The sequence below is a fragment of the Caballeronia sp. 11_S32 genome, from assembly GCF_056930355.1.
Genome location: NZ_JBXOWH010000004.1, coordinates 1416671 through 1644381 on the forward strand (window position 1 = coordinate 1416671; position 227711 = coordinate 1644381).

Annotated in this window: 207 protein-coding genes, 3 tRNA genes, 3 rRNA genes and 3 pseudogenes (2 of these 216 running past the window's edge); 90 read left to right on the plus strand and 126 right to left on the minus strand. The window is 64.0% G+C overall.

Going from position 1 to position 227711, the window contains the following annotated elements; all coding sequences use genetic code 11:
• Positions 1-247 carry the 5' end (the start) of a mandelate racemase/muconate lactonizing enzyme family protein gene (locus tag AC1Z32_RS32680; RefSeq protein WP_483482957.1) on the minus strand. The gene continues 953 nt to the left of window position 1, outside the view, so 247 of the gene's 1200 nt are visible here — the first part of the coding sequence; its start codon is at positions 245-247; the stop codon falls past the left edge of the window.
• 125 nt (positions 248-372) lie between these two features.
• Between AC1Z32_RS32680 and AC1Z32_RS32685 the strand changes: the two genes are divergently transcribed.
• A complete protein-coding gene (locus AC1Z32_RS32685) occupies positions 373-1047 on the plus strand; it encodes a FadR/GntR family transcriptional regulator (protein WP_483482958.1) in 675 nt (224 codons plus the stop codon).
• Positions 1048-1230: 183 nt separating this feature from the next.
• On the opposite strand, the pseudogene AC1Z32_RS32690 reads toward AC1Z32_RS32685, so the two are convergent.
• The 3 genes and pseudogenes from AC1Z32_RS32690 to AC1Z32_RS32700 all read right to left on the minus strand — a co-directional run.
• Positions 1231-1573 (minus strand): annotated as a pseudogene (locus tag AC1Z32_RS32690) (transposase); the annotation flags it as partial.
• A 411-nt stretch (positions 1574-1984) separates the two neighbouring features.
• Positions 1985-2656, minus strand: a complete 672-nt coding sequence (locus AC1Z32_RS32695) for an NAD(P)H-binding protein (protein ID WP_483482959.1) — start codon at positions 2654-2656, stop codon at positions 1985-1987.
• A 12-nt stretch (positions 2657-2668) separates the two neighbouring features.
• Positions 2669-3679 carry an AraC family transcriptional regulator gene (locus tag AC1Z32_RS32700; RefSeq protein WP_483482960.1) on the minus strand — a complete coding sequence of 337 codons (1011 nt, stop codon included), beginning with the start codon at positions 3677-3679 and terminating at the stop codon, positions 2669-2671.
• A 735-nt stretch (positions 3680-4414) separates the two neighbouring features.
• Between AC1Z32_RS32700 and AC1Z32_RS32705 the strand changes: the two genes are divergently transcribed.
• Positions 4415-5197, plus strand: coding sequence for an SDR family NAD(P)-dependent oxidoreductase (locus tag AC1Z32_RS32705; RefSeq protein WP_483482961.1), 783 nt, complete (start codon positions 4415-4417; stop codon positions 5195-5197).
• A 124-nt stretch (positions 5198-5321) separates the two neighbouring features.
• Here the strand turns inward: AC1Z32_RS32705 and AC1Z32_RS32710 are convergent.
• The 6 genes from AC1Z32_RS32710 to fdhE form a co-directional block, all read right to left on the minus strand.
• A tRNA-Sec gene (locus AC1Z32_RS32710) sits at positions 5322-5417 on the minus strand.
• 68 nt (positions 5418-5485) lie between these two features.
• Positions 5486-6109, minus strand: a complete 624-nt coding sequence (locus tag AC1Z32_RS32715) for a DedA family protein (RefSeq protein WP_483482962.1) — start codon at positions 6107-6109, stop codon at positions 5486-5488.
• 43 nt (positions 6110-6152) lie between these two features.
• Positions 6153-8156, minus strand: a complete 2004-nt coding sequence (locus AC1Z32_RS32720) for a bifunctional DedA family/phosphatase PAP2 family protein (RefSeq protein WP_483482963.1) — start codon at positions 8154-8156, stop codon at positions 6153-6155.
• 37 nt (positions 8157-8193) lie between these two features.
• On the minus strand, positions 8194-10113 hold the full coding sequence (selB, locus tag AC1Z32_RS32725) for a selenocysteine-specific translation elongation factor (protein ID WP_483482964.1): 1920 nt from the start codon (positions 10111-10113) through the stop codon (positions 8194-8196).
• Positions 10110-11546, minus strand: a complete 1437-nt coding sequence (gene selA, locus AC1Z32_RS32730) for an L-seryl-tRNA(Sec) selenium transferase (RefSeq protein WP_483482965.1) — start codon at positions 11544-11546, stop codon at positions 10110-10112. Before selA ends, selB begins: the two co-directional genes overlap by 4 nt.
• Complete coding sequence (fdhE, locus tag AC1Z32_RS32735; RefSeq protein ID WP_483482966.1) at positions 11543-12517, minus strand: formate dehydrogenase accessory protein FdhE; 975 nt, start codon at positions 12515-12517, stop codon at positions 11543-11545. The genes selA and fdhE overlap by 4 nt, the downstream gene beginning before the upstream one ends.
• A 213-nt stretch (positions 12518-12730) precedes the next feature.
• Here fdhE and AC1Z32_RS32740 point away from each other — a divergent pair, with 213 nt between their 5' ends.
• Both AC1Z32_RS32740 and AC1Z32_RS32745 read left to right on the plus strand, forming a co-directional pair.
• The gene (locus tag AC1Z32_RS32740) at positions 12731-12982 is read left to right on the plus strand and encodes an AbrB/MazE/SpoVT family DNA-binding domain-containing protein (RefSeq protein WP_483482967.1); all 252 of its coding nucleotides are present in this window, start codon (positions 12731-12733) and stop codon (positions 12980-12982) included.
• On the plus strand, positions 12976-13326 hold the full coding sequence (locus tag AC1Z32_RS32745) for a type II toxin-antitoxin system ChpB family toxin (protein ID WP_483482968.1): 351 nt from the start codon (positions 12976-12978) through the stop codon (positions 13324-13326). The genes AC1Z32_RS32740 and AC1Z32_RS32745 overlap by 7 nt, the downstream gene beginning before the upstream one ends.
• A 3-nt stretch (positions 13327-13329) precedes the next feature.
• Here the strand turns inward: AC1Z32_RS32745 and AC1Z32_RS32750 are convergent, their stop codons facing one another.
• The 3 genes from AC1Z32_RS32750 to fdnG are packed head-to-tail and all read right to left on the minus strand — an operon-like array spanning position 13330 to position 17990.
• Positions 13330-13980: a formate dehydrogenase subunit gamma gene (locus tag AC1Z32_RS32750; RefSeq protein ID WP_483482969.1), complete on the minus strand. Its 651-nt coding sequence runs from the start codon at positions 13978-13980 to the stop codon at positions 13330-13332.
• Positions 13967-14911 (minus strand): formate dehydrogenase subunit beta, encoded by a 945-nt coding sequence (gene fdxH, locus AC1Z32_RS32755; RefSeq protein WP_483482970.1) that lies wholly within the window; start codon positions 14909-14911, stop codon positions 13967-13969. The genes AC1Z32_RS32750 and fdxH overlap by 14 nt, the downstream gene beginning before the upstream one ends.
• A 10-nt stretch (positions 14912-14921) precedes the next feature.
• Entirely contained in the window at positions 14922-17990 is a 3069-nt protein-coding gene (gene fdnG, locus AC1Z32_RS32760) for a formate dehydrogenase-N subunit alpha (protein ID WP_483482971.1), read from the minus strand.
• 295 nt (positions 17991-18285) lie between these two features.
• Here fdnG and AC1Z32_RS32765 point away from each other — a divergent pair, with 295 nt between their 5' ends.
• On the plus strand, positions 18286-19644 hold the full coding sequence (locus AC1Z32_RS32765; protein ID WP_483482972.1) for a YhjD/YihY/BrkB family envelope integrity protein: 1359 nt from the start codon (positions 18286-18288) through the stop codon (positions 19642-19644).
• Between the two features lie 320 nt (positions 19645-19964).
• Positions 19965-21131, plus strand: a pseudogene (locus AC1Z32_RS32770) (porin).
• Between the two features lie 212 nt (positions 21132-21343).
• Here AC1Z32_RS32770 and AC1Z32_RS32775 read toward each other — a convergent pair.
• The 4 genes from AC1Z32_RS32775 to AC1Z32_RS32790 form a co-directional block, all read right to left on the minus strand.
• The gene (locus tag AC1Z32_RS32775) at positions 21344-22210 is read right to left on the minus strand and encodes a proteasome-type protease (RefSeq protein WP_483482973.1); all 867 of its coding nucleotides are present in this window, start codon (positions 22208-22210) and stop codon (positions 21344-21346) included.
• Between the two features lie 67 nt (positions 22211-22277).
• Positions 22278-23075 carry a transglutaminase family protein gene (locus tag AC1Z32_RS32780; RefSeq protein WP_483482974.1) on the minus strand — a complete coding sequence of 266 codons (798 nt, stop codon included), beginning with the start codon at positions 23073-23075 and terminating at the stop codon, positions 22278-22280.
• A gap of 2 nt (positions 23076-23077) precedes the next feature.
• The gene (locus AC1Z32_RS32785) at positions 23078-24031 is read right to left on the minus strand and encodes an alpha-E domain-containing protein (RefSeq protein ID WP_062610242.1); all 954 of its coding nucleotides are present in this window, start codon (positions 24029-24031) and stop codon (positions 23078-23080) included.
• An 18-nt stretch (positions 24032-24049) separates the two neighbouring features.
• A complete protein-coding gene (locus AC1Z32_RS32790; RefSeq protein ID WP_483483371.1) occupies positions 24050-25456 on the minus strand; it encodes a circularly permuted type 2 ATP-grasp protein in 1407 nt (468 codons plus the stop codon).
• Positions 25457-25594: 138 nt separating this feature from the next.
• Between AC1Z32_RS32790 and AC1Z32_RS32795 the strand changes: the two genes are divergently transcribed.
• On the plus strand, positions 25595-27190 hold the full coding sequence (locus AC1Z32_RS32795) for an exonuclease domain-containing protein (protein ID WP_483482975.1): 1596 nt from the start codon (positions 25595-25597) through the stop codon (positions 27188-27190).
• Between the two features lie 15 nt (positions 27191-27205).
• On the opposite strand, the gene AC1Z32_RS32800 is transcribed toward AC1Z32_RS32795, so the two are convergent.
• Entirely contained in the window at positions 27206-27949 is a 744-nt protein-coding gene (locus tag AC1Z32_RS32800) for an SDR family oxidoreductase (RefSeq protein ID WP_483482976.1), read from the minus strand.
• Positions 27950-28066: 117 nt separating this feature from the next.
• Between AC1Z32_RS32800 and AC1Z32_RS32805 the strand changes: the two genes are divergently transcribed.
• Positions 28067-28966, plus strand: a complete 900-nt coding sequence (locus AC1Z32_RS32805) for a LysR substrate-binding domain-containing protein (RefSeq protein WP_483482977.1) — start codon at positions 28067-28069, stop codon at positions 28964-28966.
• Positions 28967-29081: 115 nt separating this feature from the next.
• On the opposite strand, the gene AC1Z32_RS32810 is transcribed toward AC1Z32_RS32805, so the two are convergent.
• The 3 genes from AC1Z32_RS32810 to AC1Z32_RS32820 all read right to left on the minus strand — a co-directional run bounded on the left by AC1Z32_RS32810 (position 29082) and on the right by AC1Z32_RS32820 (position 32801).
• On the minus strand, positions 29082-29540 hold the full coding sequence (locus AC1Z32_RS32810) for an HU family DNA-binding protein (RefSeq protein ID WP_062610248.1): 459 nt from the start codon (positions 29538-29540) through the stop codon (positions 29082-29084).
• Positions 29541-29760: 220 nt separating this feature from the next.
• A complete protein-coding gene (locus tag AC1Z32_RS32815) occupies positions 29761-30516 on the minus strand; it encodes an endonuclease/exonuclease/phosphatase family protein (protein WP_483482978.1) in 756 nt (251 codons plus the stop codon).
• A complete protein-coding gene (locus AC1Z32_RS32820; protein ID WP_483482979.1) occupies positions 30513-32801 on the minus strand; it encodes a VTT domain-containing protein in 2289 nt (762 codons plus the stop codon). Before AC1Z32_RS32820 ends, AC1Z32_RS32815 begins: the two co-directional genes overlap by 4 nt.
• Before the next feature lie 107 nt (positions 32802-32908).
• Between AC1Z32_RS32820 and clcA the strand changes: the two genes are divergently transcribed.
• From clcA to AC1Z32_RS32845, 5 genes are all read left to right on the plus strand, one after another.
• Entirely contained in the window at positions 32909-34252 is a 1344-nt protein-coding gene (gene clcA / locus AC1Z32_RS32825) for a H(+)/Cl(-) exchange transporter ClcA (protein ID WP_483482980.1), read from the plus strand.
• Positions 34253-34364: 112 nt separating this feature from the next.
• Positions 34365-35393 (plus strand): aldo/keto reductase, encoded by a 1029-nt coding sequence (locus tag AC1Z32_RS32830; protein ID WP_483482981.1) that lies wholly within the window; start codon positions 34365-34367, stop codon positions 35391-35393.
• Between the two features lie 147 nt (positions 35394-35540).
• Positions 35541-36155: a LysE family translocator gene (locus AC1Z32_RS32835; protein ID WP_483482982.1), complete on the plus strand. Its 615-nt coding sequence runs from the start codon at positions 35541-35543 to the stop codon at positions 36153-36155.
• A gap of 306 nt (positions 36156-36461) precedes the next feature.
• Complete coding sequence (locus tag AC1Z32_RS32840; RefSeq protein ID WP_157697670.1) at positions 36462-36632, plus strand: hypothetical protein; 171 nt, start codon at positions 36462-36464, stop codon at positions 36630-36632.
• Between the two features lie 205 nt (positions 36633-36837).
• Complete coding sequence (locus tag AC1Z32_RS32845) at positions 36838-36999, plus strand: DUF1328 family protein (protein WP_008352793.1); 162 nt, start codon at positions 36838-36840, stop codon at positions 36997-36999.
• Positions 37000-37089: 90 nt separating this feature from the next.
• On the opposite strand, the gene AC1Z32_RS32850 is transcribed toward AC1Z32_RS32845, so the two are convergent.
• The 8 genes from AC1Z32_RS32850 to AC1Z32_RS32885 form a co-directional block, all read right to left on the minus strand.
• Positions 37090-38208: a diguanylate cyclase domain-containing protein gene (locus AC1Z32_RS32850; RefSeq protein WP_483482983.1), complete on the minus strand. Its 1119-nt coding sequence runs from the start codon at positions 38206-38208 to the stop codon at positions 37090-37092.
• A gap of 44 nt (positions 38209-38252) precedes the next feature.
• The gene (gene cheB / locus AC1Z32_RS32855) at positions 38253-39251 is read right to left on the minus strand and encodes a chemotaxis-specific protein-glutamate methyltransferase CheB (RefSeq protein WP_483482984.1); all 999 of its coding nucleotides are present in this window, start codon (positions 39249-39251) and stop codon (positions 38253-38255) included.
• Positions 39248-41521 carry a hybrid sensor histidine kinase/response regulator gene (locus tag AC1Z32_RS32860; RefSeq protein ID WP_483482985.1) on the minus strand — a complete coding sequence of 758 codons (2274 nt, stop codon included), beginning with the start codon at positions 41519-41521 and terminating at the stop codon, positions 39248-39250. Before AC1Z32_RS32860 ends, cheB begins: the two co-directional genes overlap by 4 nt.
• The gene (locus AC1Z32_RS32865; protein WP_483482986.1) at positions 41518-42267 is read right to left on the minus strand and encodes a chemotaxis protein CheW; all 750 of its coding nucleotides are present in this window, start codon (positions 42265-42267) and stop codon (positions 41518-41520) included. The genes AC1Z32_RS32860 and AC1Z32_RS32865 overlap by 4 nt, the downstream gene beginning before the upstream one ends.
• The gene (locus AC1Z32_RS32870; protein ID WP_483482987.1) at positions 42264-43574 is read right to left on the minus strand and encodes a CheR family methyltransferase; all 1311 of its coding nucleotides are present in this window, start codon (positions 43572-43574) and stop codon (positions 42264-42266) included. The genes AC1Z32_RS32865 and AC1Z32_RS32870 overlap by 4 nt, the downstream gene beginning before the upstream one ends.
• Positions 43571-44041 carry a chemotaxis protein CheW gene (locus AC1Z32_RS32875; RefSeq protein ID WP_483482989.1) on the minus strand — a complete coding sequence of 157 codons (471 nt, stop codon included), beginning with the start codon at positions 44039-44041 and terminating at the stop codon, positions 43571-43573. The genes AC1Z32_RS32870 and AC1Z32_RS32875 overlap by 4 nt, the downstream gene beginning before the upstream one ends.
• 11 nt (positions 44042-44052) lie before the next feature.
• Entirely contained in the window at positions 44053-45717 is a 1665-nt protein-coding gene (locus AC1Z32_RS32880) for a methyl-accepting chemotaxis protein (RefSeq protein WP_483482990.1), read from the minus strand.
• Positions 45718-45807: 90 nt separating this feature from the next.
• The gene (locus AC1Z32_RS32885; RefSeq protein WP_483482991.1) at positions 45808-46974 is read right to left on the minus strand and encodes an MBL fold metallo-hydrolase; all 1167 of its coding nucleotides are present in this window, start codon (positions 46972-46974) and stop codon (positions 45808-45810) included.
• A 287-nt stretch (positions 46975-47261) separates the two neighbouring features.
• Between AC1Z32_RS32885 and AC1Z32_RS32890 the strand changes: the two genes are divergently transcribed.
• Positions 47262-47597: a hypothetical protein gene (locus tag AC1Z32_RS32890; RefSeq protein ID WP_483482992.1), complete on the plus strand. Its 336-nt coding sequence runs from the start codon at positions 47262-47264 to the stop codon at positions 47595-47597.
• A gap of 10 nt (positions 47598-47607) precedes the next feature.
• Here the strand turns inward: AC1Z32_RS32890 and xylB are convergent, their stop codons facing one another.
• The 12 genes from xylB to AC1Z32_RS32950 all read right to left on the minus strand — a co-directional run bounded on the left by xylB (position 47608) and on the right by AC1Z32_RS32950 (position 61383).
• Positions 47608-48375, minus strand: a complete 768-nt coding sequence (gene xylB / locus AC1Z32_RS32895; protein ID WP_483482993.1) for a D-xylose 1-dehydrogenase — start codon at positions 48373-48375, stop codon at positions 47608-47610.
• Positions 48376-48385: 10 nt separating this feature from the next.
• Positions 48386-50170 carry an IlvD/Edd family dehydratase gene (locus tag AC1Z32_RS32900; RefSeq protein ID WP_483482994.1) on the minus strand — a complete coding sequence of 595 codons (1785 nt, stop codon included), beginning with the start codon at positions 50168-50170 and terminating at the stop codon, positions 48386-48388.
• Positions 50171-50287: 117 nt separating this feature from the next.
• Positions 50288-51328, minus strand: coding sequence for a LacI family DNA-binding transcriptional regulator (locus AC1Z32_RS32905; protein WP_483482995.1), 1041 nt, complete (start codon positions 51326-51328; stop codon positions 50288-50290).
• Positions 51329-51358: 30 nt separating this feature from the next.
• A complete protein-coding gene (locus AC1Z32_RS32910; protein WP_483482996.1) occupies positions 51359-52027 on the minus strand; it encodes a hypothetical protein in 669 nt (222 codons plus the stop codon).
• 153 nt (positions 52028-52180) lie between these two features.
• Positions 52181-52294 (minus strand): 5S ribosomal RNA (rrf, locus tag AC1Z32_RS32915).
• A gap of 172 nt (positions 52295-52466) precedes the next feature.
• Positions 52467-55353, minus strand: a 23S ribosomal RNA gene (locus AC1Z32_RS32920).
• A gap of 288 nt (positions 55354-55641) precedes the next feature.
• Positions 55642-55717, minus strand: a tRNA-Ala gene (locus AC1Z32_RS32925).
• Positions 55718-55763: 46 nt separating this feature from the next.
• Positions 55764-55840 (minus strand) — tRNA-Ile (locus AC1Z32_RS32930).
• A gap of 62 nt (positions 55841-55902) precedes the next feature.
• Positions 55903-57434 (minus strand): 16S ribosomal RNA (locus tag AC1Z32_RS32935).
• Together the 16S, 23S and 5S rRNA genes with 2 tRNA genes alongside form the textbook arrangement of a ribosomal RNA operon.
• A gap of 422 nt (positions 57435-57856) precedes the next feature.
• A complete protein-coding gene (locus tag AC1Z32_RS32940; RefSeq protein ID WP_483482997.1) occupies positions 57857-58219 on the minus strand; it encodes a DUF4148 domain-containing protein in 363 nt (120 codons plus the stop codon).
• A 357-nt stretch (positions 58220-58576) separates the two neighbouring features.
• Positions 58577-61000, minus strand: a complete 2424-nt coding sequence (locus AC1Z32_RS32945) for a penicillin acylase family protein (RefSeq protein ID WP_483482998.1) — start codon at positions 60998-61000, stop codon at positions 58577-58579.
• A gap of 212 nt (positions 61001-61212) precedes the next feature.
• Positions 61213-61383: a hypothetical protein gene (locus AC1Z32_RS32950; protein WP_483482999.1), complete on the minus strand. Its 171-nt coding sequence runs from the start codon at positions 61381-61383 to the stop codon at positions 61213-61215.
• 182 nt (positions 61384-61565) lie between these two features.
• Between AC1Z32_RS32950 and AC1Z32_RS32955 the strand changes: the two genes are divergently transcribed.
• The 5 genes from AC1Z32_RS32955 (at position 61566) to AC1Z32_RS32975 (ending at position 66945) form a co-directional block, all read left to right on the plus strand.
• Complete coding sequence (locus tag AC1Z32_RS32955; protein ID WP_483483000.1) at positions 61566-62261, plus strand: phosphatase PAP2 family protein; 696 nt, start codon at positions 61566-61568, stop codon at positions 62259-62261.
• A 179-nt stretch (positions 62262-62440) separates the two neighbouring features.
• The gene (locus AC1Z32_RS32960) at positions 62441-63397 is read left to right on the plus strand and encodes an HlyD family secretion protein (protein WP_483483001.1); all 957 of its coding nucleotides are present in this window, start codon (positions 62441-62443) and stop codon (positions 63395-63397) included.
• Positions 63394-64338, plus strand: coding sequence for an ABC transporter ATP-binding protein (locus AC1Z32_RS32965; RefSeq protein WP_483483002.1), 945 nt, complete (start codon positions 63394-63396; stop codon positions 64336-64338). Before AC1Z32_RS32960 ends, AC1Z32_RS32965 begins: the two co-directional genes overlap by 4 nt.
• The gene (locus AC1Z32_RS32970) at positions 64335-65495 is read left to right on the plus strand and encodes an ABC transporter permease (RefSeq protein ID WP_483483003.1); all 1161 of its coding nucleotides are present in this window, start codon (positions 64335-64337) and stop codon (positions 65493-65495) included. The genes AC1Z32_RS32965 and AC1Z32_RS32970 overlap by 4 nt, the downstream gene beginning before the upstream one ends.
• Positions 65496-65505: 10 nt before the next feature.
• The gene (locus tag AC1Z32_RS32975) at positions 65506-66945 is read left to right on the plus strand and encodes an efflux transporter outer membrane subunit (protein ID WP_483483004.1); all 1440 of its coding nucleotides are present in this window, start codon (positions 65506-65508) and stop codon (positions 66943-66945) included.
• Here the strand turns inward: AC1Z32_RS32975 and AC1Z32_RS32980 are convergent.
• The 12 genes from AC1Z32_RS32980 to AC1Z32_RS33035 form a co-directional block, all read right to left on the minus strand.
• Positions 66938-68467 carry a class I adenylate-forming enzyme family protein gene (locus tag AC1Z32_RS32980; protein WP_483483005.1) on the minus strand — a complete coding sequence of 510 codons (1530 nt, stop codon included), beginning with the start codon at positions 68465-68467 and terminating at the stop codon, positions 66938-66940. The two genes, AC1Z32_RS32975 and AC1Z32_RS32980, sit on opposite strands and share 8 nt — an antisense overlap.
• A gap of 51 nt (positions 68468-68518) precedes the next feature.
• The gene (locus tag AC1Z32_RS32985; protein WP_483483006.1) at positions 68519-69460 is read right to left on the minus strand and encodes a 3-hydroxyacyl-CoA dehydrogenase; all 942 of its coding nucleotides are present in this window, start codon (positions 69458-69460) and stop codon (positions 68519-68521) included.
• A gap of 23 nt (positions 69461-69483) precedes the next feature.
• Positions 69484-70416: a 3,5-dioxohexanoate:acetyl-CoA acetone transferase gene (gene kce, locus AC1Z32_RS32990; RefSeq protein WP_483483007.1), complete on the minus strand. Its 933-nt coding sequence runs from the start codon at positions 70414-70416 to the stop codon at positions 69484-69486.
• Between the two features lie 15 nt (positions 70417-70431).
• The gene (locus AC1Z32_RS32995; RefSeq protein WP_483483008.1) at positions 70432-71238 is read right to left on the minus strand and encodes an SDR family oxidoreductase; all 807 of its coding nucleotides are present in this window, start codon (positions 71236-71238) and stop codon (positions 70432-70434) included.
• A 23-nt stretch (positions 71239-71261) separates the two neighbouring features.
• Positions 71262-71918, minus strand: coding sequence for a GntR family transcriptional regulator (locus AC1Z32_RS33000; RefSeq protein WP_483483372.1), 657 nt, complete (start codon positions 71916-71918; stop codon positions 71262-71264).
• A gap of 197 nt (positions 71919-72115) precedes the next feature.
• Complete coding sequence (locus AC1Z32_RS33005; RefSeq protein ID WP_483483009.1) at positions 72116-74035, minus strand: hybrid sensor histidine kinase/response regulator; 1920 nt, start codon at positions 74033-74035, stop codon at positions 72116-72118.
• The gene (locus AC1Z32_RS33010; protein ID WP_483483010.1) at positions 74032-75759 is read right to left on the minus strand and encodes an ATP-binding response regulator; all 1728 of its coding nucleotides are present in this window, start codon (positions 75757-75759) and stop codon (positions 74032-74034) included. Before AC1Z32_RS33010 ends, AC1Z32_RS33005 begins: the two co-directional genes overlap by 4 nt.
• Positions 75756-76820: an ATP-binding SpoIIE family protein phosphatase gene (locus AC1Z32_RS33015; protein WP_483483011.1), complete on the minus strand. Its 1065-nt coding sequence runs from the start codon at positions 76818-76820 to the stop codon at positions 75756-75758. Before AC1Z32_RS33015 ends, AC1Z32_RS33010 begins: the two co-directional genes overlap by 4 nt.
• Entirely contained in the window at positions 76805-77245 is a 441-nt protein-coding gene (locus tag AC1Z32_RS33020) for an anti-sigma regulatory factor (RefSeq protein ID WP_483483012.1), read from the minus strand. The genes AC1Z32_RS33015 and AC1Z32_RS33020 overlap by 16 nt, the downstream gene beginning before the upstream one ends.
• 21 nt (positions 77246-77266) lie before the next feature.
• On the minus strand, positions 77267-77626 hold the full coding sequence (locus AC1Z32_RS33025; RefSeq protein WP_483483013.1) for an STAS domain-containing protein: 360 nt from the start codon (positions 77624-77626) through the stop codon (positions 77267-77269).
• A gap of 62 nt (positions 77627-77688) precedes the next feature.
• Positions 77689-78603 carry an STAS domain-containing protein gene (locus tag AC1Z32_RS33030; RefSeq protein ID WP_483483014.1) on the minus strand — a complete coding sequence of 305 codons (915 nt, stop codon included), beginning with the start codon at positions 78601-78603 and terminating at the stop codon, positions 77689-77691.
• Positions 78604-78881: 278 nt separating this feature from the next.
• Positions 78882-79229 (minus strand): response regulator, encoded by a 348-nt coding sequence (locus tag AC1Z32_RS33035; RefSeq protein ID WP_483483015.1) that lies wholly within the window; start codon positions 79227-79229, stop codon positions 78882-78884.
• Positions 79230-79464: 235 nt separating this feature from the next.
• Between AC1Z32_RS33035 and AC1Z32_RS33040 the strand changes: the two genes are divergently transcribed.
• Positions 79465-80835, plus strand: coding sequence for a nucleobase:cation symporter-2 family protein (locus AC1Z32_RS33040; RefSeq protein ID WP_483483016.1), 1371 nt, complete (start codon positions 79465-79467; stop codon positions 80833-80835).
• A gap of 90 nt (positions 80836-80925) precedes the next feature.
• On the plus strand, positions 80926-81750 hold the full coding sequence (locus AC1Z32_RS33045) for an alpha/beta hydrolase (protein WP_483483017.1): 825 nt from the start codon (positions 80926-80928) through the stop codon (positions 81748-81750).
• Here AC1Z32_RS33045 and AC1Z32_RS33050 read toward each other — a convergent pair.
• Entirely contained in the window at positions 81747-82562 is an 816-nt protein-coding gene (locus tag AC1Z32_RS33050; RefSeq protein WP_483483018.1) for an exodeoxyribonuclease III, read from the minus strand. The genes AC1Z32_RS33045 and AC1Z32_RS33050 overlap by 4 nt on opposite strands.
• Before the next feature lie 362 nt (positions 82563-82924).
• On the opposite strand from AC1Z32_RS33050, the gene AC1Z32_RS33055 reads away from it, so the two are divergent.
• Complete coding sequence (locus tag AC1Z32_RS33055) at positions 82925-83533, plus strand: Tox-REase-5 domain-containing protein (RefSeq protein WP_483483019.1); 609 nt, start codon at positions 82925-82927, stop codon at positions 83531-83533.
• A 280-nt stretch (positions 83534-83813) separates the two neighbouring features.
• On the plus strand, positions 83814-84281 hold the full coding sequence (locus AC1Z32_RS33060; protein WP_483483020.1) for an Imm52 family immunity protein: 468 nt from the start codon (positions 83814-83816) through the stop codon (positions 84279-84281).
• 108 nt (positions 84282-84389) lie between these two features.
• Here AC1Z32_RS33060 and AC1Z32_RS33065 read toward each other — a convergent pair whose 3' ends face one another.
• Entirely contained in the window at positions 84390-85394 is a 1005-nt protein-coding gene (locus AC1Z32_RS33065; protein WP_483483021.1) for an aldo/keto reductase, read from the minus strand.
• 118 nt (positions 85395-85512) lie between these two features.
• On the opposite strand from AC1Z32_RS33065, the gene AC1Z32_RS33070 reads away from it, so the two are divergent.
• On the plus strand, positions 85513-86418 hold the full coding sequence (locus AC1Z32_RS33070; RefSeq protein WP_483483022.1) for a LysR family transcriptional regulator: 906 nt from the start codon (positions 85513-85515) through the stop codon (positions 86416-86418).
• A 7-nt stretch (positions 86419-86425) separates the two neighbouring features.
• Here AC1Z32_RS33070 and AC1Z32_RS33075 read toward each other — a convergent pair whose 3' ends face one another.
• The 6 genes from AC1Z32_RS33075 to AC1Z32_RS33100 form a co-directional block, all read right to left on the minus strand.
• Complete coding sequence (locus tag AC1Z32_RS33075; RefSeq protein ID WP_483483023.1) at positions 86426-87304, minus strand: ABC transporter permease; 879 nt, start codon at positions 87302-87304, stop codon at positions 86426-86428.
• The gene (locus AC1Z32_RS33080; RefSeq protein ID WP_483483024.1) at positions 87301-88125 is read right to left on the minus strand and encodes an ABC transporter ATP-binding protein; all 825 of its coding nucleotides are present in this window, start codon (positions 88123-88125) and stop codon (positions 87301-87303) included. Before AC1Z32_RS33080 ends, AC1Z32_RS33075 begins: the two co-directional genes overlap by 4 nt.
• Positions 88126-88242: 117 nt before the next feature.
• Entirely contained in the window at positions 88243-89265 is a 1023-nt protein-coding gene (locus AC1Z32_RS33085; protein ID WP_483483025.1) for an ABC transporter substrate-binding protein, read from the minus strand.
• A gap of 35 nt (positions 89266-89300) precedes the next feature.
• Positions 89301-90209 carry a TauD/TfdA dioxygenase family protein gene (locus AC1Z32_RS33090; RefSeq protein WP_483483026.1) on the minus strand — a complete coding sequence of 303 codons (909 nt, stop codon included), beginning with the start codon at positions 90207-90209 and terminating at the stop codon, positions 89301-89303.
• 139 nt (positions 90210-90348) lie between these two features.
• Positions 90349-91527, minus strand: coding sequence for a DNA polymerase IV (gene dinB, locus AC1Z32_RS33095; RefSeq protein WP_483483027.1), 1179 nt, complete (start codon positions 91525-91527; stop codon positions 90349-90351).
• 166 nt (positions 91528-91693) lie between these two features.
• Positions 91694-92059, minus strand: a complete 366-nt coding sequence (locus tag AC1Z32_RS33100; RefSeq protein ID WP_062608500.1) for a hypothetical protein — start codon at positions 92057-92059, stop codon at positions 91694-91696.
• 300 nt (positions 92060-92359) lie between these two features.
• Here AC1Z32_RS33100 and AC1Z32_RS33105 point away from each other — a divergent pair, with 300 nt between their 5' ends.
• A complete protein-coding gene (locus AC1Z32_RS33105; RefSeq protein WP_483483028.1) occupies positions 92360-92545 on the plus strand; it encodes a DUF3563 family protein in 186 nt (61 codons plus the stop codon).
• Positions 92546-92583: 38 nt separating this feature from the next.
• On the opposite strand, the gene AC1Z32_RS33110 is transcribed toward AC1Z32_RS33105, so the two are convergent.
• From AC1Z32_RS33110 to AC1Z32_RS33120, 3 genes are all read right to left on the minus strand, one after another.
• On the minus strand, positions 92584-93267 hold the full coding sequence (locus tag AC1Z32_RS33110) for a response regulator transcription factor (protein WP_483483029.1): 684 nt from the start codon (positions 93265-93267) through the stop codon (positions 92584-92586).
• 182 nt (positions 93268-93449) lie between these two features.
• Positions 93450-94802, minus strand: coding sequence for a sensor histidine kinase (locus AC1Z32_RS33115; RefSeq protein ID WP_483483030.1), 1353 nt, complete (start codon positions 94800-94802; stop codon positions 93450-93452).
• Positions 94803-95088: 286 nt separating this feature from the next.
• A complete protein-coding gene (locus AC1Z32_RS33120; RefSeq protein ID WP_483483031.1) occupies positions 95089-95229 on the minus strand; it encodes a hypothetical protein in 141 nt (46 codons plus the stop codon).
• A 38-nt stretch (positions 95230-95267) separates the two neighbouring features.
• On the opposite strand from AC1Z32_RS33120, the gene AC1Z32_RS33125 reads away from it, so the two are divergent.
• Positions 95268-96803: an MDR family MFS transporter gene (locus tag AC1Z32_RS33125; protein WP_483483032.1), complete on the plus strand. Its 1536-nt coding sequence runs from the start codon at positions 95268-95270 to the stop codon at positions 96801-96803.
• A gap of 10 nt (positions 96804-96813) precedes the next feature.
• A complete protein-coding gene (locus AC1Z32_RS33130) occupies positions 96814-97569 on the plus strand; it encodes an AAA family ATPase (RefSeq protein WP_483483033.1) in 756 nt (251 codons plus the stop codon).
• 44 nt (positions 97570-97613) lie between these two features.
• On the opposite strand, the gene AC1Z32_RS33135 is transcribed toward AC1Z32_RS33130, so the two are convergent.
• A complete protein-coding gene (locus tag AC1Z32_RS33135) occupies positions 97614-97841 on the minus strand; it encodes a hypothetical protein (protein ID WP_483483034.1) in 228 nt (75 codons plus the stop codon).
• A 179-nt stretch (positions 97842-98020) separates the two neighbouring features.
• Positions 98021-99823, minus strand: coding sequence for an alkaline phosphatase D family protein (locus AC1Z32_RS33140; RefSeq protein WP_483483035.1), 1803 nt, complete (start codon positions 99821-99823; stop codon positions 98021-98023).
• A 280-nt stretch (positions 99824-100103) separates the two neighbouring features.
• Between AC1Z32_RS33140 and AC1Z32_RS33145 the strand changes: the two genes are divergently transcribed.
• Positions 100104-102053 carry a PAS domain-containing hybrid sensor histidine kinase/response regulator gene (locus AC1Z32_RS33145; RefSeq protein ID WP_483483036.1) on the plus strand — a complete coding sequence of 650 codons (1950 nt, stop codon included), beginning with the start codon at positions 100104-100106 and terminating at the stop codon, positions 102051-102053.
• Positions 102054-102057: 4 nt separating this feature from the next.
• On the opposite strand, the gene AC1Z32_RS33150 is transcribed toward AC1Z32_RS33145, so the two are convergent.
• On the minus strand, positions 102058-103188 hold the full coding sequence (locus AC1Z32_RS33150) for an FUSC family protein (RefSeq protein ID WP_483483037.1): 1131 nt from the start codon (positions 103186-103188) through the stop codon (positions 102058-102060).
• A 36-nt stretch (positions 103189-103224) separates the two neighbouring features.
• Positions 103225-104169 (minus strand): LysR family transcriptional regulator, encoded by a 945-nt coding sequence (locus AC1Z32_RS33155; RefSeq protein ID WP_483483038.1) that lies wholly within the window; start codon positions 104167-104169, stop codon positions 103225-103227.
• A 115-nt stretch (positions 104170-104284) separates the two neighbouring features.
• Here AC1Z32_RS33155 and AC1Z32_RS33160 point away from each other — a divergent pair, with 115 nt between their 5' ends.
• Positions 104285-104719, plus strand: a complete 435-nt coding sequence (locus tag AC1Z32_RS33160; protein WP_483483039.1) for a VOC family protein — start codon at positions 104285-104287, stop codon at positions 104717-104719.
• A 109-nt stretch (positions 104720-104828) separates the two neighbouring features.
• Positions 104829-106388, plus strand: coding sequence for a serine hydrolase (locus AC1Z32_RS33165; RefSeq protein WP_483483040.1), 1560 nt, complete (start codon positions 104829-104831; stop codon positions 106386-106388).
• 70 nt (positions 106389-106458) lie between these two features.
• On the opposite strand, the gene AC1Z32_RS33170 is transcribed toward AC1Z32_RS33165, so the two are convergent.
• From AC1Z32_RS33170 to phnG, 12 genes are all read right to left on the minus strand, one after another.
• Positions 106459-106740, minus strand: a complete 282-nt coding sequence (locus AC1Z32_RS33170) for a hypothetical protein (RefSeq protein WP_483483041.1) — start codon at positions 106738-106740, stop codon at positions 106459-106461.
• A gap of 183 nt (positions 106741-106923) precedes the next feature.
• Positions 106924-108462 carry a methyl-accepting chemotaxis protein gene (locus AC1Z32_RS33175; RefSeq protein ID WP_483483042.1) on the minus strand — a complete coding sequence of 513 codons (1539 nt, stop codon included), beginning with the start codon at positions 108460-108462 and terminating at the stop codon, positions 106924-106926.
• Positions 108463-108657: 195 nt separating this feature from the next.
• Complete coding sequence (locus AC1Z32_RS33180) at positions 108658-108834, minus strand: hypothetical protein (RefSeq protein WP_483483043.1); 177 nt, start codon at positions 108832-108834, stop codon at positions 108658-108660.
• A gap of 14 nt (positions 108835-108848) precedes the next feature.
• Positions 108849-110645 (minus strand): ShlB/FhaC/HecB family hemolysin secretion/activation protein, encoded by a 1797-nt coding sequence (locus AC1Z32_RS33185; protein ID WP_483483044.1) that lies wholly within the window; start codon positions 110643-110645, stop codon positions 108849-108851.
• A 330-nt stretch (positions 110646-110975) separates the two neighbouring features.
• Complete coding sequence (locus AC1Z32_RS33190; RefSeq protein WP_483483045.1) at positions 110976-112340, minus strand: MFS transporter; 1365 nt, start codon at positions 112338-112340, stop codon at positions 110976-110978.
• A 286-nt stretch (positions 112341-112626) separates the two neighbouring features.
• Complete coding sequence (locus AC1Z32_RS33195) at positions 112627-113760, minus strand: alpha-D-ribose 1-methylphosphonate 5-triphosphate diphosphatase (RefSeq protein ID WP_483483046.1); 1134 nt, start codon at positions 113758-113760, stop codon at positions 112627-112629.
• Positions 113754-114521, minus strand: coding sequence for a phosphonate C-P lyase system protein PhnL (gene phnL / locus AC1Z32_RS33200; protein ID WP_483483047.1), 768 nt, complete (start codon positions 114519-114521; stop codon positions 113754-113756). The genes AC1Z32_RS33195 and phnL overlap by 7 nt, the downstream gene beginning before the upstream one ends.
• A gap of 10 nt (positions 114522-114531) precedes the next feature.
• On the minus strand, positions 114532-115302 hold the full coding sequence (gene phnK, locus AC1Z32_RS33205) for a phosphonate C-P lyase system protein PhnK (protein ID WP_483483048.1): 771 nt from the start codon (positions 115300-115302) through the stop codon (positions 114532-114534).
• Positions 115299-116153, minus strand: coding sequence for an alpha-D-ribose 1-methylphosphonate 5-phosphate C-P-lyase PhnJ (locus AC1Z32_RS33210; RefSeq protein WP_483483049.1), 855 nt, complete (start codon positions 116151-116153; stop codon positions 115299-115301). Before AC1Z32_RS33210 ends, phnK begins: the two co-directional genes overlap by 4 nt.
• Positions 116150-117250, minus strand: a complete 1101-nt coding sequence (locus tag AC1Z32_RS33215; RefSeq protein ID WP_483483050.1) for a carbon-phosphorus lyase complex subunit — start codon at positions 117248-117250, stop codon at positions 116150-116152. Before AC1Z32_RS33215 ends, AC1Z32_RS33210 begins: the two co-directional genes overlap by 4 nt.
• A complete protein-coding gene (phnH, locus tag AC1Z32_RS33220) occupies positions 117250-117873 on the minus strand; it encodes a phosphonate C-P lyase system protein PhnH (protein WP_483483051.1) in 624 nt (207 codons plus the stop codon). The genes AC1Z32_RS33215 and phnH overlap by 1 nt, the downstream gene beginning before the upstream one ends.
• A complete protein-coding gene (phnG, locus tag AC1Z32_RS33225) occupies positions 117870-118352 on the minus strand; it encodes a phosphonate C-P lyase system protein PhnG (protein WP_483483052.1) in 483 nt (160 codons plus the stop codon). Before phnG ends, phnH begins: the two co-directional genes overlap by 4 nt.
• Before the next feature lie 163 nt (positions 118353-118515).
• Between phnG and phnF the strand changes: the two genes are divergently transcribed.
• The 8 genes from phnF (at position 118516) to AC1Z32_RS33265 (ending at position 124860) form a co-directional block, all read left to right on the plus strand.
• The gene (phnF, locus tag AC1Z32_RS33230) at positions 118516-119271 is read left to right on the plus strand and encodes a phosphonate metabolism transcriptional regulator PhnF (RefSeq protein ID WP_483483053.1); all 756 of its coding nucleotides are present in this window, start codon (positions 118516-118518) and stop codon (positions 119269-119271) included.
• Complete coding sequence (locus tag AC1Z32_RS33235) at positions 119268-119963, plus strand: DUF1045 domain-containing protein (protein ID WP_483483054.1); 696 nt, start codon at positions 119268-119270, stop codon at positions 119961-119963. The genes phnF and AC1Z32_RS33235 overlap by 4 nt, the downstream gene beginning before the upstream one ends.
• Positions 119960-120520 (plus strand): phosphonate metabolism protein/1,5-bisphosphokinase (PRPP-forming) PhnN, encoded by a 561-nt coding sequence (gene phnN / locus AC1Z32_RS33240; protein ID WP_483483055.1) that lies wholly within the window; start codon positions 119960-119962, stop codon positions 120518-120520. Before AC1Z32_RS33235 ends, phnN begins: the two co-directional genes overlap by 4 nt.
• A gap of 158 nt (positions 120521-120678) precedes the next feature.
• Positions 120679-121425 (plus strand): glutamine ABC transporter substrate-binding protein GlnH, encoded by a 747-nt coding sequence (gene glnH / locus AC1Z32_RS33245; RefSeq protein WP_483483056.1) that lies wholly within the window; start codon positions 120679-120681, stop codon positions 121423-121425.
• Between the two features lie 24 nt (positions 121426-121449).
• Complete coding sequence (gene glnP, locus AC1Z32_RS33250; RefSeq protein ID WP_483483057.1) at positions 121450-122106, plus strand: glutamine ABC transporter permease GlnP; 657 nt, start codon at positions 121450-121452, stop codon at positions 122104-122106.
• Positions 122103-122864 carry a glutamine ABC transporter ATP-binding protein GlnQ gene (gene glnQ, locus AC1Z32_RS33255; RefSeq protein WP_483483058.1) on the plus strand — a complete coding sequence of 254 codons (762 nt, stop codon included), beginning with the start codon at positions 122103-122105 and terminating at the stop codon, positions 122862-122864. The genes glnP and glnQ overlap by 4 nt, the downstream gene beginning before the upstream one ends.
• A 21-nt stretch (positions 122865-122885) precedes the next feature.
• Positions 122886-123938, plus strand: coding sequence for a C45 family autoproteolytic acyltransferase/hydrolase (locus AC1Z32_RS33260; RefSeq protein ID WP_483483059.1), 1053 nt, complete (start codon positions 122886-122888; stop codon positions 123936-123938).
• Entirely contained in the window at positions 123895-124860 is a 966-nt protein-coding gene (locus tag AC1Z32_RS33265) for a MurR/RpiR family transcriptional regulator (RefSeq protein ID WP_483483060.1), read from the plus strand. Before AC1Z32_RS33260 ends, AC1Z32_RS33265 begins: the two co-directional genes overlap by 44 nt.
• Positions 124861-124866: 6 nt before the next feature.
• On the opposite strand, the gene phnE is transcribed toward AC1Z32_RS33265, so the two are convergent.
• The 3 genes from phnE to phnC all read right to left on the minus strand — a co-directional run bounded on the left by phnE (position 124867) and on the right by phnC (position 127524).
• The gene (phnE, locus tag AC1Z32_RS33270; protein WP_483483373.1) at positions 124867-125601 is read right to left on the minus strand and encodes a phosphonate ABC transporter, permease protein PhnE; all 735 of its coding nucleotides are present in this window, start codon (positions 125599-125601) and stop codon (positions 124867-124869) included.
• Between the two features lie 84 nt (positions 125602-125685).
• Positions 125686-126657, minus strand: coding sequence for a phosphonate ABC transporter substrate-binding protein (phnD, locus tag AC1Z32_RS33275; RefSeq protein ID WP_483483061.1), 972 nt, complete (start codon positions 126655-126657; stop codon positions 125686-125688).
• 30 nt (positions 126658-126687) lie between these two features.
• Positions 126688-127524 (minus strand): phosphonate ABC transporter ATP-binding protein, encoded by an 837-nt coding sequence (gene phnC / locus AC1Z32_RS33280; protein WP_483483062.1) that lies wholly within the window; start codon positions 127522-127524, stop codon positions 126688-126690.
• A 217-nt stretch (positions 127525-127741) separates the two neighbouring features.
• Between phnC and AC1Z32_RS33285 the strand changes: the two genes are divergently transcribed.
• Positions 127742-129130, plus strand: coding sequence for a dihydrolipoyl dehydrogenase (locus AC1Z32_RS33285; RefSeq protein WP_483483063.1), 1389 nt, complete (start codon positions 127742-127744; stop codon positions 129128-129130).
• Between the two features lie 43 nt (positions 129131-129173).
• On the opposite strand, the gene AC1Z32_RS33290 is transcribed toward AC1Z32_RS33285, so the two are convergent.
• Entirely contained in the window at positions 129174-130067 is an 894-nt protein-coding gene (locus AC1Z32_RS33290) for a LysR family transcriptional regulator (RefSeq protein ID WP_483483064.1), read from the minus strand.
• A 123-nt stretch (positions 130068-130190) separates the two neighbouring features.
• Between AC1Z32_RS33290 and AC1Z32_RS33295 the strand changes: the two genes are divergently transcribed.
• The 3 genes and pseudogenes from AC1Z32_RS33295 to AC1Z32_RS33305 all read left to right on the plus strand — a co-directional run bounded on the left by AC1Z32_RS33295 (position 130191) and on the right by AC1Z32_RS33305 (position 133800).
• A complete protein-coding gene (locus AC1Z32_RS33295; protein WP_483483065.1) occupies positions 130191-131570 on the plus strand; it encodes an NAD(P)H-dependent oxidoreductase in 1380 nt (459 codons plus the stop codon).
• A 97-nt stretch (positions 131571-131667) separates the two neighbouring features.
• A pseudogene (locus tag AC1Z32_RS33300) lies at positions 131668-132974 on the plus strand (MFS transporter).
• Positions 132975-133062: 88 nt separating this feature from the next.
• The gene (locus tag AC1Z32_RS33305) at positions 133063-133800 is read left to right on the plus strand and encodes a Pr6Pr family membrane protein (protein WP_483483374.1); all 738 of its coding nucleotides are present in this window, start codon (positions 133063-133065) and stop codon (positions 133798-133800) included.
• Here the strand turns inward: AC1Z32_RS33305 and AC1Z32_RS33310 are convergent.
• The 9 genes from AC1Z32_RS33310 to AC1Z32_RS33350 all read right to left on the minus strand — a co-directional run bounded on the left by AC1Z32_RS33310 (position 133797) and on the right by AC1Z32_RS33350 (position 142645).
• Positions 133797-134105 (minus strand): EthD family reductase, encoded by a 309-nt coding sequence (locus AC1Z32_RS33310; RefSeq protein WP_483483066.1) that lies wholly within the window; start codon positions 134103-134105, stop codon positions 133797-133799. The two genes, AC1Z32_RS33305 and AC1Z32_RS33310, sit on opposite strands and share 4 nt — an antisense overlap.
• Before the next feature lie 53 nt (positions 134106-134158).
• Positions 134159-135091: an MBL fold metallo-hydrolase gene (locus tag AC1Z32_RS33315; protein ID WP_483483067.1), complete on the minus strand. Its 933-nt coding sequence runs from the start codon at positions 135089-135091 to the stop codon at positions 134159-134161.
• Positions 135088-135954 (minus strand): quinoprotein dehydrogenase-associated SoxYZ-like carrier, encoded by an 867-nt coding sequence (locus AC1Z32_RS33320; RefSeq protein ID WP_483483069.1) that lies wholly within the window; start codon positions 135952-135954, stop codon positions 135088-135090. Before AC1Z32_RS33320 ends, AC1Z32_RS33315 begins: the two co-directional genes overlap by 4 nt.
• A gap of 20 nt (positions 135955-135974) precedes the next feature.
• A complete protein-coding gene (locus AC1Z32_RS33325; RefSeq protein ID WP_483483070.1) occupies positions 135975-136907 on the minus strand; it encodes a quinoprotein relay system zinc metallohydrolase 2 in 933 nt (310 codons plus the stop codon).
• On the minus strand, positions 136904-137878 hold the full coding sequence (locus AC1Z32_RS33330) for a LysR family transcriptional regulator (RefSeq protein ID WP_483483071.1): 975 nt from the start codon (positions 137876-137878) through the stop codon (positions 136904-136906). Before AC1Z32_RS33330 ends, AC1Z32_RS33325 begins: the two co-directional genes overlap by 4 nt.
• A gap of 697 nt (positions 137879-138575) precedes the next feature.
• Positions 138576-139337: a hypothetical protein gene (locus tag AC1Z32_RS33335; RefSeq protein ID WP_483483072.1), complete on the minus strand. Its 762-nt coding sequence runs from the start codon at positions 139335-139337 to the stop codon at positions 138576-138578.
• Complete coding sequence (locus tag AC1Z32_RS33340) at positions 139334-140245, minus strand: substrate-binding domain-containing protein (RefSeq protein WP_483483073.1); 912 nt, start codon at positions 140243-140245, stop codon at positions 139334-139336. Before AC1Z32_RS33340 ends, AC1Z32_RS33335 begins: the two co-directional genes overlap by 4 nt.
• A gap of 62 nt (positions 140246-140307) precedes the next feature.
• Positions 140308-140727 (minus strand): c-type cytochrome, encoded by a 420-nt coding sequence (locus AC1Z32_RS33345; RefSeq protein WP_483483074.1) that lies wholly within the window; start codon positions 140725-140727, stop codon positions 140308-140310.
• A 106-nt stretch (positions 140728-140833) separates the two neighbouring features.
• Entirely contained in the window at positions 140834-142645 is a 1812-nt protein-coding gene (locus AC1Z32_RS33350; RefSeq protein ID WP_483483075.1) for a methanol/ethanol family PQQ-dependent dehydrogenase, read from the minus strand.
• Between the two features lie 366 nt (positions 142646-143011).
• Between AC1Z32_RS33350 and AC1Z32_RS33355 the strand changes: the two genes are divergently transcribed.
• From AC1Z32_RS33355 to AC1Z32_RS33395, 9 genes are all read left to right on the plus strand, one after another.
• The gene (locus AC1Z32_RS33355) at positions 143012-143392 is read left to right on the plus strand and encodes a 4a-hydroxytetrahydrobiopterin dehydratase (protein ID WP_483483076.1); all 381 of its coding nucleotides are present in this window, start codon (positions 143012-143014) and stop codon (positions 143390-143392) included.
• A gap of 783 nt (positions 143393-144175) precedes the next feature.
• The gene (locus AC1Z32_RS33360; RefSeq protein ID WP_483483077.1) at positions 144176-145219 is read left to right on the plus strand and encodes a beta-ribofuranosylaminobenzene 5'-phosphate synthase family protein; all 1044 of its coding nucleotides are present in this window, start codon (positions 144176-144178) and stop codon (positions 145217-145219) included.
• Positions 145220-145277: 58 nt separating this feature from the next.
• Positions 145278-146207, plus strand: coding sequence for an NAD(P)-dependent methylenetetrahydromethanopterin dehydrogenase (locus AC1Z32_RS33365; protein WP_483483078.1), 930 nt, complete (start codon positions 145278-145280; stop codon positions 146205-146207).
• Positions 146204-147379, plus strand: coding sequence for an ATP-grasp domain-containing protein (locus AC1Z32_RS33370; RefSeq protein WP_483483079.1), 1176 nt, complete (start codon positions 146204-146206; stop codon positions 147377-147379). Before AC1Z32_RS33365 ends, AC1Z32_RS33370 begins: the two co-directional genes overlap by 4 nt.
• Entirely contained in the window at positions 147376-148380 is a 1005-nt protein-coding gene (mch, locus tag AC1Z32_RS33375) for a methenyltetrahydromethanopterin cyclohydrolase (RefSeq protein WP_483483080.1), read from the plus strand. Before AC1Z32_RS33370 ends, mch begins: the two co-directional genes overlap by 4 nt.
• Entirely contained in the window at positions 148377-149315 is a 939-nt protein-coding gene (locus AC1Z32_RS33380; RefSeq protein WP_483483081.1) for an ATP-grasp domain-containing protein, read from the plus strand. The genes mch and AC1Z32_RS33380 overlap by 4 nt, the downstream gene beginning before the upstream one ends.
• A complete protein-coding gene (locus tag AC1Z32_RS33385) occupies positions 149302-150174 on the plus strand; it encodes a triphosphoribosyl-dephospho-CoA synthase (RefSeq protein WP_483483082.1) in 873 nt (290 codons plus the stop codon). The genes AC1Z32_RS33380 and AC1Z32_RS33385 overlap by 14 nt, the downstream gene beginning before the upstream one ends.
• A 171-nt stretch (positions 150175-150345) precedes the next feature.
• Positions 150346-150855, plus strand: coding sequence for a formaldehyde-activating enzyme (fae, locus tag AC1Z32_RS33390; RefSeq protein WP_483483083.1), 510 nt, complete (start codon positions 150346-150348; stop codon positions 150853-150855).
• Between the two features lie 85 nt (positions 150856-150940).
• The gene (locus AC1Z32_RS33395; RefSeq protein ID WP_483483084.1) at positions 150941-151339 is read left to right on the plus strand and encodes a hypothetical protein; all 399 of its coding nucleotides are present in this window, start codon (positions 150941-150943) and stop codon (positions 151337-151339) included.
• Positions 151340-152296: 957 nt separating this feature from the next.
• Here AC1Z32_RS33395 and AC1Z32_RS33400 read toward each other — a convergent pair.
• Positions 152297-152788, minus strand: coding sequence for a dihydroneopterin aldolase (locus AC1Z32_RS33400; RefSeq protein ID WP_483483375.1), 492 nt, complete (start codon positions 152786-152788; stop codon positions 152297-152299).
• A gap of 354 nt (positions 152789-153142) precedes the next feature.
• On the opposite strand from AC1Z32_RS33400, the gene AC1Z32_RS33405 reads away from it, so the two are divergent.
• The 3 genes from AC1Z32_RS33405 to AC1Z32_RS33415 are packed head-to-tail and all read left to right on the plus strand — an operon-like array spanning position 153143 to position 157169.
• Positions 153143-155194 (plus strand): sigma-54-dependent Fis family transcriptional regulator, encoded by a 2052-nt coding sequence (locus tag AC1Z32_RS33405; protein WP_483483085.1) that lies wholly within the window; start codon positions 153143-153145, stop codon positions 155192-155194.
• Positions 155191-155790, plus strand: coding sequence for a flavoprotein (locus AC1Z32_RS33410; protein ID WP_483483086.1), 600 nt, complete (start codon positions 155191-155193; stop codon positions 155788-155790). The genes AC1Z32_RS33405 and AC1Z32_RS33410 overlap by 4 nt, the downstream gene beginning before the upstream one ends.
• Positions 155769-157169, plus strand: a complete 1401-nt coding sequence (locus AC1Z32_RS33415) for a DUF6513 domain-containing protein (protein ID WP_483483087.1) — start codon at positions 155769-155771, stop codon at positions 157167-157169. The genes AC1Z32_RS33410 and AC1Z32_RS33415 overlap by 22 nt, the downstream gene beginning before the upstream one ends.
• On the opposite strand, the gene AC1Z32_RS33420 is transcribed toward AC1Z32_RS33415, so the two are convergent.
• Positions 157166-157714 carry a thioredoxin family protein gene (locus tag AC1Z32_RS33420; protein ID WP_483483088.1) on the minus strand — a complete coding sequence of 183 codons (549 nt, stop codon included), beginning with the start codon at positions 157712-157714 and terminating at the stop codon, positions 157166-157168. The genes AC1Z32_RS33415 and AC1Z32_RS33420 overlap by 4 nt on opposite strands.
• A 100-nt stretch (positions 157715-157814) precedes the next feature.
• Between AC1Z32_RS33420 and AC1Z32_RS33425 the strand changes: the two genes are divergently transcribed.
• Together AC1Z32_RS33425 and AC1Z32_RS33430 are read left to right on the plus strand one after the other, a co-directional pair.
• Positions 157815-158060, plus strand: coding sequence for a type II toxin-antitoxin system Phd/YefM family antitoxin (locus AC1Z32_RS33425; protein ID WP_483483089.1), 246 nt, complete (start codon positions 157815-157817; stop codon positions 158058-158060).
• On the plus strand, positions 158060-158437 hold the full coding sequence (locus AC1Z32_RS33430; RefSeq protein ID WP_483483090.1) for a type II toxin-antitoxin system VapC family toxin: 378 nt from the start codon (positions 158060-158062) through the stop codon (positions 158435-158437). Before AC1Z32_RS33425 ends, AC1Z32_RS33430 begins: the two co-directional genes overlap by 1 nt.
• A gap of 40 nt (positions 158438-158477) precedes the next feature.
• Here AC1Z32_RS33430 and fba read toward each other — a convergent pair whose 3' ends face one another.
• From fba to AC1Z32_RS33465, 7 genes are all read right to left on the minus strand, one after another.
• Positions 158478-159515 (minus strand): class II fructose-bisphosphate aldolase, encoded by a 1038-nt coding sequence (gene fba, locus AC1Z32_RS33435; protein ID WP_483483091.1) that lies wholly within the window; start codon positions 159513-159515, stop codon positions 158478-158480.
• Positions 159516-159544: 29 nt separating this feature from the next.
• Complete coding sequence (tkt, locus tag AC1Z32_RS33440) at positions 159545-161587, minus strand: transketolase (RefSeq protein WP_483483092.1); 2043 nt, start codon at positions 161585-161587, stop codon at positions 159545-159547.
• 35 nt (positions 161588-161622) lie between these two features.
• Positions 161623-162495, minus strand: coding sequence for a phosphoribulokinase (locus AC1Z32_RS33445; protein WP_483483093.1), 873 nt, complete (start codon positions 162493-162495; stop codon positions 161623-161625).
• A gap of 48 nt (positions 162496-162543) precedes the next feature.
• Positions 162544-163638, minus strand: a complete 1095-nt coding sequence (locus AC1Z32_RS33450) for a class 1 fructose-bisphosphatase (RefSeq protein ID WP_483483094.1) — start codon at positions 163636-163638, stop codon at positions 162544-162546.
• Positions 163639-163654: 16 nt separating this feature from the next.
• Positions 163655-164569, minus strand: coding sequence for a CbbX protein (gene cbbX / locus AC1Z32_RS33455; protein WP_483483095.1), 915 nt, complete (start codon positions 164567-164569; stop codon positions 163655-163657).
• A gap of 15 nt (positions 164570-164584) precedes the next feature.
• Complete coding sequence (locus tag AC1Z32_RS33460) at positions 164585-165001, minus strand: RuBisCO small subunit-like domain-containing protein (RefSeq protein WP_483483096.1); 417 nt, start codon at positions 164999-165001, stop codon at positions 164585-164587.
• Positions 165002-165693: 692 nt separating this feature from the next.
• The gene (locus AC1Z32_RS33465; RefSeq protein ID WP_483483097.1) at positions 165694-167187 is read right to left on the minus strand and encodes a form I ribulose bisphosphate carboxylase large subunit; all 1494 of its coding nucleotides are present in this window, start codon (positions 167185-167187) and stop codon (positions 165694-165696) included.
• A gap of 396 nt (positions 167188-167583) precedes the next feature.
• Between AC1Z32_RS33465 and pqqA the strand changes: the two genes are divergently transcribed.
• From pqqA to AC1Z32_RS33480, 3 genes are all read left to right on the plus strand, one after another.
• Entirely contained in the window at positions 167584-167658 is a 75-nt protein-coding gene (gene pqqA / locus AC1Z32_RS33470; protein WP_008354335.1) for a pyrroloquinoline quinone precursor peptide PqqA, read from the plus strand.
• Positions 167659-167735: 77 nt separating this feature from the next.
• Positions 167736-168302 carry a DUF447 domain-containing protein gene (locus AC1Z32_RS33475; protein ID WP_483483098.1) on the plus strand — a complete coding sequence of 189 codons (567 nt, stop codon included), beginning with the start codon at positions 167736-167738 and terminating at the stop codon, positions 168300-168302.
• A gap of 36 nt (positions 168303-168338) precedes the next feature.
• Complete coding sequence (locus AC1Z32_RS33480; RefSeq protein WP_483483099.1) at positions 168339-169043, plus strand: (5-formylfuran-3-yl)methyl phosphate synthase; 705 nt, start codon at positions 168339-168341, stop codon at positions 169041-169043.
• 754 nt (positions 169044-169797) lie between these two features.
• Here the strand turns inward: AC1Z32_RS33480 and AC1Z32_RS33485 are convergent.
• The 3 genes from AC1Z32_RS33485 to AC1Z32_RS33495 form a co-directional block, all read right to left on the minus strand.
• Positions 169798-170385 (minus strand): amino acid kinase family protein, encoded by a 588-nt coding sequence (locus tag AC1Z32_RS33485; protein WP_483483101.1) that lies wholly within the window; start codon positions 170383-170385, stop codon positions 169798-169800.
• Between the two features lie 84 nt (positions 170386-170469).
• Positions 170470-171618: a hydantoinase/oxoprolinase family protein gene (locus AC1Z32_RS33490; RefSeq protein ID WP_483483102.1), complete on the minus strand. Its 1149-nt coding sequence runs from the start codon at positions 171616-171618 to the stop codon at positions 170470-170472.
• A complete protein-coding gene (locus AC1Z32_RS33495) occupies positions 171615-172655 on the minus strand; it encodes an ATP-grasp domain-containing protein (RefSeq protein WP_483483103.1) in 1041 nt (346 codons plus the stop codon). The genes AC1Z32_RS33490 and AC1Z32_RS33495 overlap by 4 nt, the downstream gene beginning before the upstream one ends.
• Positions 172656-172668: 13 nt before the next feature.
• Between AC1Z32_RS33495 and AC1Z32_RS33500 the strand changes: the two genes are divergently transcribed.
• The 11 genes from AC1Z32_RS33500 to AC1Z32_RS33550 all read left to right on the plus strand — a co-directional run bounded on the left by AC1Z32_RS33500 (position 172669) and on the right by AC1Z32_RS33550 (position 183625).
• Positions 172669-173403, plus strand: coding sequence for a HisA/HisF-related TIM barrel protein (locus AC1Z32_RS33500; RefSeq protein ID WP_483483104.1), 735 nt, complete (start codon positions 172669-172671; stop codon positions 173401-173403).
• 928 nt (positions 173404-174331) lie between these two features.
• Complete coding sequence (locus AC1Z32_RS33505) at positions 174332-175594, plus strand: molybdopterin-binding domain-containing protein (protein ID WP_483483105.1); 1263 nt, start codon at positions 174332-174334, stop codon at positions 175592-175594.
• Entirely contained in the window at positions 175591-177291 is a 1701-nt protein-coding gene (locus AC1Z32_RS33510) for a formylmethanofuran dehydrogenase subunit A (protein ID WP_483483106.1), read from the plus strand. The genes AC1Z32_RS33505 and AC1Z32_RS33510 overlap by 4 nt, the downstream gene beginning before the upstream one ends.
• A gap of 18 nt (positions 177292-177309) precedes the next feature.
• A complete protein-coding gene (fhcD, locus tag AC1Z32_RS33515; protein WP_483483376.1) occupies positions 177310-178251 on the plus strand; it encodes a formylmethanofuran--tetrahydromethanopterin N-formyltransferase in 942 nt (313 codons plus the stop codon).
• A complete protein-coding gene (locus tag AC1Z32_RS33520) occupies positions 178248-179078 on the plus strand; it encodes a formylmethanofuran dehydrogenase subunit C (RefSeq protein ID WP_483483107.1) in 831 nt (276 codons plus the stop codon). Before fhcD ends, AC1Z32_RS33520 begins: the two co-directional genes overlap by 4 nt.
• A gap of 63 nt (positions 179079-179141) precedes the next feature.
• Positions 179142-179714 carry a cytochrome b gene (locus tag AC1Z32_RS33525; RefSeq protein ID WP_483483108.1) on the plus strand — a complete coding sequence of 191 codons (573 nt, stop codon included), beginning with the start codon at positions 179142-179144 and terminating at the stop codon, positions 179712-179714.
• Positions 179711-180631 carry a pyrroloquinoline quinone biosynthesis protein PqqB gene (pqqB, locus tag AC1Z32_RS33530; RefSeq protein ID WP_483483109.1) on the plus strand — a complete coding sequence of 307 codons (921 nt, stop codon included), beginning with the start codon at positions 179711-179713 and terminating at the stop codon, positions 180629-180631. Before AC1Z32_RS33525 ends, pqqB begins: the two co-directional genes overlap by 4 nt.
• A gap of 22 nt (positions 180632-180653) precedes the next feature.
• Positions 180654-181400 carry a pyrroloquinoline-quinone synthase PqqC gene (gene pqqC, locus AC1Z32_RS33535; RefSeq protein ID WP_483483110.1) on the plus strand — a complete coding sequence of 249 codons (747 nt, stop codon included), beginning with the start codon at positions 180654-180656 and terminating at the stop codon, positions 181398-181400.
• The gene (gene pqqD / locus AC1Z32_RS33540; protein WP_483483111.1) at positions 181397-181705 is read left to right on the plus strand and encodes a pyrroloquinoline quinone biosynthesis peptide chaperone PqqD; all 309 of its coding nucleotides are present in this window, start codon (positions 181397-181399) and stop codon (positions 181703-181705) included. Before pqqC ends, pqqD begins: the two co-directional genes overlap by 4 nt.
• 4 nt (positions 181706-181709) lie before the next feature.
• Positions 181710-182918, plus strand: coding sequence for a pyrroloquinoline quinone biosynthesis protein PqqE (gene pqqE / locus AC1Z32_RS33545; RefSeq protein ID WP_483483112.1), 1209 nt, complete (start codon positions 181710-181712; stop codon positions 182916-182918).
• Complete coding sequence (locus AC1Z32_RS33550; protein ID WP_062610924.1) at positions 182915-183625, plus strand: response regulator; 711 nt, start codon at positions 182915-182917, stop codon at positions 183623-183625. Before pqqE ends, AC1Z32_RS33550 begins: the two co-directional genes overlap by 4 nt.
• Here the strand turns inward: AC1Z32_RS33550 and AC1Z32_RS33555 are convergent.
• A complete protein-coding gene (locus tag AC1Z32_RS33555; protein ID WP_483483113.1) occupies positions 183544-184575 on the minus strand; it encodes an ATP-binding protein in 1032 nt (343 codons plus the stop codon). The genes AC1Z32_RS33550 and AC1Z32_RS33555 overlap by 82 nt on opposite strands.
• Positions 184576-184751: 176 nt before the next feature.
• Here AC1Z32_RS33555 and AC1Z32_RS33560 point away from each other — a divergent pair, with 176 nt between their 5' ends.
• Positions 184752-187106, plus strand: a complete 2355-nt coding sequence (locus AC1Z32_RS33560; protein WP_483483114.1) for a TonB-dependent receptor — start codon at positions 184752-184754, stop codon at positions 187104-187106.
• Positions 187107-187128: 22 nt separating this feature from the next.
• Here AC1Z32_RS33560 and AC1Z32_RS33565 read toward each other — a convergent pair whose 3' ends face one another.
• From AC1Z32_RS33565 to AC1Z32_RS33580, 4 genes are all read right to left on the minus strand, one after another.
• Positions 187129-188136, minus strand: coding sequence for a glycosyltransferase family 2 protein (locus AC1Z32_RS33565; RefSeq protein WP_483483115.1), 1008 nt, complete (start codon positions 188134-188136; stop codon positions 187129-187131).
• Positions 188137-188187: 51 nt separating this feature from the next.
• Positions 188188-189177, minus strand: coding sequence for a glycosyltransferase family 2 protein (locus AC1Z32_RS33570; protein WP_483483116.1), 990 nt, complete (start codon positions 189175-189177; stop codon positions 188188-188190).
• 257 nt (positions 189178-189434) lie between these two features.
• The gene (locus AC1Z32_RS33575) at positions 189435-190508 is read right to left on the minus strand and encodes a beta-propeller fold lactonase family protein (protein ID WP_483483117.1); all 1074 of its coding nucleotides are present in this window, start codon (positions 190506-190508) and stop codon (positions 189435-189437) included.
• 179 nt (positions 190509-190687) lie between these two features.
• Positions 190688-191215, minus strand: coding sequence for a DUF3280 domain-containing protein (locus tag AC1Z32_RS33580; RefSeq protein ID WP_483483118.1), 528 nt, complete (start codon positions 191213-191215; stop codon positions 190688-190690).
• Between the two features lie 238 nt (positions 191216-191453).
• Between AC1Z32_RS33580 and AC1Z32_RS33585 the strand changes: the two genes are divergently transcribed.
• The gene (locus AC1Z32_RS33585) at positions 191454-191663 is read left to right on the plus strand and encodes a hypothetical protein (protein ID WP_483483119.1); all 210 of its coding nucleotides are present in this window, start codon (positions 191454-191456) and stop codon (positions 191661-191663) included.
• Between the two features lie 42 nt (positions 191664-191705).
• On the opposite strand, the gene AC1Z32_RS33590 is transcribed toward AC1Z32_RS33585, so the two are convergent.
• The gene (locus AC1Z32_RS33590) at positions 191706-193901 is read right to left on the minus strand and encodes a SulP family inorganic anion transporter (RefSeq protein ID WP_483483377.1); all 2196 of its coding nucleotides are present in this window, start codon (positions 193899-193901) and stop codon (positions 191706-191708) included.
• A gap of 876 nt (positions 193902-194777) precedes the next feature.
• On the opposite strand from AC1Z32_RS33590, the gene AC1Z32_RS33595 reads away from it, so the two are divergent.
• The 4 genes from AC1Z32_RS33595 to AC1Z32_RS33610 all read left to right on the plus strand — a co-directional run bounded on the left by AC1Z32_RS33595 (position 194778) and on the right by AC1Z32_RS33610 (position 196776).
• The gene (locus AC1Z32_RS33595) at positions 194778-195365 is read left to right on the plus strand and encodes a transporter (RefSeq protein WP_483483120.1); all 588 of its coding nucleotides are present in this window, start codon (positions 194778-194780) and stop codon (positions 195363-195365) included.
• A gap of 111 nt (positions 195366-195476) precedes the next feature.
• Positions 195477-195800, plus strand: coding sequence for a hypothetical protein (locus AC1Z32_RS33600; RefSeq protein ID WP_483483121.1), 324 nt, complete (start codon positions 195477-195479; stop codon positions 195798-195800).
• Between the two features lie 11 nt (positions 195801-195811).
• The gene (locus tag AC1Z32_RS33605; protein WP_483483122.1) at positions 195812-196183 is read left to right on the plus strand and encodes a VOC family protein; all 372 of its coding nucleotides are present in this window, start codon (positions 195812-195814) and stop codon (positions 196181-196183) included.
• Positions 196184-196527: 344 nt separating this feature from the next.
• Positions 196528-196776, plus strand: coding sequence for a hypothetical protein (locus AC1Z32_RS33610; protein ID WP_483483123.1), 249 nt, complete (start codon positions 196528-196530; stop codon positions 196774-196776).
• 102 nt (positions 196777-196878) lie between these two features.
• Here the strand turns inward: AC1Z32_RS33610 and AC1Z32_RS33615 are convergent, their stop codons facing one another.
• Together AC1Z32_RS33615 and AC1Z32_RS33620 are read right to left on the minus strand one after the other, a co-directional pair.
• Positions 196879-197466 (minus strand): J domain-containing protein, encoded by a 588-nt coding sequence (locus tag AC1Z32_RS33615; RefSeq protein ID WP_483483124.1) that lies wholly within the window; start codon positions 197464-197466, stop codon positions 196879-196881.
• Between the two features lie 88 nt (positions 197467-197554).
• A complete protein-coding gene (locus AC1Z32_RS33620) occupies positions 197555-197875 on the minus strand; it encodes a hypothetical protein (protein WP_483483125.1) in 321 nt (106 codons plus the stop codon).
• A 103-nt stretch (positions 197876-197978) separates the two neighbouring features.
• Here AC1Z32_RS33620 and AC1Z32_RS33625 point away from each other — a divergent pair, with 103 nt between their 5' ends.
• The 3 genes from AC1Z32_RS33625 to AC1Z32_RS33635 all read left to right on the plus strand — a co-directional run bounded on the left by AC1Z32_RS33625 (position 197979) and on the right by AC1Z32_RS33635 (position 200760).
• Entirely contained in the window at positions 197979-198533 is a 555-nt protein-coding gene (locus AC1Z32_RS33625; protein ID WP_483483126.1) for a phosphonate degradation HD-domain oxygenase, read from the plus strand.
• A gap of 127 nt (positions 198534-198660) precedes the next feature.
• Positions 198661-200070 carry a DHA2 family efflux MFS transporter permease subunit gene (locus tag AC1Z32_RS33630; protein ID WP_483483127.1) on the plus strand — a complete coding sequence of 470 codons (1410 nt, stop codon included), beginning with the start codon at positions 198661-198663 and terminating at the stop codon, positions 200068-200070.
• Between the two features lie 105 nt (positions 200071-200175).
• A complete protein-coding gene (locus AC1Z32_RS33635; RefSeq protein ID WP_483483128.1) occupies positions 200176-200760 on the plus strand; it encodes a transglycosylase SLT domain-containing protein in 585 nt (194 codons plus the stop codon).
• 130 nt (positions 200761-200890) lie between these two features.
• Here the strand turns inward: AC1Z32_RS33635 and AC1Z32_RS33640 are convergent, their stop codons facing one another.
• Both AC1Z32_RS33640 and AC1Z32_RS33645 read right to left on the minus strand, forming a co-directional pair.
• Positions 200891-201259: a hypothetical protein gene (locus tag AC1Z32_RS33640; protein ID WP_483483129.1), complete on the minus strand. Its 369-nt coding sequence runs from the start codon at positions 201257-201259 to the stop codon at positions 200891-200893.
• 104 nt (positions 201260-201363) lie between these two features.
• Positions 201364-201741 carry a hypothetical protein gene (locus AC1Z32_RS33645; protein ID WP_483483130.1) on the minus strand — a complete coding sequence of 126 codons (378 nt, stop codon included), beginning with the start codon at positions 201739-201741 and terminating at the stop codon, positions 201364-201366.
• A gap of 416 nt (positions 201742-202157) precedes the next feature.
• On the opposite strand from AC1Z32_RS33645, the gene AC1Z32_RS33650 reads away from it, so the two are divergent.
• Together AC1Z32_RS33650 and AC1Z32_RS33655 are read left to right on the plus strand one after the other, a co-directional pair.
• The gene (locus AC1Z32_RS33650) at positions 202158-202631 is read left to right on the plus strand and encodes a hypothetical protein (protein WP_062605099.1); all 474 of its coding nucleotides are present in this window, start codon (positions 202158-202160) and stop codon (positions 202629-202631) included.
• Positions 202632-202824: 193 nt separating this feature from the next.
• Complete coding sequence (locus AC1Z32_RS33655; RefSeq protein ID WP_483483131.1) at positions 202825-203328, plus strand: Mpo1 family 2-hydroxy fatty acid dioxygenase; 504 nt, start codon at positions 202825-202827, stop codon at positions 203326-203328.
• Here the strand turns inward: AC1Z32_RS33655 and rarD are convergent, their stop codons facing one another.
• Positions 203329-204306 (minus strand): EamA family transporter RarD, encoded by a 978-nt coding sequence (gene rarD, locus AC1Z32_RS33660; RefSeq protein WP_483483132.1) that lies wholly within the window; start codon positions 204304-204306, stop codon positions 203329-203331. It lies immediately after the preceding gene.
• A 373-nt stretch (positions 204307-204679) separates the two neighbouring features.
• Here rarD and egtD point away from each other — a divergent pair, with 373 nt between their 5' ends.
• On the plus strand, positions 204680-205648 hold the full coding sequence (egtD, locus tag AC1Z32_RS33665) for an L-histidine N(alpha)-methyltransferase (protein WP_483483133.1): 969 nt from the start codon (positions 204680-204682) through the stop codon (positions 205646-205648).
• On the opposite strand, the gene AC1Z32_RS33670 is transcribed toward egtD, so the two are convergent.
• The 5 genes from AC1Z32_RS33670 to AC1Z32_RS33690 are packed head-to-tail and all read right to left on the minus strand — an operon-like array spanning position 205645 to position 211734.
• Positions 205645-205941: an acylphosphatase gene (locus tag AC1Z32_RS33670; protein ID WP_062605103.1), complete on the minus strand. Its 297-nt coding sequence runs from the start codon at positions 205939-205941 to the stop codon at positions 205645-205647. The genes egtD and AC1Z32_RS33670 overlap by 4 nt on opposite strands.
• Positions 205942-205990: 49 nt before the next feature.
• Positions 205991-207130 carry a hybrid sensor histidine kinase/response regulator gene (locus tag AC1Z32_RS33675; protein ID WP_483483134.1) on the minus strand — a complete coding sequence of 380 codons (1140 nt, stop codon included), beginning with the start codon at positions 207128-207130 and terminating at the stop codon, positions 205991-205993.
• Between the two features lie 22 nt (positions 207131-207152).
• Complete coding sequence (locus AC1Z32_RS33680; protein WP_483483135.1) at positions 207153-207749, minus strand: chemotaxis protein CheB; 597 nt, start codon at positions 207747-207749, stop codon at positions 207153-207155.
• A 2-nt stretch (positions 207750-207751) separates the two neighbouring features.
• On the minus strand, positions 207752-208588 hold the full coding sequence (locus tag AC1Z32_RS33685) for a CheR family methyltransferase (protein WP_483483136.1): 837 nt from the start codon (positions 208586-208588) through the stop codon (positions 207752-207754).
• 17 nt (positions 208589-208605) lie between these two features.
• Positions 208606-211734, minus strand: a complete 3129-nt coding sequence (locus AC1Z32_RS33690) for a hybrid sensor histidine kinase/response regulator (protein WP_483483137.1) — start codon at positions 211732-211734, stop codon at positions 208606-208608.
• 172 nt (positions 211735-211906) lie between these two features.
• Between AC1Z32_RS33690 and hpnA the strand changes: the two genes are divergently transcribed.
• Complete coding sequence (hpnA, locus tag AC1Z32_RS33695) at positions 211907-212917, plus strand: hopanoid-associated sugar epimerase (RefSeq protein ID WP_483483138.1); 1011 nt, start codon at positions 211907-211909, stop codon at positions 212915-212917.
• Positions 212918-213004: 87 nt separating this feature from the next.
• Here the strand turns inward: hpnA and AC1Z32_RS33700 are convergent, their stop codons facing one another.
• Positions 213005-213136 (minus strand): hypothetical protein, encoded by a 132-nt coding sequence (locus tag AC1Z32_RS33700; RefSeq protein ID WP_483483139.1) that lies wholly within the window; start codon positions 213134-213136, stop codon positions 213005-213007.
• Positions 213137-213162: 26 nt separating this feature from the next.
• Here AC1Z32_RS33700 and AC1Z32_RS33705 point away from each other — a divergent pair, with 26 nt between their 5' ends.
• Together AC1Z32_RS33705 and AC1Z32_RS33710 are read left to right on the plus strand one after the other, a co-directional pair.
• Positions 213163-215409, plus strand: a complete 2247-nt coding sequence (locus AC1Z32_RS33705) for an NADP-dependent isocitrate dehydrogenase (protein WP_483483140.1) — start codon at positions 213163-213165, stop codon at positions 215407-215409.
• 237 nt (positions 215410-215646) lie between these two features.
• The gene (locus AC1Z32_RS33710) at positions 215647-216225 is read left to right on the plus strand and encodes a hypothetical protein (protein WP_483483141.1); all 579 of its coding nucleotides are present in this window, start codon (positions 215647-215649) and stop codon (positions 216223-216225) included.
• A gap of 33 nt (positions 216226-216258) precedes the next feature.
• Here the strand turns inward: AC1Z32_RS33710 and AC1Z32_RS33715 are convergent, their stop codons facing one another.
• Positions 216259-217461, minus strand: coding sequence for a glycosyltransferase (locus AC1Z32_RS33715; RefSeq protein ID WP_483483142.1), 1203 nt, complete (start codon positions 217459-217461; stop codon positions 216259-216261).
• A 435-nt stretch (positions 217462-217896) separates the two neighbouring features.
• Between AC1Z32_RS33715 and ispH the strand changes: the two genes are divergently transcribed.
• Entirely contained in the window at positions 217897-218859 is a 963-nt protein-coding gene (gene ispH, locus AC1Z32_RS33720) for a 4-hydroxy-3-methylbut-2-enyl diphosphate reductase (RefSeq protein ID WP_483483143.1), read from the plus strand.
• 13 nt (positions 218860-218872) lie between these two features.
• Complete coding sequence (hpnH, locus tag AC1Z32_RS33725) at positions 218873-220027, plus strand: adenosyl-hopene transferase HpnH (RefSeq protein WP_483483144.1); 1155 nt, start codon at positions 218873-218875, stop codon at positions 220025-220027.
• Positions 220028-220334: 307 nt separating this feature from the next.
• Here hpnH and AC1Z32_RS33730 read toward each other — a convergent pair whose 3' ends face one another.
• The gene (locus AC1Z32_RS33730) at positions 220335-220529 is read right to left on the minus strand and encodes a YbdD/YjiX family protein (RefSeq protein ID WP_483483145.1); all 195 of its coding nucleotides are present in this window, start codon (positions 220527-220529) and stop codon (positions 220335-220337) included.
• Between the two features lie 25 nt (positions 220530-220554).
• Positions 220555-222639, minus strand: a complete 2085-nt coding sequence (locus AC1Z32_RS33735; protein WP_483483146.1) for a carbon starvation CstA family protein — start codon at positions 222637-222639, stop codon at positions 220555-220557.
• A gap of 169 nt (positions 222640-222808) precedes the next feature.
• On the opposite strand from AC1Z32_RS33735, the gene AC1Z32_RS33740 reads away from it, so the two are divergent.
• Positions 222809-224236: a cache domain-containing protein gene (locus tag AC1Z32_RS33740; protein ID WP_483483147.1), complete on the plus strand. Its 1428-nt coding sequence runs from the start codon at positions 222809-222811 to the stop codon at positions 224234-224236.
• A complete protein-coding gene (locus AC1Z32_RS33745) occupies positions 224226-224864 on the plus strand; it encodes a response regulator (RefSeq protein WP_483483148.1) in 639 nt (212 codons plus the stop codon). The genes AC1Z32_RS33740 and AC1Z32_RS33745 overlap by 11 nt, the downstream gene beginning before the upstream one ends.
• 29 nt (positions 224865-224893) lie before the next feature.
• Here the strand turns inward: AC1Z32_RS33745 and AC1Z32_RS33750 are convergent, their stop codons facing one another.
• Positions 224894-225511, minus strand: coding sequence for an MlaC/ttg2D family ABC transporter substrate-binding protein (locus AC1Z32_RS33750; RefSeq protein ID WP_483483149.1), 618 nt, complete (start codon positions 225509-225511; stop codon positions 224894-224896).
• A gap of 260 nt (positions 225512-225771) precedes the next feature.
• Between AC1Z32_RS33750 and hpnN the strand changes: the two genes are divergently transcribed.
• On the plus strand, positions 225772-227711 hold the 5' portion of the coding sequence (gene hpnN, locus AC1Z32_RS33755) for a hopanoid transporter HpnN (protein WP_483483150.1). Its footprint extends 721 nt past the window's final position; the window shows 1940 of its 2661 coding nt (coding positions 1-1940); the start codon lies at positions 225772-225774; its stop codon lies off the right edge, out of view.

Consider the following 227711-nt stretch of genomic DNA (forward strand, 5'->3'; position numbering starts at 1 on the left):
TCTCCGCGCTCGCGCCCTGAAAGCCGACATACGGCGACTGCAGCAGACGCGAGATCGAATCGATGCGGCGCGAATCCTGCCCGATGATCTGCGGAGCAACCTGCTCGTGAATGACGGCTTCCACCGCTTGCGCGCCGCGGAAGGTTTCGCCGAGGCCGATGAGTCCTTCGTCGGTTTCGACTTCGACCCAGATGAGGTTAGGCCTCTCGGCAATACGGATGGTGCGCAGCTTCGTGATAGTGGACATGGCAGTGTTGACGACCGTTGAAGAGTTGCAGCCATGCTCTCAGGGCGACCATGCTTGCGTCAAAGAATGGACCAACCTGTATTACAGGATTAAGATTTTGGGTATTCACGATCGAGCCCACTTTGATGACCGTCTCCCCGCTCACCGACGTTGCGTATCAAGGCATTCTGGCTTTCATCGACCGCAGCCGGCTCATGCCGGACGACAAACTGCCTGGTGAAAACCCTATGGCGGAGATGCTTGGCGTGTCTCGGCCGATTGTCCGTCAGGCCTTGGCACGCTTGAGGTCGGAGGGCTGGGTGGTGTCGCGCAAAGGCGCGGGCAACTTCGTCGGACAGCCGCACCTGCGCAGCGCGCCTTTCGGTCCGATCCAGAGTGTCGAAGAAGTTCGGGCCTTTCTGGAATTCCGCTGCGTAATAGAGGGCGAGTGCGCCGCGTGGGCTGCGGTGAGCGAAAACCGCGAACTGCGCGATGAGATCAGCACGCGGCGACGCATTCTCGAACTGGCGATTAGCCGCGGCACCGAGAGCATCGAGGAGGACATCGCCTTTCATGAAGCGATTGCGGCCGCCAGCGGCAACAAGTTCTACGTAATGACCATGGCCGCCATTCGGGACCATAGGCGTATGGCCACGCGCGTCATCAGAGAGTTTTCGTCACAACCCAGATTGCGGCGCGTGCGGGACATCCGCGAAGAACATCAGTTGATCGACAAGGCAATCGCGAAAGGCGATCCGGACGAAGCGCGCCAGGCAATGGTCTCTCACATAAGAAGCGGCATCGCGCGTTTGTTTGGATAAGATTCGCCGTGGCGTACAGCCTGTGTTACAAGACCTGCACACCTGTACGTCAGATGGAGCAAGCTCGTGTCGACCAGTTCGACACAATACGCCAAGCATGCGCATATAGCGTGCCGATGTCCCTGCAATTCATTCGTGGCGAAAACCCATCGACGCCTGCTAGCGGGCGTGGAGTCACAGGCCTTAACAAAATGAGTTCTTCAATCTTCGCCAACAGATGATGCAGCAGGCGATTTTCATGAAGGCTTCGTGGATGAGAGCGAGCCGTTCGAAGCGGATGCGTAGCCGGCGAAAGTTGTGAAGCCACGAAATGGTTCGCTCCAAGACCCAGCGTGTTTTACCCAATCCGCTACCGTGCGGCTGACAGCGCCCGGGCAATTTCTGTGGCAATGTCCGCTGCATGCAACGGACGTCGATGTTTGTCGTGGTCGTAGCCTCTGTCGCCCTGAACGACTCGAGGCTTCGATCGTGGTCTGCGAGGCTTGCCACTGATGGGCGTGATAGCCTCGACCAACGCTTGAAGTCGCTTTAGCCGTATGACGCTGGATCAAAGCCGTTACGTGTGCATCGAGTCTTCACGGCCTGCCGGATCGCTCGTGATTTTCTTCTTTACGCACGACGACGGCTTGTGGCGAGTGTTTCCGCCCGCCTCCCGGCGCCCCGCGATGAGAGCGTAAGGCCGACCCGCGCGGGCTGAGCGTCGCGCGGGTTGCGAACTGTACCAGCCGTTCGAGTGACGGCGCTATCACACAGGTGAGCGGCAAAAACTGGCCGGCCTCTGTCATCGACATCGATACATCGAAAGCGCGAGCACCGTCCGCCGCTGGATGGGACAACTCAGCTCTGCGCTCACTCGAACTTTTGCCGGAGTGTGAGTCGGACAATCCCACAAGCGACGTGGCGCCAGCCGACAAGCGCTGCATCGTACGGGCCTCTCTCAGTGCTCGCCGCCGATCTCGGCGAGCACGTTGGAAGCCAGCACGACGACGCCCTTTGCCGCAGGCACGGTCTTGACCAGCGACTGCGCGACCGCCCGCGCACGCACCGGTCGATAGGTTCTGGGCAAGAGCGGCGCCAGCAGCTTCGCGATCGGGATCGCGAGCTGTTCACCGATGCGCGGCGGCTGCTGCAGGCCATTTCGGTAGTCCAGTAGCAGCGAGGGTTGCGCAATCACCAATGCAGTTAGTCCCATTGCTTTAAGGGCGTCCTCTAATTCACCCTTGACGCGGTTGTAGAACATTGAGGACTTCGCGTTGGCCGCCGCCGCGCTTACCAGCCCCACGCGCCGGGCTCCCGCGGCGAAGGCAGCCTTGGCCACCGCCAGATTGGCCTCCAGATCGACGGCGCGAAACGCCGCCTGACTACCAGCCACCTTGATCGTGGTGCCGAGCGCCAGATACACTTCGTCGGTCTGCGGCAGCGGAGGCAAGCGGCTGAAATCCACGATGTGGACGTGAAGCTTCGAGTGGCGGGCACTCAATGGCCGGCGAGCCAGAGCATGCACCTCCGTGACCGTCCGGTCCGCCAGCAGGGCCTGAAGTATCAGGCCGCCCACCAGTCCTGTCGCGCCGGCCAGCAGCACTTTCCGTTGTTCGACAAGCGTGGCCAAGTCTGCTTCTCCTCAATTCAGGCGCGTGGCATGACGAGCGCTCCCGGGCGTCTGCCCGGTCCAATCCTGGAACGCGCGATAGAAGGAATTGGGATCTTCAAAGCCTAGCAAGAAGGCAATCTCTCCGCCCGACATCGTGGTGTTTTCCAAGTAGTGGCGCCCGAGGTTCTCGCGGGTAGTATTGACCAGGGCGCGAAAGTTCTCCCCCTCGCCTTCAAGGCGACGCTGCAGCGTACGCTTGCTCAACCCCAGGCGCTCGGCAGTCTTCTCGATGGTGGCCGCGTTGCCAGGCAGCAGTTCCAGCAGGACGGCACGCACGCGTTCCGCCGTCGTCGCCGACGCATCGAGTTCGCTGAGCCGGCGGCGAAGGTCAGGCTCGAACACACGCCACATGCCTTCGTTGACCGTGAGAAACGGACGCAAGGCGTCCACGGCGGAGAATGTGATAATTGGGCTCGCCCCGCGTCGCACGGGTGCGCCGAAGAAGTTCTCGTAACGCCGGGCATAGGCGCCGGGCGGGAGTTTCGGAAGCGCCACCCGAAGCGCCTTGACGGGCTCGCGGGTCGCGAGTCTGGCCAGTCGCACGAAAAACGCGATCTCTGCCACCTGCAGCGAATAAGGCACATCCGTCTGCACCGACAGCCAGCGAGGCGTCAACGTCAGTTCGCCCGCCTTACCCATGTCCACATCCAGGCTCATGGGAGCCACGAGTTGCTTGTACTTGGCGAGCCGTTGTACAGCCTGCATCAGATTGGCGCTGCACAGCGCGGCGAACAGGGGCGGATCGAAAGACTCGGCCGAGAGGCTTTCGACGATGCGCAAGGGAAACGTGACATCATCTGCCTCGGCTTCCAAAGCGCGCCAGAAACGGAAATAGCCTTCAGTGGTAAGCCCTTCTCTTCCGCGGGAAAGCAAGTCTTCAGGAAGCCCGGCCCGACGCAACACATGACCGGGCTGGAGGCCTAAGTCCTTCAGTAAAGCCCGCCAGCCGATGTCTACTGGGAAGGTCTTGCTGTGCATCATCAGAACTCCGTCGTCATTCAACGGGGCGCTATACCTCCCCATTCAAACCACACGGGAAGTATAGAGAACTGGGGCGCCGTGGTTAATTCAAAATGCGCCACACAGGCTGCGAACGGTGCCACCTTAGCGTGGTTGTCGTTCGCGTCACCCTCACCGCGATGACGCCACTTGCATTGAGAATTGCGCGAATCGTTAGAGCGTTGTCGAGGCGTGCTTCTTAAGGTGAGCATCACGAGCCGTAAGGAGCACGCGAAGAGAAATTCAGCTCCGTCACGTCTGTAATCTACTTTGACAACGTCGTTGACGCGATTGCCATTGCCAACGAGGCGTCCGTCGCATGCTTTGACGACGTGGAATGCGACCGATGCCATCGATCAGGTCGATCCCATGAAATGAGGCGAAACCTGAATGAACCTCTTCTGCCTGACCGGCTACGCCATCCTCGACCGTCGGCGACGATTTCTGGCACATCCCGGCCGTTTACAGAAGTCCGGTCAGAAAAACTTCCACTCTTCGAAGGCTAGCGAGGTTCTGCCTCACGCGTGACACTCCCGGGTTCGGCCGGTCGCTGCATCCGCGGAACTTTCGTTCAAGCGACTGCTACCAGTCTGCACTGGCGCGAACGATGGCGCGAACGATTGGCGCGATCGGGATTGTTCGTGGCGCGCTTTGCTAGCCCATCGCAGAGATTGAACCGCTACCATCACCCTATTCAATCCGAAATAAGGAATAGCCATGAAACCCGCAGCGGCATTGATCACCGGTGCTTCGAGCGGCATAGGTCTGGAACTGGCGCGTATCCATGCAAGCAAGGGGGGCGATGTTGTTCTGGTAGCGCGTTCGCGCGACAAACTCGAATCCATCAAGCTGGAACTCCAGAGGCTGTACGGCGTGAAAGTCCATGTGATCGCCGAGGATCTCGCAGACGCTGCGTCGGCCGATCGGATCTTCTCTGCCACCGAGGCACTGGGGCTATCTATCGACGTGCTGATCAACAACGCTGGCTTCGGCGGCCATGGCAAGTTTGTCGAACGTGACCTCCATGCCGAGCAGGCCATGATGCAGGTGAATATGGTGACGCTTACCAACCTGACCCATCACTACCTGAAGGTCATGGTGGCACGTCGGCGTGGGCGCATCCTGAACGTCTCGTCGACCGCGTCGTTCATGCCGGGGCCGTTGCAAGCGGTGTACTACGCGACTAAAGCCTATGTAACCTCATTCACTCAGGCCATCGCCGAAGAAGTACGCGAATACGGCGTGACTGCCACGGCTTTATGCCCAGGCGCTGTGGCTACCGGCTTCGTCGCCGCCGGCGATCTGCAAGGCGTGGATGCCTGGAAGAACGCAAAGTCGGCCGAGTCAGTGGCGCACTGCGGCTACGAGGCCATGGAACGCGGTGAGCTCGTGGCGTTCAACGAGTCGAAGCTGCGGATCATGCTCGATTGGATTGTTCCACTGCTGCCGCGGAAAACGGTGCTGAAGATTTCACGTCAGGCGATGGAAAAAGCAGCTTAATGAAACACGCTGAGCGCTTTGCCATGCTTCCTGGCTGAGAACTGACAACTTCGACAGGGGAGTCGCGCCCGGCGGCGTGGTGGGGCTATCCAGCCAGCGACGCGGATACAACGAATCACTTCGATGGCGGAAGACAGCCGGAGTCGAACCGACCTGGGAATGTCTGACATCCCCAACTGGGTTTGAAGCCCAGCCGCACCACCGGATACGAATGTCTTCCTTTTCACGACCGCGATCGATCATGCTTGCTCGAAATTCGACCGGGCGTCCGATTATAGCGGCGCATCTTCAACTGCTGCCATCGCGCGAACGCGAGGGCGGCTGCCGTCGCCGCACGAGCCGATAAACGCAGTACAGCAAGGCCATCGCGACGAGCAGATCGACCACCGTCGCGCCGTGCGATTCCAGCGTCAGCACCGCGCGACGCAATTGCGGCTCGAAGAGCGCGCCGCCCATCACCCAGAACGACGCCCACGCGACGATGCCCGCCGCGTCCCACGAAAAGAACGCGAGCGCGGCGATCTGCGTCGTGCCCATGAGCGGCGGCGTGACGAGCCCGAGTCCCGGCACGAACTTCGATACCGCGACGATCGGCGCGCCATGCCGCTCGAACAGTTCGCCCGTCGTGCGCATGCCGGTATCGACCGCATACGACCTGCGCGCGAGCGCCGCGACGAGCCGCCGCCCGTAGATGCGTCCCGCCGAAAACCACACGCTGTCGCCGAGCAGCGCCCCGCACATCGCCGCGAGCAGCACGTGCCCGAACGACAGCCGCCCGCTCGCCACCATCGAGCCCGCGAACACGAGCAGCGGCGCGGACGGCAGGGGCACGCCCAGACGCGTGAGCAGGACGTTCGCGAACACGGCCGCGCCGCCCCACTGCACGATCGCCGACGGCGGAATCTGGATCAAGCGGCACCTCCCGATCGTTGGCTGCCGGGCGCAATCGGACACCTCATTCCGGCTTCGACTCGACGAGCATCACCGGCACATTGCCGCATCCCGCGCTGCTCGCAATTTCGATGCCGCGCCACGGCGAGCCCTCGCCGTGATCGAAGGCCATCGGATCGACGCGCCTGTCCGGCCTCAGCACGTTGAACGGCCACGACGGCCGCCGCAAGCGCTCGTGCACGACCGAGCCGAGCCAGATCGGCGCAGGCGGCGCGCCCGCGTGCTCGCGCACCGCATAATGCGTCGCCCAGAAACGCAGCACGTCCCGCTCGTCGCTGCCGCGATTCGAACGCGCGAACACGAACTTCGAAGGCTCGCCGTTGTTCAGGCGCGGCAGCGCGGGCAGCGCGATCGCGGGCGCATTCGGCAACACCACCGACATCACGCTCGCAAGCGACACATGCGACACCTCGGTCCAGCCGCGCGACAGCAGTTGCGCGCGCATCTGCTCGGGCGTCGCCGCCCATTGCACGGTGATCGGCTCGCGGCGATCGCCCTCCATGCTCGACCGATAGCACGAGAACGTGCGCCAGACCGAATCGGTCCATTGAATCGGCGTGACGACGACGGTCTCCGGCGGCGTCGTGTGCGCCTCGGTTTCGTCGCTCAATTGCAGCGCGACGCTCGCGCAGATGACGGCCAGCACCGCGACCGGCATCAACGGGCGCGGCTTCGGCTTGGCCGGATTGCGCCATACCGCCGTGAGCGCGATCAGAAAAACCCACACGGCCGCGAGCGCCGCGCTGCCGAGCGCATCGGAGATGGTGAAGCGGCCGAAGTACAGCCCGGCGAGACCGACCGCCGTGACGATGGCCGAGGTCGCCGTCGCGATGAACACGCCCGTCAGCACACCCACGCGCCGCAACAGCAGAAAGGCGAGAAAGCCGTAGATCACGACCGTGGCCGCCACATGGCTGCTCGGAAAACGATGCTCCGTCGGCGCGAAGGACACGAGAATCGGCTCGTGCGCCGTGAAGCGGATCGCCGCGACGAGCAACTGCGAGAACGCAATGGCCACGACCCAATATGCGACCGTGCGCCAGCGCCGCTCGAAGCTCATCCACACGATGACCATCGCGCCGAGCGCGAGCAAGGTCTGTGTGCTGCCGAGCGTCGCGGCGGCATCGAGAATCGAATCGGTCCACGTCGAACGGAAGGATTGCAGAAGCCGGTAGATCGACACATCCACTTGCACGATCGACGCCCCGCGCGCCACATTCGCGAGCACCGAGAAAAAGAGGATCGCGGAGGCGAGCAACAGCACCGAGATGACCACGATGAGACCCGTGGCCGGATTGCCGGGATCGAGCGCGCGCGACACGAGCCGCGCGACCAGTCCGCGGCCCTTCTGCGCCCACGCGAGCAGCGCGTCGCGCGATGCGATGGTCCAGCGCATCGCATGCGACACGACCACGCGCGCGAGATTGAACACGATCCAGCCGATCGCGGTGACGATGATGAGGATCACGACGAGCCGGATCGACACCGCGCCCGCCAGCTCGATCGACGCGCCGAACACGACGCCCGGCAGGATATGCGTCGGCGCCCAGATGAGCGCGCTCAGGATGTTCACGAAGAGAAAGCGCGCGGGCGTCATGCCGGTGACGCCCGCGACGACCGGCACCACCGCGCGCATCGGCGCGACGAAGCGCGCGAGCACGACGCTCTTCGCGCCGTGCGCATCGAAATACTTTTTGCCTGCGACGAGCGCGCCGGGATGCGCGCGAAACGGCCACATCTGCGCGATCCTGTCCGCGTAGCGCTGGCCGAACCAGAAGCTCGCGGCATCGCCGGCGATGGCGCCCGCGATCGCGCAGACGAATACCCAGCCGAGATTCAGCGCACCGGCGCCGACGAGCGCGCCCGCGATGAACATCGCCGTGCTGCCGGGCACGAAGGTGCCGATGAACGCGACCGATTCGAGAAACGACGCGAGCAGCACGACCGCGAGCGCCCACTCCGGGTGGCCCGACATGAGGTGCAGCAGCTTGAAGGAGGAATGCTCCATCGTGATCGACAGGCGAAGGCGCGAACGTGCGCAATCGTCAGACGGACTCGTGCCAGCGGCTATCGGCGCGCAACAGATGCAGGTCGCGGTGGAATCGAGTGTACCCAACCCGGTCGAAGAACTCCAAAATCTGTATCGCGCGCTTGCGGCCGAGCGCGCTCGCATCCCTGAACGCCGCCGCGCCGAGCGCGCCGCCCTGCGCCTGCGCTGCTTGCGCCACGAGCTGCGCGAGCGCGCCGATCGACGCGCGGCAATAGAACAGGTCGCGCACCACCTGATACACGTCGCCGCGCCGCGCGAGTTTCTTGAGGAGCCGGCGCATTTCGTCCTCGGCGACATCATGTGCGCTCGCCAGATCGCGCACCCAAGGCGGATCGAAGCGCCCTTCTTCGAGCGATGCGAGCACCGCGCGCGCGAGCGTTTCCTCGCGTTCATCGAGCGTCACCGCGTGCGACGGCAGATGCAGCCACGGCCCGCTCTTCGCTATCGATCCTTCGGTCACGGCATCATCGACGAGCGCGCGCCACAATGCATCCGGCGCGAGCGGCGCGGCCATGCGGCGCAGGCGCGCGGTGTCGGGGCCTTGTTCATCGGGGAAACGTTCGTGGAAGGCGGCGAGCGCGTCGAGCAGACGCGCGTGCAACGCGCGCCAGTGCGATGCCGCGATGAGCAACGCATCGTCCTGCAGGGCGACGGTGCGCGCATCGGCGGGCAATGCGATCGATGCCGCCGGCAGGCCGCACAGATGCTCGATCAGCGAGCGCTGCAAGCCGTAGGGCGCCTGCTCGAAGAGCGCATCGGCGCGGCGCGTGTCGAGCATGTCGACGAGCGCATCGAGCCACGCGCGGCGCTGCGGCGTGCGCCGCTTGCGCGCAGGCGCGAACGGATCGAGCACGCGGCCGCCGCCCACGGTTCGGTTCGCCTGCGCATTGCGCACGATGAAGCGGTCGCCGGGCAGCGCGCAAACAGGCTTGTCGAAAACGAGCTGCACGCGCGCCGTGCGCCCCGCGAGGAGCAGATCCGCGTCGAGCAGCGCGACGTGCGCCACGCGATGCGTCGTGCCGAGATGCACATGCAACGGCGCCCAATGCGTGAGCGAGAGCTGCGCATCCTTCAGCAGGCTCAGTTCGACATCGAGCCGCTCGGACGCGCGCGCGAGCCGCGTATCGACGATCCAGTCGCCGCGCGCGAGCGCATCTTTTTCGATGCCCGCGAGATTGAGCGCACAGCGCTCGCCCGCCCGGCCCGTCTGCGCCGCGCGATTCTGCGCGTGAATGCCGCGCACGCGCACGGGCTCGCCGCGCGGCTCACGCGGCGCGAGCGCGAGCATGTCGCCGATATTCGCGCGGCCCGCGAACACCGTGCCCGTCGCGATCGTGCCCTGCCCCGTCAACGTGAACACGCGATCCACCGCGAGCCGGAAAAAGCCGTCGTCGCGGCGCGTGCGCCAGTGCGCGGCGGCATCGTGCAGACAGGCGTTCAGCGCGGCGACGCCCGCGTCGTGCTCTTTCGTGGCGTCGGTATCGAACAAGGGCGCGTCACGCAACGGGCTTTCGGCGAGCAGCGCTTCGATTTCCGCATGCACGTCACGCACGCGCGATTCATCGGCGCGATCGCATTTCGTCACCGCGACCGCGCCGCGCGTCACGCCGAGCAGTTCGAGTATCGCGAGATGCTCGCGCGTTTGCGGCATCACGCCGTCGTCGGCGGCGATCACGAGCAGCGCGAAGTCGATGCCGCACGCGCCCGCCGCCATTGTGTGGACGAGCTTCTCGTGACCGGGCACGTCGATGAAGCCGAGCACGCTGCCATCGTCCAGCGGCACGTAGGCGTAGCCCAGTTCGATCGATATGCCGCGCGCCTTCTCTTCCTTCAGGCGATCGGTGTCGACGCCCGAGAGCGCGCGCACGAGCGTGGTCTTGCCGTGGTCGATGTGCCCCGCCGTGCCGACGATCATTCGCGTGCTTCCAGTTGCGCGATGAACGCGGCTTCGTCGGCTTCCTCGAGGCAGCGCAGATCGAGCCGCAGCGCGCCGTCAGCGATACGGCCGATCACAGGCCGCGGCAATGCGCGCAGCCGCTTCTCGATGCGGTTAAGCTGGCTTCCGGGGCGCTTGCCGTTCGCGAGACGCACGGCGAGGCCGTAGCTCGGCAACACGTCGACGGGCAATGCGCCGCTGCCGATCTGGCTGAACATCGGCTCTGCGCTCACGATGAATTCATCGCCGGTCATGCGTTGCAGCGCAGGCTCGATGCGTTCGGCGGCGACGCGCATCGCATCGGCGGGACGCGTGAGCAGGCGCAAGGTCGTGAGCCGCTCGGCCAGCGTCTCGGGCGTGCGATACAGCCGCAGCACCGCTTCGAGCGCCGCGAGCGTCAGCTTGCCGACGCGCAACGCACGCTTCAGCGGATGCTTCTTGATCCTCGCGATGAGATCGCGGCGCCCGACGATCAAACCCGCTTGCGGGCCGCCCAGAAGCTTGTCGCCGCTGAATGTGACGAGATCCGCGCCCGCCGCGACGGTTTCGCGCACCGTCGCTTCGCGCGGCAAGCCCCATTGCGCGAGATCGACGAGCGTGCCGCTGCCGAGATCGACCGCAACAGGCAGACCGCGCGCCTTCGCGAGCGGCGCGAGCTCCGCGAGCGTCACTTCCTTCGTGAAGCCGCTCACCGCGTAGTTGCTGCAATGAACCTTCATCAACAGCGCGGTCTTCGGGCCGATGGCCTCGTCATAGTCCTTCAGATGCGTGCGGTTCGTCGTGCCGACTTCGCGCAGCTTCGCGCCCGCGCGGCTCATGATGTCCGGAATGCGGAACGCGCCGCCAATCTCGACGAGCTCGCCGCGCGAAACGATTACTTCCTTGCGCGATGCGAGCGCGGACAGCGTGAGCAGCACCGCCGCCGCGTTGTTGTTCACGACGGTCGCGGCTTCTGCGCCCGTCAGCTCGCAGATCAGGCCGTTGATGAGATCGTCGCGATCGCCGCGCACACCGGTCTCGAGATCGAATTCGAGATTCGCGGGGCGCGTGAGAATGTCCGCCACCGCTTGCACCGCCTCGTCCGGCAAGAGCGCGCGGCCGAGGTTCGTATGCAGCACCGTGCCCGTCAGATTGAAGACGCTGCGCACGTTGCTGCGGGCGCGCTTCGCGAGGCTCGCATCGACCGTGCGCGCGAGTTGCGCGTCGCTCAGCGCATCGACGGATGCACGGCCCGCCTGCGCATCGCCGCGCCATGCATCGAGTGTGGCGCGCAACGCGCAGAGCGTTTGCGTGCGTCCGTATGCGGCGATCACCGCTTCGAATTCCGCCGATGCCAGCACGCGCTCGACCGACGGCACACGGGCCATCAGCGCGCGCAGCTCGCCGCCATCGTTTCCTGTCACGTCGCTCATCGTGGGTCTTCGGTTTGCTCGGGCCACAGCCACGGATTGGGCGCAGCGCGCCGAAAGCCCGCATCGCCCATCAACAGGTCGAGCGTGAGGCTCGCGAGATCGTCGGCGTAGGGCTCGAAGTCGTAGGACTTGTCCTGATAGCCGATCTTGCGATACGTGCCGCATTCGTCGCACGACTCCGCCTTGAGCGGCGCGCTCTTCGCCTTCGCGGCCTTGTCTTCCTCGCGCTCGTCGCCGCTGCCCATCACGTGATAGGCGATACCCTTGGTGGAATCGCAATTCGTGCATTTCGCGCGAACCACATGAAGCTCGGTCGCGCAAAGGCCGCATTGCACGTAGCGATAGCCTTCATACGCGCCGCCCACGCGCACGATGCTCGCGACCGGCAGCGAGCCGCACACCGGACAGACGCCGGGCGTGTCGAGATAAGGCACCTCCGTCATGTCGATGCGGCTCGCGAGATCCGTCCACACGACTTGCAGCGCGGCCGCTACGAAGGGCGCTGCGGCCGGATCGATCTCCGCGAAGCGCAACGCGAGGATCGCATCGGCCTGCGCGTCGAGCGCGGCGCCGTCCAGCGTGCGCAGGCGCGCGACGAGCTGCGTGAGCGCGGGCGTCAGCGCGCCGGCCGCCTCGATGCCGTCGAGCAGCATGAAGAGCACGTCGCGCCAGGCAGGATCGCGGACATCGGTGAGCGCGGGGACGATGGGCATCGAATGCCGCTGATTCAGCTCGATGGACTCGCGCGAGGGCATCGGTGCGTTGAACGTGGTGAGCACGCGCTGCTGGGCATCGGCGAGCGCGGCCATCAGGCGCAGATAACCGGCGATGGGATTGCTCGCGTCGGCGAGTTGCAGCAGGCGCGCCGCGCGCGCGGCGAAGACGGTGCCGCGCTCAGGCATGCGCAGGCGCGGAATGGCCGATGGATCGAGCGATTCGATTCTTGCGGCTTCGACTATGCGTTGGACCACGGAAGGTTTCCTCGCGGGGTTCTGAATGGGTTGCGCTTCGCGTTGCCAAAAGCCGGCTCACAGGCATGCATCCAAGGATATCAGCTTGAGCGCGGAGGGACAGGCGGACACGAATCCCTGATTTCAGCCAATCATTGTATCTACAATGAAGAAACATTTGCGTTGACCACAAAAGCCAACGTAGCTACAATGAAGATACATTTCGGAGGCTACATGGAACTCTCGATACAAAAATGGGGCAACAGTGCGGCGGTCCGTCTGCCTGCTGCCTTGCTCGATCAGGTTCACCTCGCACTGGGCGACAAGCTGACCGTCGAAGTACGGCCCGAAGGCATCATGCTTGCCCCGGCGCGACACAGATATTCCCTCGATGAACTCGTTGCGCAATGCGACCTGAAGGCGCCGCTTCCTGATGATCTGGCGGACTGGAGCAATGCCAAACCAGCGGGACGCGAAGCATGGTAAGACGTGTCAAGTTCGAGCGCGGCGACATCGTGCGGGTGAATCTCAATCCGGCCTTGGGGCACGAGCAGCAGGGTGACTTCCGGCCCGCGCTCGTGCTTTCGCCCGCCGCGTTCAATGCGATGGGCGTCGCGCTCGTCGCGCCCATTACACAAGGCGGGAACTTCGCGCGTTTTGCGGGATTCGCCGTCCCCTTGTCGGGATCGGGAACGGAGACGCAAGGTGTTGCGCTCGTGAACATGATCCGCACGCTCGACCTCGAAGCCCGCGGCGCGCGCAAGATCGAACGCGCGCCGATCGAAGTCATCAACGATGCTCTCGCGCGTCTCCAAGCGATTCTCGACTGAGCTTTACTTCCCGATAGTCTCCCTGAACCACCTCGGATGATGCTTGCGCGCCCATCCATACGTGACCGTGCCGCGCGTCATTGCGCCGATCGATCCCTTCACCCACAGCGCCGCGTAGATATGCACGATGATCGACACGATCAGCACGAACGCCGTCGCCGCATGCACGACCGACGCCAGGCGAATCACCGTGACCGGGAAATAGAACGCGAAGTACGCGCGCCACATCACGATTCCGCTCAGGAGCAGCAGCACGAGACTCGCGACCATCACGAAGAAAATCAGCTTCTGCCCCGCGTTGTACTTGCCGATCGCGGGGAGGCGGTCCTCGCGATTGGCGAGCACATCGTTCATCTGCTTCATCCACTGGATGTCGCTCTTGTCCAGATAGTTGTGATGCCAGAAGCGCAGCGCGAGGATCAGGAACGAGATGAACATCACGCAGCCCACGAACGGATGCAGGATGCGCGTCCACTGTCCGCCGCCGAATATCGCGTAGAGCCATGACATCGACGGATGGAACATCGCGAGCCCCGAAAGCGCGAGCAGCACGAAGGTGATCGCGGTGATCCAGTGATTGGTTCGCTCGTTCGCCGTGTAGCGCACGATCAGACGGTGTCCCTTCACGTCACGCAGTTCGCTATCGTGTTTCATCTGTCCGCTCCTGTCCGCCTTCACGGCGAAGCCGCACCTCTTCCGCTTCCTGGTGCGCTTCCAGTTCATCTTCCTCGGTGACCTCGTTCGGCCCGATGCGCGTGTAATGGAAGAAGCCCGCCAGCGCCGCGATCCCGATGCCGATCATCGCGAGCGGCTTCGTCACGCCCTTCCAGACCGACACGAGCGGGCTGATGTGCGGATCCTTCGCGAGACCGTGATACAGCTCCGGCTGATCCGCGTGATGCAGCACGTACATTACGTGCGTGCCGCCCACGCCCTGCGGATCGTACAAACCTGCATTCGCGAAGCCGCGCTCCTTCAGATCCTCGACGCGCTCGGCCGCCTGCGCCTGCATATCGACCTTGGTGCCGAACATGATCGCGCCGGTCGGGCACGTCTTCACGCACGCCGGTTCCTGCCCGACCGAAACGCGATCGGAACAGAGCGTGCACTTGTACGCGCGATGATCTTCCTTCGAGAGCCGCGGAATATTGAACGGACAGCCGGTGATGCAATAGCCGCAGCCGATGCAGTTCTCCTCGTGAAAATCCACGATGCCGTTCGTGTACTGCACGATCGCACCCGGCGACGGACACGCCTTCAGACATCCCGGGTCCTCGCAATGCATGCAGCCGTCCTTGCGGATCAGCCATTCGAGGTCGCCCTTCGGATTCTCGTATTCGGTGAAGCGCATCACCGTCCACGAATGCTCCGTGAGGTCGCGCGGATTGTCATAGACGCCGGTCGTGTGACCGATGTCGTCGCGCAGATCGTTCCACTCCATGCACGCCGTCTGGCACGCCTTGCAGCCGATGCACTTCGACACGTCGATAAGCTTCGCCACCGAGCCCGTCACCGGCTCGCGCACCTGCGTCTGCGGCGTGGTCGTCGCCGAAATGCGCCTGATATCGAGCGATTGCAGAGCCATCTCGTCCTCCCTATGCCTTCTCGACCTTCACGAGGAACGACTTGAACTCCGGTGTCTGCGAGTTTCCATCGCCCACGGAAGGCGTGAGTGTGTTGACGAGATAGCCCGGCTGCGTGAGGCCCTTGAAGCCCCAGTGCAGCGGCAGGCCGACGGTGTGCACCTTTTTGCCCGCAACGATCAATGGCTTGATGCGCTTCGTGACGAGCGCCACCGCGACGATATGCCCGCGATTGCTCGACACCTTCACGCGATCGCCCGCGACTACGCCCACTTCCTTCGCATGCTCCTCGCCGATCTCCACGAACTGCTGCGGCTGCACGATCGCGTTCAGGCGCGCGTGCTTGGTCCAGTAGTGGAAGTGCTCGGTGAGGCGATACGTCGTCGCGGTGTTCGGGAACTTGTCGGCGGTGCCGAACGCGGCGCGATCGTCCGCAAACACGCGCGCCGCCGGATTGCTCGTCACGGCCTTGTTGTCCGGGAAGAACGGGTTGTAGCCGAGCGGCGTCTCGAACGGCTCGTAGTGCGTGGGGAACGGGCCTTCGTTCATGCCGTCGCGGGCGAAGAAACGCGCGACGCCCTCGGGGTTCATGATGAAAGGGCTCATGCCCTTGTCCGGCGCCTCGTCGATCTTGAAGTCGGGAACATCGGCGCCCGACCAGGTGCGTCCGTTCCACGCGACGAGCTTTCTCGAAGGATCGAACGGCTTGCCGTTCATATCGCACGATGCGCGGTTGTACAAGACACGCCGGTTCGCCGGCCATGCCCACGCCCAGCCGAGCGTCTGGCCGATGCCCGTCGGGTCCGAGTTGTCGCGCCGGCCCATCTGGTTGCCCGCCTGCGTCCACGAGCCGCAGAAGATCCAGCAGCCGCTCGCGGTCGAGCCGTCGTCGCGCAGTTGCGCGAAGCTCGCCAGCTGGTCGCCGCGCTTCGCGAGCACTTTGGTCTGATCGGTCGGATCGGTGACATCGGCGAGCGCGCGGCCGTTGTACTCCATCGCGATTTCTTCGGGCGTCGGGCTTTCAGGGTCGGCGTAGGGCCAGGTCATCTTCAGGATCGGATCGGGATACTTGCCGCCCTTTTCCCGATACGCCTTGCGCATGCGCAGCCACAGCGCCGACATGATCTCCAGGTCGCTTCTCGCCTCGCCCGGCGCGCCCGCGCCCTGCCAGTGCCATTGCAGCACGCGCGACGAACTCACGAGCGAGCCGCGCTCTTCCGCGAAGCAGGTGGTCGGAAGCCGAAACACTTCGGTCTGGATCTTCGACGCATCGACGTCATTGAACTCGCCGTGGTTCTTCCAGAACTCGGACGTCTCCGTCGCGAGCGGGTCCATGATGACGAGCCACTTCAGCTTCGACAGCCCGAGCCCGATCTTCGCCTTGTTGGGCGCCGCGGCGAGCGGATTGAAGCCCTGGCACATATAGCCGTTCATCTTGCCCGCGGCCATCAGCTCGAAGACCTGCAACATGTCGTAGGACTTGTCGAGCTTCGGCAGCATGTCGAAGCCGAAGTTGTTCTCGGCCGTCGCATTGTCGCCCCACCACGACTTCATGAAGCTCACGTGGAACGCGCGATAGTTCTTCCAGTAGCTCAGCTGATTTGGCCGCAATGGCTGCGATGCGCGCTTCTTGATGTACTCCTCGTAATCCTGCTCGCCTTCCATCGGCAAGGTCATGTAGCCGGGCAACAGGTTCGACATCAGGCCGAGATCGGTCAGGCCTTGAATGTTCGAGTGCCCGCGCAGCGCATTCATGCCGCCGCCCGCGATGCCGATATTGCCGAGCAGAAGCTGCACCATCGCGCCCGTGCGGATCATCTGCGCGCCGACCGAGTGATGCGTCCAGCCGAGCGCATAGAGGATCGTGCCCGCGCGGTTCGGCGCGGCGGTGCTCGCGAGCATCTCGCAGACCTTCAGGAACTTGTCGGTCGGCGTGCCGCAGATCTTCGTCACCATTTCCGGCGTGTAGGCGGCGTAGTGCTGCTTCAGCAGGTTGTAGACGCAGCGCGGGTCCTGCAGCGTCGGATCGGTCTTCACGAAGCCGTCCTCGCCGCGCGCGTAATCCCAGCTCGACTTGTCGTACTTGCGCTTTTCCGCGTCGTAGCCGGAAAACAAGCCGTCCTTGAACGCGAAGTCCTCGCGCACGATGAACGACATGTCCGTGTAGTTCTTCACGTACTCGTGCTGGATCTTGTCGTTCGTGAGCAGATAGTTGATGACGCCGCCCAGGAACGCGATGTCCGTGCCGGTGCGTATGGGCGCGTAGAAATCCGCGACCGATGCGGTGCGCGTGAAGCGCGGATCGACGACGATGAGCCGCGCGCGGCGATGCGCCTTCGCCTCGGTCACCCACTTGAAGCCGCACGGGTGCGCCTCGGCCGCGTTGCCGCCCATCACGAGAATCAGATCCGTGTTCTTGATGTCGACCCAATGGTTCGTCATCGCTCCACGGCCAAACGTCGGGGCAAGACCTGCCACCGTCGGGCCATGTCAGACACGCGCCTGATTGTCGAATGCGAGCATCCCCATGCTGCGCACGGTCTTGTGCGTCAGATAGCCGACCTCGTTGCTCCCCGCCGATGCCGCCAGAAAGCCCGTGGTGAGCCAGCGGTTGACCTTCTTGCCGTCGGGCGTGGTCTCGACGAAGTTCGCGTCGCGGTCTTCCTTCATCAGCACGGCGATGCGATCGAGCGCGTCTTCCCACGAGATGCGCTTCCACTCGTTCGACCCCGGCGCGCGATGCTCGGGATACATCAGCCGGCTCGGGCTATGGATGAAGTCGATGAGCGAGGCGCCCTTCGGGCAGAGCGTGCCGCGATTGACCGGATGGTCCGGGTCGCCCTCGATATGGATGATGCTCGCCTTGGCGTTCTTGGCGTTGTCGCCGAGGCCGTACATCAGGATGCCGCACCCGACCGAGCAGTACGGGCAGGTATTGCGCGTTTCCGTGGTGCGCGACAGTTTGTACTGCCGGACTTCGGCAAGCGCCGGTGCCGGAGAAAAGCCCATTGCCGCCAGGCTCGATCCGGCGAGCGTGCTCGCGGAGACCTTGAGGAACTGTCGCCGTGACATTTGGAGCATGATTGCCCTCGGCGCGTGTCGTAAAGTGGGTGTCTAAAGTATATGGTGCACGATTACATCCGGCAGACGGGTTGACACGGTATTTGCACCGATGCGCATGTCTTTCGTCAGTCGTGCATCGAATAATTCAATTGCCGCTGCTTTTTGGCTCTTGCCGAAGCGCATTGGCCCGATCCGCAACTTCGCACCTGCAGCAAGTCGCGCGCCCGCCCGCGCCGCTTCTGGAATGGAACGTGCTCGACCGGATGAACATCGCCGGGCGTCCGTGCTCCATTCATCGAACCGAGAGGTCGTCATGAGTTCCGTCTCAACGCAGAAGATCGAAGCGGCCGTCAGGAAAGACGCTTCCTGGGTGGCCGGCGCGCTCAAGCAGTTCTCGGAGAACCGCTGCGCCGCGATGGCCGCGAGCATCGCCTTTTACTCCGCGTTCTCGCTCGCGCCGACGCTCGTCATGGTGATAGCCGTCGCGGGCTGGGTGTTCGGACCGGACGCCGCGCGCGGGCAACTTTTTCATCAGGTGAACGGACTCATCGGCGATCAGGCGGCGGCGAGCGTGCAGAGCATCGTCGAGAACGCGCATCGCAGCGGCGGGACGGGCATCGCGGCGATCATCTCGTTCGTGCTGCTGGCGGTCGGCGCGTCGGCGACGTTTTCGTCGCTCAACACGGCGCTCAATATCGTCTGGCCGATGTCCGGCGACGCGCGCTCCAGCATCATGACGATGGTGCGCGTGCGGCTCGTGTCGTTCGGGCTCGTGCTCGGCGTCGCGTTCCTGCTGATCGTCTCGCTCGTGCTCGACACCGCGATCCAGGCGGTCGGCATGTGGCTGTGGGCGAATTCGCCGTTCGTGATCGTCGGCGATGTCGTGCAGCTCGTGGTCGGGCTCGCGATTCTGTCGTTCGCATTCGGCGCGCTGCTCAAGTTCCTGCCCGACGCGCCCGTGCAATGGCGCGATGCGCTCGTCGGCGGGCTCGTCGCGGCGCTGCTGTTCTCGGCGGGCAAGAAACTCTTCGCGCTGTATCTGACGCACGCGGGCACCGCCAGCGCATTCGGCGCGGCCGGCTCGCTCGCGGTGCTGCTGATGTGGCTGTATTTCTCCGCCGCCGTGCTGCTGCTGGGCGCGGAGTTCTCGGCGGCGCGCGCCCGCATGCACGATCCGCGCGGCGCGTGGGGCGTGCAGAACGCGAGCCGCGTGCCGCCGGGCAGCCGCGCGAAGATCGGCTCGATGCTCGCCGCGTCGACGCGCACCGCGACGCCGGTGGCCGCCGCGCCCACGCTCGGGCCGATCACGCCGGTCGCGCCGGTCACGCCCGCGAGCGCCCGCGCCGATACGCCCCTCGCCCCGACCGCGCGGCGCGCGATCGGCAAGCGCGCAGAGCACGCACAGCAGTTGACCGGGCAGGCGCGCAGGAAAGTGTCCGCCGTGGCGCGGGCGCTCGCGCTCTCGCGTGGCATCGCGCGCGCGGAATCGGCCGCAACGCGCGCCACCGCCATCGCGATGATCGGCGCGAGCCGCAGGGCATCGCACGCGAACGCCGTGGTGCGGCGGCATCCGTGGCGCGCGGTGCTCGTCGCGGCCAGCGCGGGCATGGCCGTCGCGCTGCTGTCCCGTCACAACGCGGCGCGACAGAACGACACGGCGCGCCGAAGCTGATTTTCAGAATGGCGGATCGAACTCCCGGCGAATTCGAATAATCGCGCGCCGGAAAAACCGTTTGTTATTTGAATCGAGGGTAATCCGCTGTTGGCGTGCCAACGTCCAACTCAAATTTCCGAGTGCACGCGGAACTTTTGCTGACCGCCTCTGTCTTCCGAAATTCCGCTCGAGACTTCCGGAAAACCTTGGCTGACAGGCATCAGCCCGAGTGTGTGTTTTTCGAGACAGTCTATATTTTTTCGTTTCTTAAGTTTCGAAACGTTGCGTTATTCTCTGCACCGGCAACACCGATTTTAATCATTCGCGTGGAGAATTCGATGAAGAAATTCGCACTGACGTCCCTCTCGCTGGCGCTGCTCGGCGCAGCTGGCGCGGCATAGGCACAAACGAGCGTGACGCTGTACGGCGTGATCGACGCAGGCCTTGGCTACGTGAGCCATGCAAACGCAAACGGCGACAAGCTCTTCGGCATGATCAACGGCAACCTGTCGGGCGACCGCTGGGGCTTGAAGGGTCAGGAAGACTTGGGCGGCGGCCTGAAGGCGATCTTCCAGTTGGAAAACGGCTTTGACGTCGGCACCGGCCGTCTCAACCAGGGCGGCCGCGAATTCGGTCGTCAGGCATTCGTCGGCCTGTCCGGCAACCAGTGAGGCACGGTCACGCTGGGCCGCCAGTACGACCCGCTCGTCGACATGGTTCAGGGCATCACGGCTGACAACTACTGGGGCGCGATCGTCGCGACGCCGGGTGACGTCGACAACTACGACAACTCGCTGCGCACGTCGAACGCCGTCAAGTACGTTTCGCCGAACTTCGCCGGCTTCCAGGTCGAAGGCCTGTACGGCTTCAGCAACCTGGCAGGCACGACCGGCCAGGGCCAGACGTGGTCGGCAGCAGCGACGTACAACAACGGCCCGCTGGCTATCGCAGGCGGCTACTTCTACGCGAACAACCCGACCGCTGGCCGTCGCACCAACGGCACGGAAGGCGGCTGGAACAGCCCGTCGTCGGATACGCTGTTCAACAGCCCGATCAACGCGGCGTACTCGTCGCCTCACGCCATCGGCATCGCCCGCGGCGCGATCCAGTACTCGATCGGCGCATTCACGGTCGGCGGTTCGTACAGCAACGCGCAATACAAGGCGGACGGCTCGTCGTTCTTCGGTTCGGAGCACTTCAACGTCGGCAACGGCTTCGTGAACTTCCAGGTCACGCCGGCTCTGTTGACGGGTCTGGGCTACACCTACACGAAGTCGGGCGGCGACACGTCGGCGACGTACCACCAGGTCAGCCTGGGTGCGGACTACTCGTTGTCGAAGCGCACCGACTTCTACGCTGTTGCTGCTTACCAGCACGCAAGCGGCGACCAGCGCCAGGCAGATGGCACGACCGCCTCGGCGCAAGCGTCGGTCGGTTCGTACGGCTTCGAAAGCGGCCGCAGCCACCAGGAAATCGTCATCCTGGGCATGCGCCACAAGTTCTAAGAACAACCGACTGGCGTGGCACGCGAGTGCCGCGCCAGAAGGACTGCAGTACCCTCGAACAGCCATCGGTCTTGCCGATGGCTGTTTTTTTATGCGCGTTGCAAGGACGACGACACGCCGCCCACGCGTTCACGGCCGCGTGGTTCGTCGGAAAGGATTGTGCTGGTGTGAGACAGCATGGCGCCGCCCGCCGCCATGCGCGCAAGGAAGGCTTACTGTTGCGGCGCGTTGCCCGTTGGGTTCGTGTCTTCGGCGAGGGTCTGCGCGGGCGCGTCCGGGCATGGCAGATCGCCGATGACGAGCCGCGGCACCGTGCTGCGCGTTTCGCGCGGGCGCAGCGGCACGTTGTCGAGATCGGTCCACGACGGGTTCGGAATCTCGCCGAACAACTGCCGCAGGCGCTCGCCCCAGGTCTTGTTGATCATCTGGTAATACGCGCTGTTGTTGTCGAGCGTGGCGAAGCGCGTGACGCGCAGCGAGTTCTTTTCATACACCAGCAGATCGAGCGGCAGGCCGACCGAGAGATTCGAGCGCAGCGTGGAATCCATCGAAATGAGCGCGCATTTGGCGGCTTCGTCGAGCGGCGAGGCCGGCGTGATCACGCGGTCGATGATCGGCTTGCCGTACTTCGATTCGCCGATCTGGAAATACGGCGACACGCGCGTCGATTCGATGAAATTGCCCGCCGCGTAGATCATGAACATGCGCGGCGGCTGGCCGCAGATCTGCCCGCCGAGGATGAAGCTGCAATTGAAGTCCACGCTGAATTCCGCGAGCGACAAGGCATCGCGCCGATGGACCTCGCGCACCGCATCGCCGACGATACGCGCCGCCTCCGCCATGTTCGAGACGCTGTAGAGCGTGGGCGCGTTGGGATCGGACGGCTCCGCGAGCAGATGGGTCACCGCCTGCGTCAGCGCGAGATTGCCCGCCGCGAGCAGGACGATCACGCGCTCGCCCGGCTGTTCGAAAACAGCCATCTTGCGCGCGGCGCTCACGTGGTCCACGCCGGCGTTGGTGCGCGTGTCGGCGAGAAACACGAGTCCCTCGTCCACGCACATGCCCACGCAATAAGTCATGTCGATCCGTCCTGAAGCAAGCAAACCCTCATTGTACTGAGCGCGACCGCGCGTCGCATTCATCCGTTCACTGATCCGGCTGCGCGTCGATGTCGACATGCACCGTCAGCGTCTCCTCCTTGCCGCCCACGCGCGCGCCGCGCACCGGCGCCGCCGCTTCATGGTCGCGCGCGACCGCGAGGCGGCAATGGCGCTCGCCCGCGAAACCGGCCTGCGTCGCGTCCACCGACACCCAGCCGTGCTCCATCCAGACATCGGCCCAGGCGTGCAGCTTGAGGTCGGCGTCCGCGCCTGCATCGACATAGCCGCTCACGCAGCGCGCGGGCACGCCTCGCGCGCGGCAGCACGCGAGCAGCAAATGCGCGAAATCGCGCGCGTCGCCGAAACCGCTTGCGAGCGCCAGCGCCGCCGTGCCCGCCGCATACGCCGGCTCGTTGCGATACCGCACGCCCTCCGAAATGCACTCCATCAGCGCGACGAGCGACGCGGACGTGTCGAGCGACGCCACGCGATGCGCGAGCTCGCGGATCGCGGCATCGGGCGCCGTCAGCGGCGTCGCGCAGGTGAAATGCTCGAGCGGAATCGGGCCGGCTTCGTCGAAGAGGCGGCCATCGGCGAGCGCTTCGGTCTCCACCTCGCCCGCCACGCTCACGTGCAACTCGCTGTGCGGCTTCGTCAGCACGAGCGTGTGCAGCGCGTTGCCGTAGGCGTCGCGCGCGGTGTCGAGCTTGCCCGGCGCTTCGACATGCCAGTGCCGCACGAGCTGGGACGCGCCGCTCGCCGGCGTCACGCGGAACTGCTGGATCGAATACGTGACCGGCGCGGCGTAGCGGTAGCGGATGTCGTGACGAATGGTCAGCAGCATGATCACGCGATGGGCAACATGAGGAAGGTATGCATCACGCGCAGCCCCAGTTCATCGACGCGCTTCAGGAACTGCGTGAGCCACGCATGCACACCGGCCTCCAGAATCTGGCGGATGTCGGCATACAGCACGTCGGCGCGCAGCTTGCCCGCGAAGCGCTCGCATTCCTTCGAGGCATCGGTGCGCAGCTTCGCGAGCGTGTCGCAGACGCCGTCGAGCGAGGCGATCAGCGAGCGCGGCATCTGCTCGTTGAGAATCAGCAGTTCGACGACGCGCGCGGGCGTCACGACATCGCGATACACCTTGCGATAGATCTCCAGCGCCGACACCGAACTGAGTATCGATGTCCAGTAATAGAAGTCTTCGAGCTGGCGCGCCGCCTCGCGCGAGTTGGGCGTGGCATCGGCGAAGCGCACGTCGAGAATGCGCGCCGTGTTGTCCGCGCGCTCCAAATAGGCGCCGAGCTGCATGAAGAAGAACGCGTCGTCGCGCAGCGCGGTGCCCTGCATCACGCCGCGGCAAAGGTTCGAGCGGTACTTGACCCATTCGAAGAGCGTGTCCGGGCTCGTTTCGAGCTCGCCGTTCGCGAGCCGCTGATTGAACTCGAGCCACGTGAAGTTGATCGTCTCCCAGCCTTCCGTCGTGAGCGTGCCGCGCACCGCGCGCGCGTTCTCGCGCGTCGCCTGCAGACAGGAAAGAATGCTCGACGGATTGCGCGCGTCCGCGGCCATGAAATGCAGCATGTCCTCGCGCGAGCGCGATCCCGGATGCCGCTCGTCGAACATGTCTTCGAGCTCGGAGATCTTCAGCACCGAACGTTGCGCGCGCGCCTCCTGCTCGGGCGTTTGCGGCAGGAGCGCGCCCTCCATGTTGATGTCGAGCATGCGCGCGGTGTTCTCCGCGCGCTCCATGTAGCGCGCCATCCAGAACAGGTGATCGGCAGTGCGGCTCAGCATGACAGTGTGCGCAGTGAGTTATTCGACCGTCCACGTATCCTTCGTCCCGCCGCCCTGCGACGAGTTGACCACGAGCGAGCCTTCGCGCAGCGCGACGCGCGTGAGGCCGCCCGCGCACATCGACACTTCGCGCCCCGAAAGCACGAACGGCCGCAAATCGATATGACGCGGCGCGATGCCCGCCTCGACGAAGGTCGGGCACGCGGAGAGCGCGAGCGTCGGCTGGGCGATATAGCCTTCGGGCCGCGCGACGAGCCGCGCGCGGAAGGCCTCGATTTCATCGCTCGTCGATGCCGGCCCGACGAGCATGCCGTAGCCGCCCGCGCCGTGCACTTCCTTCACGACGAGCTGCGCGAGATTCGCGAGCGTGTACGCGAGATCGTCGGGCTTGCGGCACTGATACGTCGGCACGTTGTTGAGGATCGGCTTTTCGCCGAGATAGAACTCGATCATGTCGGGCACGAACGGATAGATCGATTTGTCGTCGGCGATGCCGGTGCCCATCGCGTTCGCGAGCGTCACGCGCCCCGCGCGATACGACGTGAGCAGCCCCGGAACGCCGAGCGCCGAATCCGCGCGGAAGGCGAGCGGATCGAGAAAGTCGTCGTCGACGCGGCGATAGATCACGTCGACGCGGCGCGGCCCGTGCGTCGTGCGCATGAAGACGTAGTTGTCGTCGACGAAGAGATCCTTGCCCTCGACGAGCTCCACGCCCATCTGCTGCGCGAGAAACGTGTGCTCGAAGTACGCCGAGTTGTACATGCCGGGCGTGAGCACGACAACCGCGGGATCGTCGACGCCTTCGGGCGCGATCGAGCGCAATGTCTCCAGCAGCAGGTCGGGATAATGCGCGACGGGCGCCACGCGGTTCTGCACGAAAAGCTCGGGAAAGAGCCGCATCATCATCTTGCGGTTTTCGAGCATGTACGACACGCCCGAAGGCACGCGCAGATTGTCTTCGAGCACGTAGAACTCGCCCGCCTCGCCCGCGCGAACGACGTCGATGCCCGCGATATGCGCGTACACGTCGAGCGGCACATCGACGCCCTGCATCTCCGGCCGATACTGCGCGTTCGTGTAGACCTGCCCGGCCGGAATGCGCCCGGCGAGGATGATATCGCCGTCGTGATAGATGTCGTGCAGGAAGAGATTGAGCGCCCGCACCCGCTGCCGCAAACCTGCTTCGAGCACGCGCCATTCGTCGCCGGGAATGATGCGCGGAATCATGTCGAAGGGAATGAGGCGCTCGGTGCCGGACAGATCGCCGTTCACCGCGAAGGTGATGCCCACGCGCCGGAACAGCACGTCGGCCTCGGCCCGCTTGCGCGCGATGGTCTCCGGGCTCTGCATCTCGAGCCAGCGGGAAAAGCGTGCGTAGTGGCCGCGCACGGTGTCGTCCTGACGCATTTCATCGTAGATCTGCATCATGTGCGTCCTTCGTTTTTCGGCGCGTTTCATTGCAGTATCGGATGAAAGTGCGTGACGTGTGCCACTTTTTTAACGCTCGTTCATGGTGCATGGTGTTTTCGCGCTAGACTGCCCGCTTGCGCTCAACGTTTCATCATGTCCGAAGCCCTCCAAGACGAAGCCGCTTCTCTCCCCGATTCCCTGGCCGATTCCCTGGCCGATGCCCTGCTCGCCGGGCTCGCGCGGCCTATCGTGTTCGTCGATCTGGAAACCACCGGCTCGAACGCGACCGAGGACCGCATCACGGAGATCGGTGTCGTGGAAGCGAGCACGGCGGGCATCGAGCGCTGGAGTGTGCTCGTCGATCCGGGCGTGCCGGTGCCGCCGTTCATCTCGCGCCTGACGGGCATCGAAGACGCGATGCTGCGCGGCCAGCCCACGTTCGAATCGCTCGCGCCCGCGCTCGCCGAGCGCCTGCACGGCAAGCTCTTCGTCGCCCACAACGCGCGCTTCGATTACGGCTTTCTGAAGAACGAATTCCGCCGCGCGGGCATCGCGTTTCGCGCGGATACGCTGTGCACGGTGCGGCTGTCGCGCGCGCTCTTTCCGTCGGTCGAGCGGCATGGTCTCGATGCGCTCATCGCGCGGCTGAATCTCGCGCCCGAAGGACGCCATCGCGCGCTCGCCGACGCCGATCTGCTCTGGCAGTTCTGGCAGAAGATTCACGCGCTTTATTCGCAGGATCTCGTCGATGCCGCGATCAAGACGCTCGTGAAGCGCGCGAGCCTGCCCGCCGCGCTGCCGGAAGGCGCGCTCGATGCGCTGCCGTCCGCGCCCGGCGTCTATCTCTTTCACGGCGACGACGACGTGCCGCTCTATGTCGGCAAGAGCATCAACCTCAAACAGCGCGTCGCGGCGCATTTTTCGGGCGATCACAGGCTTCAGAAGGACTTGTCCATCTCGCAGGCCATTCGCAGGATCGAATGCCGCGAGACGGTCGGAGAACTCGGCGCGCTGCTGCTCGAGGCGAAGCTCGTGAAGGATCTCAAGCCGACGCATAACCGCCTGCTCAAGGGCGCGTCGGGAACGTGCGCGTGGCAATGGCTGCCGGGCGCGAGCGCGCCTGCGCTCATCAAGGCGAGCAGGCGCGATCTCTCGCGGGAGGCGCATCTCTTCGGCGTGTTCGCATCGCGGGCGAAGGCGCACGCGTTCATGCGTCACTTCGCCGATGAGCACACGCTATGTCACGCGACGCTCGGGCTCGAAAAAGCGCCGCTTTCGGCCGGCCGTGGCTGCTTCGGCTATCAGGTGAAACGCTGCCTTGGATCGTGCGCGGGCGTCGAAACACTCGCGGATCACGCGGCGCGCGCGCTCGACGCACTGGAAAGCTCGCGCCTCGTGCGCTGGCCGCATGAAGGACCGATCGCCATCCGCGAGTGCGGCGAAGAGACGGGCGGCGAGGCATGGCACGTGATCGACCGATGGTGCTATATCGGCACCTGCGCGACGCGCGACGAGATCACGCCGCTGCTCGCCGATGCACCCGGTCCGCGCCCGTTCGATTCCGATGTCTATGGGCTGATCGCGAAACGCCTCGCGTCGGGACAACTGAACTGGATCGCCTGCGACGCGCGGCCCGCGTTCGATCTCGTCGTACAAGAAGCGCCCGCTCGCGGCATCATCGCGCAACACGCGAAAGGCGCGACGAAGCGCCGCGCGATCGCCGCCGATCAGTTCGCGCTTAGCTTCTGACGCGCCATCGCGCGCTCAGGCAATGCCCCCGTTCGCGCGCAATACCTGCCCGTTGACCCAACCCGCATCCGGCCCGACGAGAAACGCGACGACCGCCGCGATATCGTCCGGCTGACCGAGCCTTTCGAGCGGCGCCATCTTCGAGAATGCGGCGATCTGCTCGTCGGTCTTGCCGTCGAGAAACAGCGATGTCGCCACCGGCCCCGGCGCAACCGCGTTCACCGTGATGCCGCGCCCGCGCAATTCCTTCGCGAACACGTGCGTGAACGATTCGACCGCCGCCTTCGTCGCGTTGTAGATCGCATAGCCGGGCATGTTGAGCGCGAGCGTCGTGCTCGAAAAGTTGACGATGCGCCCGCCGCCGTTCATGCGCGCCGCCGCTTCGCGCAGCGTGTTGAAGGTGCCGCGCACGTTGATGTCGAAGGTCTGATCGTAGAGCGCGTCGCTCGTGTCGGCGAGCGGCACGGTCTTCAGCACGCCCGCGTTGTTGACGAGCGCATCGACACGGCCGAGTTGCGCTTCGACGGTCTCGAACATGCGGCGCACGTCCTCCCCGTTCGCCACGTCCGCCTTCACCGCGATCGCCGCGCCGCCCGCTTCGCGCAATTGCCCGACGAGCGCGTCCGCTTCCTTCGCGCTCGATGCATAGTTCACCGCGACCGCGAAGCCGTCGCGCGCGAGACGCCGCGCGATTTCAGCGCCGATGCCGCGCGACGCGCCCGTGACGATGGCCACGCGCTTCGATTGGGTCTGACTCATGATGTGCTCCTCAAGGTTGGCTGTTCGATGGGAAGCATGATGAATCATTCCGTTTTCGCGATCATCGTGCGTGGCTTAGTATCATCGTTCCAGTTGCTTTAACAATGGCGAGCGCTCATGGACCGATTCCAGGAAATGCAGGTATTCGTGCGCATCGCGGAGCGGCACAGCTTCACGCAGGCCGCCGACGATCTGCAGATGCCACGCGCCACCGTCACCAATCTGATGAAGCGCATGGAGGAGCGGCTCGGCGCGCGGCTGCTCGAACGCACGACGCGCACCGTGCGCCTCACGCTCGACGGCGAAGCGCACTATCGGCGCTGCGTGCGTCTGATCGCGGATCTGGAGGAAGCGGAAGGCTCCTTCAGACATGCGGAGCCGAAGGGTCTCTTGCGCGTGAATCTGCAAGGCACGCTCGCGCGGCATTTCATCATGCCGGGCTTGCCCGCGTTTCTCGAACGCTACGGGCAGATCGAACTGCAAATCGGCGAGGACGACAGGCTCGTCGATCTCGTGCGTGAAGGCGTCGATTGCGTGCTGCGCGCGGGCACCCTGCAGGACTCGTCGATGGTCGGCCGGCGCGTCGCGCTGCTCGAACAGGTGACGGTGGCAAGCCCCGCTTATCTGTCGCGCGAAGGCGTTCCGGAAGATTTCGAAGCGCTCGCATCGCATCGCGCGGTGAACTTCGTATCGAGCGCGACAGGGCGTGTGCTGCCGCTCGAATTCACGTTGAACGAGCGCGTGGAGACGATCGAACTGAAAGCCGCCGTGTCGGTCACGGGCGTCGAGTTATATACGCAGGCGGCGCTCGCGGGATTCGGCATCGTGCAGGTACCGCGCTATCACGTCGACGATGCGCTCGCCGATGGCCGCCTGCAAGTGCTGCTTCCGGATCTTCCGCCACCGCCGATGCCCGTCTCCGTGCTCTATCCGCATAACCGTCAACTGTCCGCCCGCGTACGGGTTTTCGCGGATTGGTTGAGCGATGTCTTCGCTGAATACAACAGGCGCGGCTGATCGAAAATTCAAAAGCAAAAGAGGCCAGCATCCCAATGAAGGGAAGCTGGCCTCTTTTTCATCGCGCTTCGATTTCGTCAACGAAACCGAAGCTTGCAACGCTCGGGAACGAAGCTTAAGCCGCTGCGTCCTTCAGCTTCTTCAGCGCGCGCGCCTTGATGCGGACGCTTGCCGGCTTTGCCGGGAACCAGCGCTCTTCACCCGTGAACGGGTCCTTGCCGAAGCGCTTCTTCTTCGCCGGCACGGCTTGCGCGGAGATCTTCAGCAGGCCCGACAGCGTGAATTCGCCTGCACCCTTCTTGTGGATCGAGCCGAGGATCGTGTCTTCCAGCGCGACCAGCACGGCCTTCACCGCCTTCAGTTCGACAGCGGCGCGCTCGGACAGATGCGTCGCGAGCGATGCCTTCGTGAACGTATCCTTGATCGGCGAGGGAGCGCCCGTGGTCTTCTTCGCGGCTACTTTCTTCGCGGCAACCTTCGGTGCTGCTGCTTTCTTGGCCGGTGCGGCGGCGGTCTTCGCCGTGGCCTTCTTGGCCGGGGCTTTCTTGGCAGCGGTTTTAGCGGAAGTCGACATGTTTCTCCTACCTGTTTTTGGTCAGTGATGTTCGAATACGTCCGCACCGATGCGTTCGTATCACGCCGGATTCTACATACGCCAAGCGCGTTCGTGCGAGTCTTTTGCGCTTTTATATCGTTTTTATAGGGGTTTTTCGTGGTGCCGCGCTGACACATCAGCAACGGGAGCATCATTCACGATGTTCCTCGATGTGTTTACGCACCACACGCGATGCATTTCATCGCTGCACAGAAGAGGTAAACGCGCGATGCGCGATGTGAGCGATGAGCGGATAGTGATCGGAAGCGATGCGCGAAAGACGCGTGCGATGCACATCGACACGCATGAGACGCTCGCCCGGATGCACCCAGATGCGGTCGAGCGCGAAGAGCGGACAGCGCGTCGGAAAGGTGCGCAACGCGCTCGCGCGATGAAAGTGCGTGACGAGCCTACGCAACGTGCGGCCATAGACGAACCACTCGTTGAGGTCGCCGAGCAGGATCACGGGCAGCGCGGGCGTATCGAAGCTTTGCAGCACCTGCTCCACTTGCGCGCGCCTTTCGCTCGATGCAAGACCGAGATGCGTTGCGACCACGCGCCATACTTCGCCGCCGCAATCGATGTCGGCATCGAGCGCGCCGCGCGGCTCGCGGCTGCCGAACGACAGATCCAGCGTGCGCACCGCCCGCACCGGATAGCGCGTCAGCACCGCGTTGCCGTAGCGGCGCTCGGGCGTATCGAGCGTCGGGCCGGCGACCGCGTGCAGGTTCGTCATGCGCTGCAGCACGTCGAGCACGTCGTGCGAGCCGCTGCCGCCGAGCGGCACCTCCTGCAGCGCGAAGATGTCGGCGTCGATCTCGGCGAGCACTTCGCCGATGCGCTCCGGCGCGAACCTGCCGTCGATGCCCACCGCGCCGTGCAGGTTGTAGGTCGCGATACGCAACTCGCGCGCGCGGGTTTCCTGTTCGATGGCGGCCTCGTGCATCAGCGTCATGAGCTGACCTCGTCGCGACGCTCGTTGTTCGACGATGCATCGCGCGGCATCGTGCCATTGCGGCGCAGCTCGTTCGCGCGCTTTGCTTCGTCGCTTGCGCGGGGCTTGTCGGCATCGCTCGGGGCGCCTTCGTGCGCGTCGTGATGATCCGCGCGGCCGAGAAAGCGTTGCAAAAGCAGCGACACGCCGATCAACGCCGCGCCGATTCCGATCAGCACCGCGAACGAGCCGACCGTCGGCCGATGCAGCGAAGCGACGAGCTGATGCGCGAAGGCCACCGTCAGAAAAATGCCGGGCCCCATGCCGAGCATCGTGCCGAGCACGAAGTCGCGCATGCGGATATGCGACGCACCCGCGACGAGATTGACAATCGAAAACGGCGCGACCGGCAAGAGCCGCAACACCACCACCGCGACGATGCCGCGTTTCGCCACGCGCTCCGACAGCCGGTTGACGCGCGCGCCCGCGAGCTTGCGCACCGCATCGCGGCCGAGCCAGTTGCCGAGCGAATAGCTGATGGCGGCCGCGATCGTCGAGCCGGCGAACGCATAGGCCGTGCCCCACCATGCGCCGAAGACGAGGCCCGTCGTCGCGATCAGCAAAGTGATGGGCACGGCAACGACTGCCGCCACGACATAACAGAGGACGATCCACAGCGGCGCAAGCGGCAGCGCATCGATGCGGCGCGTCGCGTGCGTGAGCGAGGTCAGGTTCACGTAATCGGCGAGCGGCGTCCAGTGCCACAGCCCTGCGACGACCACGACCATCAGCGCGAGCACGCCGAGCAGCGCAAAGCGGCTGATGAGCGGACGCGCCTTTTGCACGGGCACGAACTGATCGACCAGTTCATCGGCGGCGATCGGCGTTTCGGGATCGATCAGCGCTTCGGGCGGAATCAGCTGATCGAGCTCGGTCGACACACGCGGGTCGAGCGGCACCAACGTGCGATGCGCGTCGCGATCGCGCAGCAGCGCTTCTATCGCCGCGTTCATGCCGTTGCGCGCCTGAGACTCGCGCACGATGTCCGCGATCTCGCAGCCGAGATGCTCCGCGAGCAGCGTGTCGCGCATCGTCGCGATCGAACGGCGGATGCGTGCGTCGGCGCCGGCATCGATCGAGATATTGCACTCGCTGTCGAGCACCATCGAACGATTGTTCAGGTTGGCCGAGCCGACGATCAGCAATTCATCGTCGACGATCATCAGCTTGCTGTGCACATTGACGATGTGGTCGCCGAGCTTCGGCACGCTCGGGCACAGCAGGCGATAGCGTCCGTGCGCGTCGGCGTTCTTCAGAAGCGCGTGCAGGCGCGCGCGCAGCACGCCCATCGTCACTTCCTGCAGCCAGCCGCTCTGATTGCGCGGCACGACGATCGCGAGATCGGGGCCGTCGTCGCGCGCGAGCGAGTCCGCCAGCGCCGCGCCGACCGCGCCCGACGTGAAGTACTGGTTCTCGATATAGATGCTGCGGCGCGAGCGCGCGATGGCATCGAAATACTGCGTGCGTATCTGCTGCACCGGTTCGCGGCCGAGATACGCGGGCTCGGTGAGCGAGATCGCGATATCGACATCTTCGATCTCGACGCGCCGCGAAGGCGGCCACGGGTCTTGCTGAATCGCCGCGCGATGCGCGCGGATCGCGAGCCGCTTGCCGCATGCGCGCGCCCATCGTTCTCGCGCGAGCACGCCGATTTCGCGCGCCGCATCGCCGTCGAACATCGTGTGGACATCGTGAAACGGCTGATAGGCCGCGCCGTTCGCATCGCGGCGCAGCGGCTCGTCGGGCGCGTGCGCGGTCGTGTCCCAGCGCGAGCGCGTGAGGTCGAGGCCGCCGACGAACGCCACGCGATCATCGATCACGACCATCTTCTGATGCTGCGAGCCGCCGAGCGGATGCTTGCCGTCCATCTGAAACGCGATGCGCCGGTTCGTGCGCCAGCCCATCTTGTATACCGGCAGCCACTCGCGCTCGAACGCATAGAGCATCGCGAAGTCCCACGCGAGAATGTAGATGCGCAGGCGCCGCCTCGTCGAAGCGATCGCGTGCAGGAAATCGCCGAGCGCTTCGGGATAGCCGTCGTTCGCGCCTTCGGGCGTGAGCTTCATGCGGCTGTCGATATCCCAGCCGAGGATGAACACGGTGCGTTGCGCGCGCGTGATCGCCTCGCGCAGCACGCGGAAATAATCCGCTCCGTCGATGAGAAGACTGAAGCGCTCTGCATGATGCACGCTCGCGCAATTGCGTCCCGGCTGGAAAAAGGGCTCGTCGTAATGGGGGTTGCTCATGTGCCTCTCGACAGCACGCCGCGTTCAAATGACTTTCGTTTTGCAAACAACATGCCCGCCATGGTGCTACGCTTCGATGCACATGCCGATCCGGAGCGACATGCGCGATGAACGACAAAGAAGCCACGGAAGTCACGGATGTCACCATTCAGGACGAGCGCGCGGGGCTCGTTCCGCTCGCGGCGGCGTCGGTGGTCGTGGGCGCGGCGACGGGCGCGATCGGCGTGCTCTTTCGCTTCGCGCTCGAACGCGCCGATACCTGGCGCAACGCGTTCATCGCGTGGGCGCATGCGGGGCATGATGCCGCCGTCCTGCTCGTGGTCCTCGCCGCCGCCGTGGCGAGCGGTCTCGCCGCGTGGCTCGTCGCGCGCTTCGCGCCCATGGCGAGCGGCAGCGGCATTCCGCATGTCGAAGCGGTGCTGCACAGCACATTGCCGCCCGCACCGCTCGTGCTCATACCGATCAAGTTCGCGGGCGGCGTGCTCGCCATCGGCGCGGGGCTCGCGCTCGGCCGCGAAGGCCCGACGGTGCAGATGGGCGCATCGATCGCGCATGCCATCGGCGCGATCTTCAGACGCAACGCCGACGATTGCCGCGTGCTGCTCGCGGCGGGCGCGGGCGCGGGGCTCGCGACCGCCTTCAACGCGCCGATCGCGGGCGCGGTGTTCGTGCTCGAGGAACTGATGCGGCGTTTCCACACGCGCACGGCGGTGGCGGCGCTCGGCGCATCGGCGAGCGCGATCGCGATGGCGCGGTTGCTGCACGGCGATCTGCCCGACTTCCACGTTCCCGCACAGCCCTTTCCCGGCTTCGAAATGACCGGCGCGCATCTTCTGCTCGGCGCGCTGCTGGGGCTTTTGGGCGCGGCGTATAGCCGCGCCATTCTGTGGACGCTCGATGCCGCCGATGCGATCGCGCATCCCGCATCGGTGAAGCATGCGACCGCGCGCGCGGCGGCGGTCGGCGCGGCGATAGGCCTGCTCGCGTGGTTCGCGCCGGATCTCGCCGGCGGCGGCGACGCGCTGACCGAGCGCGCGTTGCTGGGCAGGGGCACCATCGCTGGCGTGATGGCGATGTTCGCGCTGCGCTTCGTCGTGGGCCCGGTGTCGTACGCGGCGGGCACGCCAGGCGGCATCTTCGCGCCGATGCTCGTGCTCGGCGCGCAGACAGGTCTCGTATTCGGCCGCGTCTGCCTCGACTGGTTCCCCGGCATGGCGCCCGCCACCGGCGACACGAGCACATTCGCGGTGGTCGGCATGGCGGCGTTCTTCGTCGCGGTGGTGCGCGCGCCGGTCACGGGCATCGTGCTCGTCACGGAGATGACGGCAAGCTTCACCCTGCTCCTGCCGATGCTCACGGCCTGCTTCACCGCGATGATCGTGCCGATGCTGCTGCGCGTGCCGCCGATCTACGATTCGCTCGGCGAGCGCGCAGCCAGGCATCATCGCTAGCGGCGCTCTGCATGCGATGAGCCGTTGCGGTAGTCTCATCGACGGACATTCGTTGCGCCGCCTTTCTCGCACGAAGCGCGGCGCCCACCGACTTCATCCACGAGGACAAGCAATGGAATATCGACATCTCGGTGCATCGGGCTTCAAGGTTCCCGTCCTGAGCTTCGGCACCGGCACCTTCGGCGGCAAGGGCGAATTCTTTCAGGCCTGGGGCGAAACCGACGTGAGCGACGCGCGCAAGCTCGTCGACATCTGTCTCGAAGCGGGCGTCACCATGTTCGACACCGCCGACGTCTACTCGCACGGCACGTCGGAATCGATACTCGGCGAGGCGATCAAGGGCCGGCGCGACAAGGTCATCGTCTCGACCAAGGCCACGTTCCGCTTCGACCAGAATGACCCGAACGCCGTCGGTTCGTCGCGCTTTCATCTGATCCAGGCGGTGAACGCGGCACTCGCACGCCTTCAGACCGACTACATCGACGTGTTCCAGCTGCATGGCTTCGACGCGAAAACGCCCGTCGAAGAGACGCTCTCGACACTCGACGATCTCGTGCGCGCGGGCAAGATCCGCTACACGGGCGTGTCCAATTTCTCCGGCTGGCATCTGCAGAAATCGCTCGATGCCGCTGATCGCTACGGTTATCCGCGCTACGTAGCGAATCAGACGTACTACTCGCTCATCGGCCGCGATTACGAATGGGAGCTGATGCCGCTCGGGCTCGATCAGGGCGTCGGCGCGGTCGTGTGGAGTCCGCTCGGCTGGGGACGCCTCACGGGCAAAATCCGGCGCGGCCAGCCGCTGCCCGCGACAAGCCGCCTGCACAAGACCGCCGACATGGGGCCGCCGGTGCCGGATGAATATCTGTACCGCGTGGTCAATGCGCTCGACGCCATTGCCGAGGAAACCGGCAAGACCGTGCCGCAGATCGCGCTCAACTGGCTGCTGCAGCGTCCGACGGTGGCGACCGTGCTCATCGGCGCGCGCAACGAGGAGCAGTTGCGGCAGAACCTCGGCGCGGCCGGCTGGAACCTGACGCCCGAGCAGGTGAAAAAGCTCGACGAGGCGAGCGCGGTGCGGCCGGCGTATCCGTACTGGCATCAGCAGGGCTTCTCGGAACGCAACCCGTTCCCCGTGTAACGGCGAAGGCGCGGCGGCCCACGCCGCCGCGCCCGGGAATGGCCTGAAGATCGTACCGGAAGCCAGCTGACAATCTGTACCGGTACTGTACCGGACACCTCCCGTACACTGGGCGCTCATCGAGTCATTCACAACCCAGAGCGCGCCATGCCCCCCGAACTCCTGAACGCCCTGCCCGCCGCCGCGCTGTTCGCGCTGGTGACGACCATCACGCCCGGCCCCAACAACACGATGCTGCTCGCCTCGGGCGTGAACTTCGGCCTCAGGCGCACCGTGCCGCACGTGCTCGGCATCAGCGCGGGCATGGCGATTCTGATGATCGCGGTGGGCCTCGGGCTCGCGCAGGCGTTCGAGCGGCTGCCGTGGCTCTATACCGTGCTGGAGGCCGCGAGCGTCCCGTATCTGCTGTATCTGGCGTGGAAGATCGGGACGTCGTCGTCGGTGCAGATGCGCGATGGCCAGGGCCGTCCGATGCGCTTTCACGAAGCGATCGCCTTCCAGTGGATCAATCCCAAAGCGTGGATGATGGTGCTCACCGCGGCGACGACCATCCATCTGCACGCGAGCCTTTCCTTGAATGCCGCGCTGATGGCGCTCGTGCTCGTCGTGATCGGGCTGCCGTGCATCACGATGTGGGCGGCGTTCGGCATGTCGCTGCGGCGCTTTCTCGCGAATCCGCGCTGGCTGCGCAGGTTCAACATCACGATGGCCGTGCTGCTCGTGCTGTCGCTGTACCCGATCGTCGCCCATCTTTTCGAATGACCGCGAGCAGCGGCGAAGGGGCGCGCGCCGGGTTAAAAGCGCGCACCCTCTTTGCCTCGGCGCCCGACCGGTGCATACTGGCCTTACGCGCCGGCACGCAAAATCTGCCGTCCCGCTTGCAAGATTGGGACTGCGTTTCTTTTCCGTCAGCTACGACTGTCCACCCCGCCGCCCGAACGATCCTCGAGTGATCCTTAAGCGATCCTTTAAGGCGGCATTTTCAGTCCGGCGCGTACATGCCTTGCTAGTCCGTTGGTTCGCGCCGAATTGTCGGCGCGGCTTTGAAATCTGTTCAAGGAGTACGCCATGTCTGGAGCCAATCGCCCGTCCGGTCCCGCCACGCGCAAATCCCTCGACCTAGCCGATCAGATCGAACGCGATGAACTGGAGAACAACCTGCCGGATGCGCTCAACCGCGTCGATGACGAAGACGACATCGACGATGATTCCGACTCCGATCGCACACTAGGCCGTTAGCCTCGACAGCCGGGCCCATCGCGCCGATGAAGGCGTGATCCGCGACGCCGCAATGTTTCTGGCATTGCGGCGTTTTTGCTGGGCACAGGCGTTGCTTTGAGCGTTCGTGCCGCGCAACGACGCGCGACGGGAAACCGAAGAGCGAAGCCGCGGCGGCATCAGTCCGCATGCGAACGACGATCAACCCATCCCACGGGAGGACTCCATGCTCCGTTACGCTGTCATCTTCTTCATCATCGCGATCATCGCGGCCGTGTTCGGCTTCGGCGGAATCGCAACGGGCGCGGCGGAAATCGCCAAGATCCTGTTCTTCATCTTCATCGTGATCTTTCTCGCCACACTGCTGCTCGGCGTGTTCAGGCGATGACGATTTCGGCGCGGCTAGCGACGTAAAGAAAAGACGCGCGGGCTTCACCGAAGGCCGCGCGTTTTCGCATGCTTCATCATCGGAAGCAAATCACGTAATGATCACGCGATTCTTCCCGTCCCGCTTCGCGCGATAAAGCGCGAGATCCGCCGCTTCCACGAGCTGCTTCGACGTATCTTCGTGCATCGCCGTCTGCATCGCGCCGCCGACGCTGATCGTCACGCGTCCGTTCACCGAACCTGTGTGCGGCACGTTGAGCGCCTCCACCGCGATGCGGATCTTCTCGCCGAGCAGCCGCAAGCCCGGCGACGACGACGACATCAGCACCACCGCGAATTCCTCGCCGCCGAAGCGCGCGGCGAGATCGGTGGGGCTGCCGAGGCTCGTCTCGATCGTATGTGCGACGAGCTTCAGCACGTCATCGCCCGCAACGTGGCCATATGTATCGTTGTAGGACTTGAAGTTGTCGACATCGATCATCAGGAAACCGATGGCCGCATGCTCGCGCGACGCACGGCGCCATTCGGCATCCAGATAGTCATCGAGCCGGCGCCGGTTGGACAAGCCCGTGAGGCCGTCCGAGTGCGTCAAACGCTGCAATTCCAGGTTCGTTTCGAGCAGTTTCTGCTGCGACTGACGCAGCGCGCGATACGCCTCGTCGCGCTGCAACAGGTTCTGATACGAACGCGAGTGATAGCGCACGCGCGCGACGAGCTCGATCGTATCGGGCAGCTTCACGAGGTAATCGTTCGCGCCCGCCGCGAAGGCCGCGCTCTTGATGCGCGGCTCTTCCTTCGTCGAAAGCACGATGATCGGGATATCGCGCGTCGCCGGATGCTCGCGGTACTGGCGCACGAGCGTCAGGCCATCGACGCCGGGCATCACGAGATCCTGCAGGATCACCGTGGGCCGCGTTTCCTGCGCGGTGCGCAACGCCTCTTCGGGATTCGCGCAGTAATGCAGATCGACGTTCGTCTCTTCCGCGAGGGCGCGGCGCAGCGCCTCCGCGATGATCGCCTGGTCGTCCACGAGCAGCACCATCACTGGCAGCTCGGCCGCGGGCGGCGCGTTCAACGCGGCTGCGAGCAGGTCGGACACGGCGCGCTCGTCCGCCATCGCACGGGTGCCCGCGCGCTCGATGCTCGCCGCCGCTGCCGCCGCGGCCCGTTTCGCGCGCTCGGCCAACGGGTCGGGATGAGGAAGTTTCATGGACGTGTCCTTGATCGGTTTCTTGTTGGTTGATGCCGTGCCATTCAATCGAATGCGGAAGCGAGCGCTTGCGCGATGCGCGGCAGCGGCAGGACCGATACGGCCGCATCGAGCGCGGCCGCGGCCTTCGGCATGCCGTAGACGGCGCTCGTCGCCTCGTCCTGCGCGATCGTGTGATAGCCCTTCGCGCGCATCGCCTTGAGACCGATGGCGCCGTCGCGGCCCATGCCCGTCAGCAGCACGCCGACCGCACGGCCCGTCCAGCGCTCGGCGATGCTCTGAAAGAACACGTCGACGGAAGGCCGGTAAGGCAATTGCTCCGGATGCGCGGTATAGCCGAGGCGCCTCGCATCGGCGAAATGGAGATGATCGTTGGTCGCGGCGAGCAGCACTTCGCCGGGCACGGGCTTGTCGCCCTCGCGCGCGACGCGCACGGGCAGCGCAGATTGCGCGTCGAGCCATTGCGCCATGCCTTCGGCGAACGCGCGGTCGACGTGCTGCACGATGACCGTCGCCGCCGCGAAGTTTTTCGGCAGCGCGCCGAGCAGCGTCGCGAGCGCCGCCGGTCCGCCCGCCGATGCGCCGATCGCGACGAGCGGCGCACCGTTCTTCGGCGCGCTGATCGCGCTCGCGGACGCAGCGCCGGACGACGCGAGCCGCGCACCGATCTGATCGATCTTCGCGATCAGCGCCGCCGCGCCGCGACGCGCATCGGCGCCGGCGAGCGCGGGTGTATCGACGGCATCGAGCGCGCCCGCGCCCATCGCTTCGTACACGCGCCACGCGTTCGCGCCGACATCGACCGTCACGACGAGAATCGCGCACGGCGAGCGCGCCATGATGGCCCGCGACGCCTGCACGCCGTCGACGTTCGGCATCACGAGATCCATCAGCACGACATCGGGCGTGCGCGCCGCGCAATAGTCGATCGCCTGCTGGCCGTCCTGCGCGATCCACGCGATCTCGAAGTCGGGCCGCGCCGCGAGCGCGCGCCGCAGCGCTTCCACGGCGAGCGGGACATCGTTCACGATGCCGATCTTCATGACTTCGCCTCGCCGATCAGATCGCGCACCGCGTCGATCAGCGCCTGATCGTGGAAGCTGCCTTTCGCGAGGTAATAGTCCGCGCCCGCATCGAGGCCGCGCTGGCGATCTTCCGCGCGATCCTTGTAAGACACGATCATCACCGGCAGGCCGGACAGTTGCGCGTCGCGCTTGATGAGCGTGACGAGCTCGATGCCGTCGAGACGCGGCATGTCGATATCCGTAATGACAATGTCGAAGTCTGCGCCGCGCACCGCGTTCCAGCCGTCCATGCCGTCGACCGCGACGGATACGTCGTAGCCGCGCGACGCGAGCAATTTGCGTTCGAGTTCGCGCACGGTGAGCGAATCGTCGACCACGAGCACGCGCTTCGCGCTCGTCACGCTCGCACGCGATGCCCCCGCCCCGACGCGCCCGAGCTCGCCGCTGCCGACGAGCTTTTCCACCGAGCGCAGCCAGTCGTCGAGATCGGCGATGAGGAGCGGATCGCCGTTTTCCATCAGCGCGCCCGCCGCGATGTTACGGACCTTGCCGAGACGTTTGTCGAGCGGCTGCACGACGAGCATGCGCTCGCCGAGAAAGCGATCCACGACGATGCCGTAGCTCGCCGCGCCCTGTCCGATCACGACGACGTTGAGCGCATCGCTCGCGGCTTCGAATGCGGCCGTTTCCAGGATCTGATGCGCGGTGACGAGCCCGACGCGCTTGCCGTCGAAGGAGAAGTGCTGCTGGCCTTCGAGCATGTCGATGGCGTTCGCGGGCAGCACCAGCGTGCGCGCGACATGCCCGAGCGGCAGGCCGTAAGGTTCGCCCGCCACTTCGACGATCAGGCTGCGGATCACCGACAGCGTGAGCGGCAATTGCAGCGTGAAGCGCGTGCCCGCATGCGCTTCCTGCGTCGCGCGCACGCTGCCGCGCACTTGCCGCACGACGTCCTGCACGGCATCGAGACCGACGCCGCGGCCCGATACATCCGTGACGGAATCGCGCATCGTGAAGCCCGGCAGGAACAGGAATTCGAGCAGCTCGGCTTCGGTGAGACGCGCGGCGGTGTCTTCGTTCGCCAGGTTCTTGCGCACGACCGCGCGGCGCAGCGCTTCGAGATCGACGCCCGCGCCGTCATCGGACACGCTGATGAAAAGCGAGCCCGCGCTGTGACGCGCTTCGAGCGTGATCGTGCCGGTTTCGGGCTTGCCGAGCGCGCGGCGCAACGCGGGCGGCTCGATGCCATGATCGACCGCATTGCGCAGCAGATGGCCGAGCGGCGCATCGAGCAGGTCGAGAATGTCGCGGTCCACTTGCGTCGTTTCGCCCGCGATGACGAGCCGCACATCGCGGCCGAGCCCGCGCGCGACATCGCGCACCATGCGTGCGAAGCCGCCGGTCGCATCGACGAAAGGACGCATGCGGCACGCGAGCGCTTCGTCGTAGATCTGTTGCGCGAGATGCGTCGAGCGGCGGTCGAAGTTCTCCAGTTCCGCGAGACGCTCGCTCAGTTGACGATGCGCTTCGGCGGTCAGGCGCCGCACTTCGTCGAGCGCGGCGTGTGCGCGGGCGTCGAGCGGCGCGGCGTTCGTTTCGGTCAGCGTTTCGTGCAGACGTTCGAGCGCGCGGCTCGCGTCGTGCTGAATGCGCTTCACGCGCAGCATCGATTGCGAAAACGGCTTCAGCCAGCGCGATTCGACGAGCGATTCGCCCGAATGGCTCAACAGACGGTCGAGCGTGTCGGCGCGCATGCGCAGCATGCGGGCGTCGCCCGGGCGCGAAGGCGTCGGGACTGGCTCGGGCGTTTCTTCGGGCGGTCTCGCCAGCGTGAGTTCCTGCGACAGATCGTACGCATCGTCGCGCGGCGCGATCTCGCGCACTTCGACGCCTTGCAGCCGCGCATCGAGCCCGGCGACGAAGGCATCCACATCGCGTTCGAGCGTGCTTTGCGCGTCGATATCGCGCGCCTCGCCGATCTGCACGATCAGATCGACGCCGCGAAACAGCAGGTCGATATAACCTGCGTCGAGCACGATGCGCCCTTCCTGCGCCGCGACGAAGCAATCCTCCATCACATGCGCGAGCGTCACGCCGACCGGCACGCCGACCACGCGCGCCGCGCCCTTCAGCGAATGCGCGGCGCGCATGCTCGCTTCGAGCGTGACGGGGTCGCGCGGCGCGCGCTCGAGTGAGATGAGGCCATCGGAGAGAATCTGCGCCTGCCCGCGCGCCTCCTCCTGGAAGAGGTCGAGCAGCGACGAGCGGCCCGGATCGATGCTCGTCATGTCAGGCTCCGGTTCAGGCTGTCGATGAGACGATCGGCGTCCAGCAGGCCGACGGTCGCGTCCTTGAAAGCGGCGACGGCATGCGCGTGCGATGCAAGGCGCTGCGCGAGCGTCGCGGGCACGGGCTGAAGCCGCGCGCGCGAGAAGCGATGCACGCCGTCGACGGCATCGACGGGAAAGGCGACCGGTCCTTCGTGATCGCCGTTGCCGTGATGATCGTGGCCGTCGGCGCGCTGAATGACGAGCAGACGCCCGAGCTCGCGCGCATCGACGGCCTGATTGCCCGAGACGGCTTTCACCGCGCCCTCTTCGATGCCGAAGAGCCGCGCGAGCGACGCGCACACGGTCAGCCTGCCGCGCACGTTCACGACGCCGAGCACCGCGCGGTTCCTTCGATGCGGAAGCGAATGCACCGGACGCAACTGAGCCACTTGCGCGCAAACCGCCGTCGGCAGGCCGAGCCATTCGCCGCCGATGCGAAACACGAGGCAGGAGAGCGTATCGGTTTCGTCGCCGTTGCGCGTGGCGTGCGACGATGCCGCGCCCGCATGCTCGATCGACGTGCGCGCCTCCACACGATCGAGCACGCGCGACGCGGCTTCATCGTGCGCCGGGCAATTGCGGCAATGCACGTAGCGCTCGAGCTTCGGGCACGATGCATCGCCGCGCACGCCGATGCGGTTCCAGCAATCGTCGATGTCGGCGACACCGATCGTATCGAGTGTTGCAGGTGTGCGTGCGTTCATCGCGTGCTCCCCGTGACGCGCCCGGCGCGCGCGAGCAGAAGGCGCGCACCGCTTTCGTCGCCATCGAGCGAAAGGCATGCGGCGAGGTGCGTGAGCGCCTCGCGATGCGCGGGATCGAGATAGAGCGCGCGGCGATAATGGCCGCGCGATGCCTGATGCTCGCCGCGCGCATCGGCGATGACGCCGAGCAGATAGTACGCATCCGCGTTCGATGGATGCGCGTCGAGATACGCGCGCGCCGCACTTGCCGCGGCTTCGAGCCTGCCGGCATCGGCGAGTTCGCGCGCTTGTGCGAGGCTGGCCGCCGGCGCGGGCTCGACGCGCGCTGCTTCGCGCGGCTTCGCAATCGGCATGGAGCGAACCACCGGCGGCGCGCTGGCCCACGCGGGCAACACGAACGCGCTTTTCATTGGCGGCAGCGGCTTCACGGCTGGCGGAACCGGCCACGCGCCGCTGAACACATTCGCACTCGCGCGCTCAGGCCGGTTGAATGCGAACGCGAGCGGAATGTTCGCGGAGCTCATGCCCTCGCGCATCAGGAGACCCGTCTCCGCCGGGCCCACGAACAGCGTGCCGCCTTGCGCGAGGAGTCCGTCGAGCACGCGCAGGACGGCGCACTGCGTGTCGCGATCGAAATAAATCAGCACGTTGCGGCACAGGATGAAATCGAAGCGCTCGAATGCATGCGCGTCCAGTTGCAGCAGATTCGCCTGCGAGAAGCGCACGCATTGCGCGACGGCGGGATCGAGCTGCCAGCCGCCATCGGCCGCGCGGAAATGCCGGTCGCGAAAACCGAGCGCGCGCCCGCGAAACGCGTTGCGCCCGTAATGCGCGCGACGTGCGACCGCGAGTGCGCGCTCGCTCACGTCGATCGCATCGATGGAAAAGCGCTCGGCGGGAATGCCCGCCTCGATCAGCGCCATCGCGATCGTATAGGCTTCCTCGCCCGTCGAGCACGGCGCGCTCAGCACGCGCAACGGCTTCGCGGGCCGCTCGTGCAGACGCACGCGCGCAAGACGCGCGAGCGCGGCGAAGGCTTCGGGATCGCGGAAGAACCACGTCTCCGGCACGACCACCGCTTCGATCAGCTCCTGCATGCGCGCAGGGTCTTGCGTGACCGCGCGGTAATAGTCGTCGAGCGTGCCGCCGTGCCGGTCGCGCCACAGGTTGTAACGCTCGCGCACCGCGCGCGACACCGAGTTCGCGCCGATCGATTCGGCATCGAGCCCTATCGTGCGGTGCAAAAGCTCGATGAAGCGGCCGATGCCGAAAGGCTCGTCGGTGAAAGCGCTCGGCAGCGCACTCATGCTTCGCTCCCGGCGAACAGCAGCGCCTGCACGTCTTCCGGCAAAAGATGTTCGATGCGCACCCATTGCAGCAGCCCCGCATCGTCGCGCGTGAGCGGGCCGAGATAGCGCGCGTGCGGCGTGCCAATGCCCGCATCGCTGAACGAAGCGGCATCGAAGGTGACAGTGCGCGTCGCCTGTTCGAGCAAAAGGCCCAACCGATGATGCGTCGTCACGCCATCTTCGCCGCGGCGCGGATACGCGACGAGCGCGAGCCGCGTCGACAACCTTTCCTGCGATGGACGCGCCAGCGCAAGTGCCGCGATATCGATCACGGGCACGCTCGCGCTTTCATGGTCGAGCACGCCCGCGACCCACGCGGGCGCGCCCGGCAGCGCCTTCAGCGGCGCGAGCGGCAGCATGCGCTCGACCTGCGCGCTGTCGAGCAGATAGCGGTCGGACCCGAGCGTGAACTGGACGAAGAGCATCGCGGCGCGCCTTAAGCAGCCACCTTGAAGCGCGACACGCCCGTGCGCAGACCGTTCGCGACATGCGTGAGGTCGTCGATCGCCTGCGTCGACTGGCGCAGCGACTCGGCCGTCTGCTGCGCGGCCTCCGAGAGTTGCGAAAGCGCCTGCGAAATCTGATCCGCGCCGGTGGCCTGAGTCTGCATGCCTTCGTTGATCATCGAGACGCGCGGCGCGAGCGTCTGCACCTGATGGATGATCTGCGAAAGCTGGCCGCCGACCTGCTGCACGTCGAGCATGCCGCGGCGCACTTCCTCGGAGAACTTGTCCATGCCCATCACGCCCGCGGCGACGGCCGATTGAATCTCCTTCACCATCTGCTCGATGTCGAACGTGGCGACGGCGGTCTGATCCGCGAGACGGCGAATCTCGGTCGCCACGACCGCGAAGCCGCGCCCGTATTCGCCGGCCTTCTCCGCTTCGATCGCCGCATTCAGCGAAAGCAGATTGGTTTGATCCGCGACTTTCGTGATGGTCGCGACGACCTGGTTGATGTTGCCCGCCTTCTCGTTCAGGATCGCGAGCTTGCCGTTCACCGAACCCGCCGCTTCCATGACGAGGCGCATGGTTTCCTCCATGCGCGTGAGGCCCGCCTGACCCGTGCCCGCGAGCGCCGCCGATTGCTCCGCCACGCCCGAGACTTCGTTCATCGTGCGCACGAGATCGCGCGCGGTCGCGAAAATCTCACGGGATGTCGCGCCGATTTCGGTGGTCGTCGCGGCGGTTTCGCTCGCGGTGGCCTGCTGCTCGCGCGCGGTCGCGGCAATCTCCGACACCGATGTCGTCACCTGCACCGCCGACTTCTGCGCCTGGCTGACGAGCCCCGTGAGTTCGTCCGTCATGCGGTTGAAGCCCGCTTCGAGCGCGCCGAATTCGTCGCGGCGCGCGAGCGCGAGCCGCTGCGTGAAGTCGCCGGTGCGCATCTTGTCGACGACATCGACCATGCGCAGCATCGGCACGGTCAGCGCCTTCATCAGCATGAAGCCGAGCACCGACGCCGCCGCGATCGCAACGAGCATGATGACGATGAGCGTCGCTTCCGACTTCTGCACCGAGCCGCGAATGCTTTCCACCGATTTCGCGTTGAAGACCTGGTTGTGCTCGACGAGCGCGCGCGTCGCGGTCTGCCCCGCTTCCCATACGGGCGTGAGGCGCGTGTTGAAGGTCGCGACGGCGGCGTCCTTCGAGGTCGCGAGCTCGCGCAGCGCCTGATCCTGGACCGGAACATAGAGATCGCGCTGACGCTTGAAATCGGTGAAGAGACGGCGATCCTCGTCTTCGAGGATAGTGGGCACGTAGGTGTCCATCAGCTTGTCGAGGGCCGCGCGCGTTTCGCTGAGACGCTGCGTGTCGCGGCGCGTCTGCTCCGCGTCGTTGTCGATAAAGACGAGGCGTTGCGTGATCGTGTAGTTCTCGAACCACGCCGCGCGCAGATCGTTGGAGAGCGCGAAGCCGACCATCGAATCGTCTTCGAGATTTTTTGCTTCCCGGTCGATTCCGCCGAGCAACGTGTACGACAGTGCGGCCATGACCAGCATCAGGGTCAGGATGATGCCGAAGCTCGCCAGAATGCGATGCCGGATGGACAGTTGCTTCACGCGATGAGCCCTATCAGTGATTGAAGACGATTGCCGCATGGTGCGCGCAATCGCGAGCCCGCCCCGGTCGCGAGGCGCCTCGATTGCAGGAGGAATGCTTGTGCGCAAAAGCCGCGCTGCCAGACCGTGTTAACGGCGGATTGTGCTCGCGCTTGAATCCGGCGTGTCGAGCCGAATCATTTCACCGTGTTTCAGTACGGTGAACGCGTCCGCGGGCAGGCCGGCATTGCGCACGGCAATGGCTAAGCGGCGCGGCGGCTCGTCGAGCGGTTCGTCGGTCAGTTCGAACGTGCCCCAATGGATGCCGACGGCCTTTTTCGCGCGCACGTCCTGAAAGACTCGCACCGCTTCCTCGGGATCGACATGCTGCGCGTGCATGAACCAGCGCGGGTCATAAGCGCCGATCGGAATCAGCGCGAGATCGAAGCCGCCGAAGCGCGCGCCGATATCGCGGAAATCCGCCGAATAGCCCGTATCGCCCGCGAACCAGAACGAGTACGGATGCGCCGCGCCCGCCGGCGTCTTAACGACCCAGCCGCCCCACAGCGTTTCCGAGCGGTCGAAAGGCGTGCGCGCGGACCAGTGCTGGCTCGGCACGAACCAGATATCGAGCCCCGCGGCGTGCGTCTCGTCGCTCCAGTCAAGCTCTTCCACGTTCGTCACACCGATTTCGTTCATCCACTGCCTGATGCCGAGCGGCACGAGGAAGCGCGGCGGCCCGCCCGCCTGCCGGTTGAGGGCTTCGACGCTCGGCTTGTCGAGATGGTCGTAGTGATTGTGCGAGATCAGCACGATATCGATATGCGGAAGCTCGTCGAGCGTGAGGCCGGGCGGCATCTTGCGTTTCGGTCCGGCGAACGGAAGCGGCGACGCGCGCTCGGAGAACATCGGATCGGTGAGGATGTTCACCCCGTCGATCTGCACCAGCGCGGTCGCGTGACCGATCCACGTGAGCGTATCGGCCGTGCGGTTCGCCTCGAGCCACGCCATGTCGGGATGCGCCATCGGAAATTGATAGCCGTTCGCGGGCGGCTTCGGCAAGCCCTGCGTGAAGCGTTCCCAGCGCCACTTCAGGAAGGATTGGCGCGGCAGAGGACCAGCGCTGTTTTCATAACCGGAAGCGGTGCGCTTCGCGTGATGCAGCGGGTCGGGCTGTCCCGATTGCGCCGCAGGCGCGGGTTCCTCGCCGCGCGCGGGCGCGCCCGAAGCACAGCCCGCGAGCAGCGCGGCGGCGCATAGTGCGACGTGGAGATGTCGCGCCAGTGTGGCGATCGGAAAAGAGGATAAAAAGCGCATGTTTGATGGATTGTTTGCCACGCGCGGCAATCGATTGTACGAAATGCATGCGGTCTCATCTTCACCCGCGCTTCGCACCGATGAGTGCGGCGCGCGTTGCGCCGCATCCCGCAAGGCGACAGGAGGGAATGCGCGCGCTAAACCAGGTGCCGGCCCGCTTCTTGCGTAACCCGACCCCGGCGCCGAAGCAAGGCGCTTTCGAATAACCAATCGCGGCGCGTGCTTCTTTTTCAATGCGGATTTCGCATTCGGGCGCGCAGTACGCCGGAGTCAGAGACGGGGGCGTCATGGTGGGCAGCACGCAAAGAAGAAACGCACTGAGCACGTTCAATCCGCAATTGCACACAATGCACGCGATGCTGGTGTCGCGCGCCGCATCGCATGTGGCGAGCGCGCTTCGGCCGGAAGGCCGCGACGACGCGCTCGCGGAAGGCATCGCCGAGGTCATCGCCCATTGCGGGCATGCGAGCCTCGGTCTCTTTCTCGCGGCGGTCTGGCATTGGCTCGATGAACGCGACTATCACGAAGCCGCGGATGCCGTGCAGCACTATATCGAAAGCGGCACGATGCCGACGATCAAGCCAGCGCCGAAGGTGACACGCCGGCGCGACGCGCGTATCTGACGCGCATGCGTCACGCGCCGAACCATCCGGCATCGACGTAGTAATCGCGCGCGGTGCAGCGTGCCGCGTCGTCGGACGCGAGGAACAGCACCATGCGCGCGACGTGCTCCGGGTCGATCCGCTCGTGCAGGCATTGCTGCGCAACGAGCTGCGCCTCGCTGCCGGGCGATTGCCACAGCTTCATCTGACGCGGCGTGCGCACGGCGCCGGGAATCACCGTGTTCACGCGGATGCCGTGCGCGCCGAGCTCGCGCGCAAGTCCACGCGTGAGCCCTTCGATCGCGGCCTTCGCGGTCATGTAGAGCGTGAGGTCGGGCAGCGCGAGATGCCATGAAATCGAGCCCATGTTCACGATCGCGCCTTGCCCGTGCACGCGCATGCGCCGCGCCGCGGCCTGCGCACAGAAGAACTGATGCCGCAGGTTCACGGCCATGCGCTCGTCCCAGTACGCAGGGCTCACGTTGTCCCACTGATGACGGTCGTCGCTGGCGGCATTGTTGACGAGCACGTCGATCGAGCCCGCCTCGTTCGCGATGCCGTCGAAAGCCTTCTCGATGGCGGACGCATCGCGCAAATCGCAATGCAGGAACTTCGGCGCATGCTTCTCGCCCGCGAGCGACTGCTCGAGTTGCCGCGAATCGGCATCCGCGACATCGATGAAAAACACGCGCGCGCCCTGCTTCGCGAAGGCCTCGACGATCGCCGCGCCGATGCCGCTGCCGCCACCCGTCACGACGACGCGCTTGTGGGCGAGACTCGGGTAGATGGCGTAGGACATGGCCGCTCGCTCAATGTGAATGGCGTGGATTGCCGCGTTCTTCGATCACTTTCAGATACAGCGTCGCGGGTTCGAGGCATCCGCCCGTCGACAGTTGCCCCACCGTCTGACGATACAGCTCCTGCCACGGCGTCTGCGCCACCGGCACGGCAAATGCGGATTGCGCGCGGCGGCTTTCGAGCTCGGCTTCATCGAGCAGCACGTTGACGCTGCGCGCGTTCAGGTCGACGCGAATCCTGTCGTTCGTGCGCAGGAGCGCGAGACCGCCGCCGACCGCCGCTTCCGGCGACATGTTGAGGATCGACGGGCTCGCGGACGTGCCGCTTTGCCGTCCATCGCCCATGCAGGGCAGCGAATCGATGCCGCTCTTGATCAGCTCGGCGGGCGGCGCCATGTTCACCACTTCCGCGCTGCCCGGATAACCCACCGTGCCGCAGCCGCGAATCACGAGAATGCAGTGCTCGTCGATCTCGAGCGCGGGATCGTTGATGCGCGCGTGATAATCCTCGGGACCGTCGAAGACGATCGCGCGCGCTTCGAACGTGTTTTCCGCGCCGGGCTCGCTGAGATACGTCTTTCTGAACGCATCGCCGACGACCGACATCTTCATGATCGCGCTGTCGAAGAAATTGCCCGACAGGACCATGAAGCCCGCGCCGTGCTTCAGCGGATCGTCGGTCGTGCGGATCACTTCGTTGTCGGCGGCGGGCGCATCGCCCGCGATGTCCCCGATCATGCGTCCCGATACCGTCAGACAATCGCGCCTGATGAGTCCCGCCTGGTCGAGTTGCCTCATGACCGCGGGCACTCCGCCCGAACGATGGAAGCTCTCGCCGAGATATTCACCCGCCGGCATGCAGTTCACGATGAGCGGAATCTGCTCGCCGTAACGCTGCCAGTCATCGAGACTCAAGTCGATGCCCATGTGCCGCGCGATCGCGATCAGATGCGGCGGGCAATTGGTCGATGCGCCGAGCGCGGACGCGACCACGATCGCATTGATGAACGCATCGCGCGTCATGATTTTCGACGGCTTCAAATCCTCGCGAACCATGTCGACGATGCGCTTGCCGGTCGCATACGCCATCTGTCCGCGCTCGCGATATGCAGCGGGAATGCTCGCGCATGTCGGCAGCGACATGCCAAGCGCTTCGGCGATGCTGTTCATCGAGAGCGCGGTGCCCATCGTGTTGCAATGGCCGATGGAGGGCGACGATGCCGTCGTCAGCTGCATGAAGCCTTCGTAATCGATCTCGCCCGCTGCGAGCAGATTGCGCGCGTGCCAGATCACCGTGCCCGAGCCGACGCGCTTGCCTTCGTGCCAGCCGTCGAGCATCGGTCCGCCCGAGAGGACGATCGCGGGCATATCGACGGTGGCCGCCGCCATCAGGCACGCAGGCGTGGTCTTGTCGCAACCGGTGGTGAGCACGACGCCATCGAGCGGAAAGCCATGCAGGATTTCAACGAGGCCGAGATACGCGAGATTGCGATCGAGCGCGGCGGTCGGACGGCGGCTCTGCTCCGCGAGCGGATGCACGGGAAACTCCATCGGGATGCCGCCCGCATCGCGAATGCCCGCCTTAGTGCGCGCGGCGAGCTCGATGTGATGACGATTGCACGGCGCGAGGTCGCTGCCCGTCTGCGCAATGCCGATGATCGGGCGGCCCGACTGCAATTCCTCGCGCGTGAGGCCGTAGTTCATGAAACGCTCGACATATAGCGCGGTCATGTCGGCGTGCGAGGGATCGTCGAACCACTCCTGGCTGCGCAGTCGCCTGAGATTCTGTTGGGGCATGGGATGTCTCTCCGTGATGCACGATCGTTCGGCGTGGCCGCCGACGTCGCTGTCTGTGATTACGTTACCGGTAACATTTTGGACAATGTTAGCACGCATTCGCCGCTGTGCTTCGGCTCAGGCGCTTTCGCGCGGCACTACGGAATATGCGACGCGCACGCGTTTGCCCGCCTTCACGACGATGCCCTGCTCGCGCGCCTCCAATGCCGCGAGCAAGGTCGCGCCGGTACGCAAGCCGATGCCGTATGCGTCGACGGAAACCGTCGTGATCGATGGCGTGCAGCACGCGGCGACCTCGAAATTGCCGAAGCCCGCGACGGCAATGTCGTCCGGCACCGTGAGGCCGCGCCGGTGACATTCCATTATCGCGCCGAACGCGGACATGTCGCTCACGCACATCACGGCTTGCGTGTCGGGCCACGTTTCGAGCAGCGCGGCCATCGCCGGACCGCCGTGGCTCATCGTGATCGGGGAGTCGCCCAGACGGATGATGCGTTCATCGTCGAGTCCGAGCGCCTTCAGCTGTGCGCGGAAGCCCTTGAGGCGATCCAGGCCGCGACGGTCCAGTTCGCTCGCCCCGCCGATGAAGCCGATGCGCTCGTAGCCTTTGTCCGCGAGATATCGAACCATCTCCTTCGCGGCGCTGACGTTGGAAAAGCCGACGGCGGCATCGATCGGATCGGATGGCGAGTCCCACATCTCCACGACGGGCACGCCGGAGCGGCGCAGCAACGTACGCGTGGCTTCCGTATGACGTGAACCCGTCAACGCAATGCAGCGCGGCTGATGACGGAGCATCGAGCGCACGAGCCGTTCCTCGCGATCGAGGTGATAGTCCGTATCGCCGATCAGCAATTGCAGGCCGTGTGGCTCCAGCGAAGCGGAAAGACCGCGCACCGTGTCGGAAAAGTTGGAACTCGCGAGCGACGGCACCAGCACCGCCACGAACTCGGAGCGGCCCGACGACAGCGCGCCCGCGGCAGCATCGGCGACGTAGCCGAGTTCGTCGATCGCTTTCTGTACGCGCTCGCGCGTCGCCAGCGCAACGCTGTGGCCGGCGAGCACGCGCGACACGGTCATCTTCGACACGCCGGCGAGGCGCGCGACGTCGGACATGCGTGGCGGCCCGGCGGAAGGATCGAAGGTGGATGTTGGCATGCGTCGATGTTCGGCGTGCGGTAGGTGGTCTCAGTCGACGCGGACCCAGCCGTCCTCGCGCTGCTCCAGAATGACGTGCAACTTCGTCTCGCCGGCTTCGCGGTCGGCCGCTGTCACATCGGGAAAGGCGCGCTTGATGTCGCGATCGTCGGCCCACGGGGCCACGTTTTCGAGCTTGTAGGTGTAGGTGACGTCGGACCGGTGCGCGGTGGGATCCGGCTCGGTCCAGCTCACGACCTTGTCCAGTTTGACGTGCGCGTAGCAGAGCATCCAGGCGCGCGCATCGTTCGTGGCGTTGGGATCGCCGGCGGGACGTGCGGTTTCGACCGCATACTTCTGCCCTTCGCCCGTCAGGCTATATGCGATGCTGTTCGGCTTGGCATTGGCGTTCGCCGGTGTCGGCGCCGCGCGGGCGATGAGACCACTTTTTTCGAGCGCGGCGAGTTGCTCGCGCAGGGGCGCGGCCGAGTATTCGTTGAGATCCCGAGTGCTATAGACCGATGGGAACGCATACGGGCCGCGACCGCTGCGATTCAGGCACAGCAGACCGCGGCCGGTTTTCATATCGGCGGAAATCGCGTCGCCCAGATGTGACTCGCTTGCATCGTTCTTCTTGCCACAGGCTGCGACAAGCAACGCGGCGCTGACGGCGGCAATCAACAGGCTCGTTCTCATATGCGCTCCGGGAAGGGTCGGCATGATGGGTACAACCTTTCGATGCCATTCTACCGATAGAAAGCGCACAGTCGGAGAAGGGGCGGTGTCAGAACGGACTCTCGCGTTGCGATTGCGCGCCCCCAAACGCAAAAACCCCACCTTTATGGGGTGGGGTTTTTGTTTTCAGCATGAGGAGCCTGACGATTACCTACTTTCACACGGGTGATCCGCACTATCATCGGCGTGGAGTCGTTTCACGGTCCTGTTCGGGATGGGAAGGGGTGGTACCGACTCGCTATGGTCATCAGGCATGACTTGTTGCTGTGTCGCGGGTTCGCGCTACAGCCAATCTGGGAAGAAGTAGAAGTGTTTGGGCAGTGACTGCGGGCACAGGCGTCACTCAACCAGCGTTCCCCTACGGGGACTTGTCCCAGTCAGCGCTAAAGCGCTAACTTGAGACTGACGCAAACACACTGGTTATAGGATCAAGCCTTACGGGCAATTAGTATCAGTTAGCTCAATGCATTACTGCACTTACACACCTGACCTATCAACGTCCTGGTCTGGAACGACCCTTCAAGGGGCTCGAAGCCCCGGGGATATCTCATCTTAAGGCGAGTTTCCCGCTTAGATGCTTTCAGCGGTTATCTCTTCCGAACATAGCTACCCGGCGATGCGACTGGCGTCACAACCGGTACACCAGAGGTTCGTCCACTCCGGTCCTCTCGTACTAGGAGCAGCCCCCTTCAAATATCCAACGCCCACGGCAGATAGGGACCAAACTGTCTCACGACGTTTTAAACCCAGCTCACGTACCTCTTTAAATGGCGAACAGCCATACCCTTGGGACCGGCTACAGCCCCAGGATGAGATGAGCCGACATCGAGGTGCCAAACACCGCCGTCGATATGAACTCTTGGGCGGTATCAGCCTGTTATCCCCAGAGTACCTTTTATCCGTTGAGCGATGGCCCTTCCATACAGAACCACCGGATCACTATGACCTGCTTTCGCACCTGCTCGACTTGTCGGTCTCGCAGTTAAGCACGCTTATGCCATTGCACTATCAGCACGATTTCCGACCGTACCTAGCGTACCTTCGTACTCCTCCGTTACACTTTGGGAGGAGACCGCCCCAGTCAAACTGCCTACCATGCACTGTCCCCGACCCGGATCACGGGCCAAGGTTAGAACCTCAAACAAACCAGGGTGGTATTTCAAGGACGGCTCCACCAAGACTAGCGTCCTGGCTTCATAGCCTCCCACCTATCCTACACAGATCGGTTCAAAGTCCAATGCAAAGCTACAGTAAAGGTTCATGGGGTCTTTCCGTCTAGCCGCGGGGAGATTGCATCATCACAAACACTTCAACTTCGCTGAGTCTCGGGAGGAGACAGTGTGGCCATCGTTACGCCATTCGTGCAGGTCGGAACTTACCCGACAAGGAATTTCGCTACCTTAGGACCGTTATAGTTACGGCCGCCGTTTACCGGGACTTCAATCAAGAGCTTGCACCCCATCATTTAATCTTCCGGCACCGGGCAGGCGTCACACCCTATACGTCCACTTTCGTGTTTGCAGAGTGCTGTGTTTTTATTAAACAGTCGCAGCCACCAGTTTATTGCAACCCTTTCACCCTCCTGGCGCAGGCCAGTCAAGCTACAAGGGCGTACCTTATCCCGAAGTTACGGTACCAATTTGCCGAGTTCCTTCTCCCGAGTTCTCTCAAGCGCCTTAGAATACTCATCTCGCCCACCTGTGTCGGTTTGCGGTACGGTCATTGTTAGACTGAAGCTTAGAGGCTTTTCTTGGAACCACTTCCAATTGCTTCGCTTCCGAAGAAGCTCGCGCCACACCCTTGAATTATGTGCCCGGATTTGCCTAAGCACCTTCTCCAATGCAGCGACCGGGACTTCCAACACCCGGACAACCTTCCGCGATCCGTCCCCCCATCGCATCTAACAATGGTGCAGGAATATTGACCTGCTTCCCATCAGCTACGCATTTCTGCCTCGCCTTAGGGGCCGACTCACCCTACGCCGATGAACGTTGCGTAGGAAACCTTGGGCTTACGGCGAGGGGGCTTTTCACCCCCTTTATCGCTACTCATGTCAGCATTCGCACTTCCGATACCTCCAGCATGCCTTTCGACACACCTTCGCAGGCTTACGGAACGCTCTCCTACCACACACGTATCTTTCAACGTGCATCCGCAGCTTCGGTGACTGGCTTGAGCCCCGTTACATCTTCCGCGCAGGACGACTCGATCAGTGAGCTATTACGCTTTCTTTAAAGGGTGGCTGCTTCTAAGCCAACCTCCTGACTGTTTTAGCCTTCCCACTTCGTTTCCCACTTAGCCAATCTTTGGGACCTTAGCTGGCGGTCTGGGTTGTTTCCCTCTTGACACCGGACGTTAGCACCCGATGTCTGTCTCCCGTGATTGCACTCTTCGGTATTCGGAGTTTGCTATGGCGTAGTAATCCGCAATGGACCCCACAACCATGACAGTGCTCTACCCCCGAAGGTGATACACGAGGCACTACCTAAATAGTTTTCGGAGAGAACCAGCTATTTCCAAGTTTGTTTAGCCTTTCACCCCTATCCACAGCTCATCCCCTAACTTTTCAACGTTAGTGGGTTCGGTCCTCCAGTACGTGTTACCGCACCTTCAACCTGGCCATGGATAGATCACTTGGTTTCGGGTCTACGCCCAGCAACTGATCGCCCTATTCGGACTCGCTTTCGCTACGCCTGCCTTAATCAGTTAAGCTCGCTACTGAACGTAAGTCGCTGACCCATTATACAAAAGGTACGCCGTCACCCCTTACGAGGCTCCGACTGTTTGTATGCATGCGGTTTCAGGATCTATTTCACTCCCCTCCCGGGGTTCTTTTCGCCTTTCCCTCACGGTACTGGTTCACTATCGGTCGATCACGAGTATTTAGCCTTGGAGGATGGTCCCCCCATCTTCAGACAGGATTTCACGTGTCCCGCCCTACTTGTCGTACCCCTAGTTCTTTCATACTGTTTTCGCTTACAGGGCTATCACCTGCTATGGCCGCACTTTCCAGAGCGTTCAGCTAACAATACAAATAAAGAGTACAGGCTGCTCCCATTTCGCTCGCCACTACTTTGGGAATCTCGGTTGATTTCTGTTCCTGCGGTTACTTAGATGTTTCAGTTCACCGCGTTCGCTCCACATGACCTATGTATTCAGTCAAGGGTACTCCATTAGGAGTGGGTTTCCCCATTCGGACATTTGTGGATCAAAGCTCGTTTGCCAGCTCCCCACAACTTTTCGCAGGCTACCGCGTCCTTCATCGCCTGTGATCGCCAAGGCATCCACCACATGCACTTGTTCGCTTGACCCTATAACGAGTGTGTCTGCTTGCGCGTCTTCACCACGTCATAGGCTGAGTATTCGCGTTGTGCCGTATTCCAAGTCATCATTAAGATCACTTTTCATACTTGATACAATCACTACCCTGAATCGTTAATCACGCCCATCTCTAAGCGCTTTCGCGATTCTCTTTACTACTTCTTCCAGATTGTTAAAGAACGTTTAGCCGATAGGTGCACTTCTATACCTACAGCATCAACTGGCTTTCAATCGCCAATGCGCAGGATTCAATGATTTGAACACTGTGCATTGAGGATTGGTGGAGGATGACGGGATCGAACCGACGACCCCCTGCTTGCAAAGCAGGTGCTCTCCCAGCTGAGCTAATCCCCCCGTGTATGCCTGACTTCGACTCTGCCTCTCATCAGCACGCCCCGGGTGGTGGGTCTGGTTGGATTCGAACCAACGACCCCCGCCTTATCAAGACGGTGCTCTAACCGACTGAGCTACAGACCCTTAGCCTGTCTTAACCACAGCCGATAAGCGTGAGCACTTGATAGTGTCGTGCGAAGCTCGAGAAAGGAGGTGATCCAGCCGCACCTTCCGATACGGCTACCTTGTTACGACTTCACCCCAGTCATGAATCCCACCGTGGTAAGCGCCCTCCTTGCGGTTAGGCTACCTACTTCTGGTGAAACCCACTCCCATGGTGTGACGGGCGGTGTGTACAAGACCCGGGAACGTATTCACCGCGGCATGCTGATCCGCGATTACTAGCGATTCCAGCTTCACGCAGTCGAGTTGCAGACTGCGATCCGGACTACGATCGGTTTTCTGGGATTGGCTCCACCTCGCGGCTTGGCAACCCTCTGTTCCGACCATTGTATGACGTGTGAAGCCCTACCCATAAGGGCCATGAGGACTTGACGTCATCCCCACCTTCCTCCGGTTTGTCACCGGCAGTCTCCTTAGAGTGCTCTTGCGTAGCAACTAAGGACAAGGGTTGCGCTCGTTGCGGGACTTAACCCAACATCTCACGACACGAGCTGACGACAGCCATGCAGCACCTGTGCGCCGGTTCTCTTTCGAGCACGTCCACCTCTCAGCAGACTTCCGACCATGTCAAGGGTAGGTAAGGTTTTTCGCGTTGCATCGAATTAATCCACATCATCCACCGCTTGTGCGGGTCCCCGTCAATTCCTTTGAGTTTTAATCTTGCGACCGTACTCCCCAGGCGGTCAACTTCACGCGTTAGCTACGTTACTAAGGAAATGAATCCCCAACAACTAGTTGACATCGTTTAGGGCGTGGACTACCAGGGTATCTAATCCTGTTTGCTCCCCACGCTTTCGTGCATGAGCGTCAGTATTGGCCCAGGGGGCTGCCTTCGCCATCGGTATTCCTCCACATCTCTACGCATTTCACTGCTACACGTGGAATTCTACCCCCCTCTGCCATACTCAAAGCCTGCCAGTCACCAATGCAGTTCCCAGGTTAAGCCCGGGGATTTCACATCGGTCTTAACAGACCGCCTGCGCACGCTTTACGCCCAGTAATTCCGATTAACGCTCGCACCCTACGTATTACCGCGGCTGCTGGCACGTAGTTAGCCGGTGCTTATTCTTCCGGTACCGTCATCCTCCACCGATATTAGCGGCGAAGTTTTCTTTCCGGACAAAAGTGCTTTACAACCCGAAGGCCTTCTTCACACACGCGGCATTGCTGGATCAGGGTTGCCCCCATTGTCCAAAATTCCCCACTGCTGCCTCCCGTAGGAGTCTGGGCCGTGTCTCAGTCCCAGTGTGGCTGGTCGTCCTCTCAGACCAGCTACAGATCGTCGCCTTGGTAGGCCTTTACCCCACCAACTAGCTAATCTGCCATCGGCCGCCCCTATAGCGCGAGGTCCGAAGATCCCCCGCTTTCTCCCTTAGGTCGTATGCGGTATTAATCCGGCTTTCGCCGGGCTATCCCCCACTACAGGACACGTTCCGATGTATTACTCACCCGTTCGCCACTCGCCACCAGGGTTGCCCCCGTGCTGCCGTTCGACTTGCATGTGTAAGGCATGCCGCCAGCGTTCAATCTGAGCCAGGATCAAACTCTTCAGTTCAAACCTGTTACTGTTTTCGGGTTCTACGAACCCGGTCGCTCACTCAACGTACTGACGATGATTAATCTGTCTTAAGACAGAAAAACCTTCCTCTGATACTTCGTGTGAGACTCTTGATTACTTTTGCTATTGCCTCAGCCCCGAAAGACTGAAACCGCACTCGCCATCAAGCGCCCACACTTATCGGCTGTTAGTTTTTAAAGAGCACATCGCAAGGGCTTTGCTGCCTGCCGTCTTGCGTCGCTGCGTTATCAGCAGCAGAGAAACGAGATTATGACCGCCCGGTGACACCACCGCAAGCCCTTTTCGCAAATTATTTTCTGTATCGGCCAGCGCGTCCGAAATCCAGATATCCAGGCTTCAAGATTTCGAACGCGAAAAGCCTTGATCGATCTCCTCGCGCTCGACAATCGCCTGACGGCTCAGCTTCCAAAGAACGGCCTACAGAATCCTGCTGGCCCGACGCAATCCGAATCCGGCATCGAGCCATGCTTCATCGACATGGTGCTGCGACCCGACGCGCCAGCCTCGGGATGCGTGCCACCATAGCCTTCATTCCCTTCGTTCATGTTCTGCTGCGCGGCGACCTTCGCTTCCGCAGCCTGGATATCGGCGGGATAGTTCGCCTGCTCACCCGTGGCGGGCGAATAGCCTGCCTGTTCGAGCTGGACGAGTTCGGCCTTCACTTGTGCGCGACTCAACGGCGCGCTTTGGCTTTGCGCGAAAGCGAAGGTGGGCGCCGCGACCACGGCGAGGGACACGACGACTTTGGCGATGGCGTTCATGATCTTCACACTCCGACAGAAAAGGTTGACCGGATCGCACGCGATCCACGAACCTCATCGAACGCACAGGGCCCTTGCGCGGCTTCGACTCACTCGATACCCGGGTTTCAAGCTAGAGGCTTCGATTGGTTAACCCGGGGACGTGGCGATCTATTCCCACGTCGAAGCAGGAGATCAAGAAAGAAGAGGGGAAAGAAAGGAAGCGCGGAGGACGAACCGGATGAGGAGTCCGGCAAGGCGCCAGCCAGCACCCGTCCACCGCGCCTGAATTGTGACGCAAGGCGGCGCGAAGATCATCGCCGCTTGCGTTGAAGATGCCTTGCCGATCTCGCAACAATGTCGCTGCGATGCCGATGCTCAATGCGCGTCGGGCACGAGATGCACGCGCTTCTCGGTCGCGGCCTCGACGGCCGAGCGCGAGTACAGCAACGGAAAATACTGCCCATCGAGCCACATCCGCGCGAGATCGCGATAATGCGGGCTATCCGGATCGCCCGACTCGCCCGGCAGATTCACCGCGCGCGACGCGTCCCAATTACCGACATCGACGACAACACGGAACGACGGCCCGTTGGTCTCGCGGAAATCGCTCGCGCGGTACGTCGACTGATTCGGCGTGTACGCGCTGCCGCCCTTTCCTATCGGCCCGACGTTGAGCTTCGCGCGCATGTCCGCATCGACGACATCTGCCAAGGGATGTGCGTTCAGGTTCGTCTGCAGCTTGCCCCATTGCCACTGACTTGCATCGGGGCCTTGCAGATGCCGCATCTCGCCATAGGCATCGTGAAGACTCGAAAGCAGCACGGCATCGCGTCTGGCTTGCGCGTTATCGCCGAAGCGCGTATCGGGGTGCTCGAGCGTATCGAGCATCACCGCCGTATCGGGGGCGCCGAACGACGAAGCCGCGTTCTTCGGCAACACCGCCTCCTTGAACACACGCCCGAGATGCCGCGACAGCCACACTTCCTCGAGCGCCGCTTGCGGTGAATCGGCGCCCATGTGCGCGTCCCAGCCCTTGAGCATCGCGAGCGCGGCGCGCGTGTCTTCGTCGTCACTCGAAAGCGGTGCGAGCAAAGCGACGAGCCTGCGCGCCGGGATCGAAACGATATCGTTCTGCAGACGCTCCGAATCTTCGATCGACACCTTGGGCAGCGACTTCAATACCTCATCAATGCGCTGATGACGCGCCCCGTTGGTCCATTCGAAGCCGAGCTTGCGCTCCGCATACGGATAGCCCGCAGGCAGATTCATTTCATTCGACGTGGTGAAGTAGCCTTGCGCGGGATTGTAGACCGAAGGCATCGCATCGCGCGGCCAGAAGCCCGCCCATTCATAGCGGCCATCGCCGGGCACGGGCATGAGGCCATCCCAGTTCGGGCGAATCGGCGCGAGCCCGCTCGGCACCCAGCCGATATTGCCATCCTTGTCCGCATAGACCTGATTGACGGTCGGCGCGCCCCATGTCGCGAGCGCGGCCTTGAATTGCGCGTAATTCTTCGCGCGCATATAGCGCATCGAATCGAAGTATGGCGACATGCCCGGCGACAGCCACGCGGTACGCACCGCAAACGCGCGATGCTTGCCCTCTTCCGTATAGATCACGGGACCGTGGCGCGTGAAGAGCAGATCGGCGGTGACGGGTGCGCCATTGCGCACGGCGATCTGCTCGCGCACGACGCGCATCGGCTCCCATTTGCCCTTGTATCGATACTGCCGCGGATTCGCCGGATTCAGCTCATATACATAGAGATCTTCCTGATCGATATTGAAGATCGTGAGACCGTACGCGATCGAGCCGTTATGCCCGATCGAAATACCCGGCGCGGAAGGCTCGCCCGCGCCGATGATATCGAGCGTCGGCGTGCTGATCTGCTGAATGTAGCGCAGGCTAGGCGCCGCATATGCGCGATGCGGATCGTTCGCCATGATCGCGCGGCCCGTGGCGGACTTCGACGGCGCGATCACCCAGTTGTTACTGCCTTCGGTGACCTCCTCGGGATTGTCGGCGGCGGCGATGACCGTCGTCGATGCATCGGCGCTCTTCATCGATTCCTTTGTCACGCGCACGCCTTGCGTCGCGAGCGTGAAGACCTTGAGCACGTCGTCGGGAAGACAGGGATCGAGCCCAGCGGGCATCTGCGCCTTCCACGGCGGCTGCAGACCGAAGCGCACCGTATCCGCATCGAGCGAACTCTTGCATGCCACGCGCGCACGCGCCACTTCGCTCGTCAGGTTTCTCGTGAGACCATGGCTGCGGATGCGCACGATGTCGTCCGCATTCCACTTCGCCGGCCAATAGCCGATCTTGCGGAATTCGTAGGGCATGCGGTCCGGATGCGCGGCGAGCCAGTCGATATAGGCGTTGACGCCTGCCGCGAAGCGCGTCGCCGCGGGCTTCGCGTCGGGACCATAACGCTGCCATTCGGTGGCCATGTCGCCGCGATAGAGAAAGAGGCGCGTGGCCTTGTCCTGCTCGACATAGGCGGGGCCGAACACTTCAGAAAGCTCGCCCAGGCCGCGTCTGCGCCAGAGGTCGATCTGGAACATGCGATCGCGTGCGGCGTTGAAGCCTTGCACGAAGAATGCGTCGCTGTCGTTGGCCGCGAAGATGTGCGGCACGCCCCAGCGGTCGATCAGAATATCCGATGGCTGCGAAAGCCCCGCCACGGCGATCGTTTCGACGCTGGATGCATCGGCGAGTGCGTCTTGCGCGGCAAGCGGTCCCAGCAGCGATGCGCCGACCATGAGCGCGAGCAGGCGTTGTCCTTTCTTTCCCTTCATCTGAGCGTCTCCGTTCTTATACGTATCGATTCGAGTTACGCGGGTATAGCAATGTAATTCGAATGCGAAGGATGCGCAAAGGGCAGTTCGATCTTCGATCCATCATCTACTTTGGATACCGAACTAATTCGACGCATATAATGCCTGCCACGCCCATGCGCGTCGGAGCGTCTACGATGCGCGAGCTAATCGCACTGCATCACGGATCCTTTTCACTCGTCCTGTCGCGGCTGCTCCTGCAACACCGTGTCGCGGATGGCCTCCGCGAATTTTTCCAACGCCTGCAGCGGGCCGCTCACGCTGTTGTATTCCTGCGTGCCGATCCGTCCTTCCAGCACCACCGAAAAGCCACAGTCCTGCGCAATTTTCAATAGATCGTTCATGTGCATTCGCCTCGTGTCGCGATCGGAGAAGCACACGTAATGCCCGCTCTCCCTTTCGATACGCTTTCATCGAACCGCTAAACCCATCGTCTTTACCGTTATGCGAGGCGCCGCACGAACAAACGGGCGTTCGCCCCCGTACGCTTTTCATCGAATGTTCATAAAGAAGGGAGAAGCGGCGCGTGAACGCTTTCGACACGTCGGTTCAGACTTGGCTAGTACATATCGGCGCCTCGTCTGTCATTTTTACTCACGCGGTTCACACGATTGCCGATTTTTACCTGACCAAAGGGTTGCTTCCGCTCGCGATCCTGTGGGCGATCTGGTTCAAGGAGGGCGATTCGCAGCAATGGCGCCGCGAGATGGTGGTCGCCATTCTGCTTTCCGGCCTCGTTGCCTTCGTGCTCGGCCGGCTCTTCGCGTTCGCGCTGCCGTTTCGCCTGCGCCCGGTCTATGATCCGAATATCCATCTGAACTTTGCGCTGGTGACTGAGACGGGAAAGTTTTTACGCATGTGGAGTTCGTTTCCCAGCGATCACGCCGCGCTATGGATGGCGATCGCGGTCGGGATCTTTCTCGTGTGGCGATGGATCGGCGTGCTCGCGATCCTGCAGTGCATCGTCTTCGTATGCCTGCCGCGTGTCTATCTCGGCCTGCACTATCCGACCGATGTGATCGGAGGCGCCGCGATCGGCGCGCTGACCGCCTGGCTCGTCACGCGCGCGCCACTTCGCGCCCGCTTCGCGCCGTTCTTCGTGCGATTCATGGAGCACTGGCCGGCACTCGGCTACACGCTCGCGTTCCTGTTCTTCTTCGAGCTCGCGACCATGTTCGACGAGCCGCGCATGCTCGCCGTCTCGGTCCTGAAGGCGCTCTAAGCGCTACCCTCCTTCGCTTTTCTTCGGGCAGACGCCGCACTGGCGCCGTCCTCTCCTATCCTTGTCTTGACATGCGCGCGTGCGACACGCGCGCGCCGCGCTTGACATCGACGCCTCGCCTCACGTATTGTTTGGTAGACCAACCAAGACGCGAAATCGCACTTATCACGGAGCGCGCCATGAGCCGCATCACCGGCATACCGATCTGCCTGCTGCTCGTCGCCGCGCTTGCGGCGTGCTCGCATCAGGACCGCGACACCTATCAGGGCTATGTCGAGGGCGAGTTCGTCTATCTCGGCTCGTCGCAATCTGGCAAGCTCACGGCGTTGTCCGTCACGCGCGGGCAAACCGTGAAAACCGGTGCGAGCGCGTTCGCGCTCGAATCCGTCGATGAAACCGCCGCGCTCGATCAGGCGCAGCGCCAGTTGACGTCCGCGCAGTCGCAGCTCGAGGACATCCTGACCGGCAAGCGCGCGCCGGAAGTCGCTTCGGTGCGCGCGCAACTGGCTCAGGCACGCGCGAACGCCCGCAAGGCCGCGCTGCAACTGAGCCGCGACCAGGCGCAGTTCGACGCCGGCGGCATCGCCAAGGGGCAACTCGACGATTCGCGCGCGAATGCCGACGCCACAGCCGCGCAAGTCCGCGACCTCAGCGAGCAGGTCGACGTCGCGCGTCTGCCGGGACGCCCGCAGCAGATCGCCGCGCAGCGCGCGCAAGTGGCCGCCGCGCAGGCCTTCGTCGCGCAGGCGCAATGGAAAGTCGATCAGAAGCGTGTCGCCGCGCCCGCCGACGGACTCGTGTACGACACGCTCTATCGCGTAGGAGAGTGGGTGCAGGCGGGCAGTCCCGTCGTGCAGATGCTGCCGCCGCAGAACGTGAAGGTCCGCTTCTTCGTGCCCGAAAGCGTCGTGGGCGGTCTCGCGCCGGGCCGCGCGGTATCCATTCATTGCGACGGCTGCGCGGAAAACGTGCCCGCGACCATCACCTACGTGTCCAATCAGGCGGAATACACGCCGCCCGTCATCTATAGCAATGAAAACCGCTCGAAGCTCGTGTTCATGATCGAGGCGCATCCGCAAACGAGCGATGCGGCAAAGCTTCATCCCGGCCAACCCGTCGCGGTGAGGTTGCAATGAGCCCGCAGGATACGCCGTATGCCATCGACGTACACAATCTCAACAAGCATTTCGGCGACAAGCACGTCGTCAACGATGTCTCGTTGCAGGTCGCGCGCGGCGAGATCTTCGGCTTTCTCGGGCCGAACGGCAGCGGCAAGACCACCTCCATTCGCCTGATGTGCGGCCTCCTCACGCCCGACTCGGGCAGCGGCACATGCCTTGGCTACGACCTCGTGCGCGAAAGCGAGGAAATCAAGCGCAACGTCGGCTACATGACGCAGCGCTTCTCGTACTGGGAAGACCTGACGATCCGCGAGAACCTCGATTTCGTCGCGCGCATCTATCAGATGGCGAATCGCCGCGCGGCAGTAGACCGCGCACTCGAAGCGCTCGGCCTGCAAAGCCGCGCCAATCAGCTAACGGGTTCGCTATCGGGCGGATGGAAGCAGCGGCTCGCACTCGCGGCCTGCATGCTGCACGAGCCGAAACTGCTGTTGCTCGACGAGCCGACCGCGGGCGTCGATCCCACCGCGCGCCGCGACTTCTGGGAAGAGCTGCATCGGCTCGCCGCGAAGGGCATCTCCGTGCTCGTCAGCACGCACTACATGGACGAAGCCGAGCGCTGCCACAAGCTCGCGTATATCGCCTATGGCAAGCTGCTCGCGCAAGGCACCGCGAATGAAGTGATCGCGTCGCAGAATCTGTCCACATGGAGCATTCACGGCGAGCGTCTGAGCGCGCTCTCCGAACGCCTGCGCAAAGCCCCGGGCGTCGATCAGACGGTCGTGTTCGGCTCGGCGCTTCACGTGAGCGGCAGCGATCATGCCGCGCTCGAAAAAGCCGTGCGCGATGCGACGAAAGACGGCGGGATGCGCGCCGAGCCCATCGCGACGGGCCTCGAAGACGTCTTCATCTATCTGATGAGCCGCTCGACCGACAATTTCAAGGTGGCGCCATGACAACGCGCGGCCCCTTCGCGATGTTCACGCGCTTCTCCATCACGCGCTGGTGGAGCATCGTCATCAAGGAGTTTCTGCAATTGCGGCGCGACCGCATCACGTTCGGCATGATCGTCGGCTTGCCGATCGTGCAGCTCGCGCTCTTCGGCTATGCCATCAACACGGACCCGAAGCATTTGCCGACGGCCGTCATCGTCGGCGATCAAAGTCCGTTCTCGCGCAGCTTCATCGCGGCGATGGAGCATTCCGCGTACTTCGATATCGTCGAAACGCTGCCCGACGACGAAGCCGGCCGCCGCGCGCTCGCCCAGGGCCGCGTGCTTTTCGTGCTCAACATTCCGGCCGATTTCTCGCGCAAGATATTGCGCGCCGAGCGGCCCGTATTGCTCGTCGAGGCCGACGCCAGCGATCCGATCGCGATCAGCAAGGCGACCTCGGCGCTGTCGAAGCTCGTGCAGTCCGTGGCGAGCAAGGACATAACCGGTCCGCTCGCGCATCTGAACGGCACGCCCGCCGCATTCGACGTACAGGTTCATAACCTCTACAACCCCGAGGGCGTCACGCAATACAACGTCGTGCCGGGCTTGATGGGCGTGATTCTCACGATGACGCTCGTGATGATGACCGGCCTCGCGATGACGCGCGAACGCGAGCGCGGCACGATGGAAAATCTGCTCGCGACGCCCGTGCGCCCCGTCGAGGTGATGACGGGGAAGATCGTGCCTTACGTGTTCATCGGCCTCATACAGGCGTCGATCATTCTGGCGGCCACGCGCTTCGTGTTTCATGTGCCTTTCGTCGGCAATCCGTTCGCGATCTATCTCGCCGCGCTGCTTTTCATCGCCGCGAACCTGACGGTGGGCATCACGCTTTCGTCGCTCGCGCAGAACCAGCTTCAGGCCATGCAGCTGACCATGTTCTATTTCCTGCCGAACATCCTTCTGTCGGGCTTCATGTTTCCGTTCGCGGGCATGCCCGCGTGGGCGCAGTTCATCGGCAATCTGCTGCCGCTCACCTACTTCAACCGCCTGATTCGCGGCATTCTGCTCAAGGGTGACGGCTGGGCGGACCTGTGGCCTTCGGTCTGGCCGATGATGCTTTTCACCGTCATCGTGATGGGCATTGCGCTGCGCTTTTATCGGCGCACGCTCGACTAGGGAGACGTCGATGAAACCGCTCCTTTCCCTCTGCGCGCTCGCATTGTGCGGCTGCACCGTCGGCCCGGACTTTCATTCGCCCGCGCCGCCCGATACACAAAGCTACGTCCGCACGCCGGTGACGGCGCAAGGTTTTCCCGCAGCCGATCACGCCTTGCCGCAGTGGTGGACGCAGTTCGGCTCCGATGCGCTGAATCGCCTCGTCGAGCGCGCATTGAGCGACAGCCCGACCCTCGCGCAAGCTCGCGCGAAGCTTCTGCAGGCGCGTGAAGATTACCGTGCGCAAGCGGGCGCGACTTATTTCCCCGCCGTGGATGCAACGCTTTCCGCCGCGCGTCAAAAGGTCGATCCGGCCGCGTTCGGCGTGCCCGTGCCGAGCCCCGGGCCGTTCACGCTCTACGATGCATCGGTGAGCGTGTCGTACACGCTCGATATTTTCGGTGGCGAGCGGCGCGCGCTCGAAGCCGTGCGCGCGCAAGTGGATTACGAGTCCTTCGAGCTCGATGCGGCGCGGCTTTCGATCGCGGGCAATGTCGTGTCCGCCGCGATCCGGCGTGCTTCATTGCAGCAGCAGATCGCGCTGACCGAGCGTCTCGTCGATGCCCAGACGCGGCAGTTGAACATCATGGAAGGCCGGCTCAAGGCGGGCGGCGTCGCGCCATTCGATGTGCGCAGCCAGCGCACGCTCGTCGAGCAGACGCGCGCGAGCCTGCCATCGCTCGTGACGCAACGCGAGCAGGCGGATCACCGGCTCGCGGTGCTGCTCGGCGTCGAGCCATCGAAAGCCGATTTCGATGCGCTTACCCTCGACTCGCTGCATCTGCCCGACAGCGTGCCGCTCACGCTGCCTTCGACGCTCGCGCGCGAACGCCCCGACATTCGCGCATCGGAGGCGTTGCTGCATCGGGCGAGCGCGAATGTCGGCGTGGCGACGGCCGACCTCTATCCGAAGTTCTCGCTGTCCGCGGGTGCGGGAAGCCAGCGCACGAACATCCAGGACATGCTGAGCAGCATGAATGTATGGAACTTCGGGCTGAATCTCACGCAACCGCTTTTTCATGGCGGCGAATTGCGCGCGAAGAAACGTTCGGCGGAGGCAGCGTATGACGCGGCGCTCGGCGCCTATAGACAGACCGTGCTGGACGCTTTGCAACAGGTCGCCGACAGCCTGACCGCGCTGCGAAACGACGCTGATGCATTGCAGGCGCGCGCGGTGGCGGCGAACGAAGCGCAGGCGAATCTCGATACGAACAACGCGCGCTATGCAGCAGGCGGCGTTAGCCGTTTCGATTTGCTCGACACGCAACGCCAGGCGCTGCAGACACAGCTCGATTACGCGCTCGCGCAAGCGAACCGCCTCTCCGACACGGCCGCGCTGTTCCAGTCGCTAGGCGGCGCCGGCGAAGACACGAAAGCCGCGATCGCACCGGTTGCATCTGCAACTAATTAGAGAGCGTGCCGAGCCGATGCTTGAGCACCTTGCCGCTCGCGGACACTGGCAGCGCGTCGAGAATGCGAATCGAGGAAGGCCGCTTGTACGGCGCGAGCCGTTCGCTCGCCCATTGCGCGAGCGCGGTTTCATCCGCCGCGAAGCCCGGCCGCAGTTCGACGAACGCGAGGACGTCCTCGTTGCCCGGCACGCTGCGACCGATCACGGCCGAATGCAGCACGGCGGGATGGCTGTTGAGCGCCTGCTCCACTTCGGCGGGATAGACGTTGAAACCGGAGCGGATGATGAGCTCCTTGCTGCGCCCGACGATATACAGATTGCCGTTTTCGAAGCGCGCGAGATCGCCGGTTTTGAGCCATCCGTCCGCCGTGACCGTGGCCGCCGTCTGCGCCGGATCGCGATAGTAGCCGAGCATCACGTTCGGGCCGCGCACCCATAGCTCGCCGGTATCGTCGGCGTTGCCGTGTGGCGCGAGCGGCACGATGCGCGCCTCGACGCCGGGCACCAGCGGACCAACGGATGCATCGCGCGCGGGCGCATCGAGCAGCGTGTTCGACACGGTGGGGCTCGTTTCGGTCATGCCGTAGCCGTTGTGCAAGGGCACGCCGTAGAACGCTTCCGCAGCGGCCTTGAGCGACATGTCGAGCGGCGAGCCGCCGCAATAGACGAAGCGCAGCGATGGCGCGTTCAGTCCGCCGCGCGGCTTGAAATGATCGATCAGCTTCGCGTGCATTGCGGGCACGCCCTGAAAGATCGTCATACGTTCCTCGCTGAGCACGCGGCCCGCGCGCTCGGTATCGAAACGCGCCGCGAGCCGCAACGTCGCGCCCGCGTACAGCGAACCGAGGCACACGGACGTCAGGCCGAATACATGCGAGATCGGCAACACGGCATACACGCGATCGCCGGAACCCACGCGACGCAGCGTGCTCGATGCCGCCGCGACGAACAGCAGATTGCGATGCGACAACATCACGCCTTTCGGCGTGCCCGTCGTGCCGGTCGTGTAGATGAGCGCCGCGCATTGCCGGTCCGAAGGCAGCCCATGCGGCTCCTGTGTCGACGACGTATCGATGGCTCCGAGCGCGAATGCGCCGATCGGTGTGGCGTCGAGCGACGCGGGCACAGCGCCGTCGCGTTGCGCGTGACCCGCGGCATCATCAGATGCGTCGATCGTATAGAAAGCGATGCGCGGTTTCGCGTGCGCGCGTATCGCATCGAGCTCGACCGCGGAAAGGCGCGCATTCGCGACGAGCGCCCACCCGTCGAGACGGCTCACCGCGAATAGCGCCGCGACGAGCGCGACGCTGTTCTCGCCGATCAGCATCACGCGGTCGCCGGCTCGCACGCCCGCATTCGCAAGACGCGCGGCGAGCGCATCCACCGCATCGTCGAGTTGCCTGTACGTCAGCGCGCGCGCATCCTCGTGCAGCGCGATGTGATCGGCATGCGCCTTCGCCCCGCGCGTGACGATCGCGTCGATGCGCGCGGGCAGCGACGCGATGAGCTTGTTCGTATCCATGTCGAGCGATATCGTTCGTGACCCTGAGGCCCGAATGATAACGCTCATGCTTCATTCGCCGCCCTCGACCTCGCGCCGATGCGCGAGCAGCGCCATCAATCTGCGGTCGCGCCAGCGGCTGCGTTCTTCGATCTTCTCGCGCGGCAGCACGGCGCGGCGCTCGGCATCGAGCTTGTCGAGTGTGGCGGCGGGCCAGTCGAACGGCTTGCGTCCCGACGTGATCGTGCGATACGTGCCGCCGTAACGCGCCGCGTAATCGGCGACGCCGCCAGGCGCGTTCAGATCGATCGTTTCGAACGGGCCCATGAACGACCAGCGCATCGCGAGGCCATCGCGCATGACGGTGTCCAGATCGGCGGCGCTCGCGTAGCCTTGCTCGTAGAGGCTCAACGCTTCGTCGAGCACCGCGCCTTGCAGGCGATTGAGCAGAAAGCCCGAGATTTCGCGATTGACGGTCACGGGCTTCTGCCCCGCCTCTTCATAGATGACGCGCGCACGTTCCATGGTTTCCTGCGAAGTCCACGGCGCGCCGCACAGTTCGACGAGCGGCACGAGCGATGGCGGATTCACCGGATGCGCGACGAGGCAACGCGCGCGCCCTTCGATGCCCTCCGTGAATGTCGATGCCGGCAATCCGGAGGTCGAACTCGCGAGCAACGCATCGGGCTTCGTGAGCCGGTCCAGTTCGATGAAGAGCGCGCGCTTCGCTTCGACGACCTCCGCGATGTTCTCCTGCACGAGATCCGCATCGGCGACGGCATCGGCGAGGCTTTCGCATGCGGTGATGCGGGCGACGATAGTATCGGCTGGTTCATCGATCAGATCGAAGGATGCGAGATCCTGCACGCTTTCGCGGATCGCGGGAATCGCGCCGGAAAGCATCTCCGGCGACGCATCGTGAATCTTCACGTTGAAGCCGCCTTTCGCAAAGACGATCGCCCACGCGCGGCCGATGCGGCCGGAACCTATCACCGCAATGTTCTTCGCTTGCATCTGTATCTGGTCCTCACGAGTTGTCAGAAGTTGGTTTCGGCGGCGCCCTTCAGCTTGAGCATCTCGCGCGCCTCGGCGGGCGTTGCGATATCGAGCGACAGCCCTTCGATCACTTGCCGGATCTTGCGCACCTGCGCCGCGCTCGATTCGGCGAGCTTGCCCGGCTCGATCCACAACGAGTCTTCAAGCCCGACACGCACATTCGATCCCTGCGCGACGCCGATCGAAGCGAGCGGAATCTGGTTGCGTCCCGCGCCGAGAATCGACCACACATAGTCCTTGCCGAAGAGGCGATCCGCGGTGCGCTTCATGTGCGCGAGATCTTCCGGATGCGGCCCGATGCCGCCGAGCAAACCGAACACGCTCTGCACGAAGAATGGCGGCTTCGCGAGCCCGCGATCGACGAAATGGGCGAGGTTGTAGAGATGCGAGATGTCGTAGCACTCGTACTCGAAGCGCGTGCCGTTCGCGCTGCACGAGGTCAGGATGTATTCGATATCCGCGAAGGTGTTCTTGAACACGAGATCGCGGCTGTTTTCCAGATGCTTGCGCTCCCACTCGTATCTGAATTCCTTGAAGCGCTCCAGCATCGGATAGAGGCCGAAGTTCATCGAGCCCATGTTCAGCGACGCCACTTCCGGCTTGAAGTGATGCGCGGGCTTCAGGCGTTCCGCGACGGTCATGTGCGGACTGCCGCCCGTCGTGATGTTGATGACCGCATCCGTTTCCTCCTTGATGCGCGGCAGAAACGCCTGAAACACGGCCGGGTCTTGCGTCGGGTGGCCGTCGTTCGGATCGCGTGCGTGCAAATGCAGGATCGCCGCGCCTTCTTTCGCCGCGGCCAATGCCGCATCCCCGATCTGCTGCGGCGTCAGCGGAAGATACGGCGACATCGAAGGCGTATGGATCGCGCCCGTCGGCGCGCACGTGATGATGACCTTGCGTTTCGTTGCCATGTGATTCCCGTTGTTTTAAAGGACTTCCACATTGCCGCACACCGAGATCGCCTGTCCCGAGATGCCGCTGCCCGCGGGCGAACAGAGAAAGAGCGCGGTGGCCGCGATTTCCTCGGGCGTCGTCATGCGGCGCAGCGAAATCTTCTCGAGATACTGCTTCTCCATCTCTTCATAAGAGAGGTTCAACTGCTTCGCGCGCGCGGCGATCACGCGCTCGATGCGCGGCCCTTTCACGACGCCCGGCTGGATCGCATTGACGCGGATATTCGACGGCCCCAGCTCGATCGCAAGGCTCTTCGTCATCCCGACGACGGCCCACTTCGTCGCTGCATACGGCGTGCGGAACGCATAGCCGAGGCGTCCCGCCACCGAAGACAGCGCGATGATCGTCCCGCCGCCATGCGCGCCGCGCAAGAGCGGCACCGCGCGGCGCGCGAAGTAGAACTGCGCGTTGAGATTGACCTCGATGGTCTCTTCCCACTCGTTCACGTCGATCTCTTCGATGCCGCCTGTCGGCCCCGCAATGCCCGCGTTGTTCACGAGCACATCGAGCCCGCCGAGTTCGCTTTGCACATCGGCGAACACGCGCTCGACGGCATCCTTGTCCGATACATCCGCGAGCGTCGACGTGATCGCGTTGCACTCCGCGCTCGCTTCGGCCTGGGTCAATGCATCGATCGCTTCGGCGCTCGCATCGCAGACGTGCACGCGCGCGCCGGCATCGACGAACGCGCGCGCCATCACGAGCCCGATGCCCGATGCGCCGCCCGTGATGAGCACGCGCAAGCCCGCGTGCGGTTTCAGCATCTGAAGAACCGTCATGCCTGTCTCCGTTGTTGTCATGCTCAGGCGCTTTCTTGCACGCCGTCCTTATTGCTCGCCTGAAGCCTTTCGCGCAGGTCCGCGGCCGCATCGCCGATGTCTTCCTCGATGCCGGCGCGCGCGCCTTCGCCGTCGCCGCGCCAGAGCGCTTCGACGATATGTCGATGCGCCTTCATCGAACGGCGCATGTGGGGAATGTCGGGAGCGACGAGATTGAGGAACGGGCCGATGCGCATCCAGAGGTTCTGGATCGTCGCGAGCGTGAGATCGCTCGCGCCGCGCGTATAAATGGCGACATGGAATTCGAAGTTGCTGCGCAGATACGCGGGGGCATCGCCCGCTTCGACGTGCGCGTCCATTGTGTCAAAGATCGCCTGGAGCGCTTCGAGATGCGCGCGCGTCATGCGCGATGCCGCACGCTTCGCGACCGCGCCTTCCAGCGCGATGCGCACGTCGCGCAACTCTTCGAGCAATTCGGGCGTCATCGGCGGGACCATCAGCGCGCGGCCGGGGCCGTCGATCAAGGCGCCTTCCGCCTGCAGGCGCGTGAGCGCGGCGCGCACCGGCATCGTCGAGGAGCCGACTGCCTCGGCCACGCTGCGCAGGCTCAGCAATTGTCCGGGCGCGAAGCGGCCCGTCATGATGGCCTGCTTCAGTTGCGCATAGACGCGACCGGCCATCGTTTCGCGTGCAACCAGTTCGAGCGCGGGTAAGTCCGTAGTCGTCCGTGCCGCCACCTCTGCCTCCGTTCTTTCGTTCGGCCGCTGCGATGCTTTCGGAATCGTGTGACCTGTGATCACATCCGGATGGCTAGAGTTTCGGACGCGCGACGATGCGAGTCAACCGCGAATCGCTAGGTGAAAACGCTCAGCGCGGATTACTCGAATCGTCCCTGCACGGCTCGTTGAATCTCCGCGAACGCGACCGGCTTCACGAAATGATGATCGAAGCCCGCGTCCTTCGAACGCTGCCGATCATGCGCCTGGCCGTATCCCGTCACCGCGATCAGCAATGCGTCGGCGGTGGCGGGCCGCGAGCGCATCTCGCTCGCGAGACGATAACCGTCCATGCCCGGCAGGCCGATATCGAGCAGCACGATCTGCGGCGCGAAGGTATCGGAGAGTGCGAGCGCTTCGGTTGCGTCGTGGGCCGTGCGTACGTCGAAGCCGTCCGCTTCGAGCAGAAGCGCCATCGCCGTGGCCGCGTCCACGCTGTCATCGACGATCAGCACGCGCTTGCCGCTCGCCACGCTGACCGGCACCTCTCCGGCGCCATGCAAGGCAACCTGAGCATCCTTCGCGAGCGGCAGCCACACGACGAACTCGCTGCCCGTCTGCGGCCCGGCGGAAAACGCCTCGATGCGACCGCCCTGCAACTCGACGAGCGTCTTCGCGAGCGGCAAGCCGATGCCGAGCCCGCCCTCCGAGCGCTCGAGCGAGGTCTCCGATTGCACGAAGAGATCGAAGATATGCGGCAGCATGTCATGCGCGATGCCGATGCCGTTATCGCGCACGACAATGCGCACTTCATCGCCGAACTGGTCGGTCGCGATCGCGATCTCGCCGCCTTCGAGGCTGTACTTCGAAGCATTCGACAACAGATTGCCGAACACCTGCGCGAGCCGCACGCTGTCGCCGACGATATAGAGCGGCGCATCCGGCAAGTTCACCGTCAACGTATGGCGCTTTCTTTCGAGCGCGGGCTGCACGGTCTCGATCGCCGCCGCGATGGCCGCCGCGAGATCGACCGTTTCCTGACGCAGCGTGATCTTGCCCTGCGTGATGCGCGCGACGTCGAGCAGATCGTCGACGAGACGGCTCAGATGCCGCACCTGCCTGTCGATGATCGCGCGGACCGTCGCGAAGTGCTGCGCGGACGGCTCGCGATCGGGATCGAGCAGATCGACCGCATTGCGGATCGGCGCCAGCGGATTGCGCAGCTCGTGCGCGAGCATCGCGAGAAATTCGTCCTTGCGGCGATCCGCTTCGCGCAGCAGCAACTCGGCGGCCTTGCGCTCGGAGATATCGTTGACGATGCCCGCAATGCGATACGGCCGCGCGGGATGCCCCGCCGCGCCGCGCACCTGGAACGCGCGCTCGGCGACCCAGCGCGGCCCGCCGCTCGCACGCATGATGCGATATTCGACCTGATACGGCGTGCCGTTGGCGAGCAGATGACGATAGGCTTCGGCGACATGATCGCGGTCGAGCGGAAGAATGTCGCCGGACCAGTGATCCGGTCCCGGCGCGGGCAGGGGCGCGCCGCCGCCGGTATCGAAGAGATGCGTGTAAGCCGGGCTCACGTAGAGCAATGCGTTCGATGCGGGGTCGAGCATCCAGAACACATCGTCGATATTCTCTGCAAGCTGGCGAAAGCGCTCTTCGCTTTCACGCAGCGCGTTTTCCGCGAGCCGCACGCGCAGCAGCGCGCGCACGTGCGCGATCAGCTCGGCGGGTTCGACAGGCTCGGTCAGGTAACTATCCGCGCCGCCTTCGAGACCGCGAATGCGGTCGAGACTGTGCACCGCCGCCGCCGATGTCTGCAACACGAGCGTGCTCGCGGTTTCCGGCGATGCCTTGATCTGCCGGCACACTTCGAGCCCGTTGATGTCGGGTAGCTTCACGTCGAGCAGCACGAGGTCGGGCGCTTCGGCGCGCACGCGTTCGAGCGCTGCGGTGCCCGTCGCCGCTTCGATCACGTTGAAGCCCGCGCGCGACAGGATGCGCGTTTTCGCATAGCGGGCGCCGTCGTTGTCGTCGACGTTGAGGATCAGCACCTCGTTCCAGTCGCTTGTCATGATGGTCGTCCCTTGCCGGTCACTGCATTCAGGACGCCCGGCAGCTCGTCGCCGCCGACCGGCTTCTCGATGAACGCGGCCGCGCCCAGCGCCTCTGCTTCATCGCGATCCTCGCCTTCTCCGAGCACGACGATCGGAATGCTGCGCGTCGCGGCCTGCGCGCGCAGCGCGGCGAGCCAGATCCACGCTTCGGACGGCGCGGGCCGCACCGCGAGCAGCAACGCCGCAGGCTGCGTGCGCGCGAGCAGGCGGCCGGCTTCGTCGAGCGTCGCGGCGCTCATCGCGCGATACGGCGAGTCGCGCAACGCGGCCTCGCAGTCGAGCCGCTCGATCGGATTGCTCGCGACGATCAGCACGGCGGGCCGCGTGTCGCTTGCCGCATGATGCATCGCGTCGAAGTCCGCGCCGTAATGCGCGGGGATCGTCGCGCTGAAAACCGAGCCGCGCCCGGCTTCGCTCGTGAGCGAGACGTCGCCGCCGAGCAGCTTGCAGAGCTTGCGGCACAGCGGCAAGCCGAGCCCCGTGCCCTTCACGTATTGCTGCAGCCGGTTCTCCACTTGCCCGAACTCTTCGAACACCACTTGCTGATGCTCGGGCGCGATGCCGATACCCGTATCGGTGACGGAGAACGTGATGAGCCGCCGCGCATCGTCATAATTCGCGGCAACGCGCACCTCGCCGCGCTCGGTGAACTTGAGCGCGTTCGACACGAAGTTGCGCAACACCTGCGCGACCTTCGCTTCGTCGGTGCGGATGGGCGGCAAGCCTTCGCACGCTTCGAACACGAGCTCCACCGCGCCGCCCGGCGACAGCGGCCGCAGCATGCCGCGCAGCGCCGAGAACAAGGTATCGACTTCGAATTCCGCGGGACGCACCTCGATTTTGCCCGCCTCGATCTTCGCGAGATCGAGCAGGTCGTCGACCGTCTCCGACAGATCTTCCGCCGCCTTGCGGATGAAGCGCACCTGCTTCTCCTGCTCCTCGGTCAGCTCGCCGTCGATGCGCTCAAGCAAGAGCTTCGAGAGCGCGCGAATCGACGAGAGCGGCGTGCGGAACTCGTGGCTCATGTTCGACAGAAAGCGCGACTTCGATTCGTCCGCGCGGCGCAGATGATCGGCGCGCGCATCCAGCTCCGCATAGAGCGCGACGACGCCGCGATTGGTGTCCTCCAGCTCGCGCGTGAGACGCGTGAGCTCTTCCTGACGCTCGCGCAGATCGGCGAGCGCGGCGATCAGCTCGCGATTCTGACGCTGCAGCTCGGCGGCCGTGTCCTCGCTCGACTGACGCGAGAGCACCTCCTTCACCGCCTGCATCTCGCAGAGCGCGGAATCGGGCAAGGACTTCGCGAGCGAGATGGACGTCGCGCCGCCGGCTTCATCGGCGATCGCGCACTGGTCCATCAGCCGGTGCGCCGCGAGCAGGCCGAGCGCGGCTTGCGAGTCGTCGTTGCGCATCGCGCGCAGCCGCTCGCCCGCACCGGCGCCCGCCAGAAAACGCACGACGAAGCGCGGCGGCCGCATGGCGTCATCGACGAAAAATTCCGCGCGCGCCGCCTGCCCCGCGCTCAACACCGTGCGCGCGGCTTCGAGCACGGACGTGGAAATGCGCGTCTGGTCCTGCGGCGAGAAGCCGAGCGCGGCGCTCGCATCGCGCGCCTTCACGCGGGCAGTGACAATATCGCGCTCGTCGTCGATAGTCATCGCGTAGAGCGGCAGCGTCATCATGCGTCTCCGGTGACGCGCGCGACGAACACGGTGATGTCGTCGCGTCCGCGCGAGAAATCACGATACAGCACCGCCGCGACGAGCGCCGGATGCCGCGTGGCCAGCCCCGGATAGCGCGCGAGATCCCAGCGCGACGTGAGCCCGTCCGAATGCAGCACGACGAGCGCGTTGCGCGGATACGGCACGTCGAACAATTGCGCGCGGCGCGTTGCATGCCCGACGATACCGCTGTGCGACACGAGATGCTTGTGCGTCCCTTCGGTCCACACGCTCGCCGAGATATTGCCGATGCCCGCGAACGTGACCGGCGTGCCCGCCATCGACGCGAACGCCGGCATGCGCGCGATGCCGACCGCCGCGCCACGCGTCGGGCGCAGCGCATCGTTGGCGGCGTCCATGATGCGGTCGAGCGCGAGACCGCCGTTCGCGGCGAGCACCTTTGCTGCTTCGATCGCGGCGACGTTGGCGAGCGGGCCGTGGCCGAGGCCATCGGCGACGAGCACGGTGAACTCGCCCTCGTTCGCGTGGCACGCCCAGGCATCGCCGCACACGGTTTCGGTTTGCAGCGGCAGATTCACGACGCCGTACGTCAGGTGCGGCGCGGGCATGTTCGCCGCGCCCGGCACGTTCCAGAACAGGACGCGCAGCACCGTGCCGAGCCCCGGCGCGCTCCAGATATCGAGCTCGTCCGACAGGCGCTCGATCGCGCCCATGCCGTTGCCGGGACTGCCCGCCGTCGTATAGCCGTCCTCGAAACAGCGATGCAGATCGTGGATGCCCGGCCCGTTGTCGACGCACAGCACTTCGATGCCGTAGCGAAGCGCCGCGCCCGCGTTCGAATCGACGAGCGGCCGCACCAGCAGCTCGCCGCGTTGCGCATGCTTCAGCAGATTGGTGCCGCATTCGGTGACGACGATCGCCAGTTCGCCCGCGACGGTCTCGTTGAAACCGAGCCCGCGCGCGAGTTCGCCGATCGAACGCCGCGCATAGGCGATCTGGCTCGCCTCGGCGATCTCGTAGCGCTGCTGCGCGGCCATCGATTCCTTCAGTACGGTTTCCATTTGGTGATCGAAACGTGCGTGCCTTCGCCCGGCGCCGAGCGGATATCGAACTCGTCGCACAGGCGCTTCGCGCCACCGAGGCCAAGGCCGAGACCGCTGCCCGACGTAAAGCCATCCGACAGCGCGCGCTGGATATCCGGAATGCCGGGACCGTTGTCGACAAATTCGAGTTTGAGCCCGCGGCGGCCATTGCGCTCGACGAGATAGCAATGCACGTCGCCGCCGCCGCCATAGATGAGCGTGTTGCGTGCCAGCTCGCTCGCCGCCGTCACGAACTTGGTCTGATCGATGAGCGACAGGCCCTGCGCGACCGCCTTTTCGCGCACGAACTGGCGCAGCCGCACGATCTGCTCGTCGGAGCGGATCGGCAGCGTGTCGGGCGGCGACGATGACGTCGGCGCGGCTGTGGAGTTGAAGATCGTCATGGAGTCGTTCGCATGCGGCCGTCAGACCGTGCCGCCCCTTGCGAGGAGCGCCATGCCTTTCTCCACGTTGAGCGCGGTGCGCACGCCCGACAGCGTGAGGCCGAGCTCGACCAGCGTGATCGCGACCGAAGGCTGCATGCCGACGACGACCGTCTCGGCATCGAGCACGCGCGCCATCGCCGCCGTGTTGCCGATCATGCGTCCGATGAACGAATCGACCACGTCGAGCGAGGAAATGTCTATCAGCACGCCGCGCGCGCCGTCCTTGACGATGCGGCTCGTCAGATCGTCCTGCAGCGCGAGCGCGAGCCGGTCGTGCATGTCGACCTGAATGGTGACGAGCAGGAGCTTGCCCATCGTGAGAATCGGAATGCGTTCCATCGATTATGGTCCCGTTCAGTCGCGTTGCGTTCGTTGCGTGCTTCGAATGGCGGGAAGCGGCGTCATTCCGGTTGCAGCGAATCGAAGGCGTCGTTGGAACGGCCTGCGCGCGACGCGTCCTGAAGCGCCGCCGTCACCGACTTGCCCGTGCGCTGCAACGCGACGACGAAAGCCGCCGCGAGCGTCGCCTTGGTCGTGACGTTCGAGAGGTTCACGCCGAGATGCACGATGGTCTGCGCGATCTGCGGGCGAATGCCGCTGATGATGCAGTCCGCGCCCATCAGCCGCGCTGCCGCGACGGTCTTCAGCAGATGCTGCGCGACGAGCGTATCGACGGTCGGCACGCCGGTGATATCGATGATCGAAATGGACGCGCCCGTCTCGACGATCTTCTGCAAGAGGTTTTCCATCACGACCTGCGTGCGCGCGGAATCGAGCGTGCCGATCAGGGGCAGCGCGAGGATGCCGTCCCACAACTGCACGACGGGCGTCGACAGTTCGAGCAGTTCCTGCTGCTGGCGCACGATGACCTGCTCGCGGCTCGCCTGGAAGACTTCGGTCGTGTAGAGACCGAGTTCGTCGAAGAGCGTGCTGATCATCCAGGTGAGATCGGCGAGCGTGGCCGCGTCGTTGCCGAGCGAATCGCGCAGGCGCGTGAACAGCGGCTGCTTGAGCGAGAACACGAACATCGCGGTCTCGGCGGGCGTGAATCCCTGACGCGCGCGCTGCGCGGACATCTCCGCGAGGAACGCGCGCACATCCTGCCACGCGAGCGCTTTGAAATCGATGCGCTCGGTGGAGCCGAGCGCCGTGACCATCAGCGAGACGAACTGCGCGAACTGATTGCGAAGCTCCGCTTCGCCGACGAGCCCGCGCCGCGACGCGATCGCGTGCTGCTGCGTGAACCATTCCGCGAGCAATTGCTCCTGATTATTCGTGAACAACTGGGCAAGCCGAATTCCGCCGACCATTTCCATGCCGAGATCCTGTGCGAGTGATGTTTTTTGGGCTCCAAGCCCCGGACGTAGGTTTTGTTGCGCTGCCGCGAACGTTGTCGAAATAAAGCAACGCAAGGCGCTCGGAATGTAGCACGCCATCCCAAAAATCGACAGCCGGAAACCCCTTGTAGTGCAAGGCTTGCGCGGATTATTTCGCCTGCTGTTCAGCCAGGTATGACGAATCGGCAATTGCTGCCGATCGTTCGTTCGCGGCTGGGCAAAGACCGGTCAAATATCCTGGCGAAACGCGTGCGTTTCTAACGCGAGAGCAGGAATAGTTCGAGTGCCTGGAGGCTGATCGGTTTCAGCAGGAAGCCGTCGAAGCTGGTTTCGCCGCTGCTCGCGACGAAATCGGTGTGGCCGGTCATCGCGATGATGCGCGCGCGGCTGCTCGGCCCGGCCGCGCGGATCGCGGTGCAGATCTCGCGGCCGTCGGCGTCGGGAAGCGTGATGTCGAGAAAGATGCTGTCGAAATGCTTGCTCGATGTGAGCGCGAGGCAGCCGGCGCCGTCGTGCGCGACGGCCGCGGTGTGACCCATTCCGCTTGCGATGTCGACCAGAGTCTCGATGCAGGCGTGGTTGTCGTCGACGAAAAGCAGGTTCATCGTGACTGGCTCCGTTTCGACGGAAGGACGCATACGTCCCGAGCGACGTGTGGGACAGTGTAGTGCATCGCCGATGCTGTTCACGCTTTCATTCCGTCAGCGGCGAGGCTTTGTCCGCGTTGTGCTGGATCGGCCTGCAATGCCGCGTATAGCAGCGCGAATATTTTTTTGGGTAGCGCGCGGTGCAATACTCGGGCGACCGACTCGAACCGTCATCCGACCCGCCGGAGCGCACATGGCCCAAACGATCCATCCCGTCGACGAAGTGCTGCCCATCGGCCAGATGCTCGCGGTCGGCATCCAGCACGTGCTCGTGATGTACGCGGGCGCGATCGCGGTGCCGCTCATCATCGGCGCGGCGCTCAAGCTGCCGAAGGATCAGGTCGCGTTTCTCATCAGCTCGGATCTCTTCGCGTGCGGGCTCGTGACGTTGGTGCAGTGCATCGGCGTGTGGAAGTTCGGCATCCGGCTGCCAGTCATCATGGGCGTGAGCTTCGCGCCGGTCGGCCCGATGGTCGCAATGGCGTCGTCCGGCGCGGGCCTGACGGCGATCTTCGGCGCGACCATCGCGGCGGGCGTGTTCGCCATTCTGATCGCGCCGTTCTTCGGGCGGCTGATGCGTTTCTTTCCGCCCATCGTCACGGGCACGATCATTCTCACGATCGGCATGACGCTCTTTCCGGTCGCGATCAACTGGGCGGGCGGCGGACGCGGCGCGGCGAATTTCGGCGAACCCAGGAACCTGATGATCGCGGCCATCGTGCTGCTCGCGATTCTGCTCATCAATAAGTACATGAAGGGCTTCATCGCGAACATATCGGTGTTGCTCGGCATGGCGATCGGTTTTGCCATCGCGCTGCCGCTCGGCTTCGTCGATTTCGCGGGCGTGGGTCAGGCCGCGTGGTTCGCGCCGGTGCGCCCGTTCGCGTTCGGCATGCCCACCTTCGATATCGCGGCCATCGCATCGCTGTGTCTCGTGATGGTCGTGATCATGGTGGAATCGCTCGGCATGTTTCTCGCGCTCGGCGATCTCGCGATGCGGCCCGTCTCCCGTATCGATGCGACGCGCGGATTGCGCACCGATGGGCTCGGCACGGTGATCGGCGGCATCTTCAATACATTTCCGCATTCGTCGTTCTCGCAGAACATCGGGCTCGTGGGGATTACGGGCGTGAAGAGCCGCTGGGTCGTCGCGGTGTCCGGCGTGATCCTGATTCTGCTCGGGCTGCTGCCGAAGCTGTCCAATCTGATCGCTTCGATACCGGTTGTCGTGCTCGGCGGCGCGGGCATCGCGATGTTCGGCATGGTGGCCGCGACCGGCGTGAAGATCCTGAGCAAGGTCGATTTCGACAGCAAGAACAACTTGCTCATCATCGCGATCAGTCTGGGCGTGGGCGTGATTCCGCTTGCCGCGCCGTCGTTCTTTGCTCATATGCCGGCGTGGGCCGGGCCGCTCACGCATAGCGGGATCACGCTTGCAGCGGTGTTCGCGATCCTGCTCAATGCGCTGTTCAATCGCGGACGCGATGCCGGCGACGTGGAAAAGGAAATCGCCGCGGAGATACCGCTGAGTCTGCGGCATGGCGACGTGGACGTGCGCGATTGACTAAGCTCGTGCGATTTGTGCGGTTTGCGCACGAACCCGGACATCGCAAACCCACTAACATACGAGGAACCCGAAAGCCGCCCGAGATCCATGCGCGAAGTCCTCTGGTTCCTCCTCGCCGCGATGGCCCTTTGCTACGCCTTCGCCCTCGCGGGCCTCTACTGGCTGCAAGGAAGGCTGGTGTATCCGCTCGAACAGATCGAGGCCTTCAAGAATGCCGAACTGGAAGAACGCACCGAAGCGGTGAGCATAAGAACGGAAGACGGCCTCGACCTGACGATGCGCTACAAGGCGCCGCCGAATGAAGCCGCCCCCACCGTCATCCTCTTTCACGGCAACGGCGAAGACCTCGCCCAGCGCGGACATATTGCGCTGGAGATGATCGAAGCGGGCTACGGCGTGCTGCTCGCCGAATATCGCGGCTACGGCGGCAATCCGGGCACGCCCCGTGAAGCCGGCCTCTATGCCGATGCCCGCGCCGCCTACGCATACGCCGCGGCGCGTTCGAAGCACATCGCGGTGCATGGCTATTCGCTCGGCTCCGGCGTGGCGGTGCAACTCGCGAGCGAAGCGAAAATCGCCGCGCTGATGCTCGAAGCGCCTTTCACGAGCATCGTCGATGTCGCCGCGAAGCGCTTCTGGCTCTTCCCCGTGCGCCTGCTCGCACGCGACCGCTACGAGAGCCTGTCGAAGATCGCGACGATCGATGCGCCGCTTCTCATCTATGGCGGCACGAAAGACGGCGTGATCCCGCCCGAGCATTTCCAGCGCCTCTTCGACACCGCGCGCGGCGACAAACGTATTGCGCTCATCGAAGACGCCGACCATCTCGATGTCTGGACGATGGGCGGCCGCGAGCACGTCATGCCATTCCTCGCCTCGCTACAAGCCACGCGAGACACGATGCAAGCCTAGGCGTCGGCCTTCTTGCGGCTGCGCCCGAGCTTGAGCGTCACCCACGCCGGCGCATGATCGCTCGCATGCGGCTCGCCGCGCACCCATTTGTCGACGCCCGCGCTTTCCAGTTTCTTCGCCAGGTCCTTGCTGAGCAGAATGTGATCGATGCGCAAGCCCGAATTCGTCTGCCAATGGTTTCGAAAGTAATCCCAGAACGTATAGATGCGCTCATCGGGAAACTTCTTGCGCAATGCATCCGTCCAGCCCTGAGCGAGCAGGTCCGCATAGGCCGCGCGGCTTTCGGGTTGAAGCAACGCGTCCTTGAGCCATGAGCGCGTGTTGTAGATGTCTTCATCGGTGGGCACGACGTTGTAATCGCCCGCGAGCACAACGGGATGGCCGCTATCGAAAAGCGCCTTCGCGTGCGCGTTGAAGCGTTCGAACCACGCGAGCTTGTAATCGAACTTCGGGCCCGGCTGCGGATTGCCGTTCGGAAGATAGAGACAGCCGATCAGCAAGCCGCCCACGGCCGCTTCGATATAGCGGCTATGCGTATCGTCCTCGAAGCCGGGAATCCCGCGCCGGCTGAGAACGGGATCGGCGCCTTTCGCGAGGATCGCCACGCCGTTCCACGATGCCTGTCCATGCCATAGCGCGCCATAGCCCGCGTTCGCGATCGCATCGGCGGGAAACTGCGCGTCCGTCGCTTTCAATTCCTGCAGGCAGGCGATATCGGGAGACTCGCGTTCGAGCCATTTCAGCAAGGCGTCGAGGCGCGGACGGATGCCGTTGATGTTGAAGGTCGCGATTTTCACTCGGCGTCTCTCCATCGGTGGACCGGAATCGATCGTACACGCGTCGCAGATTGCGTGCCGCGTGGGGTGTGAAGACGTCGGAATAGGCGGATTTCTAATTGCCAACCGTCAGTGCTTTTGGCTTAAAGGTTTGCACGCATTCTTCCCACAATAAAACCCCGCTACGTTTTCGCCCGTTGACTCCCCGCGAATCCGCCTTGTGACCGCTGCTCATGGGCGGGTTTCATTAAACCTTTTTCGAAGGTGAATCGATGAAAGATTTCACGGGTCGTGAGACCGCTCGCCTCGACGACAAGACGGATCACGGTGGCGTCGTCGATATGATGTTAGACGTAGCGCGTACAAAGTTGCGCGCGCATTAGCATGAGGAAAATTAAATGGTAATGGCAGCACCACTTATTCCCGCTCTTCTGGAGGCGGCTGGGACGGCGATCGCGACCGCTTGGACGGCTTTCGTATCGTCAGGCGCAGCTACGGCCGTTGCAGTAAGCGGAACCGCCACAGTGGTCATTCTTAGCATTCCGGAAGACAGCGCGAAGGGTAAGGACAAGGCAGAGACGCACGTGAAGACGCGCACGCGGAAGCGCGAGTGCAAGTGTCCCCCTGATAAGGGCTTCTTAGGACCGGTCAAGCATTCCATGCCTGAACTCTCGGCGAAATATCAACAATTCGTGACCGGCTTCCCTCCCGGCATGGAATGGATCTTCTTCGGGCGGGATTTTGATGGCTTCCAATCCAGCGGCTGCCTCTTGCAAGAAGCAAAGGCCGACTACGACCAGTTCATGATGGGGCCGGGAAGGGTCAAGTCGTGGTGGACTGGAACAGACGGCGCTATTCGGCAAGCTGGCGCACAGAATGCGATAGCTGTCGAGAATCCTCCGAGCAGGTTGCGTTGGTATTTCATGACGCCCATGTTCTTTGAATGGTGTACTGAACAGTTTCTATTATCAGGATACACGATAGAAACAGAGCTAAAATCAATGTAGTACGTATATCTCAAGCCAATAGACCAATATAATGAAAGACTTTGATATACAGCTTGTTTTGATTTTTCGCGGAGCGGAAGAAGCCCTTCCGCCTGCGCTGGAGCGGTGTCAACAGGCCTACTTATTCGCCGGTCACCTTCAAAAAGTCGGCTTTCCGATGGAGCGGTGGTTACTAAAAGCTTCCTCCAGGAAGGCCGCTTTGCTCCATCGAGCGTTCGGTGAGTCGGGCCCATCGTCTGAGTTCGTAACAATGGCGCAGAGGGACGACACGGAGAGGGCCGTGAGTTCCGAATCGGTTTGGAATGGGGCGGAAGGTGTTCACGCCTCAGACTTCGCGCTGCGGTTCAACCTCAATGGTCTCTGCCATATTCAGCTCAATGCAGAGAACCCCGCTGAACTATCCTGGTTTCATGCGATCGCTGAACTCATTGAATCACTTCTAGAAGTTTGGCCCGCGCGATTGATTCAGGTCGGATCGAGCAACTATCGAATTGGGAAGAGAGTCTTCCCCGATCGTCCCGGCGTCGGCTGGATGCTCTATCTGCCGCGCCGGATCGAGCATGAGCAGGTTCCAGAGGCCGCAATGATTCGCCACGTCAAGGACCCGAACGGCACTGAGGGGACCATCATCATCAGCGTCATAGATGAACCGTTTGACGCCGACAACGCGGAGCATGTGAGAGTCGCAAACGCGCTTGAAATTCGGTTGGCCGATCAGGGGCTCTTGCCGCGATACGCGGACCTCTAACCTTTGAGCAACATCGACCCGCCATAAACGGGCCATTCTCCATCGGCCTTCCGATTCATCGCGGGCTAATGTTCCTGACGAGTCAGTCGAAGGAAAGACATCGAGCGCCTACTTCTTCTCGCTGTCGAGGTGGGCCATCTGCACGGCCTCGTAGCGATCGCCCGCCGCCGCGCCCTTCGGCACCGCGGCTTCGATCGCGGCGAGCTCGTCCTTCGTGAGCTTCGCATCGAGCGCGCCGAGCGATTCCGTCAAACGATCGCGACGGCGCGCGCCGATGACGGGAACGATGTCATCGCCCTGCCCGAGCACCCATGCAATCGCGATCTGCGCGACGCTCACGCGCTTCGCATCGGCGATCCTGCGCAATGCATCGACGAGCGCGAGATTGCGTTCGACATTGCCTTGCTGAAAGCGCGGGCTATTCGCACGCCAGTCTCCCGATTGCGCGGCGTCCTTGCTCCAGTGCCCGCTGATCAATCCGCGCGACAGCACGCCATATGCCGTGATGCCGATGCCGAGCTCACGGCACGCGGGCAGAATCGCATCCTCGATGCCGCGCGAAATCAACGAATACTCGATCTGCAGATCGCACACGGGATGCACCGCCGCAGCCTTGCGGATCGTCGCCGCGCCGACTTCCGAGAGGCCGACATGACGCACATAGCCCGCTTTGATCATGTCGGCGATGGCGCCCACGGTATCTTCTATCGGCACGTTCGCATCGAGCCGCGCGGGGCGATAGATGTCGATATGCTCGACGCCCAGCCGCTGCAACGTGTAAGCGAGCGCGTTCTTCACGGCAACGGGACGCCCGTCGAACGCGATAAAGTTGCCCGCCGGATCGCGCATGCCGCCGAACTTCACGCTGAGAATCGCCGAATCGCGGCGCGACGGCGGCGCGCTTCTCAACGCCTCGCCGATCAACATCTCGTTGTGGCCCATGCCGTAGAAATCGCCGGTATCGAGCAGCGTGACGCCCGCTTCGAGCGCGGCATGAATCGTCGCGATGCTCTCGGCGCGATCCGACGGCCCATACATGCCCGACATGCCCATGCATCCGAGCCCGATGGCCGACGATTGCGGTCCGGTCTTTCCGAGTCTGCGTTGTTCCATATTCGTTCTCTCCTGAAGGACATGCGCCGTGAATCCCGGCGATGGAGAGGATTATGTGAGCAAAGTACGCGTGCGATAATCCGCCTCAATGCGAATGGGCTGTGCGCCGAGGCGAACAATGAGCGAACCGGATCTGTCGGATCTTCACGCGTTTCTGGCCGTCGCGCGCACGCGCGGCTTCAGGCAGGCGGCGCTGTTGCGCGGCGTGTCGGCGTCATCGTTGAGCGAGGCGGTGCGCAGGCTCGAAACGCGTCTGGGCGTGCGCCTGCTGAATCGCACGACGCGCAGCGTCACGCCGACGGAAGCGGGCGAAAGACTGATCGAGCGCCTCGCACCCGCGTTCGCGGAGATTGCGGGCGCGCTCGATGCGGTCAACGGCTTTCGCGACAGCCCGACCGGCACGCTGCGCCTGAACGTGCCGACCATCGTGTCGCGCGAAGTGCTGCCGCCGATCATCGCGCGCTTTCTCGCGGCGCATCCGGGCATCACGCTGGAGTTGAGCGCGAGCGATAACTTCATCGACGTGCTCGCCGCCGGTTTCGATGCGGGCATCCGCTACGACGAGCGCATCGAGCGCGACATGATCGCGGTGCCGATCGGACCGCGCATGCAGCGCTTCGTCGCGGTTGCCGCGCCTTCCTATCTCGCGATGCACGGCGAGCCCAAGCATCCGCGCGAACTCGTGAATCACGCGTGCATCGGGCACCGCTTCGAAAGCGGCGTGCTGGCGGTGTGGGAATTCATGCGCGGCAAGGACGTGATACGCATCGTGCCGCAAGGGCCGCTCGTGACGTCGTCGATCGAGACGAGCCGCGCGTGCGCCATCGCCGGACTCGGTCTCGTCTATACGTTCGATGAGTTCGTGCGCGAGGCCATCGACAGCGGCGCGCTCGTGCCGGTGCTCAAGCCGTGGTGGCAAAGCTTCACCGGCCCGCGGCTCTACTATCCGAGCCGCGCGCACATGCCGGGGCCGTTGCGCGCGTTCATCGATTTCATTCGCGCCGGGAACGACGCAGAGCAGTAATCGCCGCTTATTGCTGCACGCCCCAGCGACGCACCGTTACGCGCTCGACGGTATCGAACACGAGATGCTCGACCGCCAGCCCGATCACGATGACCGCGGCCAGCCCCGCGAACACGCGATCCGTGTAAAGCTCGTTGCGATTCTGGAAGATGTACCAGCCGAGGCCGCCCTTGCCCGAGCTCGCGCCGAACACGAGCTCCGCCGCGATCAGCGTGCGCCACGCGAACGCCCAGCCCACGCGCAGGCCCGCGAGTATCGACGGCAACGCGGCGGGCACGAGAATCAGCATCACGTGACGCATGCCATTCAAGCCGTAGTTGCGGCCCGTCATGCGCAAGGTCGCGGGCACCGCCTGAAAGCCGGCATACGTGTTGAGCGCGAGCGGCCACAACACCGAATGCACCAGCACGAACAACAGGCTGCCGGTACCGAGGCCGAACCACAGCAGCGCGAGCGGCAGGAGCGCGATGGAGGGCAGCGGATTGAACATCGCGGTGAGCATCGAGAGGATGTCGCGGCCGATGCGCGTCGATACCGCGAGCGATGTCAGCACGAACGCGAGCGCCGCGCCGAGCGCGTAGCCGCGCAGCAGCACCGACATCGATATGCCGATCTTCTCGATCAGCTCGCCCGACGCAATGCCCTGCGCGAACGCGACGAAGGTCGCGCTGAAGGTCGGCAGCAGAAGATCGTTGTCGACGGCGCGCGCGGCGATTTCCCATAACGCGATCAGCACGATCGCGATGATCGTCTTGCGCAGCCACGAGCGATCCGCGAGCCGCTTGGAAAGCGGCAGCGGCGCGTCATGTTCGATACCGGCGGGCGCCGCGGGCGTGACTTCGTATTCGGGCCGCACCGGCGGCACGATCAGATGCGGCGTGCTCAAAGCGCTGCCTCCTCTTCAAACAACAATCGGTGAATGCGGGCCACGCTCTGCTGAAACTCGCCGCGCCCGAGGCTTTCCTGCGTGTATTGATGACTGTTCAGCTCCGCGCGCACGCGCCCCGGATGCGGCGTCAGCAGCAGTATGCGGTTGCCGACGATAAGCGCTTCTTCGATCGAATGCGTGACGAACAACAGCGTGAAGCGCTCGTCGCTCCACAGGCGCAGAAGCTCTTCCTGCATGCGGCGTCGCGTGAGTGCATCGAGGGCAGCGAAGGGCTCGTCCATGAGCAGCACGCGCGGCTGCATCGCGAGCGCGCGCGCAATGGCGACGCGCTGCTTCATGCCGCCCGACAACGTGTGCGGATAGGCATCGGCGAATTTGGCGAGACCGACCTTGTCGAGATAGTGCAGCGCGCGCTCGCGTGCTTCGGCGCGGCCGAGCTTGCGCGCGGCGCGCAGCGGAAAGGCCACATTCTGCGCGACGGTCTTCCACGGCGGCAGTTGATCGAATTCCTGAAACACGACGATGCGATCCGCGCCCGGTCCGCGCACACGCTCGCCGCCGATCTCGATGCTGCCCGCGACGGGCTCGATGAAACCGGCGACAGCCTTGAGCAGGGTCGACTTGCCGCAACCCGAAGGCCCGAGCAGCACGAAGCGGTCGGCGCCGTAGATATCGAAGCTGACATCGTGCGTCGCGCGCACGAGACGCTCCGGCGTGCGGTATTCGAGCGTGACGTTCTTCGCGCTCAGAAGCTTGGCACTCGTCGCGATGTTGCTTTCGGCGTCGCGCGAATAAAGCGCTTGGGGATTGGCGGCCATGTTCGATATGCTGGATTGCAAACGCTCACGATACCGGCGCTGAGCGTGCGAGCGAACCAATCAATGCGCATATCCAATTCGCGCTCGCCGATAAGCGCCCTTCCCCGATTCCGCGATTCAGCTGCCGTCCTTTGTCGCCGGATCGCTGAAAAAGTAGTCCTGCCACGACTTCGGCTCGTTTTTGATCACGCCGACGCGATGCATGAATTGCGCGAGCGCGAACGTGTTCTGCGGCGCGACCTTGAATTGCACCGACGGGTCCTTGATCACCTTGACGAGCAGATCGCGATCTATCTTCGCGTTGTTCACGCGCAGATAAATATCGGCGGCCTGCTCCGGATGCTGCGTGATATAGCGCGCGGCATCGGCGAGACCGGCGACGAACGCGCGATACGTCTTCGGATTCTCGCTGCGGAATTTTTCGGTCGCGTAGAGCACCGTCGCGGAACTGGGGCCGCCGAGCACGTCGTATGAATTGAGCACGATATGCGCCTTCGGATTGCCCGCGAGCTCCTGCTGCTGAAACGGCGGATTGCCGAAGTGCGCGTTGATCTCCGTGCCGCCCGCGATGATCGCCGCGGCCGCATCGGGATGCGGCACCGCTTGCGTGAGCTTGTCGAGGCGGTTGTACTCCTTATCGCCCCATTGCTTCGCCGCCGCGTATTGCAGGACCCGCGACTGCACAGACACGCCGACCGCCGGCACCGCGATGCGATCCTTGTCGGTGAAATCGGCGATGGTCTTCACGCGCGGATCGTTCGATACGAGGTAATACGGAAAATTGCCGAGCGACGCGACGCCCTTTACGTTCTGCCGCCCGTGCGTGCGGTCCCAGATCGTCAGTAAAGGTCCGACGCCCGCGGCCGCGATATCGACGGAGCCGGATAACAACGCATCGTTGACGCTCGCGCCGCCCGAGAGTTTGGCCCAATCGACCTTGATTTCGAGCCCTTCCTTCTTGCCTTCCTGCTCGATGAACTTCTGATCGCGCGCCACATTGAGCAGCAGATACACCACGCCGAATTGCTCGGCAATGCGCAGTGTGCCCTCGGCATGCGCGCTCGCCGACGTAATGCCGAGCGACACCGCGAGTGCGGCGACGAGCGCGCGCGCGGCGCCCTTCCCTGTTCGAGAATGCATCGAAAAACCCCGTGAATTAAGGAATATTCTGCGTGTTAGAAAGGCGCGTCGCCTTCGATGGTCGTGCGATACAGCTTGCGGCGCTGATCGTCGGGCGTGCCCGCCGCGAGATGCATGACCGAGCGGTTGTCCCAGAACACCATGTCGCGCTCGCGCCATTGATGGCGATAAACGAACTCGGGCCGCGTGCTGTGCGCGAAGAGTTCCGCGAGCAAGGCGCGGCTCTCGTCTTCGGGCAGGCCGATCACGCGCGTCGTGAAATGCTCGCTGACGAAGAGCGCGCGGCGCTTCGTCTCGGGATGCGTGCGCACGATCGGATGCGTCACGGGCTTGACCTGCGCAATCTGCTCCGCCGAAAGATTGGGCCGCCACGGACTGCGCTTTTGCAACTCGGCGTATTTGGCGAGATACGTATGCTCCGCGACGCGGCCTTCGACTGCATCACGCAAATGCGCGGGCAACGTGTCCCACGCGAGATGCTGGTTCGCAAACAGCGTGTCGCCGCCGAGAGCGGGCAACTCCTGCGCGTGCAGCATCGAGCCGAGGCTCGGCGTCTCTTTGTACGACAGATCCGAGTGCCAGAAATGACCCGCGTCGCCGAGGCCGATAGGCTTGCCGTTCTCGACGATGTTCGACACGATCAGCACTTCCGGATGCCCCGCTAGCCCGAACTGATGCAGCACGTGAATCTGCAGCGGGCCGAAGCGCCTGCTGAACGCGACCTGCTCGTCAGGCGTGATGCGCTGATCGCGGAACACGAGCACGTGATGATCGAGATGCGCGCGATGAATGCGCGCGAAATCTGCTTGCGACAGCGGCTTCGACAGATCGAGGCCGATCACTTCGGCGCCGAGCGGCGCGTCGAACTTGCGAATCTCGATGGGTTGATCGGCGGCTTCTTTGGCTGAAGCGAGTGCGGGATGGAGGGCGGTCTGAATCGTCACGGTCGAATCGATCACAATCGATAGCTTCGGGGAAGCGATCAATCTAACGCGCGGCGGTTCGGGCGGCAACCAAGCATCTGATCTTTGGTTATGTGCCGAAGCGATAAAGCCGGTTCGGAAGCGTGAATGATGGGAAAGCTCATTCGCCCGCGATATCGAACGGCAATTCGACCTGCACCGGCTCGACGAACGCGCTCTCATCGCGCCCGGCGAGCGCGCTCACTCTCACGCCGAGCAGCCTGATGCGCCGGTCGAGCACGATGCGCTTCAGGCATTCCGTCGCGGCGCGGCGAATCTCGACGGGATCGGCCGTCGCAACGGGAATGGTCAGATCGCGCGTCACGGTGCGGAAGTCGTCGAAGCGCAGCTTGATGCCCACCGTGCGCCCGACATAGCCCTTGCGCTGCAAGTCCTCGGCGACGCGCGTGCACAGCCCCGTGAATTCGGCGGACAAGGTGGCGCGATCCTGCTTCGGATGAAAGTCGCGTTCGAAGGTCGTCTCGCGGCTCATCGACTTGGGCGTCGAGCTCACGACGACCGGCCGCTCGTCCTGCCCCTGCGCAATGCGCGCGAGCCACGCGGCATAAGTGCCGCCGAAGTGCGTCTGCAAAAGCCCCGGATCGGCGGCGGCGATGTCCCCCACGGTGGCGATGCCGAGCGCCGCCAGCTTCTCGCTCGCCTTCGGCCCGATGCCATTGACCTTGCGCGCGGCGAGCGGCCAGATGCGCGTGGGCAGGTCGTCCATCGTGAGGATGGTGAGGCCGTCGGGCTTGTCGAGCTCGGAGCCGATCTTCGCGAGCAGCTTGTTCGGCGCGATGCAGATGGAGCACGTGAGGCCGGTGGCGTCGCGCACAGCGTCCTTCATCCTTTTGCCGATATCGGCGGACGTTTCGGGCAGGTCGCTCACGTCGATATAAATCTCGTCGATGCCGCGGTTCTCTATCTGCGCCGTGAAAGTCGCGATGGCGGCCTTGAAGAGACGCGAGTAGTGGCGGTACGAATCGAAATCGGTGGGCAGGAGGATCGCGTCGGGCGCTAGCTGCGCGGCCTTCATCATGCCCATCGCGGAGAAGACGCCGAACTTGCGCGCCTCGTAGGTGGAGGTGGTCACGACGCCGCGGCCCGCGTAGTCGCGCAGGCGTCTGAAGCGGCGCGTGCCGTCGGCAAGCGTTTTGGGCGTGGCGCTGCGCCCGCCGCCGACCACGACCGGCTGGCCGCGCAGTTCCGGGTAACGCAGCAGTTCGACGGACGCGAAGAACGCATCCATGTCGAGATGGGCGATGCGGCGCAAAACAGAGGGCGGAGACGGCGCGTCCATCGGGGAAATCAGAACGCCGCCGCGCGAGCAGGCGCGCTCAGGGCGAACTCGACGGGAATGAACGCACCAAACATGCTGAGCCGTGCCGCCAGGCGAAGAAAAATGGCTTACTGTACATCCATACAGTAATTCGCGCTAGAGCCTTTGCGCGCATGCGATGGCCGCCTCACTCCGGCGTGCGCTTTTCCGCGAGCGCGCGACGGCAATCGTCGAAGACTTGCCGCACGACATCCGATTGATAGTTGAGATCTTCGCTGTCGAGAATTTCCTCGACGGCAGCGCGCGCCCAGTCCGCTTCGAGCAGCGCGCAATGCTGCGTGGCGATCTCGCGCGCGATGGCCGCGAGCTTCGCGACCGTGAGCCAGTCCGCGAACCGCTGATGCCGGTCGAGCCATTTGTGCGCGGCCTGCACGTGGAACGCGGGCGCCGGCCAGTCGCCATTCAGGTAGTACGCGCCGAGGCTGCCGCACGTGAGCCAGCAAAGCAACTCGACGCGGTCGCGGGCACTGAGGGTACGAGATACATCGTTCATGGCGGCCTTCGAAGACGATCGACGAATGCGGCGGCGGGTGCTGCTGATAAGCACGGCGTTCCGTATGAAACCCGTATAAAACAAAGATAGCACGGGATGGTGCGGCGCGGCAGTGCCTACCCGCGGCGGGTTCCGTTGCACGGTGCGTTGGCGAACGCTTCGTCATGCCGAAGACGAGCATTGCGCGTGCCGCGTGTCTTCGCAGAGCGCTCATTCGCCTCTAATTCGCGCGGCATAACCTGATTTCCGTCGGCCAGATGCACAGATGCACAGGCCATCTTTCAATGACGGGAGCACATCATGTTTGAACGTCTTTCGAAATCCCTCGGCAGCTTCTTTTCCACGCACGATGCCACCGACGACTACCTCGCCTCGTCGAGCGATCTCGCCGATCTCGAACGCCGCATGCGTCAGGTGGAAACGGAGGATCACGACTACAGCATGTACTTTTGCGGTGCGCTCGGCAGGCATCACAGCGAGCAATGAGGCGCGCCGCCCCTGCAACGTGCGCGGCTTCGCCCGCGCTACTTCGTTTCCTCGCGGCCCGCCTGCCCGAGCATCACGGTCCAGCCGAGCCCGCGCACGTTGCGAATCACGCCCGCGCCGAATTTCTTGCGCACCGAATGGATGAGCACGTCGACCGCATTGCTCTCCACTTCCTTGCCCCAGCCGTACAGACGGTCTTCCAGCTGATCGCGCGAGAAGATCGTCCCGGGACGTTCGAGCAGCGCATGCATCAGCGCGAACTCGCGCGCGGACAGCACGCCCGAATTCTCCCCGCACGTGAGCGTGCGCTGATCGAGATTGAGGCTCAACGAATCGTCGCCGAGACGCGAGACCGCGTAGCCCGCCTTGCGCCGCAGCACCGCGCGGATGCGCGCGAGCAGCTCGGGCATGTCGAAGGGCTTCAGCAGATAGTCGTCCGCGCCGAGATCGAGGCCTTGCACGCGCGTGTCGAGATCGTCGCGCGCGGTGAGGATCAGCACGGGTGTCGCGTTGCCCGCCGTGCGCGCCTGCCGCAAAAGCTCGATGCCGGTCATGCCCGGCAAGCCGAGATCGAGCAGCACGACGGTGTACTCGGCGGCGGCTATCGCCTCGCGGCCCGCGTTGCCGTCGCGGACCCAGTCGACGGCGTAATCGGCATCCTTGAGCGCACGCATGAGGCTCGTGCCGATCTGCACGTCGTCTTCGATCAGAAGAATTCGCATGTTCCACCCCGCACCCGGCGAGAATGGCGCGCGCCACGCGCCCGGAATGCGGCGCCAAGCGAATGAAACGCACGGCCGGTCTTTTTATCTCTTCTATTGACCGCCGATGTTCGCTTTGCGCCACGCAGCGAATGCATTGTAATCGGCGCAAAACCGGGCGCAAATACCAATTCCGAGGCGTTTCATGCGGACGCGGGTGCCGCTTGTGCCGTACTTTCCCGCACTTCCTCGACGGGAAAGCCGATCGACGCGACGATGCCCGAGCGAGCGTCGCCGCGGTTCTTCAGCGTCACGTCGCCGCCGTAGCGCGCGGCGATCGCCTTCACGATCGACAAGCCGAGCCCGCTGCCCTCCACGTCCGGATTCGCGCGAAAAAAGCGGTCGAACACGCGCGGCAGCAGTTCCTCGGCGATGCCCGGGCCGTTGTCGATGACGTCGACCCAGATCATGCCGCCGTCGCGCCGCATGCGCAGATCGATGGTGCCGCCATCGGGCGTGTAGCGCACCGCGTTCGACACGAGGTTCTTCACCGCCATGCCGATGTCCGTCTCCACGGCGCGCACGTGAGCGCTCACCATTTCCTCCGCGCCGATATCCATGCCGCGCGCGATCGCGATCGGCAATACATCGGCGACGGCGCCCGTCACCACGTCCGCGAGATCCACGCGCGAAAGCGGCGCGCCGTTCATGGGCGCATCGGCGCGGGCGAGCCGCAACAACTGCGCGATGAGTTTGCCGCTGCGCGCGATGCCCTTGCGCAATTCCTGGAAACGCTCCTGATTGCCGGGCGCGATGTGCGGCGCGAGATTGTCGGCCTGAAGCTGCAGCGCGGTGAGCGGCGTGCGCAACTCGTGCGCGGCGTCGGCGATGAACTTGCGCTCCTTTTCGATCGATGTCGCGAGGCGCTCGATCATCGTGTTGATCGAATGAATGAAGGGCGCGATCTCCGTGGGCACGCCGACGGTCGGCAGCGGCTGCAGATGCCCCATATCGATGGCGCACACTTCCGCGCCGAGCTGATTCAACTGACGCAGCGAGCGCCGCACGACGAACACGACCGCGATCCACACGAGCGGCAGCAGCACGGCGATCGGCCAGAGCGTGAGCGTCGCGGCTTCCGTCGTCAGATCGCGGCGCACCGACGAGCGCTGGGCGACCTGGATCGTCATGGTCGGCTCCTGGCGCGTGAAGAGACGCCAGTCTTCGTCGTTGACCACGACGGCGGAGAAGCCAGGCTTCGCGTCACGCGGAAAATGCAGCGAAGGGTCGGTCGTGCGAAACGGCAGAGGATCATTCGGCTTCCACACCACGGCGACCACGTCGCGGTCGTCTTGCGTGCCCCGCGCGGGATTTTTCGGGAGGGCATAGGCGAGGCCATCGCGCAGACGCGCCGCCACCTGTTCGAGCCGCATGTCGAGCAGCGCGCTCATGCCGGTCTTGCTCAACTGATACGAACTGATGCCCTGCGCGACGCCGATCACGCTCACGAGCAACCCCAGCGCGACGACCAGTTGATTTCTCAGTGATTTGATCATTCGAGTCCGCCGCATCGGAAAGGAGACGGGCGAAGCGGGAGACGAGCCATTCGCCGGTTCGATTCTAGGCGACATTCCCGGAGATTTCGTTCTGAAAGACGACATGTGCGTGACCGGTACGCGTTGCGCGCCGGTAAAAAAATGCGCCGGTCCGGTCACGGCCGGCGCCAAGGGCTGAGGAGTTGCCAAACGTGCAACGAACCGCGGCGCCTGGAGGAAGCGCGCCGTCCGTCCACGAGATGAAGCGTAGGCGCGAAGAATTAGCGTTGAATGAGCGCGCGCGGTTTCAGGCCTCGTCGAGCAGCGTTTCGCGCGGCGGGATAACATTGCATCCGGCGCCATCCTGATCGGCGGCATTGCGCTGGCTGCAAGCCATCTGCAAGCTGCCGTATCTCCATTCTTCATGCACAGCGCGCTCGCGCAGCATTCATCGGCTGCCGCGAGCGGCCGGCCTTTGATAATCGAATGTCACAGACACGAAAAACCGCTCGTCCCCTCGTCATCGCAGCGGTGATGGCCTCCATGGCCATGGTCGCGATCGAGGCCACCATCGTCTCGACCGCGATGCCGCAGATCGCCACGCAACTCGGCGGCCTCAATCTCTACAGCTGGGTGTTCTCGTCGTTCCTGCTCACGCAGACCGCGCTCACCGTCGTGTTCGGCAAGCTCGCGGACCTGTACGGCCGCAAGCCGGCGATACTCGCGGGCATCGCGATCTTTCTGATCGGCTCGGTGCTCGCAGGCTTCGCGTGGTCGATGCCCGCGATGATCGTGTTCCGGCTCGTGCAGGGCGTGGGCGCGGGCGCGATCCTGCCGGTCGCGCTGACGGTCGTCGGCGATCTCTATCCGGCCCGCGAGCGCGGCAAGGTGCAGGGTTATCTCGCGAGCGTGTGGGCCGTGTCCGCCGTGCTCGGGCCGATGGCCGGCGGCCTTTTGATCCGCGAGCTCTCGTGGGCGTGGATCTTCTGGATCAACGTGCCGATCGGCATTCTGGCCGCCATTCTGTTCACGCTCTTCCTGCACGAGGAAAAGCGCCACGACCGCCCGGCGATCGATCTCGCGGGCGCGTTCTTCTTCACGGCGGCCGTCGCCTCGCTGATGATGGCGCTCACCGACGCGGGCCACGCGAGCAATGCGCGCGTCGGCGTGGAGATCGCCGTGCTCGTGCTCGCCGTCGTGTGCTTCGTCGCGCAGGAGCGGCGCGCCGCCGATCCGATGATCTCGTTTCGCCTCTGGTCGCATCGGCCGATCGCGGCGAGCAACGTCGCGACCCTGCTCGCCGGCATGGCGATGATGGGCCTCACCACCTTCCTGCCGATGTACGTGCAGGGCGTGATGCATCGCACGCCGGTGGAAGCGGGCCTCGCGCTCACGATGATGATGATCGGCTGGCCGAGCGGCGCGACCTTCACGTCGCGCTCGTTCAGCCGCATCGGCCTGAGGCGTCTGTTGATGATCGGCCCGGTGTTCATTCCGCTCGGCGCGTTGCCGTTCGTGCTGCTCGGGCCGCAATCGAGCCCGGTCTGGGCGGGCGTCGGCTCGGCGGTGCTCGGCTTCGGCATGGGCATCACGAGCGTGTCGTGCCTCATCCTGATCCAGGAGATCGTGCAGCCGCAGGAACGCGGCAGCGCCACGGCGTCGAACCTGTTCTCGCGCAATCTCGGCAACACGCTCGGCGCGGCGGTGTTCGGCGCGGTGCAGAACTACGGCCTCACGCACACGGACGGCCTGCCGCCCGTGCATGCCGATCAGCTCAAGCAACTGCTTTCGGCCGTGCCCGGCGACCTCGCGACCAGCAGTGAGATTCGCCTCGTGCTGCATCACTCGCTGCATCTGACCTTCACGGCGATGTTCGTGATCGCGCTCGGCACCGTCGTCTCGATGATGTTCATGCCGAAGATCGAGATCGGGCGCGCGAAGGAAAAGGAAAGCGCCGGGAAAGCCGGCGCGGGCGATGCGCAAAACGCCGCGAAAAATGCGGCGAACCAGGCGTTCCATTAAGCCCGCTGCGATGCTTTCGACTCAGTACATCAGCCGCATCACGCTCATGCGCGACAAGGCGCCGTCCTTCGACGCGTATCCGTTTTCCCTGCCCGCCGTGCGCGCGCTCGAAACACTGGAGCCGCATCCGAAGGTGACGTTTCTCGTCGGCGAGAACGGCTCGGGCAAGTCGACGCTGCTGGAGGCGATCGCCCTCTCGATGGGCTTCAACGCGGAAGGCGGCACGAAGAACTTCCGCTTCGGCACGCGCGCGTCGCATTCGCCGCTGCATGAGTATCTGCGCATCGCGAAGGGATTCAAGCGGCCGCGGGACGGCTTCTTTCTGCGCGCGGAAAGCTTCTTCAACGTGGCGACCGAGATCGAGCAGCTCGACGACGAGCCCGGCTTCGGCCCGCCGGTCATCTCGTCATATGGCGGCAGGTCGCTGCACGAGCAATCGCATGGCGAGTCGTTTCTGACGCTTCTGATGGAACGCTTCGGCGGACAAGGGCTTTATCTGCTCGACGAACCCGAAGCGGCGCTTTCACCGCAGCGCCAGCTCGCCGCGCTCGCGCGCATCCACGATCTCGTCAACGACGATTCGCAGTTCATCATCGCCACGCATTCGCCGATACTCATGGCCTACCCCGATGCGTGGATCTATCAATTCACCGAAGACGGCATCGCGCGAGTCGCCTATGAAGACACCGAGCACTTCAAGGTGACGCGCGCATTTCTTGCGAACCCCGAACGCATGTTGCGCACGCTTCTCGACGGCGAGCGCTGAACGCGTCCCGCCGATACCACCGGCGGGACGCGGCACCCCATCACTCAATCCTGCGCCTGAATGAGCGCGCTGTCCTGCTTCGACTTGTCGGCGCTCGCTTCGGTGGCCGGCTGCGCGTCCTGCGCGATGGTCTGCATGTTCATGCCTTGCTGCGAGGCGGGCGCGCCGGCCATCGGCGAATAGTACGGCGCGGGACCGTAGCCGCTCGCCATTGCATAGGAAGCGCCCGCGAGCGCCGCGACGAAGATGATGCCTTTGAGATTGCCGATCATGATAGTGCTCCTGAGGGTTTCACATGGTCACTTCATCGGCCTCATTGCACTGCCTGCCAGCAACCGGACCTTCTGAAATGTGCACGCAGTCTACGTGCGCGGACCGGCGTTGAAATCCCCTCAAAAGCAAGGATACGAATGGATGGGTTCGCCCTCCATGTATGAAGCGCATTGCGCATTCATATGTTGTCCTCGACGACGACTGCCACCGCGCCCGCGTTGATCGTGAGACGCGTGCGCTTGGCGAGCGGCGCTTGCGGCGCACTGCCGTCGGGATTGAGAAACTTGACCTTGTTGAAGATCGCGATGAACTGCGTGGGCGTGAGCGTCGCCGATGCATAGCCAATGCCGTCGTGATCCGCGTAGTGCATGTCCGGATTGTTCTGCTGGATGAACGCATCCAGCAGCGCCGGCGAAGCGATCAGCGACGCGAGCGGCATGCCCGCCGCATAGGTCTTGACGTCCTCGAAGAAGGGCCGGCTGCTGATGCCCGCAGACATCAGGTCGATCAACACGGGCGTGCCCTTCGCGGGCTCGGGCACGTCGCGCACGACACCCGCCTGGAACGCGTGCAGGTCGCCCGTGATCGCGACGAGATTCGTGATGCGCTCCGTCTTCACGAACGACAGGAGATCCGCCTTGTGCGATGGATAGCCGTCCCACGCGTCGCAATCGAGCACGAAGACCGTGTTGTCGGGCGCGGGCGCGATAGACGAGAGATCCAGCCACAGGCGGTTCATCATCACTTCGTTGCCCCACACCTTCCATATCGACGTGGAGGCCTTGAGCGTGTCCTTCCACCATTGCGTCTGCGTGGGACCGAAGATCGAGGGCACCCGCCCGAGGCGCTGCGTATCGGCGGCTTCGAAGCGCGCTAGCGCCTGTTGCTGCACGAAGTAGCGCGAGCCGACGAGATCGTTGCCGTTCACCGGATCGTGCCCGAGGAGCTGCGCGATGGCCGCTTCGCTGACGACGTGATCGTCGCGATAGAGACGCTCGTCGGTCATCACGAGATGCATCAGCGAGCCGAAGTGGAAGTCGCGATAGATGCGGATGTTGTCGTAGGCCGCATTGTTGAGATCGAACGACACGTCGCCCCAGTCGACCGGCAGATATTCCGCCCACGCCTGATTCGCGTTGCGGCGCCGCGCGGTCTGCTGGAGGTTCGCGTTCGTGTAGGTCTGATGGTCCTGCCAGCAGTCGTCGGAGAACTCGTGATCGTCCCAGATCGCGATGACCGGAAAACGCGCATGCACGTTCTGCAGGCGCGCATCGCCGCGATACGTGCGATACAGCGTGCGATAGTCGTCGAGCGTGCTCGCGAAGGTGCCGCCGCTCGGCAGCGTGATCGCCGGATGCGCGGGCTCGACCGTGCCCGGCGGCGCGGCGAAACCGGCCTCGTAGATGTAGTCGCCCAGATGCACGACGAAATCGAGATCGGTCTCGGCGGCCAGCAGCGACATCGCCTGCCAGTGGTTCGCGCTCCAGTTCTGGCACACGAACCACGCAAAGCGCAGACGCGGTATCGCATCGTTCGCGGCGGCCGCCGTGCGCGTCGTGCCCGTCACGCTGACATCGCCGCCCGCGACGAAGCGGTAATAGTACGTCGTCTTCGCGGCGAGGCCGGTAACTTTGGCGCGCACGGTGAAGTCGTAGGCTGGCACGGCGTTCAGGGGCACGCTCGCCACGAGCTGCGCGAAGCTCTGCTGCGTCGACACCTGCAGGGTCACGGGCACGGAGGCAGCGGAGGCGCCGCTGCCGTTCGCGACGCAGCGAGTCCAGAACACGGCGGAAACGTCGCGCGGGTCGCCGCTCGCCACGCCTTGCGGGAACGCGAATACGCCCGCGGGCGGCGGCGTGGAACCGCTGCCGCCCTGGTTGTTGTTGTCGTTGTCGTCGCCCGAACTGCAGGCGGCGAGCGTGCCGGCAGCGGCCGCCACCGTATAGAACGCGGATAGCGAAAGGAAACGTCGACGGTCCATGAGAGCCTCCGGTGCGGGCGTCAAGGCGATGCGCGATGGGCGGGAGTTCGCTGGATGCGTCGACCGGGAAATCCGACGGATGAGCGCGGCTCTCTTCGGAACTGGCACGACTAAAGCTATAAACCGCGCGGCGCACTGTCAAGGGACGTTTCAATGACGGCGCGCCGTGCGATTCGCCATCAGCGGCTAAACTGTGGGCTGCGATTTTGTCCAGGAAACGTCCTCCTCTATGCGCCGGCGTCCGCTTCGAGCGTGACCCGCTGCGCTGAGTATCGACACCATGAACAGACCGGAACCAGCCGTCTCCCCGCCCGATGCCGCGCGCACGGCGCCGAACGCGCCCGCAATGAGCGACGCGCAATATCACGCGCTCGTCGACGCGATCGAAGACTGCGCGATCTTTATGCTCGACCTGAACGGCCGCATCACGAGCTGGAACAAGGGTGCGCGCAGGATCAAGGGCTATGAGGCGCATGAGATCATCGGCCAGCATCTGTCGCGCTTCTACACGGCGGAATCGGTCGCGCGCGGCTGGCCCGAGTACGAGCTGAAACAGGCCTATGCCACCGGCCGCTTCGAGGACGAGGGCTGGCGCGTGCGCAAGGACGGCACGCTGTTCTGGGCGAACGTCGTGATTACGGCGGCGCGCAACCGGAAGGGCGAGATCATCGGCTACGCGAAATACACGCGCGATCTCACCGCGAAGCGCGCCGAGGAAGAGAAGCTGCGTCTTTCCGAGGAACGCTTTCGCCTGCTCGTGGAGAGCGTGAGCGACTACGCGATTTTCATGCTCGACCCGGGCGGCCATATCGCGAGCTGGAACACGGGCGCGATGCGCATCAAGGGCTATCAGCCCGCGGAGATTCTCGGCAAGCACTTCTCGACCTTCTATTGCCCCGAGGATCTCGCCGCCAACATTCCCGAGATCGAACTGCAGACCGCGATCCGCACGGGCCGCGTCGAGAACGAAGGCTGGCGCGTGCGCAAGGACGGGTCGCTCTTCTGGGCGAACGTCGTGATCACGGCCGTGTACGACGAGCATCGCGTGCTGCGCGGTTTCGCCAAAGTCACGCGCGACATGAGCGAGCGCAAGCGCCTCGAGCAACTCGAAGTCTCGTCGCGGCGCATCAGCGAATTTCTCGCGACGCTCGCGCACGAACTGCGCAATCCGCTCGCGCCGGTGCGCAACGCGATCGGCGTGATGCAGATGGAAGCGAACATGCCGCAGCACGTCGCCGCGTGCCGCGACATCATCGACAGGCAGACTTCGCATCTCGGCCGTCTCGTCGATGATCTGCTCGACATGGGCCGCATCACGACCGGCAAGATCGATTTGCGCATGGCGCGGGTGGACGTGAGCGATATCGTCGCGCGCAGCATCGAGCTCGTGCATCCGTTCATCGACGAGCGCGCGCAGAGCGTCGTGACGGCGCTGCCGAACGAGCCGGTTCATGTGACGGGCGACAGCACGCGGCTCGTGCAGGTCGTGCAGAACCTGCTGAACAACGCGTCGAAGTTCTCGCCGCGCGCGAGCACGATCAGGATCGAAGTCGAATGCGAGGCCAGCGCGTTGCTGCTGAAGGTGGTCGACACCGGGCGCGGGATCTCGCAAAAGGGCCTCACGTCCATCTTCGATCTGTTCGTGCAGGAAGATCACTATCTCAATCCCGGCGAAGCGGGGCTCGGCATCGGGCTCACGCTGTGCCGGTCGATCGTCGAGATGCACGGCGGCTCGATTTTCGCCGCGAGCGCCGGTCTGAACCGGGGCAGCACGTTCACCGTGCGCCTGCCTTATGCATCGGCCACGGATACGCCGCGTCCGCATCGCGTGCTGGCGCAGAGCACGGCGCCGGCGGCCGATGCGGGCTTGCGCATCGTCGTAATCGACGATAACCAGGACTCCGCCGACAGCCTCGCGATGCTGCTGCAGATGAAGGGGCATGACGTGCGCATCGCGTATCACGGCAAGGAAGGGCTCGACGTGATCCGGCATTTTCCGCCGGAGCTGATCCTGCTCGATCTGGCGTTGCCGGATATCGACGGCTATACGGTGCTGCGCACGCTGCGCTCGCAAAGGCTCATCGGGCGCGCGGTGGTGGTCGCGATGACCGGCTTCGGACAGGAAAGCGACAAGGAACGCTCCGCGCAGGCGGGCTTCGATGCGCATCTGGTGAAGCCGGTGGATTTCGAGGCGCTGGACCGGTTGTTGGAGCGGGTGGCGGACAACTGAGACCTCACTCCCTCACCACCCGCAACGGAAAGATGACGCGCGAAGCAACCAGCCCCAGCGCCCCGCCGAGCAGCGTCTCCCAGGCCCGCGCCGCGAGCAGCGAAACCGAATGCACCCCGCTCGCCGCCAGCGTCACGATCAACACGAAAGCGAACGCGCCGCACGCGATGTCATAGCGCTCCGGCAGCGCCATCGCATAGACGATCATCGCGAACGCGGACAAGGCCCAGACGACGAGCGGCCAATGCTCCGCGAGCGGCAGGCACACGATGCCGATCGGTACGCCGACGAGCGTCCCATAGATGCGCCGCCGCACGCGCTCGGCCGTGCCCACCGCCGACGTTGCCACGACATACACGCAAGCCGTGATCGCCCACGCCGATTCCGCGAGCCCGAAAGCGCGATTGAGCATCACGACGACGAGCGCGCCGCACGCCGCCTGCAAACCCATCGCGAACGCGGGCGATATGGCATGCCGGCCATACCCGGGTTCCGACGCGAGCGCCGGCAGCACGGCGGGATGCTCCGCCGGCCCGCTCAGCACGCGCGGCACGATGGCCGCGAGCATGCCGATCGCAAGCGCGAGCAGGATCGCCCATGAATCGCCGGGGGCGAGATTCATCCCATAGGCGAGAAGCTGCCCGATATAAAGCTGCGAGCCGACGCCCGCGCCGATCAGCCCGAAACGCTTCAGATAGCCCGCGAGGAACGCGCCCGTCACGAGCAGGAGCTCGGCGCCGCCGCGTCCGAAGCCGCGAAACACCGGCTCGAACCACGCAAAACCGAGTGCGCCGAAGGCGGCGGCAAGACACAGGATGACGAGATCGCGGCTCGATTCGAAACGCGTCGTGCGGGCCTCGGACACGCTCGCCCACAACGCGAAGCCGCCCGCGAGCGCGCCGACGGACACGCCCGCCGGCACGCTTTGCGTCACGTCCTGCAACGCGCCGAGCGCGGCCGCGAGCCCATACGCGGTGACGAGCCGCAAGCCCTTGATGCGCCGATGCGTACCCGGATCGACGCGATCCAGCCAGGCGAGCGCCGCCTGCACGCGATATGCGCCCGACCGCGCGATCGCCGACGCCGAATCCGCGAGACGCGCTTTCGCGTCGCCGATGTGCTGCTCGTCGTTCATTGAGTCCACCGTGGGAGAACGCGCCTGCAACGCATTCTAGGCGATGCCGCGCCCCGCGATCCGGCTTCGTGCGCGCCTGACGGGCGCATGCGGCCCGCGCGCGCCGCGCCGCGCCGCCTCGACAATGCAGCCGGCAAGCCGCGCCGCCGCATCCGGCGCCTCCAGACGCACGCGCCGCGCGCGCTCGACGAGACCGATCTCGCGATGAAACGTATCGTCGCCGAGTTCGAGCGCCACCGCGCCGCGCGGCCACGCGCCGATGCCGTCGGAGACCGGCACGAGCGCCACGCCAAGCCCGCGCGCGACCAGTTGCGCGATGCCGGGCAACTCGTCGACCTCGATCGAATCGCGCACCGCGATACGGCGCTTCCTCAGGAACGTGTCCACTTGGCGGCCGCCGAACGAGCGCCGGTCGTAGCGGATGAACGGCTCCGATTCGATCAGCTCCCGCCAGTGCGCGCCTTTCTTCGCCGCGGGCGCGAGCAGCACGAACGGCTCGGCGACGAGCGTGCGCCATTGCAACTCCGCCGGCAGCGAAAACGGCGGACGGATGATGACGGCCATGTCCATTTCGCCCGCATCGACGCTCGCGAGCAGATTGAGCGACACGCCCGGCACGAGCCGGATGCGCCACGCCGGCAGCGCGCGCCGGAACGCGCCGATCGCATCGGGCAGGAGCGCCGCATGCGCCGACGCGATCGCACCCACCGCGAGCGAGCCGCCGCGCCCGTCCTCGCCCTCCGGTTCCGCGAGTCGCGCGTACAGTGCGATCAGTTCGTCGGCGAGCTCGAGTGTGCGCTTGCCCGCCTTGTTGAGCGTGGCCGAGCGGCCGGTGCGGTCGAAGAGCGCGAAGCCGAGATGCGCTTCGAGGCGCTGCATCTGCGCGCTCACGGCCGACTGCGTGAGGCCGATCTGCGCGCCCGCGCCCGCGAATGTGCCGTGGCGCGCCACCGCGATGAAAGTCTGAAGTTCGCGCAGCATGTCGATTCATCGAAAAGATTGGGGCTGACTCCCGCAATATATCGTTTTTCAACACATTTATTTATCAATACACTCTGGTCTTCGTTCCCCACACGTCGAATAAGGATTGGTCAACATGAGCACGACCCAGCACGCCATGCCGCCGTTTCACCTCGCATTCCCTGTCCACAGCCTCGCCGCCGCGCGCGAGTTCTATGGCGAGCTGCTCGGCTGCCCGGAAGGCCGCAGTTCCGACGCATGGGTCGATTTCGACTTCTACGGGCATCAGATCGTCGCGCATCTCGCGCCGGAAGAAGCCGGGCATCGCACGACGAGCGCCGTCGACGGCGACGCGGTGCCGGTGCGTCACTTCGGCGTCGTGCTGTCCATTCCGCAATGGGAAGAACTCGCCCAGAAGCTGCGCGCCGCGGGCACGCGCTTCATCATCGAGCCGCATGTCCGCTTCAAGGGCGAAGTCGGCGAGCAGGCGACGATGTTCTTCCTCGATCCGTCGGGCAATGCCGTCGAGATCAAGGCATTCGCCGATATGTCGTCGCTGTTCGCGAAGTAACACGTCCCGCGATCTCCGCTTCCCTTTCGTTCGCTCGACGCGCGCCTGACGGATCGTTTCCCCTATAGAATCCGTCGAGCGCGCCGTGCGCGACATCGGGGAGACGGAAATGAGACCTTCAGAGGGACGCCGCCGCTTTCTCGGCGCGGCGCTGTGCAGCACGATCGCCGCGTGCGGCGGTTCGGATTCCGACGATTCCAACGCAGCGCCATCCGGCGGATCGCAGACCGGCCCCGTGCCGGACGCGCAAGTCAATGCCGCCCTCTCCCAGCTCGACACCCTCGCCAACAACCTGCTGAGCAGCACCGGCGTGCCCGGCATGGCCGTCGCGGTCGTGCGCGGCACGCAGACCGTCTATGCCAAAGGTTTCGGCACGCGGCTCATCGGCTCGGGGCAGACGGTCGATGCCGATACCGTGTTTCAGCTCGCGTCGGTGTCGAAGTCGGTGGGGGCGTCGGTGGTCGCGCATCAGGTCGGCGCGGGCGGCATCGCGTGGAATACGCCCGTGCGCGCGCATCTGCCGTGGTTCACGCTGTCCGATGCCGACGTCAGCGCGGCCGTGACCATCGGCGATCTTTACTCGCATCAGTCCGGCCTGCCCGATCATGCCGGAGATACGCTCGAAGACATGGGCTACGGGCAAACCGAAGTCCTTCAGCGCCTGCGCTATCTGCCGCTGCATCCGTTCCGTCATTCGTACTTCTATACGAACTTCGGACTCACGGCGGCGGCGGAATCGGTGGCGGCGGCCGCGGGCATCGACTGGGCGACGCTCTCCGACAACGTGCTCTACAAGCCGCTCGGCATGACGAGCACGAGCTCGCGCCATGCGGATTTCATCGCGCGTCCGAACCGCGCGGTCGGGCACGTGAAGCGCGGCGATCAGTGGGTGCAGGGCATGGGCACGATGCCCGACGCGCAATCGCCCGCGGGCGGCGTAAGTTCTTCGGTGAACGACATGGCGAAGTGGCTCGCGATGATGCTCGGCGCGGGCGTCTTCGACGGCAAGCGCATCGTCGATGCCACCGCGCTCGCCGCCGCGACCAGCGCGCAGGCGCAAAGCTCGCCGCCCGGCGACGGCAGGCCCGCGGGCTTCTACGGCTATGGCTTCAACGTGGGGCAGACGGAAGCGGGACGACCGTCGTACAGCCATTCGGGCGCGTTCGCCGTGGGCGCGGCGACGAACTTCATGGTGGTGCCTTCGACGAATCTCGCGATCGTCGCGCTGACGAACGGCTATCCGATCGGCGTGCCTGAGACGCTCAATCAGCAGTTCTTCGACATCGTGCAATTCGGCTCGATCCAGCACGACTGGTTCAAGCGTTACAACGATGCGCTGCTGCCGCTTTCCAAACCGGCGGGCTCGCTCGTCGGCGCGAAGCCGCCCGCATCGCCGCTGCCGGCGCGGGCGCTGTCGACTTATACCGGCACCTACAAGAACGATTACTTCGGGCCGGTTCAGGTCGTCGATCAGGGCGGCGCGCTCGCGATTCTCATCGGACCGCGTCCGATGACCCTGCCGCTCGCGCACTGGGACGGCGATATCTTCACGTTCACGCTCGTCAACGAGAACGCGAGCCCCGGCACGATTTCGAAGGTGTCTTTCCTGAGCGACCGCGTGACGCTGGAGTATTACGACGCGGACGGCCTCGGCACTTTCGTGCGTTGAATTTCGTGCGTTGAAGCGCAAAAGCAAACGGGACACCGTGCGGGTGTCCCGTTGCTGACTGCAAGGCGTGTTACTGGCCGGAGCCGCTCGCGCTGACCGGCGCGCCCGGACCGCTCGGCCCCGCGGTGCCGCCCGGAGCGGTGGACGGGCCTGCGTTCATCGGGCTCTTGTGCATCTGCTTCGAATGCGTGGACTTGTGCGTCGATTTCGACTGCGCGGGCTGCGTCGTGGTTTGCGCGTTGTCGCCGGCCTGCATACCCGTGTTCGAGCTCGGCGGATTGTCTTGCGCGAAAGCGGACGCACAGACGAGAGCGAAAGCGCCGGCAGCGGCGGAAAAGGCGAAACGTTTCATGTCGGACACTCCTGTTTGCGATTGGCGAAATGCGATGCGTGCGGCTGGTTCTGCCTGCTAACCGCCCCGCGTGGCGCAAGGCGGCCGGTTCGCACCATACGAGTCAGCACGCCACATGCCACGGTCTGACGATTCGCCGAATACCGGTGTCACCGATGAAAGCTGCGTCCCTCTCCCGGATGTTCAGGTTTTGAACACTGCGACCGCACGCTTCAGTTCTTCCGCCTGGACCGCGAGCGCGGAGGCCGCCGCTGTCGCCTGTTCGACGAGTGCGGCGTTCTGCTGCGTGACCGCGTCCATCTGCGTGATCGCGACGCCCACCTGCTCGATGCCCTGCGTTTGTTGCGACGACGCCGACGAGATCTCGTTCATGATGTCCGACACGCGCGAGACGGACGTGAGGATCTGCTTCATCGTGTCGCCGGATTGCTGCGCCAGGTCCTGCCCCGCCGTCACGTTGGTCACGGATTCGTCGATCAGCGTCTTCACGTCCTTCGCCGCCGCCGCGCAACGCTGCGCGAGCGCGCGCACTTCCGATGCGACCACCGCGAAACCGCGGCCATGCTCGCCCGCGCGCGCCGCTTCGACGGCCGCGTTCAACGCGAGAATATTGGTCTGAAACGCGATGCCTTCGATCACGCCGATGATGTCGACGATCTTCTCCGAGCTGCCCGCGATCTTGTCCATCGTCGCGACGACGCCGAGCACGACGCCGCTGCCGCTTTCCACCGTCGACGATGCGCTCGCCGCGAACTCGCTCGCCTGCTCCGCATTGTCCGAGTTGAGACGCACGGTCGATGTCAGCTCTTCCATGCTCGATGCCGTTTCGGCCAGCGACGCTGCCTGCTCTTCCGTGCGCGACGACAGATCGTGATGACCGTCCGCGATTTCGCGCGATGCCGCCGTGATGCCGTCCGCGACGAGCTTGATCTGCGCGATCGTCTGCGTGAGGCGCGATTGCATCGCGTGCATCGAATGCATGAGGCTGGAATCGTCGCCGTCCTTCACGGGCACGGCCTGCGCGAGATCGCCGGCCGCGATGCGCTGGCAGACGATCGCCGCATCGCGCGGATCGCCGCCGATGCTCTTCAGCACGCCGCGAATGATGAGCGCCATCGCGAGCGTCAGCGCCGCGCCGATCACGCCGATGAGCAGCAGCGACTTGAGCACGATCGCGTGGAAGGCGGCATCGATATCGTCGATATACGCGCCCGTGTAGACGTGCCAGTCCCATTCGCGCACATAGTCGCCGTAGGTGATCTTGGGAAGCGGCTCCTGCTCGCCGGGCTTCGGATAAAGATAGGTCGTAATGTGCGAGCCGTCCTGACCGTGCTTGACGATCTCGGCGGTGAAATGCTTGCCGGTGCTGTCGATGAAATCGTTGATCTTGTTTTCCGTATCGGGCCGTACCGGGTTCAGGACCTGGAACATCTTCGAATCGAGAATGCCGAGATAGCCGTTCGTGCCGTAGCGGATCGCGCGCACGCTGGCAACGGCCAGCTTCTTCGCTTCTTCTTCGGGCAGCGCGCCGCTTTGCGCCTGCTTCACATAGAACCGGACCACGCTCGTCGCTGACTGGACCTGTTCGGCGAGCGCGCCTTCACGGTTGCGCATCAGCGAGTGTTTCGTGGAGATCGCGTTGAGCGCGCACAGAAGAATGAGACTGAGCCACACGAAGCCCACGGTGCTCATGAGCTTGGTCTTGAAGGAAAGTTTATTCACGATCTGGTTGAAAGAGCCGATGGATGCGCCCGGGTCAGGCGCGCTTTGCGGCTTCCGATCGTGAACCGTTTTACGTTTGCGCGCGCGGGTGCGACGCGGCCTCGAAATCGAAAGCTGCCGGCAATTTAACGGCAGCGGGCCGCGTATCTTTAGCGGCGCGAAGCGCGGCGCTCTTGTCGTCCAGAAAGAACAGCACTATCGGAACCAGATGAGGCTGAACGTCTCGTCGTAATGCTCGAGTTGCTGCGTGTCGCGAAGACCGTACTTCAGCAACACGCTGTTGGTGATATTGCCCGCGCAGATCAGCAGCATCACGATGACGAGGCAAAACCTGCAGAAGCGCAGAACATAGCGCTTTCTCGACGCGTTCATTTCGTGGCGCCTCGTCAGAACTGCGCCATCATCTGAAAGCCGAACGTGACGCGCGCGGTCGTCAGCGCGGACGGTTTGTAGATGGGTGTGCCGACGAACATGTCGTAGCTGAATCCGGCGAATTTGGCTGGCATGCCGCCGCGCAAGCCGATGACCGCGCCCGCGAGCTGCGTGCCCGCGAGATACGCGGTGTTGGGTCCGAACACGCGGCCATAGTCGATGCCCGCATAGAGCGATTGCCCGGTCTGGCCGAGCGGCGCCTGCAACTCGTTGCGCCAGTAGAAACCCTTTTCGGCTGCGAGCATCTGCTCGCCGTCGAAGCCGCGCACCGTGTAGCGGCTGCCGATGCTCAAGTCGTCGATGTAGTACAGCGTGTCGTTGGTGTATTGACCGTGCACCGTGCCCACGTAACGGAAATTCTGCTTGCCGATTGCGAACGGCACGGAGAGGTTCAGATCGAGCACCGCCATGTGAAAGCGATAGGTCGGATCGTACGGCTTGGTCGGCTCGGTCGGCGCAATGTTCGGATCCCGCGCGAGCGAGGGGTCCGGCAACGCGCCAAAAGCGCCGATGCCTTGCCGGTATGCCAGCGTGCCGTCGAGCTGCGCATTGCCGAAGTAGTGACGATCGGTCAGTCCCAGTTCGAGGAATGTGTTGTTGCGGTGCTGCAGTTCGATTTCGGTATCGTCGATGAAGCTCGCGCCGAAGCGTTTCGACAGTTGCACGTAGCTTCCGAGCACATCGCTGCGCCCGCGCGACAGGACGCGCTGCAGCTTGATGCCGCCTGTCTGCGCATTGCCGCTCGACACGAAGGTCTGGTTCGCGCCGGCGATCGTCTGGTAATAGGTATTCGTATAGCCGAACAGCGACCCGGTCCAGTAGCCCCACGGAATCGAATAGGATCCGTTGAAGCCGTGCGAGCCGATATTCTTGTCGAACAGATAGAGATCCTGATTCACGCCCGCGCTGAAGACGTCGTTCAGCCCGAGCGGGTTGTCGATGCCCACGCTCAGGTTGCCTTGCAGCTTGCCGGTCGCGCGGCTGCCCGAGTTGTCGATCGAAGCAACCACGCTCCACGGCTTCGCGCGCTTCACATTGATGACGACATCGCTTTCGCCGGGCGTGCTCGTCGGCTCGATTTTCATGTCGACGTCCTGGCTCGCGACCCGCTTCATCTGTTCGACACCTTGCTCGAGGTCGCGCAGATTCAGCACGTCGCCCGGGCGCGCGGGAAACGCGGATTTCCAGGTGCCGGTCGTCGCGGAATCGGCGAAGCGCAGGTCGCGGATCAGGCCGGGCAGCAGCGCGAATTCGAGCTTGCCGGTGGCTAGATTCTGCTCCGGCAGGAGTACGCGCGTGGTGACCATGCCTCGGCTGAGAATCGCATGCTGCAGCCCCTTGGCGAGCACATTCACCCCTTCCTTGCCGACGCATCGACCCTTGTAGTGTTCGAGCCATTCGCGGGCGAAAGCGAAGCGATCGAGCGGCAGCAACGAGGCGCCCTGCTCGCGTGCGGCGTCGGACAAGGCCGCGGGCACGACGAGCGCGAAATCGTCGATGCGGAAACACGGGGTTTCTGAGGGAATAAGCGGGAAGCCTTGTGAGTCGGGCACGTCGGAGCGCACCGCCGGGGCTTCGACTGTTGCGTCGCGTTGCTGAGCGTCGCGCTGTTGCTGGACTTGCTGGTCCTGCTGGGCGTTGGCGCGAGCTGCCGCGGCTTCGTCGGCGCGTGTGATGGCTTGTTGCGCGTGAACGGAAAACGACAACAGGACGGCAAGCGATAGGGCCGCTTTGCGCGAGGTGAACTTCATCTGCACTTTTGATTATTTTTGGACAGGCCGCGAGGGGTGACGCGCCGGACGAATCGGCGGTGGGCCTTTAGACTGCCGGAGCGGCAGCAATATGTCAGGTTTGGTTGATTATTGGCATGGGGAAATTCTCAATTTTTGGCGGTTCTTGCGTCGAGAGAGGTCGAGCGGTCTTGTCCGTGTTTGTCATGAATTTCGTGTTCACGGCATATCAAGAGTCCTGTGGAATCGAAATGTGAGAACAGCCTTAAAGAATGAGACGGTGCCCCCCAACGAAAAACGCCCCGCGTGACCACAGTCACACGGGGCGTTGCACGACCACGACCACTCAAATCAATGCCCGACCGGCTCCGTCGCCTTGAGGTCGCTGGCCATGGCCGTCTGCGGGTGCGCGGCCTGCTTGATCAGCAGCGCGATCGCCGAGACGATCCCCGCCACCGCGATCGTCGCGAAGATGCCGCCGAAGGTGAAGTGCAGGCGCGTCAGTTCCGCGACGAGGAACGATCCCGCGATGCCGCCGAATCGCCCGATGCCGAGCATCCACGCGACACCGGTGCCGCGCCCTTGCGTCGGATAGAACGCGGCGGCGAGCGCGGGCATCGACGATTGCGCGGTGTTCATCAGCACGCCCGCGAGGAACACGACGAGCACGAGCATGCCGACGTTGCCCGCCGCCTGGCCGATCAGATACACGCTCACGGCGGTGAGCGCGTAGCACGCGGCAATGATGCGGTTCGCGTTGAACTTGTCCATCAGCACGCCGCACACCACCGCGCCGACGCCGCCCAGCGGGAACAGCGCGGAAATGAGCGTCGCCTTTTGCGGCGGCAGGCCGGATTCCTTGAGCAGGATCGGCATCCAGTTGATCGACGCATAGAAGATCACGAGGCCCATGAAGTACGTGAGCCACAGCATGACCGAGCCGACGATATACGAGCGCGACAGCACCACGCTGATGCCGCTCTGCCCCTTCGCGGCCGGCGCGGCTTCGGTCATGAAGAACGAGCCCGCCTGCATCGCATCGGACGAGATGCGCGCGAGCGTTGCGCGGATCTTCTCGACGGGCTTCGCCTTCGCCACCATATAGCGCACCGATTCCGGCAGCGTGGCGATCAGCAGCACCGACAAGACCAGCGGCGCGATGCCGCCGAGCAACAGCACGCTGCGCCAGCCGAAATGCGGAATCATCCACGCCGCGAGAAAGCCGCCGAACGCCGCGCCCAGCGGAAAGCCGCAGAACATCAGATTGATGAGCGTGGCCCGGCGGTTGTCGGGGCAGAACTCGCTCATCATCGTGACAGCGTTCGGCATCGCCGCGCCGAGGCCGACACCGGTGACGAAGCGCAGCGCCGTCAGTTGCGTGAGGTCGGCGGAAAACGACGACGCGAGGCACGCGACGCCAAAAAGCAGCACCGACGTCAGCAGCAACGCGCGGCGGCCGAGCTTGTCCGACAGCGGCCCGGAAAGCAGCGCGCCGGCGGCGAGCCCGAAGAGCGCGGCGCTCAGCACGGGCGCGAGCGCCGGACGGCTGATCTGCCATTCGGCGACGAGCGAGGGCGCGATGAAGCCGATCGCGGCGGTGTCGAAACCGTCCAGCAGGACGATGACGAAGCACATCACGAAGATGAGCCACTGAAACGGCGAAAACGGATGCTCGTTGATGAACGTCTGTACGTTCACGGCAGGACTTCTACTCACTTCATTCCCTTTTCGGTGATGGGCGCGCGCGCAGCGAAGCAAAGCGCACGTCCCGGAACTGAAACCGCTTCCCGCTGGCGTTCTAGTTGTTGTTGTCGCGCGAGCCGCAGACCCCGGTCGACGCATGCGAATCGGCGAAAATGTTCGACATACGAACACCGATTCACATAGCGAACTCGCGAGTGAGGGTACGAAGAAGCGTGCGCTCCGTCAACGCGGGCTTACCCGCGTATGACGAAGCACTGACGTGTGGCTATCGGAAGGGATTGGAATGAAGCGCACGGCGTCAGGACACGCGCCGTCCCGCGCGCCAGGTCTCGCGCGGCACCTGCACGCCGTCCACCGACGCGACGCGCACGAAGTCCGCGCGCAGGCCGGTGGCGATGGCGCCGCGATCGGTCAGGCCCGCCGCGTGCGCAGGCGCCCACGACACGGTCGCGACCGCGCGCGGCAGCGTCCAGCCGGCCTTCGCGACGAGATCGAACACGGCGATCAGAAGGCTCGACGGCACGTAATCGGACGAAAGAATGTCGAGCAGGCCCTCATCCGCCAGTGCCAGCGCCGACACGTTGCCCGAATGCGAGCCGCCGCGCACCACATTCGGCGCGCCCATGATCGTCGCGATGCCGTGCGTGCGCGCGGCGCGGGCGGCTTCGAGCGTCGTCGGAAACTCGGCGAGCGCGATGCCGTCGCGCGCCGCTTCCTCGACGTGCTCGACGAGCGTGTCGTCGTGGCTCGCGAGCGCGATGTTCAAGCCCTTGCAGCGCGCGACGATATCCGCGCGATGCTTCGCCGCATAGCGCGTCTGATGATCGGCGAGTTCGGCGAGGATCTTGTTCGTGTGCTCGTCGCTCCATTTGCCGTGGCGCTCCTGATACTTGCGCCACTTCTCGTGGTCCTGCCATTGACGCTGCCCCGGCGTGTGATCCATCACCGAAGCAAGCCTGAAGAGCGGATGAGCGCTCAATGAATCGAACACTTCGACGACATCCGTCGTGCCCACTTCGCAACGCAGATGCAGAAAGTGATCGGCGCGCAGGAGATCGCGCTCGACGAACTTGCCGATCGACTTCGCGCATTGCACCTGCAGCTCGCGGCCGCGCACGCCGTCTTCGGGACGCGAGCCCACGCCCAGCGCATCGAACACGGTCGTGATGCCCGCGGCCGCCACTTGCGCGTCATGGACGATGATCGCCGCTTCGTGATTCCACAGCACGCCCGGACGCGGCGCGAGATGCTTCTCTATATTGTCCGTATGCAGCTCGACGAAGCCCGGCAGCAGATAGTCGCCGCCCCAGTCCTCGGCTTCGCGCGCCGATGTATTGCCCGGCGCGATCTCCGCGATGCGCGCGCCCTCGACGCGCACGGTGCCCACGAAGTCCTCGTCGCGCGTCACGATGCGCGCATTCTTGATCAGCATGTCTGCAACACTCCGGAATCGGTTTGTACGTATGCGGCGGCAGCGCTCGCGAGCCGCACGATGCGGGTCGCGACGCGCTCGCGCGTGTCTTCGTCGTGAAAGATGCCGACGATCGCCGCGCCCTTCTCGCGCGCCTCGACGATCAGATCGGCCACTACGTCGCGGTTCTCGGCATCGAGCGATGCAGTGGGTTCGTCGAGCAGAAGAAGCGGATGCGCCGCGATCAGCCCGCGCGCGATGTTCACGCGCTGCTGCTCGCCGCCGGAGAACGTAGCCGGCGCGAGCGTCCACAAGCGGCGCGGCACGTTGAGGCGTTCGAGCAAGCGGCTCGCGCGTTCGCGCGCTTCGTCTTCATCGACGCCACGCGACACGAGCGGCTCCGCGACGAGATCGAGCGAGGACACACGCGGAATCGCGCGCAGAAACTGGCTCACGTAGCCCATCGTCGTGTTGCGCAGACGGATGATCTCGTGCGGCGCGGCTTCGGTCAGCATCACATGACGCTGCGGCTTGCTGTCGTTGCGAATGGCGATAGTGCCGCGTGTCGCGAGATAGTTGCCGTACATGCAGCGCAGAAGCGTGCTCTTGCCCGCGCCCGATGCGCCCGCGAGCACGACGCATTCGCCGCGCTCGACATCGAGCGAGACGCCCGACAGCGCCGCAATCCGCGCCCCGCCCTGCTGATGCAGCGTGAATGTCTTCTCGATCCCGCGTGCCTGCAGCATCAGCTTGTCGTTCGTGACAAAGGAGTTCATGGTCATCTGTCGCACCTCAAACGGGCAGCACGGACGCAACGAGCGTCTGCGTATAAGGATGTTGCGGATCGTCGAGCACCTGGTCCGTCAGGCCGTTTTCGACGACGCGCCCGTCCTTCATCACCATCAGCCGATGCGCGAGCAGACGCGCCACGCCAATATCGTGCGTGACGATCACCGCCGCGAGATGCAGCTTGCTCGTCAGCGTGCGCAGGAGATCGAGCAGACGCGCCTGCACCGATACATCGAGGCCGGCGGTAGGCTCATCCATGAACACGAGGCGCGGCCCCGTCACCAGATTACGCGCGATCTGCAAGCGCTGTTGCATGCCGCCCGAAAACGCAGAAGGCAATTCGTCGATGCGCGCCGCGTCCAACTCGACGCGGCTCATCCAGTCAGCCGCCGTTTCGCGCAGACGTCCGTAATGACGCGCGCCAATCGCCATCAGCGGTTCGCCGATGTTCGCGCCCGCCGATACGTTGCGTCGCAATCCGTCACGCGCGTTCTGATGCACGAAGCCCCATTCGGTGCGCGAAAGAAGACGTTTGCGCGGCTCGGCGAGCGTCAGCAGGTCGAGCGTTTCGCCTTCGCGCGTCGTGTAGGCGAGCGCGCCGCCATCGATCTCGCTGCGCAATGCAAGCGCATTCAACAAGGTGGATTTCCCCGAACCCGATTCCCCGACGATGCACAACACTTCGCCCGGATAGACATCGAGGTCGATATCGACGCAGCCGCCGCGTCCGTCATAGCGCTTCGTGAGGCGCGTCGCTTTGAGCAATGCGTTCATCGCGTCACCTCTTCGTCATCGCGGCGGCTATGGCAGTAGTCGCTGTCGGAGCACACGAACATGCGCGTGCCCTGATCGTCGACGATCATCTCGTCGAGAAAGCTTTCGTGCGAGCCGCACAGCGCGCACGCATGCTCCCATTTCTGCACGCTGAAGGGATGATCCTCGAAATCCAGGCTCTTCACTTTCGTGTAAGGCGGAATCGCATAGATGCGCCGCTCGCGGCCCGCGCCGAAGAGTTGCAATGCGGGGTTCATGTGCATCTTCGGATTGTCGAACTTCGGGATCGGCGATGGCGATGTCAGATAGCGGTCGTTCACCAGCACCGGATAATCGTAGGTCGTCGCGATGCTGCCGTGCTGCACGATATCCTCATAGTATTTCACGTTGATGAGGCCGTAGTCCGCGAGCGCGTGCAGCTTCCTGCACTCCGTCACGCGCGGTTCGAGGCGGAAAAGTGGCTCTGGCATCGGCACCTGATAGACGATGATCTGCTTGTCCGTCAACGGCGTCTCGGGAATGCGGTGACGCGTCTGCACGATGCTTGCATCGGCGGTGCGCGTCGTGGTCGCGACACCCGCCGTGCGCGCGAAGAAACGGCGGATGTTCACGGCGTTCGTCGTTTCATCGGAGCCTTGATCGATGACCTTCAGCGTATCGCTCTCGCCGATGATCGCCGATGTCACTTGCAAGCCGCCCGTGCCCCATCCATAAGGCAGCGGCATTTCGCGCGATGCGAACGGCACCTGATAGCCCGGCACAGCAACAGCCTTGAGCAGCGCGCGGCGGATCATGCGCTTGGTCTGCTCGTCGAGATACGCGAAGTTATAACCTTCGGTGAGTGCGTTCATGCCGCGTTCTCCTTGTCATTGTCCGCGACATGCGCCGCGCGCAGGCGGCGCAGCAGTTCAAGCTCGGACTGGAAGTCGACGTAATGCGGCAATTTCAGGTGTTGCACGAAACCGGACGCTTCGACGTTATCGCTGTGATACAGCACGAACTCGGGGTCCTGCGTGGGCGAGCCAACGGTTTCGCCGAGCTCTTCCGCGCGCAATGCGCGGTCCACGAGCGCCATCGCCATCGCCTTGCGTTCCGAATGACCGAACGCGAGCCCGTAGCCTTGCGTGAACGTCGGCGGCACGTCGCCGCTGCCCGCGAACTGGTTGATCATCTGACACTCGGTGATATCGATATCGCCGATCTCGACCGCGAAGCCCAGTTCGTCGATATGCATTTCCACCGCCACTTCGCCGTGACGAATCTCGCCCGCGAACGGATGGCTGTGCGCATAGCCGCGCTGCGTCGCATAGCCGACCGCCAGCAGAAAACCTTCGTCGCCGCGCGCGAGGTTTTGCAGGCGCGTCGAGCGGTCAGCGGGAAACGAAAGCGGCTCGCGAGAGAGATCGCCCGGTTCAGGCACATTCTCGTGCGCGCGCTCCTGCTCGATCAGGCCTTCCTTGTCGAGCATGGAAAGCACGCGAGGCATCGCGCCCGCTTCGGGTTCCGTCCGCGCGATAGTTGCATCGCTAACTTGTTCGCCTTCGGCGAGCAGCGTGAAATCGAGCAGACGCTGCGTGTAATCGTAGGTGCCGCCGAGCATCTGTCCGCCGGGAATATCCTTGAACGCCGCCGAGATGCGCCGCTCGACGCACATCGCTTCCGTATCGATCGGGAATGTGTAGCCGAAGCGCGGCAGCGTCGTTCGGTACGCGCGCAGCAGAAAGATCGCTTCGACGAGATCGCCCGCCGCCTGCTTGATCGCGAGCGCGGAGAGGTCTTCGTCGTAGACGGAGCCTTCGGTCATCACGCGCGCGACGGCAAGACGCATCTGCTCGCGAATCTGCGCGATGGAAAGCTCCGGCACGGAGACATCGCCGCGGCGCTTCCTCGCGAGCACATCCCATGAACGTTCGATGGCGCGTTCGCCACCCTTGACCGCGACATACATCAGTTCACCTCCACGTGCGTCGTGCGCGGCAGGCCGACGAGCGAGCCGCCCGCGACGAAGTAGCAGTCGATGCCGCAAGGAAAGAGCGCGGTGAGCGCCGCACGCTCGCGCCAGAACTCGCGCGACAGTCCCGCGATGCCGACCGTGCGCGACTGAGCGATACCAGGACCGCTCCATACGAGTGGCTCGCCTTCGGTCAGCGACGGCACGCGGATGAAGAGCGTCGCCGCATCCTCGGGCGATTCTGGATCGCCGTGCGAAAACGCATCGAGCGAAGGCATGTTGCGCGCATCGTCGATATAGGCGAACGCGGCCTCGCGCCGATCGCGCGTCAAGGGCGCGCTCGCGTGGAAGCGCAGCGCGTCGCCGAGCACGTTGTCTTCGCGTTCGACGAACACCGGAGTCGAATAGTCCGTCAGCGCGAGCAGCGACGCGAACGCCGCGAGCGGCACGCGGCCAGCGAGCGCATCGCGCATCGCGTGATTGTTCGGCAACGCGGCATCGATCGCGACGATGCCGCCCGGGCGCGACAGCGCATCGAGCAACGCGCGGAACACGCGCTGCGCGTCGTGCACCGTATCGTTGAAGCCGGGCACGAGCGTGGTCATGTCGATCTGCATCATTCGCCTCTCACCATCGTGAAGAATTCGACCTTGGTCGCAGCCGCTTCGGCTTCCTTGCGACGCCGTTCTTCGGCCATGCGCGCGGCCAGCGGCGCGATGAGTCGCGCCTGCAACGTGCCGGCATATCGCGGCATCTGCAACAGCGCGTCCGCGAGCGCGGCGAGCGTCGCGCGCTCCTTGTCGCGGCCCATGTGCACCGCGACGCCGACGGGCGCCCTGCCGTCATCCGTGCGCAGACGCAGCGTGGCGCGCGTGACGGTCGCTTCGCCGAGATTGAACGCGTCGCCCGTGCCGCCGATGCGCCCGCGCACCATCGCGAGCCCGATGTCCGGCGCGCGCAGCCATTCGTAATCGGGCTCCTTCTCGCCATCGAGCGCGGCGTCGAGCGCCTGTTTCAGCGCGTCGCGCGGCGTGCGCGCAAGCACCGCCATCCATTCGCGGCGGCCCGGCACGCCGCCCGGCTCCATTGAAGTACTCATCGCTTTCCCTTTGTCTGAAAGGATTCGGTCGTCATCATGCTACTCGTTGTCTTATCTAGTCGTCTAGACGTTTGGTCATGTAGCGAGGCTTTCACATTTCCATCACGAGTTGCGCACTACAATCCGGGAGAACGATATTCAAACCGACAGGAATGACAGCGCAATGACATCCAACGAAAATGCCGCGCCTCATGTGGTCGAGCGCGGCGCGGGGGTTGCGGTCTGGCGGCAGATCGAGCAGATCCTCGCTGCCGAGATCGCCGCGAAGAGCTTCGGCGAGGAAGGACGCCTGCCGAGCGAGGCCGAGCTCGCGAAGCGCTTCGACGTGAACCGCCATACCGTGCGCCGCGCAATGCTGCGGCTCGCGGCGACGGGCCTCGTGAGCGTCGAGCAGGGGCGCGGCACGTTCGTGCAGCCGGGCGCGATCGACTATCAGATCGGGCGGCGCACGCGCTTCACCGAGAATCTGCGCCGCCAGAAGCACACGTCGGCGGGTGTCGTGCTGACATCCGAGCGCGTGAAGGCCGATCCCGCCGTGGCGAAGGCGCTCGGCGTGCGCGCAGGCACGCTCGTCTATCAGATCGAGACGCGCCACGATTCCGACGGCATCCCCATGACGTATGCGCGCAATTGGTATCCCGCCGCGCGCTTCAACGATCTGCCCGCGGCCATCGAGGCGGCGGGCGGCGTGAGCGCCGCGCTGGAAAGGTTCGGCGTGAAGGATTACACGCGCAAATGGAGCCGCATCGGCAGCGTGCTGCCTTCGTCGGATGTGGCGCGGCGCTTGCAGATCAACCGGCAGCAGCCGGTGCTGTGGGTCGAGAACGTCGATGTCGACGAGGACGGCGTGCCGATCAAGTACGGTATCACGCACTTTGCGGCGGACCGCGTGCAATTGATGGTCGAGCACGATCTATGAGCGCTGCCGGCAAACCGCGTGTAGCGCTTTATTACGCGCCGCCCGCTTCCTCGGCATGGTGGCGCGAAGGCTGCGAATGGCTCGGGCGCGATCCCGAGAACGGCCTCGAAACCGCGACGCCCGCGCATGAGGTTACGCATGCGCCGCGCCGCTATGGCTGGCATGCGACGCTCATCGCGCCGTTTCACGTAGCGCCGGGCGTGGAGCTGGCTGACGTACTGGCATGCGCGCGCGCGTGGGCGAGTTCGGTGCCACGCTTCGAGATTCGCGTGCAGCCCGCCGAAATGGGCCGCTTCGTCGCGCTGCGGCCCGCCGAAACCGAGGACGACAAAACCCTTCGCACACTAGCGGATAGCGCACTGAACGCGCTATCCGCGCTGCGCACAATGCCATCACGAACCAGTATCGAGCGGCGCATCGTCAACGGCATGAGCGAGCGGCAAATCGAGCTTCTGCGCGAATGGGGCTATCCCTATGTCTTGGACGAATATCGCTTTCATATGACGCTTTCCGATTCGCTCGACGACGCGAACGCGCGCACATCGATCATGTCGGACTGGAGACGGCGCATCGACACGCTCGGCCCGCTGCCGATACACGGCGCGGCGCTTTTCATCGAGCCCGAGCCGGGCGCGCCCTTCAGGCTGTGGCAGCGCCTTCCGTTCAACAACGCACAGGATGTCGTGGCATGAGCAGCATCGACAGCGCCAAACTGATCTACGTGATGGGACCATCGGGCGCGGGCAAGGACTCGCTGCTCGGCTTCGCGCGCGAACGCGTCGGCGCGCAGGTGATGTTCGCGCATCGCTATATCACGCGCCCGGTCGCGGATGGCGAAAACCATATCGCGCTTTCGCATGACGAATTCGCATCGCGCCTTTCCTACGGCCTCTTCGCGATGCATTGGGAAAGCCTCGGCCTGCGCTACGGCATCGGCATCGAGCTGGATGCGTGGCTCGCGCGCGGCATGTCGGTCGTCGTGAACGGCTCGCGGCAGCATGCGGAACTCGCGCTCGAGCGTTATCCCGATGCCCGCTTCGTGCATATCGATGCAACGCCTTCGGTGCTCGCAGCCCGTCTCGCGCGGCGCGGCCGCGAGGATTCACGGCAGATCGAAGCGCGCCTCGCACGCCGCCCGGCTTTCGAACTGCCGTCACATGCGCAGGTCGTGAAGATCGACAACTCCGGCATGCTCGCCGACGCCGGCACGCAATTCCTCGACGTGCTCGCGCTCGCGGGCTGCGCTTAAGTCCGTCCCGATCCGCGCCCGATCCGGCGGCGCGGGTTCACCCCCCGTGTAAACCCCTGGTTGCAAGTGGATTTTCGTTCGCCGACACTTCGCAAATAGATTTGCGTAAAAGCACGCGAAGCAAATCTGCTTGCAACTACTTCGACAAGGGGTCGATCATGAAACTCGCCGCAAAACTCGCCGTGGCCGCCGTCGCCGCGTTTTCCCTCGTCAGCGGCGCCGCGCGCGCCGAGACGCTGCTCGTCGCGTGCGACACCGCGTTCGTCCCGTTCGAGTTCAAGCAGGGCAACGAATACGTCGGCTTCGACATCGACTTGTGGAAGGAAATCGCGAAGGATCTGAAGATCGAATACAAGCTGCAGCCGATGGACTTCAGCGGCATCCTGCCCGCGCTGCAGACGCATAACGTCGATGTCGCGCTCGCGGGCATCACGATCAAGGACGAGCGCAAGAAGGTCATCGACTTCTCCGACGGCTACTACGACAGCGGCTTCACGCTGATGGTGCCGACAGACAGCGCGATCAAGGGACCGGACGACCTGAAGGGCAAGACGCTCGCGGTCAAGACCGGCACCTCTTCCTTCGATTACGCGAAGGCGAACTTCAAGAGCACGGACCTGCGCGCGTTCCCGAACATCGACAACGCGTATCTCGAGCTCGCCACCGGCCGCGTCGATGCCGCGATGCACGACACGCCGAACGTCCTCTACTACATCCACACCGCCGGCAAGTCGCGCGTGAAGGCGGTCGGCCCGCAGATGATGGCGCAGCAATACGGCATCGCGTTTCCGAAGGGCAGCCCGCTCGTCGCGAAGGTCAACGCGGAGATCGCGAAGATCAAGGCGGACGGACGCTATGCGGCCATCTACAAGAAGTGGTTCGGCGTCGAGCCGGCGAAGTCCTGATAGCGCGCGCTCTGGAGAATGACGATGCAGTTTGATCTGTCGGTCATCATGGACGCCGTGCCCGCGCTCATGCACGGCGCGCGTCTCACGGTGCTGATCACTATCGCGGGGCTTGTGGGCGGCATGCTCGTCGGCCTGTTGTTCGGATTGATGCGCGCGTATGGCAATGCGTTGTGCCAGAAGATCGCGTTCGCGTATATCGAGTTCGTGCGCGGCACGCCGATCGTCGTGCAGGTGATGTTCATCTACTTCGCGCTGCCCTTGCTGCTGCACGTGCGCGTCGATGCGATGACGGCGGCGATCGCTTCGATCATCATCAACTCGGGCGCGTATATCGCGGAGATCGTGCGCGGCGCGTTTCTTTCCGTGCCGCGCGGTCTCACCGAAGCGGGCCTCGCGCTCGGCATGCCCGGCTGGCGCGTGCTCGCGTTCGTGGTCGGCCCGGTCGCGATGCGGCGCATGACGCCCGCGCTCGGCAACCAGTTCATCGTGAGCCTGAAGGACACGTCACTGTTCATCGTGATCGGTGTCGGTGAACTCACGCGGCAAGGCCAGGAAATCATGGCGTCGAATTTTCGCGCGGTGGAAATCTGGACGGCCGTGGCCATCATCTATCTCTGCATGATCGGCGCGCTGACCTTCGGGCTGCGCACGATGGAAAAGCGGATGCGCATCTTATGAATACGATGAATCACAATGGTCACGTGAACGGCCACATGGTGCAGTTCAAGAGCGTGACGAAGCGCTTCGGCAAGACGGTCGTGCTCGATGAAGTCGACCTGAACATCAACGCGGGCGAAGTCGTCGTGCTGATCGGACCGTCGGGCTCGGGCAAGTCCACGCTGCTACGCTGCATCAACGCGCTGGAGCAGATCGATGGCGGCGATCTCGTCGTCGATGGCATCAGCGTGCTCGGCGGCTCGAAAAAGGTGCGCGAGATCCGTCAGGAAGCGGGCATGGTGTTTCAGCAGTTCAACCTGTTTCCGCAGATGACGGCGCTCGAGAACGTCGCGTTCGGCCCGCGCCAGGTGCGCGGCATGAGCAAGCCCGACGCGGAATCGCTTGCGCGTGATCTGCTGACGAAGGTCGGGCTCGGCGCGCGCGTCGGGCATTATGCGAGCGAGTTGTCGGGCGGGCAGCAGCAGCGCGTCGCGATTGCGCGGGCGCTCGCCGTGAAACCCAAACTCATGCTCTTCGACGAGCCCACGTCCGCGCTCGATCCCGAGTTGCGTCAGGAAGTGCTGCGCGTGATGCAGGCGCTCGCGGAAGAAGGCATGACAATGGTCGTCGTCACGCACGAGATGGCGTTCGCGCGCAAGGTCGGCACGCGGCTCATCTTCATGGAGCACGGGCACATTACCGTCGACGGCCCGCCCGCCGAATTGCTCGATAATCCGCCTAATCAGCGTCTGCGCGATTTTCTGCAACACGTCGAATAACCTTCACGAATCACCTCGAATATGGCAGCACTCGGCTTTATCCAAATCTCCGGCTCCCCGCGCGAAGCGGGCGAAGCACTCGGCCGCTTCGGCGCGCACGCGGCGCATGCGTATTTGCTGAAGACGCGTGCATGGCAAACGGTCATGCAATGGCGCGGCAGCGATACATCGAAGACGATGGCCGCGCTGGTGCGCGAGCGCTTTCCGCGCGTGTGGGACGAACTCGAAGGTCTGGCTATCGGTCTCGGCCTGCCCTTCGAGGATGTCTTCCTCTGGAACTGCCGCGGCGATCTATGGGCGATGTCGCCCGATGGCTGCACGACCGTACAGCTTCCCGGCGCGGACGCGCGGCGCATCAGCCACAACGAAGACGGCCTTCCCGGCTTCGCGGGGCATTGCGCGATCGCTGAATGCAATATCGAAGGCGGCGCGGGCTTCGCGGCCTTCGTGTATCCGGCCTCGCTGCCGGGGCATACCTTCGCCGTCACGAACGGCGGTCTCGCCGTGACCGTGAACAATCTGCGTCAGCGCGAAGTCGTCGCGGGCGTGCCGCGCATGGTGCTCACGCGCGCGATTCTCGATGCGGGCAATCTCGATGAAGCTGTGTCCATCGTGCGTGACAATCCGCGCGCGGGCGGCTTTCATCTGACGCTTGGCGCGTGCAGCAGTCCCGCGCTGTTGAGCGTCGAATTCAGCGCCCACGATTGCTCGGTCGTCGAAGTGACAGCGCCGTCGCTGCATGCGAATCACGCGATTCATCCTTCCATGCACGGCTTCTCGCAGATCATCACGGATTCGTCGCGTCATCGTCAGGCGCGCGGCGATGCGATGCTCGCATCGAGCGAGGTTATCGATCCTCTCGCGATCCTCGCGGATCATGAAGATGCCGCACTGCCGATTCATCGCACGCATCCGGACGATCCCGACGATGAAAATACCCTCGCCACCGCCGACATTGCCATTCGCGCATCTCACATAGAATGGCAGGTTCACGAACATCCCGGGCACGCCGCCCGGTACCGGATGATCAATGGACACAGGCAAACAGAAGGGACATCGCGCGAGCGAAGCTGAAGCAGGCGCGCAGATGCCGCCACGCAGCGTGGATGGACTGCGCGAGCTCGTAATACGCATCGGCCGCGACGAGGCCGATGTCTCGCTCGGCGCCAAGGCGCACACCGTCCTCGCCAAGCTGCTGGAACGCCCCGAGGAAGTGGCGGTGCGCACGATCACCGATCTCGCGGCATCGCTCGATGTGAATGCGTCAACGCTCACGCGCCTGTCCACCAAGCTCGGCTACGCGGGGTTCGCCGATTTTCAAAGCGTGTTCCGCGACAGCCTCGCCGAGCGTCATCGGCATTTCTATAGTCAACAGGCGGAGCGGCTCGTCGCGAGCAGCAGGACGCACGCGCACGATGCCGCGCCCGAAGTCGACATGGTCGTGAAGCTCGCGCGCGAATCGATCGGTAATGTGGAAGGCTTCATCGCGCAACTCTCGCCCGCCGATTTGCGCGGCGCCGCGCGCCTCATCGCCGATGCGAAGCGCGTGCGCGTTCACGGCCTGCGCCAGTTCAGCGCGCTCGCGAGCTTCGTCTGCTACGGCCTCGGCATGATCCGCGCGGACGTCGCCCTGCTCGATGCGCAAGGGCTCGGCGTCGCGGAAGGGCTCGCGCAGTTGCAGCCCGGCGATGTCGTGCTCGTCACGAGCGTCGCGCCCTATACGCGCAGCGTCGCCGATGCCGCCATCGCCGCGAAGGAAGCCGGGCTCGATGTCATCGCGATCACCGATACGCTCGCCTCGCCGCTCGTGCCCCCCGCGCGTCATGCCTTCCTGATTCCACACGAGAGCAGCTTTTTCAGCAACAGCATGGGCGCATATCTCGTGTTCTGCGAGGGCTTGCTGAATCTCGTCGCGGCACATCTCGGCAAGCGCTCGCTGCAGGCACTCGAACGGCGCGAGCGTCTCATCACGACGCTCGGCATCGAGATGTCCTGAAGCACTTCAGATCACGCGCTCGCGCACCCAGCCCGACGCGAGATCGATCAGCGACACGATCACGATGACGATCAGCATCACCGCCGCCGTCTGCGCATAGTTGAACGAGCGGATCGCCTCATACAGCACGACGCCGATCCCGCCCGCGCCCACCATGCCGACGACCATCGCGGAGCGCACGTTCGATTCGAAGCGATAGAGCGCGAACGAGATCCACAGCGGCAAGACCTGCGGCAGCACACCGTAGACGATTTCATCGAGACTGCTCGCGCCGGTTGCGCGCACGCCTTCCGCGGGACGCGCATCGACGGCTTCGACCGCTTCGGCGAAGAGCTTCGCGAGCACGCCTGTCGTGTGCACCCACAATGCGAGCACGCCAGCGAACGGGCCGAGGCCGACCGCGACGATGAAGAGCATCGCGAAGACCATCTCGTTGATCGCGCGGCATGCGTCCATCAGGCGGCGCACCGGCTGCGAGATCCACACCGGCGCGATGTTCTGCGCCGACAACAGGCCGCACGGCACGGCGCAGATCAACGCGAGCGCCGTGCCCCACACCGCGACCGCGAGCGTCACGATCATTTCATGCACATACGTGCGCCATTCCGTGAAGTCGGGCGGAAAGAAATCGCGCGCGAACTGGCTCATGTTGCCCGATGCACCGAGCAGATCGAGCGGGCGCATGTCCGCGCTCTTCCATGACAAACCCAGCACCGCGATCACGATCATCCAGCCGAGCATCGACGTCCAGCTTCGTTTGGGCGGCGTCGCCTGCGCGGGCCGGACGATGCCGGCCTCGAACGTGGTTACGTCGAGCGGCTTCATTTACTTCGCCGCCGTGCTGTCGAGCGCGGCGATCTTCTGATCGAGCGCGGCGATTTGCGCCTTCTTGTCCGCGTCGTCGAGATGCGCGTCGTTCTGGACCTGCTGCTTCTTCTGGAACAAGGCCATCTGACGGATCGGCACGAGTTGCGCGTTCGACGAATCCGCGAAGCCCGAATAGCCCGAGATCGACGCCATGACGGCCTGTTCGCGCGGGTCTTTCTCCGCGTAGTGATCGAAGAAGTTGCGCAGTTTGGTCCTTGTCGCCTGCGGCAGATCACGGCGCCACACGAGCGGGTCCGACGGAATCAGCGGCGACTTCCACAGCACGCGCACCTTCGGATACAGCTCGGGATGCTGCGTCTTGATGGTGTCGAGCATATCGGTGTTGTTCGTCGCGACATCCACCTTGTCGTTCACGACGGCGAGCATGTTCGCTTCATGGCTCGAGGGCAGCACGCTCTTGAACGCGGTCCTCGCGTTGATGCCGTTCTTCGCGAACAGATAATACGAAGGCACGAGCGTGCCCGAGGTCGAGTTCGGATCGCCGAAGCCGAGATTGATTTCCTTCGTGTTCTTCAGCACCTGATCGAGCGTCTTCCACTTGCTGTTCGCGTTCGTGATCAGCAGCGAGTAATAGCCCGCCTCGCCGTTCTTGTACTTGACCTTCGCGAAGACTTCGCCATTCGAGCGATCCACGGCTTCGATCGCCGATGCATTGCCGAAGAAACCGATCTGCACCTTGTTGAAACGCATCGCTTCGATGATGCCCGCGTAGTCGGTCGCGAAGTACGCTTTCACGTCGAGACCGGTCTGCTTGTTGAGATCGTCGATAAGCGGCTGCCAGCGCTGCTTGAGCGCGGCGGATGAATCCGTCGAGATGATGCCGAAGTTGATCGTCTCGGCAAGAACGGTCTGCGTCATAAGGCAGGACGCGAGCGCGGCGCCAGCCAGGAAGAAACGGGCTGTTTTCATGATGCGATCCAGGGTTGATGTTGGTTTGATTCAGGAGCTCGCAGCCGATGCGAAAGCCGGCGCCGGTCGCGAGCGCATGCTTTGCGCGGTGTGATGCGTGAGCAGTTCCTCCGCCGACGAGCCGTAGAGTTCGCGCAACACGGCGGGCGTGAGACGCTCGCTCGCGCCATCGAAGACGACGCGGCCATCGCGCAAGGCGACCGTGCGCGGGCAATACTTCATCGCGACATCGATCTGATGCAGCGACACGACGACCGTCAGCCTGCGCTCGCGATTGAGCGTCTGCATCAGCTCCATCACGCGGCGCGCCGATTCGGGATCGAGCGATGCGATCGGTTCGTCCGCGAGCACGATGCGCGCACGCTGCACGAGCGCGCGGGCCAGCGCGGCGCGCTGCTGCTGCCCGCCCGAGAGATTGCTCGCGCGCTCGAATGCGTGTTCGCCGATACCCATCGCGGTGAGCGAATCCATCGCGAGCGTGCGCTCGCCGCGCGGAAAACGTCCCGCGAGACGCCGCCACAGCGACACGCGTGACAACGCACCGATCAGCACGTTCGTCAGCACAGAAAGGCGGCCGACGAGATTGAACTGCTGAAACACGAAAGCGACATCGCGGCGAATCGAGCGCACTTCGCGCACGATCCTGCCGTTCTGCTGAATCGGTCGGCCGAGCAGCGTGACATGCGACGGCGCGGGGTCGGATGCCGTAAATCCCGCGATATGCCGCAATAGCGTCGACTTGCCCGATCCCGACGCGCCGATGAGCGCGACCATTTCGCCCTCTTCTACGCGCAGATCGACGGAGTCGAGCGCCTTGCGGCCGTTCCTGAACGTCTTGGTGAGACGCTCGATGCGAATTGCGTCCATAGCTTCCCTCGATGAGCGCGCTCCAATGGCGCGCTTGAAACGTTCGGGAGATTCTAGGAAGCCAACATGACGAGAAAGTGACGCGCATGAGACGTCTAGATGAATACATGACTTAGCTTGAGACGATCGAGCAGGAAATCGATCCGCACGAGCATTCACGTTTCCAACGCTGCGCTCCATGATGGTTGCAAATGCATCAACCATTCGGGACACCATCATGAACACGATCAATACGGATGTCGCCATCATCGGCGCGGGCAGCGCGGGACTTTCCGCGTATCGCGCGGCGAAGGCGGCGGGCGCTTCGGCAATCCTCATCGAAGGCGGCGCGCATGGGACCACGTGTGCGCGCGTCGGCTGTATGCCGTCCAAGCTGCTGATCGCGGCGGCGGACGCCGCGTATCACGCCACACATGCGGGCGCTTTCGGCGTGCATATCGACGGCGCGGTGCGCATCGACGGGCGCGAGGTCATGGCGCGCGTGAAGCGCGAGCGCGATCGCTTCGTGAGCTTCGTCGTCGCGGGCGTCGATGCGATGCCGGACGCCGACAAGCTCAGCGGCTACGCGCGATTCATCGACGATAACCTGCTGATGGTGGGCGAGCACACGAAGGTGCACGCGAAGAGCGTCGTCATCGCGACGGGATCGAGCGCGGTGATGCCGGCGATGTATCGCGCGCTCGGCGATCGCGCTGTCATCAACGACGATGTATTCGCGTGGGACGACTTGCCGAAGCGCGTCGCGGTGATCGGTGCGGGTGTCATCGGGCTGGAACTCGGCCAGGCGTTGGCGCGGCTCGGCGTGCGGGTTTCGGTGCTCGGCGCACGCGGGCGTGTAGGGCCTTTGAGCGATTCTGACATTCGTGGCTATGCGGAACGCGTATTCAGCGAGGCGTTTCGCTTCGAGCCGCGCGCGCAAGTGCAAGCCGCCGCGCGCGAAGGCGATGAAGTGCGCCTGCGTTATGTTTCCGGCGCGGGTGATGTGATCGAAGATACCTTCGATTACGTGCTGGTGGCGGCCGGTCGCAAGCCGAATATCGGCGGACTCGGGTTGAAGGACACATCGCTGCAACTCGATGACGATGGCTTGCCCGTCTACGATCCGCTGACCCTGCAAGCGGGCGCGCATCCCGTGTTCATCGCGGGCGATGCGAACGGCGTGCTTCCGCTATTGCACGAAGCCGCAGATGAAGGCCGTGCGGCGGGAACGAACGCGGTGCGCTTTCCGCATGTCGCGCCGGTCGAGCGACGCGCGCCCATCGCGATCGCGTTCACCGATCCGGGCATCGCGATGGTCGGTGCGCGTCATGCGGACTTGTTGCCGGAATCGTTCGTGACCGGCGAAGTGAGCTTCGAGGATCAGGGACGCAGCCGCGTGATGCTCAGGAATCGCGGGCTCATGCATGTGTATGTCGATCGCGCGAGCCGCCGCTTCGTCGGCGCGGAATGGATCGGACCGGATGCGGAGCATATCGCGCATCTGCTCGCGTGGGGCTTGCAGATGAAACTCACCGTCGATGACATGCTGCGGATGCCGTTCTATCATCCGGTCGTCGAAGAAGGATTGAGGACGGCGTTGCGCGATGCGGCCGTGAAGCTCGCGTGAACATGGCGCACGCCGGTCGAACGCACATCGACCGGCGTGCGTGCTATCCCTCCAGAAACCACGTCCCCGAACACTCATTGCGAATGAAATCCGCGAGCCACCTGACCCGCGCGACATCCCTCGTCTCGGCGAGCGTCACGAGCCAATAAGACCGCGACAACGCAATCTCATCGGGAAACAGGCGCACGAGATTCGGATCGGTACGCGCGATGAAACACGGCAGCACGCCGAGCCCCACGCCGCCCGACACCGCCGCCGCCTGACTGATCACATTGGAAATACGAATCGTCGGCACGAGCGAGTTCGAAATCTGCGGCAGATAATTCAACTCCGCCGACCACATCTGATCCTCGACATACCCGACCCACGGATGCTTCAGCAGATCGCGCCGCGACGCGATCTTGCGATGCCGCTCCAGGTAATCGCGCGACCCATAAACCCCCAATGCGTAATCGGTAAGCTTGTGCGCATACACGCGCCCTTGCGCGGGCCGCGTCATGCTCACCGCGAGATCGGCTTCGCGCTTCGAGAGACTGAACATGCGCGGATTCGCAATCAACTCGATTTCGAGCTGCGGATGCATCGCCGATATCTGCGCGATGCGCGGTGCCAGAAAATACGTGCCGAAGCCCTCCGGCGTTCCGATGCGCACACTGCCCGTCAGACCAATAGACGCATCTTCGAGCCGATGACGCATGCGCATCGCGAGGCTCTCCATGCCTTCCGCGTCGCTCAACACGCGCTCGCCCTCGGGCGTGAGCACGAAGCCCATCGAGCTGCGATCGAAAAGCCTCACGCCCAGGGCCGTTTCGAGCGCGGCGACGCGCCGGCTCAAGGTGGAATGATCTACGCCCATCTGCTGCGCCGCGACCGTGAGCCGGCCCGCGCGGGAGATGGCGAGGAAAGCCTGGATGTCGTCCCAGTCGAAGCCACGCATGGGGATTTTTGCACAGGGCAATTGCCGATTTGCCCATTCTATTGCAAGAAACTGCCTGCTATCTTTTTCTCAACTCTGCAGACGCAGAGCACGCAGCCGCGAAATAATCAGGAGACACACAGCATGTCGCTCATCGCGAAACTCAAGGCCCGTGCGCAGGAAGGCAAACCGGTCAAGGTCGGTCTGATCGGCGCGGGAAAATTCGGCTCCATGTATCTGTCGCAGGCGCCACGCACGCCGGGCATTCATCTCGTCGGCGTCGCGGATCTGTCGCCGGATCGCGCGCGCGCCGCATTGAAGCGCGTGGGCTGGGAAGAGGCGCGCTATTCGGCGCGCTCGTGGAACGAAGCCAGGTCCAGCGGCTCGACCTTCATCACCGACGACGCCGACGCGATGATCGCGAGCGATCACGTCGATATTGTCATCGACGCGACGGGCAGCCCTGCCGCGGGCATTCATCACGCGCTCTTGTGCTGCAAGCATCGCAAGCACATCGTGATGGTCAACGTCGAAGCGGACGTGCTCGCCGGCCCGCTGCTCGCGCGGCGTGCCGAGGAAGCCGGCATCATCTATTCGATGGCTTCGGGCGATCAGCCCGCGCTCATCGCGGAACTCGTCGACTGGGCGCGCACCATCGGCTTCGATGTTATCTGCGCGGGCAAGGGCACGAAGTATCTTCCGATCTATCATCAATCGACGCCCGATACCGTCTGGGGCCATTACGGCTTCACCGAGGAACAGGTCGGCTCCGGCGACTTCAACGCGCAGATGTTCAACTCGTTCCTCGACGGCACGAAATCCGCGCTCGAAATGGCGGCGGTCTCGAATGCCTGCGATCTGCGCCCGCCCGCCGATGGCCTCGCGTTCCCCGCATGCGGCGTCGACGATCTGCCGACCTTGCTGCGTCCCGCATCCGAAGGCGGCATCCTTCCGCATCGCGGCAGCGTGGAAGTGGTGTCGTCGCTGGAGCGCGATGGCCGTCCCGTGTTCCGCGATCTGCGCTGGGGCGTGTATGCGGTCTTCGAAGCGCCGACCGATTACGTGCGCGACTGCTTCGCGCAATACGGCCTCAAGACCGACAGCACGGGCCGCTTCGCCGCGATGTACAAGCCGTATCACCTGATCGGGCTCGAGCTCGGGCAATCGATCGCGAGCATCGCCGTGCGCGGCGAAGCGACCGGCGCGACCTCGGGCTTTCATGGCGATGTCGCCGCCACCGCGAAGCGCGATCTGCGCGCGGGCGAGCGTCTCGACGGCGAAGGCGGTCATACCGTCTACGGCAAGCTGATGCCCGCCGCCGACTCGCTGATTCAGGGCGCATTGCCCATCGGCCTCGCGCATAACGTCGTGCTGCAACGTCCGGTCGCGGCGGGGCAACCCGTGCGCTGGAGCGATGTCGCGTTCGATGCGAGCAAGGAATCGGTGCGCGTGCGGCGCGAAATGGAAGAGCTCTTCCGCGCCGAACTGAAGCTGCAGGTGCCCGCGCAAAAGCTCGCCAGCTAAAGCAATGAACGTTTTTTGATCCCCTTTCGCGCCCGGCTCATTCGATGGCCCGGGCGCTTCGCACTCTCAACGCCCGGCAAAGGGCGACGGAGGAGACATGAGCCAAATCAGCGAAACGCTAGGCGTCGCACAGTCGGGCACGTCGGACGTGTACCGCACGATCACGTGGCGCATCATGCCGTTCATCGTGCTGTGCTATCTCTGCAATTATCTGGACCGCGTGAATGTGGGCTTTGCGAAGCTGCAAATGCTGTCCGATCTCGGTTTTTCCGATGCGGTCTATGGTCTGGGCGCGGGCATTTTCTTCATCGGCTATTTCATCTTCGAGGTGCCGAGCAATCTCATTTTGCATCGCGTGGGTGCACGCCGCTGGATCGCGCGCATCATGATCACATGGGCGATCATCTCGGCGCTCACGCTCTTCGTGAAGACGCCGTTTCAGTTCTACCTCGTGCGCTTTCTTCTGGGCGTGGCCGAAGCGGGCTTCTCGCCGGGCATCATGCTCTATCTCACGTACTGGTTCCCCGCGAAGAAGCGCGGCTTCGCCTACGGCGTGTATTACATCGCGATTCCGCTCGCGGGTATCGTCGGCGGGCCGCTGTCGGGCTGGATTCTCTCGGCGTTCACGCATTCGGGCGTCATGGCCGCGTGGCAATGGCTCTTCCTGATCGAAGCGATTCCGGCGCTCGCCGTCGGCATCATGGTGCTGTGGCTCATGGTCGACAAGCCGAGTCAGGCGAAGTGGCTCACCGATGACGAAAAGCGCCTCGTCACACATGCCGTCGAGCGCGAGGAAGCCGACAAGACCGCGCACCACAACGCGCGCGCGTTCCTCTCCGACGTCAACATCTGGAAGCTGTGCGGCGTGTATTTCTGCCAGATCATCGGGCTATATGGCATCAGCTTCTGGCTGCCGTCGATCATCAAGGACAGCGGGCTCACCAATGTCGAGGTGATCGGCTGGCTCTCGGCGGTGCCGTATGTGGTCGCGATTCCCGCGATCATTCTCACGGGCATCAGCGCCGACAAGTTCCGCTCGCGGCGCATGCACTTCTCGGTGGCGCTCGTGATCGGCGCGATCGGCTTCGCGGCCAGCGGATATGTCGGGCATCAGCCGGTGCTCGCGGTGATCGCGCTCAGCGTCGCCGCGGCGGGCATTCTGTCGGCGCTGTCCCTGTTCTGGGGCATTCCCGCCGCGTTTCTCGCGGGCACGTCCGCGGCGGCGGGCATCGCGGGCATCAACTGCGTGGGCAATCTCGCGCGGGCTTCGTGTCGCCCTACATGGTCGGCTGGCTCAACGTGACGACGCATAACAACAGCATCGGCCTCTATGCGGTCGCGGCGTTCATGATCGTCGGCGCGTTCGCGGTGCGCGCGATTTCGGGCAAGCTCGCCGACCGGTGATGCAGCTTCAGGACGAAAGTGCCCGATTGCTCGGGCACTTTCGTTGCATCGATCATGGCGGCCATGCACGTAAAATGGCTTCATGCCGATGCAACCTCCGAACCCTCCCCGGCAAGAACCCGAATTGCCGCTGCATACGCCGAGCACCGCGTCGATCGCGGTGGCGGCGGCCATCGCGATGATCGCGTGGCTCGCGTTCGCCGCGCAGACCGACATCACAGTCGCGCGTCTGGTCGATCGTGGCTTCACCGTCCTCGACGGCCTTGCCCGCATGAGCAGTTATCTGACGAATGTGACCGTGCTGCTCACGGCGCTCTGTTTCACCTGCGTCGCGACACGCGCGCAAATGCCGATCGCGCGCTTCTTTCGCAGGCCGACCGTGGTAACGGCGATCGTCGTGTATATCGTCTTCGTCGGGATCGCGTATAACGCGTTGCTGCGCTATCTATGGACGCCCTCGGGCTATCGCGCGCTCGTCAACGAATCGCTGCATACCGTCGTGCCCGCGCTCGCGGCCTTGTACTGGTTTTTGTTCGTGCCGCGCTTTCATCTGTCATTGCGACGCTGCTTGCTCTGGCTCGTGTATCCGCTGTCGTATCTCTGCATCACGCTATGGCGCGGGCGGCTCTCCGACTTCTATCCCTATCCGTTCATCAACGTCACGAAGCTCGGCTATGAGCGCGTGTTCATCAATGCCGCGATGCTCGTCGTTGCGTTTATCGTGCTGATGAGCGTGTTTCTCGTAATCAATCATCGGCGCGACGATCTGAGCGTGGCCGATCCGGAGGTCGAATCCGGCAATTCTTCCTCCGGAAGGATCGATTAGGCCTCTTTGCTATCGAACATCAGCAGTTCGACGCCCGCCTGCGCGAAGTTGGCGAGATCCGCGGCCGTTTTCTGGCCTTCGGGCGAGCCGAGCGCAGTCTGGATCGCTTCGAGCGAATCGAATTGCAGCAGCGCGACGAGGTGATACGGCGAATCCCCCGACGCCGCCACGACCGGCCCCGTGCTGATCTCGTAGCGGCGCAGACCCGGTAGCGTCTTCGCAAGCGGCACATGTGTCGAAGCGTAGTAGTCGTCGAATGCGTTCGTGTCGGTCGGGTTCTTGTATAGCGCTACGAGCTGGGCCATCGTCGTGTCTCCTGGTGGTTGTACGGCGTTGAGGGAAACCGTGCGTCAACGCATCATTGCTTTTCGAGTTGAAGATAGACGCGCTGCACGTTCTGCGGCTGCGCGATCGCATAGAGCTTGTAGTTCCTGAATGCGGGCACCTGGACCGTATGCATCGCTTCGGTGAGGCCGATGCCGCTCTTGTACGCGCGCTTCACCGACGCATCGAGTTCGCGCAGATACACGCCCGTCTGCATGATGCCGTCGCCGCGCAAGGGCGCACCGAAGCCGGGGACAACCGTCTTCAGGTCGAGCGCGCGCAGGCTTTCCAGCGCGGCGAGCCAGCCGGGAATCTGCTCGTTGCGCAGTTCCGGAATGCGTCCGTTCGAGACGAGTCCGCCCGCGAAGAGCACGCCGGTTTGCGTGTCGAGCACGGCGAGATCGCCCGGCGTGCTCGCGGGTCCGAAATGCAGGAGTTGCAGCTTGCGCCCGCCGCTTGCTATTTCCGTCGTGCCGTTCACGGTTTTATCGGGCACGGTCACGCGCGAGCCGGCCATCTCGTCTTCGCCGAGCGTCTTGCGCAGATTCGCGAGGCAGATCGAGCAGCGCTCGCTAATCAGTTGCGCGGTGCGCGCATGCGCGAGAATCGGCACGTCGTCGTCGCGAAACGCGGCCGCGCCGAACACGAACTCGGGCGCCTGATGCGTGATGATCACGAGCTTCACCGGCAGCGGCGTGACCTTGCGGATCGCCTCGATCATCGCGCGGCCATAGCGATACGACGGCCCGGTATCGATCACCGTCACGCCATCCGTCCCGACGATAAAGCCGTTGTTCGCGACGATGCCGTGATTCTTCGGCGCGACGGCATCGTTATCGCCGATGAACGCGTACACGCCCGGCGCGATCGCGACGGGCGCGGGCATGCCGCTCATCGCCGCGTGCGCGAGCGTGCCGAGTGCGAAGAGCAGCGTGCAGACCAGCGCCCGCAAGCAGCGCGCCGTCATTTCATCGCCGATGTTTGCGCGCTGCCCGGCTGCGCGTTCACCGCGATCGCACCGTCCCACTGCTTGTTCTTCGTGTCCTCGATATGCGCCTTCAGCTCACCGCTCGCACCCGGCATGAAGTAGAAGCGGAAATTCGGGTTCTCGCTGATCGAGAAGTTGACGTTCGCCGTCATCACCGGTTTGCCCGCATACGTGACCGTGACCTTGCGGATGAAGTACGCCGTCGCGTAGTTGCGCGTGACCTGGTTCATCGCCATGCCGGTGCGGTTCGGATGCCGCACCATCAACTGCGCGAGCTCGGGCTTGCCCGCGACGGCCTGCCCTTCGGCCTGGAGCTTGACCTGTCCCGCGGCACGCTCGGCGACGTCATCGTCCTTGTCGGCGGGCGCGGAGCAGCCGCCCGATGCCTTCACGAAACGCACCGCGCTATAGAGCTTGCCGTCGTTCGTCTCCGCGATCGCGCGCATGAACGTGTAGTCTTCCACGCGCACACGCGTTTCGATGGTCGCCAGTCCCGACTCGGGCGTGAACTCGAACGAGCCCGCATAAGGCTCCGGATTCTCGTCGATGAAGAGATGAATCTTCTTGATGTAATGCGCGGGTGTCTGCGGGAATTGCGCGTTGATCGCGATTGGCACAACGGCGGCATCCGCCGCGCGCGCGGGCGCATCGAGCTTGATGACTGCGTCGCCGTGCGAGTCGATCGTCCGGCCCTTGAATGCGCCTTCCTTGAAATCGAGCCAGCGCGCCACCTTGTCGGGATCGTCGTCGGGCTGCGCCGCCTGCGCGGCATACGGCGCGAGCGCCGCCGCGGCGAGGCTCGCGACCGTCATCGCGCGAACGCCGGACCATGCTGTGTTCATGATGTCCCTCCAATGCTGCGCTACTGCTCCCACTCCAGCTCCGCGTAGGCGGCCGTCACATTGCGACGGTGATAGATGTCGAAGAGGAGCCACTTGTCCTTCTCGTCGAGGCCGATGCTGTCGACGGCCTGCCGGATCGTCTCGCCTTTCCTGATGGCCGCACGCACATCGCGCGCCAGATCGGCGAGATAACGCGCTTCGGCGTCGAGCGATTGCGGCCACGGCGGATCGAGCGGACCGTGTCCGGGCACCACGTGACGCGGATTCATCTGGCGAATGCGCGCGATATCGTCGAGCCAGCCGACGACGCTGCCATCGACCACAGGAATGCAGCGCACGAATAGAAGATCGCCCGTCCACAATGTGCCGCTCTTCTCATCGTATACCGTCAAATCGTTGTTGGTATGCGCGGTTTTCCATGTGCGCAGCGTGAGCGTGCGTCCGCCGATATCCAGCGTGCCGGTGCCGTCGATCGCCCTGGTAGGCGCGACGATCTCGCTGCCCGCCGCGGCGTGGCCCAGCTCGCGATTCAGCGCACGCAGATAGTTGTCGGCGCGCGCGGCTTCCGCTTGCGCGAGCGTCGCGCTGCCGACGAATTGCGGGTGATCGTCCTTGAAAGCCGCATTGCCGAAGATGTGATCCGGATGCATGTGCGTGTTGATGACATAGCAAACCGGCAACGATGTCACCGCGCGTATTGCGGCGCGCAACGCGCGGCCTTCGGCGAGCGTGCCGCCCGTGTCGATCACGGCGACGCAACGCGTGCCGACGATGAAGCCCACGTTTGCGATATCGCCGCCGTTTTCTGGCGTCGCGACATCGTCATGGCCGCGATGCGCGTAGTTGCCGGGCGCGATTTGCGTCACCGAAAGCGCAGTCTCGCCGCGCGCGGTAGTTGCACATGCAATCAGTATGAAGAACACGACATGACGCCAGGCTGACGCGACGATCATCGGACGCCGCCCGTTTCGGCGAGACGCTTGGGTCTGCGCAGGCCGAACTGCGCGTACTCGCGTTCGAGAAACGGCTCGGCGTTTTCGAGCAGGAAGCGGCGGAACGCGAGACAGGTCGGCGAGAGCTGTTTCGAGCGCGAATGCACGAGCTGCCAGGTTCGTTCGACGGGCGTGCCGTTGACGTCGAGCACGGCGATTTCGCCGGTGCGCAGTTCGAGCGATAGCGTGTGAAGCGAGATGAGGCTCACGCCCATGCCGGCCATCACCGCCTGCTTGATGGTTTCGTTGCTGCCGAGCGTGACGCTGCGCGCGGGCACGAAGAGGTTTTGCCGGAATACGTGCTCGGCGACGGCGCGCGTGCCGGATCCTGGCTCGCGCAGGAGGAAGGTGTCGCTGGCGAGTTCCTGCAGATCGAAGCCTTTTGCATGACGCAACGGATGCGTGAGCGGCGCGACGATCACATGCGGATGATAGGCGAGCGGTTCGGCGGTAGTGCCGAGTTCGGGGGGCGGGCGCCCCATGATGGCGAGATCGGTGGCGTTGTCTTGCAGCAGGCGCAGGAGCGTTTCGCGGTTCCCGACGGAGAAATGCACATCGACTTTGGGGTACTGCTGCGAGTAGAGCGCGAGGAGCTTGGGCGCGAAGTATGTCGCCGAACTGACGATGCTCACCGCGATCGAACCGCTGTCGGCTTGCGTGAGGGACATCATTGCGTCTTCGGCATCCTTGATTTCGCCGAGGATGCGGCTTGCGTGGTGCGATAGCCTTTCGCCAGCTTCTGTCAGCGCGAGACGGCGCGCTACCCGTTCGAATAGCGGAAGTCCTATTGCTTCTTCCAGTTGGCGGATTTGCATCGAGACGGCTGGTTGCGTGAGATGCAGCTCCTCCGCCGCGCGCGCGAAGCTCGGACAGCGGCTTGCTATCACGAAGATTTGTAGCTGGCGCAGGGTTAGGGAGCGGATGAAGTTCACGGTGGGGTTGGGGGGCGGTTTGGGGTGGTTTGGGGTCGCTTGCTTGGGCTTCTATGGACTGCCTGTTTTCTTAGTGGTCTATTTGCTCTGCCCCTATGCGGGGCGGCAGTCACTTTCTTTGCTGCTGCAAAGAAAGTAACCAAAGAAACAGCTTTCCCCATCCAAAGTACTTCACACCGGCCCCGGCACAGAAGAACGGCTGTGGTCCGGCAGTAGCGAGTGCCCTCACAGGCCTAACCGGGCTTGGATCGCGCACGGTCTGTCACATCGCACCGCTCAACTGACCGGTAAGGCGCGAAATAGCTCCGGCCTGCTACGCGGCCGACCGGTCCATCGGGTCGGCGCGTGCTTCTTTACTAACACCTCCATCTCACTGCATTCGCCGACCGTTGGTTTCCCTTGCATACTCAGCGGCAGCGCGTAGCGCTGGGCCGGAGCTATTTGGTGCTGAACCAGCGCGCTTAGTGTTCTGGCTTGTCAGACCGTGCGCGGTCCACGCCCGATTAGGCCTTTGAGGGCACTCGCTACTGCCGGACCACATACCATCTTCTGTGCCGGGGCCGGCTTGAAGCACTTTGGATGGGACAAGCTGTTTCTTTGGTTACTTTCTTTGCAGCAGCAAAGAAAGTGACTGCCGCCCCGCATAGGGGCAACGCCAATAGACCACTAAGAAATCGGGATCCGGCAATAAAAAAAATCACCGACTAGCCCGAGGCGCATTCGGCGCCTTCACCGGCGCCCCCTCCGGTGAGCTCATATTCTTGAGCACCCCACGATAAGCAATCGTCTCCTTCTGCAAGGGATGCGCGAAATCATTCCCTTCACCGGGCACTTCAGTGCGAATCATCAGCAGCCGCCCCGGCACGTCATCGGCCATGACGAACGTATAGCGCTTGCCCGTGTACTTGGTGAACCGCTCCGCATTCGGATCGTTGAGATAAGGCTGAATGACGATCTGCTGAGCCTTCGCATGCTTGCCGAGCCCGAGCGACTCGCTCGACACCGGCGTAATGGCGGGCCCCGCAGCAAGCGCCATCCTCACACGCTGCTGGAAATAGCGCCGCTGACCGCCCGTCAGCTGCTCCATCTCCGCGATGTCATGTTCGAGAAAATAGATGATCACCGGATTGCAAGGCAGCCCGCCCGGCACGTTGACGTTGCCGGTTCGATCCGTCACGCGCGCGTCGTTCTTGCTGTTGCCCGGACTCACGACGAGCACGCGCAGCGTATCGTTGACCTTCGCAGGCGGACCGGAATAATCCACCGCGTAATCAAGCTCGGTCTGTGGCTCGACGCCATTCATATGCGGCTGCATAAAGAGCATTTGCTCCGCCGGCTTGATGTCCGCGCTCGGCGAGGACGCGGCAGGAGCGTCCGCGGCCGCCGCGCCGGCCGACATCATCAGCGCAGCGCACGCAACCGCCCACGCGCAAAGAGAACCCCCGTATGTTCGCTTCATTGCGCAGCCGCCGGTTGCAACGGCAACATGGGAACCTGATAGCTCGACAGAATCTGATCGATCTTCGGCTGATTCGAAGCGATCCAGTTATCGACCTTGTCGCGCCAGGCCTTCTCGCCGTAACGCACACCCATCGAAATCTCATAGTCGAAGCGGATCGACTGCCCCGCCGGGAACGGCACGAGGCGCACCTTGTTGTCGGAACGATTGGCGAAATAGCCCGCGATCGGCCCCCACACGAAGGCCGCATCGACATTGCCTTGCGCGAGATCACGCTCGATCATCTCGCCGGGAAAAGCCTCGGGATCGCCGCTTTGCCCCTGATACGACACCGCCTGACCGATCAGGTTCTGACCGAGCAGCCAGTCCACCGCCGGGCTCTTCACGAAGACGCCGAGCTTCATCTTCTTCAGTTGCTCGGGCGGAAGACTCGTCAGGTCCGAAGGCGATTTGATGCTCGCGTATTCCGGCTTGTTCGGGAACACCATCGCATAGGTGGAATGCAGGTATGGACGCGTCGTCGCGGTGAGTTCATAACCCTTGGGCACGCCAATGATCAGATCGCACTTGAAGCGCTCCGTCTGCGGCACCTTTTCGCGCAGCGTATTGCGCACGAAACCCATGCGTTGCGGCCAGTACGTGTATTCGAGCTTGTAGCCGAAATCGCTCGCCATCTGGCTCGCGATCTTGTTTTCGTAACCCTCGCCTTTCTTGTTCGAGAGCGGCATATTGTTCGGATCGGCGCATACACGCAAAACGCCGTCCGCGCCGTCGTTGTTCGGCAGGTTGGGCGGCGGGCCGCCCGCACCTTGCGCGATTGCCTGTTGCGCCGGGAACGTCGCGAATGCCGCGCATAGCACGGCTACGAATCGGAACGAAGCGGCGCGGCTTGCATTACGATCAGGCATCGATACCTCCGGGTATGAGAGCAATCATCAGACGTCAGCCGCACAGGGCGCATGCCGCGTCCTTATTTTGCATCGATCGCCTGCAAGTCGCCCGGATTGATCTTGCCGTCTGAGCGCCCCTTCAGATACGCGTAGAGGTTCTCCCAGTTCTTCTGCATCATCTGGCTGGCGCTGAAATCGGGCATGCCCTTGTCCACGCGCCCGCCGAACACGGTGCGATGGAATTCGTTCTTGTCCAGCGTCTTGAAAGCATCGATCAGCGACGGGCCGACCATACCTTCCTGCTTCGCCCCGTGACAGCGCTCGCACGCAAGTGCACGCCATGTCTTCCAGCCCTGCAGCGTGTCGCTGTCTACCTTGTTGCCATCGACGACCTTGTACGCGACCGGCTTCATCTGTCCAGGGCTCGGAGGCGTCTGGGCAAACGAAGCGGACGACGCGGCGAGCGCCATCGTCAGCAGCAAGAGTGATCGGCCTTTCATACGTCTGACTCCTTGAACATGTCTTGTATATGGGGTGTTTCCGCGCGGCGGCCGTTGCAGCCGCCGCGCATTGCTGCGATCAGCTAGAACACATCAAAAGAGAGGATCAGCCTCCGGGGATCGCGAACACGAAGAGCGTGCCGCCAAGAGCCGTGTACTTCGCGAGGTCCTTGTAGCCGCCGACCGCGCCCAGGCCTTCCGTCGACTTCTCGAGACCCGCCGCCATGCCGATGCCGGCCCAGCCGCCGATACCCGAGTACACGCCGACATACTGCTTGCCCTGGTACTGGTAGGTGAACACGTTGCCGATGATCCCGGACGGCGTCTTGAACTTCCACAGTTCCTTGCCGTCCTTGATGCGCACTGCCTTCAGATAGCCTTCGAGCGTGCCGTAGAACGCGATGCCGCCGGCCGTTGCGAGCGCGCCGGACCACACCGAGAACTTCTCCGGCTTGGACCACACGATCTTGCCCTTCGAGGCATCCCACGCGATGAAGTTACCCATCGCGCCCTTCTCGTTCGGGCCCGGATACATCGAGAGCGTCGCGCCGACGAACGGCTGACCCGCCACGTAATCGACCTGGAACGGCTCGTAGTCCATGCAGACATGATTCGTCGGCACGAGGAACAAGCTTGAGTTCGGATCGAATGCGGCCGGCTGCTGGTCCTTCGAGCCGAGCGCCGCGGGGCAGATGTTCTTGACGTTGTGATCGGGACCGGCCTTCTGCGTCGAATAGCTTGCGTTGCGAATCGGCAGGCCGCTCTTCAGATCGACGCTATCGGCCCAGTTGACCGCCGGGTCGTACTTCTGCGCGACGAGCAGCTCACCGGATTCGCGATTCAACGTATAGCCGAAGCCATTGCGGTCGAAGTGAACGATCGCCGGCACCTTCTTGCCGCCGATATTCAGGTCGGAGAGAATCATCTCGTTGACGCCGTCATAGTCCCACTCGTCGTGAGGCGTCATCTGATAGACCCACTTCGCCTTGCCCGTGTTGAGATCGCGGGCGAAGATCGTCATCGACCACTTGTTGTCGCCGGGACGCTGCGTCGGGTTCCACGTGCCCGGATTGCCCGAGCCGTAGTACACAAGGTTGAGCTTCGGATCCCATGCGTACCAGCCCCACGTCGTGCCGCCGCCGTACTTCCACTGATCGCCCTGCCAGCTCTTGAGCGACGAATCCGCGCCGACCGGCACCATCTTGCCGTCCGACCAGGTCATCGTGGTTTGCGGGTCGAACAGCATTTCGTTGTCGGGACCCGTGCTATAGGCCTTCCAGACTTCCTTGCCGTCCTTGATGTTGTACGCGACGAGACGTCCGCGCACGCCGAACTCACCGCCGGAGATACCGGTCAGCACCTTGTCGCCGAAAACGTGCGGCGCGTTGGTGTTGGTTTCGCCCTTCTTCGAATCGCCGTTCTGCGCGGTCCAGACGACGTCACCGGTTTTCGCGTCGAGCGCGACGAGTTTCGTATCGGCTTGCTGGAGGAAGATCTTGCCGTCGCCATATGCAAGGCCACGGTTGACCGTATCGCAGCACATCACCGAGATGACCTGATTGTCCTGCTTAGGCTGGTATTGCCAGATGAAGGTCTGATCCTTCAGGTTGATGGCAATGACCTTGTTGGGAAATGGCGAGTGGATATACATCGTGTCGCCGATGACGAGCGGCGAACCTTCATGGCCGCGCAGCACACCAGTCGACATGGTCCAGGCAACCTGTAGCTTGCCGACGTTGTTTTCATTGATTTGCTTGAGCGTGCTATAGCGGTGATTCGAATAATCGCCCGCTTGCGCCGCCCAGTTCGAGGGATTCTTGATCAGGCTGTCGAGCTGCGAGTCGGCCTGAGCTACATAAGAATTCAGGCCTGCCGTCGCTGCCACCGCCAGTCCAAGAACCAGGGTGCGTAAGTTCATGTCTCCTCCAGAATGGTGATGCCTCCGACCCAGGGATGACCACGCTACCGGTTTGCATCGTGCGCGCCTTCAAATGCAGGTAACGAGTGGCGCTTCGTCCAGTACATAGCCGGACTCTTGCGTAGAGAGGCCAATTGCATATTCCATGCCGGTTTTGTTTGCACAGCCTTAAATCGTTAATTCGACGTGTCGAACTGTCGTTCGCGGACGGATCGATGTCGGGTGGCGACACATACTGTGTCAAATACGCGAAAAAGTGAGCGGCATGGAACACAGCGGGGAACGCGTGACATGACGCGTTGCAGCATGTTTTCTTTGGCGCATACTTTGGCTTGCGGGTGGATTCTTTTGATTGGAGGCTTCGCCATGGCTCAGACTGACAAGGTTTATTCCGATGAGGAAGTCAAGGAGCGTCTGACGGGTGCGCTCAAGCACTGGTATCTCGAGGATGGGTGGATCAGGCGCAAGTTCAAGACGGAGAGCTGGAAGGGGACGCTCATGGTGGTCAACACCGTGGGGCATCTTGCCGAAGCGGCCTGGCATCATCCGGACCTGACGGTTTCTTATGCGTTTGTGATCGTCAAGCTCAAGAACCATGCGGCTAAGGGCATCACCGATAAGGACTTTGCTCTGGCTTCGAAGATCGAAGAAGTTATCCAGTGGCAGCCCGGGAAGGAAGATGGGCCTCTTGAAGGCACGCCTTCCGATGATCAGCGGTTCCGCTATATCAAGTATGACGAGGCTTGATGGTGCTTCTGGGTGGGTCCGCTTGCGCTTCTATAGACTGCCTGTTTTCTTAGTGGTCTATTGGCTCTGCCCCTATGCGGGGCGGCAGTCACTTTCTTTGCTGCTGCAAAGAAAGTAACCAAAGAAACAGCTATCCCCATCCAAAGTACTTCACACCGGCCCCGGCACAGAACTTCGCAAGTGGTCCGGCAGTAGCGAGTGCCCTCGTAGGCCATACCGGGCTTGGATCGCGCACGGTCTGTCACATCGCGCCACTCAACTGACCGGTAAGGCGCGAAATAGCTCCGGCCCGCTGCGCGGCCGACCGGTCCATCGGGTCGGCGCGTGCTTCTTTACTAACACCTCCATCTCACTGCATTCGCGGTAGGTTGGTTTCCCTTGTATACCTAACGGCAGCGCGTAGCGCTGTGCCGGAGCTATTTGGTGCTGAACCAGTGCCCTTAAATTGCTAGCTTGTCAGACCGTGCGCGGTCCAAGCCCGATAAGACCTTTGAGGGCACTCGCTACTGCCGGACCACATACCATCTTCTGTGCCGGGGCCGGCATGAAGCACTTTGGATGGGGATAGCTGTTTCTTTGGTTACTTTCTTTGCAGCAGCAAAGAAAGTGACTGCCGCCCCGCATAGGGGCAGAGCAAATAGACCACTAAGAAAACAGGCAGTCTATAGAAGCGCAAACCGACCGCCCAAGACCACCGACCCACCCACCCCCCCCTTCCTGGTACAGGATTTGCCTAACCCCAAGGCCCTGAAAAAATCTGCCCGAACAGGAAGTCAAATCCCGATGCCGACCACACCCGGACGCATATCGCCGCCTTCGGCGATCACAGTCGAATCGCCTGCGCGCCTGCATCTCGGCTTCATCGATCCGAACGGCTCGCTGGGCCGCGTATTCGGAAGCGTGGGCCTCGCCATCGACGCGCACGAAACGCGCATCACGGCGCGCCAAGCGCCGCCATCAAGGTCCAACGCGATTATCGAAGGCGCAGCAACCGAAGCCCAGCGCGAGCGCATCGAACAGCATCTCAGGCAACTGGAAGCCGCGTTAGGCAAAGGCCCGGCGATCGATATCGAGGTCCACGAAACCCCACGCGCCCACACGGGCCTGGGCTCCGGCACGCAACTGGCGTTGGCGCTCGGCACTGCATTCGCCCGCGTGCGCGGCCACGAGGCGAGCACCGCAGATATCGCAGCCATCCTCGCGCGCGGCGCGCGCTCAGGCATCGGCATACATGGCTTCGATCACGGCGGCCTGATCGTCGATGGCGGGCGCGATGCACGCAGCGCGTCGAGGACAACGCTGCCACCGCTCATCGCCCGCCAGCCGTTCCCCGAAACGTGGCGCATCCTGCTCATCGACGATACCTCGCGCGAAGGCCTGCACGGCGACGAAGAAAAGCGCGGCCTCGCATCGCTCGCGCCCTTCCCCGCGACGCTCGCCGCGCATCTCAGCCATCTCGTGCTGCTGCGCATCCTGCCCGCCGTCGCGGAAAGCGACTTCGACACCTTCGCCGACGCCATCTGCGACCTGCAGCAAACCATCGGCGAATACTTCGCGCCCGTGCAAGGCGGCGTGTTCGCGAGCCCCGCCGTCGCGCGCGCGCTCGAAGCCGTCGCGGCCGAGCAAAAAGCGGGCATCGGTCAGACCTCATGGGGGCCGGTCGGCTTCGCATTCGTCGCGAGCGCGCAGGACGCCGAACGCGCGCTCGCCGCCGCGCAACGCTCCGCGCAAGGCGCGCCGCTCGCGTTCACGATCGCCGCGGGACGCAATCGCGGCGCGACATGGCGCGCGGCGGGCCGACGTCATCACGGCGCGAACGCGGCCTGAACGCGAGACGCACGGAACAGATTCAATCGACATCAACACGACAGACGAGTCCATCGCCATGCCCGAAGCCACCGAAAGACCCTACGTCCTGCACATGTTCACCAGCACGCCGCAAATGAGCCCGTTCGATGTGAACATGGCTGCCGACGCGGGCTATCAGATCGTCGTGCCCTACTGCAACGTCGACGAAGACAGCGTCGTGCAGCTCACGCAGGACGCGATCTTCTCGCGCGGGCCGAAGGGCGTGTCGCGCACCGGCATCTTCATCGGCGGGCGCGATGTGATGCTCGCCGCCGACATGCTCGAACGCGCCCGCAACGCGATGGTGCCGCCCTTCGAAGTCTCCGTCTTCACCGACCCGAGCGGGGCGTACACGACGGCCGCCGCGCTCGTCGCGCTCGCGGAAAAGCATCTGCGCACCGCGCATTCCGTCGATCTCGGCGGCAAGCGCGTGCTAATCCTCGGCGGCACCGGCGCGGTCGGCCGGGTCGCGGCGGCGATGGCCGCATCGCTCGGCGCGGATGTCGCCGTGGCGAGCCATTCGAGCCAGTCGCGCGCGACGCAGGTGAGCGACGAGATCAATCGCCGCTTCGATATCGCGACCTCGGGCGTCGCGACCGGTTCGCCGGATCAGTTGCATCGCGAACTCGCGCGCGCGGAAGTGGTGTTCGCGACGGCGGTGGCGGGCGTGCAGGTGATGACCTCCGCCGATCTGGCGCACGCGAAGAACCTCCTGATCGCCGCCGACGTGAACGCCGTGCCGCCCGAAGGCATCGCGGGCGTCAACGTGATGGACGACGGCAAGCCGCTCGCGGGCGCGGCGCGCGCGGACGCGGTCGGCATCGGCGCGCTCGCGATCGGCAACGTGAAGTATCAGGCCGAGCATCGGCTCTTCCTGCGCATGCGCACCGGCGGCAAGCCCGTTTATCTCGGCTTTCCCGAAGCATTCGACGAAGCCCGCGCAATCGTCGCGGGACAGAGTTCATGATTTCGGTCGATGCCTCTCGTGCGCCGCGCGTCGCCGTCGCGGGATTGTCGGCGCGGCTGCTCGCGCAGTCGGCGGCGCGCGCGGGGCTGAATGTCGTCGCGCTCGATATCTTCGGCGATCGCGATACGCGCGAGCACGCGGGCATGTGGTTCGATATCGGCGGCAATGGCTTGTCTATCGACAAAACGCGTCTCTACGATGCGCTCGAACATGCCGCGCGCCTGCCGCGCATGCTCGGCCTCATCGTGACGAGCGGTTTGGAGCCGCTCGCGGCCGAGCTGTCGCGCGCGCCGCGCGTGCCGCGTTTTATCGGCAACGGCGCGCAGGCGGCGGCGGTGCGCGATCCGCGGCGCTTCTTCGCGCTGCTCGACGAAGCGCATATCGCGCATCCGGAAGTGCGTTTCGCGCCGCCCGCCGATCGCGACGGCTGGCTCGTCAAGCGCTCGGACGGCTGCGGCGGCACGCATATCGAACGGGTCGGCGATATCGAGCGCGTGCCCGCCGGCGCGTATTTTCAGCGGCTCGCGAAAGGCCGCTCGATGTCCGCGCTGTTCCTCGCCGCGCATCGCGAGGCGGCGGTGATCGGCTTCGCGGAGCAGTTGACGGTCGAAGCGGGACGGCTACCCTTCGTGCACGCGGGATCGCTCGGGCCCGTGCAATTGCCCGCGCACATCGCGGCGCGCATCGTGGCGGCCATCGACGCAATCGTCTGGCGGACGGATCTCACAGGCCTGAACAGCATCGACTTTCTGCTCGACGGCGACGCCTTCGACGTGCTCGAAATCAACACGCGCCCATCCTCGACGATGGCGCTCTACGAAGCCGCATGGCCCGAGGCCTGGCCGCGCGGCCTGATCGGCGCGCATCTCGACGCGTGTCTCGACGGCGATCTGCCGCACACGCTCGGCACGCTCGCGCAAACGCCGCCGCTTTACGCGGGACAGCGCGTGGTGTTCGCGCATGAAGGCTTCACCGCGTCGCAAGGCTTCAGCGACGCATGCTTCGGCGACCCCGCGTGCCACGACATCCCGCTGCCTGGCGCGCGCATCGAAGCGGGCCAGCCCGTCTGCACGACGACCGTGTCCGCGCCCGCGTTCTCCGGCTTGCGCGACGCGCTGGACCGCGAGCACGCGCGCCTTCTGCAACGCATCGACACCTTATCCAGACCATGACTTCAACTTTTCAGGCGGACGCCGCGGTGAGCGTCAATGCATCGAGCGAGCGCCTCGTCGCGCGTCTCATCGACGATGCCGCGCGCCTTCATGTCGACATCACGCGCACGGACGGCGGCACCGTCATCGTCGATGCGGGCGTGAACGCCAAAGGCAGCGCCGACGCGGGCATCCTGATCGCGCGGATCTGCATGGGCGGGCTCGGGCACGTCGCGCGCCGCGTCGCGCTCAATGACGCGCCGCTCTGGCCGGGCTTCGTCGAAGTGCATACGAGCAATCCGGTGCTCGCGTGTCTCGCGAGCCAGTACGCGGGCTGGAGCCTTTCGGCGACCAAGGAGCAGACCGGCGGCAAGAAGTTCTTTTCGCTCGGCTCGGGCCCGGCGCGCGCGCTCGCGTGCAAGGAGCTGCTTTTCGACGAGCTCGGCTATCGCGACCGGCGCGATCGCGGCGCGCTCGTGCTGGAAGTGGACCGTCTGCCGCCGCAGGTCGTCATCGACAAGGTGCTCAACGATTGCGGCCTAGAACCGGCGAACCTCGTGATCGCCGTGACGCCGACACACTCTGTGGCGGGCACGGTGCAGGTCGTTGCGCGCGTCGTGGAAGTTGCGCTGCACAAGACGCACGTGCTGGGCGTGGATCTGGGCGAGATCGTCGAAGGCAGCGGCAGCGCGCCCTTGCCGCCGCCCTCGCCCGACGGCATCCAGGCGATGGGCCGCACCAACGACGCGATTCTTTACGGCGGCCGCGTGCATCTGACCGTGAAGAGCGATGCGGCCGCGAAGCGCCTCGCGGCCGAACTGCCGTCATCGAATGCGCGTGACTACGGGCGTCCGTTCGCGGACATCTTCACGTCGTTCAACTACGATTTCTATCAGATCGACCCGGCGCTCTTCGCGCCCGCCGAAGTGTGGGTGTCGAGCCTCGAAAGCGGCGCGACGTATCACGGCGGCAAGGTCGATAAACCTCTGCTCGATGCGCAATGGCTCGGAGACGCGTCATGAGCCCGCCGACCTTGCGCGTGGCCATCATGACCGATGAAACCGGCTGGCACACCAGCCGCCTCAGGAAGGCGTTCCGTGCGCGCGGCGTGGAGGCGCGTTGCGTCGATCTCGCCGATTGCCGCATCGACACGACATGGAAGCCGCACGGTCTCGCGATTCCCGGCTTCGGCCACACGCTGCCCGACGCGGTGTTCGTGCGCGGCATCGCGGGCGGCACCTTCGAGCAGGTCACGCTGCGGCTCGGCGTGCTGCATGCGCTGCGCGAAAGCGGCGTGCCCGTCTATAACGATGCGCGCGCGATCGAGCGCAGCGTCGACAAGTCGATGACGAGCTTCCTGCTCAACCGATACGGCGTGCCGACGCCCGCGACATGGGCGGGCGAATCGGCGGCCTTTGCGCAGCGCGTGCTGATGCGCGAGGCGGCGGCGGGACGCGAAGTCGTGATGAAGCCGCTGTTCGGCTCGCAGGGCAAGGGCCTGAAGAAACCCGGCGTGAGCCTGCCGTCGCTCGAGCCCTTCAGTCAGGTCGCGTATCTGCAGCGTTATGTCGATGCGGGCGAGCCGGGCTTCGACTGGCGCGTGCTCGTGATCGGCGGGCAGGCCGTCGCGGCGATGAAGCGCGTCGGCGGCGAGGACTGGATTCACAACTTCGCGCGCGGCGCGCGTTGCGAGCCGGCAGAACTGACGCCCGCGCTCGCCGACATCGCCGTGCGCGCGACCGACGCGCTCGGGCTCGATTACGCGGGCGTCGATCTGATTCCGTCGGACGGCGAGCGGCCGGTCGTGCTCGAAGTGAATGGCGTTGCGGCGTGGCGCGGCCTGCAATCGGTGACGCCGCTCGATATCGCGACGCTGCTCGTCGACGATCTGCTCGATCGCAAGCTGCCCGCATCGAAGGGCCGGTTCGCGCTCGCCAGCGGCGATGGACAACGCTAGCGCGCCGCTCGCCGAGCGCGCGCGCACCGCGTTCCTGCGCGCGTGCCGGCTCGATGTCGAGACGAGGAAGCCCGGCAACGTGAGCGTCGCGAGCGCGGGGCACAACATGACGTCGGCGCAGTTCATCGCGAGCGCGGGCACGGCGGCGTCGGGCCTGTTCACGCCGGGCGCACGCGTGGGCGCGCGCATTCTCGATGCCGTGCGCCGCACCTTCGATGCGGTCGGCTGCAACACGAATCTCGGCATCGTGCTGCTCGCGGCGCCCTTGTGCGCGGCGCTCGAAAGCTTCGGACCGGACGAATCGATCGACGCATCGCGCTGGCATGCGGCGACCGTGCGCGTGCTCGCGGAGCTCGATATCGAAGATGCGCGCCTCGCCTATCGCGCGATCGCGCTCGCCAATCCGGGCGGCCTCGGCGACGCGCCCGAGCAGCCCGTCCACGCGCCGCCGACCGTGACCTTGCGCGCGGCGATGATGCTCGCGGCGGATCGCGACAGCATCGCGCGTCAGTATGAGAACGGTTTCGCCGATATCTTCGGCGCGGGCCTCGACGCCGCGGGCGCAACGACGCCGGCGACGGAGCATCGCGCGATGCTCGACGCGTTCCTGGCCTTTCTCGCGACGTGGCCCGACTCGCACATTGTGCGCAAGCAGGGCGCGGCGGTGGCGCAAAGTGTCACGCGCGATGCCGCTTTGCATCGCGCGAACTGGCGCGCGGCGGGACGTGCCGCGCAGTCGCCCGAACTCGATGCGTGGGACGCCGGACTGAAGGCGCGCGGCATCAATCCCGGCACGAGCGCGGACCTCGCGGTGGCGACGTTGTTCGTCGCGCTGGTGACGCCGCCTGTGAACGCATGAAGTCTGCCCGCTCGGACCAGAAATTGGCACGGAACATGTTAGGAAGTTCGCGGTTGAGCGGTCGCATCGGAAACCGGTGGAACCGCGAGCCTTGCGCGGACCTGAGTCTGACCGTCGCGAGTCGAGAGCAAGTCGCTAGTCCCTAGAACCACACATCACTGGAGGAACAGCATGGCCAAGATCAACCGCGTCATGGTGGGAGAGTCGCTCATCGGCGACGGCAACGAGGTCGCACACATCGACTTGATCATCGGACCGCGAGGCTCCGCTGCCGAGACCGCGTTCTGCCACGCGCTCACGAACAACAAGGATGGCTTCACGTCGCTGCTCGCCGTGGTCGCGCCGAATCTGATGACGAAGCCGAACACGATTCTCTTCAACAAGGTGACGATCAAGGGCGCCAAGCAGGCCGTGCAGATGTTCGGCCCGGCGCAACGCGCGGTGGCGATGGCGGTCGCCGACAGCGTGGAAAGCGGCATCATTCCCGCCGACGAAGCGGACGACCTGTTCATTTGCGTCGGCGTGTTCATCCACTGGGAAGCGGACGACGACCAGAAGATCCACGACTTCAACTATCAGGCGACAAAGGAAGCGCTTCAGCGCGCGGTGTCGGGCGAGCCGTCGGCGAACGAGGTAGTATCGAAGAAGGGAACGATGTCGCATCCGTTCTCGCCGGACTGATTTTTTGCCTGGCCGGTGCGGGTTTCTGTGGCGCGTGCCGGCTGCCTGCGTCTTACTTCGTTTCGATCACTTCGAGGCTCATCGCATGACCCCACGTTGCTGCGCGCTGACGGTGCTCGCCTGCCTCTCGCTGATTTCGCCGCTCTCGTTCGCCGCGGGTGGGGGCGGGGGCGCTGTGCCCGCCAAGACTCACAATTATCCGACCGAAGGGCGCGTGGAATATGTGCTCGGGTGCATGGACGAGAATGGGCACGACTTCGCCAACGTGTACAAGTGCTCTTGTGCGATCGACAAGATCGCGCAGGTGCTCACTTATGACGATTACGTCGAGCAGTCGACTTTTTCTAAATACGCCACGCTTGGCGGGGAAGGTGGGGCGGAGTTTCGGGTCGATCGCGCGAAGGCGCAGACCAAGAGGTTCCGCGACCTCCAGAAGGATGCGTTCAAGGCTTGCGGGATTCCGCAGAAGGCTGCGGGGAAATAGGGGGTTTCGCCGGATCCCGTTTTCGCGTCGGTCTATTAGCACTGCCCCTATGCGGGGCGGCAGTCACTTTCTTTGCTGCTTGCAAAGAAAGTAGCCAAAGAAACAGCTTTCCCCAGCTTAAGCGAACGCTGCCTTCTCGCTACATCGGGCCATGCGCGTCACGAAACTTGTTTTCTTTAGTGGTCTATTGGCGTTGCCCCTATGCGGGGCGGCAGTCACTTTCTTTGCTGCTTGCAAAGAAAGTAGCCAAAGAAACAGCTTTCCCCAGCTTAAGCGGACGCTGCCTTCTCGCTACATCGGGCCATGCCCGTCACGAAACTTGTTTTCGTGTTGGTCTATTAGCGTTGCCCCTATGCGGGGCGGCAGTCACTTTCTTTGCTGCTGCAAAGAAAGTAACCAAAGAAACAGCTATCCCCATCCAAAGTACTTCACACCGGCCCCGGCACAGAAGAACGGCTGTGGTCCGGCAGTAGCGAGTGCCCTCACAGGCCTAACCGGGCTTGGATCGCGCACGGTCTGCCACATCGCACCACTCAACTGACCGGTAAGGCGCCAAATAGCTCCGGCCCGCTGCGCGGCCGACCGGTCAATCAGGTCTGCGCGCGCTTCTTTGCTAACGCTTCCATCTCACTGCATTCGCCCACCCTTGGTTTCCCTTGCATACCCAGCGGCAGCGCGTAGCGCTGTGCCGGAGCTATTTGGTGCTGAACCAGCGCCCTCAAGGTTCTAGCTTGTCAGACCGTGCGCGGTCCAAGCCCGATTAGACCTTTGAGGGCACTCGCTACTGCCGGACCACATACCATCTTCTGTGCCGGGGCCGGTGTGAAGTACTTTGGATGGGACAAGCTGTTTCTTTGGTTACTTTCTTTGCAGCAGCAAAGAAAGTGACTGCCGCCCCGCATAGGGGCAGTGCTAATAGACCGACGCGAAAACGGGATCCGGCGAAAACCAAAAACATCACTCCGGCACATACCCCCGCCCAATCCAGGCAAGGCTAACCGGGCTACCCCCAGCCCGAGCCTCAACGACGCGTCGTCGCTCAATCACAACGCCCACCGCTTCGACATCATCAAACTTCGCTGGCTTGGCCAGATCCACGCGAACCCAGTGAGCCCCAAAATCCGCGATGACCATCTGCGCGATGCGCTCCGCCAGCGCCTCCAGCAACTGCAATCCATGCGACGCGAGCAGCGCATGAATCGCCTCCCGCACTGCAGCGTAATTCACCGTATCCTCGATGCGATCCGTCACGCAGGCCCGCAATGAAGGCACCCCGATAGCAAGGCTCATACGCACCGGCTGCGCGTCATGCAGCTCACTCTTGTCTATGCCGATCACGGTCTGCCCCGTGAGCCCCTCGATATACACGATGTCCATCGCCGCGCGCCCCTCGACGGCAGGTTGCGGTGCAACATACACAGCTTCGCGGATTGGTTCGAATCGGCCCATACGCTCGTCGCCGCCCAAAGGCAGCCCTTTATTGAAAAGAATCCGGCGCCCATCGCCGAAGTCATCTGTAAGGAGCAAGCAAAAAACGGGCGCGTTCATGCTGCTCTATGTCACTACTTATTGAACCAATGCGTCTAAGGATGTACAGTTTTTGAGAACCGAGCCGGATCGGGTCCCAGACGGCACCTGAAAATCCCGACCGCCCGGCCACGAGGCGCGCCTGCGAGCGGAATCGCACACAGTCGACTCCGGCAGGAGAAGCCGCAGCGCCAGCGTAAAACACAACAGATTCGGCGTCGGACAGCGCGTGCGGTACGCACGCTTCGGAACGCGGCGCCACGGAGACTTGCCCCCATGTCGTCGCTTGCTGACGTAGACACGCATGTCCGGGAAGTGCTGAACATCGTCAATAATCCGCTGGCCGCACGCCGCGCCAGCGATTCCGTCGCGCAGTCGTGGCTGCGCTGCCTCACGGAATTCAGGCTCGATCCCGGCCATTTCGTGATGCCGCCCGTGCTCACGCAGCACGAATTGAACGATCGGCGTGAAGCCGCGACCGACCTCATTGCGTGCTCGAAGCTCGAAATGACGACGCTCTATCAGCAGCTCGCCGATCCCGAACTCGCGGTCGTGCTCGTCGATGCCGACGGCGTCATCGTGCATCAGGTGTCGTCGGTGCCGTTCGGCGAAGCCGTCGCCGCCGATGGCCTGCGCGTCGGCGCGCTCTGGAGCGAGCGCGAGGCCGGCACCAACGGCATGGGCACCTGCCTCATCGAACGCGACTGCATCGCCGTGTGCCAGCACGAGCATTTCTATCCGCGCTATACGTCGCTCACATGCTCGGCCGCGCCGATCTTCGACGAGCGCGGCACGGTCGTCGGCGTGCTCGATGTGACGAGCCGCTCGAAGCTCCTGCAGCAGCATTCGCTCGTGCTCGTCGGCATGTCGCGGCAGATGATCGAAAACCGTCTGATCGATGCGCGCTACCGGCACGCGAACATGATCCACTTCCACAGCCGGCCGGAATTTGTCGGCACGCTGCACGCGGGCAAGCTCGCCGTCAGCGACGAAGGCGTCGTGCTCGCCGCGAGCCGCAGCGCGCTCTTCCAGCTCGATCTGCGCTCGCCCGCCGAGTTGTGCGGCAAGCGCATCGAGGAAGCGTTCAATGCGACGCTCGAAGACATGATCGCGCGCAGCATCCGCGGCTCGTTCCATCCGGTGACGGTCTATAGCGCGAAGGCGAACAGCCGCTTCTTCCTCACCGCGCAGACGCCGCGCGAAGGCACGAAAGGCGCGACGCGCATCCTGCTCAACGATCCCCTCGCGCAATCCGCGTCTTCCGCGCGCGCGAAACTGCCGCGCAAGGATGCGAACGCCAACGCGGGCACCGGACGTCTCGACAAGCTCTCGCATCTGGAATTCGGCGATCCGCGCATGGCGTCGCAGATCCAGCTCGCCGCGCGCGTGATCCAGCGCAAGATCCCGATCATCCTGCGCGGCCAGACGGGCACCGGCAAGGAAGTGTTCGCCAACGCGCTGCACAGCATCAGCCCGAACGGCGGCGGTGCGTTCGTCGCGGTGAACTGCGCGTCGCTACCGGAGAATCTGATCGAAAGCGAGTTGTTCGGCTATCGCGCGGGCGCGTTCACGGGCGCGCAGCGTGAAGGCCGGCGCGGCAAGATCGTGCAGGCGAACGGCGGCACGCTCTTCCTCGATGAAATCGGCGATATGCCGCTCGCGTTGCAGGCGCGTCTCTTGCGCGTGCTTGAAGAGCATGAGGTCACGCCGCTCGGCGCAGAAACCACCGTGAAGGTGGATTTCCAGCTGATCAGCGCGAGTCACCGGAATCTCGCCGAACTCGTGCAGACCGGCATGTTCCGCGAAGACCTGTATTACCGTTTGAACGGTATCGAAATCAACCTGCCGCCGCTGCGCGAACGCGCCGATGCGCTCGCGCTCATCGGCCATATTCTCGAAACGGAATCCGAAGAGCCGCCCGCGCTCTCTGCCGAGGCGCGGCAGGCGCTTTTGAGTTACGCGTGGCCGGGCAATATCCGCCAGTTGCGTCACGTGCTGCAAATGGCGATCGCGCTCTGCGACGGCCCCGAGATCCGCTGCGCGCATCTGCCGCCGGAGATCGCCAACGGCGCCGCGCCGGTTACGCAGTCCCCCGTGCGCGCGCCGATGACGCCCGCGCCACATCTCGCCGACGATGCGGACACGTCGTCGCTCAACGCGATCCAGGTGAAGGAGCGCGAGACCGTGCTGCAATTGCTCGACGAACATCGCTGGAACGTGAGCAATGTCGCAAAGGTGCTCGGTATCAGCCGCAACACGCTGTATCGGAAGATGCATCGTCTGCATATTCGCCTGTCGCACGATACGCCCAACGCACCCGACGCATGACGCAACCCACGCCCGCCCGCCGGCTCGACGAGTTCAAGCCCGACGCGCGCTTCGCGTGGTGCGTGACTGGCTCCGGTCACATGATCGAGGAGTCGATCGATCTCGCGCTGCGCCTGCCCGGCGTCGATCTCTTTCTTTCTTCAGCCGGCGAGGAAGTGCTGCCGCTTTACGGCTGGACCATCGCGAAGCTGCGCGAGCACTTCAAGGTGTTCCGCGACAACAGCGCGAGCAGCGTGCCCGTCGGCATGATCTATAACGGCGAATATCACACGGTCGTGATCGCGCCCGCGACGAGCAATACCGTCGCCAAATGCGCGTTCGGCATCTCCGATACCTTACCCACCAACCTCTATGCGCAAGCCGGCAAACAATGCGTGCCGGGCATCGTGTTCGCATGCGATACCGCGCCGAGTGTCATCACGCAGGCCCCGCACGAATGGGTCGAGGTGAGGCCGCGCGCGATCGAGTTCGAGAATGTCGAGCGGCTCGCGCGCTTCGCGCATACCACCGTGGCCCGCTCCCTCGACGATCTGAAAGCCGCGCTCGATCAACGCCTGTCGGACCTGAAGCTCGCATGGAACACATCGTCTTCCTGACCGGACGGCTCGCCCAGCTCAGCTTGCAGCAGGTGCTCGAAAGCGTCGCGCCCGTCGCGAAGAAGTCGCCATTCACGTGGGAAGTGCGCGAGATCGGGTTGCAGGTCGCGGGCCTCATGACCGCGGATATGATCCGTCGGCGCGTCGCCGTGCCTTTGACCGAAGGCACGAGCCGCATGATCGTGCCCGGCCGATGCCGCGGCGATCTCGATGCCCTCACCGCGCATTACGGCGTGAAGGTCGAGCGCGGTCCCGAGGAAGTGAAGGACCTGCCGCAGTTCTTCGGGCGCGAGGCGCGGCATGTTGATCTGTCGCGCTATGAGACGGAAATTTTCGCCGAGATCGTCGATGCGCCGCGCCTCGATCTCGATGGCATTGCGGCGCGCGCGCGCGACTACAAGCGGCAAGGCGCGGATGTGATCGACATCGGCTGCCTGCCCGAGACGGCGTTTCCGCATCTCGAGGATGCGGTCGCTATGCTGAAGGCGCAGGGCTATCGCGTGAGCGTCGATTCGATGCGCGACGAAGAGCTCGTGCGCGGCGGACGCGCGGGCGCGGACTACGTGATGAGCCTCAACGCCGACACGCTATGGATCGCGGACGAGATCGCATCGACGCCGATACTCGTGCCGCGCGAGCCTGCCGACGTCGCCTCGCTCGATGCCGCGATCGACGCGATGACCAAGCGCGGCCGCGCCTTTCTCGCCGACCCGATCCTCGATCCGATTCCGTTCGGCCTCGCGGCGTCCATCGCGCGTTATGTGTCCTTGCGCGAGCGCTATCCCGATGTGCAAATCATGATGGGCGTCGGCAATGTGACCGAGCTGACCGAGGCGGACACGAGCGGCATCAATGCGGTGCTGTTCGGCATGGCGGCGGAATTGCGCGTGGCGGCGGTGCTGACGACATCGGTGAGCCTGCACGCGCGGCGCGCGGTGCGCGAAGCCGATGTCGCGCGCCGCGTGATGCATGCCGCGCGCGAAACGCAGACGCTGCCCAAGGGCATATCCGGCGATCTGTCGGCGCTGCATGCGAAGCGGCCGTTTCCTTACGATGCGGCGGAGATCGGTGTGTTCGCCGCCGCGGTGCGCGATCCGAATTTCCGCGTGCAGGTGTCGGCGGACGGGATTCACGTCTATAACCGCGAGGGGCATCACGTTGCGTCCGATCCTTTCGCGCTGTATCCCGAGCTCAAGGTCGAGAACGATGGCGGCCACGCGTTCTATCTCGGCGTGCAGCTCGCGCGCGCGGAAATCGCGTGGCAGCTGGGCAAGCGTTTCGATCAGGATCAGCCGCTCGACTGGGGATGCGAGGTCGATCGGCCCGAGGAAGATCTGATGGCGTGGCATGCGCCAGGATCCACAAAAAAGACGAGCTAGGGCTTCCATTTGATCGAGCAGCCGAGCGCCGGATACTGCGCTTCGGGCGCTTCGCCGTGTTCCGCTATCGCGCGCATCGCTTCGAAAAGGTCGCGGCGCGCGTCGGGCAAGGCTTCCTTGCGGGAGGCATCGATCCTGCCGCGATACTTCAATCGCAACGCTCTGTCGAAGCCGAAGCATTCCGGCGTGCAGACGGCGCCATATTCTCGCGCGACGTCCTGCGTTTCGTCGTGAAGATACGGGAACGGCAGATTCCATTCTTTTGCGACGGCGATCATGCGGTCGAATGCATCGTCGGTATAGACGCTCGCGTCGTTCGAATTGATCCCCGCCACATTGATGCCGATTTCCGTAAGCGCCCGCGCGTCGCGAATCAGATTCGGCATCGCGGCCTTCACGTATGGGCAGTGGTTGCACATGAATACGATTACCAGGCCGTTCGCGCCTTTCAGCGAATCGAGCGGGTAAGTGTGGCCGTCGGTGGCGGGCAGCGCGAATGCGGATGCTGTGGCGCCGAGTTCCGCGGTCGGGGATTCGGTGGGCATGAGATAGCTCCCAATTGTTTCGATTGGCCGTCCGGCATATTGGCGGGGAAGTTCAGACCGGCTAGCATCGGTTCAATCTACTTAGTCATACGGAGGAATCATGCATACGGTCAATATTCACGAAGCGAAAGCAAATCTCGATCAACTTCTAACTCAGGCGCTTGCAGGAGAAACGATCTATATCGACGACGACAACGGCCCCGTCTACACGATCAGTTGCGTAGGAACACATAAAGGCGTGAGGTTCGGCCTTCTGAAGGACGAACTCGGCGACATTTCCGACATCGAGGCAGCACTTGCGGCGCCGCTGCCCGCCGAAGTCCTTGCCGCATTCGAGGCACGCTGATGCGTCTGCTGATCGATACTCATATCTACCTATGGAGCGTGATGGAAGATCGCCGGCTCTCGGGCGACGCACGAGAACGCATGCGCGACGCAGAAAAGATCTTCGTGAGCAGTGCAAGCATCTGGGAGTTGTCGATCAAGGCATCGCGTGGAAAACTCGAGCCGCGCGTCGAAAAAGTCGTTGGAAAAGTCCGGCAAAGCGGCTTTCTCGAACTCAAGGTGACTTTCGAGCACGCTTTCGTGGCAAGGGACCTGCCGCTGCTGCATTACGATCCCTTCGATCGGATGCTGGTCGCCCAGGCCGTCAGCGAAACGATGCGGTTCCTTACCGTCGACAAGCAGCTTCGTCACTATCATCCTTGCGTCATTCCTGTTTGACCCTGCGCCGCCCGCCCCGACTCCACGAGCGGCGCTCCCCTCAGTGATACCGCTTCGCCATCGCCTCCAGCCCCATCGGTCTGATGCGGTCCGCATGCCCCGCGCATCCAAACGCCTCGAACCGCTCGATGCACAAGTCCCGCGCCGCCGCCGTCGCCGCCTTAAGCGCATGACGCGGATCGAACTCCGACTTCGCCGACGCCATCGCCCTGCGCATCGCGCCTGTCATCGCGAGCCGGATATCCGTATCGATATTCACCTTGCGCACGCCATTCGCGATGCCGCGCCGAATCTCCTCCACCGGCACGCCGAAAGTCGCCGGAATCTCGCCGCCATGCTCGCGGATGATCGCGAGCCATTCCTGCGGCACCGACGACGACCCGTGCATCACGAGATGCGTATCCGGAATGCGCTCGTGAATCTGCGCAATGCGGTCGATCGCGAGGATATCGCCGGTCGGCTGGCGGCTGAACTTGTACGCGCCGTGCGATGTGCCAATGGCAATCGCGAGCGCATCGATGCCCGTTGCCTCGACAAACGCGCGGGCCTCGTCGGGATCGGTCAGCAGGCGGTCGTGGCCCAACGTGCCTTCAGCGCCCACACCATCCTCGTCACCCGCGCGCCCCGTCTCCAGCGACCCGAGACAGCCCAGCTCGCCCTCCACCGACACACCCACCGAATGCGCCGCCTCCACGACGCGCCGGCTCACGTCGACGTTGTATTCATAATCGGCGGGCGTTTTCTGATCGGGCATGAGCGAGCCATCCATCATCACGGACGTGAAGCCCGAGCGAATCGCCTGCTGGCACACGGACGGGCTCGCGCCGTGATCCTGATGCAGCACCACCGGAATATCCGGATGCGCCTCCACGGCGGCGAGCACCAGATGCCGCAAGTACGGCTCGCCCGCATACTTGCGCGCGCCCGCCGACGCCTGAAGGATCACGGGGCTGCGCGTCGCCTCGGCCGCCTGCATGATCGCGTGGACCTGCTCCATGTTGTTGACGTTGAACGCGGGCACGCCGTAATCGTGCTCCGCCGCGTGATCCAGCAACTGCCTCAATGCGATGAAAGCCATCGTGATGTCTCCATGCAAGTAGCAAAAATTCAGGCTGCCACGCGGCGCGCTTCATCGACGAGCGCATCGGTCGTCACGCCGAAGTGCGCGAACAGTTCGCTCGCGGGCGCGGACTCGCCGAAGCGGTCGATGCCGATCACGCCGCCATCGAGGCCGACGTACTGCCGCCAGAACGCCGTAACGCCCGCTTCTATCGCGACACGCGGCACGCCTACGGGCAGCACACGCTCGCGCCACGCGTTGCATTGACGGTCGAACACGGTGGTCGACGGCATCGATACGACGCGCGCGAGAATGCCCTCCGCCTTCAGCGGCTCGACGGCCGCGAGCGCGAGCGCCACTTCCGAACCTGTCGCGATCAGCACGACGCGGCGCGCATCGCGCTCGCAAGTCGACGGCCAGTCGACGAGCACATAGCCGCCGCGCTCGATGCTGTCGATCTGCGCTTCATCGCGCGGCACGAACGGCAGGTTCTGGCGCGAGAGCAACAGACACGAAGGCCGGTCGCGCTCGACTGCGCTTACCCACGCCTGCATCGTTTCGACGGTATCGCAGGGCCGCCACACGTCGAGCCCCGGAATCATGCGCAGCGTCGCGGCGTGCTCGACCGGCTGATGCGTCGGGCCATCCTCGCCGAGTCCGATCGAATCGTGCGTGAAGACGAACACCGTGCGCGTCTTCATCAGCGCGGCCATGCGCAGCGCGTTGCGCGAGTAATCGGAGAACGTGAGGAATGTCCCGCCGAACGGAAGATAGCCGCGATGCAACGCAACGCCGTTCAGCACCGCGCTCATGCCGAATTCGCGCACGCCGAAGTGGATGTAGTTGCCTTTCTCCGGCGCCGCGCTCACATCCACCGCGTCCTTCCAGCGCGTGAGGTTCGATCCGGTCAGGTCGGCCGATCCGCCGAGCAGTTCGGGCAATGCGCGCGCCAGGCCTTCGATTGCGAGCTGCGACGCCTTGCGCGTCGCGACCGTCTGCCGCGCGCGGTCCGCATCGCGCACGAGCGCATGCGCCGTGTCGCGCCAGTTCGCGGGCAGCGCGCCGCGCACGCGCCGCTCGAACTCCGCGGCCTCGTCCGGAAACACGCGGCGATACGCGTCCATGCGGCGATTCCAGCCCTCCTGCGCCGCCGCGCCCGCCTCGCGCGCGTCCCACAGCGCACGAATCGACGATGGAACCTCGAAAGGCGCATGCGGCCAGTCGAGCGCGTGGCGCGTCGCCTCGATTTCATCGGCGGGCAGCGGCGCGCCGTGCACGTCGTGCGTGCCGGCCATCTTCGGCGCGCCGAGGCCGATCACCGTCTTGCAGCAGATGAGCGTCGGGCGATCCGACTCGCGCGCCAGTTGCAACGCGTGCGATACGTCGTCGACATCGTGGCCGTCGACCGCGCGCACCACGTTCCAGCCGTAGGATTCGAAGCGCTTCGGCGTATCGTCGGTGAACCAGCCGTCGACGTGGCCATCGATAGAAATGCCGTTGTCGTCATAGAGCACCGTGAGCTTGTTCAGCCGCAAGGTGCCCGCGAGCGACGCCGCTTCATGCGACACGCCTTCCATCAGACAGCCATCGCCCACGAAAACATAGGTGCGGTGATCGACGATCTCATGCCCCGGCCGATTGAACTCGCGCGCGAAAAGCGCCTCGGCGAGCGCCATGCCTACTGCATTCGTGAGTCCCTGGCCGAGCGGCCCGGTCGTCGTTTCGACGCCGGGCGTCACGCCCACTTCCGGATGTCCCGGCGTCTTGCTGCCCATCTGCCGGAAGCGCCTGATCTCGTCGATGGAAACGTCATAGCCGCTGAGATGCAAAAGCGCATAGAGCAGCATCGAGCCGTGACCGTTGGACAGCACGAAGCGGTCGCGGTCCGGCCAGTCGGGATCGGTTGGATTGTGCTTCAGATGACGGCTCCACAGCGCGACCGCGATCTCCGCCATGCCCATCGGCATGCCGGGATGACCGGAGTTCGCCTGGCTCACGGCATCGACGGCGAGCATGCGCAGCGCGTTCGCCATCTGTCGCGAGTCGGGTGAGCGATGAAGTCGGGGCAAAGCCTCAGCGACGGCATTCATGAGATGCCTCCTTTGATGCGATGATGAGAAACCTTTCAGGCGCGCGCGCGCCGGTCGCGCAGTTGCAGAATCATCGGCGTGAAGATGAGCTGCATGGCGAGACCCATCTTGCCGCCGGGCACGACGATCACATTCGGCCGCGACATGAATGAATCGTGCAGCATCGTCAGCAGATACGGAAAGTCGATGCCCTTCGGCTTCGCGAAGCGAATCACGACGAAGCTCTCGTCGGGCTGCGGAATCTCGCGCGCGGTGAACGGGTTCGACGTATCCACGGTCGGCACGCGCTGAAAATTCACATGCGTGCGCGAGAACTGCGGACAGATGTAGTTCACGTAGTCGGGCATGCGGCGCAGGATCGTATCGACCACCGCCTCATGCGAATAGCCGCGCATCGTCTGGTCGCGATGCAGCTTCTGAATCCATTCGAGATTGATGATCGGCACGACGCCGACGAGCAGATCCGCATGGCGCGCAATATCCACCTTGTCGGTAACGGCCGCGCCGTGCAGGCCTTCGTAGAACATCATGTCCGTGTTCGGTGTGATGTCCTCCCACGGCGTGAAAGTGCCCGCGTCCTGCTTGTAATGCGCGGCTTCGCCTTCATCGTGCACGTAATGGCGAAACTTGCCGCCGCCCGTTTCGCCGTAGGTATCGAACAGCGTTTCGAGCTCTTGCAGCAGATTCGCTTCGGGCCCGAAGTGACTGAAGTTGACGAGACCATCGCGCTCGCTCTGCTTCATCGCCTCGCGCATGCCGAGACGATCGTAGCGATGGAACGCATCGCCTTCGACGATCTGCGCATTGATTTTTTCGCGCCTGAAGATATGCGTGAAGCTCTTCATGACGGTGGTGGTGCCGGCGCCGCTCGACCCGGTCACCGCGACGATCGGATGCTTGACTGACATGCGCTTGCCTCCCTGTGATGTTTATCTAGTGAGCGCACTTCGTGAAGATCACGCTTCCGTTTCCGGCAGGAACAGCGAGCGTTCCTTGAACAACGGCGACGTGAACGGCTTGTCCTCGCCGCGATCGTATTCGCCGTGGTAGCGCTGAATGCGATCGACTTCATTGCGCGAGCCGAGAATCACCGGCACGCGTTGATGCAGCGCTTTCGGCTCGACATCGAGAATGCGTTCGCGTCCGGTGATCGACAACCCGCCCGCCTGCTCGACGAGAAAGCTCATCGGGCTCGCTTCATAAAGCAGGCGCAGACGGCCTTCCATCTCGGGCGTTTTGAAGTCGCGCGGATACATGAACACGCCGCCGCGCATCAATATGCGATGCACTTCCGCGACCATCGACGCGATCCAGCGCATGTTGAAATCCTGCGCGCGGCAGCCGGTGCGGCCGTCCTTGCATTCCTGCACATAGCGGCGCACCGGCGGCTCCCAGAAGCGCTCGTTCGATGCATTGATCGCGAACTCGCACGAATCCTCGGGAATGCGGATATCGGAATGCGTGAGCACGAAGTTGCCGACATCGCGCTCGAGCGTGAAGCCATGCGTGCCGTTGCCGACGGAGAGCACGAGCATCGTCGATGGACCGTAGATCGCGTAGCCCGCGGCGACCTGTTCGCGGCCCGGCCGCAGGAACGATGCATCGTCGGGTGCGCCGTTTTCATCGGCGTTGCGTCTCAGCACCGAGAAGATCGACCCGACGACGCCATTGATATCGATGTTCGATGAACCATCGAGCGGATCGAACGCAAGCAGATACTCGCCGCGCGGATACGGCTCGGGAATCGCATAGACCTCGTCCATCTCTTCCGACACCATGCCGGCGAGCAGGCCGTCCCACTCGCAGTGCTGCAGGAAGATGTCGTTGGTGACGAGATCGAGCTTCTTTTGTTCCTCGCCGTGCGTGTTGACCGACTGCGCCGAGCCGTGCTGTCCGCTGAGCGCGCCCCGCGTCAATGCGGCGGCGATCGTCTTGATGGATGCGGCTACGTCGATCAGCAAGGCGGAGAGGCCGCTCGCGGCGTCCGGCCCGGGCTTGCGGTCCAGCGTGTCGATCAGGAACTTCGATAAGGTCGTGCGTCCATCCTGCATCGCGTTCTCCCTGGCGTTATGAATCCGTGAACACGCGGCTCGCGCGGATATCGCTCGCATCGAGCTGCATCAGCGCGGCGGCATCGGCGGCGCCGCTACCACGTTCGGCCGCGGCAAAAAGACGGTTCGCCTGACGCAAGCGCGCGCGGTCGAGCGCGTTGCGCACCGAACGCGCGTTGGCGAAGTTCGGCTGTTGAATGCGCCGTGCGAGATACTCTTCGAAGGCGCGGCGCGCGTCGTCGTCGAAGCGGTAGTGCATGTCGGAGAGCATGTGCTCGGCGATCTGCAGGAGCTCGTCCGGCGCATAGTCCGGAAACACGAGGTGATGCGCGATGCGCGACCGGAAGCCTGGATTGCTGTGGAAGAACGTCTCCATGCGCGATTCATATCCTGCGAGAATCACGACGAGATCGTCGCGCTGGTTCTCCATTGTTTGCAGCAGGATTTCGATGGCTTCCTGTCCGTAGTCGCGCTCATTCTCCGGTCGATACAGGTAATAGGCCTCGTCGATGAAGAGCACGCCGCCCATCGCGCGCTTGAGCACTTCGCGCGTTTTGGGTGCGGTGTGGCCGATGTACTGGCCGACGAGATCGTCGCGCGTCACCGAGACGAGATGATTGCGGCGGATATAGCCGAGCCTGTGCAGCACTTGCGCCATGCGCAGCGCGACGGTGGTCTTTCCGGTTCCGGGATTGCCCGAGAAGCACATGTGCAGCGTGGGCGCACCCGACGCGATACCGAGCGTCTCGCGGGCGCGCTCCACGAGCAGATGCGCGGCGATCTCGCGGATGCGCGTCTTGACTGGCGCGAGACCGATGAGATCGCGGTCCAGCTCCGTCAGCACTTCTCCGATGCGCGATTCGCGGTAGAGCGCCATCAGATCGGCATGAGTTTGAAGAGGTGCTTCTTCGAGCGTGGCTTCGGCGCTCATGGTCTTTTCTCCTCATCAATAGCGCTCGCCGCTCGGGCGATCGGTTGCGTAGGTGCGGATCGCATAGCGCTGGACACGGCTCTTTTCGTCCTGGCGTTCCAGGCGGAAACCTTTCTCTTCTACTGGCCGGTTCACCAGGAACGAGAGACGCATCGTTTCGAAGCCTCTTACGGAGTCGAAGGCGTTGACCTTGATGTAGTGGTTCGGATACGTCGCGCGGCATTCATTTACTTCCATCAGCACGCCGGCGGCATCGTGGAGGTCGAACATGGGGAGGCCCCACATTTCCCAATAGGTGTTTCTCGGATGGGGATCGTCGGTGAATTCCACCGAGCAGGCCCAGCCTTGGTCCAATGCGTAGTTGATCTGCGCTGAGATCTCTTCATCGGTCAAGGGTGGCAGGAAGGAAAATGTTCCTTGCGTTATGTTCATTTCGGCATCCTTATTTCAGTTAGGTTGTTTTGCGCTTCCGTTAAATCCTGTATTCGCGTCGGTCTGTTTGCTCTGCCCCTATGCGGGGCGGCAGTCACTTTCTTTGCTGCTGCAAAGAAAGTAACCAAAGAAACAGCTATCCCCATCCAAAGTACTTCACACCGGCCCCGGCACAGAACTGCGCAAGTGGTCCGGCAGTAGCGAGTGCCCTCATAGGCCTAACCGGGCTTGGATCGCGCACGGTCTGTCACATCTCGCCACTCAACTGACCGGTAAGGCGCGAAATAGCTCCAGCCCGCTGCGCGGCCGACCGGTCAATCGGGTCCGCGCGTGCTTCTTTACTAACACCTCCATCTCACTGCATTCGCGTTAGGTTGGTTTCCCTTGTAGACCCGGCGGCAGCGCGTAGCGCTGTGCCGGAGCTATTTCGTGCTGAACCAGCGCGCCAAAACAACTAGCCTGTCAGACCGTGCGCGGTCCACGCCCGGTTAGACCTACGAGGGCACTCGCTACTGCCGGACCACATACCATCTTCTGTGCCGGGGCCGGCTTGAAGCACTTTGGATGGGACAAGCTGTTTCTTTGGTTACTTTCTTTGCAGCAGCAAAGAAAGTGACTGCCGCCCCGCACAGGGGCAGTGCTAATAGACCAACACGAAAACGGGATCCGGCGAACAGCAACAAAAAGACCTCTTACGCCGCAGCAGTCGCCGTAACTGCAAAATCCGGCGTGTCCGTCGACGCATAGTTGAAAGTCACATCGCGCCAGGTATCGAGCGCCTGCTTCAACGGCGTACACGATCGTGCAGCGGCTTCCAGAATGTCCGGTCCTTCGTTGGCAATATCTCGCCCTTCATTCCGCGCTTTAACCATCGCTTCGAGCGCGACGCGATTCGCCGTCGCCCCGGCCTGAATCCCTTGCGGATGCCCAATCGTGCCGCCACCAAACTGCAGAATGCAGTCATCGCCGAAGAGATCGAGCAACTGATGCATCTGCCCAGCGTGAATGCCACCCGACGCAACCGGCATCACCTTCCTCAACCCCGCCCACGGCTGATCGAAGAAAATGCCACGCGACAAGTCAGGCTCATTACGCGCTTCACGGCATACGTTGTAATAGCCCTGCACGGAAAGCGGATCGCCTTCGAGCTTGCCAACCGCCGTGCCCGCATGGGCATGATCGACCCCCGCCATCCGCAGCCACTTCGCGATCACGCGAAACGAAATGCCATGATTGCGCTGCCGCGTATAAGTGCCATGCCCCGCGCGATGCAGATGCAGGATCATGTCATTGCGACGCGCCCACTTCGACATCGACTGAATCGCCGTCCAGCCAATCACCAGATCGATCATCACGATGCACGAGCCCAGTTCCTTCGCGAATTCCGCGCGCTCGTACATGTCTTCCATCGTGCCGGCGGTCACGTTCAGATAATGGCCCTTCACTTCGCCGGTTTCCGCTTGCGCGCGGTTCACCGCTTCCATCGAGAAGAGATAGCGGTCGCGCCAGTGCATGAACGCCTGCGAGTTGATGTTCTCGTCATCCTTCAGGAAATCGAGCCCGCCTTTCAAACCCTCATACACGACGCGCCCATAGTTCTTGCCCGACAGCCCGAGCTTCGGCTTCACTGTCGCGCCGAGCAACGGCCGCCCATACTTGTCGAGCCGCTCGCGCTCGACGATGATGCCTGTCGGCGGCCCCTGGAACGTCTTCAGATACGCAACCGGAATGCGCATGTCCTCGAGACGCAACGCCTTCAATGGCTTGAAGCCGAACACATTGCCGATGATCGATGCCGTCAGGTTGGCAACCGAGCCTTCCTCGAAGAGATCGAGCTCATAGGCGATGTACGCGAAGTACTGCGGCTCGTCGGCGCGCGAGTTCGGAACCGGCTCCACGCGATACGCCTTCGCACGATACATGTCGCACGCGGTGAGACGGTCGGTCCACACGACGGTCCATGTCGCCGTCGACGATTCGCCCGCCACGGCCGCCGCCGCTTCCTCCGGCTCCACGCCCGCTTGCGGCGTGATGCGAAAGAGCGCGATCACGTCCGTGTCCTTCGGCGTGTAGTCGGGCTGCCAGTAGCCCATCTCGCGATACTTCATGACGCCGGCCGCATAGCGCGAGCGCGGATCGGACGGATTGCGCGCCGCCTCGACGGCGGCCTTGCTGAAGTCGTTCATTCCGTTTCCTCGACAGTGAGATGAGAGTGACGTGCGCCTTGATGTTCGAAGCGTCCGTCGCGCTTGTGTGCTGCGCCTGCTGTGATTGCAGAGTAAGCACTGCTCGCGCAGAAAGGAATTCACGAATTTCTTGCCCGGGCTTAAACGATGCCTTAGTCGGGATTAGCCCTGATGCGTTTATGACCGGGCGGATGGGACACTTTGTTCTGATTTCGTCACAGTCGGCGCGCATGATGAAGAGGCCGCGCTCTTCGGCATCCGCTTCATGTCATTGGCATGACGCTTGCATGGTCGAAATGCCGGCCCCCTCCCGGCCGCCTGGCGGATTCGTCCGCCTCGGCAAATCATTGAAAGCGGTAATCGAGGCATCAACCCAACTCACATGGAGGAACGCGCATGCAATGGACCACGCCTAGCTTCACCGATATGCGTTTTGGTTTCGAAATCACGATGTATATCGCCACCCGCTGAACGCGGACCCACCGCACGAGGCCGCGTCGAAGCGATTGCGGCTCTTCGTGCGGTCACGAATATCTACGCCGACCATCATGATTTACGAGACCATCGTCACGACCGCCGATCGCGATGGCCGGCCGCACATCGCGCCGATGGGCGTGCGCTTCGAGGAAGGCTTTGCGATCCTCGCGCCGTTTCGCCCGTCGGCGACGCTCGATAACGTCATCGCGACGAAGAGCGCCGTCATCAACTTGACGACCGATGTGCGCGTCTTCGCCGGTTGCGTGACGGGCTATGCGCGCGACTGGCCGACGGTCGCCGCGGACACCGTGCCGAGCGTGCGGCTCGCGACGACGCTCGCGCATATCGAGTTGCGCCTCGCCGAGATCGTCGATGACGAAACGCGTCCCATGCTGCGCATGGAATGCGTGCATCGCGCGACACATGCACCGTTTCCGGGCTTCAATCGCGCGCAGGCGGCGGTCGTCGAGGGTGCGATTCTCGTGAGCCGGCTTTTCATGCTGCCGCCGGAAAAGGTGGATAGCGAGCTTGCGTATTTGCGGATCGCGATCGACAAGACCGCGGGCGACGACGAGCGCGAGGCGTGGCAATGGCTCTTGCGTGCGATCGACGCGCATCGCGCGAAGGCGCTGACCTGACGCATCTTTCGTGGCATCCCCTCTGGAGTTTCGACGATGACCGCATTGCTCGCGAGTGTCCGCTCAACCGACGAAGCATTCGATGCCGCGCACGCCGGCGCCGAACTGATCGATTTGAAGGAGCCGAGCGCGGGCGCGCTGGGCGGCGTCGCGGTTGGCGATATCGTGCATATCGTGCGTGAGTTGCGGGCGCGGTTTGCAGTACGGCCGATCAGCGCGACCATCGGCGATTTGCCCAACGATGCGCTCGATGAGATCACCACGCGGGTGCTCGATGTCGCGGCTACTGGTGTCGATTATGTGAAGGTGGGGGTTTCGCCCGGTGCCGGTGCTTTTGCTTGCCTGCGGCATCTGGCGAGCCTGCCGGCGGCGGTCGTGCCGGTGTTGCTGTCGGATGATGGCGTGGATCGTGAGCTTTGTGCGCTCGCCGCGCAGCTCGGCTTTGTCGGCATCGTGTTCGATACGGCGAGCAAGAACGGGCGCACGTTGTTCGATTGTGTCGATATTGCGGAACTGGGCGCGTGCATCGCCGCTGTGCGTGCTCGTGGGGCAATGACTGCCGTCGCCGGGTCCTTGGGTTGGGGCGATCTCGATCGGATTCTTTCGCTCTCGCCGGATATTGCTGGCTTTCGAGGAGCTTTATGCGATGAGCGCGATGGGCGGGGCGGGCGGCTCGATCCCTCGCGCGTCGGGCAGTGGGTTCGGGCATTGCATGCCCGTTCGCTTGTTGGGCTTCTATGAGATCCTGTTTTCGCGTCGGTTTATTGTCTTTTGCTTCGCCCACCGGCGTGGAGTCCTGTTTTCGCGTCGGTCTATTGTCTTTTTTGCTTCGCCCACCGGCGTGGAATCCTGTTTTCGCGTCGGTCTATTTGCACTGCCCCTGTGCGGGGCGGCAGTCACTTTCTTTGCTGCTGCAAAGAAAGTAACCAAAGAAACAGCTATCCCCATCCAAAGTACTTCACACCGGCCCCGGCACAGAAGAAGTCTCGTGGTCCGGCAGTAGCGAGTGCCCTCAGAGGTCTAACCGGGCTTGGACCGCGCACGGTCTGACGAGCTAGAACATTAAGGGCGCTGGTTCAGCACCATATAGAACCGGCACAGCGCTACGCGCTGCCGTTGGGTGTGCAAGGGAAACCAACAGAAGGCAAATGCAGTGAGATGGAAGCATTAGCAAGGAAGCACACGCATCCCCGATGGACCGGTCGGCCGCGAAGCGGGCCGGAGCTATTTCGTGCTGAACCAGTAAGTGAAGTGGTGCGATGTGACAGACCGTGCGCGATCCAAGCCCGGTTAGGCCTATGAGGGCACTCGCTACTGCCGGACCACTTGCTATCTTCTGTGCCGGGGCCGGCATGAAGCACTTTGGATGGGACAAGCTGTTTCTTTGGTTACTTTCTTTGCAGCAGCAAAGAAAGTGACTGCCGCCCCGCACAGGGGCAGTGCCAATAGACTGACACGAAAACAGGAAGTCGATAGAAGCCGAAGCAGACCACCCTTAAACCGCCACATTAAGCAACCGATCCCGCATAACCGAAGCATCGGCTTTACTAAAAATCTCGACAATATAATTGGCATCCCGCACATAAGCGGGAAACCTCCGATCCACGATGCCCTTAGCGGCCAGCGCTTCCAGCGGTGCATCCGCATCGACATCACAGGACTTCACGATCATCAAGCGCTCCGCATTGAGCGAAGTGGAGAGCCAGGCCGCGAGGCTGTCCGAGGTCGTGTCCCAGTTCGTCATCGAATCAGGCGTCGCACGCATCAGATCAGTCGGTACCCACACCGCGACGCGTCCATCCCGCAATGCACGCCGGATGCGATCCTCATTCGAAGCCAGCACGAGTTCCGGCACCACGCCCTGCATCAAAATGGCGTATTGCGCCATCGCAAGCAGGCACATGTTGTGAGCGGCGAGATCGTCGAAATGCCATTCGCGCTGATATTGCCGCACCGCGTCCGCGAAATCGCCGCCGCCCGGCACGATCACGACGCGCCCTCCGCCCACTTCCCATAGCCGCGTCAACCACTCGCGCAGCGCCGGGTCGTGACCGAGGCTACCCCCGATCTTCACCACCCACATGTTTTCTGTCCTCGTTCGATAGTGCCGCCGGGCCACGCTCCCGGTTGCTTACCGCGCCTGCGCTCCGCTGTACTTCGCACGCGATCACGCCGCACGAGGCGACGCATCGTTCGAAGAACGCGCTTCGTTGCCCGCCTCGCCCTTCGAGCCGCCCGCCGCCGTCGATGCCAGCAACGCGACCGCCACGCTCGGCGCACATGTCGATACCCATTCGGCACGCGTCGCATCGTCGCTGGCCACGCCCGCAAGCCGCGCGAAATCGACATAACTGCGCGCCTCCTGCCGCGCAAGCGCCGCCGCCAGGAAGCGGCCGCACCCCGCGCCGACGATCGGCGCCGCCGCGAGCGCCGCATCCTGCGCGACCACGCGCGCGAGATTCAACTCCAGCGTGCGCAACTGCTCGTGACGCCAGTTCTGCGCGAAACGGCGCCATTCGGCATCGGTCGCATCGGCGGCATCGCGACCGATCATCCGCGCGATGCGCGCACGGCTCGCGGCCTCCGTCTTCGGCCCGTTGTCGGCGCTCGGATGCTGGTCGTGCTCCGGCCACAGCTCGCCCGTCAGACGATAGACGTCCGCGGTCGTCGCAAACCATTCGTTCATCACGCCGGTCGTCTCGCCGCGAAACGCAATGCGATGCGCGACACCGCACAGCGGCGTGCGCACGATGCCCTGATAGACGAGCTCGCCGCTGATGAGCCGCTCGGCATCGTTCGCGCCGCGCGCCACGACACGGCCGCCAACGATCGGAATGATGTCCGTCGTCGTGCTGCCGATATCGATGAGCAATGCATCCGGCATGCACGCCGCGACCCATTGCGCCGTTGCGAGCCAGTTCGCCGATGCCACCCTGCGCCAGCCGTCCGCGCACGCCGAGCGCGCGAGCCAGTTGCCCTGGTCGCCTCCGCCCGCAAAGAACATCGTGCGCGGCCCGAGCCGTTGCGCGAGCGTGCGCGTGAGCGTACGCACGCCCTCGGCGCGATCGGCGAAGAGGTCGACCATCTCGCCCGTCATCGTGACGGCATGGCGCGCGGATGCATCGGCGGCGATAGGCCAGCGCTCGAACATGGCGTCGATCACGCGTTCGAGATGCGCGATGCCCTGCCACAGCGGACACGCCCATTGCGCGACATCGGAAAGCACGCCCGCGCGGCTCGCCATCGACACCTTGACGTGCGCGCCGCCCACGTCCCAGCCGAACACCGGCGCGTCGTTCGATGCCGATGTCGTCATGACGCCGCTCCGCCGCATGCGCGCAGCAATCCGGCATCGCCGTCGAAACCAGGCACGCGATGCGCCGCGAGCAACTCCGCCGCGAGATTCTTGCCGCCGCGCCGGCTCAGTTCCGCATACGCGACCGTCAGACGCGGATTCACCTCGATGACGACCGGCCCGCGCTCGGGATGCCACACGACATCGATGCCCGCGAAGCCGCGCAAGCCCGGAAACGCCTCCGCGACGCGCAGCGCGAGCCGCTCCAGCGCGCGCCCTTGCGGACCATGCCTGTCGATGCAATTGACATCGACGCCATCGAACTGAACGATGCGCTCGCGCCGTCCCGAGCCCGCCGCATCCGACAGGCCGATGCGCTGCCGGTTGATGCTGACGAGCCGCGAGAGCCGGTCGCGGCAGATCAGCGACAAGCTCAGCGGCTCGCCGTCGACCCATTCCTGCAGCACGGGATTGCGGCCCGCTTCGGCGCGCGTCTGATATTCGGCGCGCGCGGCGGCGAGATCGTCGTAGACGTAGGTATCGAGGCCGCCCGCGCCGTCGTCGGGCTTGACGACCCAGCGCCGTCCGAGACCGGTGGACGCGTGCTCGGGTTCGAGCGCGGGCGTCGCGGCAATGCTGCGCGCGGCGAGACACGCGGCCGTTGCGCTTTTGCTCGACGCCGCGCGGATCGCTTCCTTCGCGCAGCCGAGCCAGCGCGCCTGGCCAACGGCATCGTAGAGCTTGAGCAGGAGGCCATCGCACTCGGGCGCGACGATGCACGCATAGTCATGCTCGCGCGCCATGCGGGCGACGAAGCGCGTGACCGGCTCGCCGGGCTGCGCGCGCACGTAGCCGCGTTCGTCGCCGAGCTGCTCGAAGCGCGAGCTCGCGACGGTCACCTCGATGCCTGGCAGCGCGCGCAGGTCGGCGGCGATGGCATCGCGCATCACGCGGCCTTCGACGATCAGCGCGGAGAGGTCGGCGAGGCTGCCTGTGTCGGCCACGTCCGGATCGATGCCGCCGCCGGTGAGATACTCGAATACAAAGATCTTGTTCAAAGGAAAGCCATCCATGCAGGTGATACCTGTTCTCGATCTGCTCGACGGCCACGCGGTGCGCGCGGTGCGCGGCGAGCGTTCGCGTTATCGGCCGATCCAGTCGTCCTTGTGCGCGACGAGCGATCCGGTTGCGATCGCCCGCGCGCTCGTCGCCGCCACCGGCGCGCGCACGTTGTACGTCGCCGATCTGGGCGCGATCCTTTCGCGCGGCGCGCACGACCATGCGCTCGCCGCGCTCTGCGATGCCCTCGGCGACGGCCTGCGCGTCTGGCTCGACGCGGGCTTCACCGCGTTTGCGCCGATGCGCGCGTTGGTCGAACGCATCACGCGTCTGTCGCGGTCCGCGTCGCCCGCCGCGATCGTGCCCGTGTTCGGCACCGAGACGCTGCTCGACATCGGCGCGATCGCCGAGGCATCGGCTTGCGGCTTCGAGCCGATTCTTTCGCTCGACTATCGCGGCGGGCGGGTGCTCGGTTCGACGCATACCGAGAGCGCGTGGTGGCCGTCGCGCGTGATCGTGATGACGCTCGATCATGTCGGCGCGAATGCCGGGCCCGATCTCGATACGTTCGCTTCCGTGCGGGCGCTTGCCGGGGGGCGCGAGGTGATCGGTGCGGGCGGTATCCGCGATGATGCCGATCTCGCTCTTGCCGCCGGTAGCGGCGCCTATGCGTGGCTCGTCGCTTCCGCGATTCACGATGGGACTTTGGGTCGTCGCGATGTGCCTCGCGGGGCTTCGGAAGGGTGAACTCTCAATATTTGTGCCAAGGGCCTTGAGGGCTGGGGCGGGGCCGTAAACCTACGGCAAGGAGGTGTTGCATCAGGTGGTGCATGGGTGACAGTGTGTTGCAATGCGGAGCAGTTTTTTGTTCGCTTTGGGCAGCGAGGGCAGGTGCTCCTGTTGTTGTTGTTGTCGTTGTTGTTGTTCGCCGGATCCCGTTTTGTTTTTGGTCTATTAGCGTTGCCCCTATGCGGGGCGGCAGTCACTTTCTTTGCTGCTGCAAAGAAAGTAACCAAAGAAACAGCTATCCCCATCCAAAGTACTTCACACCGGCCCCGGCACAGAAGAAGTCTCGTGGTCCGGCAGTAGCGAGTGCCCTCATAGGCCTAACCGGGCTTGGATCGCGCACGGTCTGCCACATCGCACCGCTCAACTGACCGGTAAGGCGCCAAATAGCTCCGGCCCGCTTCGCGGCCGACCGGTCCATCGGGTCGGCGCACACTTCCGTGCTAACGCTTCCATCTCACTGCATTCGCCCACCGTTGGTTTCCCTTGCATACCCAGCGGCAGCGCGTAGCGCTGGGCCGGCGCTATTTGGTGCTGAACCAGCGCGCTCAAACTTTTAGCTTGTCAGACCGTGCGCGGTCCACGCCCGATTAGGCCTACGAGGGCACTCGCTATTGCCGGTCCACGTGCCATCTTCTGTGCCGGGGCCGGCATGAAGCACTTTGGATGGGACAAGCTGTTTCTTTGGTTACTTTCTTTGCAGCAGCAAAGAAAGTGACTGCCGCCCCGCATAGGGGCAACGCTAATAGACCAACGCGAAAACAGGATTTCACGTACCCGGAAACAAACCAAGGTGACTGCCGCCCCGCACAGGGGCAACGCTAATAGACCACTAAGAAAACGGGATCCGGCGAAAAAAAGGGCATAGACCTTGCTCTAGAGCGTCACCATGCACGATTCCTCCACGATATCGAACGCACAGGCCACAGCTTCGAAACCCTGGACCTGCCCGTTCTGCCCCCTGCTATGCGACGACATCACGCTCGTGCCGAGCGCCGATCAGCGCCTCGCAGCACCGCACACCGCCTGCCCGCGCTTGGCGGAGGCGCTTGCCCGCGTCGGTCCCAACGACACAAAGCAAGCACCGACGGTCAACGCGCAACCCACCGATCTCGCGTCGGCGCTCTCGCAAGCCGGGGCGATCCTGTCGAACGCACGGCGGCCGCTTTTCGGCGCACTCGCGACCGACGTGGCCGGCGCACGCGCGCTCTATGAACTCGCCGCGCATTGCGGCGCCATCCTCGATCATCTGCACGGCGACTCGCTCGCCGACAGCAACCGCGTGCTGCAAGACCGCGGCGCACTCTTCACCACGCTCTCCGAAGTGCGCTCACGCGCCGATCTGGTCGTCGTGTTCGCGTGCGAGCCGTCGCGGCGCTATCCGCGCTTCTACGAACGCGCCATCGGCAAAGACCGCGACACAGGCATCGTATTCGTCGGATGTGATGTCGATAAAGCCGCGAACGCGCACGCCGAATCGATACTGCAGAACGCCGATCCCTTCGATACTCTCGCGCTCTGGTCCGCGCACGTCGAAGGCGGCCGGCCGGTTCCGGTCGCAGAACTCGTCGCGCTGACGGAGCGCATCGTCAAAGCGCACTACACCGCGTTCATCTACGAGCCTTCGATGCTGCCGGCACCACACGCGGCGCTCGCGATCGAAGCGCTGCAACGCATCGTCAAGGCGATCAACCGCACCGCGCGCGCAGGCGCGCTCGCGCTCACCGGCGACGATGGCGCGGCATCCGTCAATCAGGCAATCACGTGGCTCTCGGGCTTCCCAGTGCGCACGCGCGTCGCGTACGGCATGCCGCTCGATCACGACGCGCATCGCTATCGCACGGAAGCGCTCCTGCAGCGCGGCGAAATCGATGCGCTCCTCTGGGTGTCGAGCTTCGCGCCCGAGCCATTGCCCGCATCGCTCGATGACAACGTGCCCGCGATCATCCTCGGCCATCCATCGATGACAGTGCCCGCGCGCCAGGCCCCGACCGTGTTCATTCCCGTCGCGACGCCAGGCATCGACAGCGGCGGGCATCTCTTTCGCGTCGATACATCGGTCGTCGCGCCGCTCACCGCCGCGCGCGATGCGGGACTGCCGACGGTCGCCTCGATCGCGTCGCAGCTCACGCAGGCAAGGAGGCCGCAATGAGCCTCACGCGCCTGAAGGGCGGCACGCTCTACGATCCGGCCAACGGCCTCGATGGCGAGAAGCGCGACATCTATATTCGCGATGGCCGCATCGTCGATAACGCAGAAGGCGAATCCATCGCACCCGAACGCGATTTCGATGCAAACGGCATGATCGTGATGGCGGGCGGCATCGATCTGCATTCGCACATCGGCGGCGGCAAGACGAACCTCTCGCGCCTGCTGCTGCCCGAAGATCATCGCGACGATCCGCGCGCCGTGCCCGATCGCCCCAGCGAAGGCCGCTATATGCGCCTGCCCTCGTGCGGCGTATGCGCGCCGGGCACGCTCGACGCGGGCTATCGCTATGCGGAAATGGGCTACACGGCCGCGTTCGAGCCGGCGATGATCGCGTCGAACGCGCGCCACGCGCATCTGGAAATGGGCGACACACCGATCATCGATCACGGCGCCTACGTGATGATGGGCAACGACGAGCTCTTCCTGCAGATGCTCGCCGCGAACGAAGACTTCGAGCGCCTGCGCGACTATGTCGGCTGGACGATACATTCGAGCAAGGCGCTCGGCGTGAAGGTCGTGAATCCCGGCGGCATCTCGGCGTTCAAGTTCAATCAGCGCTCGCTCGATGTCGACGAGAAACACGTCCACTACGGCATCACGCCGCGCGACGTATTGAAGACGCTCACGCGCGCCCTCACCGATCTGCGCGTGCCGCATCCATTGCATGTTCACGCGAGCAACCTCGGCGTGCCGGGCAATATCGAATCGACGATCAGGACGATGGACGCAGCCGTCGGCCTGCCCATTCATCTGACGCATATCCAGTTCCACAGCTACGGCACCGAGGGCCCGCGCAAGTTCTCGTCGGGCGCGCGGGCGATCGCCGAAGCAGTGAATGCGCGCAAGAACGTGACCATCGATGTCGGCCAGATCATCTTCGGCCAGACTGTCACCGCATCCGGCGACACGATGATGCAGTTCAAGAACGCGCCCATGGCCAACCCGCGCAAATGGGTGCTCGGCGATATCGAATGCGATGCGGGCTGCGGCGTCGTGCCGTTCAAGTATCGCGAGCAAAGCTTCGTGAATGCGCTGCAATGGATCATCGGACTGGAGATCTTTCTGCTCGTCGACGATCCGTGGCGCGTGTCGATGACGACCGATCATCCGAACGGCGCGCCCTTCACGAGCTATCCGCATCTGATCCGCCTGCTGATGGACAAATCCTTCCGTGACGAGCAGCTCGACAAGCTTCACGCCGATGCGAAAACCGCGAGCGCGCTCGGCGGCATCACGCGCGAGTTCTCGCTGTACGACATCGCGATCATCACGCGCGCCGGTCCCGCGAAGCTGCTCGGCCTGACAGATCGCGGCCATCTCGGCGCGGGCGCGGCGGCGGATATCGCCGTGTATCGCGACGATGCGGATCGCGAGCGCATGTTCACATCGCCCGCTTATGTGTTCAAGGACGGGCAGCTGATCGCGCGCGACGGCACGCTGCTCGCCACGCCCACCGGCGGCATTCATTTCGTGAGCCCCGAGTACGACCGCGCGATCGAAAAGCGCGTGCGCGACTACGCGCAGAAGAATCTCGCGACGCGCTTCGAGAACATCGCGATCGGCGACGACGAAATCTGCGCGTGCTGCAACGGCGGGCGGCTCTTGCCCGTCGCATGCTTCGCGGCTAGCGGGAGCTGATGCATGTACATCAACGACATGCGCATCAACGACACGCAGATCGACGACACCTTCGCCGAAGCCTTTCCGATGAAGGCGACGCGCCTCGTCATCACCGCGCACACATCGACGTGGGCGCGGCATGCGGCCAACTCGCTGACTGGCTTCGCGACATCCGTGATCGATTGCGGCTGCGAGGCCGGCGTCGAACGCGATCTTTCCGCCGACGAAACGCCTGATGGCCGGCCCGGCGTCGCGGTGCTGATCTTCGCGGTATCGTCGAAGGAACTGGCCAAGCAAATCGCGCGGCGCGTCGGGCAATGCGTGCTCACGTGCCCGACGACGGCCGTCTATGGCGGCATCGATCCGGCGAACACGCGCGCGCCGCTCTCCGATAACGCACCGCTCGGCGCGGGCCTGCGCTTCTTCGGCGACGGCTATCAGATATCGAAAGTGCTCGACGGCACGCGCTACTGGCGCGTGCCCGTGATGGACGGCGAGTTCGTCTGCGAGGATTTCACCGGAACAGTCAAGGCGGTCGGCGGCGGCAATCTGCTCTTCCTCGCGCGCGATATCGACAGCGCATTGCATGCGGCCGAATCCGCCGTCGCCGCGATGCATCGGCTGCCGAACATCATTACGCCGTTTCCGGGCGGCGTCGTGCGCTCAGGGTCGAAAATCGGCTCGAAGTACGCGGGCGCGGCGGCATCGACCAACGATGCGTTCTGCCCGACGCTCGTCGGCTTGTCGAAGAAGAGCGAGCTGACGCCGGATATCGCGTGCGTGCTCGAAATCGTGATCGATGGCTTAACCGACGCCGATGTCGGCGCCGCGATGACGGCGGGCATCGCGGCCGCGACGAAGATCGGGCGTGCGGGCGGCGTGCTGCGCATCTCGGCGGGCAATTACGGCGGCAAGCTCGGGCCGTATCACTTCAAGCTGCATGAACTGTCGAAGGATATCGACGGGAGCCGCGCATGAACGCCATCGAATTGCGCGTAAAAAATGCGCCGGGCTTTCGCGTCGACGGGTCGAAGTTACTGCCCGCCGCGCTCGCTGAAACATCGGCTTCCGATTTGCCGCGCACGGTGCTGCACGGCGCGGGAGAAACCTTCGCGCTCGGCGATCTCTTCGATGTCGCGCTCACGCAATCCGGTGCGCCCTCGCTCACGATCGAAGGCGACGTGCAATGGCTCGATCGCATCGGCGCGAACATGACCGAAGGCACGCTCACGGTGCACGGCAACGCGGGCGATCATGCGGGCATGAAGATGTCCGGCGGCGAATTGCACATCCATGGCGATGCAGGCGTTTTCGCCGCGTGCGAAATGCAGGGCGGACGCATGGCGATTCACGGCAATGCGGGCGATTTCGCCGCGAGCGCGCTGCCCGGCGACATGGAAGGCATGACGGGCGGCACGCTCACGATCCACGGCAACGCAGGCGCGCGCCTCGCGGACCGCATGCGGCGCGGCACCGTGCTCGTCGCGGGCGATGCGGGCGATTTCGCCGCGTCGCGGCTCGTCGCGGGCTCGGTCTGCGTCGGCGGGAAAGTCGGTTCACACTTGGGTTACGGCATGCGGCGCGGCACCGTTTTACTGATGAACATGGCAGAAATGCCATCTCGCATCCCACCGACTTTCACCGAAGGCGGCCACGGCTTCGACGTCTTCTGGCGGCTCTTCACGCGCATGCTCGCGCGCGAGATCGCGCCCTTCGCGACACTCCCGGGCAATGTGTTGCCGCGCCGCTACGCGGGCGACCTGGCGGTCGACGGACGGGGGGAATTGCTGATCGCCAATATCTAGCCAGACGAGAAAAATGAATCCTGTAGCATCGGGAACGAAAACCATTTTCACGGGAGACACGCCATGAGCACCGCGCGGACATCCGCAACGTCGCGCGACGGCAGATTCGATGCCGCCAGCGAGCGTTACGCGCGCCCGCTGATCGCGCTGCACTGGATCATCGCCATCGCGATCATCTCGATGTTGTGCATCGGCTTCTACATGGTGGGCCTGCCGCGCGGGCTGCCGTTCAAGTCGGACCTCATCAACTTCCACAAGTCGCTTGGAATCACCGTTTTCCTGCTGGTGCTGCTCCGCATCCTGGTACGCCTGGCTTACGGCCGGCCGCCTCTGCCGCCGATGCGAACGTGGCAACGCGCCGCCGCGAGCATTACGCAGGCTCTTTTATACGTAGGCATGGTGGGGATGCCGCTCACCGGTTATCTCGGCTCGTCGTTCAACAAGTACGGCACGAAGTTCTGGGGCCTGGCTCTGCCGCAATGGGGCTCGGACGACAAGCATCTGCGTGAAATCTTCTTCGGCATCCACGGGACGATCGCGTGGATCATGGCCGCGCTGATCGTGTTGCATTTTCTCGGCGCGATGAAGCATCAACTGATCGACCGCGACGGTCTTCTACGGAGGATGTGGCCTTGAAAATTCGTGTGCTCGGCTCATCGGCGGGCGGCGGCTTTCCGCAATGGAACTGCAACTGCCGCAATTGCGACGGCGTGCGGCGCGGCACCATCGCGGCGCGCGCGCGCACGCAATCGTCGATTGCCGTTACCGACAATGGCGAGGACTGGCTGCTCGTCAACGCATCGCCTGACATTCTCGCGCAGATCGCGGCGAATCCGGACTTGCAGCCCGCGCGCCGCGTGCGCGACACGGGCATCGCGGCCGTCGTCACGATGGATGCGCAGATCGATCACGTCACCGGTCTTCTCATGCTGCGCGAACGCGGCACGCCCTTGCCGCTTTATACGACCGACGCCGTGTGGCAGGACCTCTCGACCGGCTTTCCCATCACGTCGATTCTTTCGCATTACTGTGGCGTGGAGCACAGGCGCATCGCGCTCGATGGCGCCGCGTTCTCCGTGCCCGAACTGCCGCGCGTGACGATCGATGCGTTGCCGCTGTCGAGCAAGGCGCCGCCGTATTCGCCGCATCGCGAGGCGCCCGAAGTGGGCGACAACATCGGCCTCATGTTCACGAACACGGCAACGGGAAAGCGCGCGTTCTATGCGCCGGGACTCGGCGCACTGGAAGCGCATGTGCTCGATGCGATGCGCGAAGCGGACCTTCTGCTCGTCGACGGCACCGTATGGACCGACGACGAAATGATCCGCCTGGGCCTCACGAAAAAGACCGGCAAGGACATGGGCCATCTCGCGCAAAGCGGCGCGGGCGGCATGATCGAGGTGCTCGATTCGATCGATCGCGCGGACGTGCGAAAGGTGCTGATCCACATCAACAATACGAATCCGATCCTCATCGAGGATGGACCCGAAAGGCGCATTCTGTCCGAACACGGCATCGAGGTCGCGCACGACGGCATGACCTTCGAGCTATGACACCCGCACTGGAGACCGTTCGATGTTCGATCCGATGCTGAACCCCACCACAGGCCCCATCTTCACGAAAGTGCAAGACGCAGGCCCGGCGTGGACGCGCGAGGAATTCGAAGCGCAGTTGCGCGCGAAGGGCACGGCGTATCACATCCATCATCCGTTCAACGTGAAGATGAACGGCGGCGGCTGTTCGAAGGAGCAGATACGCGGCTGGGTCGCGAACCGCTTCTACTATCAGATCAACATTCCGCCGAAGGATGCGGCGGTGATGTCGAACTGTCCCGATCGCGAAACGCGCCGCCGCTGGGTGCTGCGCATTCTGGATCATGACGGCTACGGCGATCAGCCCGGCGGCATCGAGGCATGGGCGCGTCTCGGCGATGCCGTCGGTCTCTCGCGCGACGAACTCTGGTCGCTGAAGCTCGTGACGCCGGGCGTGCGCTTCGCCGTCGATGCCTATGTGAACTTCGCGCGGCGCGCGCCGTGGCAGGAATCGGTATGCTCTTCGTTGACGGAGATGTTCGCGCCGCAGATTCACAAGGATCGTCTCGCGACTTGGCCCGAGCATTACAAATGGATCGAGCCTGAAGGGCTTTCGTATTTCCGCTCGCGCGTATCGCTCGCACAGCGCGATGTCGAGCACGGGCTCGAAGTGACGCTCGCGCACTTCAGGACGCGCGAGGAACAGCAGCGCGCGCTCGACATTCTGCAATTCAAGCTCGATATCCTCTGGACGATGCTGGATTCGATCGAAAAGGCGTTCCCGCAATGAGCGACAGCAACCCGATTCAACGAAAGCAGGAAGCAGTAGAAGCGCCGGACGATTCATTGCATCCGAAACTGAAGCGCCTGTTTCGCCTGCAATGGGAACCGGCGCAGGATGCGCACGTGCTGCTTTATCCTGAAGGCATGGTGAAGCTCAATCAGAGCGCGGCGCAGATTCTCCTGCGCTGCGACGGCACGCGCGATATCCCCGCGCTCGTCGCCGACCTGGAGCAGGCGTTCAACGCGACCAGTCTCGGCGACGACGTGCGGGCGTTCATCGCCGGCGCGCGTGCGCGAGGCTGGCTGGAGTAGTGTCATGACCGATCTGTCCGAACCCATCGCAAAGCCCGAGCACGAAGGCGCGCCGAATGCACCGATTGCGCCGCCGCTGTGGCTGCTCGCCGAATTGACGTATCGCTGTCCGCTGCATTGCGTGTTCTGCTACAACCCGGTGAATTACGCCGATCACACACGCGAACTCGACACCGATCAATGGCTCGACGTGCTGCGTCAGGCGCGCGCATTGGGCGCGGCGCAGCTCGGCTTTTCAGGCGGCGAGCCGCTCCTGCGCGACGATCTGGAAACGCTTGTCGCGGAAGCGCGCAAGCTCGGCTTCTATACGAACCTCATCACGTCGGGAATCGGCTTGACGGAGAAGCGCATCGGCGCGTTGCAAGAGGCCGGGCTCGATCACATCCAGCTCTCGTTTCAGGACTCGTCGCAGGAGCTCAACGACTTCCTCTCCAGCACGAAGACCTTCGACTACAAGAAGCGCGTCGCGGCACTCATCAAGGCGCACGGCTTTCCTATGGTGCTCAACTGCGTGCTGCATCGCTATAACCTGCCGCATATCGGACGCATCATCGACATGGCGCTCGCGATGGGCGCCGAATATCTCGAGCTCGCGAACACGCAGTACTACGGCTGGGCGCACGCGAACCGCGCGCAGCTCATGCCGACGAAAGCGCAGCTCGACGAAGCGGAGGCCGTGGTCGAGCGCTATCGCAACGAGATCGGCGACAAGTGCAAGATCTTCTTCGTCGTGCCGGATTATTACGAGCGCAGACCCAAGCGCTGCATGAACGGCTGGGGCTCGGTGTTTCTCGGCATCGCGCCCGATGGCGCCGCGCTGCCCTGTCATACCGCGCGCTCGCTGCCGGGCCTCACGTTTCCGAACGTCACCGAGATGCCGCTCAAGGACATCTGGTACGAAAGCGACGCGTTCAACCGCTTTCGCGGCTTCGGCTGGATGAAGGAGCCGTGCCGCAGTTGCGACGAGAAAGCCATCGACATGGGCGGCTGCCGTTGCCAGGCGTATCTGCTCACGCAGGACCCCGCGAACGCTGACCCCGTGTGCGACAAGTCTCCGCATCACGAGCGCGTGATCGAAGTGGTGCGCGCGGCATCGACGAGGCAGGAACCGCAGGAGCAGCCCATCCTCTTTCGCAACGATGCGAACTCGCGGCGCATCGCGGCGGAAGCCTCCGGTAATGGTGCAGAACAAGAAGGAGAAAACAAGCCATGACTGCCGACATCTCCGTGCTGCTCGTCGACGATCACGCCGTCGTGCGCGAAGGCTACAAGCGTCTGCTCGAACTGAGTCCCGACGTGAGCGTCGCGGGCGAAGCGGCGAATGCCGCCGAGGCGTATCAGAAGTTCTGCGCGTTGCAGCCGGATGTCGTCGTGATGGATCTCGCCTTGCCCGGCGCGAGCGGCATCGAGGCGATGCGGCGCATGCTCGCGCGCGAGCCGCACGCGCATGTGCTGATCTTCAGCGTGCATGAAGAAGCGATCTTCGTGCGCCGTGCGCTCGATGCGGGCGCGCGCGGCTATGTCACGAAGGCGAGCGCGCCCGATGTGCTCGTCGAAGCGGTGCGCTCCGTCGCGCGCCGCGTGTGTTATTTGAGTCCGGATATATCGCAGGCGCTGGCGTTGCGCGCAACGATCCAGGAAGGACCGCCGGGACGTCAGCTATCCGCACGCGAGTTCGAAGTGCTGCGATTGCTCGTGCAGGGCTATACGCTGCCGAGCATCGCGGAGAAACTGGGCTTGAGTCAGAAGACGGTGGCGAATCATCAATCGGTGATCCGGCAGAAATTCGGCGCGGACAACGGCGTGCAACTCGCGCAGATCGCGAATCGCCTCGGCCTTCACTTCGCCGATTTCGCTTCGTCCGCCGAAGCTTCGTTTGCGTCGTTCGGTCCGGGCGTCGGCAACGGCAGCCCTGCCTGAGCCGGCACGCGCGCGCAGAGCAGGAAGCCCGAGCCCGGCTCGCTCGCGATGTGAAACTCCCCGCCGAGCGCTTCGACGCGCTCGCGCATGCCAATGAGGCCGAGCCCCTTGCGCGGCTTCGCCAGATCGACGCCCGGGCCGTCATCGGCCATCGTCACGACGATTTCCTCCGGCGCGCGCGCGAGATAGATCTCCACGCGTGAAGCCCGCGCGAACTTCGACACGTTCGTGAGCCCTTCCTGCACGAGCCGGTAAAGCGTGATGTTGAGCGCGTCGCTGAGATTGTCGAAGTCGCCATCGACAGCGAGCGTGAAGGCCGCATCGGGCAGACGCTCGCGCCAGCCCTCGACGCAATGCTCGAGCGCGGTCGGCAAGCCGAACTCGTCGAGCCCGATGGGACGCAGCTTGCGAATCATGCCGCCGATCTCGCGATACACATGCGTCGCGCTTTGCATCAGCGCGAGCGACAGCCGATGAATCTCCGCCTCGCGTCCCGCCGATAGATCGCGGATGCGCCCCGCATCGAGCGACATCGCGTTGAGGTACTGACCCAGCTCGTCGTGCAATTCGCGCGCGAGATGGCGTCGCTCGGTCTCCTCCGCGGCGAGCGCCTGGCTCGCGAGACGCCGGTTCTCAGCGAGCAGATGCTCCGCCTCTTCCTCCAGCGCGCGCCGACGGCGCACTTCGGATTGCGCCTCGCGATAGCGCCGCCACGCGAACCATGCGAAGCCGATGGCGAGCACGACGAGCGTCGGCGGCAGTTCATCGACCTGGAAGCGCTCGGCGCTGCGCGTCCAGCGATACGCGAACTCGCTGAAGTCGAAATGGGCAAAGAGCGCCCCGGCGATCGACGTGACGGCGAGAACGCAGGCCAGATCGCGCCACACCGGCGAGCGCGCCGAGCGTCGGGAAGCGTCTTTCGCGAGAGGGGGGATGGAGTCGGTCGGCATCACGGAATGCATTCTACGCACGGCTTCATCGTGCCCGGCAGTAGATGGAACGCGATTGGGAACCCTTCCCTGCGCGATCGGGAAAAGCTCCCGGTCCACACGCGCATTCTTATGCGACGCTTTCAGTGAACGAAACATTCTTTGCGCGTGGATCAAAAAAGAGAGAGGAGACGACGATGAAGAGCATGCCGCGCAAGCCCGCGCCCGCGCATCCGTTCAAACCCCGAGCAGGCTTGCGGCTTCTCTTCGGCAGCGCATTCGCGAGCATCACGGTGGCCGCGTGGGCGCAGACGCCGCCCGCCGATGCAGCCGATACCACCGAAGCGCCCGCACCGGCGTCCGTCGCGCAGGCCGATACGCCGCCGAATACCGAGCTGCCTTCGATCATCGTCGTCGGCACCACGCCGCTCGTCGGTGTCGGCACGCCGCTCGAGAAAGTGCCCGCGAACGTGCAGACCATCAAGGGCAGCGAGATCGAAGCGCAGCATTCGCCGACCGTTGCCGATTACCTGCAGAAGAACGCCGTGAGCGTCGATACCAACGATGCGCAAGGCAATCCGTGGCAGACCGACATCAACTATCGCGGCTTCACGGCCTCGCCGCTGCTCGGCACGCCGCAGGGATTGTCGGTGTTCATGGACGGCGTGCGCATCAACGAGCCTTTCGGCGATGTCGTCAACTGGGACCTGATTCCGCAGGCCGCGATCCAGACGATGCAGATCATCCCCGGCTCGAATCCGACCTTCGGCCTCAACACGCTCGGCGGCGCCGTCGCGGTGACGACCAAGAATGGCCGCAGCAATCCCGGCGGCAACGTGGACCTGAGCTTCGGCTCGTGGGGACGCAAGGCCGCGCAGATCGAACAGGGCGGCGTGATCGGCGATCACCTCGACTACTACTTCACCGCGAATGTCACGAACGACAACGGCTGGGCCGATCACAACTCGAGCCGCATTCGTCAGGCGTTCGGCAAGCTTCGCTACACCGACGCCGATACGACCATCTCCGTATCGATGGGCGGCGCCGACAACACGCTGAACGGCTCGCAGACGATTCCGCGCTCGTTCATGGACAACTTCCGCCAGGCCTATACGTTCCCCGACACGAACGAGAATCAGGTCGGCTATCTGACGATCAACGGCGAGCACTACTTCACGCCGAACGTGCAGTTGAGCGGCAACGTGTACTACCGGCACTATCGCAACAAGAACGTGAGCAGCAACGTCAACGAAGACTTCGACCCGAACGGCGACGATGCGGACGAGCTCACGCAGGCCTTCAACGATCAGTCCGTGATCGTGACGGACAGCTATGGCGCGAGCCTGCAGCTCACGCTGCTCAACAACCTGTTCGGCCATGACAACCAGCTGATCATCGGCGCGGCGGGCGACTTCGCCAATTCACATTTCACGCAGGCGTCGCAGCCGGCGGAATTCACCGATACGCGCGCGACCATCGGCACCGGTCCGTTCGTGCCGCAGACCGACGCGAAGACACGCAACGAGAACTGGGGCATCTACTTCGAGAACACGTTCTCCTTCACCGAGCAATGGTCGATGACGCTCGCGGGCCGCTATAACTGGGCGAAGGCGACTATCGGCGACGAAAGCGGCGTGCAGCCTCTGCTCGACGGCAATCACACGTTCTCGCGCTTCAATCCGGCCATCGGCTTCAACTGGAATCCGACGCCGTACTTCACGGCCTACGCGACCTACAACGAAGGCATGCGCTCGCCAACCGCGATCGAGCTCGCGTGCGCGGACCCGGCGGCGCCCTGCTCGCTGCCCAATGATTTCATCGCGGACCCCGACCTGAAGCCGGTGATCTCGAAGACATTCGAGATCGGCGCGCGCGGGCGCGTCGGCAGCCATACGACATGGAGCGCCGCCGCCTACAGCACGACGCTGTCCGACGACATCCAGTTCGTCAGCGCTCAGGGCGCGGGAAGCACGCTCGGCTATTTCCAGAACGTCGGCAAGACGCGGCGGCAGGGCTTCGAACTGGCGGGCCGCACGCAATGGGGACCGGTGGGCGTTGCGGCGAGCTACAGCTATGTGAACGCGACGTATCGCTCGACGTGGACCGAGAGCAGCGCGAGCAACTCGAGCGCGGACGGCGACGGCAACATCACCGTGCATTCGGGCGACCGCATTCCGGGCATCCCGGCGAATACGGTGAAGATGCGCCTCGACTACAACCCGGTCTCGCGCTGGAACATCGGCGCGAACCTCACGTATCGCAGCAATATCTTCGCGCGCGGCGACGAGAACAATCAGGACGTGAACGGCAGCGTCGCGGGCTATTTCCTGATCGATCTCGACACGACCTACAACGTGACGAAGCAGTTGCAGGTCTATGCAACGGTGAAGAACCTGCTGAACAAGCGCTACGCGAACTTCGCGATTCTCGGCCAGAACTTCTTCGACGGGCCGAACCATACGTTCAACAACGGAGCAACGGTGAACGAACAGTTTCTTGGTGTCGGTGCGCCGCGCGGCGTGTGGGTGGGGATGCGCTACGCGTGGAAGTGATGCGTCAGCCAGCGCGCGCGGCTCATTCCTGATACGACTTCCACGGCATGCCGCGCGCGTTGATGCCGTCCCAGATCGCGGCATCGCAGCGATGCTGCTCCGCTTCGGTGCGCGGATGCTGTTCGTCTCTGCGCTTCATCGTGTCGCCGAGCAGTCCGAGCAACGAGCCTTCGAGCTGGGCCGGATTCGCGCCCCAGCTCAGATCGATTTCCGACACCGCGACGCCAACGGAACGATGCAGCGCGAGCACCGCGTCCATGTCCATGTGCATGTCGATGTCCAGCCAACACGCATGAAGCTGGCACACGTTGGCGATGTCTCGCCCCGTGAGACGCGGATAGAACGCCTGCAGCATGCGCGTATACAGCCTGATCTTGGCCTCGTACAGCCCCGGAAGATCGAGATTGAGCGAAGTCATGCCACCATGAATGCGATAGGCCGTGAGCGCCTCAGGCAGGTTGGCGAAGCGCGCGCCGTGCTGCATGCAGTGAAACCAGAAGTCGAGATCGTCGACGATATTGAGCGTCGGGTCATAGCGGATCGCGTGGCGCTGAACGAACTCGCGGCGGAACATCGTGCTCGGATTGGCGATATAGGCAGCACCGGACACGAAGCGCGCCTTGATATTGGCGTCGTCGAGCGGGAAGTCGCTGACGAGCTCGTCTTCGTCGAAATGCCGGATCTGCGTGCCGACCACCGTGATGCCGGGATTGGCGTCGAGGAACTCCGCCTGCTTGCGCAAGCGGCCCGCCTCCGCTATGTCGTCGTGATCGATGCGCGCGATATAGTCGCCGCGGCACAGGTCGAACGCGCGATTCGCGTTGCTCGCGCGGCCCTGGTTGTGCTCGAGCGCAAAGATGCGGATGCGCGGATCATCCAGCCGGCGCGCGAGTTCGAGCGTGTCGTCCTTGCTGGCGTCGTCCACCAGCACGATTTCGAAATCCGCGTCCTGGCGCAGCAGCGACTGCAAGGTCTCGACGATGAATCGGCTGGCGTTATATGTCGGAACGACTACGGAGATCTTGGGCATGGTGCATGAAGGTTTGATACGGAAACCGGCGCGCGGGATTGCACGACGGGATCAGGCCGCGTCCTGCATCGCGCGGCCCATCGCTTCGGCCAGCGCGGCGCAGCAGCGGTGCCTGTCCTGGTCGTCGCGCGGATACACCGCGTGCGATTCGTTCCACTTCGAGGTGAGACGCCGGAAAAGCAGCTCCGTCAGCTCGCCGCGGTCCGCGCCCAGTCGCCCGTCGATCTCGGACAGCGCGACGCCCAGCGATTCGAAGATGCGCGCGAGCACGTCGGCGTCGGGCTCGGGCTTCAAGGGGGACTCATGCAGCTTGCACAAATTGCGCACGTCCTCGCTGGTCACGCGCGGGAAGCTGACGGGCAACATGCGTGCAAGGAGGCGCGTCTCGCCTTCATTCAGCAGATTCGGGTCGAGCCTGCGCGAGCTCATGTCCGCGTGAATGCGGCACGCGGTCAGCACCTCGGGAAGATTCGCGAAGCGCGCGCCCTTCAGCATGAAGTCGAACCAGAATCCGCGATCGTCGGCGAAATGCAGGTTCGGGTCGTAACGAATCTTGTGGCGCTGAACGAAGTCGCGCCTGAACATGGCGCCCGAATTCGCAAGACACGCGGCGCCCGCGAGAAGGCACGCCTTGATCCTGCTGTCGTCGAGCGGAAAGCGGCTGACGGTGTCGTCCTGATCGAAATGCCGGACCTGTGATCCGACGACCGTGATCTCCGGATTTGCGTCGAGATACGCTGCCTGAGTGCGCAAGCGGCCCGGCTCGGCGATATCGTCGTGATCGATGCGAGCGATATATTCGCCGCGGCAAAGATCGAATGCTCGATTGACGTTGCCGGCACGTCCCTGATTGTGTTCGAGCGCAAGGATGCGGATGCGTGCGTCGTCGAGTCCGCGCACGAGTTCGAGCGTGTTGTCCTTGCTGGCGTCGTCGAGGACGAGAATCTCGAAGTCCTCGTCTTGCGTCAGGACGGAGCGAAGCGTGTCGACGATGAATCGTTCGGCGTTGCAGGTAGGGACGACGATGGAGATCTTGGGCATCTTGAGGGGTGGGCCGTAGGAAAGCGAGCACGCGCACCGGACAGGAGATTCCGGGCGGTCGATACGCTCAGGCGAACTCGCATTATCCCCGTCGTGCCAGGATGAACTGTCGAACAATGTTGCATCGACGCAGCGAGCCCGCAGTCGATACTATCAACTGCCCGGGATGCGGCGCATGACGATTCGCGCAACGAAATGCTGCATGAAACGAAATGGCCGCGCTCGGCGGCCATTGCTTCGAACCTGTCAGCTTCCGCTCAACGTCCCACGATCGATCCCGCGCTCGGCGGATACGTCACGATGCCCCATGCGAGCGGCAGATCGCCGATCTGCTTGACCTCCTTGTAGTCGGAGCCGTCGAGCACATAGACCGCGTTCGAGCGCCCGCACGCGAGCAAGAGCTTCGAGCCATCCGGCGTGAAGCTGAAGTGCCAGCAGCGCTGGCCGATGGGCACATCCTGCACGTGCTCGTAGGTCGAGCCATCGAAGACCTGCAGCGTTTTGTCGCGCGATGCGGCCACGAGCAGCCGCTTGCCCGACGGATCGAACGACACACCGTACGGGCCCGTCTTCGTGTCGACGGTCTTCACCGCCTTCAGGCTCTTGCCATCGAGCACGACGAACTTGTTCGCGTTCTCCAGCGTGACGATATACTGCTTGCCGTCGGGCGACACCTTGATGCCGCGCGGACGCGAGCCTTTCGACAGCTTCACCGTGCGCACCGGCTTGCCCGTCCCCACGCGATACACCGACACCGTGTCGTCGCCCTCGTTGGTGACGAGAATCAGCTTGCCGTCGGGCGAGAACTCGACGCCCTCGGTCTCGTGGCCGCTCTTGACCGAATGCGTGACCTTCATCGTCTTCAGATCGACGATGGCGATCTCCGCGGGCGGCGAGTTGGCGTCGTCGTCTTTCTCCGGCTCGCCCGGCTTCGGCGGCCCGCCGCTTTCGCCGGGCTCGTAGGTCACGTACGCATAGGCGCCGAAGACGCGCACGAACTCGGGATTCTTGCCGATCTTCGCGCGCCGCGCGACCTTGCCCGTCGATGTATCGAACTCCGAGAGATCGCCCGTCGCCTTGTTGGCCACGTAAAGACGCGTGCCGTCCTTGTTCAGCGAGAGACCGCGCGGGCCGTCCTTGCCGACGTCCCAGGTCTTCGCGAGCGACAGGTTGTCGAGATCGATGACGGCGACGCCGGCGTTCTCGGTCGTCACATAGGCGGTCGGCGCGGCGGCGTGCGCGGCGTTCGCGGCCAGTGCGGCGGCCAATGCGAGCGATGGCGCGATGACCGACGCGCAGGCAATGCGCGCCGCCTTGAATCTGACTTGCATGGTCGTCTCCAGCGGTTCATTTCGATTATTCGAGTTCGTGCGGGCACGCGCGCGGCGCAATGCCCCGCGCGCGCTGCAAGTCCAACTTAGCCCAATCCGCGCCGCCGTGGCAACGGCATCGGCCGGGAGAAATTCCCGAATTCGGGCGGCGCCGCGAATCGGATGCTGCGTCGCGCCATTCAGCGGGTCGCGGATGGATCGCTCGCGAGCAGATCGACGAGCGCCTTCGCGCCGCGCTTCCACGACAGGTCCGTGTTGCCGCGTATGTCGACCGAGCGCTGAAAGAGCGTCGCGCCGCTGGCGGCATCTTCCACGCGCAGGTTCATGTTGAGGATCAGATTGCTGATCTTCTGCACCCAGCACACACCGACGCGCGACGCACCGATGAGCTTCGCCACGCGCAACTCGCAGCCGTTGCACGCGCTCATGTCCTGCGCGCCTTGCAGCGAGGCGATCAGGTCGCCCGCCTTCGCGTTGTCGGCGACCTGAAAGAGCGCGCGCTCGCGCAGGTCGTCGCGCAACGCGCCGCTCACCATCGCGAGGCGCGCGGACTGGATGCGGTCGATCTCCGCGTCGTTGTAAGCGGCGTTGTCGTCGATGAGCGTGCAGTCGAGCATGGCGATGGACTGCGGCGCGCCTTCCGCGAGCGCGCCGCTCATGACGACGGCGAGCGTCATCGCAAACACAGCGCGAAGAGTGTGGGTCATGGTGTCGGCCTCGATGATGTGCGGCTTCGTGCGCCAACAGCAGATCGCGTATCTGTTCGCGCGCGTCCAACATACCGTTCGGTCGGGCCGCGAGCAAGCGTCACGCAGAACCGCGCGGCATCTGCGTTTGCGCCGATCTCCCGGCGCGTTCTGACGAATGGCATGGGCCTTGCAAAAATCCGGGCGAGCATGTGCCGTGCTCAACTCGTTCGAATCCACTTAGCCTGGGAGAACCATCATGAAACGCACGCTTGCCATCAAGGACCTGCCGACCAATCCCGAGCAGCGCGACGAAGCCTCGCTCACGCCGGAGCAGATGAAGCGCATCGTCGGCGGACGTGCCGTGCTCGCGACCGTCGATGGCCGCGGCTACGCCACGATCGACGACTGGGAGATCAATACCGCGATTTTCGAAGGCCGCATCAAGGGAAGCGAACGCGACAACTGACCGGCATGCGCCGGGGCGCGCATCGCTACAAACGATGCGCGCTCACGACGCCGCGCGCAACGCCTCGTCCGCGACGGCGAGCCGCGAAGCCATCATCTTCACGACGAAGCGATGCCATTCCTGCGCGGTCACCGGGTCGTCGAGTTCGAGCTTGTGCAATGCGGCGAGCGTGAGACGGCGCAGGCGCGCGCGCTCGTCGGCGACGACATCCGCGCTGCGCGGCGCGTTCGTATAGACCGCCATCTCGCCGATGATCGTGCCCGGCCCGAACGAGCGCAGCCGCACCGAGCGCCCGTCGGCGAGCGGCAGCGAGACCGTCACGCGGCCCTCCTCGACGATATACAGCGCATCGCCCGCATCGCCGCGCCGGAACAGCACCTCGCCCGCGCCGATGTCGCACACGTCGAGCAGAGCGCCCAGCCCCTCCAGCGCATGCGCCGTGAAGTGCGGCGCGAGCATCGCGCGAAAATCGCCGGACGGCGCGCTCGGCGTCAGCGCGCGCGTCAATGTGGCGAGCTGCTGCGCCTCGACCCATTCGAGGCCCGCATCGAGCGTGTCGAACTCGCGGATGCCGAGCGCGAGCGCGCCCGTGCGCCTCAGCAGCGCGCGCGAGTTGTACGGCAGCGCGGTCAGCACGAGGTCCGCGCCGATCGCGGCGCACGCCTGACGCAGCTTCACGAACGCGAGCGACACGGATGCATCCATGCCGTTGGTCGACGCGAAGTCGAGCACGACATAGCGCACGGGACGCGGACCGTGCGAGCGAATGCGCTCGCGGATACGCTGCAGCATCGAGTTCGCGGAGCCGAAGAACAGGAAGCCTTGCAGGCAGACGCCGCAGAGCTCGTCGCCGCGATCGCGCAGAAAGCGCGTCTCCTCGATGCTGCGCTCCACATTCGAGGTGCGCGTGCGGCCGTCGAACTCCATGCGCACGCACCCCGCGCGGCCATAGAGCAGCGCGAACGTCACGCACGCCGCGACCACGCCCGCCACGACGCCCGCGATCACGCCATAGAACGCGATCACCGCGAGAATCAGCGGCACGAGCAGATACTCGTGCCACGAGAGCTTGCGATATGCGCCGACCAGCCAGTCCATCATGAGCCGCAGGCCCATGTAGATCTGCATGCCGACGAGCACCGGCACCGGAAAGAGCGAGACGAGATCGGGCGATGCGATCAGCACGAAAAGACACGCGAGCGCGGCGAACACGCCCGCGGCACGGCTCGTCGCGCCGGCGCGCGTGTTGAGCATCGAGCGGTTGTACGACTGATAGCCGACCATGCCGCCGAAGAGACCGCTCGCGATATTCGCGAGGCCCGCCGCGCGCATCTCGCGATTGAGGTCGATGTCCTGTCCCGTCGCCGCGCCCATCGCGGTCGAGTTCATGATGATCGTGATCGCCGACACCGACGTCACGATGAGCGTCTCGGGCAGATGCGCGACGATCGCGCGCCAGTCGATCTCGCCGCGCGCGAGCGATGTCGGCAGATGCAGCTCGGGAATATGCAGCGCGTGCATCGGCACATGCTGAAGCAGGAGGCCCATGTCGCGCGCGTCGTCGGGCGAAATGCCCGCGATGCGCAGGAGCGCGTAGAACAGCGCGATGCCGATGGCGAGCGTGATCGGCAACGCGGCCGCATGCCGCCAGGTGCGCGCGAGGATCGTGGCGAGCGCGCCGACGAAGAGCGCGGGCAGCCACGCGAGCCAGCTCAGTTGCACGAGCCGCGGCAGCGTGTGCCAGTCGAGCGCGACGCCCGTCAGCACGCGAAAGGCGCCCGCGATCAGCAGATAGCCCGTGCCCGCGAGAAAGCCGCCCATCACCGGATACGGCAGGAATTGCAGCGAGCGGCTGCGCTTCGATGAACCGATCGCGAAGAGAATGAGTCCCGTCACGAGCGAGCACAGCGCAATGGCGACGAGCACCGTCAGCAGGATGACCGTGGGCGTGCCGCCGTTCGCGCGCACGCTGCTCGCGACGCCCGCCGCGACGCCGACGAGAAACGCCGTCGCGTTGCTGTCCGGCCCGCCGATGTTCATGCGCATCGAGCTCGTCAGCGCGATGACGAATGCCGTGACGATGCAACTCACGAGCGCGGTCGGCACGCCGAGCTCCGCGTAACGTGCGAGATCGGCGCTGAAGATGAGCGTGCCGAGGCTCATCGCGTAGCACAGCATGACGAGCGTGGAGACGGTGCCCGCCGTCATGTCGCCGACGAGCGCGGCCGCGCGCGGCATGGCGCGCGCGAGGACCGTGCGATGTGTCGTGGCTGGCTTCACGGCGCCTCCCGGAAGGGGGAAACGGCTGACGGATGCGCAGAGCGCGCAAGTGCGCCGAAAAGTATCCACCGCGCGCGAAGATGATGTCAATTTCGTGGCCGCGCGACCGGTTCGGGCAGCCGTCTGAAAAGCTGCGCGCCGTCGCGATTCACGGCATCGCTCCGCAGAAAAGCCGATGAGCGGCAATTATTCGGCGCGGACTTGCATCGAGCCCCGCGCTTTTGTGATTTCCCTAAACAGACAGAATGGCCGATTCAAACAAAATTGCACTGACGATTTCTTTTCGCCACTGGAATTCGAAAATTTCAAGTTCAGAGAAGTTCATTCTTAAGACGAGAAAATTTCGAGATTACGTGTTTTTTATTCGCGATCGCAATTGCGGTTTGACTGAACCACGACGAGCACGCACTGCCGATGCGCATGACATGGGCGTGGAACGAGCCATCGATCAAGAAACACGCTAGGGATTCCTCGTTCGAGGCCGGAGATTATCCGATAAAAAAAATCAGCATTTTTTATCCGGCGAATGGACTTCCGTGAAAGCCACGGCTTTCTGAGCTTGCGAATCGTTGGAAAAACCGTGAACACTTCGAACGTGATCTCATCTTTCATGGATATCTTTCTGTCGCTGTTGGCGAAACCGTCGAAATTGGCGCGACTCGTCCGAAAAATAGCGATTCGCGGGCATGACCGCGGTCGGCGTCGACGGGAAGATCGCGCTCACGCTCGCCACGATGCTCAAGGTGTGGGGCGGAAAAGGCGGCTGAGATTTCGCCTCGGGCATCACGCCTCCCTATGCGTGGACCAAAGTGACCGCGAATTTCTCTTCGCGATATGTCGGCGCGTCCCAGACCGATAGCGCATCGAATCTCTTCGACATGTACTTCACGCCCGCCGTCGCGGGCTATCTATCATCTCTCGCAAACGGATCATGTCGCGCTGAGCTTCAACTTCTGGGCGCCCACAGGCCGCTACGACAAGCACTCGCTCGCCAACACGAGCCTGAACAACCAGACCCTCGTGCCGCAAGTCGCCTACACGAAATACGTGCCGACATACGGACTCGAATTCGACGCAGTGGAGGGAATGCAGTTCTACCCGCGCAACCCGGCGATCAACTATCAGAACGCCCCGCTTTTCACGTTCGACGTCATGGGCCTGAAGCAGTTCGCCAATGGCGTGGGCGTGAGTCTCGTGATGGGCACGATTCAGCAGCTCGGCAAGGACTCGAGGTCCACCGCGAACCGCCTGGACAGCCTCGAAGGGCACGATCTGCCACTCGCCCCGATCGTCACTTACGACACCGTCGCTGCGGGCAAGCGCCCGCTTTCCGCGAGCCTGCGCTGGATTCCGAGCGTCTTCAGCAAGCTCCGGCCAAAGAGCACGCACAGCGTGATGGCAACGGCGACGCTCGCGTTCTGATCGCATCGCTTCGCGTTCGGCAAGGCGGGCGCGAGCGCCTCCGCGGTAGCTTCAGCGCGTCAACAGGAGTAACGTTGACGGACGAGCGAACACGACACCAAGGAGGCGATCATGCCCGACGAACCCGCTCAATGGCATGTCTTCGACTACGAAGGATTCGAGATCCACGTGCTGTCCCAGTTGAAGCCCACGCCCGAACATGCGGCGCCGACCAAGGTGGACCGCTACGTGTATATCGGTCACGTATGCAGGCCCGGCGCGAACCCGGACACGCCCGGCGAAGCGGTGCATTTCCACGCCGACGGCGAAGATGCCTACAAGACCGCGACGGACGCCGTGGACGATGCGCGGCATATCGGCAAGAGCATCGTCGATGGCACGCATCCCGATCTTTCGGTGTTGTCGCTCGTTTCGCATCACCATCATCCGGGATGACGATCGGACGCATGGAACCTTCAAATGACGATGCGCGCGTGGAAAGCCTGAGCGCGATCACCCTCGCGACGCACGACATGGCGCGCGCGGTGCGTTTCTACGAAGCGCTCGGTTTTCGCATGCTGTACGGCGGCGCGGATGACGCGTTCACGTCGTTCGCGCTCGGCAACTCGTATCTCAATCTCACCAGCGAGACGCACGGCCCGATCCAGTTCTGGGGCCGCGTCATCATCTACGTGTCCGATGTGGACGCGTTCTATCGGAAGGTGCTGGCGCACGGCATCGAGCCGCAATTCGCGCCGCGCGACGCGCCCTGGAACGAGCGCTACTTCCATCTCACCGATCCCGACGGCCACGAACTGAGCTTCGCGCGCCCGCTTTGATTCGCACGACGTAGGCACGGCGTTCGCTTCAGATGAAGTGACGGGTAGCGTACGCATCGGACTTTTCATATGACCGATCGCGCACATACCCGGAGCATCACGTTGCATGACGATGAGTCCATCGGCGTTACGCGTTTTTCATGAACGAGGCATGGCGGAAAGCGTGTAAAAGCTCGCTGTTGCTATTTCGCAAAAACGGGCACGGCTCTGGATTCAAAGCGTAGAGTTAATGTGCTTTCTCAGGAACGTGATGCGTTGCGGCAGGGGTTTCACTGATCGGGGCTTTAAACATCGGCGCATCTGGCCGTTAACCCGTTCATGAATGCCGCGTGCTGGAGACTGAAATGAAATGCGCGAATGAGCGGTCCCTTCGTTATCAGGTCGAAAAATGGCTTGCGCCGGGCAGCGTACCGGTACATGTGAGGCAGTTCAGCCGCACGCGTTCCGATGGACACCGTTATGTGTGTGTCGAGGCGCTGCATGGCGCGGTATCGCGGGCGCTGTTCTTCTTCCGTCACGACGACGGACACTGGTGCGTTTTTCCGCCCGCACCGAGACAAAGCAAGATGCGCGGCGAACGACTCGCGGCCTGATGCTGGCGCGCTCTTCTATGGTTTGATTCGACTTCGGGATTCGACTTCGGTTTTTGCCGCCCCGCCGAAAGACAGGGCGTTCCTCACGAAAGCAGTCAACGATTAGAAACGCAGATTGTTGAGGAACTGAAACCACATTGCGCCGAGCGGATTGGCAGCGTCGGCGGTGGCGGCTTCCTTCTCTTCTTGCTTGTTCGCGCCGCGTTCGTCCGCGCGTTCCTGCTGCTCCGCTTTGGCCTGACGCGATTCGTGCAGGGCAGTCACGCTGTCCGCGATCTGCCGCGCCGTGGGCTCGTCGCATTGCGCGCCGAGCAGCACGCCGAGCACGACATCGCGGTTATAGCCTTGCGACGCGAAACGCATCGCGAGCGATACGCGCTCTGCATAGAGCGCCTCGCGTGCCTCGCGCTCCTTCGCTTCGCGCGCCTCGCGTTCGGCCTCTTCCTGACGCATGTGTTCTTCCCAGCGGCGCATCTCTTCGGCATAGATGCGGTCGTACACCTCGCGCTGCGCGGGGTCGGAGAGAATGGCGTAGGCTTCCTTGATTTCCTGGAACTTCGCGCGCGCGGCGTCTTCGTTGCCCGCGTTGCGGTCGGGGTGGCAGCGCATTGCCGCCTTGCGGTATGCGCGTTTGATTTCTTCTTCGGTGGCGTGCTCGTCCACGCCGAGCGTTTCGTATAGCGTTGCCATCTTGCGTTCGGTGGATACGGGTCGCCGAGCATCGTAACACGCGAAAAACGGGGTCCCTTCGCGAATTGCGGCATCGCAACACAACAATTCACCGACCGATGAGCGTGCGCGCGGCCGCGCCTCCCATCCGATCGTAAATGGCGCGCGCCGGTTTCAGGTAGCGCGCGATATGAAGCCGGATATTGACGACGGCCAACACGAAGATCACGGCCGTGATGATCAGGTACTCGCGCCGGTCCGGCACGATGTGATAGCGCGTATGCAGCAGCACGAAGACGATCCACGCGAACGCGGGCGCGTGCAGCGTCCAGTGCCGCTGCGCGAAATGCCACGCGATGCGGCGCACGTCGCGGCGTGACGCGCGATCGAGTCCGGCGAGTTCGGGACGGCGGCTGAAAGAGAATGGCATCGGTATCGAATTCGTCGTCGCATGGCCATCATCGCGTCACGAAACACGGCGACAATCGCGCGTTTTCACGCTTTCAGCATACCTGCTCGACCGTTTCCTTACGATGGCCCTTTCACTCGACGACATCCGGCATCTCTTCCACGAGCACGGCGCGATCGCCTATAGCGGCGAGCCGGTCACCCAGTTGCAGCACGCGCTGCAGAGCGCGACGCTCGCCGAGGCGGCGGGCGCGAGCCGCGAACTCATCGTCGCGGCCTTGCTGCACGACCTCGGGCATCTGCTGAATCTTCAGGGCGAAACGCCGACCGAACGCGGCATCGACGACCTGCATCAGTATTTCGCGCTGCCGTTCCTGCGCCCGCTCTTCTCCGACGCCGTGCTAGAGCCGATTCGCCTCCATGTCGATGCGAAGCGCTGCCTTTGCGCGATCGATCCGTCGTATCGCGTGCGGCTATCGGCGGATTCAGTGCGCAGCCTGCAACTGCAAGGCGGCATATTCGACGATGAAGCCGCGCAAGCGTTCCTCGCGAAGCCCTTCGCGCGGGATGCGATTGCATTGCGCCGCTGGGACGACGAAGCGAAGGACGCGCAGCGCGTCACGCCGGGACTGCCGTATTTCATGGAGATGGCGGCGAGTGTGGCGCTCGCGCGGGGTTAGCCGCGCAGCTTGTAACTCGCCGGTGATCCGCTAAAAAACGCCCGTTCGCATATCGCGCTAGACTGTGCGCCATGCAATCACTCCCATTCCAGCACGCCTTGCGACAAGCCTTCAGCCGGCCCGCATCGTGAAAGGCGGCAACTTCCGCATCACCGCCGCGGTCGTGGCTTCGGCCTTGTTCATGCAGAACATGGATGGCACGATCGTCGCAACCGCCATCCCGACGATGGCGCGCGATCTCAACGTCGATCCGGTTCATCTCTCCAGCGCGATCACCGCCTACCTCGTCGCGCTGACGGTCTTCATTCCCGCGAGCGGCTGGGTCGCCGACCGCTTCGGCGCGCGCCGCGTGTTCATGTGGGCGATCGCAACCTTCACGCTCGCGTCCGTCGCGTGCGCCGCCGCGATGAACCTGCCGCAACTGCTCGCCGCGCGCATCGTGCAAGGCCTCGGCGGCGCGATGATGGTGCCCGTCGGCCGCCTGATCCTGTTTCGCGGCGTCAAGCGCGAGGAACTGCTGCAGGCGACCACCTGGCTCACGATGCCCGCGCTCGTCGGTCCCTTGCTCGGCCCTCCGCTCGGCGGCTTTCTGACGGACGCGCTCACCTGGCGCAGCATCTTCTGGGTGAACGTGCCGGTGGGCATCGTGGGGCTTGTCCTCACCTGGAAGCTGCTGCCGCCCTCGCCGCCCGAGGACCGCACGCCGCCCGACCTGCGCGGCATGCTGCTCTCGGGCGCGTCGCTCAGCCTGTTCATGATCGGCATCGAGAGCGCCGGGCGCGGCGTGCTGCCCGCGGGCGCGCCGTGGATCTGTGCGGCAGCCGGCCTGCTGCTGTTCCGCGTGACCGTGCTGCATTGCCGCCGCGTGCCGAATCCGGCCATCGATTTCTCGCTGCTGTCGATTCCCACGTTCCATGCGGCGACCGTTGCGGGCAGCCTGTTCCGCGCGGGCGCCGGCGCGCTGCCGTTTCTCGTGCCGCTCACGCTGCAGACGGGCTTCGGCTATAGCGCGACGGCGAGCGGCCTCGTCACGTTCGCGAGCGCGCTCGGCTCGTTCTGCATGCGGCCGATGACGGCGCTCGCGCTGCGGCGTTTCACGGTCCGGACCGTCCTGTGCGCGGGCAGCGTCGTGTTCGCGGCCGTGCTGCTCGTCTGCTCGACGATGTCGCAAGCCTGGCCCGCCGCCGCGATCTTCGTGTTGCTGCTGCTGGGCGGACTCGGCCGCTCGCTGAGTTTCGCGACGATGGGCGCCCTCGCCTTCGCCGATGTGCCGAAGCCGCGCCTCGCCGCCGCCACCTCGTTCCAGGGCACCGCGCAGCAGTTGATGAAGGCGTTGGGCGTGACGGTCGCGGCCGGCACCATTCAGGCGACGATGCTCGTTTCCGGCAGCACGCACACCGAGCGCTGGCAACTCGCGTGCGGCTTCATCGCGACGGCGCTCGTCGTTCTGGCATCCCTGCCGATGTTCGCGCGGCTCTCAGACGAAGCCGGCGAGGGCATTTCGGCGCCCTCCGCCAAGCGCGCCGAGCGCACGTAAAACCTGCCGCTTCCCGAGCCGAAACATCATATTTAAGACAAGTACATGATCCACAAGGGTTTTTTATGTGGCTATAATGCGATTCCGCTTTGATCTCCCCATCCGATGAGCCGATTTCTCGTCATCACTGCCGCCCTTGCCTCGTCATTGAGTTCCGCGCACATCGCGCTCGCGCAGGAAGCGCCCGGCGGCACGCTCGCCGCCAGCGACGCAACCGCGCAGTCCGCCGCTCAGCAAGATCCGCAGGCACAGCAGGCGAGTCACAAGGTTTCGGAAATACTCACGCGAAAATTCGGCGTGGCGAAGGAGAAGGCGCAGACCATCGCATCGGCGGTCATGTCGTCGGCATCCAAATATTCGCTTCCGCCGGCGCTGTTGCTCGCCATCATTTCGATCGAATCGCGCTTCAAGGAAACGGCCAAAGGGCCGAACAACGCGACGGGGCTGATGCAGGTGGTGCCGTCGGCGCACAAGAGGCTCGTGCGCAATGTGGATCTGACAGACCCCGAGGACAATATCGAAACCGGCTCCGCTATCCTGCACGGCTATGTGAAATCCGCTCAAGGCGATGTCGACGCCGCGTTGAAGAGCTACGGCGGCTCGCGCGCCTACGCCGAGAAAGTCAGCTTGCGTGCGAAGACGTTCGAACCGGCTGCATCGGCCGATGCGGCTTCCGCCAGCGGTCAGTAACACTCATCCTCAGTCACGCTCGCGCCACTCATGGCGCGACGCTTCAAAAGCGCGCCGCCACCAGGCGGATGCCGCGAATGCGCCACGAGGACGCTGCGGCGATCGCACCCGCAAGCGCGCCGGCATCACATCAATAAGCCTTCTTCGTGCCGGTGCCATCCGACTTCATGCCGCCCGAATTCATGTTGCCGTTATTCGGCGCGCTGCGTTGCACGGTGCCTTGATCCTGGCTCATGCCGTTGGTGGCGTCGTTGCCCATGCCGCTCTTCGCACCGGTGCCGGTCGTGCTGTCGGGCGCGCCGCCCATGCCGGTGCCGCCCATGCCGACGCCGCCGCCCTTGCCTCCGGCCGCCGAGCCGGCACCCGATGAACCGTTACCGCCTGCGCCCATCGATCCGCCCGCCGCCGCTCCGCCACCGCCGCCCGCTTGCGCATAGACACCGCCCGACAGGCCCAGCACGAGCGCCGAGATCACCAGCTTTTTCGTAGTCGCGTTCATTGCAAGTCTCCAAAGTGTGCGTGTCGGCCGGGCATCGCGTCGGATGCCGCGGCCGTGTTCGCATCAGCGCAACGAACGTGCCGCGCCTTTTTGCGGGTACGGGATCAGTAGCCGCACGGCACATAGGCGCCACGGTAGTTGTCGTAGCAATAGCCTTGCGGCTGCGCGGGTTGCGCATAAACCGGTTGCGCATACTCCGGCTGCGCATACTCCGGCTGTGCATACTCCGGCTGTGCATACGCCGGTTGCACATACGCGGGTTGCGCATACGCGGGTTGTTGATAGACGGGCTGCGCATAGGCCGGCTGTGCATTCGCCACCGACGACACCAGCGCACCGAGCACCGCGCCGCCGATCAGCGCGCCGACGATCGCGCCGCCATCGCCGCCGCCGCGATGACCGCCGCCATGTCCATGCGCCGACGCCTGGCCCGCCGCCGTCAAACTGCCGATCATCAACAAGACAAGTGCTGCGCGTTTCATGAGCTTCTCCAAGTTCCCGTTTGGCCGGGTTCATGGGAGTCATCTTAAGCAGACGGCTAAGAAATAACTGCTGCAGTTGGTAACCGCGCATTTCAACGATTACAAATGCACGAAGCCGGCGTTGCCAAACTCTCACGAGGCAGATTCCATTCGGATTCCGAATTTCCCTAAGCGCGGTTACAAATCGAATTGAATTCGCTAAAGCGTAACAACTTTTCGAACCGGTCCGGTAACGCGAATCGCGCAGCGCAGGAGGCCCGGCCGCTTTTACCGCGCGCCGTTTCATTTGCTCGCCACTGGTTACTGTTTGTCACCAGAAGAAAGTCAACGATATCGAAAGACGCGGCGTTTTCACCGTCAGCGCGGCGCACTGCGTGCCACGCGTCCTCAAAGAAAGATCAAGGGAGTTTCAAACCATGAAGAAGATCGTCGCTGCTCTCGCATCCGCAATGCTCGTCACCACCGTATTCGCGCAAACCGCCGCGACCGATACCGGCAAAGCGCAACTGAAGGCAAACAGCGAGAAGGCTGAAGCTCAGGCAACCGCCAACAAGAAGAAGGCCGAAGCGCAGCACGATGCCGCGAAGGCGCAGGCATCGGCGAACGAGGACAAGGCATCGGCGCAAGCCGACGCCAACAAGGAAGCCGCGAAGGTAGCGCAGGCGACCACGCCGGAACAAGCTTCCGACGCACGCGGTGATGCCGCCAAGGCACAGGCGAAAGCCGACAAGAAGAAGCACGCTGCACAGAGCAAGGCCGACAAGAAGAAGCAGGACGCAGCGAAGGATGCCAACGTGGCGCAAGCGAAGGCCGACAAGGAAAAAGTCGAGGCACAAAGCGACGCTAACAAGTCGGCCGCCGATGCGAAGGTGGACGCCGCGAAGAAGTAAGGGAGCGCGGCGTCATCGCATCGCGCACTGGGCATTGCAAAACAACAATCCAGTGCGTTCGATCAAGGCGGGCCTTCGGGCTCGCCTTTTTACTTTTCTCGCGAAAGCTTCAATCGACTAAAGGAAACGCTCTACTTGCCGATATCGGTGCACGGCTTATCATGCGTGACATAAAAGCATTGGAGACGCCGTCATGCGCACGCTGACCGATCAGTTGTCGCAATACGCTGCTTACCATCGCGACAGGCGCAATATCGCCACACATTTCGTCGGCATTCCGCTCATCGTGCTCGCGATTGCCGCGTTGCTGAGCCGTCCCGCATGGCCCATGTTGTCGGGCGCGTTTCTGCTCACGCCGGCATGGGTGCTCTTCGCGCTCGCCACGCTCTACTACTTATGGCTCGATGTGCCGCTCGGCATCGGCATGGGCATCGTGTCCGCGTCGAGCGCGGCGTTCGGGCAGTGGGCCGCGTCGCACGCCACGCCGATTTGGCTCGCAATCGGCATCGGCATGTTCGTGACCGGCTGGGTGTTTCAGTTCGTCGGGCATGTGCGCTACGAGCATCGCAAGCCCGCGTTCGTCGATGACATCATCGGGCTTTTGATCGGGCCGCTCTTCATACTCGTCGAGCTGATGTTCGGGCTCGGCCTCATGCGTGATCTGCGCGACGCCATCGAGACGCGCGCTGCCAGATAATCAGTCGACGCGCTCGACTTCCTCCGCAACGGTTTCATGCTCGACGCTCGCGTGATGCTCGCTCATCGGCAATGCCTGCTTTTGCGTGCGCTCGCGCATCACGAGACGCGCGCTATGCACGCCGGTCAGCACCACGGCGATCCATATCGGCACATAGGTGCCGAGTTGCCGCGCTGAAAACGGCTCGCCGAGCAACAGCACGGCGACGCCGACCAGCAATACGGGCTCCACATATCCGAGGATGCCGAAGAGCGCGAGCGGCAGATGACGGCTCGCGCGCAGATACGACGCAAGCGCGATCGTGCTCAAGGCGCCGAGTCCGGGCAGAAGCACCATCCACAGGTGCGGCTCGCCCGCCACATCCGCGAACGAGCCGCGCACGAACAGCATGACGGCCGCGACGGGCGCGATCAGCATGATTTCCACCGCGAACGACACCAGCGGATCGGCATTGAGCCTGCGACGCAACACGAAATACGGCGGATAGCCGAGCATGACGACGAGCGTCGGCCACGCGAACGCATGCGTGACGATCAGCTCGTGCGCGACACCCACGGCCGCCGCGGCGACGCCCGCCCACTGAAAGCCGTCGAGCCGCTCGCCGTAGTGGAAACGGCCGAGCAGCACCATCGCGAGAGGCAGCAGGAAATAGCCGAGCGATACTTCGAGCGCACGCCCGTGCAGCGGCGCCCAGAGAAAGATCCACAGCTGCACGGCGAGCAGCGCGGCAACGACGGCGAACGCCAGCAGCAAATGCGGCGTTTTGGCGAGCTTCGAAACGAGCGCGCATAATTGCGGCCAGCGCTTTCGCACCGCGACGAGCGCGAGCGCGCCGGGCAGCGTCCACACGATGCGCCACGCGAAAATGTCGAGCCCATCGAGCGGCGCGAGCCATTTCGTGTAGCCCGACATGAGCGCGAAAAGCGTGGAGGCGGCAACGGACAGCGCGATGCCGCGCGCGAGGTCATGCTGATTCATCGAAAGAAGCGGTGTGCCTGAGGTGAATGCAAGCCGAATGAAACGGAAAGAGCGCATTCTAATCGCCGCGCGTGCGCCTTCTTCAAAACCCGCTTCAAACGAAATATCCCGGCGCGCCCGCTTCTTGCTTCTTACATGCTTCGCATTTCAGCGTGAACTTCGCCGCGTGAACGCCGTCTCATGCGACTGTCTTTAGCCGGTCACGATGATCGGCGACCCTTGTCGGTCCGGCGCGATGCCGGCCCGGTCCCGAAGTCCGAGCGGCACTTGAACGAACATCCGCCGCTCACGTCATTGCATCCGCAGCAACACGCGCCGTGCCTTCGTTTCCGAGGATGGCACGCGAAGAAAACGCCGCATCGATGGAGACGTCATGACTCAACCTGCCTTGTCCCCCCGCTTCACCAACGCCTTCGCAGAGGCCGTGTATGTAGGACTCAGCAAGCGTCCCCAAAAAGAACTGCCCTCGATGTATCTGTATGACGAAGTCGGCTCCGCCCTCTTCGAGGTGATCACCGCGCTGCCCGAATACGGCGTGACGCGCGCCGAAGAGCGCGTGCTGAAGGACCATGCGGCCGATATCGTCGCGGCCATGCCGGGCGATATCCAGGTTGCCGAACTGGGCAGCGGCAGCGGCCGCAAGACGCGCCGCATTCTGGAAGCGCTGTGTAAAAAGCAGCCCACCGCCTACCATCCGATTGAAATTTCGCGCACGGCCTTGCAGTTGTGCCGGCGCGAATTGAGCGACATCGAGCGCGTGTCGATCGTCGGGCATGAGCGCGATTACCTCGCGGGATTGTCGGAAGTGAGCGCGAAGCGCAAGGACGGCGAAAGGCTGCTCGTGTTGTTTCTCGGCAGCACCATCGGCAATTTCGCACGGCTCGCCGCGACGAAATTCCTGTGCTCGATCCGCGGCATGCTGCAGCCCGGCGATGCGCTGTTGCTCGGCACCGATCTCATCAAGCCGCTGCCGGTCCTGATCGCGGCCTACGATGACCCGATCGGCGTCACCGCCGCGTTCAATCTGAATATTCTCGCGCGCATCAATCGCGAACTGGGCGGCGATTTTCCGCTCGATGCCTTCGAGCATGTCGCGCGCTTCAATCCGGATGCGCGCAGCATCGAAATGCATTTGCGTGCGAAGCGCGCGCTTTCCGTCCGCGTGCGCGACGCGGGCCTGCGCGCGGAGTTCCGCGAAGGCGAGACGATCTGGACGGAAAGCAGCCACAAGTATGCAGCCGATGAAGTCGCGCCGATCGCCGCCGATGCGGGCTTCGAATGCACGCATCAGTGGCGCGACGAGGAATGGCAATTCGCGGAGAGCCTTCTCGTGGCGCGTTAGTGCTGCTCGAAGCGCTCGTAACGCTTTTCGATGTGACGCTCCTCGCTGTGAAACTCGGTGACGCGGGCAAGCGGCGGCCCGCGTCGCAGCCATTCGAGCATCAGGTCGACCTGATTGGCCGCGCCCTGGACGATGGCTTCGACGGAGCCGTCGTCGAGATTGGCGACCCAGCCGCGCACGCCGAGCGCATGCGCCTTGCGCACCGTGTGATGCCGGAAGCCGACGCCCTGCACGACGCCGCGCACGCGCACGTAATAGGTTTCGATTCTCGTATCCAGATCCGGGCCTGGCATCACACTTTCTCCTTTCCGATATTCATAGGCCGCATTGTAGACACGCTCGTCAACTCAGGCGAAACGGCTGAGCCAAATCGGCGCGCTCGCCCGAACGCGGATGCGGCGTGCGCGGCAGCCTCACTTCGAATACCGTCCCCGCTTCCGCCGTCGAGCGCACTCGGACGTCGCCGCCGTGCATCTGCGCGATCTCGCGCGTGATGTAGAGCCCGAGCCCCAGTCCGCTCGATTCATGCTGGCGTTGCCCCGAACGATACGGCGCGAAGATCGTCGGCAGGACTTCGGCGGGAATCTCGCCCGCGTTCTGCACGGAGATGCTCACGTCGTCGGCGCTGCCTTCGAGCCGCACCTGGATCGCCGAGCCTTCGAGGCCGTGCTGCAGCGCGTTGCCGATGAGATTCGAAAACACTTGCGAGAGCAGATCGCCGTCGCCTTGCAGGAGCGTGTCGCCCTGGCGCAGCACGAAGATGCGTCCCTTGCCGACGCGCGCCTCGTATTCATCGACGATATTTTTCGCGAGCGTCATCAGTTCGACCGAGCGCGGCTGCAACGTGACGCGCCCGCCGCGCAGGCGCGCGAGGTTCAGCAGCTGATCGACCATGCGCACCATGCGCATGCCGCTCGACTTGATGCGCGTGCCGATATTCGCCACGTTTTCGTCCGGCACGAAACGCGCGAGGTATTCCGCCGACGCGATCACCGCGCTCAGAGGCGTGCGCAGATCGTGGCCGAGCACGGCCATCAGCATTTCGTTCGCATCGAGCAGTTGCTGCACGGTCGCGAGCTGCGTCGCGAGCTGCTGTTTTTGCCGCTCCATCTGGATGAACACATCGACCTTCGAATTGAGGATGCGCGAATCGAACGGCTTGTAGAGAAAATCCACCGCGCCGGCTTCATAACCGCGGAACGTGCGGCTCCCGTCCTGCGCCGTCGCCGTGAGAAAGATGATCGGCACGTGCGCCGTGCGCGGGCTGCCGCGCATCAGCTCGGCGAGCTCGAAGCCGTCCATGCCTGGCATGTTGACGTCGAGAATCGCGAGCGCGACTTCGTGCTTGAGCAGAAGCTCGAGCGCGGCCGGCCCCGATTCCGCCTTCAACACCGACAGATCCGGCCGCCCGAGCGATGCTTCGAGCGCGGTGATGTTGTTGCGGATGTCATCGACGATCAGCACGTGGATGGGTTGCGTCATCTGGTGACTCCTTGCCTTCTTTTCATGGCTGGCGGGCGATGCATTGCGAGAGCCGCATCGCCATTTCGTCCAGCGTCAGTACTTCATGGACCGCGTCCTCCGCGATGGCCGCGAGCGGCATCGCGGGCGCCGTGGCCGTTTCGGGATCCTGCGCCCAGCACGTGCCGCCCGCCTCGCGGATCGCGCGTGCGCCGCGCGCGCCGTCGTCATTGGCGCCCGAGAGCACGATGCCGAGCAGCCGCTCGCCGTACGCATGCGCCGCCGATTCGAACAGCACATCCACCGATGGCCGCGAGAAGCGCACGGGCGGTTCGATCGATAGCGCAATCGAGGGCGCCGCGCCGCCTTCCGCCTCGACGAGCATGTGATAGCCCGGCGGCGCGAAGTACACGGTGCCGGGCACGATCATGTCCTTGTCGAACGGCTCTTCGATGGCCAGCTCGCAGCGCGACGCGAAGAGGTCCGGCAACAGGCTAGGCTGCCCCTGCCGCACATGCACGACGATCAGCACGGGCGGCGCGAAAGTCTTCGGCAACCCGGGCAGCAGGTGCTTGAGCGCCTCGACGCCGCCCGCCGATGCGCCGATCACCACTGCCCCGATGAGGTCCGCGTCGAACATCGTCACACCTTCTGGTAGAGCCGTTCGCGCGGATTGAAGTCCGCGAAGCGGTCGGCGTATTGCGAAAAGCGCAGGCTTTCCTTGCTGCCGAGACCGAGAAAGCCGCGCCGCACGAGGGAATCGCTGAAGAGCCCGAGCGCGCGATCCTGCAGCGCGCGATCGAAATAGATCAGTACATTTCGACACGACACGAGATGCGCTTCGAGAAACACGCTGTCGGTCGCGAGACTGTGATCCGCGAACACCACGCGCGACTTGAGCGCCTGTGAAAACTTCGCCGCGCCGTAGGCCGCGTGATAGTAGTCGGAGAGCGAGCGCTTGCCGCCCGCGGCAAGATAGTTCTGACTGAAGCCCGCCATGCGCTCCAGCGGATAGATGCCGTTCTCCGCGTGACGCAGCGCTTCGGCGTTGATGTCGGTCGCGTAGAACACGGTGCGCTCGGCGATCTTCTCTTCCGCGAAAAGCACCGCGAGCGACCACAGTTCCTCGCCGCTGCTGCATCCGGCGACCCACACCTTGATCGACGGATAGGTCTGCAGAATCGGCACGACCTGCTCGCGGATCGCGCGGAAATACTGCGGGTCGCGGAACATCTCGCTCACCTGCACCGTGAGGTACTGGAAGAGTCGCGCGAAGAGCGCCGGGTCGCGCAGGATGCGCTCCTGCAAATGCGAAAGCGTCGGCAAGCCGAAATCCTGCACCGCCTGCGAGAGCCGCCTTCTCAGCGAACTCGCGGAGTAGTGCCGGAAGTCGTGCTGATATCGCAAGTAGATCGCTTCCAGAATCAGCTTCAGTTCGATGTCGAACGTCGCGTCTTCGTCGTGCCTGCTTTCGTTCATCTGAGAGATCGGTCCGGTCAGCGCTGGCGCAGCCACACGCGGCACAGCGAGACGAGCTTATCCACGTCGATGGGTTTGGATATGTAGTCGTCCGCACCCGCCTCCAGACATTTCTGGCGGTCGCTCGGCATCGCCTTCGCCGTCAGCGCGATGATCGGCAGGCGCGCATGCTCCGCCTGCTTGCGGATCTCGGTCATCGCGGTGAGGCCGTCCATCTCGGGCATCATGATGTCCATCAGCACGAGGTCGATGTCACCGCGGCGCGCCAGCGCCTCGAGCGCTTCGCGGCCGTTGCGCGCGATTTCGAGCGTCGCGCCGAGCGGCTCGATCACGTGCGACAGCGCGAAGATGTTGCGCACGTCGTCTTCCGCGAGGAGGATCGTGCGGCCTTCGAAGACGTCGTCGCGCTGACGCGCCGCGCGCAGCATGCGCTGCTGCTCGGGCGGCAATGCGCTCTCCACGCTGTGCAGGAACAGCGTCACTTCATCGAGCAGACGCTCCGGCGACTTCGCTCCCTTGATGATGATCGATTTCGAGTAACGGCGCAGGCGTTGCTCTTCTTCCTGCGACAACAAGCGCCCCGTATAGACGATCACGGGCGGCGACGCCTGCCCCGCGCTCGTCGACACGCGTTCGAGCAGTTCATAGCCGGAGCCGTCGGGCAGCGCGAGATCCATCACGACGCAATCGAACGGCGCGCGCTGCATTTCCTCGATGGCTTCGGCGATCGATCCCGCCTCGACGATGCCGACCGTCTCGCTCGCGAGCAGCGCATGGATGCTCTGGCGCAGCGCCGGATCGTCCTCGACCACGAGCACGCGGCGCATACCCTGCGCCGAGCGCGCTTCGAGCTTGCGGATCGCGTGAGCGAGCTCCTCGCGCGCGCTCGGCTTCAACGTATAGCCGATCGCGCCGAGATGCAGCGCGACATCGGCATGATCGGTCGCGGAGACGATGTGAATCGGAATATGGCGCGTGAGCGGATCGTGCTTGAGCCATTCGAGCACGGTGAGGCCCGACTGATCCGGCAAGCCGATGTCGAGCAGGATGCCGTTCGGCTGCAGCGAGCGCGCGAGCTCGACGCCTTGCGTGGCGGTCGCCGCATGCACGCAATCGAAGTCGAGCTCGTGCGCGAGGTCGTAGAGGATGTGCGCGAACGGCTGATCGTCCTCGATGACGAGGATCACGCGATCGGGACGCTTGCGGTCGGCGCGGTCGTCGGCGATGCCCGCCGGCTCGGGCATCGCGACGGGCGGCTGAACGGGCGCAGGCTTGGCCGGCGCGGGCGGGCGCGCGGCGACCGGCTCCGGCTCGCTCATATGGCCGATCGTATCGAGCTTCGCGGTGACGGTCCCTTCGCGCGCGGCGATGGGCAGCGTCACGGAAAACACGCTGCCCTGCCCCAGCTCGCTCGACACGGACACCGAGCCGCCGAGCAGACGCGAGAACTCGCGCGAGATCGAAAGGCCGAGGCCGCTGCCGCCGTATTTGCGGCTCGTGGTGCCATCGGCCTGCTGGAACGCCTGGAAGATCATGTCCTGCTTCTCGCGCGCGATGCCGATGCCCGTATCGCGCACATCGAAACGCAGCGCCGAGTCGCTCGCGCGCTCGACCGCGACCGTCACGCGGCCGCGCTCGGTGAACTTGAACGCGTTCGACAGCAGATTGCGCAGCACCTGCAAAAGACGCTGGCTGTCGGTGACGAAGTACTGCGGCACGTCGTCGCCGTGCTCGGTGACGAATTCGAGGCCCTTGTTCCCCACGATGGGCGCGAACGACTGCTTCAATGCCTGCAGAATCGAATCGACGGAGGTCGGCGCGAACTGCACGTCCATCTGTCCGGCCTCGACCTTCGAGAGATCCAGAATGTCGTTGATGAGCGCGAGCAGGTCGCTGTTCGACGAATGGATCGTCGCGGCATAGCGCACCTGCTCGTCGGTCAGGTTGCCGTGCTTGTTGTCCTGCAGGAGCTTCGCGAGGATCAGCGAGCTGTTGAGCGGCGTGCGCAATTCGTGCGACATGTTCGCGAGGAATTCCGACTTGTACTGGCTCGCGCGCTCCATCTCCAGCGCGTTCGCGGTGAGTTCCTGCTGCGCCTGCAGGAGCTCGGCCTTCTGCCGCTCCAGATGCTGCGTGTGCTCTTCGAGCTGAACATTGGTCTGTTCCAGCTCGGCCTGCTGCTGCTCCAGCCGCGCCTGCGAATCCTGCAACGCGCGGCCCCGCTCCTCCAGTTCCTCGTTCGACACGCGCAGCTCTTCCTGCTGCACCTGCAATTCCTCGCTCTGGCGTTGCGTTTCTTCGAGCAGTTCGACGAGACGCGCGCGATAGCGCGCCGAACGCAGCGCCATGCCTATCGGCTCCGACGCCATTTCGAGCAGCGCGCGGGCATCGTCGAAATGGCCTTCCTTGCCGACGAAGCCGAGCTCGATCGCGCCCGCGACGTCGCCATCCGCATAGAGCGGCGCGATCACCACGCGCGATGCCGCCGCCGACCCGAGCGCGGAACCGGTTTTCAGATAATGCGCGGAGGCGTCGCGCAGCACGAGCACGCGCTCATCGGCGAGCGCCTGGCCGACGAGCCCCTCGCCGCGCGCAATCCGCAGCGGCGCGCTGTTCTCGTCCGGCAGCGCCCACGCCGCGACACGCACGAGCGCGTCGCCTTCGAGCGCGTAGACGACGCCGACCTTCGCTTCCACGTACGGAACGATCGAACGCAGGATGCTCACGCCGATCGAAGCCGGAGACTGCTCGCCGCGCAGCTTGAGTCCCAGTTGCACGATGCCCTGCTGCAGCCAGCCCGTGCGTTGTACGGCGAGCCGCGATTTGATATACAGGTGCGCCACCGCCGCGAGGACGAGCAGCACGACGATGCCCATCGCGCGGTTGACCTGCAGCACTTCGCGGCTCGTGCTCGGATCGATGGACGACAATCCGTAACCTGCGATCATCAGCACCGTCGATACACCGGCGGTGACGAGCGGCACGGCGGGACGGTCGGCCCAGATGCAGAGCACGACCGGCAGCAGGTAAAAGATCCAGATCGCGACGCGCATCGGCGTGAGCACATCGACGGCGAACACGACGGCGAGCGCGATCGCAATGGCGAGCGTGATCCAGGAGCTGAGGTTTCGACTGTCTTGAGGCATCGTTCACCGGTTCTGTTCATGTTTTGCGCGGCCTTGGGCCGGCGGCAGGCGAGGACCATAGCATGAGCCGCGCAGCCTTGTCACATCGGGCTTTGCAGCCGGTCGGCGCATGCTTTTTTGCGCGGCAGTTGTTACGAAAGACGGCCGCGCCAGCGTTTTCAACGAGGTAAGAATGACTGATTTTTCCGGCTCTCGCGTGCTCGTCACGGGCGCCTCGGGATTCGTCGGGTCCGCCGTCGCGCGGCTCGCCATCGAACGCGGTTTCGACGTGCGCGTGCTCGTGCGCGCGACGAGTCCGCGCAAGAACGTCGAATCGCTCGACGCGGAGATCGTCGTCGGCGACATGCGCGACGAGGCGTCCATGCGCGCGGCGCTCAAGGGCGTGCGCTTTCTCTTTCACGTCGCGGCCGATTACCGCATCTGGGCGCCGGACCCGGGCGAGATCGAGCGCGCGAATCTCGAAGGCACCGAGGCGACGATGCGCGCCGCGCTGGCCGAAGGCGTCGAGCGCATCGTCTATACCAGCAGTGTCGCGACGCTGAAGGTGACGAGTTCGGGCGCGATCGTCGACGAGACGAAGCCGGCGGACCCGGCGAGCACGATCGGCGCGTACAAGCGCAGCAAGGTGCTGGCCGAGCGCGCGGTCGAACGCATGGTCGCGCAGAACGCGCTGCCCGCGGTGATCGTCAATCCTTCGACGCCGATCGGCCCGCGCGACGTGCGCCCGACGCCGACCGGGCGCATCATCGTGGAAGCGGCGACGGGCAAGATTCCCGCCTTCGTCGATACGGGCCTGAACCTCGTGCATGTGGATGACGTCGCGAACGGGCATTTTCTCGCGCTGGAGCGCGGGAAGATCGGCGAGCGCTACATCCTCGGCGGCGAGAATCTGCCCTTGCAGCAGATGCTCGCGGACATCGCCGGATTCGTCGGACGCAAGCCGCCGACCATCAAGTTGCCGCGCGGGCCGCTTTATCCGCTCGCGGTCGGCGCGGAGCTTTTCGCGAAAGTGAGCGGCAAGGAGCCGTTCGTGACCGTCGATGCGCTGCGGATGTCGAAGAACAAGATGTATTTCACGTCGGCGAAGGCGGAACGCGAGCTCGGATACGGCGCGCGGCCGTATCGGGAAGGGCTGAAGGACGCGCTCGACTGGTTCCGCGCGAACGGCTATCTCGCTGGGTGAAGCGCGAGATCAGTCCGTGAAACGTTCCGGCTGCCGCAAGGAAACCGGAAAATCGCAACTCTTCTATAAGACCATAAAAAAGTTAAGTCAATGATATTGCAGGAAAAACAGCTGTTTTTGCGGTTCAGGCAAGCCGAAATTCACACGCGCGCCACGCAAAATCAGGCAGAATAGCGGTTTGTTGCCGGAAGGGTGGTTTGATGCCGGCGGTTTTTCCAACCTGTTTTCGGATGTCGAGACAAGCGATGAGTAATCAGCAACCCACCATCATCTACACCCTGACCGACGAAGCTCCGCTGCTCGCGACCAGCGCCTTTCTGCCGATCATCCGTGCCTTCACCGCGCCGGCGGGCGTGAACGTCGAGACGAGCGACATTTCCGTCGCCGCCCGTATCCTCGGCGAATTCCCCGAATATCTGACCGACGCGCAAAAGGTCCCCGACAACCTCGCGAAGCTCGGCGAACTCACGCAGGACGCCGACACCAACATCATCAAGCTGCCGAACATCAGCGCTTCGGTGCATCAGCTGATCAGCGCGATCAAGGAGCTGCAGAGCAAGGGCTACAAGCTGCCCGACTATCCCGAAGAGCCGAAGAACGACGAAGAGAAGGCCATCCGCGCGCGCTATGGCAAGTGCCTCGGCTCGGCCGTGAATCCGGTTCTGCGCGAAGGCAACTCGGACCGCCGCGCGCCGCTCGCCGTCAAGAACTACGCGAAGAAGCATCCGCACAGCATGGGCGAGTGGAGCATGGCCTCGCGCACGCACGTCGCGCACATGAAGCACGGCGACTTCTATCACGGCGAAAAGTCCATCACGAACGACCGCGCGCGTGAAGTCCGCATGGAACTCGTCACGAAGCGCGGCGAAACCATCGTGCTGAAGCCGAAGGTCAAGCTGCAGGACGGCGAGATCGTCGACAGCATGTTCATGAGCAAGAAGGCGCTCGTGCAGTTCTACGAAGACCAGATGCAGGATGCGTTCGACACCGGCGTCATGCTGTCGCTGCACGTCAAGGCGACCATGATGAAGGTCTCGCACCCGATCGTCTTCGGCCACGCGGTCAAGGTGTTCTACAAGGACGCGTTCGCGAAGCACGCGAAGCTCTTCGAAGAGCTCGGCGTCAACGTGAACAACGGTCTCGTCGATCTGTACACGAAGATCGAGGCGCTGCCGGAATCGCAGCGCGATGAAGTCATCCGCGACATGCACGCATGCCACGAGAAGCGCCCCGCGCTCGCAATGGTCGATTCGGCCAAGGGCATCTCGAACCTGCACGCGCCGAACGACGTGATCGTCGACGCTTCCATGCCCGCCATGATCCGCGCCGGCGGCAAGATGTGGGGCGCCGATGGCCGTCCGCAAGACACGAAATGCCTGATCCCGGAAAGCACGTTCGCGCGCATCTATCAGGAAATCATCAACTTCTGCAAGACCAACGGCGCGTTCGATCCCAAGACCATGGGCACGGTGCCGAACGTCGGCCTGATGGCGCAGAAGGCCGAAGAGTACGGCTCGCACGACAAGACCTTCGAGATTACCGAAGACGGCTCGGCGCGCATCGTCGACAACGCGACGAACGAAGTGCTCGAAGGGCTCACGCAGGAAGTCGAGAAGGGCGACATCTGGCGCATGTGTCTCGTGAAGGACGCGCCTATCCGCGACTGGGTGAAGCTCGCCGTCACGCGCGTGAAGAACTCGGGCACGCCGGCGGTGTTCTGGCTCGACCCGTATCGTCCGCACGAAGCCGAGCTCATCAAGAAGGTCGAAACGTACCTGAAGGATTACGACACGACCGGCCTCGACATCCAGATCATGTCGCAAGTGCGCGCGATGCGTTACACGCTCGAGCGCGTGATCCGCGGCATGGACACGATCTCGGCCACCGGCAACATCCTGCGCGACTACCTCACTGATCTTTTCCCGATCATGGAACTGGGCACGAGCGCGAAGATGCTGTCGATCGTTCCGCTGATGGCGGGCGGCGGCCTGTATGAGACGGGCGCGGGCGGCTCGGCGCCGAAGCACGTGCAGCAACTCGTGCAGGAAAACCACCTGCGCTGGGATTCGCTCGGCGAGTTCCTCGCGCTGGCGGTTTCGCTCGAAGAGCTCGGCATCAAGAACGACAACGCGCGTGCGAAGCTCGTCGCGAAGGCGCTCGATGCGGCCACCGGCAAGCTGCTCGACAACAACAAGAGCCCGTCGCCGAAAACCGGCCAGCTCGACAATCGCGGCAGCCAGTTCTATCTCGCGATGTACTGGGCGCAGGAACTCGCGTCGCAGTCGGAAGACAAGGCGCTCGCCGAGCAGTTCGCGCCGCTCGCGAAGACGCTTGCTGAAAACGAGCAGAAGATCGTGGACGAACTCGCCGCCGTGCAGGGCAATGCGGCGGATATCGGCGGCTACTACAAGCCGGACGAGAAGAAGCTCGAAGCGGTGATGCGTCCGAGCAAGACGCTCAACGCCGCGCTCGCGGAAGTGAGCGCGAAGTAAGGCCGCGCGGGCGCCTCGCGGACACCCGCGCGCCCCGGATGAACCGGCATCTCTTCGGGGATGCCGGTTTTGTTTTTGAGCGGCCGCATCGCGCGACATGTTTCATCGGCATCGAAAAAAATGTCGTGAAATCCGCACGTTCGGTGCAATTGGTTACAACCTGTGCCAGGCCTCGCCAAATTCGAGCGGGTAGAATCGTTGCCTCGCCGCCCGCTCGCAAGACACAGACACACTCGCATGAATCTACATGACCAGCTCGGCGCGCTGGAGTCGAGCCTCGACGCGCTCCTTCACGCCGCTGCCGCTTCTGACCGCACTTCTGACCGCACTTCTGACCGCGCTTCTGACCGCGCGTCGGACCCACTGACTGCCGAATCGGCAGAAGCCGCGCCCCGGCAAGCGCCGGGCGCGCCTGACGAACCGCCCGCGCTGAGCGGCGCACACCAGCCGGACGATTCCGCCGCGCCCGCCGAACCGCCCGGACTGAACGAACCGCCCACGCTCGTCGTGTCGCGCCCTGAGCAGAACGCGATCGAAATGACGATCGCCGGTAAAACCGTGAAGCTGAGCCCGGAAGGCGTGTCGGAACTGATCGAGGAATTGTCGAACGTGCGCGCGTCGATGTCGGTGGAACAGCCTGCCGGCATCGCGCCGGGCTGGCGCTTTGCCGCGACCAAAAACCCGATCATGGCGACGCAGAAATACCCCAATGGCGACCGTCTGCTGGTGCTGCGTCACGGCGGGCACGGCTGGGTGCCGTTCACGTTCTCGCCGAACATGGTCATCGAGCTGTACGCCATGTTGACGAAGAAGTAAGGCGGCGGCTTCGTTCCGAAGCCGCCTGCGCTGTCACGAACCTTCCTGAGTCGGCGCCTGCACGCGCGCCTTCCATTGCCCGCCCTTCCCGCTCCAGTAACGCACGGCTGAACCGATCGTCGCGCTGACATAGAACAACGCGACGAGCGGCAAAAGCGGCGCCCACAACAGCGATCTGCGGTAGTAGCGCAGCATCGGCCCATAGGCGATACACATGAACGCCCACGCCGCGCACGCGGGCCACGCGCGCGCGCCGAACGCCAGCGCGAAGACGGGCGGCACGAGATAGATCAGCACCATCCCGACGAGCGTCCCGGCAAGCAGGAGCGGCGAATAGCGCAACTGCGTGAAGGCCGTGCGCGCGATCATGTTCCAGACATCGCGCCAGCTATCGTAGGGGCGCAGCGACTCGCTGCTCTGGGCGAGATCGAGGCGGATCGGGCGCGCGTCGTTGCGGCCCGCGCGATGCTTGATGCGTGCGGCGAGACTGCAATCGTCGATGAGTTCCTGACGGATCGATTCGATCCCGCCCGCCTCCACGAGCGCCGAGCGGCGCACCAGCATGCAGCCGCCCGCGGCGCCCGCGGTGGGCTTCTTCACGTCGTTCACCCAGGCGAACGGATAGAGCTTCGCGAAGAAGAACACGAACGCGGGAATCAGCGCCTTTTCCCAGAGAGAGTCGCAGCGCAGGCGAACCATCAGCGAGACCAGATCGCGGTCTTCGAGAATCGTGCGCGCGACGAGTTGGGTCGCGGCATCGGCCGGATGGTGGATGTCGGCGTCGGTGAGCAGCAGAAATTCGGCGGGCAGGCCGAGCTTGTCGATCGCCTCGATGCCCTGCGACTGCGCCCACACCTTGCCCGACCAGCCCGGCGGCAGCGGCTGCGCGGTCAGCACCGTCAGGCGGTCTTCGAGGCCGAGATCGCGGGCGGCGGCGAGCGCGACATTGGCGGTGCCGTCGGTGCTGTGGTCGTCGACGACGATCACATGGAACGCGCCCGCATAGTCCTGCTTCAACAGCGAGCCGACGGCGCGCCCGATGACGTCCGCCTCATTGCGCGCGGGCACGACCGCGACGAGCGCGGGCCACGCGCCGCGCCGCGCGATCTCCGCGCTGCCGACGGCGTGCACCGTGGTGTGCGACAGCGCGGGCGCGGGCTCCGCGCGCCAGAATCCGCCGCGCGCGAACAGCAGCACGATCCAGATCAAGAATGACAGCCAGGCGATCAATAGCATGAAATAAACGATTAGCTTGTGAATTTGGGTGGCCGCGGTAGGCGCTTGCCTGCGCACGGGAATGCCGGCCTGCGGGCGTTGCGCAAAAAACACACGGCGTGGATCGGCGGAAGGCCGCGGGACAAGCACATTCGATGCAAGTCTCGCCGGCACGCGGTCCAAGCGCTCGACAGTTTACTGGGTTCTGAAAATCGACGTATTCACGTGCATCGCGTCGGTTCGCCCGGGTAAAGCAGGCATTGAGCACTCAAAAAGGGAACGCGCTAGAATACGCGGTCAACTTCGGCGCGCAGACCGACATTACCGTGTCGTTTTTTCCGGTCTGCTTTCCCCGGCCTTCCGACGTTCCAAGCGTCATGGAGGTCGAGTCATCGGGAAAGCGCGAGCTTCGCGCCGGCTAACCCGAGACCCGCGTCAGTCGGAGTTCGTTCGAATATGCGTATCATCCTTGCTCAACCCCGCGGCTTTTGTGCGGGCGTGGTCCGTGCGATCGAAATCGTCGATCGCGCGCTCGAACGGCATGGCGCGCCCGTCTATGTGCGTCACGAGATCGTGCACAACCGTCATGTCGTCGACAACCTGCGCAGCAAGGGCGCGCGTTTCGTCGAAGAGCTCGACGAAGTTCCGCACGGCGCGGTCGCGATCTTCAGCGCGCACGGCGTCGCGCAGAGCGTCGAGCGGGATGCCGAGGCGCGCGGCCTCGACGTGCTGGATGCCACTTGTCCGCTCGTCACGAAGGTTCACGTGCAGGGCCGCCAGTACGTATCGCAGGGACGCACGCTGATTCTGATCGGCCACGCGGGCCATCCGGAAGTGGAAGGCACCATCGGCCAGATTCCCGGCACCGTCGTGCTGGTGCAGAGCGAAGCCGAAGTCGAGACGATGACGCTCGCGCCCGACACGCCCGTCGCCTATGTCACGCAGACCACGCTTTCGGTCGATGACACGCGCGGCATCATCGACGCGTTGCAGCGCCGCTTCACCGATATCGTCGGCCCGGACACGCGCGATATCTGCTATGCGACGCAAAACCGCCAGGCCGCCGTGCGCGAACTGTCGGGTCAGGTGGATGTGCTGCTCGTGGTCGGCGCCACCAACAGTTCCAATTCGAATCGTCTGCGGGAGATCGGCGCCGAGAGCGGCGTGCCGAGCTACCTCGTCGCGGACGGTTCGGAGATCAAGGCCGAATGGTTTGCGAATGTGCAGACGGTCGGCATCACCGCGGGCGCTTCGGCGCCCGAGGAAATGGTCAAACATGTGATCGATGCCCTGCGCGCGTTCGGAAACGTCGAAGTCACGACGATGAACGGCCGCGAGGAAAAGGTCGAATTCAAACTCCCCGCGAAGCTTACTCAGCCGGTCGCCGCCGTTGCGGCAGCGGCGATTCGCGAAGATTAAGGAGAGGACGCAATTGTCTATCCCGATGCTCCAGAAGGCGCGCGTTGGCGCCTACATCTTCAAGCAGCACATCACGGGCACGAAGCGTTACCCGCTCGCGCTGATGCTGGAACCGCTGTTCCGCTGCAATCTCGCCTGTAACGGCTGCGGCAAGATCGATTATCCGGATCCCATTCTTAACCAGCGTCTGTCGCTCGAAGAGTGCCTCGGCGCCGTCGACGAGTGCGGCGCGCCGGTGGTTTCGATCGCGGGCGGCGAGCCGCTCCTGCACAAGGAAATGCCGCAGATCGTGAAGGGCATCATGGCGCGCAAGAAGTTCGTGTATCTCTGCACGAACGCGCTGCTCATGGAAAAGAAGATGGACGACTACGAGCCGAGCCCGTACTTCGTCTGGTCGGTTCACCTCGACGGCGACCGCGAGGCGCACGATCACTCGGTTTCGCAGCCGGGCACCTACGACAAGGCCGTGGCGGCCATCAAGGAAGCGAAGCGCCGCGGCTTCCGCGTGAACATCAACTGCACGCTGTTCAACGATGCGGAACCGGAGCGCGTGGCCAGATTCTTCGACACGCTCGGGCCGATCGGCGTCGATGGCATCACGGTGTCGCCGGGCTACGCGTACGAGCGCGCGCCGGATCAGCAGCACTTCCTGAACCGCGACAAGACCAAGAACCTGTTCCGCGAAATCTTCAAGCGCGGCAACAACGGCAAGAACTGGTCGTTCAGCCAGTCGACGCTGTTCCTCGACTTTCTCGCGGGCAACCAGACGTATCAGTGCACGCCCTGGGGCAACCCGGCACGCACGGTGTTCGGCTGGCAGAAGCCCTGCTATCTGGTCGGCGAAGGCTACGTGAAGACCTTCAAGGAACTGATGGAAACCACCGAGTGGGACAAGTACGGTACGGGCAAGTACGAGAAGTGCGCGGACTGCATGGTCCACTGCGGCTTCGAGGCGACCGCCGTGATGGACACGGTGGCGCATCCGCTGAAGGCCGCGAAGATCGCGCTTTCTGGCCCGCGCACGACCGGCGCGTTCGCGAAGGAGCTGCCGATCGACAAGCAGCGTCCGGCCGAGTACGTGTTCTCGAAGCATGTGGAGATCAAGCTCGAGGAGATCGGGCGCATGCAGAAGAGCAAAGGCGCGAAGACGGCAGCGGCGGTGAACTGAGTCGTTGAATCGAGGCGATAGAAACGTGAAGGGCGGGTGACCTGGGGTCATCCGCCCTTTTGCTTTTTATTGCTTGTTGTTCCAGCCTTTGAACCCGCCGGCTGCTCGTCGCACACACGCTTGTCATGGCCTGCCACGTTGGCGCTCCTCCGAGAACGTTCGATCAGATTCACTTCGAACTGCGATTAGGGAACGTGTTTCCTCGCTGACCTCGCAGGGCCGTCAAAAATTGTGCTAGCGCCTCCAAACAAAAACGCGACGGCTCTCGCCGTCGCGTTTTCATCGACCGCCACCGAACAGCATCAACTCAGCAGCACTTTCCTGCCCCCGATCCATACCTCGCCTCCTGCCGTTCGCGAAAAAACTCCGCGTACGACATCACAGGCTTGTCCGGATGCGTCGTCTGCATGTGCGTGACATACGCGTCGTAGTCGGGCATGCCGACCATCAGGCGCATCGCCTGGCCGAGATACCGTCCTGCTTGTCGAAGATCGCTGAACATGGCTTGCTCCTTTGCCGGCGCAGAATCAATGTCCCGAACGGACCGCAGCGCTCGCGCCCGCGGGCATCGCTTCGAACGGCGTCTCGCGCACCGTCGGCTTCGTTTCGCGGCGCGCGCGCAGCACGGACAGCACGCCATACACCGCGATGCTCACCACCACGAAGATGAACAGCCCGGCGAGCGCCGCATCGACATAATCGTTGAAGATGATGCGCTGCATCTCTGCGAGCGACTTCGCCGGCGCCATCACCTTGCCCGCGTCATAGGCTTCCTTCAGCTTGCCCGCGTGCGCGAGGAAGCCAACCTTCGGATTCGCATCGAAAATCTTCTGCCAGCCGGCCGTCAAGGTGCAGATCAGCAGCCAGATGGTCGGCAGGAGCGTGACCCACGCATAGCGCTCGCGCTTCATCTTGAACAGCACGACGGTGCCGAGCATCAGCGCGATGCCCGCGAGCATCTGGTTCGAGATGCCGAAGAGCGGCCACAGCGTGTTGATGCCGCCGAACGGATCGACCACGCCCTGATACAGGAAGTAGCCCCACGCGGCAACGCACAGGCCCGTCGCGACGAGGTTGGCCGGCAGCGATTCCGTGCGGCGCAGCGCCGGATGGAACGTGCCGAGCAAGTCCTGCAGCATGAAGCGGCCGGCGCGCGTGCCTGCATCGACGGCCGTCAGGATGAAGAGCGCCTCGAACAGAATGGCGAAGTGATACCAGAAGGCCATCATGGCCGGGCCGCCGATCACCTGATGCAGAATGTGCGCCATGCCGACCGCGAGCGTCGGCGCGCCGCCGGCACGCGCGACGATGGTCGTCTCGCCGACCGCCTTCGCGGTCTCCGTCAGCATGTCCGGCGTCAGCACGAAGCCCCAGCTCGTCACGGTCTGCGCGACCGCTTCGGGCGTCGAGCCGAGCAGCGAGGCGGGGCTGTTCATCGCGAAGTACACGCCCGGCTCGATCACGCAGGCGGCGACGAGCGCCATCATCGCGACGAACGATTCCATCAGCATTGCGCCGTAACCGATGAAGCGCATGTTGACTTCGTTATCGACCATCTTCGGCGTCGTGCCCGACGAGATCAGCGCGTGGAAGCCCGACACCGCGCCGCACGCAATCGTGATGAAGAGGAACGGGAACAGGTTGCCCGACCACACCGGCCCGCTGCCATCGACGAACTTCGTGAAGGCCGGCATCTTCAGCTCCGGCGCGACGATCAGAATGCCGATCGCGAGGCCGAGGATCGTGCCGATCTTGAGGAACGTCGACAGATAATCGCGCGGCGCGAGCAGCAGCCACACCGGCAAGACGGAGGCGACGAAGCCGTAGCCGATCAGGATCCACACGAGCTGCACGCCGGTGAACGTGAAGTACGGCGCGAGCGTCGCCGATTCGGCGACATGGCCGCCGTAGACGATCGCGAGCATCAGGCCGATAAAGCCGATGATCGACACCTCGCCGATGCGCCCCGGCCGGATGTAGCGCGTATAGACGCCCATGAACAGCGCGATGGGAATCGTCGCGGCCACGGTGAACGTGCCCCAGGGCGAATTCGTCAGCGCCTTCACGACGATCAGCGCGAGTACCGCGAGAATGATCACCATGATGAGGAACGCGCCGAAGAGCGCGATCACGCCCGGCACGGTGCCGAGCTCCATCTTGATGAGATCGCCGAGCGAGCGGCCGTCGCGGCGCGTCGAGATGAACAGGATCACGAAATCCTGCACCGCGCCCGCGAACACCACACCGGCGAGAATCCACAGCATGCCGGGCGTGTAGCCCATCTGCGCGGCCAGCACCGGGCCGACGAGCGGACCCGCGCCCGCGATCGCCGCGAAGTGATGGCCGAACAGCACAAACCTGTTGGTCGGCACGTAGTCGAGGCCGTCGTTGTGACGCACGGCCGGCGTCATGCGCAGGCCGTCGAGTTGCAGCACCTTGCCCGCGATGAAGCGCGAGTAGAAACGGTAAGCGATGAGATAGACGCAGACCGCCGCGATGACGATCCATAGTGCGCTGATACGCTCGCCGTGCGCGAGCGCAATGGTGCCGAATGCAAACGCGCCCAATAGCGCGAGCGCGATCCAGACCAGGAATCCGGAAGCCCGATTCATGGCGTCTCCTTGAGTATTGTTGAGCCCTTGGGGTAAGCCCTTGGTGCCGTTCGATGCGCCGCAAGGACGCATTGGGCGGTAGTATTCGCCTTCGCCCGGGCGCTTACAAGCGCACAACTACGTAACCGAACTACGTAGAATCACGTAGCAAGAATCGCTTCATGAGCCGATGAATCTCAAGGCAAAGGTCTTTCTGCTGGCGATCGTGCCGTTCGCGCTCGCGATCGGCGGGATCACCTACGGAGTGCGCCAGCAGGCGGAGGCGCTTGCGCGGGCGCAGCACGAGACCACGCAGGCCGCGTACATGTCGAGCAAGGAAATCGAGCTGCGGCATTACGTCGAGATCGCGAAAAGCGCGGTCGCGCCATACTACGACGCGCCGGCCAGCGATCCCCGCAGCGACGAGGAACGCCGCCGCCTTGCGCTCGACGCGCTGCAGCGGCTCGACTTCGGCCAGGACGGCTACTTTTTCGTCTACACGATGCACGGCACGTCGCTCATGCATCCGCGCCAGCCGGATCTCGTCGGGCGCGATCTCTGGCTGATGCGCGATCCGAACGGCGCGCTGACCATCCAGGAGCTCATCAGGCAGGCGTCGCAGGGCGGCGGCTATGTGCGCTACGTGTGGCGGCGGCCGTCCACCGGCCTGATCGCGCCGAAGCTCGGCTACGTTGTGCCGCTGCCGCGCTGGGGCTGGATGGTCGGCACGGGCATCTATCTGGAGGATGTCGAAACGACGCTCGCGCGCATCGACTCGCGCGCGGCCGCGAACATCGACCGCACGCTGATGTGGATCGCCGCGATCGCGCTGGCCGGGCTCGCGATCATCGCCGTGTGCGGCGCGGTGCTCAACATCAGCGAGCATCGCAGCGCGGACGCGAAGCTCAAGCTGCTCGCGCGGCAGGTAGTGGACTCGCAGGAACAGGAACGCGCGCGGCTGTCGCGCGAGCTGCATGACGGCATCAGCCAGATGCTCGTCTCGGTGAAGCTGCTGCTCGAATCGGCGCTTGCGCGCTTCGAACGCGGCGCCGCGCGCGAGCCGACCGCCGAAGCCGCGCTCGCAACGAGTCTCGGGCGGCTTTCCGGCACGCTGCGCGAAGTGCGCCGCATCTCGCACGCGCTGCGCCCCGCGATGCTCGACGATCTCGGTCTCGCCGCCGCGCTCGATCAGCTCGCGCGCGAGCTCGACGGCCAGGACGGCATAGAAGTGCGCTTCGAATCGCTGGAAGACGGCAAGCCTTGTGCGCCGCAACGCGCGACGCTCCCCGATCCCGTCAACACCGTGCTCTTTCGCATCGCGCAGGAAGCGCTGACCAATATCACGCGGCACGCGCAGGCATCGCGGGCGGCGCTCACGCTCGATATCGCGATACACGCCGTCACGCTCGACATCACCGACAACGGCCGCGGCTTCGACGCCCACAACGCATTCTCCGATCCCGCGTGCGGTGTCGGCTTGCGCAACATGCGCGAGCGGCTCGACACGCTCGGCGGCGAACTCGCGGTCAGCTCGCAGCTCGGCCGCACGTCGATCACGGCGACGGTGCCGCTGCCGCTCGCCGCCCCGAATCTCGAAGGACATACCGATGAGCGCTGAACCCGCCCGCATCATTCTCGTGGACGACCATCCGCTCGTGCGCGACGGCTTGCGCGCGCGCCTCGACTCCGTGCCGCACCTGCGCGTAATCGGCGAGGCGGGCAACGCGAAAGAAGCGCTCGCGCTCGCCGCCGACGAGTCGAACCCGCCCGATCTCGCGTTGATGGACGTGGGCATGGCGGGCATGAGCGGCATCGAGCTGGCGGCGCTTTTTCACGAGCGCTTTCCGGGCATCCGCGTGCTGATGCTGTCGATGCATGACAACGTGGAATATGTGAAGCAGGCCGTGCGCGCGGGCGCGGGCGGCTATGTGCTGAAGGATTCGCCCGCCGCGGAGATCATTCAGGCGATCGACGCGGTGCTCGCCGGCAAGACCTTTTTCAGCGCCGGGCTCGCCGCGCGCATGATTCAGGCACAGTCGATGCAGACGCCGCTCGAACGCCTGACGCCGCGCGAACTCGAGATCCTCGATGCGCTGGCCGACGGGCTATCGAGCAAGCAGATCGCGCAGCAGCACGGATTGTCGGTGCGTACGGTGGAAACGCATCGGCTGAATTTGAAGCGCAAACTGGATATCGACGGTCAGGCCGAACTGATCAAGTACGCGGTGGAGCACCGCAGAACGTGAAGCAGGCCCGGCCCGATGACTGGCAAGCGTCAGCCCGCGGAACGGGCGTTGTGTTCGGAAAGGAACTTGATGAGGCCATCGACGCCGCCTTTCTGCAACTGGCCGGCGAACTGTTGCTGATAGACCTGGATGAGCCAGGCGCCCATCATGTCGATGTCGTAGATTTTCCAACCTTGCGGCGTCTTTTGCAGGCGATAGCGCACGGGATTGTCGCCGCCCGTGGAAATGACGTGCGATTCGACGACCGTGTCTTTCGTGTTGGCGTCGATGTTGGGGGCGTCGAACTTGAACTTCACGTCCTGATCGCGCAGTTGCGCAAGCGATGCCGCATAGGTGTGGACCAGGAGCGTCTGGAACTGGTCGTAAAGCTGCTTCTGCTGCTCGGGCGTGGCGCTCGCCCACGCCTTGCCGACCGCGATGCGCGTCGTGCGCTGGAAGTCGGTGGCGGGCACGAAGCGCGTTTCGACGAGCTGCGTGATCTTCGCCATGTCGCCGCCGCGCGCCTGCGGATCGGCCTTCATTGCGTTGACGGTGCCCTCGACCGCGCTCTTGACGACGGCATCGGGACTCGCTTGCGCGAGCGCCTCGCCGGTGAAGAACATCGAGGCAAAGAGGAAAGCGAAGCAAACAGAAAGATAGCGTTTCATGGCACCCGTTCTCTGATCAGGTTTGGTGGCGCGGGTCGTGCGGCCTTCGGACGATGCGAGGGCGGCCGGATGGCTGCGAGGTCAGTATACCGACACCGGGGCGGCACAACAGTTCAAGCGTGGTGCGTTGCGGCGCGCCCGGTATACTTGCGCGGCACCCCGCGCCGTCTTGCGAACGTGTTTCGGAATCCGGCGGTGGGCATCACGCAATCCGCGCGCTTGCCGCGCAAAAATAACAGGACACACCAGGTAGCGTCTTCATGCTGACGTCCAACATTACCCGCTTCGTCACCGTCGCCATCCGCCGCCCGGCGTGGATTATCGCCGTTTCGCTGTTGCTCGGCGTGCTGTCCACGATTTATGTCGTCCACCACTTCAAGATCAGCACCGACGTAAGCCAGCTGATCGAAACGGAGCCCGAGTGGGCCGCGCGCAGCAAGGCCATCGACGAAGCATTTCCGCAGCGCGGCGCGACCCTGCTGATCGTCGTCGAGGCGCCCGCGCAGGAATTCGCCGATGCCGCCGCCGGCGAGCTCGCCGCCGCGCTCGCGAAGGAGCCGGACCGCTTCAAGTCGGTGTCGCAGCCCGCAGGCGGCGCGTTCTTCGAGCACAACGGCCTGCTCTATCTGCCCGCAGAAAAGGTCGAGCAGATCACGAAGCAGCTCGTGCAGGCGCGCCCGCTCATCAACACGCTCGCGCACGATCCGACGCTCACCGGGCTCGCGCAGACGCTCAACACCACGCTCAATCTGCCGTTGACGCTCGGTCAGGTCGATCTCGGCCAGATGGCAGGCCTGCTCGGCAAGAGCGCGACCGTGCTGGACCGCGTGCTCGCGAATCAGCCCGCCGCGTTCTCGTGGCGCGATCTCGCGAATTCATCCAAAGGCGATGCGCCCGGGCGCGCTTTCGTCAGCGTCCTGCCGGAACTGAACTTCAACGCGCTGAAGGCGGCGGCGGGCACATCGGACGAGATTCGCGCGAAGGCCGCGGAGCTCGGCATCGACAAAAAATACGGCGCGACACTGCATCTGACCGGCGCGCAGCCGCTCGCCGACGAAGAATTCGCGTCCGTGCAGGACGGCGCCGTGCTCAACGGCGTGCTGACCTTCCTCGTCGTCCTGATGATCCTCTGGGTCGCGCTGCGCTCGAAGCGCATGATCCTCGCGGTGTTCATCACGCTGTTCGTCGGGCTCGCGATCACCGCCGCGCTCGGCCTCATGATGGTCCACGCGCTCAACATGATCTCGGTCGCGTTCATGGTGCTGTTCGTCGGGCTGGGCGTGGACTTCGGCATCCAGTTCGGCGTGAAGTATCGCGAGGAGCGCTACCGGCACAGGCGCCTCGACGTGTCGCTCGCGGAAACCGCACGCCACGTCGCCGTGCCGCTCACGCTCGCCGCCGCCGCGACCGCCGCGAGCTTCTTCTCCTTCCTGCCGACCGCGTATCGCGGCGTCTCGGAGCTCGGGCTGATCGCGGGCGTCGGCATGTTCGTCGCGTACGTGACCAACATGACGCTGCTGCCCGCGCTCATCAAGGTGTTCGCGCCGCCGGGCGAAGCGCAGTCCCCGGGCTTTCCGGTGCTCGCGCCCGTCGACGAATTCCTCGACAAACATCGCAAGCCGGTGCTGATCGGCACGCTCGTCGTCGTGATCGGCGCGCTGCCGCTGCTCTTCGATCTGCGCTTCGACTTCAATCCGCTGCATCTGAAGGACCCGCATACCGAGTCGATGGCGACGCTCATCGCGCTCAAGGATTCGCCGCAAGGCGCGGTGAACGACGTCGCCGTGCTCGCGCCCTCGCTCGCGGAAGCGGACCGCATCGCCGCGAAGCTTGCGAAGCTGCCGGAAGTCGAAAGCGCGACGACGCTTTCCTCGCTCATTCCCGCCGATCAGCCGAAGAAACTCGAGCTCGTCAAGGCCGCCGCCGATCAACTGCTGCCCGCGCTCGATCAGCCGAGAGCATCGCCCGTGACGGACCAAGTGCGCGTCGCGGCGTTGAAGCGCGTGTCGAGCCAGCTTTCGCTCGCCGCCGACGAACATCCGGGCCCCGGCGAAAAGGAAGCGAAGCATCTGTCGCAGACGCTCGCGAAGCTCGCGCAAGCCGACGCCGCAACGCGCGACCGCGCCGAGCACGCGATGGCCGAGCCGCTGCGCCTCGCGCTCGCGCAACTGCGCGCGCTCCTCACGCCGGCCGAGATCAC

Coding starts and splice junctions, on each gene's coding strand:
- AC1Z32_RS33000 (WP_483483372.1), bottom strand. CDS start 71,918: ATGGCCGGTCGCGTCTATGCGCAACTGAAGCAGGCCATCATGACGGGC.
- AC1Z32_RS33645 (WP_483483130.1), bottom strand. CDS start 201,741: ATGAAACGCGCAGCACTTGTCTTGTTGATGATCGGCAGTTTGACGGCG.
- glnP (WP_483483057.1), top strand. CDS start 121,450: ATGCAGTTTGATCTGTCGGTCATCATGGACGCCGTGCCCGCGCTCATG.
- tkt (WP_483483092.1), bottom strand. CDS start 161,587: ATGAATGCCGTCGCTGAGGCTTTGCCCCGACTTCATCGCTCACCCGAC.
- AC1Z32_RS33085 (WP_483483025.1), bottom strand. CDS start 89,265: ATGCATTCTCGAACAGGGAAGGGCGCCGCGCGCGCGCTCGTCGCCGCA.
- AC1Z32_RS33490 (WP_483483102.1), bottom strand. CDS start 171,618: ATGACGACATCGGCATCGAACGACGCGCCGGTGTTCGGCTGGGACGTG.
- clcA (WP_483482980.1), top strand. CDS start 32,909: ATGAACGACAAAGAAGCCACGGAAGTCACGGATGTCACCATTCAGGAC.
- AC1Z32_RS33235 (WP_483483054.1), top strand. CDS start 119,268: ATGAGCGCTGCCGGCAAACCGCGTGTAGCGCTTTATTACGCGCCGCCC.
- AC1Z32_RS33145 (WP_483483036.1), top strand. CDS start 100,104: ATGAACAGACCGGAACCAGCCGTCTCCCCGCCCGATGCCGCGCGCACG.
- AC1Z32_RS33715 (WP_483483142.1), bottom strand. CDS start 217,461: ATGCTATTGATCGCCTGGCTGTCATTCTTGATCTGGATCGTGCTGCTG.
- pqqE (WP_483483112.1), top strand. CDS start 181,710: ATGACCGATCTGTCCGAACCCATCGCAAAGCCCGAGCACGAAGGCGCG.
- AC1Z32_RS33625 (WP_483483126.1), top strand. CDS start 197,979: ATGGCCCTTTCACTCGACGACATCCGGCATCTCTTCCACGAGCACGGC.
- rarD (WP_483483132.1), bottom strand. CDS start 204,306: ATGAATCAGCATGACCTCGCGCGCGGCATCGCGCTGTCCGTTGCCGCC.
- AC1Z32_RS33605 (WP_483483122.1), top strand. CDS start 195,812: ATGGAACCTTCAAATGACGATGCGCGCGTGGAAAGCCTGAGCGCGATC.
- AC1Z32_RS32975 (WP_483483004.1), top strand. CDS start 65,506: ATGAAACCGCTCCTTTCCCTCTGCGCGCTCGCATTGTGCGGCTGCACC.
- AC1Z32_RS33035 (WP_483483015.1), bottom strand. CDS start 79,229: ATGAACCTGCTTTTCGTCGACGACAACCACGCCTGCATCGAGACTCTG.
- selA (WP_483482965.1), bottom strand. CDS start 11,546: ATGAGCGACGTGACAGGAAACGATGGCGGCGAGCTGCGCGCGCTGATG.
- AC1Z32_RS33565 (WP_483483115.1), bottom strand. CDS start 188,136: ATGCCCAAGATCTCCGTAGTCGTTCCGACATATAACGCCAGCCGATTC.
- AC1Z32_RS33125 (WP_483483032.1), top strand. CDS start 95,268: ATGTCACAGACACGAAAAACCGCTCGTCCCCTCGTCATCGCAGCGGTG.
- AC1Z32_RS33350 (WP_483483075.1), bottom strand. CDS start 142,645: ATGAACTTACGCACCCTGGTTCTTGGACTGGCGGTGGCAGCGACGGCA.
- AC1Z32_RS32750 (WP_483482969.1), bottom strand. CDS start 13,980: ATGAAACACGATAGCGAACTGCGTGACGTGAAGGGACACCGTCTGATC.
- AC1Z32_RS33050 (WP_483483018.1), bottom strand. CDS start 82,562: ATGGAGAGACGCCGAGTGAAAATCGCGACCTTCAACATCAACGGCATC.
- AC1Z32_RS33575 (WP_483483117.1), bottom strand. CDS start 190,508: ATGCAAGTCAGATTCAAGGCGGCGCGCATTGCCTGCGCGTCGGTCATC.
- phnK (WP_483483048.1), bottom strand. CDS start 115,302: ATGAACGCATTGCTCAAAGCGACGCGCCTCACGAAGCGCTATGACGGA.
- AC1Z32_RS32685 (WP_483482958.1), top strand. CDS start 373: ATGACCGTCTCCCCGCTCACCGACGTTGCGTATCAAGGCATTCTGGCT.
- AC1Z32_RS32945 (WP_483482998.1), bottom strand. CDS start 61,000: ATGAAGGGAAAGAAAGGACAACGCCTGCTCGCGCTCATGGTCGGCGCA.
- AC1Z32_RS32805 (WP_483482977.1), top strand. CDS start 28,067: ATGGACCGATTCCAGGAAATGCAGGTATTCGTGCGCATCGCGGAGCGG.
- AC1Z32_RS32940 (WP_483482997.1), bottom strand. CDS start 58,219: ATGAACGCCATCGCCAAAGTCGTCGTGTCCCTCGCCGTGGTCGCGGCG.
- AC1Z32_RS33140 (WP_483483035.1), bottom strand. CDS start 99,823: ATGGACCGTCGACGTTTCCTTTCGCTATCCGCGTTCTATACGGTGGCG.
- AC1Z32_RS33260 (WP_483483059.1), top strand. CDS start 122,886: ATGGCAGCACTCGGCTTTATCCAAATCTCCGGCTCCCCGCGCGAAGCG.
- AC1Z32_RS33305 (WP_483483374.1), top strand. CDS start 133,063: ATGCAACCTCCGAACCCTCCCCGGCAAGAACCCGAATTGCCGCTGCAT.
- AC1Z32_RS33570 (WP_483483116.1), bottom strand. CDS start 189,177: ATGCCCAAGATCTCCATCGTCGTCCCTACCTGCAACGCCGAACGATTC.
- AC1Z32_RS33480 (WP_483483099.1), top strand. CDS start 168,339: ATGACCGCATTGCTCGCGAGTGTCCGCTCAACCGACGAAGCATTCGAT.
- pqqC (WP_483483110.1), top strand. CDS start 180,654: ATGTTCGATCCGATGCTGAACCCCACCACAGGCCCCATCTTCACGAAA.
- AC1Z32_RS33170 (WP_483483041.1), bottom strand. CDS start 106,740: ATGAAACGTTTCGCCTTTTCCGCCGCTGCCGGCGCTTTCGCTCTCGTC.
- AC1Z32_RS32985 (WP_483483006.1), bottom strand. CDS start 69,460: ATGCAAGCGAAGAACATTGCGGTGATAGGTTCCGGCCGCATCGGCCGC.
- AC1Z32_RS32965 (WP_483483002.1), top strand. CDS start 63,394: ATGAGCCCGCAGGATACGCCGTATGCCATCGACGTACACAATCTCAAC.
- AC1Z32_RS33615 (WP_483483124.1), bottom strand. CDS start 197,466: ATGGCAACGCTATACGAAACGCTCGGCGTGGACGAGCACGCCACCGAA.
- AC1Z32_RS32870 (WP_483482987.1), bottom strand. CDS start 43,574: ATGAGTGCGCTGCCGAGCGCTTTCACCGACGAGCCTTTCGGCATCGGC.
- AC1Z32_RS33165 (WP_483483040.1), top strand. CDS start 104,829: ATGAGACCTTCAGAGGGACGCCGCCGCTTTCTCGGCGCGGCGCTGTGC.
- kce (WP_483483007.1), bottom strand. CDS start 70,416: ATGGCAACGAAACGCAAGGTCATCATCACGTGCGCGCCGACGGGCGCG.
- fba (WP_483483091.1), bottom strand. CDS start 159,515: ATGGCTTTCATCGCATTGAGGCAGTTGCTGGATCACGCGGCGGAGCAC.
- AC1Z32_RS32875 (WP_483482989.1), bottom strand. CDS start 44,041: ATGCTCTTCGTCCAGTTCACGCTCGGGTCCGACCGCTATCTGCTCGAC.
- AC1Z32_RS32950 (WP_483482999.1), bottom strand. CDS start 61,383: ATGAACGATCTATTGAAAATTGCGCAGGACTGTGGCTTTTCGGTGGTG.
- AC1Z32_RS33420 (WP_483483088.1), bottom strand. CDS start 157,714: ATGCCCACCGAATCCCCGACCGCGGAACTCGGCGCCACAGCATCCGCA.
- AC1Z32_RS33465 (WP_483483097.1), bottom strand. CDS start 167,187: ATGAACGACTTCAGCAAGGCCGCCGTCGAGGCGGCGCGCAATCCGTCC.
- AC1Z32_RS32795 (WP_483482975.1), top strand. CDS start 25,595: ATGTCCGAAGCCCTCCAAGACGAAGCCGCTTCTCTCCCCGATTCCCTG.
- AC1Z32_RS33635 (WP_483483128.1), top strand. CDS start 200,176: ATGAGCCGATTTCTCGTCATCACTGCCGCCCTTGCCTCGTCATTGAGT.
- phnC (WP_483483062.1), bottom strand. CDS start 127,524: ATGGACGCAATTCGCATCGAGCGTCTCACCAAGACGTTCAGGAACGGC.
- AC1Z32_RS33600 (WP_483483121.1), top strand. CDS start 195,477: ATGCCCGACGAACCCGCTCAATGGCATGTCTTCGACTACGAAGGATTC.
- mch (WP_483483080.1), top strand. CDS start 147,376: ATGACTTCAACTTTTCAGGCGGACGCCGCGGTGAGCGTCAATGCATCG.
- AC1Z32_RS33450 (WP_483483094.1), bottom strand. CDS start 163,638: ATGCAGGATGGACGCACGACCTTATCGAAGTTCCTGATCGACACGCTG.
- AC1Z32_RS32790 (WP_483483371.1), bottom strand. CDS start 25,456: ATGCAGATCTACGATGAAATGCGTCAGGACGACACCGTGCGCGGCCAC.
- AC1Z32_RS32865 (WP_483482986.1), bottom strand. CDS start 42,267: ATGAACGCACGCACACCTGCAACACTCGATACGATCGGTGTCGCCGAC.
- xylB (WP_483482993.1), bottom strand. CDS start 48,375: ATGTCCTACGCCATCTACCCGAGTCTCGCCCACAAGCGCGTCGTCGTG.
- AC1Z32_RS32810 (WP_062610248.1), bottom strand. CDS start 29,540: ATGTCGACTTCCGCTAAAACCGCTGCCAAGAAAGCCCCGGCCAAGAAG.
- AC1Z32_RS33030 (WP_483483014.1), bottom strand. CDS start 78,603: ATGGAAATGGTCGGCGGAATTCGGCTTGCCCAGTTGTTCACGAATAAT.
- AC1Z32_RS33410 (WP_483483086.1), top strand. CDS start 155,191: ATGACGCAACCCACGCCCGCCCGCCGGCTCGACGAGTTCAAGCCCGAC.
- AC1Z32_RS33025 (WP_483483013.1), bottom strand. CDS start 77,626: ATGGAACGCATTCCGATTCTCACGATGGGCAAGCTCCTGCTCGTCACC.
- AC1Z32_RS33195 (WP_483483046.1), bottom strand. CDS start 113,760: ATGCTGATCAAGAATGCGCGCATCGTGACGCGCGACGAGGACTTCGTG.
- phnN (WP_483483055.1), top strand. CDS start 119,960: ATGAGCAGCATCGACAGCGCCAAACTGATCTACGTGATGGGACCATCG.
- AC1Z32_RS33010 (WP_483483010.1), bottom strand. CDS start 75,759: ATGATGACGCTGCCGCTCTACGCGATGACTATCGACGACGAGCGCGAT.
- AC1Z32_RS33045 (WP_483483017.1), top strand. CDS start 80,926: ATGCGCGAAGTCCTCTGGTTCCTCCTCGCCGCGATGGCCCTTTGCTAC.
- AC1Z32_RS33580 (WP_483483118.1), bottom strand. CDS start 191,215: ATGACCCACACTCTTCGCGCTGTGTTTGCGATGACGCTCGCCGTCGTC.
- AC1Z32_RS33135 (WP_483483034.1), bottom strand. CDS start 97,841: ATGATCGGCAATCTCAAAGGCATCATCTTCGTCGCGGCGCTCGCGGGC.
- AC1Z32_RS33105 (WP_483483028.1), top strand. CDS start 92,360: ATGTTTGAACGTCTTTCGAAATCCCTCGGCAGCTTCTTTTCCACGCAC.
- AC1Z32_RS32705 (WP_483482961.1), top strand. CDS start 4,415: ATGAAACCCGCAGCGGCATTGATCACCGGTGCTTCGAGCGGCATAGGT.
- AC1Z32_RS33325 (WP_483483070.1), bottom strand. CDS start 136,907: ATGATCGTCGCGTCAGCCTGGCGTCATGTCGTGTTCTTCATACTGATT.
- egtD (WP_483483133.1), top strand. CDS start 204,680: ATGACTCAACCTGCCTTGTCCCCCCGCTTCACCAACGCCTTCGCAGAG.
- AC1Z32_RS33520 (WP_483483107.1), top strand. CDS start 178,248: ATGAACGCCATCGAATTGCGCGTAAAAAATGCGCCGGGCTTTCGCGTC.
- phnG (WP_483483052.1), bottom strand. CDS start 118,352: ATGAGTACTTCAATGGAGCCGGGCGGCGTGCCGGGCCGCCGCGAATGG.
- AC1Z32_RS33385 (WP_483483082.1), top strand. CDS start 149,302: ATGGACAACGCTAGCGCGCCGCTCGCCGAGCGCGCGCGCACCGCGTTC.
- AC1Z32_RS33395 (WP_483483084.1), top strand. CDS start 150,941: ATGACCCCACGTTGCTGCGCGCTGACGGTGCTCGCCTGCCTCTCGCTG.
- phnE (WP_483483373.1), bottom strand. CDS start 125,601: ATGCTCGGCTGGATGATCGTGATCGCGGTGCTGGGTTTGTCATGGAAG.
- AC1Z32_RS33445 (WP_483483093.1), bottom strand. CDS start 162,495: ATGTCAGTCAAGCATCCGATCGTCGCGGTGACCGGGTCGAGCGGCGCC.
- AC1Z32_RS33500 (WP_483483104.1), top strand. CDS start 172,669: ATGCAGGTGATACCTGTTCTCGATCTGCTCGACGGCCACGCGGTGCGC.
- hpnA (WP_483483138.1), top strand. CDS start 211,907: ATGACTGATTTTTCCGGCTCTCGCGTGCTCGTCACGGGCGCCTCGGGA.
- AC1Z32_RS32745 (WP_483482968.1), top strand. CDS start 12,976: ATGGTAAGACGTGTCAAGTTCGAGCGCGGCGACATCGTGCGGGTGAAT.
- AC1Z32_RS33320 (WP_483483069.1), bottom strand. CDS start 135,954: ATGAACACAGCATGGTCCGGCGTTCGCGCGATGACGGTCGCGAGCCTC.
- AC1Z32_RS33290 (WP_483483064.1), bottom strand. CDS start 130,067: ATGCGTGGCTTCGACTGGGACGACATCCAGGCTTTCCTCGCCATCTCC.
- fhcD (WP_483483376.1), top strand. CDS start 177,310: ATGCGCATCAACGACACGCAGATCGACGACACCTTCGCCGAAGCCTTT.
- cbbX (WP_483483095.1), bottom strand. CDS start 164,569: ATGAGCGCCGAAGCCACGCTCGAAGAAGCACCTCTTCAAACTCATGCC.
- AC1Z32_RS33400 (WP_483483375.1), bottom strand. CDS start 152,788: ATGGGCCGATTCGAACCAATCCGCGAAGCTGTGTATGTTGCACCGCAA.
- AC1Z32_RS32910 (WP_483482996.1), bottom strand. CDS start 52,027: ATGCCGACCCTTCCCGGAGCGCATATGAGAACGAGCCTGTTGATTGCC.
- AC1Z32_RS32700 (WP_483482960.1), bottom strand. CDS start 3,679: ATGATGCACAGCAAGACCTTCCCAGTAGACATCGGCTGGCGGGCTTTA.
- AC1Z32_RS32970 (WP_483483003.1), top strand. CDS start 64,335: ATGACAACGCGCGGCCCCTTCGCGATGTTCACGCGCTTCTCCATCACG.
- cheB (WP_483482984.1), bottom strand. CDS start 39,251: ATGAAGATCGGCATCGTGAACGATGTCCCGCTCGCCGTGGAAGCGCTG.
- AC1Z32_RS33155 (WP_483483038.1), bottom strand. CDS start 104,169: ATGCTGCGCGAACTTCAGACTTTCATCGCGGTGGCGCGCCACGGCACA.
- fae (WP_483483083.1), top strand. CDS start 150,346: ATGGCCAAGATCAACCGCGTCATGGTGGGAGAGTCGCTCATCGGCGAC.
- AC1Z32_RS33055 (WP_483483019.1), top strand. CDS start 82,925: ATGGTAATGGCAGCACCACTTATTCCCGCTCTTCTGGAGGCGGCTGGG.
- AC1Z32_RS33265 (WP_483483060.1), top strand. CDS start 123,895: ATGGACACAGGCAAACAGAAGGGACATCGCGCGAGCGAAGCTGAAGCA.
- AC1Z32_RS33080 (WP_483483024.1), bottom strand. CDS start 88,125: ATGGCCGCCAATCCCCAAGCGCTTTATTCGCGCGACGCCGAAAGCAAC.
- AC1Z32_RS33150 (WP_483483037.1), bottom strand. CDS start 103,188: ATGAACGACGAGCAGCACATCGGCGACGCGAAAGCGCGTCTCGCGGAT.
- AC1Z32_RS33485 (WP_483483101.1), bottom strand. CDS start 170,385: ATGTGGGTGGTGAAGATCGGGGGTAGCCTCGGTCACGACCCGGCGCTG.
- AC1Z32_RS33460 (WP_483483096.1), bottom strand. CDS start 165,001: ATGAACATAACGCAAGGAACATTTTCCTTCCTGCCACCCTTGACCGAT.
- AC1Z32_RS32830 (WP_483482981.1), top strand. CDS start 34,365: ATGGAATATCGACATCTCGGTGCATCGGGCTTCAAGGTTCCCGTCCTG.
- AC1Z32_RS33680 (WP_483483135.1), bottom strand. CDS start 207,749: ATGTTCGACGCGGACCTCATCGGGGCAGTGGTGATCGGCGCATCGGCG.
- AC1Z32_RS33505 (WP_483483105.1), top strand. CDS start 174,332: ATGCACGATTCCTCCACGATATCGAACGCACAGGCCACAGCTTCGAAA.
- AC1Z32_RS33735 (WP_483483146.1), bottom strand. CDS start 222,639: ATGAATCGGGCTTCCGGATTCCTGGTCTGGATCGCGCTCGCGCTATTG.
- AC1Z32_RS33100 (WP_062608500.1), bottom strand. CDS start 92,059: ATGAACGATGTATCTCGTACCCTCAGTGCCCGCGACCGCGTCGAGTTG.
- AC1Z32_RS33475 (WP_483483098.1), top strand. CDS start 167,736: ATGATTTACGAGACCATCGTCACGACCGCCGATCGCGATGGCCGGCCG.
- AC1Z32_RS32900 (WP_483482994.1), bottom strand. CDS start 50,170: ATGCCCCAACAGAATCTCAGGCGACTGCGCAGCCAGGAGTGGTTCGAC.
- AC1Z32_RS33315 (WP_483483067.1), bottom strand. CDS start 135,091: ATGACGGCGCGCTGCTTGCGGGCGCTGGTCTGCACGCTGCTCTTCGCA.
- AC1Z32_RS33560 (WP_483483114.1), top strand. CDS start 184,752: ATGAAGAGCATGCCGCGCAAGCCCGCGCCCGCGCATCCGTTCAAACCC.
- AC1Z32_RS32845 (WP_008352793.1), top strand. CDS start 36,838: ATGCTCCGTTACGCTGTCATCTTCTTCATCATCGCGATCATCGCGGCC.
- glnH (WP_483483056.1), top strand. CDS start 120,679: ATGAAACTCGCCGCAAAACTCGCCGTGGCCGCCGTCGCCGCGTTTTCC.
- AC1Z32_RS33210 (WP_483483049.1), bottom strand. CDS start 116,153: ATGAACGCACTCACCGAAGGTTATAACTTCGCGTATCTCGACGAGCAG.
- ispH (WP_483483143.1), top strand. CDS start 217,897: ATGCGTATCATCCTTGCTCAACCCCGCGGCTTTTGTGCGGGCGTGGTC.
- AC1Z32_RS33590 (WP_483483377.1), bottom strand. CDS start 193,901: ATGCCGCGCGCGGCCGCGCTCGTCGGCGACATGACGGCGGGCACCGTC.
- AC1Z32_RS32740 (WP_483482967.1), top strand. CDS start 12,731: ATGGAACTCTCGATACAAAAATGGGGCAACAGTGCGGCGGTCCGTCTG.
- AC1Z32_RS32815 (WP_483482978.1), bottom strand. CDS start 30,516: ATGACGCTGATGCACGAGGCCGCCATCGAACAGGAAACCCGCGCGCGC.
- phnD (WP_483483061.1), bottom strand. CDS start 126,657: ATGAAAACAGCCCGTTTCTTCCTGGCTGGCGCCGCGCTCGCGTCCTGC.
- AC1Z32_RS32995 (WP_483483008.1), bottom strand. CDS start 71,238: ATGACGGTTCTTCAGATGCTGAAACCGCACGCGGGCTTGCGCGTGCTC.
- AC1Z32_RS33415 (WP_483483087.1), top strand. CDS start 155,769: ATGGAACACATCGTCTTCCTGACCGGACGGCTCGCCCAGCTCAGCTTG.
- AC1Z32_RS33405 (WP_483483085.1), top strand. CDS start 153,143: ATGTCGTCGCTTGCTGACGTAGACACGCATGTCCGGGAAGTGCTGAAC.
- AC1Z32_RS33640 (WP_483483129.1), bottom strand. CDS start 201,259: ATGAACGCGACTACGAAAAAGCTGGTGATCTCGGCGCTCGTGCTGGGC.
- AC1Z32_RS33710 (WP_483483141.1), top strand. CDS start 215,647: ATGAATCTACATGACCAGCTCGGCGCGCTGGAGTCGAGCCTCGACGCG.
- AC1Z32_RS33355 (WP_483483076.1), top strand. CDS start 143,012: ATGGCTCAGACTGACAAGGTTTATTCCGATGAGGAAGTCAAGGAGCGT.
- AC1Z32_RS33555 (WP_483483113.1), bottom strand. CDS start 184,575: ATGCCGACCGACTCCATCCCCCCTCTCGCGAAAGACGCTTCCCGACGC.
- AC1Z32_RS33380 (WP_483483081.1), top strand. CDS start 148,377: ATGAGCCCGCCGACCTTGCGCGTGGCCATCATGACCGATGAAACCGGC.
- AC1Z32_RS32885 (WP_483482991.1), bottom strand. CDS start 46,974: ATGCGCTTTTTATCCTCTTTTCCGATCGCCACACTGGCGCGACATCTC.
- AC1Z32_RS33120 (WP_483483031.1), bottom strand. CDS start 95,229: ATGCTGCGCGAGCGCGCTGTGCATGAAGAATGGAGATACGGCAGCTTG.
- AC1Z32_RS33015 (WP_483483011.1), bottom strand. CDS start 76,820: ATGGAAACCGTACTGAAGGAATCGATGGCCGCGCAGCAGCGCTACGAG.
- AC1Z32_RS33370 (WP_483483079.1), top strand. CDS start 146,204: ATGATTTCGGTCGATGCCTCTCGTGCGCCGCGCGTCGCCGTCGCGGGA.
- AC1Z32_RS33110 (WP_483483029.1), bottom strand. CDS start 93,267: ATGCGAATTCTTCTGATCGAAGACGACGTGCAGATCGGCACGAGCCTC.
- AC1Z32_RS33550 (WP_062610924.1), top strand. CDS start 182,915: ATGACTGCCGACATCTCCGTGCTGCTCGTCGACGATCACGCCGTCGTG.
- AC1Z32_RS32800 (WP_483482976.1), bottom strand. CDS start 27,949: ATGAGTCAGACCCAATCGAAGCGCGTGGCCATCGTCACGGGCGCGTCG.
- AC1Z32_RS33070 (WP_483483022.1), top strand. CDS start 85,513: ATGAGCGAACCGGATCTGTCGGATCTTCACGCGTTTCTGGCCGTCGCG.
- AC1Z32_RS32905 (WP_483482995.1), bottom strand. CDS start 51,328: ATGCCAACATCCACCTTCGATCCTTCCGCCGGGCCGCCACGCATGTCC.
- AC1Z32_RS32720 (WP_483482963.1), bottom strand. CDS start 8,156: ATGGAGCATTCCTCCTTCAAGCTGCTGCACCTCATGTCGGGCCACCCG.
- AC1Z32_RS33675 (WP_483483134.1), bottom strand. CDS start 207,130: ATGACGCAACCCATCCACGTGCTGATCGTCGATGACATCCGCAACAAC.
- AC1Z32_RS33430 (WP_483483090.1), top strand. CDS start 158,060: ATGCGTCTGCTGATCGATACTCATATCTACCTATGGAGCGTGATGGAA.
- AC1Z32_RS33365 (WP_483483078.1), top strand. CDS start 145,278: ATGCCCGAAGCCACCGAAAGACCCTACGTCCTGCACATGTTCACCAGC.
- AC1Z32_RS33040 (WP_483483016.1), top strand. CDS start 79,465: ATGGCCCAAACGATCCATCCCGTCGACGAAGTGCTGCCCATCGGCCAG.
- phnL (WP_483483047.1), bottom strand. CDS start 114,521: ATGACCATGAACTCCTTTGTCACGAACGACAAGCTGATGCTGCAGGCA.
- AC1Z32_RS33595 (WP_483483120.1), top strand. CDS start 194,778: ATGTCGGCGCGTCCCAGACCGATAGCGCATCGAATCTCTTCGACATGT.
- glnQ (WP_483483058.1), top strand. CDS start 122,103: ATGAATACGATGAATCACAATGGTCACGTGAACGGCCACATGGTGCAG.
- dinB (WP_483483027.1), bottom strand. CDS start 91,527: ATGGACGCGCCGTCTCCGCCCTCTGTTTTGCGCCGCATCGCCCATCTC.
- phnF (WP_483483053.1), top strand. CDS start 118,516: ATGACATCCAACGAAAATGCCGCGCCTCATGTGGTCGAGCGCGGCGCG.
- AC1Z32_RS33730 (WP_483483145.1), bottom strand. CDS start 220,529: ATGTTCAGCGATCTTCGACAAGCAGGACGGTATCTCGGCCAGGCGATG.
- AC1Z32_RS32835 (WP_483482982.1), top strand. CDS start 35,541: ATGCCCCCCGAACTCCTGAACGCCCTGCCCGCCGCCGCGCTGTTCGCG.
- AC1Z32_RS33670 (WP_062605103.1), bottom strand. CDS start 205,941: ATGCCAGGCCCGGATCTGGATACGAGAATCGAAACCTATTACGTGCGC.
- AC1Z32_RS32785 (WP_062610242.1), bottom strand. CDS start 24,031: ATGCTGAGCCGCACTGCCGATCACCTGTTCTGGATGGCGCGCTACATG.
- AC1Z32_RS32850 (WP_483482983.1), bottom strand. CDS start 38,208: ATGAAACTTCCTCATCCCGACCCGTTGGCCGAGCGCGCGAAACGGGCC.
- AC1Z32_RS33610 (WP_483483123.1), top strand. CDS start 196,528: ATGAAATGCGCGAATGAGCGGTCCCTTCGTTATCAGGTCGAAAAATGG.
- AC1Z32_RS32960 (WP_483483001.1), top strand. CDS start 62,441: ATGAGCCGCATCACCGGCATACCGATCTGCCTGCTGCTCGTCGCCGCG.
- AC1Z32_RS32860 (WP_483482985.1), bottom strand. CDS start 41,521: ATGACGAGCATCGATCCGGGCCGCTCGTCGCTGCTCGACCTCTTCCAG.
- AC1Z32_RS32840 (WP_157697670.1), top strand. CDS start 36,462: ATGTCTGGAGCCAATCGCCCGTCCGGTCCCGCCACGCGCAAATCCCTC.
- AC1Z32_RS33335 (WP_483483072.1), bottom strand. CDS start 139,337: ATGAAGCGAACATACGGGGGTTCTCTTTGCGCGTGGGCGGTTGCGTGC.
- AC1Z32_RS33745 (WP_483483148.1), top strand. CDS start 224,226: ATGAGCGCTGAACCCGCCCGCATCATTCTCGTGGACGACCATCCGCTC.
- pqqD (WP_483483111.1), top strand. CDS start 181,397: ATGAGCGACAGCAACCCGATTCAACGAAAGCAGGAAGCAGTAGAAGCG.
- AC1Z32_RS32980 (WP_483483005.1), bottom strand. CDS start 68,467: ATGGATACGAACAAGCTCATCGCGTCGCTGCCCGCGCGCATCGACGCG.
- AC1Z32_RS33005 (WP_483483009.1), bottom strand. CDS start 74,035: ATGACAAGCGACTGGAACGAGGTGCTGATCCTCAACGTCGACGACAAC.
- AC1Z32_RS32765 (WP_483482972.1), top strand. CDS start 18,286: ATGAGTTCCGTCTCAACGCAGAAGATCGAAGCGGCCGTCAGGAAAGAC.
- fdxH (WP_483482970.1), bottom strand. CDS start 14,911: ATGGCTCTGCAATCGCTCGATATCAGGCGCATTTCGGCGACGACCACG.
- AC1Z32_RS33425 (WP_483483089.1), top strand. CDS start 157,815: ATGCATACGGTCAATATTCACGAAGCGAAAGCAAATCTCGATCAACTT.
- AC1Z32_RS33180 (WP_483483043.1), bottom strand. CDS start 108,834: ATGAACGCGTCGAGAAAGCGCTATGTTCTGCGCTTCTGCAGGTTTTGC.
- AC1Z32_RS33685 (WP_483483136.1), bottom strand. CDS start 208,588: ATGAACGAAAGCAGGCACGACGAAGACGCGACGTTCGACATCGAACTG.
- AC1Z32_RS33690 (WP_483483137.1), bottom strand. CDS start 211,734: ATGCCTCAAGACAGTCGAAACCTCAGCTCCTGGATCACGCTCGCCATT.
- AC1Z32_RS33185 (WP_483483044.1), bottom strand. CDS start 110,645: ATGAAGTTCACCTCGCGCAAAGCGGCCCTATCGCTTGCCGTCCTGTTG.
- AC1Z32_RS33705 (WP_483483140.1), top strand. CDS start 213,163: ATGAGTAATCAGCAACCCACCATCATCTACACCCTGACCGACGAAGCT.
- AC1Z32_RS33130 (WP_483483033.1), top strand. CDS start 96,814: ATGCTTTCGACTCAGTACATCAGCCGCATCACGCTCATGCGCGACAAG.
- AC1Z32_RS32890 (WP_483482992.1), top strand. CDS start 47,262: ATGGTGGGCAGCACGCAAAGAAGAAACGCACTGAGCACGTTCAATCCG.
- AC1Z32_RS32775 (WP_483482973.1), bottom strand. CDS start 22,210: ATGACTTATTGCGTGGGCATGTGCGTGGACGAGGGACTCGTGTTTCTC.
- AC1Z32_RS33750 (WP_483483149.1), bottom strand. CDS start 225,511: ATGAAACGCTATCTTTCTGTTTGCTTCGCTTTCCTCTTTGCCTCGATG.
- AC1Z32_RS33585 (WP_483483119.1), top strand. CDS start 191,454: ATGAAACGCACGCTTGCCATCAAGGACCTGCCGACCAATCCCGAGCAG.
- AC1Z32_RS33510 (WP_483483106.1), top strand. CDS start 175,591: ATGAGCCTCACGCGCCTGAAGGGCGGCACGCTCTACGATCCGGCCAAC.
- AC1Z32_RS33620 (WP_483483125.1), bottom strand. CDS start 197,875: ATGCCATTCTCTTTCAGCCGCCGTCCCGAACTCGCCGGACTCGATCGC.
- AC1Z32_RS33340 (WP_483483073.1), bottom strand. CDS start 140,245: ATGCCTGATCGTAATGCAAGCCGCGCCGCTTCGTTCCGATTCGTAGCC.
- phnH (WP_483483051.1), bottom strand. CDS start 117,873: ATGATGCAGATCGACATGACCACGCTCGTGCCCGGCTTCAACGATACG.
- AC1Z32_RS33655 (WP_483483131.1), top strand. CDS start 202,825: ATGCGCACGCTGACCGATCAGTTGTCGCAATACGCTGCTTACCATCGC.
- AC1Z32_RS33295 (WP_483483065.1), top strand. CDS start 130,191: ATGTCGCTCATCGCGAAACTCAAGGCCCGTGCGCAGGAAGGCAAACCG.
- AC1Z32_RS33115 (WP_483483030.1), bottom strand. CDS start 94,802: ATGATCAAATCACTGAGAAATCAACTGGTCGTCGCGCTGGGGTTGCTC.
- AC1Z32_RS33020 (WP_483483012.1), bottom strand. CDS start 77,245: ATGACGATCTTCAACTCCACAGCCGCGCCGACGTCATCGTCGCCGCCC.
- selB (WP_483482964.1), bottom strand. CDS start 10,113: ATGATCGTCGGCACGGCGGGGCACATCGACCACGGCAAGACCACGCTC.
- AC1Z32_RS33525 (WP_483483108.1), top strand. CDS start 179,142: ATGAGCACCGCGCGGACATCCGCAACGTCGCGCGACGGCAGATTCGAT.
- AC1Z32_RS32780 (WP_483482974.1), bottom strand. CDS start 23,075: ATGCTGCTGACCATTCGTCACGACATCCGCTACCGCTACGCCGCGCCG.
- AC1Z32_RS33160 (WP_483483039.1), top strand. CDS start 104,285: ATGAGCACGACCCAGCACGCCATGCCGCCGTTTCACCTCGCATTCCCT.
- AC1Z32_RS33215 (WP_483483050.1), bottom strand. CDS start 117,250: ATGTATGTCGCGGTCAAGGGTGGCGAACGCGCCATCGAACGTTCATGG.
- AC1Z32_RS33345 (WP_483483074.1), bottom strand. CDS start 140,727: ATGAAAGGCCGATCACTCTTGCTGCTGACGATGGCGCTCGCCGCGTCG.
- AC1Z32_RS33285 (WP_483483063.1), top strand. CDS start 127,742: ATGAACACGATCAATACGGATGTCGCCATCATCGGCGCGGGCAGCGCG.
- AC1Z32_RS32880 (WP_483482990.1), bottom strand. CDS start 45,717: ATGCGGCAATCGTCTTCAATCACTGATAGGGCTCATCGCGTGAAGCAA.
- AC1Z32_RS32820 (WP_483482979.1), bottom strand. CDS start 32,801: ATGAGCAACCCCCATTACGACGAGCCCTTTTTCCAGCCGGGACGCAAT.
- AC1Z32_RS33650 (WP_062605099.1), top strand. CDS start 202,158: ATGAAGAAGATCGTCGCTGCTCTCGCATCCGCAATGCTCGTCACCACC.
- AC1Z32_RS33360 (WP_483483077.1), top strand. CDS start 144,176: ATGCCGACCACACCCGGACGCATATCGCCGCCTTCGGCGATCACAGTC.
- AC1Z32_RS33310 (WP_483483066.1), bottom strand. CDS start 134,105: ATGGCCCAGCTCGTAGCGCTATACAAGAACCCGACCGACACGAACGCA.
- AC1Z32_RS33065 (WP_483483021.1), bottom strand. CDS start 85,394: ATGGAACAACGCAGACTCGGAAAGACCGGACCGCAATCGTCGGCCATC.
- AC1Z32_RS33740 (WP_483483147.1), top strand. CDS start 222,809: ATGAATCTCAAGGCAAAGGTCTTTCTGCTGGCGATCGTGCCGTTCGCG.